The sequence below is a fragment of the Microbacterium aurantiacum genome (assembly GCF_031625015.1).
Lineage (GTDB): Bacteria > Actinomycetota > Actinomycetes > Actinomycetales > Microbacteriaceae > Microbacterium > Microbacterium aurantiacum.
Window position 1 is genome coordinate 225,157 of the sequence record NZ_JAHWXH010000002.1, and the last position, 230,686, is coordinate 455,842.

207 protein-coding genes, 11 tRNA genes and 1 other RNA gene (2 of these 219 running past the window's edge) are annotated in these 230,686 nt (G+C 69.5%); 115 read left to right on the plus strand and 104 right to left on the minus strand.

Going from position 1 to position 230,686, the window contains the following annotated elements; translation table 11 throughout:
• The 4 genes from KZC50_RS10715 to KZC50_RS10730 form a co-directional block, all read right to left on the minus strand.
• A protein-coding gene (locus KZC50_RS10715) for an RNA polymerase-binding protein RbpA (RefSeq protein WP_301132359.1) crosses the window boundary here: on the minus strand, nt 1–193 show its 5' portion. The gene continues 188 nt to the left of window position 1, outside the view; 193 of the gene's 381 nt are visible here — the first part of the coding sequence; it begins with the start codon at nt 191–193; the stop codon falls past the left edge of the window.
• A 105-nt stretch (nt 194–298) separates the two neighbouring features.
• Nucleotides 299–1,021 (minus strand): glycerophosphodiester phosphodiesterase family protein, encoded by a 723-nt coding sequence (locus KZC50_RS10720; RefSeq protein WP_310891689.1) that lies wholly within the window; start codon nt 1,019–1,021, stop codon nt 299–301.
• Nucleotides 1,022–1,097: 76 nt separating this feature from the next.
• Nucleotides 1,098–2,183 carry an SPFH domain-containing protein gene (locus tag KZC50_RS10725; RefSeq protein WP_053547393.1) on the minus strand — a complete coding sequence of 362 codons (1,086 nt, stop codon included), beginning with the start codon at nt 2,181–2,183 and terminating at the stop codon, nt 1,098–1,100.
• Nucleotides 2,176–2,682, minus strand: coding sequence for an NfeD family protein (locus tag KZC50_RS10730; protein ID WP_301132357.1), 507 nt, complete (start codon nt 2,680–2,682; stop codon nt 2,176–2,178). Before KZC50_RS10730 ends, KZC50_RS10725 begins: the two co-directional genes overlap by 8 nt.
• Before the next feature lie 129 nt (nt 2,683–2,811).
• Here KZC50_RS10730 and KZC50_RS10735 point away from each other — a divergent pair, with 129 nt between their 5' ends.
• Both KZC50_RS10735 and KZC50_RS10740 read left to right on the plus strand, forming a co-directional pair.
• Nucleotides 2,812–3,576 (plus strand): SDR family oxidoreductase, encoded by a 765-nt coding sequence (locus tag KZC50_RS10735; RefSeq protein ID WP_053547394.1) that lies wholly within the window; start codon nt 2,812–2,814, stop codon nt 3,574–3,576.
• 3 nt (nt 3,577–3,579) lie between these two features.
• Complete coding sequence (locus KZC50_RS10740; RefSeq protein WP_310891690.1) at nt 3,580–5,559, plus strand: S9 family peptidase; 1,980 nt, start codon at nt 3,580–3,582, stop codon at nt 5,557–5,559.
• 53 nt (nt 5,560–5,612) lie between these two features.
• Here KZC50_RS10740 and KZC50_RS10745 read toward each other — a convergent pair whose 3' ends face one another.
• The 4 genes from KZC50_RS10745 to KZC50_RS10760 all read right to left on the minus strand — a co-directional run bounded on the left by KZC50_RS10745 (nt 5,613) and on the right by KZC50_RS10760 (nt 10,834).
• Nucleotides 5,613–7,763, minus strand: coding sequence for a 3-hydroxyacyl-CoA dehydrogenase NAD-binding domain-containing protein (locus tag KZC50_RS10745; protein WP_310891691.1), 2,151 nt, complete (start codon nt 7,761–7,763; stop codon nt 5,613–5,615).
• Nucleotides 7,764–7,774: 11 nt separating this feature from the next.
• Nucleotides 7,775–8,980 carry a thiolase family protein gene (locus KZC50_RS10750; protein WP_053547397.1) on the minus strand — a complete coding sequence of 402 codons (1,206 nt, stop codon included), beginning with the start codon at nt 8,978–8,980 and terminating at the stop codon, nt 7,775–7,777.
• Nucleotides 8,981–9,053: 73 nt separating this feature from the next.
• Nucleotides 9,054–10,253, minus strand: coding sequence for a ribonuclease D (locus tag KZC50_RS10755; RefSeq protein WP_310891692.1), 1,200 nt, complete (start codon nt 10,251–10,253; stop codon nt 9,054–9,056).
• Nucleotides 10,250–10,834, minus strand: a complete 585-nt coding sequence (locus KZC50_RS10760; protein WP_053547399.1) for a DUF3000 domain-containing protein — start codon at nt 10,832–10,834, stop codon at nt 10,250–10,252. Before KZC50_RS10760 ends, KZC50_RS10755 begins: the two co-directional genes overlap by 4 nt.
• A 25-nt stretch (nt 10,835–10,859) precedes the next feature.
• Between KZC50_RS10760 and KZC50_RS10765 the strand changes: the two genes are divergently transcribed.
• From KZC50_RS10765 to KZC50_RS10780, 4 genes are all read left to right on the plus strand, one after another.
• A complete protein-coding gene (locus tag KZC50_RS10765) occupies nt 10,860–12,086 on the plus strand; it encodes an alpha/beta hydrolase family protein (RefSeq protein WP_053547400.1) in 1,227 nt (408 codons plus the stop codon).
• Nucleotides 12,083–13,108 (plus strand): cell division protein ZapE, encoded by a 1,026-nt coding sequence (gene zapE, locus KZC50_RS10770; protein WP_301132350.1) that lies wholly within the window; start codon nt 12,083–12,085, stop codon nt 13,106–13,108. Before KZC50_RS10765 ends, zapE begins: the two co-directional genes overlap by 4 nt.
• 225 nt (nt 13,109–13,333) lie before the next feature.
• Nucleotides 13,334–14,563 (plus strand): ammonium transporter, encoded by a 1,230-nt coding sequence (locus tag KZC50_RS10775; RefSeq protein ID WP_236968438.1) that lies wholly within the window; start codon nt 13,334–13,336, stop codon nt 14,561–14,563.
• A gap of 74 nt (nt 14,564–14,637) precedes the next feature.
• Entirely contained in the window at nt 14,638–15,147 is a 510-nt protein-coding gene (locus KZC50_RS10780; protein WP_082334642.1) for a type II toxin-antitoxin system PemK/MazF family toxin, read from the plus strand.
• Nucleotides 15,148–15,211: 64 nt separating this feature from the next.
• On the opposite strand, the gene KZC50_RS10785 is transcribed toward KZC50_RS10780, so the two are convergent.
• Nucleotides 15,212–15,284: transfer RNA gene (locus KZC50_RS10785), tRNA-Val, on the minus strand.
• A gap of 148 nt (nt 15,285–15,432) precedes the next feature.
• Between KZC50_RS10785 and KZC50_RS10790 the strand changes: the two genes are divergently transcribed.
• From KZC50_RS10790 to KZC50_RS10805, 4 genes are all read left to right on the plus strand, one after another.
• Nucleotides 15,433–15,505 (plus strand) — tRNA-Gly (locus KZC50_RS10790).
• Between the two features lie 47 nt (nt 15,506–15,552).
• A tRNA-Cys gene (locus KZC50_RS10795) sits at nt 15,553–15,623 on the plus strand.
• Between the two features lie 26 nt (nt 15,624–15,649).
• Nucleotides 15,650–15,721: transfer RNA gene (locus KZC50_RS10800), tRNA-Val, on the plus strand.
• Nucleotides 15,722–15,789: 68 nt separating this feature from the next.
• Nucleotides 15,790–16,455, plus strand: coding sequence for a DNA alkylation repair protein (locus tag KZC50_RS10805; RefSeq protein ID WP_310891693.1), 666 nt, complete (start codon nt 15,790–15,792; stop codon nt 16,453–16,455).
• On the opposite strand, the gene KZC50_RS10810 is transcribed toward KZC50_RS10805, so the two are convergent.
• The gene (locus KZC50_RS10810; protein ID WP_310891694.1) at nt 16,452–17,615 is read right to left on the minus strand and encodes an SLC13 family permease; all 1,164 of its coding nucleotides are present in this window, start codon (nt 17,613–17,615) and stop codon (nt 16,452–16,454) included. The two genes, KZC50_RS10805 and KZC50_RS10810, sit on opposite strands and share 4 nt — an antisense overlap.
• A 48-nt stretch (nt 17,616–17,663) precedes the next feature.
• Here KZC50_RS10810 and thrS point away from each other — a divergent pair, with 48 nt between their 5' ends.
• Genes thrS through KZC50_RS10825 form a run of 3 tightly spaced genes read left to right on the plus strand, consistent with a single transcriptional unit; the run spans nt 17,664 to nt 20,905 of the window.
• Nucleotides 17,664–19,715 carry a threonine--tRNA ligase gene (thrS, locus tag KZC50_RS10815; protein ID WP_375294596.1) on the plus strand — a complete coding sequence of 684 codons (2,052 nt, stop codon included), beginning with the start codon at nt 17,664–17,666 and terminating at the stop codon, nt 19,713–19,715.
• Entirely contained in the window at nt 19,712–20,272 is a 561-nt protein-coding gene (locus KZC50_RS10820; RefSeq protein ID WP_310891696.1) for an HIT family protein, read from the plus strand. The genes thrS and KZC50_RS10820 overlap by 4 nt, the downstream gene beginning before the upstream one ends.
• 57 nt (nt 20,273–20,329) lie before the next feature.
• Nucleotides 20,330–20,905 carry a hypothetical protein gene (locus KZC50_RS10825; RefSeq protein WP_310891697.1) on the plus strand — a complete coding sequence of 192 codons (576 nt, stop codon included), beginning with the start codon at nt 20,330–20,332 and terminating at the stop codon, nt 20,903–20,905.
• 24 nt (nt 20,906–20,929) lie between these two features.
• Here KZC50_RS10825 and pdxY read toward each other — a convergent pair whose 3' ends face one another.
• Together pdxY and KZC50_RS10835 are read right to left on the minus strand one after the other, a co-directional pair.
• Nucleotides 20,930–21,781 carry a pyridoxal kinase PdxY gene (pdxY, locus tag KZC50_RS10830; protein ID WP_310891698.1) on the minus strand — a complete coding sequence of 284 codons (852 nt, stop codon included), beginning with the start codon at nt 21,779–21,781 and terminating at the stop codon, nt 20,930–20,932.
• Nucleotides 21,782–21,788: 7 nt separating this feature from the next.
• Nucleotides 21,789–23,144 carry an aminotransferase class I/II-fold pyridoxal phosphate-dependent enzyme gene (locus KZC50_RS10835; protein WP_310891699.1) on the minus strand — a complete coding sequence of 452 codons (1,356 nt, stop codon included), beginning with the start codon at nt 23,142–23,144 and terminating at the stop codon, nt 21,789–21,791.
• Nucleotides 23,145–23,242: 98 nt separating this feature from the next.
• Between KZC50_RS10835 and pdxS the strand changes: the two genes are divergently transcribed.
• The 10 genes from pdxS to KZC50_RS10885 all read left to right on the plus strand — a co-directional run bounded on the left by pdxS (nt 23,243) and on the right by KZC50_RS10885 (nt 33,412).
• Nucleotides 23,243–24,133 (plus strand): pyridoxal 5'-phosphate synthase lyase subunit PdxS, encoded by an 891-nt coding sequence (gene pdxS, locus KZC50_RS10840; RefSeq protein ID WP_236968919.1) that lies wholly within the window; start codon nt 23,243–23,245, stop codon nt 24,131–24,133.
• Nucleotides 24,127–24,723, plus strand: coding sequence for a pyridoxal 5'-phosphate synthase glutaminase subunit PdxT (pdxT, locus tag KZC50_RS10845; protein ID WP_301132509.1), 597 nt, complete (start codon nt 24,127–24,129; stop codon nt 24,721–24,723). Before pdxS ends, pdxT begins: the two co-directional genes overlap by 7 nt.
• 23 nt (nt 24,724–24,746) lie before the next feature.
• A complete protein-coding gene (locus KZC50_RS10850) occupies nt 24,747–25,505 on the plus strand; it encodes a YebC/PmpR family DNA-binding transcriptional regulator (RefSeq protein ID WP_053547411.1) in 759 nt (252 codons plus the stop codon).
• 58 nt (nt 25,506–25,563) lie between these two features.
• A complete protein-coding gene (ruvC, locus tag KZC50_RS10855) occupies nt 25,564–26,127 on the plus strand; it encodes a crossover junction endodeoxyribonuclease RuvC (RefSeq protein ID WP_310891700.1) in 564 nt (187 codons plus the stop codon).
• A 44-nt stretch (nt 26,128–26,171) separates the two neighbouring features.
• Nucleotides 26,172–26,798: a Holliday junction branch migration protein RuvA gene (ruvA, locus tag KZC50_RS10860; RefSeq protein WP_310891701.1), complete on the plus strand. Its 627-nt coding sequence runs from the start codon at nt 26,172–26,174 to the stop codon at nt 26,796–26,798.
• Complete coding sequence (gene ruvB / locus KZC50_RS10865; RefSeq protein WP_301132337.1) at nt 26,791–27,819, plus strand: Holliday junction branch migration DNA helicase RuvB; 1,029 nt, start codon at nt 26,791–26,793, stop codon at nt 27,817–27,819. Before ruvA ends, ruvB begins: the two co-directional genes overlap by 8 nt.
• 74 nt (nt 27,820–27,893) lie before the next feature.
• Nucleotides 27,894–28,343: a preprotein translocase subunit YajC gene (locus KZC50_RS10870; protein ID WP_053547415.1), complete on the plus strand. Its 450-nt coding sequence runs from the start codon at nt 27,894–27,896 to the stop codon at nt 28,341–28,343.
• Between the two features lie 38 nt (nt 28,344–28,381).
• Nucleotides 28,382–30,112 carry a protein translocase subunit SecD gene (gene secD, locus KZC50_RS10875; protein ID WP_310891702.1) on the plus strand — a complete coding sequence of 577 codons (1,731 nt, stop codon included), beginning with the start codon at nt 28,382–28,384 and terminating at the stop codon, nt 30,110–30,112.
• On the plus strand, nt 30,112–31,101 hold the full coding sequence (secF, locus tag KZC50_RS10880; RefSeq protein ID WP_310891703.1) for a protein translocase subunit SecF: 990 nt from the start codon (nt 30,112–30,114) through the stop codon (nt 31,099–31,101). Before secD ends, secF begins: the two co-directional genes overlap by 1 nt.
• A gap of 61 nt (nt 31,102–31,162) precedes the next feature.
• The gene (locus KZC50_RS10885) at nt 31,163–33,412 is read left to right on the plus strand and encodes a RelA/SpoT family protein (protein ID WP_310891704.1); all 2,250 of its coding nucleotides are present in this window, start codon (nt 31,163–31,165) and stop codon (nt 33,410–33,412) included.
• Here the strand turns inward: KZC50_RS10885 and KZC50_RS10890 are convergent.
• The 3 genes from KZC50_RS10890 to KZC50_RS10900 all read right to left on the minus strand — a co-directional run bounded on the left by KZC50_RS10890 (nt 33,391) and on the right by KZC50_RS10900 (nt 35,699).
• The gene (locus tag KZC50_RS10890; protein ID WP_053547419.1) at nt 33,391–33,942 is read right to left on the minus strand and encodes a hypothetical protein; all 552 of its coding nucleotides are present in this window, start codon (nt 33,940–33,942) and stop codon (nt 33,391–33,393) included. The two genes, KZC50_RS10885 and KZC50_RS10890, sit on opposite strands and share 22 nt — an antisense overlap.
• A gap of 78 nt (nt 33,943–34,020) precedes the next feature.
• Nucleotides 34,021–35,295, minus strand: coding sequence for a DUF349 domain-containing protein (locus KZC50_RS10895; RefSeq protein ID WP_301132333.1), 1,275 nt, complete (start codon nt 35,293–35,295; stop codon nt 34,021–34,023).
• A gap of 89 nt (nt 35,296–35,384) precedes the next feature.
• A complete protein-coding gene (locus KZC50_RS10900; protein WP_301132332.1) occupies nt 35,385–35,699 on the minus strand; it encodes a superantigen-like protein SSL4 in 315 nt (104 codons plus the stop codon).
• A gap of 114 nt (nt 35,700–35,813) precedes the next feature.
• Here KZC50_RS10900 and KZC50_RS10905 point away from each other — a divergent pair, with 114 nt between their 5' ends.
• The 34 genes from KZC50_RS10905 to KZC50_RS11070 all read left to right on the plus strand — a co-directional run bounded on the left by KZC50_RS10905 (nt 35,814) and on the right by KZC50_RS11070 (nt 75,408).
• Complete coding sequence (locus KZC50_RS10905; RefSeq protein WP_310891705.1) at nt 35,814–37,163, plus strand: replication-associated recombination protein A; 1,350 nt, start codon at nt 35,814–35,816, stop codon at nt 37,161–37,163.
• Between the two features lie 185 nt (nt 37,164–37,348).
• Nucleotides 37,349–37,978 (plus strand): 30S ribosomal protein S4, encoded by a 630-nt coding sequence (gene rpsD, locus KZC50_RS10910; RefSeq protein WP_053547503.1) that lies wholly within the window; start codon nt 37,349–37,351, stop codon nt 37,976–37,978.
• Nucleotides 37,979–38,089: 111 nt separating this feature from the next.
• Nucleotides 38,090–38,320: an ATPase gene (locus tag KZC50_RS10915; RefSeq protein WP_301132329.1), complete on the plus strand. Its 231-nt coding sequence runs from the start codon at nt 38,090–38,092 to the stop codon at nt 38,318–38,320.
• Nucleotides 38,321–38,374: 54 nt separating this feature from the next.
• Nucleotides 38,375–41,032 carry an alanine--tRNA ligase gene (gene alaS / locus KZC50_RS10920; protein ID WP_310891706.1) on the plus strand — a complete coding sequence of 886 codons (2,658 nt, stop codon included), beginning with the start codon at nt 38,375–38,377 and terminating at the stop codon, nt 41,030–41,032.
• Nucleotides 41,029–41,496 carry a Holliday junction resolvase RuvX gene (gene ruvX, locus KZC50_RS10925; protein ID WP_053547424.1) on the plus strand — a complete coding sequence of 156 codons (468 nt, stop codon included), beginning with the start codon at nt 41,029–41,031 and terminating at the stop codon, nt 41,494–41,496. Before alaS ends, ruvX begins: the two co-directional genes overlap by 4 nt.
• Before the next feature lie 425 nt (nt 41,497–41,921).
• Nucleotides 41,922–43,073, plus strand: a complete 1,152-nt coding sequence (gene mltG, locus KZC50_RS10930) for an endolytic transglycosylase MltG (protein ID WP_301132326.1) — start codon at nt 41,922–41,924, stop codon at nt 43,071–43,073.
• On the plus strand, nt 43,043–43,942 hold the full coding sequence (locus tag KZC50_RS10935; RefSeq protein WP_310891707.1) for a shikimate dehydrogenase: 900 nt from the start codon (nt 43,043–43,045) through the stop codon (nt 43,940–43,942). Before mltG ends, KZC50_RS10935 begins: the two co-directional genes overlap by 31 nt.
• Nucleotides 43,943–43,946: 4 nt before the next feature.
• The gene (gene aroC, locus KZC50_RS10940; RefSeq protein WP_053547425.1) at nt 43,947–45,173 is read left to right on the plus strand and encodes a chorismate synthase; all 1,227 of its coding nucleotides are present in this window, start codon (nt 43,947–43,949) and stop codon (nt 45,171–45,173) included.
• Nucleotides 45,160–45,732, plus strand: coding sequence for a shikimate kinase (locus KZC50_RS10945; RefSeq protein WP_310891708.1), 573 nt, complete (start codon nt 45,160–45,162; stop codon nt 45,730–45,732). The genes aroC and KZC50_RS10945 overlap by 14 nt, the downstream gene beginning before the upstream one ends.
• A gap of 8 nt (nt 45,733–45,740) precedes the next feature.
• Nucleotides 45,741–46,820, plus strand: coding sequence for a 3-dehydroquinate synthase (aroB, locus tag KZC50_RS10950; RefSeq protein ID WP_310891916.1), 1,080 nt, complete (start codon nt 45,741–45,743; stop codon nt 46,818–46,820).
• Between the two features lie 116 nt (nt 46,821–46,936).
• Nucleotides 46,937–47,404, plus strand: a complete 468-nt coding sequence (locus KZC50_RS10955) for a type II 3-dehydroquinate dehydratase (protein ID WP_310891709.1) — start codon at nt 46,937–46,939, stop codon at nt 47,402–47,404.
• A gap of 61 nt (nt 47,405–47,465) precedes the next feature.
• A complete protein-coding gene (gene efp, locus KZC50_RS10960; protein ID WP_053547428.1) occupies nt 47,466–48,026 on the plus strand; it encodes an elongation factor P in 561 nt (186 codons plus the stop codon).
• 3 nt (nt 48,027–48,029) lie between these two features.
• Entirely contained in the window at nt 48,030–48,440 is a 411-nt protein-coding gene (nusB, locus tag KZC50_RS10965) for a transcription antitermination factor NusB (protein ID WP_053547429.1), read from the plus strand.
• Between the two features lie 59 nt (nt 48,441–48,499).
• A complete protein-coding gene (locus KZC50_RS10970; RefSeq protein ID WP_310891710.1) occupies nt 48,500–51,463 on the plus strand; it encodes a DEAD/DEAH box helicase in 2,964 nt (987 codons plus the stop codon).
• Between the two features lie 76 nt (nt 51,464–51,539).
• Entirely contained in the window at nt 51,540–53,096 is a 1,557-nt protein-coding gene (locus KZC50_RS10975; RefSeq protein WP_310891711.1) for a Rieske 2Fe-2S domain-containing protein, read from the plus strand.
• Between the two features lie 64 nt (nt 53,097–53,160).
• Nucleotides 53,161–53,691 (plus strand): bifunctional pyr operon transcriptional regulator/uracil phosphoribosyltransferase PyrR, encoded by a 531-nt coding sequence (gene pyrR / locus KZC50_RS10980; protein WP_310891712.1) that lies wholly within the window; start codon nt 53,161–53,163, stop codon nt 53,689–53,691.
• The gene (locus KZC50_RS10985; RefSeq protein ID WP_301132317.1) at nt 53,688–54,668 is read left to right on the plus strand and encodes an aspartate carbamoyltransferase catalytic subunit; all 981 of its coding nucleotides are present in this window, start codon (nt 53,688–53,690) and stop codon (nt 54,666–54,668) included. The genes pyrR and KZC50_RS10985 overlap by 4 nt, the downstream gene beginning before the upstream one ends.
• Nucleotides 54,665–55,999, plus strand: coding sequence for a dihydroorotase (locus KZC50_RS10990; protein WP_301132316.1), 1,335 nt, complete (start codon nt 54,665–54,667; stop codon nt 55,997–55,999). The genes KZC50_RS10985 and KZC50_RS10990 overlap by 4 nt, the downstream gene beginning before the upstream one ends.
• Nucleotides 55,996–56,505: a PH-like domain-containing protein gene (locus tag KZC50_RS10995; RefSeq protein ID WP_310891713.1), complete on the plus strand. Its 510-nt coding sequence runs from the start codon at nt 55,996–55,998 to the stop codon at nt 56,503–56,505. The genes KZC50_RS10990 and KZC50_RS10995 overlap by 4 nt, the downstream gene beginning before the upstream one ends.
• On the plus strand, nt 56,502–57,656 hold the full coding sequence (gene carA, locus KZC50_RS11000; protein WP_236968903.1) for a glutamine-hydrolyzing carbamoyl-phosphate synthase small subunit: 1,155 nt from the start codon (nt 56,502–56,504) through the stop codon (nt 57,654–57,656). The genes KZC50_RS10995 and carA overlap by 4 nt, the downstream gene beginning before the upstream one ends.
• The gene (gene carB, locus KZC50_RS11005) at nt 57,656–60,943 is read left to right on the plus strand and encodes a carbamoyl-phosphate synthase large subunit (protein WP_310891714.1); all 3,288 of its coding nucleotides are present in this window, start codon (nt 57,656–57,658) and stop codon (nt 60,941–60,943) included. The genes carA and carB overlap by 1 nt, the downstream gene beginning before the upstream one ends.
• Nucleotides 60,940–61,830, plus strand: a complete 891-nt coding sequence (gene pyrF / locus KZC50_RS11010) for an orotidine-5'-phosphate decarboxylase (protein ID WP_301132312.1) — start codon at nt 60,940–60,942, stop codon at nt 61,828–61,830. Before carB ends, pyrF begins: the two co-directional genes overlap by 4 nt.
• Nucleotides 61,823–62,719 (plus strand): guanylate kinase, encoded by an 897-nt coding sequence (gene gmk / locus KZC50_RS11015; RefSeq protein WP_310891715.1) that lies wholly within the window; start codon nt 61,823–61,825, stop codon nt 62,717–62,719. Before pyrF ends, gmk begins: the two co-directional genes overlap by 8 nt.
• A gap of 65 nt (nt 62,720–62,784) precedes the next feature.
• Complete coding sequence (locus KZC50_RS11020) at nt 62,785–63,624, plus strand: ABC transporter ATP-binding protein (RefSeq protein WP_310891716.1); 840 nt, start codon at nt 62,785–62,787, stop codon at nt 63,622–63,624.
• Nucleotides 63,621–64,664, plus strand: a complete 1,044-nt coding sequence (locus KZC50_RS11025; protein WP_301132308.1) for an aliphatic sulfonate ABC transporter substrate-binding protein — start codon at nt 63,621–63,623, stop codon at nt 64,662–64,664. Before KZC50_RS11020 ends, KZC50_RS11025 begins: the two co-directional genes overlap by 4 nt.
• Nucleotides 64,661–65,491 (plus strand): ABC transporter permease, encoded by an 831-nt coding sequence (locus KZC50_RS11030; protein WP_310891717.1) that lies wholly within the window; start codon nt 64,661–64,663, stop codon nt 65,489–65,491. Before KZC50_RS11025 ends, KZC50_RS11030 begins: the two co-directional genes overlap by 4 nt.
• Before the next feature lies 1 nt (nt 65,492).
• Nucleotides 65,493–67,526: an acetate--CoA ligase gene (gene acs, locus KZC50_RS11035; protein ID WP_310891718.1), complete on the plus strand. Its 2,034-nt coding sequence runs from the start codon at nt 65,493–65,495 to the stop codon at nt 67,524–67,526.
• A 37-nt stretch (nt 67,527–67,563) separates the two neighbouring features.
• Nucleotides 67,564–68,883 carry an O-acetylhomoserine aminocarboxypropyltransferase/cysteine synthase family protein gene (locus KZC50_RS11040; RefSeq protein ID WP_310891719.1) on the plus strand — a complete coding sequence of 440 codons (1,320 nt, stop codon included), beginning with the start codon at nt 67,564–67,566 and terminating at the stop codon, nt 68,881–68,883.
• Nucleotides 68,880–69,455, plus strand: a complete 576-nt coding sequence (locus KZC50_RS11045) for a CoA-binding protein (protein WP_310891720.1) — start codon at nt 68,880–68,882, stop codon at nt 69,453–69,455. The genes KZC50_RS11040 and KZC50_RS11045 overlap by 4 nt, the downstream gene beginning before the upstream one ends.
• A gap of 90 nt (nt 69,456–69,545) precedes the next feature.
• Nucleotides 69,546–69,800, plus strand: coding sequence for a DNA-directed RNA polymerase subunit omega (rpoZ, locus tag KZC50_RS11050; RefSeq protein ID WP_053547443.1), 255 nt, complete (start codon nt 69,546–69,548; stop codon nt 69,798–69,800).
• A gap of 104 nt (nt 69,801–69,904) precedes the next feature.
• Nucleotides 69,905–71,098 carry a methionine adenosyltransferase gene (gene metK, locus KZC50_RS11055; protein ID WP_053547444.1) on the plus strand — a complete coding sequence of 398 codons (1,194 nt, stop codon included), beginning with the start codon at nt 69,905–69,907 and terminating at the stop codon, nt 71,096–71,098.
• Between the two features lie 31 nt (nt 71,099–71,129).
• Nucleotides 71,130–73,112 (plus strand): primosomal protein N' family DNA-binding protein, encoded by a 1,983-nt coding sequence (locus KZC50_RS11060; protein WP_375294597.1) that lies wholly within the window; start codon nt 71,130–71,132, stop codon nt 73,110–73,112.
• Between the two features lie 8 nt (nt 73,113–73,120).
• Nucleotides 73,121–74,044 carry a methionyl-tRNA formyltransferase gene (gene fmt, locus KZC50_RS11065; protein WP_301132302.1) on the plus strand — a complete coding sequence of 308 codons (924 nt, stop codon included), beginning with the start codon at nt 73,121–73,123 and terminating at the stop codon, nt 74,042–74,044.
• Complete coding sequence (locus tag KZC50_RS11070; RefSeq protein WP_310891722.1) at nt 74,041–75,408, plus strand: RsmB/NOP family class I SAM-dependent RNA methyltransferase; 1,368 nt, start codon at nt 74,041–74,043, stop codon at nt 75,406–75,408. Before fmt ends, KZC50_RS11070 begins: the two co-directional genes overlap by 4 nt.
• Before the next feature lie 21 nt (nt 75,409–75,429).
• On the opposite strand, the gene glsA is transcribed toward KZC50_RS11070, so the two are convergent.
• Nucleotides 75,430–76,608 carry a glutaminase A gene (glsA, locus tag KZC50_RS11075; RefSeq protein WP_301132300.1) on the minus strand — a complete coding sequence of 393 codons (1,179 nt, stop codon included), beginning with the start codon at nt 76,606–76,608 and terminating at the stop codon, nt 75,430–75,432.
• Nucleotides 76,609–76,628: 20 nt separating this feature from the next.
• Between glsA and rpe the strand changes: the two genes are divergently transcribed.
• The 14 genes from rpe (at nt 76,629) to pyk (ending at nt 92,063) form a co-directional block, all read left to right on the plus strand.
• Nucleotides 76,629–77,321 (plus strand): ribulose-phosphate 3-epimerase, encoded by a 693-nt coding sequence (rpe, locus tag KZC50_RS11080; RefSeq protein WP_301132299.1) that lies wholly within the window; start codon nt 76,629–76,631, stop codon nt 77,319–77,321.
• 44 nt (nt 77,322–77,365) lie between these two features.
• On the plus strand, nt 77,366–77,629 hold the full coding sequence (locus KZC50_RS11085) for a phosphoribosyl-ATP diphosphatase (protein ID WP_236968891.1): 264 nt from the start codon (nt 77,366–77,368) through the stop codon (nt 77,627–77,629).
• 40 nt (nt 77,630–77,669) lie between these two features.
• Nucleotides 77,670–78,512 carry an ATP phosphoribosyltransferase gene (gene hisG, locus KZC50_RS11090; RefSeq protein WP_310891723.1) on the plus strand — a complete coding sequence of 281 codons (843 nt, stop codon included), beginning with the start codon at nt 77,670–77,672 and terminating at the stop codon, nt 78,510–78,512.
• Complete coding sequence (hisF, locus tag KZC50_RS11095; protein WP_053547449.1) at nt 78,512–79,318, plus strand: imidazole glycerol phosphate synthase subunit HisF; 807 nt, start codon at nt 78,512–78,514, stop codon at nt 79,316–79,318. The genes hisG and hisF overlap by 1 nt, the downstream gene beginning before the upstream one ends.
• Nucleotides 79,315–79,707: a phosphoribosyl-AMP cyclohydrolase gene (gene hisI, locus KZC50_RS11100; RefSeq protein ID WP_310891724.1), complete on the plus strand. Its 393-nt coding sequence runs from the start codon at nt 79,315–79,317 to the stop codon at nt 79,705–79,707. The genes hisF and hisI overlap by 4 nt, the downstream gene beginning before the upstream one ends.
• Nucleotides 79,704–80,327, plus strand: coding sequence for a Trp biosynthesis-associated membrane protein (locus tag KZC50_RS11105; RefSeq protein ID WP_310891725.1), 624 nt, complete (start codon nt 79,704–79,706; stop codon nt 80,325–80,327). The genes hisI and KZC50_RS11105 overlap by 4 nt, the downstream gene beginning before the upstream one ends.
• Before the next feature lie 34 nt (nt 80,328–80,361).
• Nucleotides 80,362–80,592 (plus strand): DUF6704 family protein, encoded by a 231-nt coding sequence (locus KZC50_RS11110; protein ID WP_053547452.1) that lies wholly within the window; start codon nt 80,362–80,364, stop codon nt 80,590–80,592.
• A 2-nt stretch (nt 80,593–80,594) separates the two neighbouring features.
• On the plus strand, nt 80,595–81,398 hold the full coding sequence (gene trpC / locus KZC50_RS11115; RefSeq protein WP_310891726.1) for an indole-3-glycerol phosphate synthase TrpC: 804 nt from the start codon (nt 80,595–80,597) through the stop codon (nt 81,396–81,398).
• Nucleotides 81,398–82,606 carry a tryptophan synthase subunit beta gene (gene trpB / locus KZC50_RS11120; RefSeq protein ID WP_053547454.1) on the plus strand — a complete coding sequence of 403 codons (1,209 nt, stop codon included), beginning with the start codon at nt 81,398–81,400 and terminating at the stop codon, nt 82,604–82,606. Before trpC ends, trpB begins: the two co-directional genes overlap by 1 nt.
• On the plus strand, nt 82,603–83,397 hold the full coding sequence (trpA, locus tag KZC50_RS11125) for a tryptophan synthase subunit alpha (protein WP_301132290.1): 795 nt from the start codon (nt 82,603–82,605) through the stop codon (nt 83,395–83,397). Before trpB ends, trpA begins: the two co-directional genes overlap by 4 nt.
• 52 nt (nt 83,398–83,449) lie before the next feature.
• Nucleotides 83,450–84,421, plus strand: coding sequence for a prolipoprotein diacylglyceryl transferase (gene lgt / locus KZC50_RS11130; RefSeq protein WP_053547456.1), 972 nt, complete (start codon nt 83,450–83,452; stop codon nt 84,419–84,421).
• An 87-nt stretch (nt 84,422–84,508) separates the two neighbouring features.
• Entirely contained in the window at nt 84,509–89,110 is a 4,602-nt protein-coding gene (gltB, locus tag KZC50_RS11135; protein ID WP_301132289.1) for a glutamate synthase large subunit, read from the plus strand.
• Complete coding sequence (locus tag KZC50_RS11140; RefSeq protein WP_310891727.1) at nt 89,103–90,569, plus strand: glutamate synthase subunit beta; 1,467 nt, start codon at nt 89,103–89,105, stop codon at nt 90,567–90,569. The genes gltB and KZC50_RS11140 overlap by 8 nt, the downstream gene beginning before the upstream one ends.
• A 45-nt stretch (nt 90,570–90,614) precedes the next feature.
• A complete protein-coding gene (pyk, locus tag KZC50_RS11145) occupies nt 90,615–92,063 on the plus strand; it encodes a pyruvate kinase (RefSeq protein ID WP_310891728.1) in 1,449 nt (482 codons plus the stop codon).
• Between the two features lie 110 nt (nt 92,064–92,173).
• Here pyk and KZC50_RS11150 read toward each other — a convergent pair.
• Nucleotides 92,174–92,256 (minus strand) — tRNA-Leu (locus tag KZC50_RS11150).
• 34 nt (nt 92,257–92,290) lie between these two features.
• On the opposite strand from KZC50_RS11150, the gene KZC50_RS11155 reads away from it, so the two are divergent.
• A complete protein-coding gene (locus KZC50_RS11155) occupies nt 92,291–92,902 on the plus strand; it encodes an ANTAR domain-containing response regulator (protein WP_053547513.1) in 612 nt (203 codons plus the stop codon).
• Here KZC50_RS11155 and KZC50_RS11160 read toward each other — a convergent pair whose 3' ends face one another.
• Nucleotides 92,903–93,328, minus strand: coding sequence for a hotdog fold thioesterase (locus KZC50_RS11160; protein ID WP_310891729.1), 426 nt, complete (start codon nt 93,326–93,328; stop codon nt 92,903–92,905).
• Between the two features lie 58 nt (nt 93,329–93,386).
• Between KZC50_RS11160 and polA the strand changes: the two genes are divergently transcribed.
• The 6 genes from polA (at nt 93,387) to KZC50_RS11190 (ending at nt 101,472) form a co-directional block, all read left to right on the plus strand.
• Nucleotides 93,387–96,026 (plus strand): DNA polymerase I, encoded by a 2,640-nt coding sequence (polA, locus tag KZC50_RS11165; RefSeq protein ID WP_310891730.1) that lies wholly within the window; start codon nt 93,387–93,389, stop codon nt 96,024–96,026.
• A gap of 65 nt (nt 96,027–96,091) precedes the next feature.
• Nucleotides 96,092–97,765 carry a DUF885 domain-containing protein gene (locus tag KZC50_RS11170; RefSeq protein WP_310891731.1) on the plus strand — a complete coding sequence of 558 codons (1,674 nt, stop codon included), beginning with the start codon at nt 96,092–96,094 and terminating at the stop codon, nt 97,763–97,765.
• 98 nt (nt 97,766–97,863) lie between these two features.
• Nucleotides 97,864–98,919, plus strand: coding sequence for an LLM class flavin-dependent oxidoreductase (locus KZC50_RS11175; RefSeq protein ID WP_301132282.1), 1,056 nt, complete (start codon nt 97,864–97,866; stop codon nt 98,917–98,919).
• A gap of 51 nt (nt 98,920–98,970) precedes the next feature.
• Entirely contained in the window at nt 98,971–100,302 is a 1,332-nt protein-coding gene (locus KZC50_RS11180; RefSeq protein ID WP_310891917.1) for an MFS transporter, read from the plus strand.
• Nucleotides 100,303–100,321: 19 nt separating this feature from the next.
• Nucleotides 100,322–101,086, plus strand: coding sequence for an SGNH/GDSL hydrolase family protein (locus tag KZC50_RS11185; protein WP_310891732.1), 765 nt, complete (start codon nt 100,322–100,324; stop codon nt 101,084–101,086).
• Between the two features lie 125 nt (nt 101,087–101,211).
• Nucleotides 101,212–101,472 carry a DUF6458 family protein gene (locus KZC50_RS11190; RefSeq protein ID WP_053547465.1) on the plus strand — a complete coding sequence of 87 codons (261 nt, stop codon included), beginning with the start codon at nt 101,212–101,214 and terminating at the stop codon, nt 101,470–101,472.
• Nucleotides 101,473–101,560: 88 nt separating this feature from the next.
• Here KZC50_RS11190 and KZC50_RS11195 read toward each other — a convergent pair whose 3' ends face one another.
• The 4 genes from KZC50_RS11195 to KZC50_RS11210 all read right to left on the minus strand — a co-directional run bounded on the left by KZC50_RS11195 (nt 101,561) and on the right by KZC50_RS11210 (nt 105,178).
• Nucleotides 101,561–102,895 carry an MFS transporter gene (locus KZC50_RS11195; RefSeq protein ID WP_301132280.1) on the minus strand — a complete coding sequence of 445 codons (1,335 nt, stop codon included), beginning with the start codon at nt 102,893–102,895 and terminating at the stop codon, nt 101,561–101,563.
• A gap of 58 nt (nt 102,896–102,953) precedes the next feature.
• Nucleotides 102,954–103,115 (minus strand): hypothetical protein, encoded by a 162-nt coding sequence (locus KZC50_RS11200; protein ID WP_310891733.1) that lies wholly within the window; start codon nt 103,113–103,115, stop codon nt 102,954–102,956.
• A 418-nt stretch (nt 103,116–103,533) separates the two neighbouring features.
• Nucleotides 103,534–104,013, minus strand: coding sequence for a YdeI/OmpD-associated family protein (locus KZC50_RS11205; protein ID WP_310891734.1), 480 nt, complete (start codon nt 104,011–104,013; stop codon nt 103,534–103,536).
• A 7-nt stretch (nt 104,014–104,020) separates the two neighbouring features.
• Complete coding sequence (locus tag KZC50_RS11210) at nt 104,021–105,178, minus strand: GTPase family protein (RefSeq protein WP_310891735.1); 1,158 nt, start codon at nt 105,176–105,178, stop codon at nt 104,021–104,023.
• 128 nt (nt 105,179–105,306) lie between these two features.
• On the opposite strand from KZC50_RS11210, the gene KZC50_RS11215 reads away from it, so the two are divergent.
• Nucleotides 105,307–105,879 (plus strand): hypothetical protein, encoded by a 573-nt coding sequence (locus tag KZC50_RS11215; protein WP_310891736.1) that lies wholly within the window; start codon nt 105,307–105,309, stop codon nt 105,877–105,879.
• Nucleotides 105,880–106,446: 567 nt separating this feature from the next.
• On the opposite strand, the gene KZC50_RS11220 is transcribed toward KZC50_RS11215, so the two are convergent.
• Nucleotides 106,447–107,166 (minus strand): hypothetical protein, encoded by a 720-nt coding sequence (locus KZC50_RS11220; protein WP_310891737.1) that lies wholly within the window; start codon nt 107,164–107,166, stop codon nt 106,447–106,449.
• A gap of 94 nt (nt 107,167–107,260) precedes the next feature.
• Here KZC50_RS11220 and KZC50_RS11225 point away from each other — a divergent pair, with 94 nt between their 5' ends.
• Both KZC50_RS11225 and KZC50_RS11230 read left to right on the plus strand, forming a co-directional pair.
• Entirely contained in the window at nt 107,261–108,181 is a 921-nt protein-coding gene (locus KZC50_RS11225; RefSeq protein WP_310891738.1) for an AEC family transporter, read from the plus strand.
• A 113-nt stretch (nt 108,182–108,294) separates the two neighbouring features.
• Nucleotides 108,295–108,852, plus strand: a complete 558-nt coding sequence (locus KZC50_RS11230; RefSeq protein ID WP_310891739.1) for an HdeD family acid-resistance protein — start codon at nt 108,295–108,297, stop codon at nt 108,850–108,852.
• Nucleotides 108,853–108,928: 76 nt separating this feature from the next.
• On the opposite strand, the gene dxs is transcribed toward KZC50_RS11230, so the two are convergent.
• The 5 genes from dxs to dut form a co-directional block, all read right to left on the minus strand.
• A complete protein-coding gene (gene dxs / locus KZC50_RS11235) occupies nt 108,929–110,884 on the minus strand; it encodes a 1-deoxy-D-xylulose-5-phosphate synthase (protein WP_310891740.1) in 1,956 nt (651 codons plus the stop codon).
• Between the two features lie 99 nt (nt 110,885–110,983).
• On the minus strand, nt 110,984–113,818 hold the full coding sequence (locus KZC50_RS11240) for an aconitate hydratase (protein ID WP_310891741.1): 2,835 nt from the start codon (nt 113,816–113,818) through the stop codon (nt 110,984–110,986).
• 135 nt (nt 113,819–113,953) lie between these two features.
• Nucleotides 113,954–114,649, minus strand: a complete 696-nt coding sequence (locus KZC50_RS11245; RefSeq protein ID WP_301132506.1) for a DUF3159 domain-containing protein — start codon at nt 114,647–114,649, stop codon at nt 113,954–113,956.
• An 86-nt stretch (nt 114,650–114,735) separates the two neighbouring features.
• A complete protein-coding gene (locus KZC50_RS11250; RefSeq protein ID WP_236969035.1) occupies nt 114,736–115,332 on the minus strand; it encodes a DUF3710 domain-containing protein in 597 nt (198 codons plus the stop codon).
• Entirely contained in the window at nt 115,329–115,781 is a 453-nt protein-coding gene (gene dut, locus KZC50_RS11255) for a dUTP diphosphatase (RefSeq protein ID WP_301132268.1), read from the minus strand. The genes KZC50_RS11250 and dut overlap by 4 nt, the downstream gene beginning before the upstream one ends.
• A 12-nt stretch (nt 115,782–115,793) precedes the next feature.
• Here dut and KZC50_RS11260 point away from each other — a divergent pair, with 12 nt between their 5' ends.
• The gene (locus KZC50_RS11260) at nt 115,794–116,279 is read left to right on the plus strand and encodes a DUF3093 family protein (protein WP_310891742.1); all 486 of its coding nucleotides are present in this window, start codon (nt 115,794–115,796) and stop codon (nt 116,277–116,279) included.
• Here KZC50_RS11260 and KZC50_RS11265 read toward each other — a convergent pair.
• The gene (locus KZC50_RS11265; protein ID WP_310891743.1) at nt 116,257–116,547 is read right to left on the minus strand and encodes a DUF4193 domain-containing protein; all 291 of its coding nucleotides are present in this window, start codon (nt 116,545–116,547) and stop codon (nt 116,257–116,259) included. The two genes, KZC50_RS11260 and KZC50_RS11265, sit on opposite strands and share 23 nt — an antisense overlap.
• A 221-nt stretch (nt 116,548–116,768) precedes the next feature.
• Here KZC50_RS11265 and sepH point away from each other — a divergent pair, with 221 nt between their 5' ends.
• Nucleotides 116,769–117,800, plus strand: coding sequence for a septation protein SepH (gene sepH, locus KZC50_RS11270; protein WP_310891744.1), 1,032 nt, complete (start codon nt 116,769–116,771; stop codon nt 117,798–117,800).
• Between the two features lie 3 nt (nt 117,801–117,803).
• On the opposite strand, the gene KZC50_RS11275 is transcribed toward sepH, so the two are convergent.
• Nucleotides 117,804–118,913 carry an alkaline phosphatase family protein gene (locus KZC50_RS11275; RefSeq protein WP_310891745.1) on the minus strand — a complete coding sequence of 370 codons (1,110 nt, stop codon included), beginning with the start codon at nt 118,911–118,913 and terminating at the stop codon, nt 117,804–117,806.
• Nucleotides 118,914–118,979: 66 nt separating this feature from the next.
• Between KZC50_RS11275 and KZC50_RS11280 the strand changes: the two genes are divergently transcribed.
• Entirely contained in the window at nt 118,980–121,433 is a 2,454-nt protein-coding gene (locus KZC50_RS11280) for a DNA gyrase/topoisomerase IV subunit A (protein WP_053548676.1), read from the plus strand.
• A 28-nt stretch (nt 121,434–121,461) separates the two neighbouring features.
• On the opposite strand, the gene KZC50_RS11285 is transcribed toward KZC50_RS11280, so the two are convergent.
• Complete coding sequence (locus KZC50_RS11285) at nt 121,462–123,537, minus strand: DNA gyrase/topoisomerase IV subunit B (RefSeq protein WP_310891918.1); 2,076 nt, start codon at nt 123,535–123,537, stop codon at nt 121,462–121,464.
• 165 nt (nt 123,538–123,702) lie between these two features.
• Here KZC50_RS11285 and KZC50_RS11290 point away from each other — a divergent pair, with 165 nt between their 5' ends.
• On the plus strand, nt 123,703–123,927 hold the full coding sequence (locus KZC50_RS11290) for a DUF7455 domain-containing protein (protein ID WP_053548674.1): 225 nt from the start codon (nt 123,703–123,705) through the stop codon (nt 123,925–123,927).
• Nucleotides 123,928–123,980: 53 nt separating this feature from the next.
• Here the strand turns inward: KZC50_RS11290 and KZC50_RS11295 are convergent, their stop codons facing one another.
• Genes KZC50_RS11295 through KZC50_RS11305 form a run of 3 tightly spaced genes read right to left on the minus strand, consistent with a single transcriptional unit; the run spans nt 123,981 to nt 126,735 of the window.
• Complete coding sequence (locus tag KZC50_RS11295; RefSeq protein WP_310891746.1) at nt 123,981–125,045, minus strand: alanine racemase; 1,065 nt, start codon at nt 125,043–125,045, stop codon at nt 123,981–123,983.
• Nucleotides 125,042–125,710 carry an alanine racemase C-terminal domain-containing protein gene (locus tag KZC50_RS11300; RefSeq protein WP_310891747.1) on the minus strand — a complete coding sequence of 223 codons (669 nt, stop codon included), beginning with the start codon at nt 125,708–125,710 and terminating at the stop codon, nt 125,042–125,044. Before KZC50_RS11300 ends, KZC50_RS11295 begins: the two co-directional genes overlap by 4 nt.
• Nucleotides 125,707–126,735 carry a sugar-transfer associated ATP-grasp domain-containing protein gene (locus KZC50_RS11305; protein ID WP_301132260.1) on the minus strand — a complete coding sequence of 343 codons (1,029 nt, stop codon included), beginning with the start codon at nt 126,733–126,735 and terminating at the stop codon, nt 125,707–125,709. The genes KZC50_RS11300 and KZC50_RS11305 overlap by 4 nt, the downstream gene beginning before the upstream one ends.
• A gap of 75 nt (nt 126,736–126,810) precedes the next feature.
• Between KZC50_RS11305 and KZC50_RS11310 the strand changes: the two genes are divergently transcribed.
• On the plus strand, nt 126,811–127,845 hold the full coding sequence (locus tag KZC50_RS11310) for a sugar-transfer associated ATP-grasp domain-containing protein (protein WP_053548671.1): 1,035 nt from the start codon (nt 126,811–126,813) through the stop codon (nt 127,843–127,845).
• Nucleotide 127,846: 1 nt separating this feature from the next.
• Here KZC50_RS11310 and murJ read toward each other — a convergent pair whose 3' ends face one another.
• The 4 genes from murJ to KZC50_RS11330 form a co-directional block, all read right to left on the minus strand.
• Nucleotides 127,847–129,436 (minus strand): murein biosynthesis integral membrane protein MurJ, encoded by a 1,590-nt coding sequence (gene murJ, locus KZC50_RS11315; protein WP_301132258.1) that lies wholly within the window; start codon nt 129,434–129,436, stop codon nt 127,847–127,849.
• A gap of 31 nt (nt 129,437–129,467) precedes the next feature.
• A complete protein-coding gene (locus KZC50_RS11320; protein ID WP_301132257.1) occupies nt 129,468–130,163 on the minus strand; it encodes a coenzyme F420-0:L-glutamate ligase in 696 nt (231 codons plus the stop codon).
• Nucleotides 130,160–131,470, minus strand: a complete 1,311-nt coding sequence (locus tag KZC50_RS11325) for an RNA polymerase sigma factor (RefSeq protein ID WP_372461360.1) — start codon at nt 131,468–131,470, stop codon at nt 130,160–130,162. The genes KZC50_RS11320 and KZC50_RS11325 overlap by 4 nt, the downstream gene beginning before the upstream one ends.
• Before the next feature lie 222 nt (nt 131,471–131,692).
• The gene (locus tag KZC50_RS11330) at nt 131,693–132,610 is read right to left on the minus strand and encodes a proteasome assembly chaperone family protein (protein WP_310891748.1); all 918 of its coding nucleotides are present in this window, start codon (nt 132,608–132,610) and stop codon (nt 131,693–131,695) included.
• 87 nt (nt 132,611–132,697) lie between these two features.
• On the opposite strand from KZC50_RS11330, the gene KZC50_RS11335 reads away from it, so the two are divergent.
• The 3 genes from KZC50_RS11335 (at nt 132,698) to sucB (ending at nt 137,330) form a co-directional block, all read left to right on the plus strand.
• A complete protein-coding gene (locus KZC50_RS11335) occupies nt 132,698–134,173 on the plus strand; it encodes a leucyl aminopeptidase (RefSeq protein ID WP_310891749.1) in 1,476 nt (491 codons plus the stop codon).
• The gene (lpdA, locus tag KZC50_RS11340) at nt 134,170–135,543 is read left to right on the plus strand and encodes a dihydrolipoyl dehydrogenase (protein ID WP_301132254.1); all 1,374 of its coding nucleotides are present in this window, start codon (nt 134,170–134,172) and stop codon (nt 135,541–135,543) included. Before KZC50_RS11335 ends, lpdA begins: the two co-directional genes overlap by 4 nt.
• A 65-nt stretch (nt 135,544–135,608) precedes the next feature.
• Nucleotides 135,609–137,330: a 2-oxoglutarate dehydrogenase, E2 component, dihydrolipoamide succinyltransferase gene (sucB, locus tag KZC50_RS11345; protein ID WP_310891750.1), complete on the plus strand. Its 1,722-nt coding sequence runs from the start codon at nt 135,609–135,611 to the stop codon at nt 137,328–137,330.
• A gap of 11 nt (nt 137,331–137,341) precedes the next feature.
• Here sucB and KZC50_RS11350 read toward each other — a convergent pair whose 3' ends face one another.
• On the minus strand, nt 137,342–138,628 hold the full coding sequence (locus KZC50_RS11350) for a hypothetical protein (RefSeq protein WP_310891751.1): 1,287 nt from the start codon (nt 138,626–138,628) through the stop codon (nt 137,342–137,344).
• Between the two features lie 122 nt (nt 138,629–138,750).
• Here KZC50_RS11350 and KZC50_RS11355 point away from each other — a divergent pair, with 122 nt between their 5' ends.
• Nucleotides 138,751–139,461, plus strand: a complete 711-nt coding sequence (locus KZC50_RS11355) for a DUF4191 domain-containing protein (RefSeq protein WP_310891752.1) — start codon at nt 138,751–138,753, stop codon at nt 139,459–139,461.
• A 26-nt stretch (nt 139,462–139,487) separates the two neighbouring features.
• On the opposite strand, the gene KZC50_RS11360 is transcribed toward KZC50_RS11355, so the two are convergent.
• Nucleotides 139,488–139,910 (minus strand): RDD family protein, encoded by a 423-nt coding sequence (locus KZC50_RS11360; RefSeq protein WP_375294598.1) that lies wholly within the window; start codon nt 139,908–139,910, stop codon nt 139,488–139,490.
• 102 nt (nt 139,911–140,012) lie between these two features.
• Between KZC50_RS11360 and glnA (KZC50_RS11365) the strand changes: the two genes are divergently transcribed.
• Nucleotides 140,013–141,437, plus strand: a complete 1,425-nt coding sequence (gene glnA, locus KZC50_RS11365; protein ID WP_310891754.1) for a type I glutamate--ammonia ligase — start codon at nt 140,013–140,015, stop codon at nt 141,435–141,437.
• A 49-nt stretch (nt 141,438–141,486) separates the two neighbouring features.
• Here glnA (KZC50_RS11365) and KZC50_RS11370 read toward each other — a convergent pair whose 3' ends face one another.
• From KZC50_RS11370 to KZC50_RS11380, 3 genes are all read right to left on the minus strand, one after another.
• Nucleotides 141,487–144,492: a bifunctional [glutamine synthetase] adenylyltransferase/[glutamine synthetase]-adenylyl-L-tyrosine phosphorylase gene (locus KZC50_RS11370; protein ID WP_310891755.1), complete on the minus strand. Its 3,006-nt coding sequence runs from the start codon at nt 144,490–144,492 to the stop codon at nt 141,487–141,489.
• A gap of 10 nt (nt 144,493–144,502) precedes the next feature.
• On the minus strand, nt 144,503–145,840 hold the full coding sequence (gene glnA, locus KZC50_RS11375; protein WP_053548649.1) for a type I glutamate--ammonia ligase: 1,338 nt from the start codon (nt 145,838–145,840) through the stop codon (nt 144,503–144,505).
• A gap of 69 nt (nt 145,841–145,909) precedes the next feature.
• Nucleotides 145,910–146,134, minus strand: coding sequence for an SPOR domain-containing protein (locus tag KZC50_RS11380; RefSeq protein WP_310891756.1), 225 nt, complete (start codon nt 146,132–146,134; stop codon nt 145,910–145,912).
• 104 nt (nt 146,135–146,238) lie between these two features.
• Between KZC50_RS11380 and ppgK the strand changes: the two genes are divergently transcribed.
• On the plus strand, nt 146,239–147,000 hold the full coding sequence (ppgK, locus tag KZC50_RS11385) for a polyphosphate--glucose phosphotransferase (protein ID WP_310891757.1): 762 nt from the start codon (nt 146,239–146,241) through the stop codon (nt 146,998–147,000).
• A gap of 4 nt (nt 147,001–147,004) precedes the next feature.
• Here the strand turns inward: ppgK and rnpB are convergent.
• The 3 genes from rnpB to KZC50_RS11400 all read right to left on the minus strand — a co-directional run bounded on the left by rnpB (nt 147,005) and on the right by KZC50_RS11400 (nt 149,838).
• Nucleotides 147,005–147,365: RNase P RNA component class A (gene rnpB, locus KZC50_RS11390), an RNA gene on the minus strand.
• Nucleotides 147,366–147,393: 28 nt separating this feature from the next.
• Nucleotides 147,394–149,103 (minus strand): bifunctional 3'-5' exonuclease/DNA polymerase, encoded by a 1,710-nt coding sequence (locus KZC50_RS11395; RefSeq protein ID WP_310891919.1) that lies wholly within the window; start codon nt 149,101–149,103, stop codon nt 147,394–147,396.
• A gap of 6 nt (nt 149,104–149,109) precedes the next feature.
• The gene (locus KZC50_RS11400) at nt 149,110–149,838 is read right to left on the minus strand and encodes a zinc ribbon domain-containing protein (protein WP_310891758.1); all 729 of its coding nucleotides are present in this window, start codon (nt 149,836–149,838) and stop codon (nt 149,110–149,112) included.
• 86 nt (nt 149,839–149,924) lie between these two features.
• On the opposite strand from KZC50_RS11400, the gene KZC50_RS11405 reads away from it, so the two are divergent.
• From KZC50_RS11405 to KZC50_RS11435, 7 genes are all read left to right on the plus strand, one after another.
• Nucleotides 149,925–149,997 (plus strand) — tRNA-Val (locus KZC50_RS11405).
• 145 nt (nt 149,998–150,142) lie between these two features.
• Nucleotides 150,143–152,872: a pyruvate dehydrogenase (acetyl-transferring), homodimeric type gene (gene aceE, locus KZC50_RS11410; RefSeq protein ID WP_301135248.1), complete on the plus strand. Its 2,730-nt coding sequence runs from the start codon at nt 150,143–150,145 to the stop codon at nt 152,870–152,872.
• Nucleotides 152,873–152,899: 27 nt separating this feature from the next.
• Nucleotides 152,900–154,096, plus strand: coding sequence for a PucR family transcriptional regulator (locus tag KZC50_RS11415; protein ID WP_301135246.1), 1,197 nt, complete (start codon nt 152,900–152,902; stop codon nt 154,094–154,096).
• A gap of 83 nt (nt 154,097–154,179) precedes the next feature.
• A complete protein-coding gene (locus tag KZC50_RS11420; RefSeq protein WP_310891759.1) occupies nt 154,180–155,088 on the plus strand; it encodes an ACP S-malonyltransferase in 909 nt (302 codons plus the stop codon).
• Nucleotides 155,089–155,100: 12 nt separating this feature from the next.
• Nucleotides 155,101–156,102 carry a beta-ketoacyl-ACP synthase III gene (locus KZC50_RS11425; protein WP_310891760.1) on the plus strand — a complete coding sequence of 334 codons (1,002 nt, stop codon included), beginning with the start codon at nt 155,101–155,103 and terminating at the stop codon, nt 156,100–156,102.
• 72 nt (nt 156,103–156,174) lie between these two features.
• Nucleotides 156,175–156,423 (plus strand): acyl carrier protein, encoded by a 249-nt coding sequence (locus KZC50_RS11430; RefSeq protein ID WP_053548638.1) that lies wholly within the window; start codon nt 156,175–156,177, stop codon nt 156,421–156,423.
• A 58-nt stretch (nt 156,424–156,481) separates the two neighbouring features.
• Nucleotides 156,482–157,720 (plus strand): beta-ketoacyl-[acyl-carrier-protein] synthase family protein, encoded by a 1,239-nt coding sequence (locus tag KZC50_RS11435; protein WP_301135243.1) that lies wholly within the window; start codon nt 156,482–156,484, stop codon nt 157,718–157,720.
• A 185-nt stretch (nt 157,721–157,905) separates the two neighbouring features.
• Here the strand turns inward: KZC50_RS11435 and KZC50_RS11440 are convergent, their stop codons facing one another.
• Together KZC50_RS11440 and KZC50_RS11445 are read right to left on the minus strand one after the other, a co-directional pair.
• Entirely contained in the window at nt 157,906–158,409 is a 504-nt protein-coding gene (locus KZC50_RS11440) for a DUF3145 domain-containing protein (protein ID WP_301135254.1), read from the minus strand.
• Nucleotides 158,410–158,556: 147 nt separating this feature from the next.
• Complete coding sequence (locus KZC50_RS11445; RefSeq protein WP_053548636.1) at nt 158,557–159,330, minus strand: hypothetical protein; 774 nt, start codon at nt 159,328–159,330, stop codon at nt 158,557–158,559.
• A 161-nt stretch (nt 159,331–159,491) separates the two neighbouring features.
• Here KZC50_RS11445 and KZC50_RS11450 point away from each other — a divergent pair, with 161 nt between their 5' ends.
• Nucleotides 159,492–161,498 (plus strand): DUF262 domain-containing protein, encoded by a 2,007-nt coding sequence (locus KZC50_RS11450; RefSeq protein ID WP_310891761.1) that lies wholly within the window; start codon nt 159,492–159,494, stop codon nt 161,496–161,498.
• Between the two features lie 14 nt (nt 161,499–161,512).
• Nucleotides 161,513–161,586, plus strand: a tRNA-Ile gene (locus tag KZC50_RS11455).
• 4 nt (nt 161,587–161,590) lie between these two features.
• Here the strand turns inward: KZC50_RS11455 and KZC50_RS11460 are convergent.
• Nucleotides 161,591–162,667 carry a DMT family transporter gene (locus tag KZC50_RS11460; protein WP_310891762.1) on the minus strand — a complete coding sequence of 359 codons (1,077 nt, stop codon included), beginning with the start codon at nt 162,665–162,667 and terminating at the stop codon, nt 161,591–161,593.
• Nucleotides 162,668–162,709: 42 nt separating this feature from the next.
• Between KZC50_RS11460 and def the strand changes: the two genes are divergently transcribed.
• Nucleotides 162,710–163,276 carry a peptide deformylase gene (def, locus tag KZC50_RS11465; protein ID WP_310891763.1) on the plus strand — a complete coding sequence of 189 codons (567 nt, stop codon included), beginning with the start codon at nt 162,710–162,712 and terminating at the stop codon, nt 163,274–163,276.
• A gap of 72 nt (nt 163,277–163,348) precedes the next feature.
• On the opposite strand, the gene KZC50_RS11470 is transcribed toward def, so the two are convergent.
• The 10 genes from KZC50_RS11470 to recO all read right to left on the minus strand — a co-directional run bounded on the left by KZC50_RS11470 (nt 163,349) and on the right by recO (nt 171,610).
• A tRNA-Asn gene (locus KZC50_RS11470) sits at nt 163,349–163,421 on the minus strand.
• Nucleotides 163,422–163,482: 61 nt separating this feature from the next.
• The gene (locus tag KZC50_RS11475) at nt 163,483–164,271 is read right to left on the minus strand and encodes an ATP-binding cassette domain-containing protein (RefSeq protein ID WP_053548634.1); all 789 of its coding nucleotides are present in this window, start codon (nt 164,269–164,271) and stop codon (nt 163,483–163,485) included.
• Between the two features lie 43 nt (nt 164,272–164,314).
• Entirely contained in the window at nt 164,315–166,168 is a 1,854-nt protein-coding gene (gene dnaG / locus KZC50_RS11480) for a DNA primase (protein WP_310891764.1), read from the minus strand.
• Nucleotides 166,168–167,505, minus strand: a complete 1,338-nt coding sequence (locus tag KZC50_RS11485; protein ID WP_310891765.1) for a deoxyguanosinetriphosphate triphosphohydrolase — start codon at nt 167,503–167,505, stop codon at nt 166,168–166,170. The genes dnaG and KZC50_RS11485 overlap by 1 nt, the downstream gene beginning before the upstream one ends.
• Nucleotides 167,498–168,667 carry a tRNA dihydrouridine synthase DusB gene (dusB, locus tag KZC50_RS11490; RefSeq protein ID WP_343823934.1) on the minus strand — a complete coding sequence of 390 codons (1,170 nt, stop codon included), beginning with the start codon at nt 168,665–168,667 and terminating at the stop codon, nt 167,498–167,500. Before dusB ends, KZC50_RS11485 begins: the two co-directional genes overlap by 8 nt.
• A 55-nt stretch (nt 168,668–168,722) precedes the next feature.
• Complete coding sequence (locus KZC50_RS11495; protein WP_310891767.1) at nt 168,723–169,403, minus strand: DsbA family oxidoreductase; 681 nt, start codon at nt 169,401–169,403, stop codon at nt 168,723–168,725.
• Between the two features lie 29 nt (nt 169,404–169,432).
• On the minus strand, nt 169,433–169,759 hold the full coding sequence (locus tag KZC50_RS11500) for a YrhK family protein (protein WP_310891768.1): 327 nt from the start codon (nt 169,757–169,759) through the stop codon (nt 169,433–169,435).
• A 123-nt stretch (nt 169,760–169,882) separates the two neighbouring features.
• On the minus strand, nt 169,883–170,008 hold the full coding sequence (locus tag KZC50_RS11505; RefSeq protein ID WP_310891769.1) for a hypothetical protein: 126 nt from the start codon (nt 170,006–170,008) through the stop codon (nt 169,883–169,885).
• 55 nt (nt 170,009–170,063) lie between these two features.
• A complete protein-coding gene (locus tag KZC50_RS11510; RefSeq protein WP_301135226.1) occupies nt 170,064–170,876 on the minus strand; it encodes an isoprenyl transferase in 813 nt (270 codons plus the stop codon).
• Entirely contained in the window at nt 170,873–171,610 is a 738-nt protein-coding gene (recO, locus tag KZC50_RS11515) for a DNA repair protein RecO (protein ID WP_236968995.1), read from the minus strand. Before recO ends, KZC50_RS11510 begins: the two co-directional genes overlap by 4 nt.
• Before the next feature lie 36 nt (nt 171,611–171,646).
• On the opposite strand from recO, the gene KZC50_RS11520 reads away from it, so the two are divergent.
• Nucleotides 171,647–172,333, plus strand: coding sequence for a trimeric intracellular cation channel family protein (locus tag KZC50_RS11520; RefSeq protein WP_310891770.1), 687 nt, complete (start codon nt 171,647–171,649; stop codon nt 172,331–172,333).
• 36 nt (nt 172,334–172,369) lie between these two features.
• Here the strand turns inward: KZC50_RS11520 and leuA are convergent, their stop codons facing one another.
• The 12 genes from leuA to lepA form a co-directional block, all read right to left on the minus strand.
• Complete coding sequence (leuA, locus tag KZC50_RS11525; RefSeq protein ID WP_310891771.1) at nt 172,370–174,130, minus strand: 2-isopropylmalate synthase; 1,761 nt, start codon at nt 174,128–174,130, stop codon at nt 172,370–172,372.
• Nucleotides 174,131–174,299: 169 nt separating this feature from the next.
• A complete protein-coding gene (gene era, locus KZC50_RS11530) occupies nt 174,300–175,199 on the minus strand; it encodes a GTPase Era (protein ID WP_053548627.1) in 900 nt (299 codons plus the stop codon).
• Nucleotide 175,200: 1 nt separating this feature from the next.
• A complete protein-coding gene (locus KZC50_RS11535; RefSeq protein WP_053548626.1) occupies nt 175,201–176,565 on the minus strand; it encodes a hemolysin family protein in 1,365 nt (454 codons plus the stop codon).
• The gene (gene ybeY, locus KZC50_RS11540) at nt 176,562–177,032 is read right to left on the minus strand and encodes an rRNA maturation RNase YbeY (protein ID WP_053548625.1); all 471 of its coding nucleotides are present in this window, start codon (nt 177,030–177,032) and stop codon (nt 176,562–176,564) included. The genes KZC50_RS11535 and ybeY overlap by 4 nt, the downstream gene beginning before the upstream one ends.
• The gene (locus KZC50_RS11545) at nt 177,029–178,057 is read right to left on the minus strand and encodes a PhoH family protein (protein WP_310891920.1); all 1,029 of its coding nucleotides are present in this window, start codon (nt 178,055–178,057) and stop codon (nt 177,029–177,031) included. The genes ybeY and KZC50_RS11545 overlap by 4 nt, the downstream gene beginning before the upstream one ends.
• 40 nt (nt 178,058–178,097) lie before the next feature.
• On the minus strand, nt 178,098–178,445 hold the full coding sequence (locus KZC50_RS11550; RefSeq protein WP_301135221.1) for an HIT domain-containing protein: 348 nt from the start codon (nt 178,443–178,445) through the stop codon (nt 178,098–178,100).
• Between the two features lie 41 nt (nt 178,446–178,486).
• Entirely contained in the window at nt 178,487–179,218 is a 732-nt protein-coding gene (locus tag KZC50_RS11555) for a 16S rRNA (uracil(1498)-N(3))-methyltransferase (RefSeq protein WP_310891772.1), read from the minus strand.
• A 1-nt stretch (nt 179,219) separates the two neighbouring features.
• Nucleotides 179,220–180,323 carry a molecular chaperone DnaJ gene (dnaJ, locus tag KZC50_RS11560; protein WP_310891773.1) on the minus strand — a complete coding sequence of 368 codons (1,104 nt, stop codon included), beginning with the start codon at nt 180,321–180,323 and terminating at the stop codon, nt 179,220–179,222.
• Between the two features lie 45 nt (nt 180,324–180,368).
• On the minus strand, nt 180,369–181,415 hold the full coding sequence (hrcA, locus tag KZC50_RS11565) for a heat-inducible transcriptional repressor HrcA (protein ID WP_310891774.1): 1,047 nt from the start codon (nt 181,413–181,415) through the stop codon (nt 180,369–180,371).
• Nucleotides 181,416–181,498: 83 nt separating this feature from the next.
• On the minus strand, nt 181,499–182,716 hold the full coding sequence (gene hemW / locus KZC50_RS11570) for a radical SAM family heme chaperone HemW (RefSeq protein ID WP_310891775.1): 1,218 nt from the start codon (nt 182,714–182,716) through the stop codon (nt 181,499–181,501).
• A 1-nt stretch (nt 182,717) separates the two neighbouring features.
• The gene (locus KZC50_RS11575; RefSeq protein WP_053548618.1) at nt 182,718–183,368 is read right to left on the minus strand and encodes a DUF1990 domain-containing protein; all 651 of its coding nucleotides are present in this window, start codon (nt 183,366–183,368) and stop codon (nt 182,718–182,720) included.
• A 10-nt stretch (nt 183,369–183,378) separates the two neighbouring features.
• Nucleotides 183,379–185,229 carry a translation elongation factor 4 gene (lepA, locus tag KZC50_RS11580; RefSeq protein ID WP_310891776.1) on the minus strand — a complete coding sequence of 617 codons (1,851 nt, stop codon included), beginning with the start codon at nt 185,227–185,229 and terminating at the stop codon, nt 183,379–183,381.
• Between the two features lie 41 nt (nt 185,230–185,270).
• Here lepA and KZC50_RS11585 point away from each other — a divergent pair, with 41 nt between their 5' ends.
• Nucleotides 185,271–185,993 (plus strand): alpha/beta fold hydrolase, encoded by a 723-nt coding sequence (locus KZC50_RS11585; protein WP_310891777.1) that lies wholly within the window; start codon nt 185,271–185,273, stop codon nt 185,991–185,993.
• Between the two features lie 103 nt (nt 185,994–186,096).
• Nucleotides 186,097–186,357 carry a 30S ribosomal protein S20 gene (gene rpsT / locus KZC50_RS11590; RefSeq protein ID WP_053548615.1) on the plus strand — a complete coding sequence of 87 codons (261 nt, stop codon included), beginning with the start codon at nt 186,097–186,099 and terminating at the stop codon, nt 186,355–186,357.
• Nucleotides 186,358–186,424: 67 nt separating this feature from the next.
• Here rpsT and holA read toward each other — a convergent pair whose 3' ends face one another.
• The 5 genes from holA to pabB all read right to left on the minus strand — a co-directional run bounded on the left by holA (nt 186,425) and on the right by pabB (nt 194,551).
• Complete coding sequence (gene holA, locus KZC50_RS11595; protein ID WP_301135209.1) at nt 186,425–187,459, minus strand: DNA polymerase III subunit delta; 1,035 nt, start codon at nt 187,457–187,459, stop codon at nt 186,425–186,427.
• Between the two features lie 38 nt (nt 187,460–187,497).
• On the minus strand, nt 187,498–189,858 hold the full coding sequence (locus KZC50_RS11600; RefSeq protein WP_310891778.1) for a ComEC/Rec2 family competence protein: 2,361 nt from the start codon (nt 189,856–189,858) through the stop codon (nt 187,498–187,500).
• Complete coding sequence (locus KZC50_RS11605; protein ID WP_310891779.1) at nt 189,855–190,511, minus strand: ComEA family DNA-binding protein; 657 nt, start codon at nt 190,509–190,511, stop codon at nt 189,855–189,857. Before KZC50_RS11605 ends, KZC50_RS11600 begins: the two co-directional genes overlap by 4 nt.
• Nucleotides 190,512–190,601: 90 nt before the next feature.
• Nucleotides 190,602–193,187, minus strand: coding sequence for a leucine--tRNA ligase (gene leuS / locus KZC50_RS11610; RefSeq protein WP_301135204.1), 2,586 nt, complete (start codon nt 193,185–193,187; stop codon nt 190,602–190,604).
• A 71-nt stretch (nt 193,188–193,258) separates the two neighbouring features.
• Nucleotides 193,259–194,551, minus strand: a complete 1,293-nt coding sequence (pabB, locus tag KZC50_RS11615; protein ID WP_310891780.1) for an aminodeoxychorismate synthase component I — start codon at nt 194,549–194,551, stop codon at nt 193,259–193,261.
• A gap of 44 nt (nt 194,552–194,595) precedes the next feature.
• Between pabB and KZC50_RS11620 the strand changes: the two genes are divergently transcribed.
• The 4 genes from KZC50_RS11620 to KZC50_RS11635 are packed head-to-tail and all read left to right on the plus strand — an operon-like array spanning nt 194,596 to nt 197,985.
• Entirely contained in the window at nt 194,596–195,285 is a 690-nt protein-coding gene (locus KZC50_RS11620; RefSeq protein WP_310891781.1) for a DedA family protein, read from the plus strand.
• Nucleotides 195,286–195,289: 4 nt separating this feature from the next.
• Entirely contained in the window at nt 195,290–196,336 is a 1,047-nt protein-coding gene (locus KZC50_RS11625; protein WP_310891782.1) for an App1 family protein phosphatidate phosphatase, read from the plus strand.
• A gap of 33 nt (nt 196,337–196,369) precedes the next feature.
• Nucleotides 196,370–197,089, plus strand: a complete 720-nt coding sequence (locus tag KZC50_RS11630; protein WP_310891783.1) for an SOS response-associated peptidase — start codon at nt 196,370–196,372, stop codon at nt 197,087–197,089.
• Nucleotides 197,086–197,985 carry a 3-methyladenine DNA glycosylase gene (locus KZC50_RS11635; RefSeq protein ID WP_310891784.1) on the plus strand — a complete coding sequence of 300 codons (900 nt, stop codon included), beginning with the start codon at nt 197,086–197,088 and terminating at the stop codon, nt 197,983–197,985. Before KZC50_RS11630 ends, KZC50_RS11635 begins: the two co-directional genes overlap by 4 nt.
• Here the strand turns inward: KZC50_RS11635 and KZC50_RS11640 are convergent.
• From KZC50_RS11640 to rplU, 12 genes are all read right to left on the minus strand, one after another.
• Nucleotides 197,982–199,193 carry a glycoside hydrolase family 3 N-terminal domain-containing protein gene (locus KZC50_RS11640; RefSeq protein ID WP_310891785.1) on the minus strand — a complete coding sequence of 404 codons (1,212 nt, stop codon included), beginning with the start codon at nt 199,191–199,193 and terminating at the stop codon, nt 197,982–197,984. The genes KZC50_RS11635 and KZC50_RS11640 overlap by 4 nt on opposite strands.
• A gap of 23 nt (nt 199,194–199,216) precedes the next feature.
• Complete coding sequence (locus KZC50_RS11645; RefSeq protein WP_231718037.1) at nt 199,217–200,311, minus strand: zinc-binding metallopeptidase family protein; 1,095 nt, start codon at nt 200,309–200,311, stop codon at nt 199,217–199,219.
• 81 nt (nt 200,312–200,392) lie between these two features.
• Nucleotides 200,393–200,468: transfer RNA gene (locus KZC50_RS11650), tRNA-Ala, on the minus strand.
• A gap of 71 nt (nt 200,469–200,539) precedes the next feature.
• Entirely contained in the window at nt 200,540–200,917 is a 378-nt protein-coding gene (gene rsfS, locus KZC50_RS11655) for a ribosome silencing factor (RefSeq protein ID WP_301135355.1), read from the minus strand.
• Nucleotides 200,914–202,008, minus strand: coding sequence for a hypothetical protein (locus KZC50_RS11660; RefSeq protein ID WP_310891786.1), 1,095 nt, complete (start codon nt 202,006–202,008; stop codon nt 200,914–200,916). The genes rsfS and KZC50_RS11660 overlap by 4 nt, the downstream gene beginning before the upstream one ends.
• The gene (gene nadD, locus KZC50_RS11665) at nt 202,005–202,601 is read right to left on the minus strand and encodes a nicotinate-nucleotide adenylyltransferase (RefSeq protein ID WP_301135358.1); all 597 of its coding nucleotides are present in this window, start codon (nt 202,599–202,601) and stop codon (nt 202,005–202,007) included. Before nadD ends, KZC50_RS11660 begins: the two co-directional genes overlap by 4 nt.
• 9 nt (nt 202,602–202,610) lie before the next feature.
• Entirely contained in the window at nt 202,611–202,832 is a 222-nt protein-coding gene (locus KZC50_RS11670; protein WP_053548264.1) for a hypothetical protein, read from the minus strand.
• A gap of 56 nt (nt 202,833–202,888) precedes the next feature.
• Nucleotides 202,889–204,148, minus strand: a complete 1,260-nt coding sequence (locus KZC50_RS11675) for a glutamate-5-semialdehyde dehydrogenase (protein ID WP_310891787.1) — start codon at nt 204,146–204,148, stop codon at nt 202,889–202,891.
• Nucleotides 204,145–204,984, minus strand: a complete 840-nt coding sequence (gene proB, locus KZC50_RS11680; protein WP_310891788.1) for a glutamate 5-kinase — start codon at nt 204,982–204,984, stop codon at nt 204,145–204,147. Before proB ends, KZC50_RS11675 begins: the two co-directional genes overlap by 4 nt.
• A complete protein-coding gene (gene obgE, locus KZC50_RS11685) occupies nt 204,981–206,492 on the minus strand; it encodes a GTPase ObgE (protein WP_310891789.1) in 1,512 nt (503 codons plus the stop codon). The genes proB and obgE overlap by 4 nt, the downstream gene beginning before the upstream one ends.
• A gap of 106 nt (nt 206,493–206,598) precedes the next feature.
• Nucleotides 206,599–206,856, minus strand: a complete 258-nt coding sequence (rpmA, locus tag KZC50_RS11690; protein WP_053548268.1) for a 50S ribosomal protein L27 — start codon at nt 206,854–206,856, stop codon at nt 206,599–206,601.
• A gap of 18 nt (nt 206,857–206,874) precedes the next feature.
• Complete coding sequence (gene rplU, locus KZC50_RS11695) at nt 206,875–207,183, minus strand: 50S ribosomal protein L21 (protein ID WP_053548269.1); 309 nt, start codon at nt 207,181–207,183, stop codon at nt 206,875–206,877.
• Between the two features lie 216 nt (nt 207,184–207,399).
• Here rplU and KZC50_RS11700 point away from each other — a divergent pair, with 216 nt between their 5' ends.
• The gene (locus KZC50_RS11700) at nt 207,400–207,672 is read left to right on the plus strand and encodes a DUF4031 domain-containing protein (RefSeq protein WP_301135365.1); all 273 of its coding nucleotides are present in this window, start codon (nt 207,400–207,402) and stop codon (nt 207,670–207,672) included.
• On the opposite strand, the gene KZC50_RS11705 is transcribed toward KZC50_RS11700, so the two are convergent.
• On the minus strand, nt 207,669–210,023 hold the full coding sequence (locus KZC50_RS11705; RefSeq protein ID WP_310891790.1) for an Rne/Rng family ribonuclease: 2,355 nt from the start codon (nt 210,021–210,023) through the stop codon (nt 207,669–207,671). The genes KZC50_RS11700 and KZC50_RS11705 overlap by 4 nt on opposite strands.
• A 330-nt stretch (nt 210,024–210,353) precedes the next feature.
• On the opposite strand from KZC50_RS11705, the gene KZC50_RS11710 reads away from it, so the two are divergent.
• A complete protein-coding gene (locus tag KZC50_RS11710; protein WP_310891791.1) occupies nt 210,354–210,968 on the plus strand; it encodes a vitamin K epoxide reductase family protein in 615 nt (204 codons plus the stop codon).
• A 6-nt stretch (nt 210,969–210,974) separates the two neighbouring features.
• Here KZC50_RS11710 and ndk read toward each other — a convergent pair whose 3' ends face one another.
• From ndk to KZC50_RS11735, 5 genes are all read right to left on the minus strand, one after another.
• On the minus strand, nt 210,975–211,391 hold the full coding sequence (ndk, locus tag KZC50_RS11715) for a nucleoside-diphosphate kinase (RefSeq protein WP_310891792.1): 417 nt from the start codon (nt 211,389–211,391) through the stop codon (nt 210,975–210,977).
• Entirely contained in the window at nt 211,388–211,810 is a 423-nt protein-coding gene (locus tag KZC50_RS11720) for a DUF4233 domain-containing protein (RefSeq protein ID WP_053548274.1), read from the minus strand. The genes ndk and KZC50_RS11720 overlap by 4 nt, the downstream gene beginning before the upstream one ends.
• Entirely contained in the window at nt 211,800–213,155 is a 1,356-nt protein-coding gene (locus tag KZC50_RS11725; protein ID WP_310891793.1) for a bifunctional folylpolyglutamate synthase/dihydrofolate synthase, read from the minus strand. Before KZC50_RS11725 ends, KZC50_RS11720 begins: the two co-directional genes overlap by 11 nt.
• The gene (gene ileS, locus KZC50_RS11730) at nt 213,152–216,535 is read right to left on the minus strand and encodes an isoleucine--tRNA ligase (protein WP_310891794.1); all 3,384 of its coding nucleotides are present in this window, start codon (nt 216,533–216,535) and stop codon (nt 213,152–213,154) included. The genes KZC50_RS11725 and ileS overlap by 4 nt, the downstream gene beginning before the upstream one ends.
• 199 nt (nt 216,536–216,734) lie before the next feature.
• A complete protein-coding gene (locus KZC50_RS11735) occupies nt 216,735–217,313 on the minus strand; it encodes a GNAT family N-acetyltransferase (protein ID WP_310891795.1) in 579 nt (192 codons plus the stop codon).
• A gap of 86 nt (nt 217,314–217,399) precedes the next feature.
• Between KZC50_RS11735 and valS the strand changes: the two genes are divergently transcribed.
• Together valS and KZC50_RS11745 are read left to right on the plus strand one after the other, a co-directional pair.
• A complete protein-coding gene (valS, locus tag KZC50_RS11740; RefSeq protein ID WP_301135378.1) occupies nt 217,400–219,979 on the plus strand; it encodes a valine--tRNA ligase in 2,580 nt (859 codons plus the stop codon).
• A gap of 1 nt (nt 219,980) precedes the next feature.
• Complete coding sequence (locus KZC50_RS11745; protein ID WP_301135380.1) at nt 219,981–220,229, plus strand: hypothetical protein; 249 nt, start codon at nt 219,981–219,983, stop codon at nt 220,227–220,229.
• An 8-nt stretch (nt 220,230–220,237) separates the two neighbouring features.
• Here KZC50_RS11745 and KZC50_RS11750 read toward each other — a convergent pair whose 3' ends face one another.
• Nucleotides 220,238–220,444 carry a hypothetical protein gene (locus KZC50_RS11750; RefSeq protein WP_236968732.1) on the minus strand — a complete coding sequence of 69 codons (207 nt, stop codon included), beginning with the start codon at nt 220,442–220,444 and terminating at the stop codon, nt 220,238–220,240.
• Nucleotides 220,441–221,067, minus strand: coding sequence for a helix-turn-helix domain-containing protein (locus KZC50_RS11755; protein ID WP_310891796.1), 627 nt, complete (start codon nt 221,065–221,067; stop codon nt 220,441–220,443). Before KZC50_RS11755 ends, KZC50_RS11750 begins: the two co-directional genes overlap by 4 nt.
• Before the next feature lie 92 nt (nt 221,068–221,159).
• Here KZC50_RS11755 and KZC50_RS11760 point away from each other — a divergent pair, with 92 nt between their 5' ends.
• Entirely contained in the window at nt 221,160–223,214 is a 2,055-nt protein-coding gene (locus KZC50_RS11760) for a M3 family metallopeptidase (protein ID WP_310891797.1), read from the plus strand.
• 9 nt (nt 223,215–223,223) lie between these two features.
• On the opposite strand, the gene KZC50_RS11765 is transcribed toward KZC50_RS11760, so the two are convergent.
• The 6 genes from KZC50_RS11765 to KZC50_RS11790 all read right to left on the minus strand — a co-directional run bounded on the left by KZC50_RS11765 (nt 223,224) and on the right by KZC50_RS11790 (nt 228,450).
• Nucleotides 223,224–223,775 carry a dihydrofolate reductase family protein gene (locus tag KZC50_RS11765; RefSeq protein WP_310891798.1) on the minus strand — a complete coding sequence of 184 codons (552 nt, stop codon included), beginning with the start codon at nt 223,773–223,775 and terminating at the stop codon, nt 223,224–223,226.
• Between the two features lie 37 nt (nt 223,776–223,812).
• Nucleotides 223,813–225,081 carry an ATP-dependent Clp protease ATP-binding subunit ClpX gene (clpX, locus tag KZC50_RS11770; RefSeq protein WP_301135388.1) on the minus strand — a complete coding sequence of 423 codons (1,269 nt, stop codon included), beginning with the start codon at nt 225,079–225,081 and terminating at the stop codon, nt 223,813–223,815.
• A 150-nt stretch (nt 225,082–225,231) separates the two neighbouring features.
• The gene (locus KZC50_RS11775; protein WP_053548443.1) at nt 225,232–225,897 is read right to left on the minus strand and encodes an ATP-dependent Clp protease proteolytic subunit; all 666 of its coding nucleotides are present in this window, start codon (nt 225,895–225,897) and stop codon (nt 225,232–225,234) included.
• Nucleotides 225,898–225,929: 32 nt separating this feature from the next.
• Nucleotides 225,930–226,517, minus strand: a complete 588-nt coding sequence (locus KZC50_RS11780) for an ATP-dependent Clp protease proteolytic subunit (RefSeq protein ID WP_301135389.1) — start codon at nt 226,515–226,517, stop codon at nt 225,930–225,932.
• Between the two features lie 170 nt (nt 226,518–226,687).
• Nucleotides 226,688–228,154 carry a trigger factor gene (gene tig, locus KZC50_RS11785; RefSeq protein ID WP_310891799.1) on the minus strand — a complete coding sequence of 489 codons (1,467 nt, stop codon included), beginning with the start codon at nt 228,152–228,154 and terminating at the stop codon, nt 226,688–226,690.
• A gap of 219 nt (nt 228,155–228,373) precedes the next feature.
• Nucleotides 228,374–228,450, minus strand: a tRNA-Pro gene (locus tag KZC50_RS11790).
• A gap of 152 nt (nt 228,451–228,602) precedes the next feature.
• Here KZC50_RS11790 and KZC50_RS11795 point away from each other — a divergent pair.
• A tRNA-Gly gene (locus KZC50_RS11795) sits at nt 228,603–228,676 on the plus strand.
• Between the two features lie 5 nt (nt 228,677–228,681).
• On the opposite strand, the gene KZC50_RS11800 is transcribed toward KZC50_RS11795, so the two are convergent.
• Together KZC50_RS11800 and KZC50_RS11805 are read right to left on the minus strand one after the other, a co-directional pair.
• Nucleotides 228,682–229,230 (minus strand): gamma carbonic anhydrase family protein, encoded by a 549-nt coding sequence (locus KZC50_RS11800; RefSeq protein ID WP_310891800.1) that lies wholly within the window; start codon nt 229,228–229,230, stop codon nt 228,682–228,684.
• 9 nt (nt 229,231–229,239) lie between these two features.
• Nucleotides 229,240–230,686 carry the 3' portion of an acyltransferase family protein gene (locus tag KZC50_RS11805; protein ID WP_310891801.1) on the minus strand. Its footprint extends 698 nt past the window's final position, so only the last 1,447 of its 2,145 coding nucleotides appear in the window; its start codon lies beyond the right edge, outside the window; it ends in the stop codon at nt 229,240–229,242.

Genomic DNA, 230,686 nt, shown 5'->3' on the forward strand with positions numbered 1-230,686 from the left:
GGGCCTCGGCGCCGCAGGTGCGGCACTCCCAAGCCTCCGGGACCTCGGCGTCGGCCGCGAACGTCAGCGTGGTGTCGCGTCCGCAGACGGTGCAGGAATAGACGTGCTGTGCACGCTCATGGAAAACGACGCCCTCTTCGCTCTGTAGGCTCTGGGCGCCGAGTCGGATGCCGCGCAAACTGCGGTCTGCCATTGTGTGGTCCTCTCGTCGCTGTTCAGGTATAACGAAGAGACCTGGATGGATCATCCGAACGGGGGGTCCGCGGGAGCCTTTCCCAGCCGATGTTCAGGCCCGCGCTCAACCGGGCGCGTCGAGAGTGCGGAGCGCCTCGTCGGCCCGATCGGTGACGATGCCGTGCACTCCTCGTCGCACGAGGTCCTGCATCGCCGTGGTGTCGTTCACGGTCCAGACGTGCACTTCGACCCCCGCGGCGGCCGTGAGGCGGAGCAGCCGATCGGTGAGGATCGCGACGCCGGCGTGGCGCTCGGGGATCTGCACCGCATCGATTCCGCTGAGCACGCGGGCGACCAGCGCCGACGACCCCGACGCGACTGCCCCGAGGAGACGGGTGATCGTGCCTCGCCCCGCCGATGTCGCGGGAGGCAGGGCGTCGGAACGGGCGGCCGCGGCCAGCGCCTCGCGGCGGCGGGCGTCCGAGAAGCTCGTGATGAGGACACGGGCGCCCTCCTTCGCGACCGCGCGCCCGACGGGGAGGGCGGCCGAGGCCGCCTTGACGTCGAGATTCCAGTGCAGGTCGGGGAAAGCATCCAGCGCCTGCGTCAGGGTCAGCAGTCCGCCGCGTCCGCTCATCAGGGATTCGAGCTCGCGCACGCGCACGTCGGCGATCCGCCGGGGATCTCCGGTGAGCCGGGAGAGATCGTCGTCGTGGAAGAGGACGACCACGCCGTCGGCGGTGAGGTGGCAGTCCGATTCGACGTAGACGACCCCGGCGGCGTGGGCTGCGGCCACGGCGGCGAACGAGTTCTCGGCCACACCGTCGCGCGCCGCCTCCTCGGTCACGAGGCCGCGGTGAGCAAGAACGCGCGGTGTCCCGGACGCGCCGAACCAGGGGTGCCGCGCCGAGACCGGCGCAGGGTCAGATGCCCGTGTCACCGGCGGTGGGGCGTGTGCGCGCCGCCTCCGAGGCGATGTCGTCGGCGGCGGAGGCGGCTTCCCGTGCCGCCGCGACCGCGGCATCGGCGGCCGTGGACACCGCGCCGCCGCGGGTCCGGGGCGTCTTCGAACGCGGCTGGTCGTCGCCGGAGCGATCGGACGTGGTCTCGGATCCGACGCCTCCGAAGCCGCGACCGATGCCCTTGAGAGCCTCGGTCAGCTCGCTCGGGATGATCCAGAGCTTGCTGGATGCGCTCTCGGCGACCTTCGGCAACGTCTGAAGGTACTGGTACGCGAGCAGCTTCTCGTCGGGGTCGCCCGCATGGATCGCTTCGAAGACCATCTCGATGGCCTCGGCTTCACCCTGTGCGCGGAGGACGGCGGCCTGCTTGTCACCCTCGGCGCGGAGGATCTCGGCCTGTCGGCGTCCCTCCGCCTCCAGGATCTGCGACTGCTTCGATCCCTCCGCCGTCAGGATCGCCGCGCGGCGATCGCGCTCGGCGCGCATCTGCTTCTCCATCGAGTCCTGGATGGACAGGGGCGGATCGATCGCCTTGAGCTCGACGCGAGACACGCGCAGGCCCCACTTGCCGGTCGCCTCGTCGAGGACGACCCGCAGCTGACCGTTGATGTTGTCGCGGCTGGTCAGCGCCTCCTCGAGGTTCAGCCCACCCACGACGTTGCGCAGCGTCGTGGTGGTCAGCTGCTCGACGGCGCTGAGGTAGTTGGCGATCTCGTAGGTCGCCGCCCTGGCGTCGGTCACCTGGAAGTACACGACGGTGTCGATCGACACGACGAGGTTGTCTTCGGTGATCACCGGCTGCGGGGGGAAGGAGACGACCTGCTCGCGCATGTCGACGAGCGGACGCAGGCGGTCCACGAAGGGCACCAGCAGATTCAGTCCGGGTTGCAGCGTGCGCTGGTAGCGGCCGAGTCGCTCCACCACGCCGGAGTATGCCTGGGGGATGATCCGGATGGAGCGGAAGATCACGACGATCACGAAGATCGCCAGGACGACGAGCAGAACGATCACGAAGATCTGCCCGGCGAATGCGCCGACGTCAATCATGGGTCTGGGTCCTTTCCTCTCCCGCTGCGCGCGACGCGGAGGCGGGGATGACATCGACGGTGGCACCGCGCACGGTCTCCACGACGACGCGGTCTCCGGGAACGAGGGGCGTGCCCTCGAACGCCGAGGCGAGACGGGCGGTCCACGTCTCACCGTTGTCCAGTTTCACCGAGCCCGCATCCTGCACGAAGGGGCTGGCCACCCGCCCTTCCATGCCGTATAGGGCATCGACGTTCGTTCGCGCCAACGGCTGATCCTTGTGGAGCGCGCGAAGCAGGAGCGGCCGGATGGTGAACAGCAGCAGCGCGGAGATCACGGCGGCGATGCCGATCTGCAGCCACCAGGGTCCGCCGAGGAGGTTCACGCCGAGCCCCCCGATGAGCGATCCCGCAGCGAGCATCAGGAACGTGAACTCGAGGGTCAACAGCTCGATGATGATGAAGAGGAACGCGAGCACAAGCCACGCGATCCACATGTACTGAATCAGATCCGGCAGCATCGCCACCCCTTCGTCCCGTTCTCCGACCCTATCAACGGGCTGGTTCCGAGGGCCCGGCGGATCGCGTTGATAGGGTCGTTCCGGCCCGGAAACCACACCCGGACACCGATCGATCCAGGAGCAGCCCCCATGTCCCAGACACTTCCCGTCGATTCGTTGAAGGGCCGTGTCGCCCTGGTCACCGGTTCCTCCCGGGGGATCGGCGCGGACACCGCGAGATACCTCGCCGAGGCGGGCGCCGACGTCGTCATCAACTACCGCAACAAGGCACCGCGCGCCCAGAAGCTCGCGGACGAGCTGCGCGGGCTGGGCGTGCGCGCGCTCGTCGTGGGCGCCGATCTCACCGACGCGACCTCGGTGCAGCAGATGTTCGCGGAGGTCGAGCGCGAGTTCGGCTCTCTCGACATCCTCGTGCTCAACGCATCGGGCGGCATGGAGGCGGGCATGGCCGAGGACTACGCGCTCGCGCTGAACCGCGACGCGCAGGTGCGCGTCCTCGACACCGCGCTGCCGCTGCTGGCGGCCGGCTCGCGGGTCGTCTTCGTCACCAGCCACCAGGCGCACTTCATCCGCACCACTCCGACCATGCCCGAGTACGAGCCGGTCGCCCTCTCCAAGCGTGCCGGCGAGGACGCTCTGCGCGAGCGCATCCCGGCCCTGACCGAGCGCGGCATCGAGTTCGTCGTGGTGTCGGGCGACATGATCGAGGGCACCATCACCGCGACGCTGCTCGAGCGTGCCAATCCGGGCGCCATCGCCTCGCGACGCGAGTCGGCGGGAAAGCTCTACAACGTGTCGGAGTTCGCCGCCGAGGTCGCGCGCGCCGCGCTGGATCCTGTGCCGGCCGACAACACCCGCCTCGTCGGGGACACCAGCTCGTTCGCGGGGGAGTGACCCGTGCGGGCTCGTGACATCGAGGCCCTCGTCGCCGTCGGCCGGCCGGACATCGCCCCCGACGGATCCTTCGTCGTCTTCGCGACGTCGCGGCCGGACCTCGCCGCCGACCGTGCGGTCGGGCAGATCTGGCGCCTCGACACGGAATCCGGTGCTCACCGCCGTCTGACGCGGGGGGTCTCCGATGCGGCCCCGCGAATCGCACCCGACGGCGAGGCGATCGCCTTCCTCCGCGCCGACGCAGACGGGCGCACGCAGATCTTCGTCATGGCGACGAGCGGCGGAGAGCCGATCCAGGTGACGGATGCCCCGCTGGGCGTCTCGGGATTCGCGTGGGCGCCCGATGCGCGCTCGCTCGCCTTCACCGCGCGCATCCCCGAGCCCGGGCGCTACGGCACCGTGAAGGGTCTTCCCGCCGAGTCGGAGCCCGCCCGCCGCATCACCGGCATCCGCTGGCACGCGAACGGACTCGGCTACATCGCCGATCGCCCGGCGCAGCTCTTCGTGGTCGCCGCGCCCGACCTCGATGCGGAGCCGACATATCCGCCCGCCGTGACGACATCGGGGGACGCTCCGGACCGGGCTGTCGTCCCGGAGGAGGCCCGACGCCTCACGGCCGATGACGCGTCGTACTCGTCACCCGTCTTCACGGCGGACGGCGCCGAGATCCTGGTCGTGCCGGAACGGATCGAAAACGCCCGACGCGACCTGCGCACGAGCGTCGTCGCGGTCGCCGTCGACGGGTCCTCGACGCGGGAGATCCTCTCCACCGCCGCCGGTCTGGCCGTCAACGACATCGCGGTCGCCGCCGATGGGCTGATCGCACTGCTCGCTTACGAGGTCGGCGACGACGGTCGCGACTTCGTCGCGCCGGGGGTCGCGCTGTGGGTCCTCGACGAGCACGGACCCCGCATCCTCACCGATGCCGAGTCCATCGACCTCGGCGAGGTCGGAAGCCACATCACCGTCGTCGGCGGGGCTTTCCTGGTGCAGGATCGCACGCGGGGTCGCGTCCGTCTCCTCCGCGTCGACCGCGAGGGCGGGAACGAGGTCGTCCTCGACGGCGACGTCGAGGTGCTCGGTCACGCGGCGGCAGGGGGAGAGATCGTCGCGGCGGTGGCGACGGCGGATTCCTTCGGCGAACTCGTCCGCGTCGCGGGAGCCGTCCGCCGAACGGTCACGGACTTCGGCGCCCCCGTTCGCGAACGGGGCGTCGTCGCGCCGCGGGAGATCGAGGCGGTCGCCGGCGACGGCTATCCGCTGCACGGGTGGGTCGCGACGCCGGCCGGCGACGGCCCGTTCCCGGTGATCCTGCAGATCCACGGCGGTCCGTACGCCGCGTACGGCGTCCACCTCTTCGATGAGACGCAGGTGCTGGTGGACGCGGGCTACGCCGTCGTCTACGGCAATCCCCGCGGCTCCGCCGGATACGGTCGCGCGCACGGTCGCAGCATCCGACAGGCGATGGGGACGGTCGACATGACCGACGTCCTCGAACTCCTCGATGCCGCTGTCCAGGGCGATGCGCGCCTCGACGGCGGTCGATTGGGGATCATGGGCGGCTCCTACGGCGGCTATCTCACCGCCTGGACCATCGCCCACGATCACCGCTTCGCCGGCGCGATCGTCGAGCGCGGATTCCTGGACCCGATCTCCATGCAGGGCACGAGCGACATCGGGAGCTTCTTCGGCGACGAGTACGTCGGAGTCGACGTCGAGGACATCGCGCGGCAAAGTCCGCTGGAGGTCGTCGGGAGGGTGCGGACGCCCACGTTGGTCATCCACTCCGAGCTCGACTTCCGCTGCCCGTTGGAGCAGTCGACGCGCTACTACAGTGCCCTGCGCCGGCACGGTGTGCCCGCAGAGATGCTCATCTTCCCGGGTGAGGACCACGAGCTGACGCGGGCGGGCCGGCCGAGGCATCGGGTCGAACGCTTCGACGCCGTCGTGCAGTGGTGGAATCGACACCTCCCGGTGGCGTGAGGGACGGATGACGAAGGCCGGGCCCGTCGCGGACCCGGCCTTCGTCATCGCCGTCAGGATTCCTGTGCGATGCCGCGGATGGGCGGCTGGTGGAACGTGGCGCCGAACACGCGCTCGGACGCCCCCTCGCGATCGAGGTACGGGGAGGCTCCGCCGTCGATGAACGGCCACCCGGCTCCGAGGATGAGGCAGAGGTCGATGTCCTCGACCTCGGGGACCACCTTCTCGTCGAGCATGATCCGGATCTCCTGCGCCAGACCGTCCTGCACACGGCGGAGGATCTCCTCAGCCGGAACGGACTGCGATCCGACGTGCGGCTTCACCGTCTTCAGCGCCGCCTTGGTGAATCCCGTCACACGGCCGCCCTTGTCCTTCTCCACGACCTCGTCGAGCTCCGCGAGTCGATGGAAGTTCTCGTGCGAGAAGAACCGGTCGGGGAAGGCGCGCGTCATGGTGTCCTGAACGTGCGCCGCCACCTTCCAGCCGACCAGGTCGATCAGCTGGAACGGCCCCATGGGCAGTCCGAGCGGTGCGAAGGCGCGCTCGACGTCCGCCACGGGGGTGCCCTCGTAGACAGCGCGTGCCGCTTCGCCCATCACCTTGGCCAGCAGCCGGTTCACGACGAAGCCGGGGGCGTCCGCGGTCAGGACGCCGTTCTTCCCGAGGGCCTTCGCCACCACGAAGGCCGTCGACAGTGCGGCATCCGCGGTCTGATCCGTGGAGACGATCTCGATGAGGGGCATCACGGCCACGGGGTTGAAGAAGTGGAAGCCGACCAGTCGCTCGGGATGAGCCAGGGTGCTGCCGATCTCGGCCACGGAGAGAGACGACGTGTTGGTCGCCAGGATCGCGTCCTCCGCGACGATCTTCTCGATCTCGCCGAACACGGCCTGCTTGACACCGACCTCCTCGAAGACCGCTTCGATGACGAAGTCGCAGTCCGCGTAGAGGGTCTTGTCCGTGGTCCCCGTGACGAGACCGCGCAGCTTGTTGGCCGCGTCGGCATCCAGGCGCCCCTTGGCTTCGAGCTTCCCGATCTCTTCGTGGATGTACGCGACACCCTTGTCGACCCGGGCCTGGTCGAGATCCGTGATGAGGACCGGGACCTGCAGTCTCCGCACGAACAGCAGCGCGAACTGGCTGGCCATGAGGCCCGCGCCGATGATGCCGACCTTGGTGACCTTTTTCGCGAGGTCCTTGTCCGGGGCGCCGACCGGTCGCTTCGCTCGTTTCTGCACGAGGTCGAACGCGTACATCGACGCCGCGAACTGGTCGCCCACGACGAGATCGGCCAGGGCGTCGTCCTCGCGGGCGAATCCCTCGGCCTTGGTTCCCGACCGCGCCTTGTCGAGGAGATCGAGGGCGACGTACGGCGACGCGGGCACGGTGCCGATCTTCGATTCGAGCATCCCGCGCGCCATCTTGATCGCCACCGGCCACTTGACGGCACGTTCGATCTTGCCCGGGGTGTTCTTCCGCTCGACGGCGATGCGGCCGGTCAGGACACCGTCCGCCCACCGCAGGGAGTCCTCCAGGTAGGACGCGGCCGGGAAGATCGCGTCCATGATGCCGAGCTCGAAGGCCTGCGCGGGCTTGAGCATGCGGTTCTGCTTCAGCGGATTGGAGATGACGACCTCGAGCGCGTTCTCGATCCCGATGAGGTTCGGGAGCAGGTACGCGCCTCCCCAACCCGGGATGATGCCGAGGAAGACCTCGGGAAGCGCGATGGCCGCCGCCGAGGCGTCCACGGTCCGATAGGTCGAGTTCAGCGCGATCTCCAGGCCCCCGCCGAGCGCGAGCCCGTTGACGAAGGCGAAGGAGGGGACGCCGAGTTCGCCGAGCCGCCCGAGGACCTTGTGTCCGAGCTGGGCGACCAGCCGGGCGTTGTCCTTCGAGCCCACTCGCGTGATGTCGCTGAGATCCGCACCCGCGGCGAGGATGTACTGCTTACCGGTGATGCCGACCGCGTCGATCTCGCCCGCGCCGGCCCGCACGGCGAGCGCGTCCAGGACCTCGCCGAGCTTCGTGAGCGTGGCGGGCCCGAGGGTGTTCGGGCGCGTGTGGTCGCGTCCGTTGTCGAGGGTGATCAGTGCCAGTGTCTTCCCCGACGCCAGCGTCACGTCGCGCACGCGGGAGTGCGTCACGACTTCGCCGTCGGTGAGTGCGTGGAGGGGGGAGAAATCGATGGAGTCGTAGTCGGTCATGCTGTCGGTCCTCACTTGCGCTTCTTGCCGTCGTAGTGCGGGTTCTCCCAGATGACCGAGCCGCCCTGGCCGAGACCCACGCACATCGCGGTGAGGCCGTATCGGACGTCGGGGCGCTCCGCGAACTGCGCGGCGAGCTGGATCATCAGTCGCACGCCGGATGCCGCGAGCGGATGCCCGACGGCGATGGCGCCGCCCCAGGCGTTGACGCGCGGGTCGTCATCGTCGATGCCGAAGTGGTCGAGGAGCGAGATGACCTGGATCGCGAACGCCTCGTTCAGCTCGAACAGACCGATGTCGGAGATGGTCAGCCCCGCCTTGCGGAGGGCCTTCTCCGTGGACGGGATCGGACCGATGCCCATGATCTCGGGCTGCACTCCCGCGTAGGCGAAGGAGACCATCCGCATCTTGGGGGTCAGGCCCAGTTCCTTCACCGCGCCACCGCCCGCGAGCAACGACATCGTGGCGCCGTCGGTCAGCGGGGACGACGTGCCCGCGGTCACACGGCCGTGCGGACGGAACGGCGTCTTGAGACCAGCGAGGTCGGCCATCGTGGTCTGCGGCCGCCGCCCCTCGTCCTCCGTGGCCAGACCCCACGCTCCGTCCGCGTCCTTGATGGCGACGGAGACGAGATCGGGCTGGATCTTCCCCGCGTCGTAGGCGCGCTGCGCCTTCTGCTGGCTGAGCATGCCGAAGCGGTCGGACCGCTCCTTCGTCAGGTGGGGGAAGCGGTCGAAGATGCGCTCGGCCGTCACCCCCATGTTCAGGGCGCCGGGGTCCACCATCTTCTCCGCGACGAAGCGCGGGTTGGGGTCGGCGTTCGTTCCGATCGGGTGACGACCCATGTGCTCGACGCCTCCTGCGAGTGCGACGTCGTACATGCCGACGCCGATCGATGCGGCCATCGTCGTCACGCTCGTCATCGCTCCGGCGCACATGCGATCGATCGCGAACCCGGGAACGCTCTGGGGGAGGCCCGCCAGGATCGCCACGGACCGGCCGAGGGTGAGTCCCTGGTCGCCCGTCTGCGAGGTGGCCGCGATGGCGACATCGTCGATCCGGTCCTTCGGGACCGCCGCGTTCCGCTCCATCAGACCGATGGTCGCCTTGACCGCGAGGTCGTCGGATCGGGTGTTCCAGTACATGCCTTTTTCGCCGGCGCGCCCGAAAGGTGTGCGCATGCCGTCGACGAAGAAGACGTCCGAGATATCGGCCACTCTGCCTCCAATGATTGGGATCGCCGCAAGCCTAGGAGGCCCCTGCGGGCGGGCAGAACCCGGTGGCGGATACCTACGAATCGGTCGGGGCAGCCTCCGCGGGCTCTTGCACGGAATCCACAAAGGCATCCGTGATCAGCTGTGCAGTCTGGTCAACCTGCCAGCCGCGGGCGCCGAGGGTCAGCAGCGCAGCCGCGATCGCGTCGACGCTCATCACCGCGGGCGGAGCCCATGCCACGCGTCGGAGCAGATCGGGCGTCAGGAGGTTCTCCGTCGGCATCCGGAGCTCGTCCGCCCGCTGCTCCACCCGCGGCCGGGCCGTCTTCAATCGGGCATCGGCGTCGGGGTTGCGATCGGCCCAGACACGAGGCGGTGGGAGCGTGTCGCCGTGGGAGACACGCTCGCGGGGAAGATCGGTCTCGGCGCGACCTGCTTCGAACGCGGCCCACCAGCGATCGAGCTGCGAGCGGCTGGCGCGACCGGTGAACTCCTTGACCCCGGCGAGTTCCTGCTTCGAACGGGGATCGGCGATGACCGCCGCGACGAGCGCACGGTCGGGCACCAGACGGCCGGGTGCGACATCCTCCTGGCGGGCGTACTCCTCCCGCGCCGTCCAGAGAGCGCGCGCGACCGCGAGTCCTCGGCGGCCGCGTACCGTGTGGAGCCCGCTCATCCGACGCCAGGGCTCCTCGCGCGCGGGCTTGGGCTCACGCAGGAGGACGGCGAGGAACTCCTCTTCCGCGAACTCGGACTTCTCCTGCTCCTCGAGCTCGGCGACGAGCGCATCGCGGACATCGATCAGATGCACGACGTCGAGCGCGGCGTACTCCAGCCAGGATTGGGGGAGGGGTCGGGTGGACCAGTCCGCGGCGGAATGAGCCTTGGCCAGGGTGATGCCGAGCGTCTGCTCCACCACGGCCCCGAGTCCCACGCGTTCGTGACCCAGCAGGCGGGCCGCCAGCTCGGTGTCGAACATCCGCTCCGGCTCCAGCCCCAGTTCGCGCAGCGACGGCAGATCCTGGCTGGCGGCGTGCAGCACCCACTCCTCGTCGACGAGGACGTCCTGGAGCGGAGAGAAGTCGGCGATCGGCGGGGGGTCGAACAGGAACACGCCGGCGCCGCGCCGGAAGACCTGGACCAGATACGCCCGTTGCGAGTACCGGAATCCGGAGGCGCGCTCCACGTCGACGGCCACGGGACCCGTGCCGGCCGCGATGGCGCGCGCCGCCTCCTGCAATCCCGCATCGTCGACGATCACGTCGTACGCCGTCACTGCAGCGACCTGCGCGATCCCAGCATCTCGATCCCTTCTGAACCCGGCGGGAGCCCCGCCAGCATGCACACGAGCTCCGCCCATGCTTCCACGTGTCGCTCGATGGGACCCGTGGGCGACCACGACGCGCGCAGTTCGATCTGCGATCCGTCGCCCTCGGCGGCGAGGGAGCCGAACCCGCGGGACAGTGTCTTCGTGGCGGTACCCGCCTCTGCGTGGAAGGACGCCTCGCGGGACGTCAGCGCATCGACCAGCCAGGACCAGGCGACATCGGCGAGCATCGGGTCCACGCCGATGTCGGATTCGAGCGGTGCCTGGGCGAAGCAGACGATCCGCCAGGGTCCTTCCCAGGATGCGGGCTCGCTGTCGTCGTGCAGGAGGATGAAGCGCCCCGTGCCGAAGACGGAGTCGCCCGTCGTCGCGTCCGGGCGGACATCTCCGGCCAGCGCGATCGAGTCCGGGGCGAGTCCGGCGGGGGCCGGAATCTCGCGGACGGAGAAATCGTCCCGGTATTCGACCGCGCGAACATCCTCCGCGACCTGCGCGAAGGTCGGCGACGCCGGTCGGCGGTGATCTTCCACCCGGACAGACTAGAGTGAGGCCCCGATGGTCTCCTCCAGGCGCGCCGCTGCGGGCGGCGCCTTCCCCGCCCCGGCATCCGCGATCCGCATCCTGATCACGGTCCTGAGCAGTGCGCTCTCTGCGGTGCTGAGTCTGTGGGCCCTGACGGCCCTGCGGATGGCGCGACGGGTCGTGACACCCGCCGCGCGTGTGGCCGACACCCAGATCCTCGATCTCGACACCACCGCGCAGACCATCCGGCTCTCGAAGACCGAGGACACGGCGCTCCCGGGCAGGTACGGGCTGTTCACGCGCGGGTCCGAGCCGTACCTCAAGCTGGGGACGGTCCTCGCCGAGGACGCCGACAGCGTGACGCGCAAGCTCCTCACCCACATCGGCTCGGATGCCCGTCTCGACAGTGCGGCCGCCTTCAGCGGCTGGTACTTCGACCATCCCTCCGACCTGCACCTCCCTTATACGCCCGAGCTCATCGGATCCGGCATCGGCCCCTGCCCCGCGTGGCTGTTCCCGGCCGGCGAGGGCGACGTCTGGGTGATTCAGGTGCACGGGCGCGGCACGACCAGAGCGGAATGTCTCCGTGCCGTCCCGCTGTTCCACGGCCTCGGGATCACCTCGCTCGTGGTGTCCTATCGCAATGACGGCGAGGCGCCGCGGAGCCGCGCGGGCACGTATGCCCTCGGAGCCACCGAGTGGCGCGACGTCGACGCGGCGGTCGGCTTCGCCCGTCGCCGCGGTGCGAAGAGGATCGTCCTCATGGGCTGGTCCATGGGTGGCGCCATCGCGCTGCAGGTCTCCCTCAACTCCGCTCACCGCGACCGCATCGCCGCGCTGATCCTCGAGTCGCCCGTCGTCGACTGGCGCGTCGTGCTGGACTACCAAGCCGGCATGATGAAGGTTCCCACCCCGGTCAGCTCGCTCGCGATCCATGCGCTCGAGAGCGACTGGGGATCGGCTCTCGTGCACAGCGGTGGTCGGATCCCCTTCGATCGCCTGGATGTCATCGCCCGCGCCGCAGAGCTACGGCATCCGATCCTGATCCTGCACAGCGACGACGACGGCTTCGTCCCCTCCGACGCCTCGCACGATCTCCTCGTCGCGCGCCCGGATCTCGTCCGTATGGAGGTCTTCGAAGTGGCGCGACACACGAAGCTCTGGAACTACGACCAGGAGCGCTGGAGCTCCGCGATCTCCGACTGGCTTCGCGCCCGGGGGCTCACGCCGCAGGACCAGACCTCGGAGGATGCCCGATGAGTGCCGCCGTCGGGGTGGTGCACCTCGTCGACCGCACGCCGCAGCTCTCCGGTGCCGAGATGGTGGCCGCCCTCGTGCCGCCGCCGCAGTTCACCACCGCGCGGTTCGACACCTACCGGGCGGATCCCGCGTATCCCTCGCAGCAGGAGGCGAAGGATCTCCTCGTCCGGTTCGCCGGGGGAGGACCGGCACCGGCGAGGGGCGGACTCTTCCGTCGCGCCAAGCGCGAACCTGCTCCACGTCCGGGTGTCTACCTCGACGGCGGGTTCGGTGTGGGGAAGACCCACCTGCTGGCCGCGATCTACCACGACATGCCCGCGCGACGGAAGTACTTCGGCTCGTTCATCGAGTACACCGCGCTCGTCGGCGCCCTGGGCTACAAGAACACCGTCGAGCTGTTCCGAGGCGCAGATCTCCTCTGCATCGACGAGTTCGAACTGGATGACCCCGGCGACACGATGGTGATGACGCGGCTGCTCGGAGAGCTGGTCACCGGGGGCACGCGTTTCGCCGCAACATCCAACACGCCGCCCAACGCGCTCGGGGAGGGGCGCTTCGCCGCGCAGGACTTCCTCCGCGAGATCCACGCGATGGCGGAGAGGTTCCAGACGATCCGCATCGACGGGACCGACTATCGGCAGCGTGCCGTCGACGGCCACGCGGTCTCACTCAGCACCGCCGAGTACGACGCCGCGATCGGTGATGCGGCGGCCCTGGGAACGGCGACCGATGATCGCTTCGAAGATCTCATCGCCCATCTCGCACGTGTGCACCCCTCGCGGTACATCCGACTGATCGAGGGCGTCGACACCGTGGGGCTCCGGGACGTCGACGTGTTCACCGACCAATCGGCGGCGCTGCGATTCGTCGCGTTCATCGACCGCGTCTACGACGCGCAGATCCCCATCCGGGCGACCGGAGTCTCCCTCGACGGCGTCTTCCCCGAGGAGATGCTGTCCGGCGGATACCGCAAGAAGTACCTGCGCGCCATGTCGCGCCTCGTCGCTTCGACGCTCGCCTGACACACCGGCATCCGCTCGTCGAGCGCGCTCCGGGCGTTCGCGGTCCTTTCGCGCGTGCGTGAAACGTGATGTTTACCTCGCGTTCCCTCGCGTAACCAACGCGAAACACGGGGTGCACGGCGCACGAAACCCCCGCTCGCAAAACTGGGCGTGCCCGACAGCCGTGACCCGACTCGGCGCCGGCATGGGCTTTTTGTGTAACACGACACATGGATGAGGATTCTCATGGACAGCGGAAATCTTGCCTGGTTGATCACCGCGTCAGCGTTGGTGCTCTTGATGACGCCAGGCGTGGCGTTCTTCTACGGAGGCCTCGTCAAGGCGAAGAGCGTCGTCAGCATGATGATGATGAGCTTCGGTTCGATGGGCCTCATCGGAGTGCTCTGGATCATCTACGGCTTCAATATGAGCGCGGTGCCGGAGGGCAACGTGTGGGCCTTCGCCGGAAACCCCTTCTCCGACCTCGGTCTCGGCAGCCTCAGCAGCGACGACCTGGTCGGCGCTCTCTTCAGCGCGACCTTCGCGATCATCACCGTCGCCCTGATCTCCGGCGCGATCGCCGACCGCGCCAAGTTCGGTGCGTGGATGATCTTCGCCGGTATCTGGGCCACCGTGGTCTACTTCCCCGTCGCCGCGTGGGTGTGGGGTGGCGGCTGGATCCTGAACCTCGGTACCTCGCTCGGGTTCACCGCGGAGGTCATCGACTACGCCGGTGGTACCGCGGTGCACATCAACGCGGGCGCTGCGGCCCTCGCCCTGGCGCTCGTCCTCGGCAAGCGCATCGGCTTCCAGAAGGGCATCCAGAAGCCCCACAACGTCCCGCTCGTCTTGCTCGGCGCGTCGCTCCTGTGGTTCGGCTGGTTCGGCTTCAACGGCGGTGCGGAGGGTCTGGGTGCCCTGGGTACCGAAGACAGCGTCGTCGGTCTGATCGTGATCAACACCCTCGGCGCCACCGCCGCTGCCATCATCGGATGGCTCATCGTGGAGAAGCTCAAGGACGGAAAGGCCACCTCGGTCGGCGCCGCCTCCGGTGCCGTCTCCGGCCTCGTCGCGATCACGCCGGCCTGTGCGAACCTGACCCCCGGTTGGGCGCTCCTCCTCGGTGTCGTCACCGGTGCCGTCTGCGCCCTCGCGATCGAGCTGAAGTGGAAGCTCGGTTACGACGACTCGCTCGACGTCGTGGGCATCCACCTCGTCGGTGGCCTCATCGGAACCGTCTACCTCGGCTTCTTCGCCACCGAGACCGGCCTGTTCCTCGGCGGCGGCTGGGAGCAGCTGATCGTCCAGGTCATCGCCGCGGTGGGCGTCCTGGTCTACTCCTTCGTCGTGGCCTTCATCATCGGCTTCGCGATCCAGAAGACCATCGGATTCCGCGTCAAGAACGAGGACGAGCTCGCCGGTGTCGACACCAGCGTGCACGGCGAAGAGGGCTACCTCATCGACGAGCGCGTCTGACGTCTCTCGAACCGCCCGGCAGGGGCGTCGCGGATCCTCCGCGGCGCCCCTGCCGCTCGTCATAGGGTGAGCGGATGAGTCGCCTCTCGTCGCTGTTCTCCAAAGCCCTGAGCGTGCTCGTGCCGCCGCGAGCGCGCGCTTCGCGTCACGCGGAGGCCACGGCATCCGCCCCGCACACCACTCGGCAAATCCGACCGCCGCGGCCCGCGGACCTGCGGCTCGCGTACGCCCCCGATGCGGACGGAGATCCTGATGCGGGCGAGGTGATCTGGACGTGGGTGCCCTACGTCGAGAACGACGGGCGGGGGAAGGATCGTCCTGTGCTCGTCATCGGTCGACGCGACGACGACCACGTGTACGGCGTGCGGCTGACCAGCCGAGCCCACGACGGAGACCGCGACTTCCTCCCGCTCGGCTCGGGGGCGTGGGATTCGCAGGGGCGGCCGTCGTGGGTGGACATCGAGCAGATCTACCTCGTCCACCGGGGCGGGATGCGCCGAGAAGCCGCAGCTCTCGACCTGGATCGGTTCACCCGCGTCGCGCGGGCGCTGCAGCAGCGCTACGGATGGGATGCCGGAGCCTGACCGCCCCTGAACCGGCGGACCCCGCCCACACGCAGAAGACCCCCGCCGAGGCGAGGGTCAGGAGTGGGCGATACCGGACTCGAACCGATGACCTCTTCCGTGTGAAGGAAGCGCGCTACCAACTGCGCCAATCGCCCATGGCCGTGTGGCCGGTTACCGATCCTACCCGACGCGGACGGTCGCCAACGACACCGGCGCCCGGGACACACCCGGGGCGCGGCTGGTTTTGCACTCGGCCCGTCCTGGGCTAAAGTCATTCAAGCGCCCGGGGAAATCCGGGAGCATGCGGATGTAGCGCAGTTGGTAGCGCATCACCTTGCCAAGGTGAGGGTCGCGAGTTCGAGTCTCGTCATCCGCTCGAGTGCAGTGGTTCCTGGAACCAGCACGTGGGGTCAAACCACACGCGGTGGCGTGGCCGAGCGGCTAGGCACCGGCCTGCAAAGCCGTTTACACGGGTTCGAATCCCGTCGCCACCTCGCTCACAACTTCATAGCCCATACGGGCGCGATTGGCGCAGCGGTAGCGCGCTTCCCTGACACGGAAGAGGTCACTGGTTCGATCCCAGTATCGCGCACAGAACAAAACCCCCGGTTTACCGGGGGTTTTTTCATTGTTCGGTGCTGCGCGGGCTATCGTCTCGGCATGGGATCCGACAGCCTCGTACGCGAGATCAGAGACGCACTCCGCGCACGGGCAGACCCCGAGAGGGCGGTGGCGCAGCAGGCGTACATGAAGTCCGTCCTCCCCTTCTACGGGGTACGCCTTCCCGAGGTCCGGGCGGTGGCACGTTCGGCCGCGCGATCGTACGAGATCCCGGTCGCGGCGGAGGCGGCATCCGTTCTCTGGGACACCGTCACGCACCGTGAGGAGTGGTACGCCGCGATGGCCCTCCGCGGACTTGCCGGGCTTCGACGGGCGCCGGACACCCTCGAGGTCGTGACCGCCATGGTCCGGTCGGGGCGATGGTGGGACATCACGGACGAACTGAGCCACCGCGTGGCCGACATGCTCGACGCGGATGCCGTGACCACCGCCCGTGTCGTCCGCGCGTGGAGCGTTGATGAGGACCTCTGGATGCGGCGGCTCGCGATCATCTCCCAGCTCGGCAGGAAGGAACGGACGGATCGGGCGCTCCTCGCCGACGTCATCGAGCCCAACCGCGGGGACGCGGAGTTCTTCGTCGCCAAGGCGATCGGCTGGGCGCTCCGCGACTACGCGCGGACAGATCCGGACTGGGTGCGCGCCTACCTCGATGCTCACGACCTCCGCGCATTGTCGCGCCGGGAGGCCGCGCGTCACCTGCTCTAGCGGGGTGCCCCGAGGGCGAGCGGGACCACCGCGAGGAAGAGGGTGAGCGGAGCGATCACAAGGCCCAGGATGACGAAGGTCCGCCACCGCACCGGCACCCCGGCGGAGCGGAGCCGATCCGCCCAGAGCAGGGTCGCGAGCGACGCCCACGGGGTGACGAGGGGCCCGGCGTTCACGCCGACGAGCAGAGCGGCCAGACGCGCGGGGGAGTCCGCCACCGCCTCGAGGGCGAGGTAGGCGGGGAGGTTGTTGATGCCGTTCGCGAGGAGCGCGCCGGCTCCCGCGAGCTGCCAGAGTGAGAACAGATCCTCACCGGACCCGGCGATCACCCCGAGCACCCGTCCGCTTCCGAGCGACTCGAGCGCCGCGACGGCGGTGAAGAGACCGAGCACGAAGATCAGCAGCGACCAGGGGACGAGCCGCACCGACAGCGCTTTCGGTGCGCGCCAGGCGAAGACCGCGGCCAGGACGAGCGCGGCGGCCGTCGCGGGGATCCAGGGCTCCAGACCGCTCACGAGGAGGGGGAGGAGAGCACCGGTCACGACACCGGCCGCGATCAGGAGGGGACGATCCGCAGTGACGGGTTCCGACGCGGTCGGATGCGTCCGGGGGAGCCGCGGCAGGAAGACCACCGACAGCACTCCGACCGAGACCACGATCGCGAGCAGGGCCGACGGCCCGAGAAGCCGGAGGAAGGCCGCCGGATCGTTGCCGGTGCCGAGGCGGTCCAGGGAGAGCAGATTGGTGAGGTTCGACACGGGAAGGACCAGCGACGCGGTGTTCGCCAGCACGACGGTGACGAACGCGAAAGGCAGCGGGTCGAGTCGCCTCGACACCGCCACCGCCACCACGACCGGCGTGAGCAGGACCGCGGTGGTGTCGAGGGAGAGGAACGCGGTCGCGGTGACGGCGAGCGCGACGATGAGGATCCACAGCGCCGCGGTCCGCCCACGCGCGAGCCGCGCCAGACGGCCGGCGAGGAGGTCGAAGAGCCCGGCTCTGGCGGCGAGCTCGGAGACGACGGTGACGGACACGACGAAGACGAGGACGGGCCAGACCCGCTCCGCAACCGTCGCGAGCTGCGCGGGCGGAAGAATGCCGACCCCCACGGCGATCCCGCCGAGAGCGGCGAGCGCCGCGCCGATGATCGCCAGAGTCACCGCTCCATACTGGGCCACGGGAAGGCCCGCTGTGTCCGACCGGCCGGGATGCGGCCGGTAGCCTTGATCGCGACCCTTCAGGAGAACGCTGTGACAGATGCCGCCCTGCCCTCGGACGCCGCTCGGCCCGCCGACGGCTTCGCCCTTTTCCCCGACCGCTCCGTCGTCGCCCTGCGGGTCAACGGCGAGTTGAAGGACCTGGCGACGGTCGTGCACGACGGTGACGCCGTCGAGCCGGTGACCGTCGGCAGCGCCGACGGGCTCGACATCCTCCGTCACTCCGCCGCGCACGTCCTCGCGCAGGCGGTGCAGCGGATCCGGCCGCAGGCGAACCTCGGGATCGGTCCGCCCATCACCGACGGCTTCTACTACGACTTCGGTGTCGACGAGCCCTTCACCCCGGAGGACCTCAAGGCGATCAAGAAGGAGATGGAGCGCATCGTCCGCGAGGGCCAGCGCTTCGTCCGCCGGGTCGTCTCGGACGACGAGGCGCGCGCGGAGCTCGCCGACGAGCCCTTCAAGCTCGAGCTGATCGGCCTCAAGGGTGCCGGCGCGGAGAAGACCGAGGGGGCGTCGGTCGAGGTCGGTGCCGGAGAGCTCACGATCTACGACAACGTCTCCCGCGATGGTGAGACGGCGTGGAAGGACCTCTGCCGCGGCCCTCACGTGCCCAACACCCGCATGATCGGCAACGGCTGGGACCTGCAGCGCGTGGCGGGCGCCTATTGGCGCGGGAGCGAGAAGAACCCCCAGCTCCAGCGCATCTACGGCACGGCCTGGCCGACCAAGGACGAGCTGCGCGCCTACCAGCACCGGCTCGAGGAGGCCGCGCGACGCGACCACCGGAAGCTCGGCGCCGAGCTGGATCTCTTCTCCTTCCCCGACGAGATCGGTCCCGGGCTTGCGGTGTTCCACCCCAAGGGCGGCATCATCCGCTACGAGATCGAGCAGTACATGCGTCGACGCCTCCTCGCCGCGGACTACGAGATGGTCAACTCCCCGCACATCACCAAGGGCGACCTGTTCATGACGAGCGGGCACCTGCAGTGGTACGCCGACGGCATGTACCCCCCGATGGAGCTGGACGAGGTGGTGGATGCCGAGGGGCACGTCACTCGGCAAGGGCAGGAGTACTACCTCAAGCCCATGAACTGCCCGTTCCACAACCTGATCTTCCGTTCGCGCGGGCGCAGCTATCGCGAGCTGCCGCTCCGCCTCGCGGAGTTCGGCACGGTGTACCGCTACGAGAAGAGCGGCACCCTGGCGGGTCTCACCCGGGTGCGGGGGATGACGCAGGACGACGCGCACATCTACGTCACCTCCGACCAGGTGCGCGACGAGCTGACGAGCAACCTCGAATTCGTGCTCTCGGTGCTCCGCGACTACGGCCTCGAGGACTTCTACCTCGAGCTGTCGACGAAGGAGGAGGGCAACCCGAAGTTCATCGGCGACGACGCGCTGTGGTCGCAGGCGACGGAGACCCTGCGGGAGGTGGCCGAGGCGTCGGGTCTCGAGCTCGTTCCCGACCCCGGGGGCGCGGCGTTCTACGGTCCGAAGATCTCGGTGCAGGCGCGCGATGCGATCGGGCGCACGTGGCAGATGTCCACGATCCAGCTCGACTTCAACCAGCCGGAGCGCTTCGAGCTGGAGTACACCGGTCCCGACGGCGACAAGCACCGCCCGATCATGATCCACCGTGCGCTGTTCGGTTCGATCGAGCGCTTTTTCGCGATCCTGCTCGAGCACTACGCCGGGGCGTTCCCGGTGTGGCTTGCGCCGGTCCAGGTCGTGGCGATCCCGGTCGCCGACGAGTATGCCGACTACCTGGGTGAGATCGTCCGGGAACTGCGCGAGCGCGGCGTGCGGGCGGAGCTCGATCGCTCCGACGACCGGATGCAGAAGAAGATCCGCACCCACACGACGCAGAAGGTTCCTCTGCAGCTCATCGCGGGCGAGCAGGACCGCGCCGGCGGCACCGTGTCCTTCCGCTTCCGGGACGGCTCGCAGCGCAACGGCATCCCGATCGCCGAGGCGGTGTCCCACATCCTCGGCGCGATCGAGGGGCGCGTGCTCGTGAACACCGCGGAGGACCTCGGGTGAGCGACGGGCGGGACACGGATGCCGATGCTTCGGTGACCGGATCGGATGCCTTCGCAGGCGTCCCGGACGAGTTCCAGCGGCTGTGGACCCCGCACCGGATGGCGTACATCCAGGCCGGGCGCGAGCCGCACCACGAGGAGTGCCCCTTCTGCGCGGCGCCGGAGAAGTCCGATGAGGACGGCCTCATCGTCGCGCGCGGCCGCACGGCCTACGTGCTGCTCAATCTCTTCCCGTACAACTCCGGTCATCTGCTGGTCTGCCCGTACCGCCACATCTCGACGTACGATCAGGCGACGCCCGAAGAGGTCGCGGAGATCGGTGCTCTCACCCAGGTGGGGATGCGGGTCCTCCGCGAGACCTCGCGGTGTGAGGGGTTCAACCTCGGCATGAACCAGGGCGCCGTGGCCGGTGCGGGAGTGGACGGCCACCTCCATCAGCACATCGTCCCGCGGTGGTCGTCGGACGCGAACTTCTTCCCCATCATCGCCAAGACCAAGGCGCTCCCGCAGCTGCTCGGCGATGTACGGCGGACCCTGGCGAGTGCCTGGCCGCGCTGATCCTCGCCTGTGGAGAACGCAGGGTTCCTTCACCGCCACGTGGGTAGGGTCGTGCGGGTGATCTTCCGCTCGCTGCACCAGTTCTCCGCCGCCGCGCTGTCCACGGTCGTGCTTGTGTCGGCCCTCGCCGCCTGCGCGCCCGCTCCCTCCGACCCCGCCGGGGCGAGCGCGACCCCTCCCAGGGCGTCTCCGGCGCCTGCGCCGGAGGTGGGGGAAGAGAACCCCGCCCCCGACATGGAGTCGGCCCTCCTCGAGCGCGAGGAGTTCTTCGACGCACAGCAGCAGCCCCGTGACGGCTCCCTGCTCTCGGCGAAAACGCCCGAGCAGCAGGAGTTCATCGCGCAGCAGCGCGCCTATCTCGAATCCCAGGGGGCGACGTGGGCGCCGGAGACGGAGTCGCTCCTGCTCGCCACGACGCTCGACGCGTGCGAGACCGCGATCCTCAACAATCACCGCACCGACGCGGATATCTTCGCCACGCACGTGAGCTCGTCACCGCTCTTCGCCCAGGTCGCCCAGGGCGACGAGGCTGCCGAGCAGGGGCTCGCGAGCATCATGGTGTTCGGGATGTCGTTCGTGTGCCCCGCGGATGCCGAGCAGTGGGATGCCGCCTACACCGAGGTGTACGGCTGAGCGACCCCCGCGGACCTGTTCGACTCAGCGGACCTGTTCGACCGAGAACTGCATCCGCGGGTGGGCGTACGCTTCCTGCGATTCGATGAGGCGCAGCTCTCTTTCGCCTGAATCGAAAGTGTTCTGCAGAAGATCGAACACGCTGGAGGTGGTCCGCGCGAGCGCGTCCGCGGCGTTCCCGGTGGAGGTGAGGTGCGCGGTGAACAGCGCGGCGGTGACGTCGCCCGAGCCGTTCGCCTTCATCGGGATGTGCGGCGTCCGCACGATCCACGCGCCGTCGTCGGTGACGGCGAGCATCTCGATCGTCCCTTCCGGGCGGTCGGGTCGCTCGACGCTCGTGACGAGCACCGTCCGCGGTCCCATCGCGCGGGCCCGATCGGCCGACTCCAGCGTCGAGGCGAGGTCCGAGGGCTCGGTTCCGGTGAGGAAGCCGAGCTCGAACTGGTTCGGGGTGATGATGTCGGCCGCCGGGACCACCTTCTCGCGGAGGAGCACGGGGATCGCCGGGGCGACGAAGCACCCGCTCTTGGCGTTCCCCATCACCGGGTCGCACGCGTAGACGGCGGCCGGGTTCGCCTGCTTCACCTGCGCGACGGCATCGAGGATCACGTCCGCGATACCTTCGCCGCCCTGATACCCCGAGAGGATCACGTCGATCTCGCCGAACACGCCACGGTCGCCGATGCCCTCGATGACGGCCGCGACGTCGTCCGGTGCGATGAGCGGGCCGCGCCACGCGCCGTATCCGGTGTGGTTGGAGAAGTTCACGGTGTACACCGGGAGTACCTCGACCCCGATGCGCTGAAGGGGGAAGACGGCGGCCGAATTGCCGACATGGCCGTAAGCGACCGCGGACTGGATCGAGAGGATCTTCACCGGACGATCATCCCACTGCCCGAGTGCCCGCGGTCGCCTCGACGGCGGCGAGGAGGTCGCGCCGGAGAGAAGCGGCATCCGTCTCGGTCAGGTCGTGCACCGTCAGGCGCAGGTGGAAGCGGGCGGCGTCGTCGCCCAGGAGGAACTCGTCACCGGGGCGGGCGAGCCAGCCGCGTCGCATGAGCTGCTCGCAGATGTCGCGGGCGGGCGACGGCACCCGCACCCACAGGTTCAGCCCGTCACCCGTCGACACCGTCAGCCCCTCGCTCCGCAGGGCTTCGGCGAACGCGGCGTTCCGTTCGGCGTAGTGGACCGCCGCCGCCTCGATGCCCGACCGCACCTCCGGGTCCGTCACCAGGGCGTGGGTGAGGCGCTGCAGGAGGTGGCTCACCCAGGTGGTGCCCGGACTCAGCCGCTGCGCCAGTCGCGACCCGGTCTCGGGATCGGATGCCGTCACCGCCAGGCACATGTCGGGACCGAGGAACTTCGACACCGACCGGACCAGGGCCCATCGTTCGTGGTCGCTCGGGATGACCGAGGCATGCGGCATCCGCGAGAGGAGGGAGAAGTGATCGTCCTCGATCACGAGCACGTACGGGTGGGCGGCGAGCTCTGCCCGCAGCTGCCCCGCCCGGCGCTCGGTGATGCTCGCTCCGGTCGGGTTCTGCGCGCGCGGCGTGCAGACCACCGCGCGGACGCCGTCGGCGAGCGCCGCCCGCAGACCGTCCACCGTCATGCCGTCGTCGTCGACGGGGACCGGAACGGCGCGATACCCCCCGAGGCGCACGGTGTTCAGGCTCGCCAGGAAGCACGGGTCCTCCAGCGCCACGCCGTCGTCACGCGTCAGGTAGGTGGACAGGAGACGGTCGATCGCGTCGGAGGCGCCGCTCGTGATCGTGAGCCGCATCGGCTTCTCCGGGGGCAGCGCGGCGCGCATCCACTCGTCCGCCCACGCCTCGAGGTCGCGATCGATCACGGGCTCTCCGTAGAGGACGGGCCGGCCGACGATACGCGTGAGCGCCGACGTCGGATCCGGGATCCGCGCGGGATCCGGATTGCCCGTCCCCACATCACGCAGAACGGTGTCGGCGGCGAACCCGTCCTGCGCGACCGTCGCGGGGCCCGTCACGTGCGTTCCTGCGCGGCCGCGCGAGACCACGAGCCCGGCCTGAGCGAGCTGACGGTACGCCGCCATGACGGTGTTGCGGTTGACGTCGAGGGCCTCGGCGAGGGCGCGCACCGGGGGGAGGGCGTCGCCCGCGCCGAGCAGGCCGCGCTCCATGCGCTCCCGAAGGCTCTCGGCGATCTCGTTCGCCGTCCCGCCCCGGATCCCCGAAAGGGCGTCGCGGTCGTTGCGGAGCATGCTGCGAGTCTATGCGCGCGCCACCCCGCGTCCGCCCCGTGCTACCTTTTGGCCTAGGCCAAACGTCAGGCTGTCCTCACCCGTCGAAACGGAGCGCCATGTCCACCTCCACCACCGGTTCCTCCCGCGTCAAGCGGGGCCTTGCGGAGATGCTGAAGGGCGGCGTCATCATGGACGTCGTGACGCCGGAGCAGGCGCGCATCGCTGAGGACGCCGGCGCCGTGGCCGTCATGGCCCTCGAGCGCGTGCCGGCCGACATCCGCGCCCAGGGCGGGGTGTCGCGCATGAGCGACCCCGACATGATCGACGGGATCATCGAGGCCGTGTCGATCCCCGTGATGGCGAAGGCGCGCATCGGGCACTTCGTCGAGGCGCAGGTGCTGCAGGAGCTCGGTGTCGACTACATCGACGAGTCCGAGGTCCTCTCTCCCGCGGATTACGTCCACCACATCGACAAGTGGAAGTACACCGTCCCCTTCGTCTGCGGCGCGACGAACCTCGGTGAAGCGCTCCGCCGCATCAACGAGGGCGCCGCGATGATCCGCTCGAAGGGCGAGGCCGGCACGGGCGACGTCTCGGAGGCGATGAAGCACATCCGCAAGATCCGAGGCGAGGTCGCCGCCCTCGGCGCGCTGACCAAGGACGAACTGTACGTCGCCGCGAAGGAGCTCCAGGCCCCGTACGAGCTCGTCGCCGAGGTCGCCGAGACCGGGGCGCTCCCCGTCGTCCTCTTCGTCGCCGGCGGCGTGGCGACCCCCGCGGATGCCGCGATGATGATGCAGATGGGGGCGGACGGCGTGTTCGTCGGCTCCGGCATCTTCAAGTCCGGCAACCCCGCCGAGCGGGCCGCCGCCATCGTGAAGGCGACGACCTTCTTCGACGACCCCAAGGTCATCGCGGACGTCTCCCGCGGGCTCGGCGAGGCGATGGTGGGCATCAACGTCTCCGACCTCCCCGCGCCCCACCGCCTGGCCGAGCGCGGCTGGTGACGCACCGGCCCCGCGTCGGCATCCTGGCCCTCCAGGGGGACGTGCGCGAGCACGCGCGCGTGTTCGCAGAGCTGGATGCGGATGTCCGACTCGTCCGTCGACCGGAAGATCTCTCCCTCATCGACGGACTGGTCCTGCCCGGCGGCGAATCGAGCGTCATCGACAAGCTGGCGCGGGCGTTCGGGATGCGGGAGCCGATCCGTGAGGCGATCGCCGGGGGGCTCCCGGTCTACGGCACTTGCGCGGGCATGATCCTCCTCGCCGATCGTCTGGAGAACCCGATCGCCGGTCAGCAGACCTTCGGCGGGCTGGACGCGACGGTCCGCCGGAACGCGTTCGGGGGACAGGTCGAATCGTTCGAGGTCGCGCTGGAGGTGCCGGTGCTCGGGGCGCCGCCCGTCCACGCCGCCTTCATCCGTGCTCCCGTGGTGGTCGACTGCGGCGCGCGCGTCGAACCCCTCGCCGCGCTCGCCGACGGTCGGGTCGTGGCCGTCCGGCAGGGGGCGATCCTCGCGACCGCGTTCCACCCCGAGGTCAGCGGAGAGACGCGTTTCCACGCGCTCTTCCTCCGCACGCTCCGCGCCCGCTGAGTCTCGCCGGTAGGATCGAGCGCATGTCCGGACACTCCAAATGGGCTACGACCAAGCACAAGAAGGCGGTCATCGACTCCCGCCGTGCCAAGTCGTGGGCCAAGCTGATCAAGAACATCGAAGTCGCCGCGAAGCTCGGCGGTCCCGACCTGCAGGGCAACCCCACCCTGTTCGACGCGGTCCTCAAGGCCAAGAAGACATCGGTGCCGAAGGACAACATCGACCGCGCGATCAAGCGCGGCGCGGGGATCGGCGGCGAGTCCGTCGAATACTCCTCGATCATGTACGAGGGGTACGGCCCGAACGGCGTCGCCCTGCTGATCGAGTGTCTGACCGACAACAAGAACCGTGCCGCCGCCGAGGTCCGCACCGCCCTCAGTCGCAACGGGGGGACACTCGCCGATCCCGGCAGCGTCGCCTACAACTTCTCCCGCAAGGGTGTCATCGTCGTCTCCGGTGAGGAGACCAACGAGGACGACGTCATGCTGGCGGTCCTCGAGGCCGGTGCCGAGGAGGTCGAGCCGCACGCGCAGGGATTCGAGGTCATCACCGAGGCATCCGATCTCGTGACCGTCCGCAGCGCCCTTCAGGACGCCGGGATCGAGTACGAATCGGCCGACGTGGAGTTCGTCCCCAACCTCAAGGTGGAGATCGACGCCGAGACGGCACGCAAGGTCTTCCGGCTCATCGACGCGCTCGAGGACAGCGACGACGTCCAGAACGTCTTCAGCAACTTCGACCTCACGGCCGACGTGCAGGCCGAGCTCGAGCAGGACGACTGATCGCCCGTCCCCGGCCCGGCGTCGCGGCATCCGTCACGTCCGCGCGTACCGTGGACGGGTGACGTCGTCGGTGCGGGTGCTCGGGATCGATCCCGGACTGACCCGTTGTGGGATCGGCATCGTCGACGTGCGTGCCGACCGCTCGGCCACCCTCGTGCACGTGGGTGTCGCGCGGTCGGATCCTGCCGCGCCGATCGAGGTGCGGCTCGCGGCGATCGCAGCCGGGATCAGGGCGGCCGTCGACGCCCACGCTCCGGACGTCGTGGCCGTCGAGCGGGTGTTCGCACAGCACAACCGCCAGACGGTCATGGGCACCGCGCAGGCCAGTGGCATCGCCCTGCTGGTGGCGGGGGAGCGAGGTCTCCCCGCCGCGACCCACACGCCGTCCGAGGTGAAGGCGGCCATCACCGGATACGGCTCCGCCGACAAGCGACAGGTGCAGGCGATGGTCGCGCGCGTTCTGCGCCTGGACGCGCTGCCCACCCCCGCGGATGCCGCCGATGCGCTCGCCATCGCTCTCTGCCATGCCTGGCGTCGGCCCCTCGGTCCGGTCGGGGGAGGGGCGGCACTGACTCCCGCGCAGCGCGCCTGGGCGCAGGCGGAACGTCGTGCGCGCTCCTGAGCGTGTTGCTCGAACAAACATGCGATACGACGTAAGGTCGGAGGATGATCTCATCACTCCGGGGACGCGTCACCCACGCCGACGATGACGGCGTCGTCGTGGAAGTGGGCGGTGTGGGACTCGCGGTCGCGGTGACCCCCGCGGTCGGCCGGTCCGCCCACATCGGCGCGGAGCTGATGCTTCACACGACGCTGATCGTCCGGGAGGACGCGCTGTCGCTCTTCGGGTTCGACACCCGCGAAGAGTTGCGTGTGTTCACCCAGCTCCTCGGCGTCACCGGCGTCGGCCCGAAGTCCGCTCTCGGAGTGCTGTCCTCGCTGACGGTGGGGCAGATCGCGGATGCCGTCGCCGGGGAGGACGATGCGCCGTTCCGCCGCGTGTCGGGCATCGGGCCCAAGACCGCCAAGCTCATCGTGGTCCAGCTGACGGGCAAGCTCGACCACGTCGTCTCCTCCGGCGCGTCCGGCGGCGGATCGGCGGTGGCGCCGGGCGTCGCCGCGCAGGTCGTGGCCGCCCTCGTCGGACTCGGCTGGCCCGAGCGTACCGCGGCGCCGGTCGTGGAAGAGGTGCTCGCCGACGCCCCCGAGGCGGATCGTGCGTCGGTGCCGGCGCTTCTCCGCCTGGCGCTGGCGCAGCTCGGCCCGCGCCGGAAGGAGGTCGTCGGTGGATGATCTGAGAGACGTCGACGAGCCCGTGGACGAGTCCGAGCTCGCGATCGAGGGCGCCCTGCGCCCGTCCTCCCTGGCGGAGTTCGTCGGGCAGCAGAAGGTGCGCGGACAGCTGCAGCTGCTCCTCGACGCGGCACGGATCCAGCAGCGTCCCGCGGACCACATCCTGCTGTCGGGTCCTCCGGGACTCGGGAAGACGACTCTCGCGATGATCGTCGCGCACGAGAGCGAACGTCCGCTGCGTCTGTCGAGCGGTCCGGCCATCCAGCACGCGGGGGACCTCGCCGCTCTCCTGTCGAGCCTCACCCCCGGCGAGGTGCTGTTCATCGACGAGGTGCATCGCATGGCGCGCTCCGCCGAGGAGATGCTCTACCTCGCGATGGAGGACTTCCGCATCGACATCATGGTCGGCAAGGGAGCGGGCGCGACGAGCATTCCTCTGGATCTCGCGCCGTTCACCCTTGTGGGAGCGACCACGCGCTCCGGACTCCTCCCCAACCCGCTGCGTGACCGGTTCGGCTTCACCGCGCACCTGGAGTACTACGAACCCGTGGAACTCGAGCGCGTCATCGAGCGCTCGGCCCGCCTCATCGGCGTGGCGGTGCCGCCGGAGGCACGCGCCGAGATCGCGCGGCGCTCCCGCGGAACACCCCGAATCGCCAACCGGCTCCTCCGGCGGGTGCGCGACTACCTCATCGTCCACGGCGACGGGGCGGACGCCGACCACGCGATCGTCGACGCGGCGCTCGACCTCTACGACGTCGATCCGATCGGTCTCGACCGGCTCGACCGGGCTGTCCTCGACGCCGTCGTGCGCCGGTTCCGCGGTGGTCCCGTCGGCCTCAGCACCCTCGCGGTGACCGTGGGGGAAGAGGCCGAGACGATCGAATCCGTGGTCGAGCCCTACCTGGTGCGGATCGGGTTCCTCGGGCGTACGCCTCGAGGACGCATCGCGACTCCAGAGGCGTATGCGCACCTGGGCGTCCGCAGCCCCGAATCGATGCTCGAACTCGATGACCTATAATCGCTGAAGGCTTGCGCCGACCCCCTAGGCAGTGCCGCCCCGGCCACGCCCTCTCGAAAGGCCCCTCCCTCTTCATGGACTTCCTCGCCAATTACGGCCTGCTCATCCTGCTGATCGCCCTGCTGGTGTTCATGTTCTGGAGCTCCCGCCGGCGCATGCAGCGCCAGAAGCTCGAGCAGGAGGAGCGCGCCCGCCAGACCGTGCCCGGTGCCGAGGTCCTCCTGCAGGGCGGTCTCTACGGCACGATCGTGGAGTACGACCCCGAGAACCTCGATCAGCCCGCGATCGTCGAGCTCGCCCCCGGCGTCGAGATCAAGGTGCACAGCCAGGCGATCCTCCGCGTCGTCTCCCCGACCGAGGGCGCCGTCAGCGAGGACGACTACCTCGCGGCCGAGCAGAGCCACGAGGAGTACGCCGAGGCCGTCGCCGACGGCGAGATCACCTCGATCAGCGACGACCGTCGTGCCGCGGGTGCTCACGAGGCGATCGACCCCGACGCTGAGCCCGGCAAGCCCCAGGCCTGACCCGTCCTCCGGGACGTCCCCACCAGAAAGCTGAGTCCGTGGCGACTTCCACCCCCGTTCGCAATGCCTGGCGCGCGCTGACCGGACTGCTGGCGATCACCGCCGTGCTGTTCGGCATCAATGCCCTCGGTGTCCACGTCTTCCAGCAGAGCTCCTGGGTTCCCGAGCTTGCTCTGGACCTCCAGGGCGGCACGCAGATCGTCCTCGAGGCGCAGACCGAGGACGGTGTCGCACCCTCCGAGGAGCAGTTGGCCCAGGCGGTCACGATCATCCGCCAGCGCGTCGACGCCTCCGGCGTCAGCGAAGCGGACGTCACCACGCAGGCCGGCAACCAGATCGTCGTTCAGATCCCCGGTCAGGCCGACCAGGAGACGCGCGACCGGATCGAGGCATCCGCACAGCTCCAGCTCCGCGCCGTGCTGTTCGCGGGTAGTCCGGCGACGAGCTTCGTCGGCGAGGACGGTACGGAGACGCCGTATCCGACCCCGGATCCCTCGCTGGTGGCGACTCCGACGGCATCGCCGACGAACGGCAGCGACCTCGCCTGGATCACCCCCGCCCTCGAGGCGGAGTTCCTCGCCTACGACTGCGCGGACCCGGCCAACGACCCCGCTCAGGCTCCGGCCGACCAGCCGCTCATCACCTGCGACCCGACCGGCGCGCAGAAGTACATCCTCGGCCCCGTCGAGCTCGACGGCTCCGCGATCGACGACGCCACCTTCGGTCTGCAGTCCAACAACGGTCAGTGGGCGGTCAACCTCCGCTTCGACACCGAGGGCACCGAGACCTTCGCCGCGATCAGCCAGCGCCTCTACGGCGCCACGCCGCCGCTGAACCAGTTCGCCTTCGTCCTCGATGGCTCGGTGCTCTCCGCGCCCTCGATGAACGCGATCATCGTCGGCGGAGACCCGAGCATCACCGGCAGCTTCACCCAGGAGAGCGCGCAGGTGCTCGCCGATCAGCTCAAGTACGGTGCGCTGCCGCTCAGCTTCAACGTCGAGAGCTCCAACACCGTCTCGGCGACCCTCGGTTCCCAGCAGCTCCAGATCGGTCTCATCGCCGGTCTCATCGGCCTGTTGCTCGTCGCGATCTACTCTGTCGTCGTCTACCGCGCCCTCGGCTTCGTGATCGTCGCGTCGCTCATCGTCATGGGTGTGCTCACGTACGTCATGTTGGCGATCCTCGCCTGGCGCATGGGCTTCCGCCTCTCGCTCGCCGGCGTCGCGGGCATCATCGTGACCATCGGCTTCACTGCGGACTCGTTCATCGTCTACTTCGAACGCATCAGAGACGAGATGCGCGACGGGAAGTCGATCACCAGTGCCGTCGAGGACGGCTGGGCGCGGGCGAAGCGGACGATCTACATCTCGAAGTCCATCAACGTCCTGGCCGCGGTCGTCCTGTACGTGCTGGCCGACGCGAGCGTGAAGGGCTTCGCCTTCACGCTCGGGCTCACCACGCTGATCGACATCCTCATCTTCATCCTCTTCACCCACCCGGTGCTCCAGCTGCTCGCGAGGACGAAGTTCTTCGGCTCCGGGCATCCGCTCTCCGGACTCGACCCCGACGCGCTCGGCGCGGTGTACCGCGGGCGCGCCCAGTTCCGCAGCCCCGTCGCCGCCGGATCCGCGGGGGCGGCCAAGCGTGCGGGCCGTGCACGGGGTGAAGCAGTGCGACGCCAGACGATCGCCGAACGCAAGCAGGCAGAGCTCCAGGCCGCGGGTGCGGACCGGACATCGTCGACCACCGGCAAGGAGGGAGACCGCTGATGCGCTCCATGAATCAGCTCGGCAACGACCTCTACACCGGTAAGGTCTCGTTCCCGTTCGTCGGCCGTCGGCGGCTGTGGTTCCTCATCGCGGCGATCCTCGTCATCGGTGCGGCGCTCGTTCCGCTGTTCCGTCCGATCCAGTTCTCCATCGAGTTCACCGGCGGCTCTCAGTTCACGGTGAACAACGTGGTCGACACCGACCAGTTGATCGCCGACGAGGCAGTGCGGTCGGTGGTTCCGACCGCGACCACGCGCGTGGCGACGGTCGGTGAGGACACGATCCGCGTTCAGACGGACCAGCTGACGGATGCCGAGACCCGCGACGTCTCCGCTGCCCTCTCCGCGGCGTACGACGTCCCCGTCGCCGACATCAGCGAGTCCTTCATCGGTCCCAGTTGGGGTGCGGACGTCACGCGTCAGTCGCTGTGGGGGTTGGCGATCTTCCTCGCCTTGACGTTCCTGATCCTCGCCGTGTACTTCCGTACGTGGAAGATGTCGGTGGCAGCCATCATCGGTCTGGTCGATGTCCTCGTGATCACGATCGGCGTGTATGCGCTCTTCGGCTTCGAGATTTCGCCGGCCGGTGTCATCGGCTTCCTGACGATCTTGTCGTACGCGCTGTACGACACCACCGTGGTGTTCGACAAGATCAGGGAGAACACCACGGAAGACGGCGAGATATCGGGTCGCACCTTCGGGGAGTCCGTGAACCTCGCGGTGAACCAGACGCTGGTGCGTTCGATCAACACGACGGTCGTCGCAGCGCTCCCGACCGCAGCGATCCTCATCATCGGCGTCATCTGGATGGGCGCGCAGACGCTCACAGACCTGTCGCTGGCGATCTTCGTCGGAACGATCGTGGCGGCGTACTCCACCCTGTTCGTGGCTGCGCCGCTGTACTCGCTGCTCCGCGAGCGCGAGCCCAACCTGGTCGCACGCGACCAGCGCGTGCTCGAGGCTCGCGAGCTGGCCGGCACCCCCGCCTGACTCGGCTCGCCGCCCGCGGGCGGCGTAGGATGATGATCTTCACCGGAGGGTAGGGCGTCGATTGGCAGAGACCGTTCCCCCCGCGTCGACATCGTCGCTTCGACGACTCGTGCCGCGGATCTTCTCGCGGTCGGCGCGACGGGATGATGTCGAGCAGCTGCTGAGGACGGTGCGGACACACCATCCCAAGGGCGACCTCGTCATCCTCGAGCGCGCCTATGCGGTCGCCGACAAGGCGCACAGTGGTCAGACGCGGCAAAGCGGCGAGCCGTACATCACGCATCCGCTCGCGGTCGCGCAGATCCTCGCCGACCTGGGGCTCGGACCGCGGGCGATCGCCGCGGCGCTCCTCCACGACACGGTCGAGGACACCTCCTACGGGCTCGACGACCTGTCGGCGGAGTTCGGCGACGAGGTGGCGATGCTGGTCGACGGCGTCACCAAACTCGACAAGGTCAAGTACGGCGAGAGCGCGCAGGCCGAGACAGTCCGCAAGATGATCGTCGCGATGTCGCGCGACATCCGCGTCCTGCTCATCAAGCTCGCCGATCGACTCCACAACGCGCGCACCTGGGGCTTCGTGCCGCCCGAGAAGGCGCGGAAGAAGGCGACGGAGACCCTCGAGATCTACGCGCCCCTGGCGCACCGGCTCGGTATTCAGGCGATCAAGTCCGAACTCGAGGACCTGAGCTTCGCGGTACTCCACCCGAAGCTGTACGCCGAGATCGAGAGTCTCGTGCGTCAGCGGACACCCCAGCGCGAGCAGTACGTCCGCAACGTCATCGAGTCCGTCGACGCGGACCTCCGTGAGCTGCGGATCCGCGGACGGGTCATGGGGCGGCCCAAGCAGCTGTACTCGGTCTATCAGAAGATGATCGTGCGCGGTCGCGAGTTCGACGACATCTACGACCTGATCGGTATCCGTGTCCTCGTCGGCAGTGTTCGTGACTGCTATGCGGTCCTCGGGGCCATCCACGCGCGGTGGACGCCGCTTCCGGGCCGATTCAAGGACTACATCGCGACCCCGAAGTTCAACCTCTACCAGTCGTTGCACACCACGGTCATCGGGCCGAACGGCCGCACGGTCGAGATCCAGATCCGCACCAACGAGATGCATCAGCAGGCGGAGTTCGGCGTCGCCGCCCACTGGAAGTACAAAGAGCAGATGGCGGGTGCGAAGCCGGACGCGAAGTCCATGGACACCGACATGGCCTGGCTCGCGCACATCTCCGACTGGCAGGCCGAGACCGCCGACCCGGGAGAGTTCCTCGATTCGCTGCGCTTCGAGATCGGCGCGAAGGAGGTGTACGTCTTCACGCCCAAGGGTCGCGTGATCGGCCTCCCCGCAGGGGCGACGCCGGTCGACTTCGCCTACGCGGTGCACACCGAGGTCGGGCACCGGACGATGGGCTCAAAGGTCAACGGCCGGCTCGTGCCGCTCGAATCCGAGCTGAAGAGCGGCGACGTCGTCGAGGTCTTCACGTCGAAGAACCCCGATGCGGGGCCGAGCCAGGACTGGCTGAGCTTCGTCAAGAGCACGCGCGCGCGTTCCAAGATCCGAGGCTGGTTCACGAAGGAGCGGCGCGAAGAGGCCATCGAACAGGGCAAGGAGTCCATCGCCCGCGCGATGCGGCGGCAGAACCTGCCCCTCCAGCGGCTGATGAGCCAGGATTCGTTCGGCGAGGTGGCGCAGCAGCTGAAGTACGAGGACGTCTCCGCGCTCTATGCGGCGGTCGGAGAAGGGCACGTGTCGACTCAGTCGGTGATCGAGAAGGTCACCGCGCTCGTCAGCGCTCAGGACACCTCGACCGGGCCGATCGACATCCCCGTGGTCGGCCGCGCCCGCCAGCCGCGCAGCGGCGATTCCGGTGTCCTCGTGCGGGGTGCCCCCGACATCCTGGTGAAGCTCGCCAAGTGTTGCACGCCGGTCCCCGGCGACGAGATCGTCGGCTTCGTCACCCGCGGGAGCGGGGTGTCGGTCCACCGCGAGGACTGCACCAATGTGGCCTCCCTCAAACAGGACCCGCAACGCCTGATCGACGTCGAGTGGGCGCCCACGACGAAGAGCCTCTTCCTCGTCCAGATCCAGGTCGAGGCCTTGGACCGCTCGGGTCTTCTCAGCGACGTGACGCGTGTGCTCAGTGAGCATCACGTGAACATCCTGTCGGCGACGGTGTCCACCAACAACGATCGCCTGGCCATCAGTCGTTTCGTCTTCGAGATGGGCGACACCGTCCACCTCGACCGGGTGCTGAACGCGGTGCGGCGCATCGACGCCGTCTACGACGTCTACCGGGTCACGTCGAGCTGATCGCCCAGGGCGGTCAGCGCCGCCCGCGCCCGGCGCACGTGGGGGAGTGAACTGGTCTCCAGCCACGCTCGCGTCTCATCGAGGACGGCAGGGACGGCGATCGCGAACGCCCGGGCGGCGTCTGCGTAGACGGGGGATTCCTCGCGCAGGAGGTCGGCGAGGGTGCGGGCCCGGGACGTGACGAGCGTGCCCCCGCAGCGGAGCAGATCGTCCGGATCCACGCGGATGTCGCGATACTGCAGGCGCCGTGAAACGAGTGTGTGCCGCCGCCGCAGGCTCGTGCGTTGCACGGTGTGGCGGCCCGGCGGGTCGACCAGACCGCCGTGGATCCACGCGGCGGACAGATGGGTCGCGGCCAGATCGTCGCCGAGAAGCGGGCGGAGGGATGCCGCCCGCAGCGCTACAGTTTCCACGGTGTCGGCCGGGGCGTAGCCCTCGCCGACTTCGACGATGTCGCCGTCGAGGCAGGCCGCCGTCAGCTCCGCATGCGAGAGGCGGTCACCGGCGAAGTACAGCAGTCGAGATCCCACCCTCGAAGTGTGCCCTGCATCGCCACGATGCAGCGGCCCGGGCTCCGCTCCTGTGGATATCTCCCGGTCAGTGAGGTGTCAGAGGCCCAGGGCGGAGAGCCAGGCGCGCCGGGCCTCGAGGGCCTCGGTCGCGCGTGCGAGGGCCTTCTTGTCCCCGGAGGCCTCGGCCGTCGCCACGTCCGCCTCGAGCTTGGCGATCGCGTCGGTGAGCTGGCGGGTCATGTCGTTGGCCCGCGCCTTCGTCTCGGGGTTGTTCCGCTTCCAGTCGACCTCTTCGCGACCGCGTAGCGCCTGCTCGATCTTGCGGAGGTCGTCGTCGAGCGCGCGCTCGGCGTCCCGCGGGAACACGCGACCGATCTCGTCCCAGCGCCGCTGGATCCCGGTGAGGAGCTGACGGGCCTTGGCGATGTCCCGCTCGTCCGCGACGGCGCCGGCTTCGACGAGCAACGCGCGCTTGGCCTCGATCTTCTCGCGGGAGGCTTCGGCATCGGCCGCCTCCCGCTCGCCGCGCGCCGAGTACAGGGCGTCACCGGCGGCCTTGAAGCGCGCCCAGAGCGCGTCGTCGGCCTTCTTGCCGGCTCGACCGGCGCCCTTCCACTCGTCGAGGAGGTCGCGATACGCGGGGATGCCCTCCTCGCCGCGCGGCGCGAGGGCTTCAGCGCGTTCGACGAGCCGGGTCTTGCGGTCGCGCACGGCCTTGTGGGCCTCGTCGAGCTCTGCGTAGAACTCGCGCCGGTGCTTGTCGACGCTCGCACGCGCATCGCGGAAGCGCTTCCAGAGCTGCTGAGCGGTCGCCTTCGGGAGGCGGGGGCCGTTCTGCTGCTGGGACTGCCACTGATCGAACAGCGCCGTCATCTCGGCGGACGCCTGCTTCCACTGCACGGTACGCGGGTCGCGCGCGGCGAGCGTTTCGGCTGCCTCGACGACCGCGGTGCGCTCGCGCACCGCCTCGTCGACCGCTTCGCGGGCGGCGGCGGCTTCGGTCTCGGATGCCGCGGCCAGCGCGTCGACGAGCGCGGCCACGCGCGCCTCGAGCGACGCGAGGTCGCCGACGGCGGCCGCCCCGTCCAGCTTGCCGGCGACGGTCTTCGCCGCGGAACGCAGGTCGGAGGCGGACGCACCGCCCCGGCGGTGCCGAACCTCCAGCAGAGTCACCTCGGAAGCGAGGTCGGCGTACTTGCGCTCGAAGTAGGCCAGCGCCTCTTCGGTCGAGCCGTCGGGATACTGGCCGACCACGCGCCACCCCGCGGCTTCACGGACCGAGACGGTGCCGTCGTCGTCGACGCGTCCCCAGGGCTCGGTCGACGCGGCGTCGTTGGCGGTTTCGGATCGGGATTCTGCTTCGGCAGTCACGGGATGCACCTCATCGCGGATCTCTCCGCCTGTGGGGGAATGAACGGCTCCTCAGCCTAGTACGCGGGCCCGTCCGGCCGGAGGCCGACTCACTCGGTGGGTGCCGGCGTCGGCGCCGGCGCGTCCTCGGACGGTGCCGGCGAAGTCTCGTCGGAGGGTGCGGGAGTCTGCGTCGGCGCGGGGGATTCCACGGGTGCGGGAGTCTCGGTCGGCGCGGGAACGCCCGGCCCGGCGGTGAAGTAGACCGTCTGCACACCGACGGCGGCGAGGATCAGGAGGCCTCCCACGACGACGCCGATGAGGTTGTCGCGGCGGCGCCGGGCGCCCTGCGAACGGTGGAACTCCGTTCGCGCCTGATACAGCCGCGCGCGCTCTCGCGCCTGTCGGTCCTTCGCCTGGGCCACCGGTTCTCCTCTACGACGAGCACGGGCCTGCTCGATCGGCCCGATCCTACGGCGCGGGCGGGGGAGCGCCCAAACCTGGGCGGCGGTGTCTGTACCGGCGATTAGCCTGGGCGGGTGAGTACCTCCGCCGCGCTCTTCCAGGGGCAGACGCCGCTGGCGGTGCGCATGCGCCCCGCGTCGCTGGACGAAGTGGCGGGTCAGGAGCATCTTCTCCGGCCGGGGTCTCCGCTCGTCACGCTCGCCGACGCCGGGACGACCGGGCGGACGGCGTCCTCGGTGATCCTCTGGGGGCCGCCCGGAACCGGCAAGACGACCATGGCGCAGGCCATCGCGCGATCCTCCGGCCGACGGTTCGTGGAGTTGTCAGCCGTCACGGCCGGTGTGAAGGACGTCCGCGAAGTCATGCAGGAGGCCGTCACGCAGCGCGACATGTACGGCCAGTCGACGATCCTCTTCCTCGACGAGATCCACCGCTTCACGAAAGCGCAGCAGGATGCCCTGCTTCCGGGGGTCGAGAACGGGTGGGTGGTGCTCATCGCCGCCACGACCGAGAATCCGTCGTTCTCCGTCATCTCCCCCCTGCTGTCGCGCTCGCTCCTGCTCACCCTGCGTCCCCTCACCGACGATCAGCTCGGGTCGCTCCTGGACCGCGCCGTCGAGGATCCCCGGGGCCTCGACGGCGCCGTGACGCTGCTCGCCGAGGCGCGGGAGGCCCTCGTGCGACTGGCCTCCGGCGATGCCCGCCGCGCCCTGACGGCACTCGAGGCGGCGGCATCCCTCGCGGAGGCTCCGGACGACGAGGACGGCGAGGATGACGCGGATCGGCGCCCGGAGATCACGGCCGATCACGTCGCGCAGGCGGTCGATCGTGCCCTGCTGCGCTACGACCGTCAGGGCGATGAGCATTACGACGTCATCAGCGCGTTCATCAAGTCGATCCGGGGGTCCGACCCGGACGCGGCTCTGCACTACCTCGCACGGATGATCGAGGCGGGGGAGGACCCGCGCTTCATCGCCCGCCGTCTGATCATCTCCGCCTCGGAGGACATCGGACTCGCCGATCCTCAGGGGCTGGTGATCGCGGTCGCCGCCGCCGATGCGGTGCAGTTCATCGGGATGCCGGAAGGACGGATCCCGCTCGCCGAGGCGACCGCGTACCTCGCCACCACGGCGAAGTCGAACGCCGCGTATCTCGCGATCGATCGCGCGATCGCCGACGTCCGCGCCGGGGGATTCGGCCGGGTGCCCCTGCACCTTCGCGACGCGCACTATCCGGGTGCCAAGAGGCTCGGCCACGGGAAGGGCTATCGCTACCCGCACGACAGCGACGTGGGCGTCGTCGCGCAGCAGTATCTTCCCGACGAGCTTCGCGGCCGTCGCTACTACGACCCGACACCGCGTGGCCAGGAGCGGGACATCGGCGCGCGCTTGGAGAAGATCCGTCGCATCGTCGACGGGGACTGAGTGCTCCGCCGGGGCGGCCGACGTGGCTCTGGTAGCATGGGACGGCTCGAAACCGAGTTTTCGGGCATCCCCCTCTTCTGACACCGACCTTCTGGCGTGCTCCGGCGTGCAGTCCAGACGGGCGACGAGGGGGGATACGCCCGCAGGCCGTGACTCGCACGGCCGCGTATCGGAAGGAAGTCTTCGTGGCAACGAAGTCCCAGGACCGCCGCAAGGTCCGTCTGTCCCGCGCCCTCGGCGTGGCCCTCACCCCGAAGGCCGCCCGCTACCTCGAGAAGCGTCCCTACGCGCCGGGTGAGCACGGTCGCACCAAGCGCAAGGCCGACAGCGACTACGCCGTCCGTCTGCGTGAGAAGCAGCGTCTGCGCGAGCAGTACGGCATCCGCGAGAAGCAGATGCGCAACACCTTCAACGAGGCCCGTCGCAAGGACGGCCTGACGGGTGAGAACCTCGTCGAGCTGCTCGAGATGCGTCTGGACGCGCTCGTCCTGCGTGCCGGCTTCGCCCGCACCACCGCGCAGGCCCGCCAGCTCGTCGTGCACCGCCACATCCTCGTCGACGGCGAGCTCGTGGACCGCCCGTCGTTCCGCGTGAAGCCGGGTCAGCTCATCCACGTGAAGGCGAAGAGCGAGGGCACCGAGCCCTTCCAGGTCGCCGCCGCCGGCGGGCACGCCGAGGTGCTGCCCCCCGTTCCGGGCTACATCGAGGTCGAGCTCGACAAGCTGCAGGCGCGTCTCGTGCGTCGCCCGAAGCGCGCCGAGGTCCCCGTGGTCTGCGACGTCCAGCTGGTCGTCGAGTACTACGCGGCCCGCTGACGCACCGTCAACAGGCCGGAGGGCGTCGGGGAAACCCGGCGCCCTCCGCTGTTTCCGCCTACGATGGGGATGCCGCGGCCCGGCGGATGGGGGCTGCGAGGAAGTGGTGACATGAAGAACGTCTTCTGGTTCGTGTTCGGTATCGCGAGCGGGTTCGTGCTCGCGCATCTGGTCAACAAGGACCCGCGCGGGCACGAGGTGCTCGCCGAGGTCGATGCGAGGATCTCCGAGTTCACCGATCGCATCGGCGACGCGTACCGCGAGCAGGAAGCCCGCTTCGCCGGCGCCGTGGACGACGCCGTCACCGCGGCGGGCAAGGCCGCCGAAAAGCTCACCGACTGAACCGCATCCGTGCCCTTTCGGGGGACGCGTGTGCCCGTGCTGCAAGGACCCCACATGAAGACCGCCGAGATCGCCCAGCGCTACCTCGACTACTTCCGCAAGAACGATCACGTGATCGTTCCCTCGGCTTCCCTGGTCACCGACGATCCGGCGCTGCTGTTCACCGTGGCCGGGATGGTCCCGTTCATCCCGTATCTGTCGGGTGACGTGCCCGCGCCCTACAAGCGCGCCGCAGACAACCAGAAGTGCATCCGGACCCTCGACATCGAGGAGGTCGGCAAGACCCCGCGTCACGGAACGTTCTTCCAGATGCTCGGCAACTGGTCGTTCGGCGACTACTTCAAGGAGGGCGCGATCCGCTTCGCGTGGGGCCTGCTGACCTCGCCCGAAGAGGAGGGCGGACTCGCCTTCGACCCGGCCGATCTGTGGGTGACGGTCTACGAGGAGGACGACGAAGCGCACGATCTGTGGCTGCGGCTCACCGACCTCCCCGAGGAGCGGATCCAGCGCCTGGGCAAGGACACCAACTACTGGTCGACGGGTCTTCCCGGCCCCGCGGGCCCCTGCTCGGAGATCTTCTTCGACCGCGGTCCCGCCTATGGCGTCGACGGGGGCCCGGCCACGGACGACGACCGATACGTGGAGATCTGGAACCTCGTGTTCATGCAGTACGAGATCACCAACGTCCGGTCGAAGTACGACTTCGATATCGTCGGCGAACTCCCTGCGAAGAACATCGACACCGGCATGGGGCTGGAGCGCGTCGCGTTCATCAAGCAGGGCGTGGACAACATGTACGAGACCGACCAGGTGCGTCCGGTCCTCGACAAGGCGGTCGAGCTGTCGGGTCGCACCTACGGCGCCGTCCACGAGGACGACGTGCGCTTCCGCGTCGTGGCCGACCACGTGCGTTCCTCGCTCATGCTGCTCGCCGACGGCGTCACCCCCTCCAACGACGGGCGCGGGTACATCCTGCGCCGCCTGATGCGGCGCGCGATCCGCTCGATGCGCCTTCTCGGCGTGGACGGGCCCACCTTCGCCGAGCTCTTCGCGGCATCCCGCGATGCGATGAAGGATGCCTATCCCGAGGTCGAGACGGACTGGGCGCGCATCTCCCAGTACGCCCTCGCGGAGGAGGCGACGTTCCTGCGCACGCTGGCGTCCGGATCGGCGATCCTCGACGAGTCGCTCGCCACCTCCAAGGCGGCCGGGCGATCCTCGGTGGCCGGATCGGAAGCCTTCCTGCTGCACGACACCTACGGATTCCCGATCGACCTCACGCTCGAGATCGCCGAGGAGGCCGGCCTGACGGTCGACCGCGCGGCGTTCGACACGCTGATGGCGGAGCAGCGCGACCGAGCGAAGGCCGACGCGCGCTCCCGGAAGAAGCAGCTCGCCGACACGAGTGTCTACCGCGCCCTGCGCGCGCAGGGCGAGACGGTCTTCACCGGCTACTCGGACCTGGAGACCGAATCGCGGGTGCTCGGCATCCTCGTGGACGGCCACCCCGCCGACCGCGCGACGGTCGGGCAGATCGCGGAGGTGGTGCTCGCCGAGACGGCGCTGTACGCCGAGTCGGGCGGTCAGGTCGCCGACAAGGGCGTCATCATCGGGCCCGGTTACGAGCTCGAGGTGCTCGACGTCCAGCGGCCGGTCCCCGGTCTCACCAGTCACACCGTCGAGGTGCTCTCCGGCGAGGTCGGCGTGGGCCAGCCCGCGACGTCGGTGGTGGACGCGGCCAACCGTCGCGCCGCACGCCAGGCGCATTCGGCGACTCACCTCGTCCACGCGGCGCTGCGCGACACGCTGGGCAAGACCGCCACGCAGGCGGGTTCGCTCAACCGCGCCGGCTACATGCGATTCGACTTCTCGTGGAGCCAGGCGCTGTCGGAGGCGACCCGGACCGAGATCGAGGAGATCGCCAACAACGCCGTGCGGGACAACCTCGAGGTGCAGACCCGGGTCCTTCCGCTCGACGAGGCGAAGGCACTGGGCGCGATGGCCCTGTTCGGTGAGAAGTACGGGGACAGCGTCCGCATGGTCGACATCGGTGGCCCCTGGTCGCGTGAGCTGTGCGCCGGTACGCACGTGTCCCGCAGCTCCGAGGTGGGGCTGATCAACCTGATCGGCGAGTCCTCCGTGGGCGCATCGAACCGTCGCGTCGAGGCCCTGGTCGGTCTCGAGGCGTTCCGCTCCCTCGCAGCGGAACGCGCCCTCGTGTCCCAGCTGTCGTCGACGCTGAAGACGCCGCGCGAGCAGCTCCCGGCGCGCATCGCCGAGCTGACGGCGAACCTGAAGGCCGCCGAGAAGCGCATCGCCGCCCTCGAGGCGAAGTCGCTGGGCGAGCGGGCGCCCGCGTTGCAGGCCGCCGCGCGTCGGTTCGGTGCGGTCACGGTGGTGGCCGAGTCGCTCGGCACGGCATCCTCCGCCGACGACGTGCGGACCCTCGCGCTGCAGGTGCGCGACCGCCTCGGAAGCGATGCCGCCGTCGTCGTGCTCGGTGCGGAGGTCGGCGGTCGTCCCGTGGTCATCGCGGCGACGAACGACGCCGCGCGGGCGACGGGCGCCAAGGCGGGTGCCCTCGTGAAGATCGCCGCCGGCGTCCTCGGCGGCGGCGGCGGCGGACGCGACGACGTCGCCCAGGGCGGCGGAACGGATGCCGCTGCTCTGCCGGCGGCGCTGACCGCCGTGACGGAGGCCCTGAGCGCGTGAGCGGCTTCCGCCGCGGCGTGCGGCTCGGCATCGACGTCGGCCGCGCCCGCGTCGGCGTCGCGCGCTGCGACCCCGACGGACTGCTCGCGACCCCGATCGAGACCGTGCCGCGTGACGACGCCGCGGTGGCACGCATCGCGGCCTTGGCGGAGGAGTACTCCGCAACGGAGATCTGGGTGGGCCTCCCCACCAATCTGCGCGGTGAGGACACCGCCTCCACGACCGACGCGCGAGGCTTCGCGGCGGAGCTCGCCGCTCGTGCCGCCCGTCCCGTCCGCCTCGTCGACGAGCGTCTGTCGACGGTGAGCGCGCACGCCGTTCTGCGCAATGCAGGCAAGAGCCAGCGTTCGTCTCGTAGCATTGTGGATCAGGTCGCCGCGGTCGTGCTCCTGCAGCATGCACTCGATGTGGAGAAGAGCACGGGGCGCCCACCTGGCACACCCGTCCCCCAGGAGTCTCCCTGATGCCCCACGACACCGATCCGTTCGCGGACCTGTTCGGCAAGTTGCCCGACCCGCGGACCCGGTCCACCGGCGACGGCGCCGGCCCGACTGCGGGGCGAGGCGCCCCCGCGGAGCGCCGCGCCGATGAGCACGGGACGGACCCCGTGCCGAGCCCGACCGGCCAGACACCGGCATCCGCTGATCCTCCGCTCACGCGGCGCCAGGCTCGCAGGACTCCGGACGCGGGTGCCGAGTCCCCGATTCGCGCAGATGAGCCGAAGACGACGGCGAGCCCCGGGGAGTCCGCATCCGCGTCGACGCCCGCGATCACTCGTCCCCCGGCGCCGGCGACGCCGAGTCGAGGGTCCGCCGCGACGGCGTCCTCGTACCCCCCTGCCGCGGAGCGACCCGCGCGCGCGGCGCGAAGCTCGGCGAGCACGGCCACGTTGGAGGACCTCTTCGCGCAGGAGCACGCCGCCGAGGAGATGGGACCCACGCCCCCTGCTCCCCGTCGGCGCCGACGGGTCGGCGCGTGGATCGCCTTGGCCCTCGTGCTCGTCGTCGTCGGAGGTGTCGCCGCGGGCGGCCTGTGGGTGTGGAACACCTACGAGACCCAGATCCGCGCCGTCATGGGCTGGGAGGAGCCGAAGGACTTCGAGCCCGGCATGGCCAACGGCGAGGCGTTCGTCACGATCGCCAGCGGTGACAGCGGCGGACCGATCTCCCAGTCGCTCTTCGACGCGGGCGTCACCAAGACCCCGGGAGCCTTCTACGACTACCTCATCGCGACGGCGCAGAACCCCCCGTTCCAGCCGGGGGTCTACGCACTGCAGCGACAGATGACCTCCGAGGCGGCCCTCGAGGCGCTGCTGAACCCCGAGAACAAGATGGAGGACTCCGCGCAGCTTCCGGAGGGGCTCACGGTGGAGCAGTCGCTCACGCGCTTGGCCGACGGAACCGGCATCCCGCTGGAGGAGTTCCAAGCCGCGGTCGCCGACCCGTCCGCGTACGGGGTTCAGGCGGACACGCTCGAGGGCTGGCTCTTCCCAGCCACGTACACCTTCGACCCGGGGACGACCGCCCCGCAGGTCATCCAGCGTCTGGTCGACCGGACGGTGCAGTCGCTCGACTCCGCCGGCGTGCCTGTGGAGGATCGCGAGGAGATCCTGACCATCGCGTCGATCATCCAGCGCGAAGCACGATTCGAGGCCGACATGCAGAAGGTCTCGCGCGTCATCCAGAATCGCCTGGATCCGACCAACCAGGAGACCTTCGGCCTCCTGCAGATGGACTCGACGGCGCAGTACGGGTACGGCGAGATGCACGCGGGAAGCGCGAGCACCTCCGCAGAGGCGCAGTTCGACGACAACCCGTGGAACACCTACGTGCGGACGGGCCTGCCCGTCGGACCGATCGCCAACCCCGGCGACGTAGCGATCGCCGCGGCTCTGAACCCCGCCGACGGCGACTGGCTGTACTTCGTCACCGTGAACCTCGACTCGGGGGAGACGGTGTTCACGAACAATCTCGCCGACCACAACGCCGCCGTGGCGCAGTGGCAGGCGTGGTGCCGCGACAACCCGGACTCGGGGTGCTGACCACCGGCGACCGGCTGGCTGTCTGGGGCGATCCGATCGCTCACAGTCGGTCGCCCCAGTTGCACGCTGCGGCCTATCGGGTGCTCGGTCTCGACTGGCGCTACTCGCGCCGCCGGGTCGACGTGGCAGGGTTCGCGGACGCCCTCGCCGGGCTCGACGCCCGGTGGCGCGGGTTGTCGCTGACGATGCCGCTCAAGTCGATCGCGCACCGCACCGCCGTGACGCACGATCGGCACGCGCAGCTCACCGGTGCGGTGAACACCCTGCTTCTGGACTCCGGGGGACCGCGCGGATTCAACACCGATGTCGGTGGCATCGTCGCCGCTCTCGCCGAGTCCGGAATCGACGCGGTGACCTCCGCGCGCATCATCGGAGCCGGCGCCACCGCGACGTCCGCGCTGGTCGCGCTGGCGGAGATGGGCGCCCGCAGGATCGAGATCGTCGCGCGGCGCCCCGACGCGGTCGAACCGCTGACCGTCCTGGGCGAGGCACTCGGCGTGCGTGTGGTCGGGGTCCCGTTCGACGCCGCCGCCCGGACACCGGTGCCCGTGACGGTCGCCACCCTCCCGGGTGATGCCGCGGTGCCCGAGGCCGACGGCATCCGGCTGGCCCGGAACGGGGGCCTCCTCCTGGACGTCGTCTACGGGCACTGGCCGACGCCTCTGGCCGAGCTGTGGCAGAGCGAAGGGGGCGCCGCACTGTCCGGCCTCGGGATGCTGCTGCACCAGGCCGTCCGGCAGGTGCGCATCTTCACCTCCGGTGAGGCCGAGACACCCCTTCCGGAGGAGGCGGCGGTGCTGTCGGCGATGCGCTCCGCCGCCGAAGGTCCGCTCGCGGCGTCATCCGACCCGGACGACGTGGGAGACTAGACCAATGCTCCGCGTGCTCACGGCCGGCGAATCGCACGGCCCCGAACTCGTCGCCATCATGGAGGGCCTCCCCTCCGGCATCCCCGTTTCGCGTGCCGCGATCCAAGCGGACCTCGCGCGCCGCAAGCTCGGCTACGGTCGCGGCTCACGGATGAAGTTCGAGGAGGACGATCTGTCCATCTCGTCGGGGGTCGTCCAGGGACGCACCCTCGGGAGCCCCGTCGCCCTGCGCATCGGGAACACCGAGTGGCCCAAATGGGTCGAGGTGATGAGCGCGGAGCCCACCGAGCTCACCGAACGCTCGCGCGGACGCGGGGCGGCCCTCACCCGTCCGCGACCCGGCCACGCCGACCTCGTCGGGATGCAGAAGTACGACTTCGACGAGGCGCGCCCGATCCTCGAGCGCGCCAGCGCCCGCGAGACCGCCGCCCGGGTCGCGCTCGGTGCCGTCGCCCGGGCCTTCCTCGGCGAGCTCGGCATCCGTCTGGTCAGCCACACGCTCTCAATCGGTCCGGTCCGTGTCCCCGAGGGTCGGGCGGTCCCGACGCCGGACGACGTGGACGGTCTCGACGCGGATCCGCTGCGGTGCTTCGATCCCGAGACGAGCGCGCGCATGGTCGCGGAGGTGGATGCCGCACGCAAGGACGGCGACACCCTCGGCGGCATCGTCGAGGTGCTCGCCTACGGTCTGCCGCCGGGGCTCGGATCCCACGTCCACTGGGACCGTCGCCTCGACGCCAAGCTCGCGCACGCCCTCATGAGCATCCAGGCCATCAAGGGCGTCGAAGTCGGCGACGGCTTCCTCACCACCACGCGTCGGGGATCCGACGCGCACGACGAGCTCTTCGCCGCGGCGCAGGGCATCACCCGCGCCACGGACAAGGCGGGCGGCACCGAAGGCGGGATGTCGACCGGCACCCCGCTGCGCGTCCGAGCGGGCATGAAGCCCATCGCGACGATCCCGAGGGCCCTCCGCACCGTCGACGTCGCCACCGGCGAGACCGCGGCCGCGCACCACCAGCGCTCGGACGTCTGCGCCGTCCCGGCTGCCGGCGTCGTGGCGGAGGCCATGGTCGCCATCGTCCTGGCCGACGTGGTGCTGGAGAAGTTCGGCGGCGACAGCATCGGCGAGACGCGTCGCAACCTCGAGGCCTACCTCGCCGCGATCCCGGAGACGCTCCGCTCGAGCGCGGACGTCGACGCGGTCCTCGCCACGCATGACCTCTCCTGAGAGCGGGGCGATCGTCCTCGTCGGTCCGATGGGAGCCGGCAAGACCAGCATCGGGCGTCGTGTCGCGCGCGACCTCGGCGTGGGCTTCAGCGACACCGACAAGATCGTGGTGCGGGACCACGGACCGATCCCGCAGATCTTCGTGGAGCACGGCGAAGCGCACTTCCGCGAGCTCGAACATCACGCTGTGGCCGAGGCGCTCCGCGCGGGTGGTGTCGTCGCCCTCGGGGGCGGCGCGATCCTCGACGCGCGCACCCGGTCCCTCCTCGAGACCCATCGCGTGGTCCTCCTCACCGTGAGCCCGCAGACGGTGGCCGGACGCCTGCACGGCGACGATCGCCCGCTTCTCGCCGGCGACGACGCTCTGGAGCGCTGGCACCGGATCTGGACCGAGAGGCGCCCGCTGTACGACAGCGTCGCCGACGTGACCTTCGACACCTCGCGCGGCCCCCTCTCACGGGTGGTGGATGCCGTCACCGCCTGGGTACGCGGCACCGACGCCCCCTCGACCTCCCCGACGACCGCCGTGTCGTCCCGCTCTTCCAAGGAGTCCTCGTGACCGAGTCCGTGACCGACACCACCACGATCTCCGTCGCCGGTGACGACGGGTACGACATCCTCGTCGGTCGCGGCATCCTGGACCGTGTCGAGGATGCCCTGCCGGCCGCGACCCGCAAGGTCCTGATCGTCCACGCCCCCACCCTCGCCGAGCGCGCGGGTGCACTGCGCCAGCAGCTGCTCGAAGGTGGGCGGGAGGTCCTGCTGGCCGAGATCCCCGACGCCGAGCAGGGCAAGCGCGTCGAGGTCGCCGCATTCTGCTGGCAGGTGCTCGGGCAGGCGGACTTCACCCGCACCGACGCCGTCATCGGCTTCGGCGGGGGAGCGGTGACGGATCTCGCCGGTTTCGTCGCCGCGACGTGGTTGCGCGGAGTCGCCGTCGTCCAGGTGCCCACCACGGTGCTCGCGATGGTCGACGCGGCGGTCGGAGGCAAGACCGGCATCAACACCGCCGAGGGCAAGAACCTCGTGGGTGCGTTCTGGCCGCCGCGTGCGGTGGTGTGCGATCTCGACCTGCTCGACTCGCTGTCGGCGAACGAGCGGACCGCGGGTTTCGCCGAGGTCGTCAAGGCGGGTTTCATCTCGGCGCCCGAGATCCTCGACATCATCGAGGCGGACCCCGTCGCCGCAGTCGATCCGCGCAGCGCGGGATTCCGTCGCTGCGTCGAGCTGGCCATCGAGATGAAGGCCCGTGTGGTGGGGGAGGATCTCCGCGAAGCGGGGCTCCGCGAGATCCTGAACTACGGGCACACGCTCGGGCACGCCATCGAGCACGCCGAGCGCTACCGATGGCGTCACGGTGCCGCCATCTCCATCGGCATGGTCTTCGCCGCCGAGCTGTCGCGTCTGGCCGGTCGCCTCGATGACGCATCGGCGCAGCGGCACCGGACGATCCTCGAGAGCCTCGGGCTGCCGACGACCTATCGCGCGGGCGCGTGGCCGCAGCTGCTGGCCACGATGCAGCGCGACAAGAAGAGCCGAGGCGGGATGCTGCGCTTCATCGTGCTGGACGACATCGCCCGGCCCACCGTGCTGCGCGCGCCCGACGAGTCGCTGCTGTTCGCGGCGTACCAGGAGGTCGCCGGGTGACGAACGAGTCCGCCGGCGCGCGAGATCGCGGCGATGTGCGAGATCACGGATCGATGAGGCCTCCGGCATCCGTCATCCCGCACATCTCCGCGATCGTGCGCGGCTAGGGTGATCGCGTGACCGAACGCCGCCTGCTGCTCGTCAACGGCCCGAACCTGAACCTCCTGGGCACCCGCCAGCCGGAGATCTACGGACGCGAGACCCTCGCGGATGTCGAGGACCTCGTCCGGGATCGGGCGGCACGCCGGGGATTCGACATCCGCGCGCTCCAGAGCAACCACGAGGGCGTCCTCATCGACGCGATCCACGCCGCACGCGCGGACTGTGCCGGCATCGTCATCAATCCCGGTGGATTGACCCACACCTCCGTCGCTCTGCGGGACGCCCTCGCCGGCGTCTCCCTCCCTGTCGCGGAGGTCCACATCTCCGACATCGCCGCGCGCGAGTCGTTCCGCCAGTTCTCCTACGTGCGGGATGTCGCCGTCGTCCATGTCATCGGCGAGGGGATCGCCGGGTACGGCCGCGCGACCGACGCGCTGATCGCCCTCATCACAGGGGACGGTGCCGCGGGAGGCGTCCCGTAGAATCGACTGTCGGCCGCGCTCGGCGCGTGCCCCGAATCCCAACGAACGGACATTCCACCTCATGGCATCCACCGCAGACATCAAGAACGGCGTCGTCCTCAACATCGACGGTCAGCTCTGGAGCGTCGTGGAGTTCCAGCACGTCAAGCCCGGCAAGGGCGGCGCGTTCGTGCGCACCAAGCTGAAGAACGTCGTCACCGGCAAGGTCGTCGACAAGACCTACAACGCCGGCGCGAAGATCGAGACCGAGAACGTCGACCGCCGCGACTTCACCTACCTCTACAACGACGGTGAAGGCTTCGTCTTCATGGACGTCGCCGACTACGACCAGCTCACGGTCCCGGCCGCGACCGTCGGAGACGCGGCGAACTTCCTGCTGGAGAACCAGCAGGTCCAGATCGCGCTGAACAACGGCAACCCGCTCTACATCGAGCTTCCGGCGTCGGTCGTGCTGGAGATCACCTACACCGAGCCGGGTCTGCAGGGCGACCGCTCGTCGGCGGGCACCAAGGCGGCGACGCTCGAGACCGGGTACGAGATCCAGGTGCCGCTGTTCGTCGAGCAGGGCACGAAGGTCAAGGTCGACACCCGCAGCGGTGACTACCTCGGCCGCGTCAACTGACGCGTGAGCGCCCGGAGCAAGGCGCGCAAGCGCGCCCTCGACATCCTTTTCCAAGCCGACGTGCGCGGCGAGGACATCCCCGTGATGCTCGCCGTCGAGGCCAAGCGCGCCGCCGCCGAGCCCGCCCGCGAGGCATCGTGGCTCTACGCCCGCGAGATCGTCGACGGTGTCATCGACAACCGCGATGAGATCGACGAGCAGATCACCACGTACGCCAAGGACTGGTCGCTCGCACGGATGCCGGCCGTCGACCGCGCGGTCCTCCGCATCGGCGTCTGGGAGATCCTCTTCAACGACGCCGTGCCCCCGGCGGTCGCGATCGACGAGGCCGTCGAGCTCGCCAAGGAGTATTCGACCGACGATTCCGGCTCGTTCGTGCACGGCATCCTGGGGCGGATCGCCCGCACCTCGTGACGGGGCGACAGCCCTGATCGGTGCACGCCGATGTCCGCGGCGGCGACGAGGATGATCCCGTGACCTCCCACTGGCGCGACCTCCTCGGCACCGGCGGGCGCGACGGCGATGGCGGTGAGGCGCTCGCGCTCGGCTTCGAGCTGCGCCGCCGCGAGCCGTACGATCCCGCGCGGTGGGAGCCGCGTGGTGTGGCCACCGTGACCACCGCGACGCTGACCGGCGTCGCGGGAGATCTCCATGTGGCCCTTCGACCGCTCATGCGAGGATCCCGCGGGGACTGGATCCGGGGGGACGTGTCCTGGGAGTCGCTGCGGCGTGGCCCCTCCCGCTTCCGTCCCGACCAGGTGCGGTGGTTCGCCGAGCTGCACGCCCTCTCCCGGGTGGCGCGGCCCGAAGCGCCGCTGCCCACGACCGGCGATGTGGTCGTGCTCGACGAGATCGTGTCGACCCATGTGTGGCCTCACCTCCAGGCGGCGTCGGATGCCGGCGTGCCCCTGGTGCCTGCGACGGGGCACCAGGAGGTGACGCTGGCCGATGCGGCGAGCGCACGCGTCGCAGTGGATCCGCGTCGCGGGGGAGGCCTTCGCCTGTCCGCCGACATCGACCTCCCGGGACTCGCTCCGGACGCGGCCGTGATCCGTCCGGTCGGGCAATGCGGCCTGTACGCGGCCGAGGCGCGCGGTGACGTGGTCCGGCTGATCCTCGCAGCGGTGCCCTTGCCGATGCCCCTTCCGCGTCTGCTCCTCGACGGTGCGGTCGACGTGCCGACGGGCGACACGGACGCGTTCCTCGTCGAGACCTACCCGCGGCTCGCGCGGTCGGCGCCGCTCTCGATCGCGGACGGGGTGCCCCCGCCCCCGGAGGATCGACCGACCCTGGGCGTCGACGTGACCTACCGGGACGACGGGGTCGCCGAGTACGGCATGCGCTGGCGCTACCCCGGGGTCGCCGTCGCCTTCGACGATGACGCGGCGTCCTCCGGCATCGTCCGTGACGCCGAGGGCGAAGCGCGGATCATCGCCTTCCTCGAGGGCCTCTGGAGCGCCGCGGGTGCCGAGTTCCAGCCGTCGGCCGTCCTCGACGATGCCGACGCCGCGGCGTTCGCGACCGCGATCCTCCCGGAGCTGGATGCGCACCCCGACATCGTCGTCACGGTCGAGGGGACGCCTCCCACGGCCGAAGCACTCCGCGGGGACCCGCGCATCCGGATCACCGCCGTCCCGTCGTCGGATCCGGACTGGTTCGATCTCGGCATCCTCGTGTGGATCGACGGCAGGCCCGTCCCGTTCGGTGCGCTCTTCCGCGCGCTCTCGCGGGGACGGGCGCGGATGAAGCTCGCCGACGGCGGATGGTTCTCCCTCCGTCATCCCGCGCTGCGACGCCTGAAAGACCTCCTCGACGAGGCGGGCGACCTGGACGAGTGGGAGACGGGACCGCGGGTCGCGCGGAGCCAGATCAGTCTGTGGGCGGATTTCGAGGATCTCGCGGACGAGTCGGATGCCGCCGCCGAATGGCGCGCGCTCGTCGCCGCGTTCGCCGACGAAGGGTCGCCGACGCCCCCGCCGGATGTCCCCACAGGGATCCGCGCGACGCTTCGTCCGTATCAGCGCGACGGGCTGTCGTGGCTGGCGCGCTTGCACGACCATCGGCTCGGGGGGATCCTCGCCGACGACATGGGTCTCGGGAAGACCCTGCAGCTGCTGAGCCTCGTCGCCCGCGACCGGGAGCGCGGCGGGCGGCGCCCCTGGCTGGTGGTCGCGCCCACCTCGGTGATCACCACGTGGCGTCGGGAGGCGGCGCGATTCGCCCCGGATCTTCGTGTCGCCCTCATCGACGGCACAGCGGCCCGGCGTGATCGCACGGTCCTCGACGTCGCCGCCACGGCGGACGTCGTCGTAGCGTCCTACGGCGTGGTCCGCATCGACGCCGACGAGTTCGCCGCGCTCACCTGGGCGGGGCTGATCCTCGACGAGGCGCAGTTCGTCAAGAACCCGGCGACCAGGATCCATCGCGCCGTCGCGGCGATCCGCTCCGGCGGTGTCTTCGCCGTGACGGGCACCCCGATGGAGAACAGCGTGGAGGATCTCTGGGCGCTGCTCTCGCTCACAGCGCCCGGTCTGTTCCCGTCGCGTCGCCGCTTCCGGGAGGAGTACGTCCGTCCGCTCACCCGGACGGATGGGGACGCGCCGACGCCCCTCGCCGTCGCGGCCGGTCGCTCCCACCGCGCGCGACAGCGTGAGAACCTCCGCCGACGTACGCGGCCCTTCATCCTCCGGCGGACGAAGGAGCACGTCGCCCCGGAGCTGCCTGCGAAGCAGGAGCAGGAGATTGAGGTGCGGCTCTCCCCGGCGCACCGCGCCCTCTACGACCGCGTCCTCCAGCGGGAGCGCCAGAAGATCCTCGGGCTCCTGGACGACCTGGACCGGCAGCGCTTCATCGTCTTCCGCGCCCTCACGCTTCTGCGCATGTTGAGCCTCGCTCCGGCTCTGATCGACGATCGCGATGCCGGGCTCGGCTCGGCGAAGCTGGACGTCCTGGTGGAGCGCATCGCCGAGGTGCGGGCGGAAGGTCACCGGGCGCTGGTCTTCAGCCAGTTCACCTCCTTCCTCGACCTCGCGGGCGCACGGCTGAGCGAGGCGGGCATCGTCCACACGCGCCTGGACGGCACCACCCGGGGCCGGGACGCGGTCGTGGAGGAGTTCCGCTCCGGTCGCGCCCCCGTCTTCCTCATCAGTCTGAAGGCGGGCGGGTTCGGTCTCACCCTCACCGAGGCGGAGTACGTCTTCCTCCTCGATCCGTGGTGGAACCCGGCTGCCGAATCGCAGGCGGTCGATCGCGCGCATCGCATCGGCCAGAGTCGGAGCGTCTTCGTCTACCGGCTGATCGCCGTCGGAACGATCGAGGAGAAGGTGCGCGCACTCCAGCAGCGCAAGGCCGAGCTCATCCGCGGGGTGCTCGACGACGGAGCCGCGTTCGCCGACGTTCTGGACGCGTCCGACATCCGCGCTCTGCTGGAGCCGTGATTATCCCCGGCTCGCCCACGGAGCGCCCAGGAGGGGCCCGCGTAGACTCGGAGAGTTCTTTTCCGACAGGAGCGACATGAAGATCACAGGCCTCGGGCACGCCGGGATGTTCATCGAGACCGCGGGGGGCTCGATCCTCTGCGACCCGGTGATCGGCCCCAGCTTCTTCGGTTCGTGGTTTCCGTTCCCGGACAACCGCGCGCTCGACTGGGAGCGGTACGGTGCCGCGGACTTCCTCTACATCTCGCACCGTCACCGCGACCACTTCGACCCGGCGCTCCTCGAGCGGTACGTCTCGAAGGACATCCGCGTGCTTCTGCCGGAGTACCCCACCGACGATCTCGAGCAGGACCTGATCGCCCTCGGCTACACCAACCTGGTGCGGACCGAGGCCGGCGTCCCCCTGGAGTTCGGGCCGCTGAAGCTCATGGTGACGCCGCTGCGCGCGCCGAGCGACGGCCCCATCGGCGACTCGTCGCTCTCGGTCGACGACGGCACCGCCTCGGTGCTGAACCAGAACGACTCCCACCCGCTGGACCTTGAGAAGCTGTTCGACTTCGGCAAGCCCGACGCCTACTTCACCCAGGTCTCGGGGGCCATCTGGTGGCCGATGGTCTACGACCTGCCGCAGGACGCCAAGCAGAACTTCGCCCAGCTGAAGCGCGACGCGCAGAACAAGCGCGCGATGTACTACATCGAGAAGGTCGACGCCGAGCACGTCTTCCCGATGGCCGGGCCGCCGATGTTCCTCCGCGATGCGCTGTTCCGGTACAACGGCACGGGACTCGAGAACGACTCGATCTTCACCGACCAGCACCAGTTCCTCCAGCACATGGCCGAAGTCCGTCCGGAGCAGAAGGGCCACCTGTTCCTCCCCGGCACGGAGGTCGAGGTGCGCGGGAGCGACGTCACGGTCACGCAGACGCTCTTCTCCGAAGCGGAGATCGCCGGGATCTTCGAGGACAAGTGGGAGTACCTCGCCGCGCAGCGAGACAGTCGTCAGGAGGAGATCGCGGCGGAAGAAGCCACCCGCGCCGAGATCATGCCGGCCGCGGAGATGCTTGCTGCGCTGAAGGAGTGGTGGGAGCCGCTGCTGCGGCGGGCGCGGACGATCCGAAACGGCGTCGGCGGGATGGTGCGCTTCCGCATCGGCGAGCTCGACATGGTCGTGGACTTCCCCAAGGCCAAGCTCCGGGAGTACGCGGGGGAGGAGTGCGTGTACTGGTACACGATTCCCGCCGACCTGGTATCGACGAACATCCGCGACCGCGAGATCGACTGGTCGAATTCGATCTTCCTCTCGATGCAGTTCGAGGTGGGGCGCTCGGGCAAGTTCAACGAGTTCCTCACGACGTTCCTGAAGTGTCTCTCGCGGGACCGCATCGAGTACGTCGAGAACTGGTACGCCGAGCAGTCCGATCAGACGGAGGATGCCGAGATCGACGGCTGGCAGGTCCAGCGCCGCTGCCCGCACCTGCGTGCGGACCTCACCAAGACCGGCAAGATCGAGGACGGCGTCCTCACCTGCTCGCTGCACGACTGGAAGTGGGACCTGGCGACCGGACGCTGCCTGACCACGACCGGGCACCCGATCCGCTCGCAGCGCGTCACCGAGGATGCCGCCGTCCGATAGGCTGTCCTGCGATCACCACAGCAACCTTTAATCCCGTCCCGTGAGGCGGAGAAGGGAGCGGCGGATGAGCACGCGTACCGTGCTTCACGAGGCCGACATCGCGCGCGCCCTGACTCGGATCTCCCACGAGATCCTGGAGTCCAACAAGGGACCGGAGGGCCTCGTCCTCCTCGGCATCCCGACGCGGGGCACGACCCTCGCGCAGAGGATCGGCGCCCTCGTCGGCGACTTCGGCGGCATCGCCGTCCCGGTCGGGGCCCTCGACGTCACGATGTACCGAGACGACCTGCATCGGAACCCGACCCGCACCCCGCAGCCCACCGACATCCCCTCGGTCGGCATCGACGGGCGCACGGTCGTCCTCGTCGACGACGTGCTGTTCTCGGGCCGGAGCATCCGTGCCGCCCTCGATGCGCTCCAGGACATCGGACGCCCGGCGGCGGTCCGGCTGGCGACGCTCGTCGATCGTGGCCACCGGCAGCTGCCGATCCGGCCGGATTTCGTCGGCAAGAACCTGCCGAGCGCGAGGGAGGAGCGCGTCAACGTCCGCTTGCGAGAAGTGGACGGCGTCGAGGAGGTGACGATCGAGTCATGAGGCACCTCCTGGACACGCGCACCCTGTCGCGCGAAGACGCCCTCCGCATCCTGGACGTCGCCGAAGACATGGCCGACACCCAGCGCCGCGAAGTCAAGAAGCTCCCGACCCTCCGGGGGAAGACGGTGGTGAACCTCTTCTTCGAGGACTCCACCCGCACGCGGATCTCGTTCGAGGCCGCGGCCAAGCGCCTCTCGGCCGACGTCATCAACTTCTCCGCCAAGGGCTCCAGTGTGTCCAAGGGGGAGTCGCTGCAGGACACAGCGCAGACCCTTCAGGCGATGGGGGCGGATGCCGTCGTCATCCGCCACGGAGCCTCCGGTGCGCCGCGCACCCTGGCCACGAGCGGGTGGATCTCCGCCGGTGTGGTCAACGCCGGCGACGGCACCCACGAGCACCCCACGCAGGCGCTTCTGGACGCCTTCACGATCCGCAAGCGCCGGTTCGGCGCCGACAGCCGTGGCCGGGATCTCGCCGGCATCCGTGTGACCATCGTCGGCGACGTCCTGCACTCGCGCGTCGCGCGCTCCAACGTCTGGCTGCTCACGACGCTCGGCGCGCACGTCACCCTGGTGAGTCCTCCGACGCTCGTTCCGCAGGACGTCAGCCGGTGGCCGGTCGAGGTTCTGTACGGCCTTGACGAGGCTCTCGCGCGGGAACCGGATGCGGTGATGATGCTGCGCATCCAGCTCGAACGGATGAATGCGGCATATTTCCCCACTGAACGGGAGTATTCGCGCATCTGGGGGCTCGACGCCCGGCGAGCATCGGCCCTCCCGGCGGATACGATGGTCCTGCACCCGGGCCCCATGAACCGGGGGTTGGAGATCTCCGCAGAGGCCGCCGACAGCGCCCGCTCGACCGTCCTCGAGCAGGTCGCCAACGGCGTCTCGGTGCGCATGGCCGCGCTCTACCTGCTACTGGCGGGCGCGGGACCCGACGACCGGAACGCCGTAGACGAGGAGAGCCCCCGATGACCCAGTCACCGCCGACCGCCACCCCCGAACGGCTGCTTTTCCGCGGCGCACGCATCGACGGTGCGGCCGCCGCCGACATCCTGGTCGCGGATGGTCTGATCGTCGAGGTCGGCGCGGGCCTCAGCCGCAACGGCGCGACCGAGATCGATGTCGACGGACTGGTGGCCCTGCCGGGTCTCGTCGACCTCCACACCCACCTGCGCGAGCCGGGGTACGAGGCGTCCGAGACGATCCTGACCGGTTCGCGTGCCGCCGCTGCGGGCGGGTACGCGGCCGTGTTCGCGATGCCCAACACCTCACCCGTCGCCGACACTGCCGGGGTCGTCGAGCAGGAGCTCGCGCTCGGCGAAGCCGCCGGTTTCGTCACGGTCCAGCCCATCGGAGCCGTCACGGTCGGGCAGAAGGGCGAGCGGATGGCGGAGCTCGGCGCCATGGCCGACTCCCGCGCCCGCGTCCGTGTGTTCAGCGACGACGGCTTCTGCGTGTGGGATCCGCTGATCATGCGTCGGGCGCTGGAGTACGTCAAGGCGTTCGACGGCGTCATCGCCCAGCACGCCCAGGATCCCCGGCTCACCGAGGGAGCCCAGATGAACGAGGGTGCCGTCTCGGCCGAACTCGGACTGACCGGGTGGCCCGCGGTGGCGGAGGAGTCGATCATCGCCCGCGACGTCCTCCTCGCCGAGCATGTCGGTTCGCGCCTGCACGTGTGCCACCTCTCCACCGCGGGATCGGTGGAGATCATCCGGTGGGCCAAGAAGCGCGGCGTGGACGTGACGGCGGAAGTGACCCCGCACCACCTGCTGCTCACCGAGGATCTGGTGCGCGACTACGACCCGCGCTTCAAGGTGAACCCGCCGCTGCGGCGCGAGGAGGACGTGCGGGCCGTGCGCGAGGGGCTCGCCGACGGGACGATCGACATCGTCGCGACCGATCACGCCCCGCACCCCGCGGAGGCCAAGGCCTGCGAGTGGGGCGCAGCGGCCAACGGCATGGTGGGGTTGGAGAGTGCGCTGCGCGTCGTCCAGCACGCGATGGTCGACACCGGAATGCTCACGTGGGCGGATGTCGCCCGGGTGATGTCACGGGAGCCCGCACGCATCGGCCGCCTCGCCGGACACGGAACGCCGATCACCGTCGGGCACCCCGCGCACCTCGTCTTCCACGATCCCGCTCCGATGCGGACCTTCGGCACCGCCGACCTCGAGGGGCGGAGCGTGAACTCGCCCTACCTCGGCCGGGAGCTCCCCGGGGTGATCCGGTGGACCGTGTACGGCGGCCTCGTCACCGTCGCCGACGGCGCGGTCCTCGATCGTCCGGGAGTCCGCTCGTGACCCGCGAGGGGGCCCTGCTGATCACCGTCGGCGTCGGTGTCCTGGTCGTCGCGCTCCTCGGCTGGGCGTGGCGACGACGTACCCGCCGCGATGCCGGGTGGTCGGCGCCCTTCGGCGATCTCCCGGCCGGCGCCGAGGTCGCGGCATCCTTCCCCGTGCTGTACGTCGCCACGACGCGCCACGGCGAACCGCTCGAGCGCCTCGCGGTCCGGGGTCTGGGTTTCCGCTCCCGCGGCGAGGTCCGCGTGGCCTCGGCGGGCGTCGCGATCGGCCTCACCGGGCAAGCCCCCATCTTCGTCCCCGCGGCGCGCGTGACGGCCGTCGCGCAGGCCACGGTCGCCATCGATCGTGTCGTCGAGCGGGACGGGCTCGTCCGCGTCTCCTGGCTCATCGACCACGACACGACGGTCGACTCCTACTTCCGCCCGCAGGATGCCTCGGCGCGAGCCCTCGCCGACGCTCTGGGCGCCCTCCTTCCGAAGAACAAGACGGGACACGACGCATGACCTCTCCCTTCGACCTCGACCCCGCCGTCCTCGTCCTCGAGGACGGGACCCGGTACCCGGGCGACGCCTACGGTGCCCGGGGCACGACACTCGGCGAGGTGGTGTTCGCCACCGGCATGACCGGGTATCAGGAGACCATCACCGACCCCTCCTACGCCGGCCAGATCGTGGTGCAGACTGCGCCCCACATCGGCAACACCGGCATGAACGACGAAGACCCGGAATCCCGACGCATCTGGGTGTCGGGCTACGTCGTCCGCGACCCGTCGCGCGTCGTGTCGAACTGGCGCGCCGATGAGAGCCTCCCGGACGCTCTCGTGCGCGACGGCGTGGTCGGCATCAGCAACATCGACACGCGTGCCGTCACCCGGCGCATCCGTTCCGAGGGCAGCATGCGCGGCGGCGTGTTCTCGGGTGCCGCGGCGGGCCTGGACGCCGAGGAGCAGCTGCGTCTCGTCCGCGAAGCCCCGGACATGCGCGGGCGCAACCTCTCCGCGGAGGTGTCGGTCAGCGAGGTCGAGGTGACCCCCGCCGTCGGCGAGCGCATCGGAAACCTCGCCGTTCTGGACCTGGGTGTCAAGACCGCCACGATCAACAACCTCGCCGCGCGCGGGTTCGAGGTGCACGTCTTTCCGCAGTCGGCCACGATCGAGCAGATCCGGGCCATCGAGCCCGTCGCGGCCTTCTACTCCAACGGTCCCGGCGACCCGGCGGCGTCGGACCAGCATGTGGAGCTGCTGCGGGCCGTCCTCGACGACGGTCTGCCCTTCTTCGGGATCTGCTTCGGCAATCAGCTCCTCGGGCGCGCGCTCGGCTTCGGCACGTACAAGCTGCCGTTCGGCCACCGCGGCATCAACCAGCCCGTGCTCGACAAGGCGACCGGCCGCGTGGAGATCACCTCGCAGAACCACGGGTTCGCCGTGGACGCCCCCACCGACGGCATCGTCGAGAGCCCGAACGGGTACGGGCGCGTCGAAGTGAGTCACATCGGCTTGAACGACGACGTGGTCGAGGGACTCCGCGCCCTCGACATCCCCGCCTTCAGCGTGCAGTACCACCCCGAGGCGGCCGCGGGCCCCCACGACTCCAACTACCTCTTCGACCGGTTCCGCGACATGGTGCTCGCGGCCCACAGCAAGGACGACAACTGATGCCCAAGCGCGACGACATCACCAGTGTCCTGGTCATCGGGTCCGGCCCGATCGTCATCGGCCAGGCGTGCGAGTTCGACTACTCCGGCACCCAGGCCTGCCGCGTACTGCGCGAGGAGGGCGTGCGCGTCATCCTCGTCAACTCGAACCCGGCGACGATCATGACCGACCCGGACTTCGCCGACGCCACCTACATCGAGCCGATCACGTGGCAGACCATCGAGACGATCATCGCGAAGGAGAAACCGGACGCGATCCTGCCCACCCTCGGCGGACAGACGGCGCTGAACGCCGCGATCCAGCTCGACAAGCACGGCGTCCTCGAGAAGTACGGGGTCGAACTGATCGGCGCCAACCTCGAGGCGATCAACAAGGGCGAGGACCGGCAGCTGTTCAAGCAGCTCGTTCTCGACTCGGGCGCGGACGTCGCCGACAGCCGCATCTGCCACACCATGGACGAGGTGCTCGCCGGCGCCGCGGAGCTCGGATACCCGCTCGTGGTGCGCCCGAGCTTCACGATGGGCGGTCTCGGGTCCGGCTTCGCCTACGACGAGCAGGACCTGCGCCGGATCGCCGGCGCGGGCCTGCGCGATTCGCCGACGACCGAGGTGCTGCTGGAGGAGTCGATCCTCGGGTGGAAGGAGTACGAGCTCGAGCTCATGCGCGACAACGCGGACAACGTCGTGGTCGTCTGCTCGATCGAGAACGTCGACCCCGTCGGTGTGCACACTGGCGACTCCATCACCGTCGCTCCCGCGCTGACGCTCACCGACCGTGAGTACCAGAAGATGCGCGACATCGGCATCGACATCATCCGCGCCGTGGGCGTGGACACCGGCGGGTGCAACATCCAGTTCGCCGTGGATCCCTGCAACGGCCGCATCATCGTGATCGAGATGAACCCGCGCGTGTCGCGCTCGTCCGCCCTGGCGTCCAAGGCCACCGGATTCCCGATCGCGAAGATCGCCGCGAAGCTCGCCATCGGATATCGCCTCGATGAGATCCCGAACGACATCACCAAGGTGACGCCGGCGAGCTTCGAACCCACCCTCGACTACGTCGTCGTGAAGGTTCCGCGGTTCAACTTCGAGAAGTTCCCGGCCGCCGACACCACCCTCACCACGACCATGAAGTCCGTCGGCGAGGCGATGGCGATCGGTCGGAACTACGCCACGGCCCTCCAGAAGGCGCTGCGGTCGCTGGAGAAGCGCGGCTCGAGCTTCCACTGGGGCGAGGAGTCCCGTTCGGTCGAGGAGCTGCTCGACATCGCCAAGATCCCGACCGACGGACGCATCGTCGTCCTCCAGCAGGCTCTGCGCCTGGGCGCGACGCCCGAGCAGGCCTTCGAGGCGACGGCGATCGACCCGTGGTTCATCGACCAGATCGTCCTCATCAACGAGGTCGCGGAGTTCGTCCGCAGCGCGACGGAGCTCGATGCCCGCGTCATGCGCATCGCGAAGGAACACGGCTTCAGCGACGCCCAGATCGCCCAGCTCCGGGGTATCGACGAGGTCTCCGTGCGGACGGTCCGCCACGGGCTCGACATCCGTCCGGTGTACAAGACCGTCGACACGTGCGCGGGGGAGTTCCCTGCACTCACGCCCTATCACTACTCCAGCTACGACGCCGAGACGGAGGTGACCCCGTCGGAGCGCACGAAGGTGGTCATCATCGGTTCGGGGCCGAACCGGATCGGTCAGGGCGTGGAGTTCGATTACTCGTGCGTGCACGCCTCGTTCGCACTGTCGGATGCCGGGTTCGAGACGGTCATGGTCAACTGCAACCCGGAGACGGTCTCCACCGACTACGACACCTCGGACCGTCTGTACTTCGAGCCGCTGACGCTCGAGGACGTGCTGGAGGTGCTCCACGCCGAGGCGCAGTCGGGCACGATCCTCGGTGTCGTCTGCCAGCTGGGCGGGCAGACGCCGCTGGGGCTCGCGAAGGGGATCGAGGAGGCCGGCTACACGATCCTCGGCACCTCGCCCGCGGCGATCGACCTCGCGGAGGAGCGCGGACTGTTCAGCGGCATCCTCGAAGAGGCGGGCCTCGTGGCGCCGCGCCACGGCACCGCGATCGACGTGGAGGGCGCCATCGCCGTCGCCGAGGACATCGGGTACCCGGTGCTGGTGCGTCCGAGCTTCGTGCTCGGCGGCCGTGGCATGGAGATCGTCTACGACACCGACAGCCTCCGCGACTACTTCCGGCGCATCGCCGATCAGGCGATCATCGGACCGGGGCTCCCTCTCCTCGTCGACCGCTTCCTCGATGACGCGGTCGAAATCGACGTCGACGCCCTCTTCGACGGTGAGACGCTCTACATCGGCGGCGTGATGGAGCACCTCGAGGAGGCCGGCATCCACTCCGGCGACTCCAGCTGCACCCTTCCGCCGGTGAGCCTCGGGCGCACCGAGATCGACCGCGTCCGCGAGGCCACCGGCGCGATCGCACGCGGCATCGGCGTCCGTGGTCTGCTCAACGTCCAGTTCGCCGTCAGCGCGGGGGTCCTCTATGTCATCGAGGCGAACCCGCGCGCGAGCCGCACGGTTCCCTTCGTCTCCAAGGCGCTCGGCATCCCCCTCGCCAAGGCCGCGAGCCGCATCATGGCCGGCACAAGCATCGCCGACCTGATCGCCGAGGGCCTCCTGCCCGAACGCGACGGGTCGCGGGTGCCGCTCGACGCCCCGGTGGCGGTGAAGGAGGCGGTGCTCCCCTTCAAGCGCTTCCGTACCGCAGACGGACAGACCGTCGACTCCGTCCTCGGCCCCGAGATGCGCTCGACCGGCGAGGTCATGGGAATCGATCGTGACTTCCCGACCGCGTTCGCGAAGTCCCAGGAAGCGGCCTACGGCGGAGTGCCGCTCAGCGGTCGCGTCTTCATCTCCGTCGCCGACAGCGACAAGCGCGCGGTCATCCTGCCCGCCCACCGGCTCGCCGAGCTCGGGTACGAGCTCGTCGCCACCGAGGGGACAGCGGAGATCCTCGCGCGGAACGGCATCCGCGTCACGGTCGTGAACAAGTACTCGTCCACGCAGGAGTCGGGGGATACCAACATCGTCGACCTCATCAACGCGGGGGAGATCGACATCGTCGTGAACACCCCGTCGGGCGGGATGGCTCGGGCCGACGGCTACGAGATCCGCGCCGCCGCGGTCGCGGGAGACAAGGCGCTGTTCACCACGATGGCCGTACTCGGCGCGGCGGTCAGCGCGATTCCCGTGCTCCGTCGCGGATTCGAGGTCCGCAGCCTCCAGGAGTACGCCGTGGATCGGGCTGGGCGCGCGTGAGCTCGTTCGGACGCCGCATCAGGGAATCCCTCGATCGCTTCGGACCCCTATGCGTGGGGATCGACCCTCACCCGCACCTGCTGAGCGACTGGGGTCTCGGCGACTCACCGGCCGGCGCCCGCGACTTCGGGCTCCGCGTGGTCGACGCGGCGGCAGGACGTGTCGGGGTCGTCAAGCCCCAGGTGGCCTTCTTCGAGCGCTTCGGCGCCGCGGGGTTCGCCGCGCTGGAGTCCGTACTCGCGTCCGCGCGGGCTGCCGGCCTGATCGTGATCGCCGATGCCAAGCGCGGGGACATCGGCTCCACGATGGACGGGTACAGCGCCGCCTGGCTGACGCCCGGCTCGCCGCTCGAGGCCGACGCCCTCACCGTGAGCCCCTACCTCGGGCCCGAGTCTCTGCGCGCGACCCTCACCGGAGCGGTGCGACTCGGCAAGGGCGTGTTCGTCCTCGCCGCGACCAGCAATCCGGAGGCCGCGGCGCTGCAGACGGCGCGCACGGTCGATGTCGAAGCGGAGGCGGACCAGTCCGTCGCCCGCCGGGTCGCACGGGACATCGCGTGGGTCAACGGCTCCGCCGCCTTCGGCGGAGAGCTGGGCCCGATCGGACTCGTCGTCGGGGCGACCGTCGACCGGCACGAGTTCGGCCTCACCGACGATGTGCTCGCCGGCGCCCCGCTGCTGGCACCGGGCTTCGGCGCACAGGGTGCTACTCCGGCCGATCTGCCGCGGCTCTTCGGCGCCGTCGCGGCGCATGTCCTCGCGTCGGAGAGTCGGAGCGTCCTCTCTGCGGGACCTGCCGACTTGACCGCGCGCATCGACGAGCGCTCCGCCCTCTACCGTGACGCGGGGATCGTGCGCGGACGCGCGGGAGCGGCGCACGATGGCTGATTCGCGCACCCCTCCCGAGGTCGACCGGGTCGCGGCATCGCGGCGTGCCGTCGCCGCGCGCCGGGAGCGCGCCGCGCTGAAGAACGACGTCGCCACACGGGTGATCACCCCCCAGGAGCTTCTGCGGCGCGCGCTGGATGCCCCGACCTCGCCGGCGGGCGCGATGCGCATCACCGAGTTCCTCACGAGCGTCCCCGCGATCGGCGCCGGGAAGCGCGATCGCATCCTTTCCGACCTCGACATCTCGCCGGTGAAGCGGCTGGGCGGGCTCGGTGCGCGCCAGCGGGAGGCGCTGCGCGCTTTCCTCGACACCCGGTTCCCCGAACCCGCTCCTCGGTCCGGCCGCAGCCGCCTCCTCGTCCTCGCGGGTCCGACGGCGGTCGGCAAGGGCACCGTCGCCGCCCACATCAAGGAGCACCACCCCGACATCCACCTTTCGGTCTCGGCCACGACGCGCGCACCGCGTCCGGGTGAGGTCCACGGCGAGCACTATTACTTCGTCGACGACGCGGAGTTCGACCGGCTCGTGGCGGAGGGTGAGCTTCTGGAGTGGGCCACCGTCCACAACGCGTACCGGTACGGCACCCCCCGTGGCCCGATCGAGCGGGTCCTCGCCGAGGGCAGGACGGTGCTCCTGGAGATCGACCTGCAGGGTGCGCGTCAGGTGCGGGCCGCCGAGCCGTCGGCGACTCTCGTCTTCCTCCTGCCGCCGAGCTGGGACGAGCTCGTCAACCGGCTCATCGGTCGGGGCACCGAGGGCCCGGAAGAGCAGGCGCGACGCCTGCGCACCGCGCGGGGCGAGCTGGCGGCGCAGGCGGAGTTCGATTACCGCGTCGTGAACGACGACGTCGCGCGGGCCGCTGCGGAGATCGCCGCTCTCGGATCCTGACGCCGCATTTCGTCACGTTACGTCCGTGACGCGGGGGTGGTCATCGAGTCGGCATGATCGAAGGCGTGTCCACCCTCCTCGCGCCCGCCGTGCCCGCAGCGTCCGCGCAGACCGCCCGCGGCGTCGTCCGCTTGACCGGTCTGTCGCGCTCCTTCGCGACCCCGCAGGGGGAGCACGCCGTGCTGAGGGACGTCGACCTCGACCTCGCCGCAGGGGAGATCCTCGCCATCGTCGGACCCTCCGGGTGCGGCAAGTCCACGCTGCTCAAGCTCCTCGGGGGTCTGGACCAGCCGTCCCGCGGAACCATCTCGCTGGACTCCTCGGCCGTCCGCGACACCGACGACCGCACCGCGGTGGCCTTCCAGGAGCCGCGTCTGCTGCCGTGGCGGACGATCGCGCAGAATGTCGCGCTCGGCCTCCCGCGCGGGACGGCGAAGCGCGAGGGACGCGACCGCGTGGCAGATCTGCTCCGTCTCGTGGGGCTGGACCAGGCCGCGGATCGCCGGCCCGCGGAGGTCTCCGGCGGGATGGCGCAGCGCGCGTCGCTCGCACGCGCCCTCGCGCGCGGACCCGAAGTGCTCCTCCTCGACGAGCCGTTCGGAGCCCTGGACGCCCTCACGCGTCTGCGCATGCAGGACCTGCTCCTGGACATCCATGCCTCCCGCCCCACGACCGTCGTCCTCGTGACGCACGACGTGGAGGAGGCCCTCTACCTCGCCGACCGTGTGGTGCTCCTTCGCACCCTCGGTGACGACCCCTCGTCCGGTTCCGTCGCCCGCACGGTCGACGTCCCCGGCATCCGTCCCCGCGATCGTGCAGATCACGTCTTCGCGGACCTGCGCGCCGAGCTCCTCGAAGGACTCGGCGTCCCCACCCATCACCAGACTCTCGAGGAGACCCGATGAGCACCGTCATCCGCCGCACCGTACCCGCGATCGTCCTCGCCGGTGCGATGATGATGGCCACGACCGGGTGCCTCTCGGGCGAGAACGCCTCCGCGCAGTCCGAGGGCGACACCGCCGGCACCGCTTCGGAGTGGTCCACCGACACCCTGTCCATCGACTTCGCCACTTACAACCCGCTGAGCCTGATCGTGCGCGACCAGGGACTCATCGAGGACGTGCTCGGCGATGACGTCACCGTCGAGTGGGTGCAGTCGGCCGGCTCGAACAAGGCCAACGAGTTCCTGCGGGCCGGCTCCCTGGACGTGGGCTCGACCGCGGGCTCCGCGGCGCTCCTCGCCCGTGCCAACGGTTCGCCCATCCAAGTCATCGACATCTACTCGCAGCCCGAGTGGTCCGCGATCGTCGTGCCCGAGGGAAGTGACATCACGTCCGTCGCCGACCTCGCCGGGAAGTCGGTCGCGGCCACCACGGGTACCGACCCCTACTTCTTCCTCCTGCAGGCCCTGGAGACCGAGGGCCTGTCGGTCGACGACATCGAGGCGCAGAACCTGCAGCACGCCGACGGACGCGCGGCGCTCGAGGCCGGCTCTGTCGACGCGTGGGCGGGTCTGGACCCGATCATGGCGGCCGCGGAGGTCGAGTCCGGCGCGCAGCTGATCTACCGCAACGTCGACTTCAACTCCTACGGCTTCCTCAACGCCACCGAGAGCTTCCTCACCGACCACCCGGATGTCGCGCAGGTGGTCGTCGACGCGTACGAGGAGGCGCGTGCCTGGGCGCTCGAGAACCCCGAGGAGACCGCCGCGCTTCTGGCCGAGGTCGCGGCAATCGACATCGCGGTAGCGAACACCGTCATCCAGGAGCGCTCGAACCTCGACGTCTCGGGTGTCCCCGGTGAGGCCCAGCTCGATGTCCTCCGCGTGATCGCGCCGGTCCTCGTGGCCTCGGATGCGGTGCAGGGCGGGGAGAGCGCCGTGAACGACGCGCTCGACACCATCGTCAACGACACCTTCGCCGTGCAGGCGACCGAGGGGCGATGACCTCCGCACCCGCGCAGAGCCGCACGACCCCGGACGCCACCGCGCGTCCGGGGTCGTCGGCGCGCGCGTTCTGGAGCCGCCGCTCGGTCCGCATCGTCGGGGGAGCGCTCGTCCCGCTCGTCCTCCTCGCGGTGTGGCAGGCCGTCACGGCGTCGGGTCTGGTCCCGGCCTACCGGCTGCCTCCGCCGGCCAGCGTCCTCGCCGCCGCGGTGCAGCTCGCCGAGAGCGGGTCGTTGTGGATCCACATCGCGATCTCGGTGCAGCGGGTGTTCCTCGGCTTCGCCATCGGCGCCGTGACCGGGCTCGCTGTCGCCGCCGTCGTGGGGCTGACGCGCGCCGGAGACGCTCTCCTGAGTCCGACCCTCGCCGCGATCCGGGCGGTCCCGTCCCTCGCGCTCGTGCCCCTTCTGCTGCTGTGGATGGGGATCGGCGAAGAATCGAAGGTCACGCTCATCGCAATCGGGGCGTTCTTCCCCGTCTTCACCACCGTGAGCCTGGCGCTCCGGCAGGTCGACGCGCGCTCGGTGGAGATGGCCCGCTCGTTCAGCCTGCGCGGATTCGCGCTCTTCCGTACCGTGCAGCTCCCGGCCGTCGTGCCCTCGATCATGGCCGGTCTCCGGCTCGCCCTTGCGCAGGCCTGGCTCTTCCTCGTCGCCGCGGAGCTCATCGCCGCCTCGATGGGTCTCGGCTGGCTGCTCACAGACTCACAGTCGAATGGTCGTGTTGACCGCATCCTGCTCGCCATCGTCCTGCTCGCTCTCCTCGGCACCCTCACCAACGGCATCCTGAGCATCGTGCAGAAGTACCTGCTCCGGCGATGGATCTGACATGAGCGGAATCAATGACGGGAGCGGCGCTTCCGTGTCCGAGGGACGCCTCGTGGAGACCCGGGCGTTCCCTCCGCCCGCCGGGCTCGCGGCGCGCGCGAACGTGGCCGCCGACGTGTACGCCACCGCGGCGGCGGACCCGATCGCCTTCTGGGAGCGCGCGGCCGAGAGGCTGACGTGGGCGCGCCCGTGGGACACCGCCCACGAATGGGATCCGCCGGTCCGGGATGCCGAGGGGGCTCTGTCGGTCCCTGCGGCGCGCTGGTTCGTCGGCGGGCGCCTGAACGTCGCGGAGAACTGCGTCGACAGGCACGTCGCGGCGGGCCGCGGCGAGAAGGTCGCCCTGCACTTCGAGGGCGAACCCGGTGACCGGGTCACCGTCACCTACGCCGATCTGCAGCGTCGCGTCGCGCAGGCGGCGAACGCCCTCCTGGCCCTCGGCATCGGGCCCGGCGATCGCGTCGTGATCTACCTCCCCGTGCTCGTGGAGACCGTCGTGATCACGCTCGCGTGCGCGCGCATCGGGGCGGTGCACTCGCTTGTCTTCGGCGGTTTCTCGGCCGAGGCGCTGCGCTTCCGCCTCGAGGACACCGAGGCGAAGCTCCTCGTCACCACCGACGGGCAGCACCGCCGCGCGGCCGCCGTCGAGGTCAAGTCCGCCGCCGACGAGGCCGCGGACGGACTCGCCCACCTCGAGCACGTCCTCGTCGTCCGTCGCACCGGACAGGACGTCCCGTGGACCCCGGGTCGGGACGTCTGGTGGCACGACGTCGTCGACGCCGCGTCGTCGGAGCACCGGCCCGACGCGTTCGATGCCGAGCATCCGCTCTTCATCATCTACACCTCCGGGACGACGGGCCGGCCCAAGGGGCTCGTGCACACCTCCGGCGGGTACCTCACCCACGCGAGCTTCGCGCATTGGGCGCACTTCGACGCCCGCGAGGACGACGTGCACTGGTGCACCGCGGACCTCGCGTGGGTCACGGCCCACACCTACGAGATCTACGGTCCGCTCTCCAACGGGCTCACCCAGGTGATCTACGAGGGGACACCCGACACTCCGGTGCGCACCCGGCATCTCGAGATCATCGAGCGGTACGGCGTCACGGTCTACTACACCGCGCCCACCCTCATCCGCACCTTCATGACCTGGTTCGGTGACGAGCTGCCCCCCGGCCACGATCTGTCGTCGCTCCGCCTCCTCGGCACCGTGGGGGAGGCGATCAATCCCGCCGCGTGGGTCTGGTTCCGGCGCACGTTCGGCCGCGACACCCTGCCGGTCGTCGACACCTGGTGGCAGTCCGAGACGGGCGCGGCCATGATCGCGCCGCTCCCCGGCGTCACGACCCTCAAGCCCGGCTCGGCATCCGTTCCCTTCCCGGGGATCGACGCGGCCGTCGTCGACGAGGATGGCCGCGAGGTGGCCCCCGGTCGCTCGGGGACCCTCGTCGTGCGACGACCGTGGCCCGGGATGGCGCGCACGGTGTGGAAGGACGCGGCCCGCTACCGCGACTCGTACTGGGCGCAGTACGCCGGCCACGGAGCCCACGGCGGCTACTACGTCGCCGGGGACTCCGCGACGGTTGATGCCGACGGGTACATCTGGATCCTCGGCCGGCTCGATGATGTCCTGAACGTCTCCGGGCACCGCATGTCGACGATCGAGATCGAGTCCGCGCTCGTCGCGCACGAGAGCGTCGGCGAGGCGGGTGTCACGGCGGTCGCCGACCCGGTCACGGGCCACGCGGTCGCCGCGTTCGTCGTCGCCTCCGGTACGGCCGCCCCGCAACCGACGGAGCTGCGCTCCCAGGTGGCGCGGGAGATCGGTCCCATCGCGAAGCCGCGACACCTCGTCGTCGTCCCGGAGCTGCCCAAGACCCGCTCCGGCAAGATCCTGCGACGCCTCCTCGGACAGCTGTGGGAGGCTGAGCAGGATCGCCGCGCGGGGCGGGTCCCGAGCCCCCTCGGCGACACCACGTCGCTGCAGAATCCCTGGGCCGTCACCCAGATCGCCGACGTCCTCGCCGACGCCTGAGCGGCATCATCCCGAACGCCCCCACAGAGAGAGCAGCATGAGCGACGATCACCGGTTCGGCTTCCGCACCCGCGCCCTGCACGCCGGCGGCACCCCCGACGCCGCCACCGGCGCCCGGGCCGTGCCCATCTATCAGACGACGTCCTTCGTCTTCGACGACGCCGCGGATGCGGGCAACCTCTTCGCCCTGCAGAAGTACGGCAACATCTACTCGCGCATCGGCAACCCCACGGTCGCCGCCCTCGAGGAGCGACTGGCGTCGCTCGAGGGCGGCATCGGCGCCGTCGCCACCGCGTCGGGCATGAGCGCGGAGTTCATCACCTTCGCCGCGCTCGTCGGGGCGGGGGACCACGTGGTGGCCTCGGCCCAGCTGTACGGCGGGACCGTCACGCAGCTCGACGTGACGCTGCGCCGCTTCGGCGTCGAGACCACGTTCGTCCCCTCCAGCGACCCGGCCGACTACGCCGCGGCGATCCGACCGGAGACGAAGGTGCTCTACGTCGAGACGATCGGCAATCCCTCCGGAGAGATCGCCGACATCGCCGCCCTTGCGGACATCGCCCACGCGGCCGGCATCCCTCTCGTCGTCGACTCGACGCTGGCGACGCCCTATCTCGCGCGCCCGCTCGAGCACGGGGCCGACATCGTCATCCACTCCGTGACGAAGTTCCTCGGCGGCCACGGCACGACCCTCGGCGGCGTCGTCATCGAGAAGGGCACATTCGACTGGGGCAACGGCAAGTTCCCGCAGATGACCGAGCCGGTCCCGTCTTACGGCGGCATCCGCTGGTGGGACAACTTCGGCGAATACGGCTTCCTGACGCGGCTGCGCAGCGAGCAGCTGCGCGACATCGGACCCGCGCTCAGCCCGCAGGCGGCGTTCCAGCTCCTGCAGGGTGTTGAGACGCTGCCGCAGCGCATCGATGCTCATCTGGCCAACGCGCGGATCGTCGCGGAGTGGCTGCAGGACGACCCGCGCGTGTCCTTCGTGACCTGGGCGGGGCTCGCGGACCACCCGCACCACGACCGCGCCGAGCGCTACCTGCCGCTCGGGCCGGGCTCGGTCTTCGCATTCGGAGTCCGTGCGGACGGCGACGACCTGGATGCCGGGCGCCGGGCGGGGGAGGCCGTGATCGACGCCCTCCAGCTCGCGTCGCACCTCGCGAACATCGGCGACGCCCGAACCCTCGTGATCCACCCGGCGTCCACCACGCACCGCCAGCTCACCGCCGATCAGCTCGATCGGGCGGGTGTTCCCGCCGACCTCATCCGCATCTCGGTCGGTCTCGAAGATCCGGAGGACATCCTGTGGGATCTCGATCAGGCGCTCACCGCCGCGACGGGGGTGACCCGATGAGCGACTCCTGCGCCCTTCCGCAGCCGTCCGTCGGACAAGCCTGCGCCCTTCCCGGTGCACCCGCCGCCGACACCGGCCGCACCTGGGTCGGCCCGAACGCGCAGGAGCGATTCGAGATCCTGCGCTCCGCACGGTCGATCGCGGTCGTCGGCGCCTCGGACAACCCGGCTCGTGCCAGCTACTTCGTCGGCTCGTACCTGCTCGGCAGTGCCCCCTACGAGGTGTTCTTCGTGAATCCCCGCGCAACCTCGATCCTCGGCCGCCCCGTGTACCCCTCGCTGGCGGACCTGCCGTACGCGCCGGACATCGTCGACGTCTTCCGCCGCCACGACGACCTCCCCGGTGTCGCGCAGGAGGCTGTGGATGCAGGGGCGAAGACCCTGTGGCTCCAGCTGGGGTCGTGGAACGAGGATGCGGCACGGATCGCGGAAGACGCGGGGCTTCGCGTCGTGATGGATCGCTGCGTGAAGATCGAACACGCCCGCTTCCACGGCGGACTGCACCTCGCCGGGTTCGACACCGGCGTCCTCAGCTCCAAGCGACAGCTGATCAGCCGCCCGTCCGCGTCCTGACGGTCCGTCGCGGTAGACTGGTCCGATGCGCGTTCTGCGGAGCGCGCCGCCGACCTCACTTTTCCCATCCGCCGAACCGAGGAGGTTCCCATGGCCGGAACGAACCAGGGCATCATCGAGCCCCCCATCGACAGCCTTCTCGAGAAGGTCGACTCGAAGTACCAGCTGGTGATCTATGCGGCCAAGCGGGCGCGCCAGATCAACGACTACTACTCCGACCTGCACGAGGGCAACCTCTTCGACAACGTGGGTCCGCTGGTCGACTCCACCGTCGAAGACAAGCCGCTCACGATCGCGATGCACGAGATCCACGAGGACAAGCTGCGTCTGCGTCACGCGGAGTAACCCCGCTTTCGGCCGTCGTATGACGGCCCGGTGCCCCTGATCGCGGCCGTGTCCGCGATCAGGGGCATACTTGTTCCCGCCCCGTTCCGCGATCTGGAGGATCGATGTCCGCCCTGCGCCTGTTCACGTCCGAGTCGGTCACGGAAGGGCATCCGGACAAGATCTGCGACCAGATCTCGGATGCCGTCCTCGATGCGCTGATCGCGCAGGACCCGGGAAGCCGCGTGGCGGTCGAGACACTCGTGACGACGGGGCTCGTCCATGTCGCGGGCGAGGTGCGCACGGACGGATACGTCGACATCCCCGGCGTCGTGCGAGGCGTGGTGAACCGCATCGGCTACACCTCCAGCGAGACCGGGTTCGACGGTGATTCCTGCGGAGTGACGGTGTCGATCGGCGAGCAGTCCGGTGACATCGCCGCCGGCGTCGACACCGCGATCGAGCACCGGGAAGGCGGATCCCTCGACCCGGTGGACGCGCTCGGTGCCGGTGACCAGGGCATCATGTTCGGGTTCGCCACGAACGAGACCCCGCAGCTCATGCCGACCGCCATCCACACGGCGCACCGTATCGCCGAGCGCCTGTCCGAGGCGCGTCGCTCCGGAGCCCTCCCGTTCCTCCGCCCGGACGGCAAGACGCAGGTGACGCTCGGCTACGACGGCGTCGTGCCGCGGACGGTGGAGACCGTCGTGTTGTCGACCCAGCACCACCCGGACATCTCGCTCGCCGCGCTCCGCGCCGCGGTGCGCGCCGAGGTCATCGAACCCGTCATCGCGGAGTCGGGCCTGGACATCTCCGGCACCGACTTCATCATCAACCCCGCCGGCCCGTTCGTCATCGGCGGCCCGAAGGGGGACGCCGGACTCACGGGGCGCAAGATCATCATCGACACGTACGGCGGCGCGTCCCGCCATGGCGGCGGTGCGTTCAGCGGCAAGGATCCCTCGAAGGTCGACCGTTCAGCCGCGTACGCGATGCGCTGGGTCGCCAAGAACGCCGTCGCGGCGGGGCTGGCCGATCGGCTCGAAGTCCAGGTCGCCTACGCGATCGGCAAGGCGGCCCCGGTGGGGATGTACGTCGAGACCTTCGGCACCGGTCACGTCTCTGACGATCAGATCACCCGGGCGATCCTGGAGGTGTTCGACCTGCGGCCGCAGGCGATCATCGATCAGCTGGATCTGCTGCGGCCCATCTACGCCAAGACGGCCGCCTACGGGCACTTCGGTCGCGAACTCCCGGAGTTCACGTGGGAGCGCACCGACCGCGCCGACGACCTCCGCGCGGCCGCGGGCTTGTGAGGCCGGTGCCCGACCGGCTCCGGCTGCGCGGGTGCACGACGTGAGCCTCCCGGTCGCCCGGGTCCTGATCGATTCGCCGTTGCCGCAGCTCGATCGCCTCTTCGACTACGCGATCCCACGGGAGTTCGACGCGCTCGCCCAACCGGGCGTGCGGGTGAAGGTGCCTCTGCGCAGCGCGGGCCGGGTCGTCGAGGGATTCCTCGTGGAGCGCGCGGTCGCCGAAGAGGGGGGACGGCCGCTGTCCGAGATCGAGGACGTGGTCTCCTCCGTTCCGGTCCTCACTCCGGATCTCTACCGACTGGTGCGTCGCGTCGCAGATCGTGCGGCGGGCTCGGCGGCCGACATCCTGCGCCTGGCCATCCCGAAACGGATGGTTCGGGCCGAGAAGGTCTGGCTGGCCTCGGAGACCCCGGAGGCGCCTCGGATCGACGAGACCGTGCGCGAATGGGCGAGGATGCGTCTGTCCGGGTTCCCCGGCCTCGACGAGGCGATGCGCGCGGATGCGCGGATCGCGCTCGACGCGCCGCCGCATCCTGTGCGCCTTCCGGCGGGCGACGACATCGGGGCGTGGGCGGAGCTTCTCGCGGCACTCGCGATCGATACCCTCGCGCGGGGGCGGACCGCGGTCGTCGTCGTTCCCGACCACCGCGACCGCGCGCAGATCGAGGAGGCGCTGGCCGGTCGCGTCCCGCTCGCCGCGGTCGTCCGCCACGACGCCGCGCAGTCCTCACCCGCCCGGTACGCGGCGTATCTGCGGACCCTCGCCGAAGCCCCCTGCATCGTCGTCGGGAACCGCTCGGCCGTCTACGCCCCGGCGCGTGACCTCGGGCTCGTGGCGATCTGGGACGACGGCGACCCGCTCCTCGGAGAGCCGCTCTCACCGGGCGTGCACGCCCGGGACGCCGCGCTCCTGCGCCAGGAGCTCGAGGGCGGTGCCCTCGTCTTCGCCGGGCACACCAGAACGACGGACGTCGAGCGTCTGGTCGCGGTCGGGTGGGTACGGGATCTGCCGGCGCGACGCCGCGTCGGGGCGCGGGTGGTCCTCAGCGCGACGCGCGAGGGGGAGTCCCGCGGAACGCGCGTCCCCTCCACCGCATACGCCGCCGCCCGGGAGGCGCTCGCGCACGGGCCCGTCCTGGTCCAGGTCTCCCGACCGGGATACGCGCCGATCCTCGTGTGCGCCGAGTGCCGACATCCGGCGCGGTGCCGCCACTGCGCGGGTCCGCTGCACGCGCGCGGTCCCGGAACGGTCCCGGTGTGCACGTGGTGCGGGCGCAGCGCCCACGCCTGGCGATGCTCCGATTGCGACTCGGATCGGGTGCGGATGGCCTCCTCCGGCAGCGAAAGGACCGCCGACGAACTCGGTCGTGCTTTTCCCGGAACCCGGGTCATCGTCGCCGACGGCGACCATCCGGTCCTGCGGGTGGACGACCGGCCCGCACTCGTCGTCGCGACCCGTGGCGGAGAACCGATCGCCCGGGGCGGCTACCGCGCCGTCATCCTGCTCGACGGAGATCGGATGCTGATGGCGGACGATCTGCGCATCGGCGAGTCCTGCCTCCGGTGGTGGTCCAACGCCGCCGCGCTGGCCGCGCCCGGTGCGCCGGTCCACCTCGTCGGGGTCACCGGGGCGGTCGCGCGGGCCCTGGCGACATGGACGCAGCCCGCCTACGCGCGCGCCGAGCTCGCGGATCGCCTGCCGCTGCGGATGCCGCCCACCGTCCGGGTCGCGGCCCTCAGCGGCGCGCGGCGTTCGGTCGACACCGCGCTGCAGAAGCTGCGGGAGGATGTCCCCGAGCTCGACGCCGAGGCGATCCTCGGTCCGGTGGACGGGGAGGACGGCGCGCGCGCGCTCGTCCGGTTCGACTACGCCCGCGGGGCGCGGGTGGCCGAGAGCCTGCGCGCGTCCGTGGTGAGCGATGCGGTGTCCGGCCGCCGGCCGCCGCGCGGGAAGGGCCAGGTACGCCGGAATACACTCAGAGTGCGGGTCGATGTGCCCGATCTCGAGTTGTGAGGAGCTCCATGCGTCTGGTCTTCGCCGGAACCCCGGCGGTCGCGGTTCCATCCCTGAAAGCCCTCGCGGCCTCCGCGCACGAGGTCGATCTGGTCGTGACCCGCACCGACGCCCCCCTCGGCCGACGACGCGTGCTGACGCCCTCTCCCGTGGCCGCTGCCGCGGAAGAGCTCGGCATCGAGACGCTTCGCACCGCACGCCTCGATGACACCGCGACCGCCGAGATCGGCGCGCGTCGCCCCGACCTCGGCGTGATCGTCGCCTACGGAGGCCTCGTGCGGGAGCCGCTGCTCAGCGCGCCGCGTCTCGGCTGGATCAACCTGCACTTCTCCCTCCTGCCCCGGTGGCGGGGCGCGGCTCCCGTGCAGCACGCGCTCATCGCCGGCGACGAGCAGGTCGGAGTGAGCGTCTTCCACCTGGTCGCGGAGCTGGATGCCGGGGACGTCATCGCCGAGGAGGCGATGCGCACGCCGGAGGACGTCAGCGCCGGGGAGCTCCTTTCGACGCTGGCGGACGTCGGGACCGGAGTCCTCCTCGCGGCGGTCGACGCCCTCGCCTCCGGAACGGCGGTCGCCCGCGCGCAGGAGGGCGACGTCACGTACGCGCCCAAGCTCTCCATCGACGACGGACGCGTCCGCTGGGACGCACCGGCTGCCGCGGTCCTCGGCCGCATCCGAGGGACGACGCCCGAGCCGGGCGCGCACACGGAGGTGGCGGGGATGCGGCTGAAGATCCTGGCCGCGCGGCGCTCACCCGACCCGTCGCCGCGCCTCGCTCCCGGCACGCTGTCCCTCCACGAAGGACGCCTCCTCGTCGGTACGGCCGACGCTCCGGTGGTCCTCGACCGGGTGCAGCCCGCGGGTCGATCGGCGATGAACGCCGCCGACTGGTGGCGTGGACTGCGCGTGACCTCCGCGGTGGCCGGCTCATGAGCGCCTCCGCTCCTCGTCGCATCGCCTACGAGACGTTGCGGGCCGTGCACGAGTCCGACGCGTACGCGAACCTGCTCCTGCCGGTGTCCCTCGCACGGGCCGGCGTCTCGGGTGCGGATGCCGCGCTGGCGACGGAACTCACCTACGGCACCCTGCGGCGTCAGGGGACGTACGACGCGATCATCGGCGTGGCCGCCGATCGGGCCGTGGCCGACATCGACCCGGCGCTGGTCGACGCGCTGCGCCTCGGCGTCCATCAGCTGCTGTCCACCCGCGTCGCGTCCCACGCCGCCGTCAACGAGTCGGTCGAACTCGCGCGGGCGGCGGCGGGCCGGGGCCCGAGCGGCTTCGTCAACGCCGTGCTCCGGCGGGTCTCGCGCGACACGCCGGGGGAGTGGATGGCGCGCATCGCCGAGGGTGCACGGTCCGATGACGAGCGCATCGGTCTGCTGACCTCGCATCCGGTGTGGGTCGTGCGCGCGTTCCGTCGGGCCCTCGCCGCCGAGGGGCGCGCCGACGAACTCGACGCGTTGCTCGCCGCGGACAACGCGGCACCCTCCGTGACGATGATCGCGTTGCCGGGTCTCGCCGACCGGCCCGCGGATGGGCGTGCCACGCCGCTGTCACCGTTCGGATTCCGTTCCGAGGGCGGCGACCCCGAAGCGACGGTCGCCGCGTCGGACGGCCGCGTCCGCGTGCAGGACGAGGGCTCTCAGCTCGCGGCTCTGGCGCTCGCCCGGGCGCTGCCGGCGAAGGCGGGGGAGCGCTGGCTCGATCTGTGCGCGGGTCCCGGAGGCAAGACCGCCCTTCTGGCCGCGGAGGCGCTGAAGGTCGACGCACGCGTCGAGGCCAACGAGATCGTCCCCGCCCGCGCGGGTCTCGTGCGCAAAGCCGTCGCCGGGGTGCCGATGGAGGTTCCCGTCTCCGAGGAGGACGGTCGCTCCCGCGCGGCTCGCGACCCCGGGGCCTACGATCGCGTCCTCGTCGACGCGCCCTGCACGGGGCTGGGCGCGCTGCGGCGCCGCCCCGAGGCGCGGTGGCGGAAGACTCCGGCGGATGTCCCCGAGCTCGCGTCCCTCCAGAGGGAACTGCTGGATGCCGCGCTGGTGGCGTGCGCGCCGGGCGGCGTGGTCGCGTACGTGACGTGCTCACCGCATCTCGCCGAGACCACGGCGGTCGTCGCGGACGTCCGCGCGTCCTGGGGCGACGCGGTCGAGGAGCTCCCCGCGCGCGACGTGATCGCGGGGATCGCATCGTCACCGCCCGACCTGCCGGCGCAGACCGACGGGACTCTCCGGGCTCAGCTCTGGCCGCATCGCCACGGCACCGACGCGATGTCGATCACTCTCCTGCGGAAGGCCTAGGGGCGGTATCCGCTCCCCGGCTCACTCCGCGAGCCGGAAGCCCTCCGGCATCACCTCGAACTCCGCCCGGAGCGCGATGAGCGCGGCCGGATGCGTGCGGGCGAGCTCTGACGCGTCGACGACGACCTCGGTGCCGTCGGGAACGGAGGCGGCGATCTCCCGGAGCACCCCGATGACCCGCTCCGTGCCGGAGAAGCCGAGTTCGCCGCCCAGGTGGACCACGCGGCCCTCGCCGGTGCGTTCGATCCGCAGCGCCGGGACCGCGACGTTCTCGTGCGACTCCAGCAGGTGCATGTCGAAGCGGTCCGACACCGTCTCGACGGCGGCGATGGCCCGCACGCTGTTGCCGTGCGCGTCGAGCCGCGGGCTGAAGGCGGCGACGCCGAACTGCGAGGGTGCCACGGCCAGCAGCCCGCCGCTCACTCCGCTCTTCGCCGGCAGACCCACGCGCAGGAGCCATTCGCCTGAGTAGTCGTACATTCCGCAGGACGACATGATCGAGAGCACATCGCGCGCGACGCGGGTGCTCACCACGCGCACGCCGGTCACGGGGTTCACACCGCCGAACGCCAAGGTCCCGGCCATCACGGCCAGGTCGCGGACGGTCACGAGCAACGAGCACTGGCGGAAGTAGGTCTCCACCGCCGCCTCCACGGACCCGGTCATCACCCCGTAGGAGCGCAGCAGGTGCCCGAGGGCGCGGTTGCGATCGCCCGTCGCCGACTCGGAGGCGTACACCGCCTCGTCGACCCACAGGGAGCGGCCCGCGAACGCCGACAGTTTCGAGACGATACGCGCCGTGCGCTCGTCGATGTCGCTCTCCGGCTCTCCGACGAGCGCCGTCGTCGCGATCGCGCCGGCGTTGACCATCGGGTTCGCGGGACGCCCGGTGTCGTGGGCGAGGCTGATCGCGTTGAAAGGCTCCCCGCTCGGCTCCACGCCCACGCACTCGAGGACGCGTTCGCGCCCGCATTCCTCGAGTGCCAGCGCCAGGACGAACGGCTTCGATATCGACTGGATGGTGAACTCGTGCTCGCCGTCGCCGACGACCCTCACGCGACCGCGCGGTCCGACCACGGCGAACGCCAGTCGATCGGGGTCCGCCGCGGCGAGTTCCGGGATGTATGCCGCCGGCGCGCCGTCGTCCATCGGTCTGATCTCGTCGAGGAGGTCGTCCAGCAGTGCCGTGATGGGGTCCACGGCTCGACCATAATGGACCCGTGCCCGCCCGTGACGTCCCTCAGCCCGCGCGCGAGATCCGCATCAACCCCAGCATCCTGGCGGCGGACTTCGTCAACATGCAGACCGAGCTCGCCCGGATCGCCGCCGCGGACTTCGCGCACGTCGACGTCATGGACAACCATTTCGTGCCGAACCTCACCTTCGGCCCCCAGATGGTGGAGCGGATCCAGCAGACGAGCCCGATTCCGCTGGATGTGCACCTCATGATCGAGGACCCCGATCGCTGGGCCCCCGGTTACGCCGAGCTCGGCGCGGCCTCGGTCACCTTCCATCTCGAGGCGGCGCGCGACCCGATCGCCCTCGCCCGACGACTGCGCGACATCGGCGCGCGCGCGGGTGTCGCGGTGAAGCCCGGGACACCGGCATCCGCTCTCGATGAGCTGTGGGGCGAGGTCGATCAGATCCTCGTCATGACCGTGGAGCCCGGTTTCGGGGGCCAGTCCTTCATGCCCGAGACGATGCCGAAGCTCCGCCTCCTCGCCGACGAAGCCGTGCGGCGCGGGTCGGCGGTTTGGCTGCAGGTGGACGGCGGGATCAGCGCCTCGACCATCGCGCAGGCGGCCGAAGCGGGAGCCGACACGTTCGTCGCCGGTTCGGCGGTCTTCGGCGCCGACGATCCGGGAGCGGCGATCGCGGCTCTCCGCGGCCAGGCCGCCGCGCACGCGCACTGACCACGGCGCCGGATCACCCTCCCGCGGCGCGCTACCCTTGCATGGTGAAGACGTTCGATGCGCTGTTCGATGAGCTCTCCGCCAAAGCGGCCGAGCGACCCGAAGGATCCGGGACCGTCGCGCAGCTGGACGCCGGTGTGCACGCGATCGGAAAGAAGATCGTCGAGGAAGCCGCCGAGGTGTGGATGGCGGCCGAGTACGAGTCGACTGATGCCGCTGCCGAGGAGATCTCGCAGCTGCTATACCACCTGCAGGTCCTGATGCTCGCGAAGGGCCTCACCCTCCAGGACGTCTACCGACATCTCTGAGCGCTCCGTCCCACCGCTCACCCCCATCGAAAGTCCCGACATGCTGCGAATCGCCGTGCCGAACAAGGGCTCGCTCGCCGAGACCGCGTCCGAGATGCTCCAGGAGGCCGGGTACACCGGCCGCCGCGACCCCAAGGACCTCCACGTCCTCGATCCCGACAACGGTGTGGAGTTCTTCTACCTGCGCCCGAAGGACATCGCCACCTACGTCGGCTCCGGGGCGCTCGACGTCGGCATCACCGGTCGGGACCTGCTCCTGGACGCCCGGATGCCGGGCGCGCGCGAGATCGAATCCCTCGCCTTCGCCGGGTCGACCTTCCGCTTCGCCGCTCCGACCGGGACGTTCTCCGAGCTCTCGGACCTCGAGGGCAAGCGGGTGGCGACGTCGTATCCCGGACTCGTCGACGCGTTCCTCGACCGCCACGGCATCGCCGTGGACCTCGTGCCGTTGGACGGCGCGGTCGAGTCCGCAGTGCGGCTGGGGGTCGCGGATGCGGTGGCCGACGTCGTCGAGACCGGCACCACGCTCCGCCAGGCGGGGCTCGAGGTCTTCGGCCCCGTCATCCTGCGTTCCGAAGCGGTCCTCATCACGGGACCGAGCGACGCCGACGGGACCGAGACGCTTCTCCGTCGCCTGCGCGGAGTCCTTGTCGCGCGGCAGTACGTCCTCGTCGACTACGACCTCCCCGTGGCCCTGATCGATGACGCCGTGGCGCTCACTCCGGGGATCGAATCGCCGACGATCTCTCCGCTGCGCGACCCCGACTGGGTCGCCGTGCGGGTCATGGTGGCGCGCAAGAAGGTCAACCAGGCGATGGACGATCTCTACGCCCTCGGGGCGCGCGCGATCCTGGTGACCGCGATCGACAACGCGAGGCTCTGATGAGCCTCGTCTGCCGCGTCATCCCGTGCCTCGACGTCGCCGGCGGCCGAGTGGTGAAAGGCGTGAACTTCCAGAACCTCCGCGACATGGGGGATCCGGTCGAACTCGCCCGCGAGTACTTCCGGCAGGGAGCCGACGAGATCACCTTCCTCGATGTGACCGCGACCGTCGACGAGCGTGCGACGACGTACGACGTCGTGCGCCGCACCGCCGAGGAGGTCTTCATCCCGCTGACCGTCGGCGGGGGAGTCCGCTCCGTCGACGATGTCGCGCGTCTCCTCGCCGTGGGGGCCGACAAGATCGGCGTCAACTCCGCCGCCATCGCGCGCCCCGCGCTCCTCGACGAGATCGCCGACCGGTTCGGGGCCCAGGTCCTGGTCCTCTCCCTGGACGTCATGCGGCGCCCCGGGGGCCCGACCGACGAGATCCCCTCCGGGTTCGTGGTGACCACCCACGGCGGACGCACCGCGACCGACATCGACGCCCTCGCCTGGGCTCGCGAGGCCATCGAGCGGGGGGCCGGAGAACTCTTGGTCAACTCGATCGACGCCGACGGGACGAGAGAGGGCTTCGACCTCGAGCTCGTCCGGCTCATGCGCGAGGCCTCGCGCGTGCCCGTCATCGCCTCGGGGGGCGCGGGAGCGGCCGTGCACTTCGGCCCCGCGATCGCCGCGGGGGCGGATGCCGTCCTCGCAGCGTCCGTGTTCCACACCGGTCAGCTCACGATCGGCGACGTCAAGCGCAGCATGGCGGGGCAGGGGATCGCCGTGCGCGAGAGCCTCCTCCCGGGGGAGACCGCCGCATGAGCCCCGTCGATCCCGACGGCGTCCCCGAGGGCGTCGTCGCCGAGCGGATCTCCCGCGTGCGCTTCACCGCGGACGGCCTCGTCGCCGCCATCGTCCAGCAATGGGACACCCGTGAGGTCCTGATGCTCGGCTGGATGGATGCCGAGGCGCTCCGCCGGACGCTGACGGAGGGTCGTGTGACCTTCTGGTCGCGCTCGCGCGGCGAGTACTGGCGGAAGGGCGACACGTCCGGCCACATCCAGCTCGTCCGCGGAGCGCACCTCGACTGCGACGGCGACGCGATCCTCGTCGAGGTCGAGCAGGTGGGGGCCGCCTGCCACACGGGCCTGCGCTCCTGCTTCGACACGCTCGACCTCGAACCCGCGCGCGGGCCGGAGACGGGCGCGTGACCGCGCGATCCCGTCTGATCAGCGTCCTGGCTCTCCTCGCGTGCGGGGCCGTCGGCGTGATCTCCGCGACGCAGACCTGGTTCACGGTCGTCCTCGACGACGGAGCGGCCGAGCCCCTCCTCGTTCCCGGTGACGGCGCGCTGGCGCTCCTGACCCCCCTGAGTCTGACGGTCCTCGCCCTCGGCGGAGCGCTGTCGATCGTGGGTGTCGTCCTGCGGTACGTCTTCGGCGCGCTCACGGTCGTCATCGCGGTGCTCCTGGGTGCGCTGACGGCCGGCACCGCCTTCGCCACTCCGATCTCGGCCGTGTCGGCGAGTGTCACCGAGGCGACCGGAATCACGGGGACACGGGCGGTGAGCGACCTCGTGGCCTCACTCACCCCCACTCCCTGGCCCTTCATCACTCTGGTCGCATGGGTGGTCCTCGCCGCCGGCGGCATCCTGATCTTGGTGACCGCGCGCCGATGGCGCAGCGCTGATCGCCGGTATCGTGCCGAGGGCGACGCGCCCGCACGGGCAGCGGGCGCGGACGGCGCACGACCGGCCGATGCGGCTCGGGACACGGCCATCGACTCGTGGGACGACCTGTCGCGCGGAGAAGACCCGACCGCCGACCGCTAGACTGAGAAAACCCGCGCTGACAGGAGGAACCCCCATGAGCAACGAGATCGGTGACCCCGGCCACGGCCACTCTCCCGCCGCCTGGACGGCCGTCACGATCATGCTCGTCGCGGTCGCGCTGGGCACACTGTTCTACTGGTTCGACATGCCCGTGCTGGTCTGGGCTTCGGCAGGTCTCCTCGTCGTGGGCCTCCTGACCGGCTGGATCATGGCCAAGGCCGGGTACGGCGTCAACGGCACCAAGTACATCGCGAAAGAGCACTGAGCGTGCTCGCCGACCTCACGGCCGGCGCGGTGGAGGATGCCGAGGCGCGCGCACGCGCGACACCTCGGTCCGCGGTGGAGGCCGCCGCCCTCGCGCGTACCCCGGCCCTCGACGTCCTGGCGGCGCTCGCGCCGGCCGATCGTGTCAAGATCATCGCCGAAGTCAAGCGCGCGAGTCCCTCGCGCGGTGACCTCGCCCTCATCCCCGATCCCGCGTTGCAGGCACGCCGCTACGAGGAAGGGGGAGCCTCCGCGATCTCCGTTCTCACGGAGGGACGCCGTTTCAAGGGAAGCCTCGCCGATCTCGACGCGGTCCGCGGCGCGGTGCAGCTGCCGGTCCTGCGGAAGGACTTCATCGCGGACGAGTACCAGGTGCTCGAAGCGCGAGCGGCGGGAGCCGATCTCGTCCTCCTCATCGTCGCCGCTCTCGATCAAGAGACCCTCGCGCGGCTGCACGCCTTCACCCGCGAGCTCGGTATGACCCCGCTCGTCGAGACGCACTCGGCGGAGGAGGCCGATCGTGCGGTCGACCTCGGCGCCGACCTCATCGGTGTCAACGCCCGTGATCTGTCGACCTTCGAATTGGACCGGGATCTCTTCGGCCGACTGGTCGAGCGCATCCCCGCCGGGACGATCAAGATCGCCGAGTCCGCCGTCCTCACCCCGGCCGACGTCGCCCACTATCGCGCCGCGGGCGCGGACGTCGTCCTCATCGGCGAGGCGCTGGTCACCAGCGACCCCGTCACCACCCTGCGCGCCTTCCTCGAGGCGGGCGCGGACACCCTCCCCGGAGGAAGAGAGTCCTGATGAGTCTTCGCGAAGTGACCGGGCCGTTCTTCGGCGAGTTCGGTGGGCGGTACATGCCCGAGTCCCTGATCGCCGCGATCGATGAACTGACGGCGGTCTACGATGCCGCGAAGGTCGACCCCTCCTTCCAGGCGGAGTTCGTCGGCCTCCTGCACTCCTACGGCGGACGACCGTCGCCGATCACCGAGGTGCCGCGATTCGCCGAGCACGCCGGCGGGGCGCGCATCTTCCTCAAGCGCGAGGACCTGAACCACACCGGTTCTCACAAGATCAACAACGTCATCGGCCAGGCGCTGCTGACCAAGCGTCTCGGCAAGACCCGCGTCATCGCCGAGACCGGAGCCGGCCAGCACGGCGTCGCCACCGCCACCGCCGCGGCGCTGTTCGGCTTCGACTGCACCGTGTACATGGGCGAGGTCGACACGCAGCGGCAGGCGTTGAACGTTGCGCGCATGCGCCTCCTCGGAGCCGAGGTGATTCCGGTCACGACCGGCTCGCGCACCCTCAAGGACGCCATCAACGAGGCCTACCGCGACTGGGTCTCGAGCGTCGAGACGACCAACTACATCTTCGGTACCGCAGCCGGTCCGCATCCGTTCCCGGCCATGGTGCGCGACTTCCAGAAGATCATCAGCGAGGAGGCGCGCGCGCAGCTGCTGGAGGAGACCGGCCGGCTCCCCGACGCCGTTCTCGCGTGCGTCGGCGGTGGCTCCAACGCGATCGGCATGTTCGACGCCTTCCTCGATGACGACGGTGTGAAGCTCTACGGCGTCGAAGCGGCCGGCGACGGTGTCGACACACCGCGCCACGCGGCCTCGATCGGTCGTGGCCGACCCGGCGTCCTCCACGGGGCGAAGACGTTCGTGCTCCAGGACGAGGACGGTCAGACCACGGAGTCGCACTCGATCTCCGCGGGGCTCGACTATCCCGGTGTCGGTCCCGAGCACGCGTGGCTGGCCTCCATCGGACGCGCGGAGTACATCCCCGCCACCGATGACGAGGCGATGCAGGCGCTCCGCCTCCTCTCCGAGACCGAGGGCATCATCCCCGCGATCGAATCCGCGCACGCCCTTGCAGGGGCCCTGCGCATCGGGCGAGAGCTCGGTCCCGACGCCATCCTCGCAGTCAACCTCTCCGGCCGAGGCGACAAGGACATGGACACCGCGGCGAAGTACTTCGGCCTGTACGACGACGGGGCTTCCGCATGACCTCCCGTGTGTCGGCGGCGCTCGACGCGGCCCGTGCAGAAGGCCGGGGTGCGCTCATCGGGTACCTGCCCATCGGGTACCCCGATCTGCAGACCAGCATCGACGCGGCCGTCACGCTCGCGGAGAACGGCGTGGACATCCTCGAGCTGGGTCCGCCGTATTCCGATCCGGTGATGGACGGCCTCGTGATCCAGGAGGCGACGCAGGCGGCCCTCGCCGCCGGTTTCCGTCTGCGCGACACCTTCGAGGCCGTCCGCGAGATCACCCGGCGGACGAGCGTGCCGGTCCTCGTCATGACCTACTGGAACCCGATCTACCAGTTCGGGATCGATCGGTTCGCCGACGGTCTCGCGGAAGCGGGCGGCGCCGGTCTCATCACCCCCGACATCACTCCGGATGCCGCAGGGGAGTGGATCCGCGCCAGCGAGCGCACCGGCCTTGACCGGGTGTTCCTCGCGGCTCCCACCTCGACCGATGAGCGGTTGAAGATGATCGTCGAGGCGTCGACCGGATTCGTCTACACCGTGTCGACAATGGGCATCACCGGCGAGCGGACGGACCTCGATGCCGCTGCCCGGAAGCTCGTGTCACGTCTGCGCGAGCACGGAGCCGCGCACGCGTGCGTCGGCATCGGGATCTCCAACGCCGATCACGTCGCGGGTGTCGTCGAGTACTCGGACGGAGCGATCGTGGGTACCGCCCTCGTCCGCGCCCTCCGCGACGGCGGGCTGGATTCCCTGGGCGAGACCGCCCGCGCCCTCGCCGCGGGCACCGCGCGCGCGTCGAACTAGACTGCACACGTCGTATCGTCGCCGACTTTCCTCAGCAAGGACACTGCTCTTCATGATCACCGTCGCCGCGGGCGTCTTCGCCAGCATCCCGAGCCCTTCGATCAGCTACATCGATCTGGGGCCGCTGCGCATCCACTTCTATGCGCTGTGCATCATCGCCGGCATCGTCGCCGCGGTGCTGTGGACCAATGCCCGTCTCACCAAGCGGGGCGCCGAGCCCTGGGTCGTCATCGACATCGCGCTCCTCGCGGTTCCGCTCGCGATCGTCACCGCGCGGATCTATCACGTCCTCACGCACTGGGACTTCTACTTCGGTGAGGGACGCAACCCCCTCAGCGCGCTCTACATCTGGGAAGGCGGCATCGCCATCTACGGTGCGCTCATCGGAGGGGCCGTGGGCGCATGGCTCGGATGCCGGTGGACCGGCATCCGTTTCTGGACGTTCGCCGACGCGCTCGCCCCCGGACTCCTCCTGGCACAGGCGATCGGTCGTTTCGGCAACTGGTTCAACCAGGAGCTCTACGGACTCCCCACCGACCTGCCCTGGGGGCTGGAGATCGACTACCCCAACGCCGCGTGGCCGGTCGGGCTCCCGGAGGGGACGCTCTTCCACCCGACCTTCCTCTACGAGGTCATCTGGAACGTCGCGGGAGTCGTCGTCCTGGTGGCGGCGGGACGCGCGCTGAAGCTCCAGTGGGGACGCCTGTTCGGCCTCTACCTCATCTGGTACAGCGCCGGCCGCATCGTGTGGGAGTCCATCCGCATCGACCCCAGCGAGATCATCCTGGGCCTGCGCACCAACGTGTGGGCGGCCATCTTCGGCGTCGTCATCGGCATCGCGATCATGATCGTGCAGAACCGCCGTCACCCCGGGCGAGAGCCTTCACCGTACGTTCCGGGTCGCGAATGGCACCCGGACGGGGCTGTACAATCGCAGGACACCGACGACTTCGTCGACGTCAGCGAACCGCCGACGTCCGAGCCGGTCGGGGGCAGCGCCACAAGCACACCCGCCACGAAATAGCGCTCACCGAACGACCCGTACAAGGCAGTTCATCGAGTCCCGGGCCGACGTCGTCCCATTTTGAGCATCAACGTGAGGACGGTTGGTATGGCATCGAGCCCCCGTCGCAACGCCCTCGAGGCGAGCACCCCGGCATCCGGGCTGTCCGGGTTCCCGCGCAAGCAGGGAATGTACAACCCGGATTTCGAGAAGGACGCGTGCGGTCTGGCGATGGTCGCCACGCTGCGCGGTGAAGCAGGTCACGACATCGTCGACCTGGCGCTCACGGCGCTGCGGAATCTCGAGCACCGCGGGGCGATCGGCTCCGACGCCGGAACGGGTGACGGCGCGGGGATCCTCACGCAGATGCCGGACGCGTTCCTGCGTGCGGTGGTGCCGTTCGACCTGCCGACGGTGGGCGAGTATGCCGCGGGAATGGTGTTCCTGCCTCGCGACGACGTCGCGCGGGCGTCGCAGAAGGCGGGGATCGAGAAGATCGCCGCGTCCGAGGGACTCACCGTCCTCGGCTGGCGCGAGGTCCCCACCGAGGACGACAACCTCGGCAAGCTCGCGTTCGCCGCGCGTCCCGTCTTCGAGCAGTTGTTCGTCTCCCGGCCGGCCGTGGGCGACGCGCCGGCGCTCTCCGGCATCGACCTGGACCGCCGCACGTTCCGTCTGCGCAAGCGCGCGCGGACCGAGCTCGACGCGTACTTCGTGACGCTCTCCGCGCGCACCCTCGGGTACAAGGGCATGGTCACCACCCTGCAGCTCGAGCCGTTCTATCCGGACCTGCAGGACGAGCGCTTCGCGTCGGAACTCGCCGTCGTGCACTCCCGCTACTCCACGAACACGTTCCCCTCGTGGCCGCTCGCGCAGCCCCTGCGCATGCTCGCGCACAACGGCGAGATCAACACCGTCAAGGGCAACCGCAACTGGATGCGGGCGCGACAGTCGCAGCTGGAGTCCGAACTGCTCGGACACATCGACCCGCTGCTGCCCATCTGCACCCCGGGCGCCAGCGACTCGGCATCCTTCGATGAGGTGCTGGAGCTCCTGACCCTCACCGGGCGGAGCCTGCCGCACGCCGTGATGATGATGGTCCCCGAGGCCTACGAGAAGCAGGCCGACGTCGACCCCGACCTCCGAGCCTTCTACGAGTACCACTCGATGCAGATGGAGCCGTGGGACGGACCAGCCGCACTGATCTTCACGGACGGCACCGTCGTCGGCTCGACCCTCGACCGCAACGGTCTGCGCCCGGGGCGCTGGACCGAGACCACCGACGGCCTCGTCGTCATCGGCAGCGAGACCGGAGTGCTGGACTTCGCCCCCGAGCGCATCAAGCGCCGCGGGCGCCTCCAGCCCGGACGCATGTTCCTCGTCGACACCGCGCAGGGTCGCATCATCGAGGACGAGGAGATCAAGGGGGAGCTCGCGCGGCTGCACCCGTGGCGCGAATGGCTGGATGCCGGACGCGTGCGGTTGGCCGACCTCCCCGAGCGCGAGCACATCGTGCACCCGATCGCGTCCATCACGCGCCGTCAGCGGACCTTCGGGTACACCGAGGAAGAGGTCCGGATCCTGCTCACCCCGATGGGGCAGACCGGCGCCGAGCCGCTCGGCGCCATGGGCAGCGACACCCCGGTGGCGGTCCTCAGCGAGCGCCCTCGTCTGCTCTTCGACTACTTCACGCAGCAATTCGCACAGGTGACCAACCCGCCCCTGGATTCCATCCGCGAGGAGGTCGTCACCTCCCTGTCGCTCGGTCTCGGGCCGGAGCGCAACCTGCTGGAGTGGGGTCCGGAGCACACGCGCACGGTGACCCTCGACTTCCCCGTGATCGACAACGACGAGCTCGCGAAGATCCAGCACATCGACACGGCGCTGCCGGGTCGCACGTCGGTGACCATCCGTGGTCTGTACCGCGTCGAAGCCGGGCACAAGGGGATGAAGAAGCGCCTCGAGCAGATGTGCACCGAGGTGGACCAGGCCATCGAGGACGGTGCGGAGTTCATCGTCCTGAGCGACCGTGACTCCAACAAGGACCTCGCGCCGATCCCGTCGCTTCTGATGCTCGCGGCCGTCCACCACCACCTCATCCGCAAGCAGACCCGGATGAAGTGCGGTCTCGTCGTCGAGGCCGGCGATGTCCGTGAGGTGCACCACGTCGCCACCCTGATCGGCTACGGCGCCTCGGCGGTCAATCCGTACCTGGCGATGGAGACGGTCGAGTATCTCGTCCGCGCCGGCTTCATCACCGGTGTCACGCCCCAAAAGGCCGTGAAGAACCTCATCTACGCGCTCGGCAAGGGCGTGCTGAAGATCATGTCGAAGATGGGCATCTCCACCGTGTCCTCCTACGCCGGCGCGCAGGTCTTCGAGGCCGTGGGCCTGTCGGAGGACTTCGTCGACACGTACTTCACGGGCACCGAGTCCAAGCTCGGGGGCATCGGTCTGGACGTCATCGCTGCGGAGAACGCCGCGCGCCACGCGTATGCCTACCCCGAAGACGGAGCGGTGCGCGCGCACGAGCGCTTGTGGACCGGCGGCGAGTACCAGTGGCGCCGGGACGGTGCACCGCACCTGTTCAACCCCGAGACGGTATTCCGCCTCCAGCACGCCACACGCACGCGCCGCTACGACATCTTCCGCGAATACACGCGCATGGTCGACGACCAGGCGCAGGAGCTGAAGACCCTTCGCGGCCTGTTCCGGCTGCGCACCGAGGGGCGGACACCCGTGCCGCTGGACGAGGTCGAATCGGTCGCGTCCATCGTCAAGCGCTTCCAGACCGGAGCCATGAGCTACGGGTCGATCTCCAAGGAGGCTCACGAGACTCTGGCGATCGCAATGAACCGAATCGGCGGGAAGTCGAACACCGGCGAGGGTGGGGAGGACGTCGAACGTCTCCTCGACCCGGAGCGTCGGAGCGCGATCAAGCAGGTCGCCTCCGGACGGTTCGGCGTCACGAGCCTGTACCTCACCGAGGCGGATGACATCCAGATCAAGCTCGCCCAGGGAGCCAAGCCCGGGGAAGGCGGTCAGCTCCCGCCCCAGAAGGTGTATCCGCAGATCGCCCGGACGCGTGGAGGAACCCCCGGTGTCGGTCTCATTTCACCGCCTCCGCACCACGACATCTACTCGATCGAGGACCTCAAGCAGCTGATCTTCGACCTCAAGCGCGCCAATCCCGTCGCCCGGGTCCACGTGAAGCTCGTCAGCCAGTCGGGCATCGGCGCGGTCGCCGCCGGCACCGCCAAGGCGCTCGCCGACGTCATCCTCATCTCGGGACACGACGGCGGCACCGGTGCGAGCCCGATGAACTCCCTCAAGCACGCGGGGACGCCGTGGGAGCTGGGTCTCGCCGAGACGCAGCAGACCCTCATGCTCAACGGCATGCGCGACCGGGTCGTCGTGCAGGTCGACGGTCAGCTCAAGACCGGTCGCGACGTCGTGATCGGCGCTCTGCTCGGCGCCGAGGAGTTCGGCTTCGCCACCGCTCCGCTGGTCGTCTCCGGATGCATCATGATGCGCGTCTGCCACTTGGACACGTGCCCGGTGGGCGTCGCCACGCAGAACCCGACCCTGCGCGCACGCTTCACGGGCAAGCCCGAGTTCGTCGTGAACTTCATGGAGTTCGTGGCCGAAGAGGTGCGTGAGTACCTCGCGGCGCTGGGCTACCGCTCGCTCGACGAGATCATCGGCCACACCGAGCTCCTCGACATCGAGGGTGCCGTGGAGCACTGGAAGGCGAGCGGGCTGAATCTCGCTCCCGTTCTGGAGGGGCCGGCGTTCGCGGACTCCGAACCGCGCCGCAGCGGCCGCGTGCAGGATCACGAGCTCGACGAGCACTTCGACATGCAGATCATCGAGCGCGCGCAGGACGTCATCGCGCACGGCGGCCACCTCGTCGTCGACTTGCCGATCCGCAACACCGCGCGGGCGGTCGGAACGCTGCTCGGCCACCACGTCACGCGCGTGCAGGGCGAGAACGGGCTGCCGTCCGGCACGATCGAGGTGAACCTCACCGGATCCGCCGGTCAGTCGTTGGGTGCCTTCATGCCGGCGGGGATCACCCTGCGGCTTGAGGGCGACTCCAACGACTATGTCGGCAAGGGGCTCTCCGGGGGACAGATCGTCGTCCGCCCGCCACGCGCGGCGACCTTCGACGCCTCGAAGAACGTGATCGCGGGCAACGTGATCGGCTACGGCGCCACGCAGGGAACCATGTTCCTTCGGGGCGTGGTGGGGGAGCGCTTCTTCGTCCGCAATTCCGGGGCCACCGCCGTGGTCGAAGGTGTCGGCGACCACGCGCTCGAGTACATGACCGGCGGACTCGCCGTCATCCTCGGCGCGACCGGGCGCAACCTCGGGGCCGGTATGTCGGGAGGAACCGCGTACGTGTACAAGCTCGATGAGGCGCTGGTGAATCGCGAGGCCCTCGCCAGCGGCGAGCTCGAACTCGGCCCGCTGGGTTCCGGCGACGCCGAGATCCTCCGCGACCTGCTCCAGCAGCACGTGGCGGAAACCGACTCGACCCTTGCAACCGCGATGCTCGCGGACTTCGAGAACACCCTGGACGATTTCGTCCGCGTCATGCCGCGCGATTACGCCGCGGTTCTGCAGACCCGCCAGGCGGCGGCCGCCGAGGGGCTGGACCCCGACGGCGACGTCGTCTGGAGCCGCATCCTGGAGGTGACCGGTGGCTGACCCCAAAGGCTTTCTGAAAGTCACCGACCGAGAGCTGCCCCCGCGGCGGCCCGTGCCGGTGCGGATCATGGACTGGAAAGAGGTCTACGAGCCGGGCGACAGTGCGGTCCTCCGCCGTCAGGCGGGGCGCTGCATGGACTGCGGCGTGCCGTTCTGCCACCAGGGCTGCCCGCTGGGGAATCTCATCCCCGAGTGGAACGACCTCACCTGGCGTGGCGAGGGACGCGCGGCGATCGAGCGCCTGCACGCGACGAACAACTTCCCCGAATTCACCGGGCGTCTGTGCCCGGCGCCGTGCGAGAGCTCGTGCGTCCTGGGGATCAACCAGCCGCCGGTGACCATCAAGCAGGTCGAGGTGTCGATCATCGACGAGGCTTTCACCCGGGGCTGGGTGGAGCCCGAGCCGCCGGGTCGTCTGACCGGCAAGACCGTCGCCGTGGTCGGTTCCGGCCCCGCCGGACTCGCCGCCGCCCAGCAGCTGACGCGCGCCGGCCACACCGTGGCCGTGTACGAGCGCGACGACCGCATCGGCGGACTCCTCCGGTACGGCATCCCCGACTTCAAGATGGAGAAGCGTCACCTCGAGTCCCGACTGCGACAGATGCAGGACGAGGGCACGCGATTCCGCGCCGGTGTCGAGGTCGGCCGCGACATCTCGTGGAGCGACCTCCGTGCCCGGTACGACGCGGTCGTGGTCGCGACCGGAGCGACGCTTCCCCGGGAGCTCGCGATCCCCGGACGCGATCTCGACGGCATCCATTTCGCCATGGAGTACCTCGTCGAGTCGAACCGCGCCGTGGCGGGCGACGCTCCGGCCAACCAGATCCTCGCCGAAGGCAAGCACGTCGTCGTCATCGGCGGCGGTGACACCGGAGCGGACTGCATCGGCACCGCGCACCGTCAGGGTGCGCTCAGCGTCACCAACCTCGCGATCGGTCGCCGCCCGCCCGAGGAGCGGCCGGAGAACCAGCCCTGGCCGATGAGTCCGACGCTGTTCGAGATCGCGTCCGCCCATGAAGAGGGGGGCGAGCGCAGCTACCTCGCCTCGACGGTGGAGTTCCTCGGGAACGACGTGGGAGAGGTTCGCGCGCTCCGCGTGGCCGAGACGGAGTTCGTCGACGGTCGCCGTGTGCCCAAGAGCGGCACGGAGCGAGAGATCCCCGCAGACCTGGTCCTCATCGCGATGGGCTTCACCGGCCCCGAGCGCGCGCACCTCGAGGATCAGCTCGGCGCGCAGTTCACCGATCGCGGAAACGTCCACCGTGAGAACGACTACCAGACCACCGCTCCCGGCGTGTTCGTCGCCGGCGACGCCGGCCGCGGCCAGTCGTTGATCGTGTGGGCCATCGCCGAGGGTCGCGCCGCCGCGGCGCACGTCGACCGTTTCCTCATGGGGGAGACCGAGCTGCCCGCTCCGGTCGGACCGCATGATGTCGCGATCGGTCTGCAGCCCGCGTAGGCTGGCCCCGGCACTTCGCCCCCTACCCACCCGGAGAATCCACGGATGAGACGCGCCAAGATCGTCGCCACGCTGGGTCCGGCCACATCGTCGTACGAGATGGTTCGCGCCATCATCGACGCCGGTGTGGACGTCGCCCGCTTCAACCTGAGCCACGGGGACTACTCGGTCCACGACAACAACTTCGCCAACGTGCGCAAGGCCGCAGAGGATGCCGGCCGAGCGGTCGCCGCCCTCGTCGACCTGCAGGGCCCGAAGATCCGCCTCGGGCGGTTCGAGAACGGTCCGCATGAGCTCGCGCCCGGCGACATCTTCAAGATCACCGTCGAGGACATCCCCGGCACCAAAGAGATCGTCTCGACGACCTTCAAGGGACTGCCGCAGGACGTCAAGGCCGGTGACTTCCTCCTCATCGACGACGGCAAGGTCCGTGTGGAGGTCGTCGAGACCGACGGTACGGTCGTCACCACCAAGGTGATCGTCGGCGGTCCCGTCTCGAACAACAAGGGCATCAACCTCCCCGGCGTCGCCGTCAACGTCCCCGCGCTGTCGGAGAAGGACGAGGCCGACCTCCGCTGGGGCCTGCGGGCAGGGGCGGATCTCATCGCCCTGTCGTTCGTTCGCGACGCCAAGGACGTTCAGCGTGTCCACGAGATCATGGCTGAGGAGGGCGTCCGCGTCCCCGTCATCGCCAAGATCGAGAAGCCGCAGGCGGTCGACAACCTCGAGGAGATCATCGACGCCTTCGACGGCATCATGGTCGCCCGCGGTGACCTGGGCGTGGAGCTCCCGCTCGAAGCCGTCCCGATCGTGCAGAAGCGTGCGGTGGAGCTCTGCCGCCGCATGGCCAAGCCGGTCATCGTCGCGACCCAGATGCTCGAGTCGATGATCAGCAGCCCCGTTCCCACCCGGGCCGAGACCAGCGACGTCGCCAACGCCGTCCTCGACGGTGCCGACGCCGTGATGCTGTCCGGTGAGACCAGCGTCGGGGCGTATCCCGTCGTCGTGGTCGAGACCATGGCCCGCATCATCGCCTCCACGGAGGAGCACGGTCTCGAGCGCATCGCGCCGCTCACGACGAAGCCCCGCACCCAGGGTGGTGCGATCACCCTGGCGGCCATGGAGGTCGCGGAGTTCGTCGACGCGAAGTACCTGTGCCTGTTCACCGAGTCCGGTGACACCGCGCGGCGCATGTCGCGCCTGCGCCCGAACATCCCGATCCTCGGCTTCGCGCCGGACCCGGCGATCCGTCGTCGCATGGCCCTCACGTGGGGTGTGCAGTCCACGCTCGTCGAGCACGTCGCCCACACCGACCTGATGTTCATCCAGGTGGACAACTACCTCCTCGACAACAAGCTCGCCGAGGTCGGCGACAAGGTCGTCGTGATCTCCGGGTCCCCTCCCGGGATCATCGGGTCGACCAACGACATCCGCATCCACAAGGTCGGCGACGCCGTCAACGGCAACGCGCCCATCTACAAAGCGGAAGCGTGACACACGACGAAGCGGCCGCCGGGTATCCGGCGGCCGCTTCGTCGTTCTCGGCGTATCGGCTCCGGGAACGATGAAGGCCGCAACCCTGACGGGTCGCGGCCTTCGGCACGTGCCGGTGGTGGGAGTCGAACCCACACGCCCTTGCGGGCAACCGAGTTTGAGTCGGTCGCGTCTGCCATTCCGCCACACCGGCTGGTCCGCGAACGACCATACCGTAGGATTCAAGGGTGACTGAGCAGGAAACCACCACGGCACCCACCCCCCGTCGCGTCGTCGTCGCCGAGGATGAGTCGCTCATCCGACTCGACATCGTCGAGATTCTCCGCGACAACGGTTTCGACGTGGTCGGCGAGGCCGGCGACGGAGAGACCGCCGTGGCCCTTGCCACCGAGCTGCGCCCCGACCTCGTCATCATGGACGTCAAGATGCCGCAGCTCGACGGCATCTCCGCCGCCGAGAAGCTGAGCAAGAACCACATCGCCCCCGTGGTGCTCCTCACCGCGTTCAGCCAGAAGGAGCTCGTCGAGCGCGCCAGCGAGGCCGGAGCCCTTGCCTACGTCGTGAAGCCCTTCACGCCGAACGACCTCCTCCCCGCGATCGAGATCGCGCTGGCCCGCTACGAGCAGATCATCACCCTCGAGACCGAGGTCGCCGACATGGTCGAGCGCTTCGAGACCCGCAAGCTCGTCGACCGGGCCAAGGGACTGCTCAACGAGAAGATGGGGCTGTCCGAGCCCGAGGCGTTCCGCTGGATCCAGAAGGCGTCGATGGATCGTCGCCTGACGATGCAGGACGTCGCGAAGGCGATCATCGAGCAGCTGGCTCCCAAGAAGGGCTGATCAGCCCGCGAGGTCGCGGATCATGTTCGTGATCCGCACCGTCGAGCAGCGCCGCCCGTCGTCATCGCGCACGACGATCTCATGCACGGTGAGGCTTCGCCCGGCGTGCAACGGGACGCACTCACCGGTCACCCACCCGCGGGTCGCCGAACGGGTATGGGTGGCGTTGATGTCGACGCCGACCGCCAGGCGCCCGGGGCCGGCGAGGAAGTTCGCGTGCATCGAGCCGAGCGACTCGCCGAGGACGACATAGCCCCCGCCGTGGAAGAGGCCCACCGGCTGCGTGTTGCCGTCGACCGGCATCCTCGCCACGGCGCGATCCGCCGTGAACGTCACCCACTCGAACCCCATCTTCTCGGCGAGGGCGCCGATTCCTCGGCTGAGCGCCCATTCGAGGCCGTCGTCACGGGATGAGTCTGCGGTCATCGCGGCGCCTTCCGTCTGCGGAGATTCAGCCGTCGGATGCCCCGTCTAGGCTTGCAGGGTGACGGACTCCGCAAAGCCTACCCTCCTCGTCGTCGACGGCCATTCGCTGGCATACCGGGCCTTCTATGCGCTGCCGGTCGACAACTTCTCGACCAAAGACGGTCAGCACACCAACGGCATCTACGGCTTCCTGTCGATGCTGGTGAACCTCATCAAGGCCGAGCGCCCGACGCACCTCGCCGTGGCCTTCGACACTTCACGACAGTCGTTCCGCACCCGCGAGTACCCCGAGTACAAGGCGAACCGTTCGGAGACCCCGGCGGAGTTCAAGGGGCAGATTCCGCTGCTGCAGGAGTGTCTCTCCGCCATGAGCATCCCGGTGCTCCAGCAGGAGGACATCGAGGCCGACGACATCCTCGCCACCCTCGCCGCCGAGGGCGCCGCGGCAGGCTTCCACGTCCTCGTGTGCTCGGGCGACCGCGACACCATCCAGTTGGTGAACGACGACGTCACCCTGCTCTATCCGAACGTGCAGGGCGTCTCCCAACTGAAGCGCTACGACCGTGAGGCGGTCATCGAGCGATACGGCGTCCCGCCCGAGCAGTACCCCGACATCGCCGCGCTCGTCGGTGAGACGAGCGACAACCTCCCCGGTGTGCCGAAGGTGGGGGAGAAGACCGCGGTGAAGTGGCTCACCCAGTTCGGTTCGCTCGATGCCCTTCTCGACGGCGCCGACACCATCAAGGGCGTCGTCGGCGGGAACCTGCGGGAGCACCTCGACGACGTGCGCCGCAATCGGATGCTGAACCGCCTCATGCGTGACGTCGAGCTTCCCGTGACGCCCGCCGACCTCGTCGTCCAGCCGATGGACGCCCAGGCGGTGCGCGACATCTTCGCGCGGCTTGAATTCCGCACCCTCCTCCCGCGGGTGTTCGAGGTCGCGGGTCTCGACCCCGCGATGGGGGCGGCGCCGGCTGCCGACGCGGAGCCGCTCCCGGCGTCGCCCACCGTGGATGTCGGCGCGGTGACGGAGTGGCTCGCCGCCGCCGAAGGCGTGATCGGTGTGACGGTGGTCGTCCAAGGCGGCCTGCCGCACCGCATCGGCTTCGCCACAACGTCCGCCGCCGTCGAGGCGGACTGGTCCGACGATGTCGCCGACGGTCTCCGTGTCTGGTTCGCGAGCGACACCCCGAAGGCGTTCAGCGACGCCAAGACGCAGATCAAGGCGCTGCGCCGCGCCGGGATCACGGTGACGAACCTGGCGTTCGACACCGTGATCGCCGGATGGCTTGTCCGCCCGAGCCTCCCCGACAAGACCCTCGCCGACCTCGTCGACCGCTACCTGGACGAGAAGCTCCCCGAGGCTGATCCGTCGCAACTGGTGCCGGAGAACGAGGGAGCGACTCCCGGTCAGCTGTCCTGGTTCACCCTGCGGGTCGCCGATGCCCTCCGCGCCGAGCTGCCGGCATCCGTGGCCTCGGTGCTGACCGATATCGAGCTGCCGACCCTGACGGCCCTCGCCGACATGGAGCTCGCGGGTGTGGCGGTGTCGCATGAGAAGCTCTCCGGTTTCTCCGCGGAACTCGCCGCGCGCGCCGACGGCATCGCCCAGCAGGCGTACGCGGCCATCGGGCGCGAAGTGAACCTCGGTTCGCCGAAGCAGCTGCAGGAAGTGCTCTTCGATGAGCTCGAGCTTCCGAAGACCCGGAAGACCAAGACCGGGTACTCCACGGATGCGGCGGTCCTCGCCGATCTGCAGGAATCCCACCCGCACCCCTTCCTCAGCCTCCTCCTGCAGCACCGGGAGGCGACGAAGCTCCGCCAGATCATCGAGTCCCTCGACGGAGCCATCGCCGCCGACGGCCGCATCCACACCACCTACGTCCAGACCGGGAGCCAAACCGGTCGTCTGAGTTCGACCGATCCCAACCTGCAGAACATCCCCATCCGCACCGATGAGAGTCGACGCATCCGCGCCGCGTTCGAGGTCGGCGAAGGCTACGAGACGCTGCTGACCGCGGACTACTCGCAGATCGAGATGCGCATCATGGCGCACTTGTCGGAGGACCCGGGCCTCATCGAGGCGTTCCGATCAGGCGAAGACCTGCATCGATTCGTCGGTGCCCGCGTGTTCGCGGTCGCTCCGGAAGAGGTGACCCCCGCGATGCGCACCAAGGTCAAAGCCATGTCCTACGGTCTCGTCTACGGCCTGTCGGCATTCGGGCTGTCCAAGCAGCTGCGCATCGAGCAGTCGGAGGCGAAACAGCTGATGATGGAGTACTTTGCGCGCTTCGGTGCGGTGCGCGACTACCTCCGGTCCTCGGTCGAACAGGCCCGGATCGACGGCTACACGGAGACGATCTTCGGTCGCCGCCGGCCCTTCCCCGATCTCGCGAGCCCGAACCGCGTCCTTCGCGAGAACGCGGAGCGCGCCGCGCTGAACGCCCCGATTCAGGGGAGTGCCGCCGACATCATGAAGATCGCGCTGTTCCGCATCCACGAGGAGCTGATGAGCCAGGGCCTCGGGTCGCGCGTGCTCCTGCAGATCCATGACGAGCTCGTCGTGGAGGTCGCCGCGGGGGAGTGGGATCGGGTCGAGGAGATCGTGCGGGTCCGGATGGCGGATGCTGCGGACCTCACGGTTCCGCTGGACGTCCAGATCGGGCGCGGGGGGGACTGGGACACCGCCGGGCACTGAGTCGGTGATGTCCGCGCGGCGTGGGCGGCTGGCGCGGTCGCACGCGCCTGCCTAGGCTCGAATCCATGACTGAGAACTCCCGGACGCCCACGCCGATCGACACGATCGCCGACGCGTGGGTCGACACCATCGCCGAGCTGGAACCGACCGTCGCGACCTATATCGGTCGCTTCGAGCACAACGGCCGATACGGCGACTACAGCCCCGAGGGGCACGAGCGGGTCGTGGCCGCCGCGCGGTCCACGCTCGCGGACCTCACCGCTGCGGAGCCCGTCGACGACATCGACCGCGTGACGAAGGCCGACCTCTCGCGCGAGCTCGAGCTCGACCTGGAGCTCGCCGACGCCCAGTGGCACCTGCGCGACCTCAATGTCATCGCCTCGCCCGCGCAAGACATCCGCGCCGTCTTCGATCTGATGCCCACCGACACCCCCGAGGACTGGTCGGTCATCTCGGAGCGGCTGGGTGCTCTCCCCGCCGCGATCGAGGGATACGTGGCGACGCTGCGCGAAGGTGCGGCGCGCGGCGTGGTCCCGGCGCGCCGACAGGTCGTCGAGGTCGCGGCCCAGATCGCGCGGTACACCGACGACTCCGGCTTCTTCGCCGAGTTCACGGCAGAGGCTGCGCCGGCGGACGGACAGCTCCCGGCATCGCTCGCGCGTGATCTCGCCGATCGAGCGGGCGCCGCGCGGGTCGCTTACGACACGCTCGCCACCTACCTCACCTCTGAACTGGCTCCTGTCGCGGAGGAGAAGGACGCCGTCGGACGCGACCTCTACGCCCTGCACTCCCGCCGATTCCTCGGGGCGGAGATCGACCTCGACGAGACCTACGAGTGGGGCGTCGAGGAGCTCGCGCGCATGGTCGCGGAGCAGGAGTCGATCGCGAACGAGATCCTGCCCGGGGCGAGTGTCGAGGAGGCGGTGGCCTTCCTCGAGAAGGACGACGCGCGCAAGCTCCACGGCACGGCGCAGCTGCAGGAATGGATGCAGCGGGTCAGCGATCGCGCGGTCGAGGAGCTGGGGCGGACCCACTTCGACATCGCCGATCCGATCCGCAAGCTCGAATGCATGATCGCTCCGACCAAAGAAGGCGGCATCTACTACACCGGACCGACCGACGACTTCTCACGACCGGGACGGATGTGGTGGTCGGTTCCGGAGGGGGTCGAGGAGTTCGACACCTGGCGGGAACTGACGACGGTGTACCACGAGGGCGTTCCGGGGCATCACCTGCAGATCGCGCAGGCGGTGTACAACCGCGGCCAGTTGAACTCCTGGCGCCGGCTTCTCGCCGGAACATCCGGCCATGCCGAGGGGTGGGCTCTGTACGCCGAACGCCTGATGGAGCAGCTGGGCTACCTGGATGACCCCGCCGACCGCCTGGGCATGCTCGATGGGCAGCGCATGCGTGCCGCGCGCGTCGCGCTCGACATCGGCGTCCACCTCGAGAAGCAGCGTCCGGACGGTGCCGCCGCCTGGGATGCGCCGTTCGCGCTGGAGTTCATGAGCCAGAACGTGAACATGCCTGCCGAGTTCGTGCGCTTCGAGGTCAACCGCTACCTCGGCTGGCCCGGGCAGGCGCCGTCCTACAAGGTGGGGCAGCGCATCTGGGAGCAGCTGCGCGACGATGTCGCCGAGCGCGAGGGCGCGGCCTTCTCGATCAAGGACTTCCACAAGCGCGCGCTCGACGTCGGTGGTGTCGGTCTGGACACTCTCCGTGAGGCGCTCGCCCGCTGATCGGCGCACCGGCGACGCAGCGGTGACGACGGTGGCGCCTCCGAGGGAATAGGCTGAACCCGCACACGTTCTATTCGTGCGAATAGAAAGGACGATCCATGATCGAGTTCGGACTGCACACCTTCGGGGACGTCACCGTCGATTCCGACGGCGAGCTGCTCTCTCACGCGCAGACGCTGCGCAATGTCGTCGACCAGGCGGCCCTCGCCGATGAGCTGGGGATCGCCTTCTTCGGCGTGGGGGAGCATCACCGCACCGAGTACGCGGTGTCGAGCCCGGAGATCGTGCTCGCCGCGATCGCATCGCGCACGAAGAACATCCGTCTGGGCACCGCCGTCACGGTGCTCTCCTCCGATGACCCGGTGCGTGTCTTCCAGCGCTTCGCGACACTGGATGCGCTGTCGAACGGACGCTCCGAGCCGATCCTCGGACGCGGTTCCTTCACGGAATCCTTCCCGCTCTTCGGCTACGAGTTGAAGGACTACGACGTCCTCTTCGAGGAGAAGCTGGATCTCCTCGCGGCACTGCTGAAGGAGGAGCCCGTCACCTGGCAGGGGACCACGCGGCGGCCTCTCCAGGGAAACGAGGTCTTTCCCAAGACGGCGAACGGCATGCCGGCCTGGATCGGCGTCGGCGGCTCGCCGGAGTCGGTCGTCCGCACCGCCCGCTACGGGTTCGGGCTCATGCTCGCGATCATCGGCGGTCCGTCCGCCCGCTTCGCGCCCTACGCCGACCTGTTCCGTCGCTCGCTCGCCCAGTTCGGCCACGACGCGCGGCCGATCGGCGTGCACTCCCCGGGGCACATCGCCGACACGGACGAGCAGGCGTGGGAGGAGGCATACCCCGCGTTCGACGTGATGTTCACCACGATCGGTCGCGAACGCGGCTGGCCCCCGTACAACCGTCTGCGTTTCCAGCAGGACGTGGGCGAGGGCGCCATCTACTCCGGCTCGCCGGAGCGCGTCGCGCGGAAGATCGCCGACACCGTGCTCGCTCTCGGACTGGATCGCTTCGATCTGAAGTACTCCAACGGAACGCTTGCGCACGAGAAGCTCATGCGCTCCATCGAGCTGTTCGGAACCGAGGTGATCCCGCGTGTTCGCGAGCTGGTCGCCGAGGCCCGGGAGCGCGACGCGGTGCCGATCGCGCTCTAACATGAGCCGGTGAGCACCGACACCCCGAGCGCCTCCGACACGTCGGCGCGGATGGACGCGCTGCCGTTCACCCGCCGTCACCTCCGGGTTCTGATGGGGTCCGGCATCGGCTGGGCCCTCGACGCCATGGACGTCGGGCTCATCTCGTTCATCATCGCGGCGCTGGCCGTGCAGTGGCAGTTGGAGCCGTCCCAGACCGCATGGATCGCATCGATCGGATTCGTCGGCATGGCGATCGGTGCCACCCTCGGCGGGCTGCTCGCGGACCGGTTCGGGCGCCGACAGATCTTCGCGCTCACTCTTCTCGTCTACGGGATCGCCACGGGTGCGAGTGCGCTCGTCACAGGTCTTGCCGCTCTCCTCGCGTTCCGCTTCCTCGTGGGGCTCGGGTTGGGGGCGGAACTCCCGGTCGCATCGACCTATGTCTCGGAGTTCGCGCCCGCTCGTATCCGCGGTCGCGTCATCGTGATCCTGGAGGCGTTCTGGGCCGTCGGTTGGACGGCCGCCGCCGTCATCGGATTCCTCGTGATCCCGGCATCCGACGACGGGTGGAGATGGGCATTCGCCATCGGCGCCATCCCCGCCGCTTACGCCCTCGCCGTGCGATGGGGGCTGCCGGAGTCGCCGCGATGGCTCGCGCGCCGTGGGCGTCACGACGATGCCGATCGCGTGGTGCGCAGTTTCGAGGATGCGGCGCGGCGCATCCGTGCCACCGGGGGTCGTACCCGTTCCGCGACGGGTCGCGTCGTCGAGCGCACGAGCGAGAACGCGCACCCGGATGCCGGAAGCGGCGTGTCCGGATTGTGGCGCGGGGAGTTCCGCGCGCGCACGGTGAGCCTGTGGATCGTGTGGTTCTGCGTGAACTTCTCCTACTACGGTGCCTTCATCTGGATTCCGTCGATCCTGGTGTCGCAGGGCTACGACCTGGTGCGCTCGTTCGGGTTCACGCTCGTGATCACGCTCGCGCAGCTCCCGGGCTATGCCGTCGCCGCGTGGCTCGTGGAGGTGTGGGGGCGGCGCGCGACGCTGTCCGTGTTCCTGGTCGGGTCCGCGGCATCCGCTCTCGTCTTCGGCACGGCCGACGGCGTCGCGATGATCATCGGCGCGGGAATGGCCCTGTCGTTCTTCAATCTCGGGGCGTGGGGAGCGCTGTACGCCGTGACACCGGAGATGTATCCGACCTCCCTCCGCGCGACAGGCGCCGGTTGGGCGGCCGGGGTCGGCCGGATCGCCTCGATCATCGCGCCCCTCACGGTTCCGCCGCTGCTCGCCGGAGGAGGCGCGCCGTTGCTGTTCGTCGTGTTCGGGGCCTTCTTCGCCGTCGCGGCGATCGCCGCGTGGGGACTGGTGGATCGTCGCGGCGCGAGTCTCGACGATCGCTGAGCGGTCGTAGGCTGTCGGGATGTCTTCTGTGCGCTTCGTGGCGATCGGCGACTCCTTCACCGAGGGGGTGGGTGACGAACTGCCGGACGGTACTGTGCGCGGGTGGGCGGATCTCGTCGCCGAGGGCTGGGCGAACGCCTCCGATGCGCCGGTCGAGTATGCCAATCTCGCCATTCGCGGGAAGCTCGTCTGGCCGATCGTGGACGAGCAGCTCGAGCCCGCGCTGGCACTGAAGCCCACACACCTGTCGTTCAACGGCGGCGGCAACGACATGCTGCGCCCCCGCACCAGCATCGCGGCGATCGTCGAGGCTTTCGACCGCGTGCGTCTGCGTTGCGCACAGGAGGGAGTGCAGCTCATCCTGCTGTCGGGTGCGAATCCCTCGGGGCAGTTGCCTCTCGGCCGGCTGGTGCGACAGCGCGGTGACGTTCTCTCTGCCGCCGTGGTCGAACGGTTCTCGGCGCACCCCGATGTGCTCCGCGCGCTCAACTGGCCGGATCGCGAGCTGGCCACGCCGCCCTACTGGTCGGATGACCGTCTGCACATGAATGCCCGGGGGCACCATCGTGTGGCCGCGCGGGTGCTCTCGACACTGGGATTCGAGCCGCCGGCAGCGTGGTGGTCGCTTCCGGAGCTCGCTCCGACCGGCGCGCGGGGCGCGGCATATTACCGGGAGCATGTGGCCCCGTGGGTGCGTCGGCGGCTCGCCCGCACGTCGTCCGGAGACGGGCGGATGCCGAAGTTCGCCGAGTGGGTGACGGTCGCGCCGAACTCCGACGCCTGATCCACAAACGCGGGCCGCTGTCAAGGCCTCCCAGTGAACACGCGGGAAGCGCCACACTCGTGGAGGGACGACATCCGTCTCGTACAGGGGAGGGCGCACGTCCCGGCCCCGGAAAGGAACCTCGCATGAGCATCGGAGCGGGAATCTTCCTCTTCGCCGTCGGCGCCATCCTCGCCTTCGCCGTCAACGTCGATGTCCAGTGGGTCAACCTGGACATGATCGGCTACATCCTCATGATCGCGGGCGCGGTCATCTTCGTCATCGGTCTCGTCCTGATGATGCGTCGCCGGTCGGTCGACTCCGTCACCCGCACGACCGATTCCGCCGGGGGAGAGCGTGTCACGCGCCGCTCCACCAGCGCCAGCGACGACGCCGCGGGTCTCTGACCCCGCACCGTCGACTGTACGAAACCCTCGTGAGCACTGCTCTCACGGGGGTTTCGTCGTTCCGCGGCGGCGGGAGGGCTGATGGGGCTCAGCGTCGTTTCGGCCGAGGATCATCCCACCCGATGTGCACGCGTGTGCGGCGCCGCTCGATGACGATGAACGTGGCGCCGATCGCCCACAGAGGGAACTGGGTGAGGAAGGCGAGTCGGAAGGCGTCGAGCGTGTAGGTGTCCGGAGTTCCCGCGCCCTGCAGGTCGAGTGCGAGACCGATCGCGAAGATCGCGATGAGCGCGGCGAGGAAGCCTCCCACATTCGTGATGCCGGTCGCCGTGCTGAGGCGATGAGCCGGATTGTGGGTGCGCGCGTGATCGAACGCGATCATCGACGCCGGGCCGCCCATCGCGAGGGCGAACGCGAGGGCATAGAGGATCCAGATCGGCGCAGGTCCCGGCCATGCGATCACCACACTCCACACCAATGCCTGGATGCCGACGGCGGGGAGCACGAGCGCGCGTGAGCGAAGATGCGGAATGCGTCGGGAGAGGTCGCCGACCAGCGGGCCAATCAACATTCCGATCACGACATACAACGACAGGAGCGACGCCGCCTGCGCGGGGGAGAGCCCTTCGCCGGCGGTGAGGAACGGCATTCCCCAGAGGAGGACGAACGCGGTGCCGGCGAACGGCGTGGTGAAGTGCGACCAGAACGCAAGCCGGGTGCCGGGATGCGCCCAGGCCGCACGGATGCCGACCCCGGTGTCGACCGACGAGCGAACGATCTTGATCGCCCCGGTCTCGGTGTTCACCGAGACGTCCGCGGCGCGGTCCGGCGGGTGGTTGCGGATGAGCAGGGCGACGAGGATCGCGAACAGCACGCAGAGGCCGGCGATCGAGCCGAAGGCGATCTCCCAACTCGTGGCGTGCAGGAGAGCCGCCAGCGGTGCGATCGCGAGGAGTTGCCCCGCCTGGCCCACGAGCCCGGTGAGCTGACTCATGACCGGCGCGCGTTGGGCGGGGAACCAGGTGGCGACGAGGCGGAGGACGCTCGGGAACACGGCGGCGTCGCCGGCGCCGAGGAGTGCACGGGCGAGAATCGCCACGCCGACGCTGGGGGAGAGGGCCAGGGTGAGCTGCCCCACCGCCATCAGGATCATCCCGATCGTCATGATCGGCCGCGCCCCGTAGCGATCGAGAAGAAGCCCCACCGGGATCTGCATCCCGCCGTAGACCGCGAGTTGGATCACGGCGAACATCGACAGGGTCGCGGCATCCGCGGTGAAGCGCTCCGCCGCGTCCACACCGACGGCGGACAGGGAGCTGCGGTTGATGACGGCGAGCATGTACGCCGCCACCCCGACACCCCAGATCAGCCAGGCGCGCCATCCCGGGCCGTCCGCGCGGGGGAGGGCAGCGCGGAAGGACACGGTGTCTACGCTACTCCGCCGCGCACACCAGTCCCGTCCGCCGGTCGGGGTTGCAGCGTCAGGTTGCGGGCAGCGCGCGGCGTCCGGTCCGCCCGTGGAAAGCGACCAGTGCGCCGATTCCCGCGAACGTGAGCGCGGACAGGGTGCTCACGCCGATGAGGATCCACCCGGCGGGTGCGGCATCCGCTCCGCCGATGAGGAACGTGTCCGCGAGCGCCATCCCCGGGCCGAAGGAGGCGAGGAAGTACCCCCCCCGCGCCTGCGGCGAGGAGTCCGAGATAGCCGAGCGTCGTCGCGGTCGGTGTCGCATCGGGACGCCGGGCGGCGATCAGCAGGAACGCCGCGATGAGGGGTCCTACGAGGAGGAACCCGATCACCCCCGGGGCGAAGACACCCTCGCCGGCGGCGGACATCGCCTCGTGGATCTCCGTCAGCGAGAGGCCCGGTGCAGCCGCCAGAGGGTTCCACACCAGGATCTGCAGCATCGCCACCGCGGCGTACGCGACGACAGCGAGGGTCCCCGCCGTCGCGACGATGCGCGTGCCGTACCGCTGTCCCGCCATGCGTTCACCCTAGGACGGTTGTCGGCCGTGGGCGCTGGGGATGTGCTGGGTGTGTCGGGGCTCGTGACGAGGGGGTCAGCGATCGATCTCGGCGAGAGCGGCCGCGATGCGCCGCCGTCGGGTGGCGTCGGTGACGGCCGACTCGATCGGCACCAGCATCCGTCGCCGTGCGCTCGGAGTCCGCGCATCCCATCGGTGCACGAGGCCCCGCGCCGTCAGCGCCTCAGCGAGATCGTGGGGGAGCCGCGCGTGGTCCGGATCGACCGGTGCCAGCACACCGCGCACCGGATCGCCCGCTTCGAGCTGCATCCGCCGCAGGAGGGACGCGCCCGTCCACACGAACGTGTCGTCGATGACCGGCGCGCGCGTCAAGGCGAGATTCACCTCCACGCCGTCGAGGCGGCCGGCGACCCGGCGTGTTCCAGCATGGGCTGCCGCGCTGACGAGGGCGGGGGGTATCCGGAGGATCGTGTACCGAGAGCGACCCCACAGGAATGGCTCGATGACCCCGTCGATCGAGTGCGGCTCTCCCCAGAGCGTTTCGTCGGTTGACACACCGGGCCTACTTCTTCCCCACCCGCTGCATCGTCATCTTCCGCATCACGTCCAGGGCGCCGGGAACGTAATCTCCCCACGAGTCGCCGACCTTCGCCAGGTCGAGTTTCCCGGTGTGGACCTGCTCGCACAGGCGCATCCATCCCTCGCCCATGGCCACCGTCAGAGCCGCTGCCACGCTCGCGTTGACCGCGTTCCCCGCGCCGGGGATCAGCTTCAGGACGCTCCGCGCGAGAGCCTGGCCGGTGATCTGGACTCCCAGTTGAGCGAGCGCGCCCGCGGACATCATCGTCTTCAGCTCGAGGTCGTAGATCGCTGCGATGCGCCCCATCATCCCGAGTTGGATCGGCGCCAGGGCCAGCGCATCGCCGACGGGTATCGGCGTCGCCGCGACTCCGGCGGCGAGTCCTGCGGCGCCGTTGATGATCGGGCGCGCCATCTCGCGCTTCCAGGGGAGGTTGAGTCGCTGCGCGATGCGAAACGCGTCCTTGACGTCGGCGGGGGACAGCGCGAGGGTCTCCGCGACGAGATCACCGAGCCCGTGGCCCGTGCCCTTTCCATCTCTCTCGCGCGTCGAGGTGGGCATGACCCGGGCGAACGGGATCGTGATCGGCTGGCCGTTCTCGTCGACGGGCTCCTCGAGCCAGGAGATGAACTCCCGTGTGCCCTTCGTGGGGCGCCGGCTTCCCGTGAGCGCGTTGCGCTCCCAGTCCACCTTCGTGAGCACGAGGATGACGGGCAGTCCGCGCGCGTCGAGCTCCTGGATCATCTCGATATCGGCGCGCGTGAGGCGATCGTCGTTCGCCTTGACGCAGTACCAGACCACGGCGATCTGCTCGTTGCGCGGGTGCTGCTCGATGGTCTTCAGGTGGTTGCGGAGCTGCTCCCGAGGCGGCACGGCCGACCCGATCTCGAAGCCCTCGATGTCCCAGATGCCGAGGGAGTCGTCGTGGTAGTAGCGGACGCCCTTCGTCACGGGAAGCCCTTTCCCGACCGCGGCCCAATCGCGCTGGAAGACCGCATTCACCAGAGAGGACTTGCCGACGCCCGTGCCGCCGATGACCGCGAGATTGAACCGCCCGTAACGGGACTTCGCCTCCGAAGTCGCCTCGAGGAACGGGCGCTGATCGATCTCGCGCTTCTGCCGGGAGGAGTCGGCTGACATGGGGCGGTGAACGTCCTTCCGCGAACAGCGTGTTCGCTGTCCACACCATACGCGCCCATCGGGGGAGTGGTCCCCAGCGACGTATCACCTCGCGCGTTCGGCGACTCCTGTCAGACGAGGAGGAACGGATGCCGATCCTGCAGAGCGTCGACGGAGCAGTGGTCCCGGCGATGCCCGATGAGCCGCGTGCCGATCCGGGGTCTCGTCGCATCGGCATCCGGTTCTGGCTTCGCCGATATCTTCCCGCGGAGATCGCGGGAACCGCCGCCTTGGTCCTGGCCGGACTTGCCGTCGCGGAGACCAGCGCGCACCCCGTCGTGGTCACGGCGGCGGCCGTGATCGGTGAGAATCTCGGCTTCTACGGAGTCCTGGCGGTGGTGGTCCTCGTCGAGCAGCGTCGGCGCGGCCGAAAGGGAGCGCGCGCGATCGCCGCCATCGTCGTGCTGCTCGCCGCGGAGTTCGGCGCCGCCGAGCTGCTGGACAGTCTGCTCGTGCGGCCCGGAGCGATCGCTGTCGCCCTGTGGCTCGTGCCGGAGCCGTTCTGGGCGCTGCTGGTGGGTAAGGTCGCCGCCGATCTCGTGTTCTACGCGATCGCGGCCGTCGGCTACATCATGACCACGAAGACTCATCTGCGCCGTCCCGTCGACGATCGAGGCAGTGGAGAGAGCCCTGCTCGGTCTCAGGCGAAAGCGCTCCCGTGACACACGCACCTGTCGGGTAGGGCGGTGGGTGGGGGCGTGGTGTGCGACCGCCTGCCGTCCACAAGCTGACATAATGTGCATTATCGGCAATTACGATCTTCTCGGGGTGACCCCGATCGGGGTCGACATCCGTCGTGCCGAACTCCTCTGATTCGACCCGGCGTGCCGCGCAACCGCGGCGTCCCGGCCGCGGGTGCGCCGGATCTGAGGAGTTCGGCACAGGGCGCCCGCGGCGGGCCGAGCGCGCCGGACCGGGCTGCACCGAACGCAGCTGAGTCGGATGTCCGGCTTCGCGCCGGGCCCAACTCCTTCGAATCGCCCGGTTTCCCGGTCCCCTCGATGTGGAACCGGTTCCATCCAGTGGGAATGAGGAGTTAGGCGCGGGCGGGGCGGACCATCCGGGCGTCGGTGATGGCGGGCGCCCCGGGGTCGGACTTCTCCGTGCCGTCCAGGACGAACCCGTTCCTCCGGCATCGCTCTCAGGCGACGCAGGATGGCTCATCCACTCCGAGAGGTCGTCGAGGTCGTCCGCACCGCCCGGGTGCGCCGTCCCGGACGGCGGCGTGATCACGGGGAGTCCGCGACGGCCACCTCGAAGGTGACCGTGACCTGCGATGACGGCGTGTCGACGGTGATCTCGGCGGACGAGAGCGCGCCGTTGTGCAGGACGGGCTCGATCGCGGCGGAGTACTGATCGGCGCCCTCCTTGCGCGATGCGGCGGTCAGATCGTCCTGCAGGGCTGCGACGTCGGCCGCCGTGAAACCCCATCGCTCTGCCACGGAATTCAGGTAGGGGAAGACGGTGAGCCACGCGCCATCGCTGACGCGTGAGAGCTCGATCGAATCCACCCGTCCGTCGGTGGTGGTGACGGTGAAGGACCGGACGAGGTCCATGCTGAACACGCCGTCCCCGCCCAGGATGATCGCGGTGACCGGCACGATGGGTTCGAACCGCTCGCTGCCGTCGGCGGGCAGGCCGAGCTCGTCCGCAGGCAACGCGTCCTCCGTGACGCGGATCTTCATCAGGCCCTGGCGGCCGATGTAATCGATCCCCGCGCCGGTGAAGATCGACATCCCGTCCGCTGCCTCCTGATCGGCGGATGCCGGTCGATCGGCGTCAATCCACCAGGAGTTCTGCATGGCGACCGCCGCGACGACGAATCCCACGCACAGCAGAGCCACGATGGTGATGGGTATCCAGGACAGCAGCTTCCGTCGCGAACGGCGTCGCGCGATGATGCGGGTCGAGGACGCGGCACCGGCGGGCCGCGTCGCAGGCTCGGTCATGGTCATCTCGTGTCTCCGCGCTCAGAATCGGCTGGTGGGGGGCGAGGAGCGTGCGGCAACCCTAACAAACCTCTCGACTCTCTAGGCTCGAAGGGTGTGGGAGTCGCTCACGGGATTCGTCGTCGTCGGTGTGGCGATCGTCGTCGGATGGATCATCGGCCGCATCGATCTCCTGGGAGAGCATGCGCGTCCGGTCCTCGCGCGTCTGACGTTCTTCGTCCTCTCCCCCTTCCTGCTGTTCGTGGTGCTGGCGCAGGCAGACGTGCGCACGCTGTTCTCCGCCCTGCTCCCGGTGTCGCTGATCGCCGCCGTCGCAGTGATCGCCCTGCACGCGGTGGTCGCGCGTGCCATCTGGCGCCGGAGCGTCGGTGAGACGGTCATCGGCGCGCTGTCGGCCGGACAGGTCAACTCCAACAACATCGGCATCCCGCTCTCGCTCTACCTCCTCGGGAGCGCCGCCTTCCCTGCGCCGGTGATCCTCATGCAGCTGCTGCTGTTCACCCCGGTCACTCTTGCAATCCTGGATGCCGCGACGTCCGCGCGATCGTGCTGGCGACGCACGCTCGTTCGAGCGGTCACGAATCCGCTGGTGCTGGGATCCGCACTCGGCGCGTCCGTCTCCGTCAGCGGCGTGCCGCTTCCCCCGGTCGTCCTCGAGCCCGCGGTCCTCATCGCCAACGCCTGCGTGCCGGTGCTCCTCATCTCCTACGGGATCTCGTTGCACGGGCAGCGCGTGCTCGGCGCGCCTGGGCGCCGCCGCGACGTGATCCTCGCGAGCGGTCTGAAGCTCCTCGTCATGCCCGCCGCGGCATGGGTGGTGGCGGAGTTCGTCTTCGGGCTGTCGACGCAGGATGTGCTTGTCGTCGTCGTGCTCGCGGCATTGCCCACCGCCCAGAACGTGTTCAACTACGCGCAGCGGTACGACGTCGGCGAACCGATCGCCCGAGACACCGTCTTTCTGACGACGATCGGCTGCATCCCCGTGCTTCTGGCTGTGACGCTACTCCTCGGGTGACCCCTCCCCCGGCGTCACACACGGATATCATCCTGCGCGGCTGAGGGAAAGCGTTGGACCGCGGGTCTACAATGCAACCGACCCTTCCCAGGGAACTCTCAGAAAGGACGGACATGTCCATTGAATCAACGGTCGAGAAGTCGGCCGTCAACGGAATTCGCACGGCGCTCGGAATCGGCGGTGTGCTCGCGGTCATCGTCGGTATCCTCATCCTCGCCTGGCCGGGCAAGACCGCAATGGTCGTCACCGCCATCATCGCGATCTACGCCATCGTCGCCGGTCTCGTGTACGCGGGGCTCGGGATCTTCGCCAAGACGAAGGGCGGCTGGGCGCGCGTCGGCCACATCGCGCTGGGTGTGCTGTTCATCATCGCGGGCGTCGTCGCGCTGTTCAACCTCGGTCAGACGACCGTCTGGCTCGCGCTGTTCCTCGGCATCCTCGTCGGCATCATGTGGATCGTCGAGGGGATCGTCGCGTTGTCGACCCTCGGAGACGCGGCATCGAAGGGCTGGTCGATCGCGTTCGCCATCCTGAGCATCATCGCCGGTCTGGTGCTGCTGTTCTCGCCGATCTGGGGTGCCGTCGTGCTCTGGTGGCTGATCGGCATCTCCCTGATCGTGCTCGGCCTGGTCAACATCATCCGGGCGTTCACGTTCAAGGGCGCCATCTGACGCGCAAGAGAATGAGAGGGCGGGTGGGGGGAGGCCGTATCGGCACCCCCCACCCGCCCTCTCGTGCGCGGGGTGGTCAGCGCGGTTGCGCGTCGCTCCAGTGCGGGACGTCGCCGACACCGTCGGCCTCGGCGGACGCCCGCGCGACCGGGATGCGCGTTCCGACGACCTGAGCCACGACGTCCTGGGCGATCTTCGCCGCAGTGAGCCCTGCATCTTCGAGGATCTGCTCGCGGCTGGCGTGGTCGATGAATTCGTCCGGTACACCGAGCTCGTCGACCGCCGTGTCGACGCCGGACTCGCGGAGAACCTGGCGGACACGGGTGCCGATACCTCCGACGCGGATGCCGTCCTCGATCGTGATGACGAGCCGATGGCGGGCGGCCAGATCGACGATCGACGGCTGCACCGGCACCACCCAGCGGGGGTCGACGACGGTGGCGCCGATGCCCTGGGCGCGTAGCCGCTCGCCGACCTCGACAGCGACGTGCGCCATCGGTCCGATGCCGACCAGGAGGACGTCTTCGGAGTCGCCGCGTGCGAGCACGTCGACGCCGTCATGCAGCCGTTCGATCGCGGGAAGATCCGCGCTCACGCTTCCTCGAGGGAAGCGGACGACGGTCGGCGCATCCTCCACCGCGACCGCTTCGCGCAGTTCTTCGCGGAGCCGCTCGCCATCGCGCGGAACGGCGATCCGGATGTGAGGCACGAGCTGGAGCATGGCGAGGTCCCAGATGCCGTGATGGCTGGGGCCGTCGGGACCGGTGACGCCGGCACGGTCGAGGACGAACGTCACACCGGCGCGATGGAGGGCGACATCCATCAACACCTGATCGAACGCGCGGTTCATGAAGGTCGCGTAGATCGCCACGACCGGATGGAGGCCGCCGTAGGCCAGGCCCGCGGCCGAGGCCACCGCGTGCTGTTCGGCGATGCCGACGTCGTAGACCCGATCGGGGAACTTCTGAGCGAACGGCAGGAGTCCCGTCGGGCGGAGCATCGCAGCGGTCATGGCGATCACGTCCGAGCGGTCTTCACCGACGGCGAGCAGCTCCTCCGCGAACACGTCGGTCCACGCGGGCGCTCCCCCACCGCCGAGGGCCACGCCGGAAACGGGGTCGATCTTGCCCACGGCGTGGAACTGGTCGGCCTCGTCCTTGCGGGCGGGCTCGTAGCCGCGCCCCTTCTCGGTGATGGTGTGGACGATCACCGGAGCGCCGTAGCGCTTGGCCTGCTCGAGGGTCTCGATGAGCGCCGAGAGGTCGTGTCCGTCGATGGGCCCCAGGTACTTGATGTCGAGGTTCGAGTACAGATCGCCGTTGTTCGTGAAGCGCGACAGGAACCCGCGGGTCCCGCCGCGGACACCGCGGTACACCGCACGGGCGGCCGGGCCCAGCTTGCGGAAGAGATCGTCCGATCCGCGGCGGAGGTGACGGTAGGTCTCCCCCGTCCGGACGCGGTTCAGATAGCGGGCCATGCCGCCGATCGTGGGGGCATAGGAGCGACCGTTATCGTTGACGACGATGACGAGGTTGCGGTCGTTGTCGTCGGAGATGTTGTTCAGCGCCTCCCACGTCATTCCGCCCGTGAGGGAGCCGTCCCCCACGACGGCGACGACGTGGCGGTCTTTCCGCCCGGTGAGGGTCATGGCGCGGGACACGCCGTCGGCCCAGCTGAGCGAACTGGACGCGTGGGAGGACTCCACGACATCGTGCGGGCTCTCGGACCGCTGCGGGTATCCGGCGAGCCCCCCGCGTGCGCGAAGGCCCGAGAAGTCCTGCCGCCCCGTGAGCAGCTTGTGCACGTAGGACTGGTGGCCGGTGTCGAAGATGACCGGATCCTCGGGAGAGTCGAAGACCTTGTGGATCGCGATCGTGAGCTCGACGACGCCGAGGTTCGGGCCGAGATGCCCACCCGTGCGCGCGACGTTCTCGATGAGGAATGTACGGATCTCGTCGGCGAGATCGACGAGCTGGTCCTCGTTCAGTGCATCCAGATCACGAGGTCCGCCGATCGATGAGAGCAACGACATGGCGAGCTCCTTTCCGCCCCCGGGCGGGGTCGTCCCAGTGTAATGGCCGGAAAAGGAAAAGGGCCGGGCCTCGACGGCACCGGCCCTTTCCCTCAAGGATCAGACGAGCGAACGGAGAACGTACTGCAGGATGCCGCCGTTGCGGTAGTAGTCGGCTTCACCGGGGGTGTCGATGCGGACCGTTGCGTCGAACTCGACGGTCTCCTTGCCGGCGGGTGAGAACTCGCTCGGCTCGGCGACCACGCGAACGGTCTTCGGGGTGACCCCCTCGTTCAGCTGCTCGAGACCGGTGATCGAGATGATCTCGGTGCCGTCGAGGCCCAGGGACTTCCAGCTCTCGCCCGCCGGGAACTGCAGCGGAACGACGCCCATGCCGATGAGGTTGGAGCGGTGGATGCGTTCGAAGCTCTCGGTGATGACGGCCTTCACGCCCAGCAGACGCGTTCCCTTGGCCGCCCAGTCGCGCGACGAACCCGAACCGTACTCCTTGCCGCCGAAGATCACCAGGGGCGTCTCCTGCGCCTGATAGTTCATCGACGCGTCGTAGATGAACGACTGGGGGCCACCCTCGAGGGTGAAGTCTCGCGTGTACCCGCCCTCGATGACCTGACCGTCGTTGACCGCCGCGACGAGCTCGTTCTTCAGCCGGATGTTGGCGAAGGTGCCGCGGATCATCACCTCGTGGTTTCCGCGCCGCGAACCGTAGGAGTTGAAGTCCTTCTGAGCGACCCCGTGCTCCGTCAGGTACTGCGCCGCCGGGGTGCCGGCCTTGATGTTGCCGGCCGGGCTGATGTGGTCCGTGGTGACGGAATCACCGAGGGCAGCCATGACGCGCGCGCCGCGGATGTCGCTCACCGGGGTGAGGTCCATCGTCATGCCGTCGAAGTACGGCGCCTTGCGCACGTAGGTCGAATCCTCGTCCCACGCGAAGACCGGCCCGGTGGGAGTGGGCAGGTTCTTCCAGCGCGCGTCGCCTTCGAAGACGGTGGCGTACTGCGTGATGAACTGCTCACGCGAGATGGAGGAGTCGATGATCTCCTGCACCTCGTCGGGCGCCGGCCAGATGTCCTTCAGGAAGACGTCGTTGCCGTCGGCGTCCCGACCCAGGGGGTCGGTCTCGAAGTCGAAGTGCATCGAGCCGGCCAGCGCATACGCGACCACGAGAGGCGGCGACGCGAGGTAGTTCATCTTCACGTCCGGGCTGATGCGCCCCTCGAAGTTGCGGTTGCCCGAGAGGACCGCGGTCACGGCGAGGTCGTGCTCGTTGATCGCGGCGGAGACCTCTTCGATGAGCGGCCCCGAGTTGCCGATGCAGATCGTGCAGCCGTAGCCGACCGTGTAGAAGCCGAGGCCCTCGAGATCCTTGTCAAGACCGGACTTCTCGTAGTAGTCCGTCACGACCTTCGATCCGGGGCCGAGCGTCGTCTTCACCCAGGGCTTCTGCTTCAGCCCCTTCTCGCGCGCCTTCCGCGCAAGGAGACCGGCGGCGATCATGACCGACGGGTTCGACGTGTTCGTGCAGGACGTGATGGCGGCGAGCGTCACGGCGCCGTTGTCCAGCGTGTACGGGGAGCCGGTCGGCGGGGTCACGCGCACCGGGTTCGATGCCTCCACGGGGGCTCCGCTGGAGATGTGGACCTCGCGGGTCTCGTCCTCCTCGTCGCCGGGGGCGGCGCCGGGGTCGGAAGCCGGGAAGGAGTGCTTCGACTCCAGGTCGACGATGTCGTTCGAGACGGACGGAGCGGCGTAGCTGACGATGTCCTTCTCGAACTGCGTCTTGGCCTCCGACAGGAGGATGCGGTCCTGAGGACGCTTCGGCCCCGCGATGGAGGGGACGACCGTGGAGAGGTCGAGCTCGAGGTACTCGCTGAAGACGAGTTCGCGAGACGGGTCGTGCCACAGCGACTGCGCCTTGGCGTAGGCCTCGACCAGCGCGACGGTCTGCTCGTCGCGACCTGTCAGGCGCAGGTACTCGAGCGTCACGTCATCGATCGGGAACATCGCGGCGGTCGACCCGAATTCCGGGCTCATGTTGCCGATGGTGGCGCGGTTCGCCAGGGGCACCGATGCCACGCCCTCGCCGTAGAACTCGACGAACTTCCCGACGACCCCGTGCTTGCGGAGCATGTCGGTGATGGTGAGGACGACGTCGGTCGCGGTGACGCCGGCGGGGATCTCCCCGGTGAGCTTGAAGCCGACGACCCGCGGGATGAGCATCGACACGGGCTGGCCGAGCATGGCTGCCTCGGCCTCGATCCCGCCGACGCCCCATCCGAGCACACCGAGGCCGTTGACCATCGTCGTGTGGGAGTCGGTGCCGACGCAGGTGTCGGGGTAGGCACGCAGGACGCCGTCGACGGAACGGTCGTAGATGACCTTCGCGAGGTGCTCGATGTTCACCTGGTGGACGATGCCGGTGCCCGGGGGGACGACCTTGAAGTCGTCGAAGGCCGTCTGGCCCCATCGCAGGAACTGGTAGCGCTCGCCGTTGCGCTCGTACTCGATCTCGACGTTGCGCTCGAGCGCGTCTTCGCGGCCGAAGAGGTCGGCGATCACCGAGTGGTCGATCACCATCTCGGCGGGCGAGAGGGGGTTGATGCGCTTGGGGTCGCCACCGAGGGCGGTGACAGCTTCGCGCATGGTCGCGAGGTCGACGATGCACGGCACACCCGTGAAGTCCTGCATGACCACGCGGGCGGGGGTGAACTGGATCTCTGTGTCCGGTTCAGCCGCGGCATCCCACGATCCGAGAGCCTGGATCTGCGCCTTCGTCACGTTCGCACCGTCTTCGGTGCGGAGAAGGTTCTCGAGGAGGACCTTCAAGCTGAACGGGAGCTTCTCGTAGCCCTCGACCGTGTCGATGCGGAAGATCTCGTAGTCGGTGCTGCCGACCGTCAGGGTGCTCTTAGCACCGAAGCTGTCAACCGTGGACACGTCATGTCTCCTTCGTCGGCGGCGGGACGGCCGATGGGCCGGCTCCCCCATCTTCCTCTGCTCGGATCCCGGCTGCCAGTGAGGTTCGCCTTAGAACGAGCGGAGCGTATTTATCTTGATGTCAAGATAAATGTATCACCTGGGCTGTGCGGGGTAGAGAGCACGGACGGCGAGCCAGGTGACGGCGACCATCGGGGCGAACAGCGGAAGCCCCATCAGGAGCTTCGCCGTTCCGAGCGCCGTCACGTCGCCGGCGAAGTACAACGGCACCTGCACCAGCAAGCGTGCGGCGAAGAGCGCCGCCCACCCGATGGAGAGCCAGAAGAACGTCCGACGCTTCCGCCGATCCTGGCGCCATGCGGTGCCTTCGCCGAGCAGGAACCCGGCGGCGAGGCCGATCAGCGGCCACCCCACCAGCGCCGATACGGCGAACGCGCCCCCGTAGACGCCGTTGGTCAGGAATCCCCAGAGGAAGTTGTCCTCTGCGCGTCCGGTCCACAGTGCGAGTGCGGCAGCGGCAGCCGCTGCGATCAGGCCCCCGAGCGCCGCCGAGGGCGGCTGCTTCTGCAGCAGACGCGCCAGGGTGAACACCGCCGCCGACCCCACCGAGATCGCGAGGGCGAGGACCAGGTTCTGGGTGAAGGTGAACAGGACGACGAAGGCCAGACTCGGCAGGACCGATTCGAGGATGCCGCGCCAGCCCCCCATAGCGTTCCACACGGCGTGCCGCGTGTCCTCGGTGGAGTTCGGATCGAGCCCGGCCCTTCGAGCGGCATCGCCCAGCGCGGCACCCAGCACCTCCGAGGCGCGTGGGGTCGGCGGCGGCGTCATCCCGGGTGCGCCCGCGTCCACGCGGGGGATGTCCGCGGGAGCGGAGTCGCCGGTCGCGCCGACGCGGGGGTCGCGGTCCGGATCGGTCACGCGGAGCCCGGGGTCGCCGGCATGCGGAGCGGGATGAGATCGCGGGGAGGCATCGGCGTTCCTCCGCGGACGACCACGATCGACCGGAACAGGTCCTCGACCTTGGCGGCGGCGTCGACATCCGCCGTCGCCGCGCCTCCGATGACACCCCGGAGGAACCAGCGCGGCCCGTCGACGCCGACGAAGCGCGCGAGGCGCTTGCCCGCGGCGCCATCGGCGCCCGCGACGACGGGGACTTCGGCGAGGAGCTCGGGTCCGAGCGGCCCTTCCCTCTCCTCGACGCGTCCGCCCTGCTGGCGGATCTGCGTCCGGATCTGCTCGCGGGTCTCCTCCCACAGTCCCTGGGACCGCGACGCGGCGAAGGGCTGCACCTGCAGGGTCGAGTCCGCGTAGTCCAGACCGACCGCGACGATCCGCTTGGTCTGCTCCTCGACTTCCAGCCGCAGGTTCAGGCCTTCCCGCGGGAGGATCTTGATCCCGCCGAGGTCGATGTAGGGACGGACCGGGTTCGCTTCGCTCTCGTCGAACGGTCCGGCCGACGCGCGGTCACCGGATGCCGGGACCAGGTCGCCGGCGGAAGTGGGATCGGTCATCGGGATTCTCCATCCTGGGTGTATCCGGTCGAGCCGAAGCCTCCTGCGCCGCGGACGCTGTCGGGGAGCTCCTCGACGGGAAGGAACTGCGCCCGGGCGACCGGCATGACGATCAGCTGCGCGATGCGATCGCCGACCGAGACGTCGTAGGGGTGCTCCCGATCGGTGTTCAGGAGCGTGACCATGATTTCGCCACGGTACCCCGCGTCGACGGTTCCCGGCGCGTTGACCACGGTGATGCCGTGCTTGGCGGCGAGTCCGCTGCGGGGGACGACGAACGCCGCGAACCCGTCGGGGAGGGCGATCCGCACGCCGGTGCGGACCAGTGCGCGGTGTCCGGGGTCCAGGCGGACCGCCTCCGCGGACACGAGATCCGCCCCCGCATCGCCGGGGTGCGCGTAGCGCGGCGGCTCTGCCGCGATAATGGGGATGTCCACCGTTGAAGTCACCCATCGAGGGTAATGCAGAAGCACACACAGAACATCGGCGAAGGCGTGTACCGCGAGAGGCTCACGCCGTCGTTGTGGATCCTCGTCTCCGCGGCCGTCGTCGCCCCCATGGCCTCACTGGTCTTCGTTCCGATCGACACGACCCTCGCGCTGATCGCGGGGCTCGCCGTCGGTGTGGCCGTCGTGGCACTGATGATCGCCGGTTCCCCGGTGATCGAAGTCCGTGACGGCGCGCTCCGTGCGGGGCGTGCGCGAATCGAGGTCCATCACCTGGCAGACCCGCGGGTGGACGAGGGTGAGGATGCGCGCCTCGCGCGCGGAGCGCGTCTGGCACGCGACTCCTGGCATCTCATCCGCGGGGGGATCGATGCGACGGTGACGGTCGACGTCGTGGACCCCGACGATCCGACTCCGTCGTGGGTGATGTCGACGCGGACGCCGGACCGCCTCGCGGCGGCCATCCGTCACGCGCAGGTCAGGAGCACTCCCGGCAGATAGGGCCGTCGGTGCTGTCGTGGTCGACCTGGGAGCGGTGCTTCACGAGGAAGCAGCTCGCGCAGGTGAATTCGTCCTGCTGCGGGGGCAGGACGACGACGTCGAGATCGAGGTCGGAGAGGTCGGCACCGGGGAGTTCGAAGCCCGAGGGGTTGTCGGCGTCCTCCACGTCCACCGCGCCCGACATCTTGTCGGGAACGCGCTCCTTGAGCGCCTCGATCGACTCGCTGTCGTCCTCGGTCTTGCGGGGGGCGTCGTAATCGGTGGCCATGCGTGGACGTCTCTACTTCCGGGTGATTCTCTCGGGTGGGTCGCTGTGCGTGCCCTGACGGGCGGCCATAGTTTGCATGACCACGGTCCGATTCGCAAATGCGGGCCGCTCGCCGGCGGATGCTGCGAACCGATCAAACTCGCGGCGCGCGCAGGATATTCCCGGGCCCCCCGGAAGTGCGTGTCAGCATGGACCGACACTCTGATCGGAGGGGCTTCCGCATGGAACAGCTCAAGGTGATCGCCACGGAGGACGATCGCATCGTCCTGGCGAACGAGTCGGGCGACCGCTTCTCTCTCGCCATCGACGATGTGCTGCGCGCGGAGGTGCGTCGCGCCCGGCGCGAACGCGACCCCGATGCGGGTACGCCCCGCCCCAGTCCTCGCGAGATCCAGTCGCACATCCGCGCCGGTCTCAGCGCGGCGGAGGTGGCCGAGCTGCTCGGTGCGCGGGTCGAGGATGTCGCCCGCTTCGAAGGGCCCGTGCTCGCGGAACGCGAACACGTCGTCGGACAGGCGCTCGCCGTTCCGGTTCTGCTCGGCAATGATTTCGACGGGGACGCGAACACGACGTTCGGTGCCGCCGTGCGCGCGAAGCTCGCGGAGGTCAGTGCGTCCCGCGAGCGGTGGACGAGCTGGAAAGAGCCGACCGGCTGGGTGGTGAAGCTGGAGTTCACGGCCGCCGAGATCGACCACGACGCACGCTGGGGCTTCGACCCGCGGCGCAGCACGCTCTCGCCCCTCAACGCGGATGCCATTCAGCTCTCGCGTCAGGGTCCGCTGCCGGAAGGGCTCATTCCGCGACTGCGGGCGCTGGAGACGGCGCAGGCGTCGGCGGACGATTCGAAGTTCGACAGCGGCGCATTCGGACCTCGGCACCTCGACGCGTCGATCGCGTCGCCCGAGCTGCCCACTCCCGTCGCGCCCGCGGTGTCCAAAGCGGCGATCAAGAGAGCCGATGAGCCCGCGCTCACCTCGGCCGAGACAGCCGACCTGCTCGAGGCCCTCCGGCGACGCCGCGGCCAGCGCGAGCCGTTGCCCGCCGCGGAGGAGGAAGAGTCGCCTCGACCGCACGCTCCCGTGGCTCTTTTCGACGCCCTCGAGCCCGGGTACGAACAGACGGACGAGGATGTCGAGCCCGAGGCGCCGCGCGAGCAGGCCCCGCCCGCGGTCGCCGAGGGCGGGCGGCGCAAGGGGCGCACCTCCATGCCGTCCTGGGACGAGATCGTCTTCGGAGCACGTTCCGAGGAGTGAGCTTCAGGCGAAGGCGCCCAGCCTGACCAGAGGAACGATCCGCTCCTCCGGGGTGAGCGAGCCGTGCTGGCCCACCATCCTCTGGGGTGCCTTGTCTTCGACGCGATCGTCGTAGTACGCGATCGCGGAGCGCGCGGCCACGAGGACATCACCGATCCGAGGCGCGACCGCGGCGTCCACGGGGCCGAACAGTCCGGTAGCGATCGCCTCGTCCCGGGTCATCACCCATGCGCGGCTCGACTCGGCGTCGCGCCAGCGCCGGGCCACATCCGCAGTGGTGCCGGGCGCGGTGTAGAGGTGCAGCATCCGGGGCTCGCCGCCGATGTCCTGGACGTCGCGGAGCAGCTCGTCGCCCTCCCCGAGAAGCACGTGGCGGTGTCGCGGGACGTCGACCATGCCGTGATCGGCGGTGACGATCAGTCCGGTGGTCGGTGTGATGTCCCGAGCGAGATCGCGGACCACGGCGTCGACACGCTCCAACGCCGCCGTCCACGCGTCCGACTCCCAGCCGTGCTTGTGTCCGATCGCATCCAGGTCCGGTGCGTAGAGGTAGACGAAGGAACCGGGATGCCGCGCCGCGAGCTCGGCTGCTCGTGCCGCCCGCTCCTCGAGGTCGCTCACCGCTTCGACGTCCGCACCGCCGACGGTGGCATGGGTGAATCCGCTTCCGACGTACTCCGGTCGGGTGACGACGAAGCTCCGCCGGGTCGCGGTGAGGGGCTCGGCGCGCTGCCAGCCGGCGGGCAACTCCCCCGCCTCCCATCCGCGCAGCTGGTTGGCGACGATTCCCGTCTCGGGGACGCGGGCGCGGTAGCCGACGATCCCGTGATGCCCCGGCGCGGTTCCGGTGAGCAGGCTCGTCAGGGCCGCCGCCGTCGTCGACGGGAACACCGAGCGTGCGACATCCTTCTTCCCGCGGTGCGCCCAGAGGAAGCGCGCGTGCCCGGAACGTGCCGCGAGGTTCGCGGCGCCGAGGCCGTCGATGACGAAGACGATGGTGCTGGTGGCCGGACCGAACCATTGCGAACGCCCGCCCAGGGCGGCCATGGCTTCCCGTGCGACATCGGTGAGGCTCCGGGCCGAAGAGGGGTCCGCGGGTAGGCTGAGGGACATCCGGGCCAGTCTCGCACACGCGTGACGCGGCCCCGTTCTTACGCCCGAGACCCGAGGCCTTCTGTCATGCCCGCATCCCGCACCGATTCGCCGCCGCCCGACCTCAGCCGCATCGAGGACGTCGATGTCTCGGCCGAGATGCAGGGATCGTTCCTCGAGTACGCCTACTCGGTCATCTATTCGCGCGCGCTCCCCGACGCGCGCGACGGTTTGAAGCCCGTGCAGCGCCGCATCCTCTACCAGATGGCCGACATGGGCCTGCGACCCGATCGCGGCCACGTCAAGAGCGCCCGCGTCGTGGGCGAGGTCATGGGCAAGCTGCACCCGCATGGAGACTCCGCGATCTACGACGCCCTGGTGCGACTGGCGCAGGGATTCGCCCTCCGGGTGCCCCTCGTCGACGGACACGGCAACTTCGGATCCCTCGATGACGGCCCCGCGGCGGCCCGCTACACGGAGGCGCGCCTCGCTCCCGCCGCGCTGGCGCTGACGGAGAACCTCGACGAGGACGTCGTGGACTTCATCCCCAACTACGACGGGCAGTTCCAGCAGCCCGAGGTTCTGCCTGCGGCGTTCCCCAATCTCCTCGTGAACGGCACGACGGGGATCGCCGTGGGGATGGCCACGAACATGGCGCCGCACAACCTCATCGAGGTGGTCGCCGCCGCCATCCACCTGCTCGAGAACCCGCACGCCACGTTGGACGAGCTGATGGAGTTCGTCCCCGGCCCCGACCTCCCGGGCGGCGGCGTGATCCTCGGGGTCGACGGCATCAAGGACGCCTACGCCGGGGGACGCGGGAGCTTCCGCACGAGGGCCAAGGTGTCGGTGGAGTCCCTCGGTCCGCGACGCACCGGGCTCGTGGTGACGGAGCTGCCCTACATGGTCGGACCCGAGCGCGTCATCGAGAAGATCAAGGATGCCGTGGGGGCGAAGAAGCTCACCGGCATCGCCGATGTGACCGACCTCACGGACCGCAACCACGGACTCCGCCTGGTGATCGGGGTGAAGACCGGGTTCGACCCGAACGCCGTCCTGGAGCAGCTCTACCGCCTCACGCCGCTGGAGGACTCCTTCGGCATCAACAACGTCGCGCTCGTCGACGGGCAGCCGCAGACGCTCGGTCTCAAGGATCTCCTCCGGGTGTATCTCGACCACCGGATTCAGGTCGTCACCCGACGCAGTCGCTTCCGACTCGCCAAACGTCAGGCCCGCCTCCACCTCGTCGAGGGTCTGCTGATCGCGATCCTCGACATCGACGAGGTCATCCAGCTCATCCGCGGCTCCGATGACACCGCGCAGGCGCGTCAGCGTCTGATGGACGTCTTCGACCTCTCGACGCTCCAGGCCGATTACATCCTCGAACTGCAGCTGCGTCGCCTCACCCGGTTCTCACGCATCGAGCTGGAAGCTGAACGTGACGAATTGAAGGCGGAGATCGCGGCGCTCGAAGAGCTGCTGGCGAGTGATCGGTTGCTCCGGGCACAGGTCGCGCGCGAGCTCGAGGCCGCCGCCGAGGCCTACGGCACACCGCGGCGGACGCTGCTCCTCAACGGTGGACCGGTGCCCTCGCGGTCGCGGGCCGCGGCACCGGCCGATCTGCAGATCGCCGACGCGCCCTGTCGGGTGTTCTTCTCCGCGACGGGTCGGATGGTGCGCGCCGAGTTGATCGCCGACGCGCCGAACGGCGGCATCATCCCTCCGGCCCGTCGATCGAAGCACGATGCGATCCGGAGTGCGGTCGACACCACTACCAGGGGTGATCTGGGCGCGGTCACGTCGTCCGGGCGACTGGTGCGCTTCTCCCCCGTCGACCTGCCGTCGGTACCCGGGAACTCGATCCAGATGGCCGCCGGGGTCCGCGCGGACCAGTACATCGGCCTGCCCTCGGGCGAGCACGTCGTCGCCGTCGTGCCTCTTGTCGCCGACCCGGTCATCGCTCTCGGCACCCGCGACGGGGTGGTCAAGCGCGTCGCGGCCGACGAGATCGCCGGCAAGCCGGACGTGGAGATCATCTCGCTGAAGCCCGGCGACGCGGTCGTCGGAGCCGCGCCCGCGGCCGATGGTACGGACCTCGTCTTCGTCACGTCCGACGCCCAACTGCTCCGCTTCGACGCGGCGTCGGTCCGCCCCCAGGGCCGAGCAGCGGGCGGGATGGCGGGGATCCGGTTGGGCGACGGCGCTCGTGTCATCTCCTTCACCGCTCTCTCCTCGACCGAAGAGGCCGTTGTGGTCACCATCGCGGGGACGACGACCGCCTTGCCGGGCACGGATGCCGGCAGCGGCAAGGTGTCGCTGTACTCGGAGTTCCCGGCCAAGGGCCGGGCGACCGGAGGTGTCCGGGCCCAGCGATTCCTTCGCGGCGAGGACGCGCTCACCCTGGCGTGGGTCGGAGTGGATCCGCGTGCGGTCGCGGCGGACGGGGCCGTGCGCGCGCTCCCCGACGTGGGCGCGAAGCGTGACGCCTCGGGGCAGCCGCTCGACGCGGTCATCGCCGCTGTCGGGACGGCCGCTCTCTGAGACCGCGCCTGATCGTCGCGCGCGGCGATCAGGCGTCGATCGCCTCTCGATCCAGGCGGTCCGCCGAAGAGACGATGAAGTCGCGTCGCGGCGCGACCTCGGAGCCCATGAGCAGCTCGAAGACGTTCATCGCGGCTTCGGCGTCCTCGACGCGGACCCGCCGCAGCGTTCGCCCGTTGCGATCCATCGTCGTCGTCGCGAGCTGATCGGCATCCATCTCGCCGAGGCCCTTGTACCGCTGGATGGGGTCGTGCCAGCGCTTGCCGGACTTCTGCAGACGCGCCAGCAGGGTGTGCAGTTCCTTCTCCGAGTACGTGTAGATCGTTTCGTTCGGCTTCGAGCCGGGATTCATCACGATCACGCGGTGGAGCGGCGGAACGGCGGCGTAGACGCGGCCCGCTTCGATGAGGGGACGCATGTAGCGGAAGAACAGGGTCAGCAGGAGGGTGCGGATATGTGCGCCGTCGACGTCGGCGTCGCTCATGAGAATGATCTTGCCGTAGCGCGCCGCGTCGAGGTCGAATGAGCGGCCGGATCCCGCGCCGATGGTCTGGATGATGGCAGCGCACTCGGCGTTGGAGAGCATGTCACTGACCGACGCCTTCTGCACGTTGAGGATCTTCCCCCGGATCGGCAGCAGCGCCTGATATTCGCTGTTGCGGGCGTGCTTGGCCGTCCCGAGCGCGGAGTCGCCCTCGACGATGAAAAGCTCCGTCTGGTCCACGTCGCTCGTCCGGCAGTCCGCGAGCTTCGCGGGCAGCGACGAGGATTCGAGCGCGTTCTTCCGGCGCTGGGTCTCCTTGTGCGTCCGCGCGGAGATGCGTGCCTTCATCTCCGACACGACCTTGTCGAGGACCAGGGCCGTCTGAGCCTTGTCGTCGCGCTTGGTCGAGGAGAACCGCGCCGCGAGCTCCTTGCCCACCACGCTGGAGACGATCGCGCGAATGGCCGGGGTCCCGAGGATCTCCTTGGTCTGTCCCTCGAACTGCGGCTCGGGGAAGCTCACGGTGAGGACGGCGGTCACCCCGGCAAGGATGTCGTCCTTCTCCAGCTTCTCGCCCGCACCCACCTTCAGACGCCGAGCGTTATGAGCGACCTGATCACGGATGACTTTCATCAGGCCCTGCTCGAATCCGGCCTGGTGCGTGCCGCCCTTGGGGGTGGCGATGATGTTCACGAACGATCGCGTGACCGTGTCGTACCCCGTCCCCCAGCGGAGGGCCACGTCGACGATGCACGTGCGCTCCACCTCGGTGGGGACCATCGCTCCGGAGGGCTGCAGGACGGGCACGGTCTCCGTGAAGCGGCCTTCGCCCTGCAGTCGCCACGTGTCGGTGACCGCGGGGTCGGGGGCGAGGAAGTCGGTGAACTCCGAGAGGCCGCCGTCGTATCGGTAGCTCGTCTCGATGCGTTCGTCGCCCCGCTCGTCGACGATCAGGATCTCGAGTCCCGGCACGAGGAAGGCGGTCTGTCGGGCACGCTGCTCGAGTTCGTCCAGGACGAAGGCGGCATCCCTCGTGAAGATCTGGCGGTCGGCCCAGTACCGGATGCGGGTACCCGTGACGCCCCGGGGTGCTTTGCCGACGACCCGCAGCTCCGAGGACTTCTCGAACGGTGAGAAGGGCGAGTCCGGTTGAGGTCCTGCGAAGATGCCGGGTTCGCCGCGGTGGAACGACATCGCGTGGGTCTTGCCGCCGCGGTCCACCTCGACGTCGAGGCGCTCGGACAGCGCGTTGACCACCGAGGCACCGACACCGTGGAGTCCACCCGAGGCCGCGTAGGACCCTCCTCCGAACTTGCCGCCGGCGTGCAGCTTCGTGAATACGACCTCCACGCCGGTGAGGCCGGTGCGCGGCTCGACGTCCACCGGGATGCCCCGGGCGCGGTCACGGACCTCGACGCTCCCGTCCGCGTGGAGGATGATCTCGATCTTGTCGCCGTGGCCGCCGAGGGCCTCGTCGACGGCGTTGTCGATGATCTCCCACACGCAGTGCATCAGGCCGCGGGAATCGGTCGAACCGATGTACATACCGGGGCGCTTGCGGACGGCCTCGAGGCCTTCGAGCACCTGGAGGTGGTGGGCGGAGTACTCGGAGGTCACAATCGTCTAGATTATCCGCCGCCCCACCGGGCTCGGGGTCGACACGCATCAACGGCGGCCCACCGTACGCGCTCAGCGAAATGTGACCGCTGCGCGGCATTCTCGAAACAATCCCGTGGTTGGATTCAGAGACTCGACGATCGACTTATTGCACGAGGAGGCACTGAGATGAACACGCTTTCGACCCCGACCGAGCCCGGTACCGTCCTCGAGCACCGCCTCACCGCCGCGGACCGTTGCGACTCCTGCGGCGCGCAGGCCTACATCGCCGCGGAGGTCAACGGCAGCGAGCTGCTCTTCTGCGCCCACCACGGGCGCAAGTACGAAGAGAAGCTCCGCGCCGTCGCGACCTCCTGGCATGACGAGACCGCGCGGCTCCACGAAGCCGTCTGACGACACGCGAGCTCCCCGCCTCACTGACGCGGGGAGCTCGGTCCGACGCCCGATCAGCTCTGCAGAGCAGATCGGGCGTCGTCGTATTCGCGCCGCACAGCCGGCGAGAGTCGCACGGCGATCTCTTCGCCGATCGTGTCGAGGGCCTCGGCGAGATCCGTCGACGTCGGGTCGCCCTGCGAGCCGGTGCCGTAGATGACGACGTCATCCCCTGGGCCCATTCCCGGCCACCCCTCTACGCGGGACTGCTCCCCCACGGCCAGAAGGCGCCGCGCGCCTCCCGGGGTCGCTACATCCGCCCGGCCGGCGAGAGGCGACGGCAGTCCGTCGAAGACGCCGATGTCGATGATCGCGTCGTTCCCCTCGACGGCGATCACGGAGGCCGTGAGCGTGCCGATCGGTGTCAGACCCAGGTCGGCCGCGGAGGGCCCGCCCGCGGGTGCGATGCCGTAGCAGAAGGCGCCCACGCGCGTCATCTCGTAGCGGAACTCCGGCCTCGTGGTGCCGGCCGCGCTGGCCGCGAGGTGTCGAAGGGCGGGCGTGAGGCCGGCCGCCCGCGCAACCTCGACGGCGTGATCGAATGCCGCCCGTGCGGCGTCGTCTTCGTCGTCGGAAGCCTCGGCGATGTGACTCCAGATGCCGACGACCTCGATGAGCCCTGCATCCTGAAGGGAACGCGCGCGCCCGACGGCGTCGGCCCACTCTTCCGGGCGGATGCCGTTGCGGTGCAGGCCGGTGTCGATCTTGAGGTGGACGCGGGCTCGCTGGGATCGGGCGGCGGAGACCGCCGCGACATCCTCGAGGACGTCTGCATCTCCGACGCCGACGTCGGCGTCCAGCGTGAGAGCGTCACCGATCTCCCGTCGGCCGGGTACCAGCCAGACGAAGATGCGAGGACCGTCCCCGGCGGCGCGTCGGACCGCTGCGGCGGTGGCGACATCGAACGCGCCGAACCAGGACACGCCGAGCGCCAGCGCGCGCGGCACGACGCGGGAGATCCCATGCCCGTATGCGTCGTTCTTTACGACGAGCATGAGCTCCGCGGGAGCCAGGCGCGTCTGGACGCGGCGGATGTTGGTGTCCAGCGCGTGGAGGTCGACGATGAGGCGCGCGGTCATTCGATGATCCTCCGGGCGTGGGCGCCCACCGCGGCGGTCAGCTCTGCGACGTCCATACCGGTCACCCGGCTCCACTCCCTCAGGGATGGGTGTCCCTCGGTCTCGTCTCCGAAGAACCACACGGTTTCGCCGCGCGTGACGGCGGCGTCGCCGATGTCGACCACGCAGACGTCCATTGCCACACGCCCGAGGATGGGGCACGCCCGTCCCGCGATGCTCACCTCCGCAACGCCGCCGAGCGCGCGGACGAGTCCCTGTCCGTAGCCCCCGGAGACGAGTGCGATCCGGGTGTCCTCGGGCGCCCGGTACCGGTACCCGTAGGACACGCCCTCGCCACGTCGCAGGGTCTTGGTGCCGAGGACGGTACCGCTCATCCGCATCACGGGCGTCGTGGTGCCCGTGAGTCCGTACAGTCGCCGGGCATCCACGAGATCATCCTCGCGCTCGCGTGCGTCGACGACGCGGATGCCGAGCTCGGCGAGGTCGGCGACGGTAGCGGGGTCGGCGCGCACCGCCTGCAGTCCCAGGGGACGCAACGCGGTCGAGACCGACGCGGCACCGTGTCCCCACGCATCCCACCGAAGATCCAGAACAGCGTCGGCGAGGGGCGCTCGCCGGACGTTGTCGCGGAGCGCGTCGATCCGGATCCGTGCGACGGGGCTCATCGGCGCAGCGCAGGCCCCATGGCGCGCTCGTGTCGAGGGCGCGATCCTTCACGGATACCGGTGGCGCTGACCCTCGTCTCGTACAGGCCGGGAGTCCAGTTGCCCTCGATCAGGACGGGGCCGTCCGGGCCCACGGCGACATCCCACCCCACGTACGGAACCGCGGGGATCTGTCGGGCGGCGCGATCGACGAGGTCGAGCACCTGATCCCAGAGCGGGACGGCGAAGTCCACGATCGACATGTGCGAGTCGGGGTGCTCGACGTAACGGCTCTTGTGCTTGCCAGTGTGACCGGGGCCGACCGAATGGCCGTCGTCGTCGAGCATCGTGAAGAACCCGCCCCAGGTGAACTGGTCGCTGACGGCCCCGCGGCCGAACTTCTGCACCATCACGAGTGGGTGGACCCGCTCACCGTCGAAGTAGGTCGTGATCCGCGTCGTGTTGACCGTCCCGGCGCAGTAGGAGGACAGGTACGGATGCTGCACGATCGGCTGCTCGATGAGGATCTGCCCCTTCTCGACCAGCTCCGAGCGGAAGGCATCCCAGTCCTCGACCTCGGCGGTGTCGTATCGGAACACGCCCTTGCCCTCGCGGCTGACCGGGACTTTCGCGATGATCACCGGGTGCCGCTGCGCGAACTCGCGCAGGCCGGCGGCATCCGTCTCCTCCAGGGCGAGCCACTCGCGTCCGAGGAACGACTCGAATGCGCGGTTGAAGCGGATCTTGTCCTCCAGCGTCTTCGCGACCTCGCGGTCGTTCAGGGCGTTGGCCAGGTGGTGCTGCAGGAGCGAGGTCATGAACGTCGCGCGCTCGCGTCGGTTGAGGAGCGCGAAGTCGGCCTCGTAATAGTCGATGTACGCGGTGTCGCGGAAAGCCGCAGACCACAGCATGTCGACGAACACGGGCACCGCCCACCGACCCTGCTCTCGAGAGATCTGCCGCGCGAAGCCCCACACGCGACTCGGACGGAACGCGGTGGCGCGCTTGAAGAGGTAGCCCGCGCGGGCTTTCAGCGAGATGTCCATAGAAGGTCTGATTATACGAGGGTGCGGCCGATCGTCCTCCGAAGACGGCGGAGGGCGCTGTGTTAGCGTGAGGAGGTGTCACAGGTCTCCCTGCGCGTGCGCTATCTGCTCCAGCGGGCTCGGCGCCTGAACCTCGGAAACGTGACGGAGTTCGCACGTCAGTCGCAGCGCGTGTCGCGGGCACCGCTACCCGTGATCGTCGCCGACATGCTCTGGTGCTCGGTGCGCTATGAGATGGGTTTCCGCGACTACGCGGTGTGGGATGTCCGCACACTGAACCGCCGGGAACGCGCGACGTGGATGACCCATCCCAAGGCCATCCGGCTGAACAACACCCTCAACGGACCGGACTCCGCCGCCTTGCTCGGTGACAAGCCGCGGTTCTACCGCGACTTCGCCGACATGGTCGGTCGGGAGTGGATCGATGTGGAGGATGCCACGGTCGAGGACGTCTCGACGTTCCTCGAGCGGCATCCCCGAGTCCTCGTCAAGCCCGCCCGCGGCGAGGGTGGACGAGGTATCTCTGCGTTCGACGCGTCCGAGATCACGGATGTCGCCGCCTGGCGAGCGCGGTTGATCGACGAGGGCGGCACGCTCGTCGAAGAGATCCTGCCTCAGCACGAGCGCCTGTCCGAGCTCTACGGCGGGAGCGTGAACACGCTGCGGATCATCACGTACCGCGCACCCGATGACACCTTCCACGTCATCGCCTCGGTGCTGCGCATCGGGAACGGCGGCGTCGTCGACAACTTCGCCGGTGGTGGAATGTTCACGATGCTGGACGACCAGGGCGTGGCCCGGTGGGCGGGCGTGGACAAGAACTCCCAGGTCTTCGAGCGGCACCCGGTGACCGGGGTGGAGATCGCCGGCTTCGCCGTGCCCTTCTACGCCGAGGCGCTCGCGATGGTCGAGCAGGCCGCTCGGCGCCTGCCGTCCGTGCCGTATGTCGGATGGGACGTCGCCATCACACCGTCCGGTCCCGCGCTCATCGAGGCGAACCACAATTCCAGCGTCTTCCAGATGAAGCCGAGTGTCTCGGGGATCCGCACCGGCCTGCTCTCGCGCTACCGCGATGCGGTCGGCGCCGGCGTCCTGGACCGACGGGGCTGACTCAGCGGGAGAACCGCGACCGCACCATGCCGATCGCCGTCGCGAGCTCGGGGGTGCGGAGGACGGCGAGGATGCCGAGATAGACCAGCGCGCTCACCGCGCAGATGAGGAAGGTCCCCGCCGCCGCGGCGAAGACGTTCGCAAGCATCCATCCTGTCGCGCCTCCGGACCACACGTAGACGCCGAACCCCAGCGCGCCGGCGGGGACCGCGGCGAGCACGAAGCGCACGAGCGCCAGGGTCGGACGGCGGAGTCCGAGCGGCCCGAGCTTCCTGCGAAGCAGCCAGATGGCCAGCAGGAGCTCGATGATCCCGCAGAGGGTCTGCACCGCCGCGACCGACGCCGTCAGGTGCTCGCGCGGCACGGTGGCGACCGCGGTGATCGTCAGCGCGACGACGAGGATTCCCTGGGCGAGGGTGAAGAAGAACGGCGTGCGCGTGTCGCCGTAGGCGTAGAACGTGCGCTGGATGATGAACAGGACGGCCATGGGGATGAGGCCGAACAGGAAGGCGACGAGCACGGGTGCGGCGAGGAGGGCGTCGGCGGCGGCGTTGGTGAAGATCCGCGACGCCGGCACGGCCGCGGCGATGAGGGCGGCGGCGGCGATCACGACGAAGAGCCCGAGGGTGCGGATGGCTGCGGAGATGTCCTCCCGGAGGGCGACGTCGCGCTGGGCGGCGGCGTGCTCGGCGATCCGGGTGAAGTAGGGCGTTCCGATCGACAGGACGATCAGGGCGTACGGCACCATGTACACCAGCCAGGCGTTCCCCCAGACGGTGACCGAGACGTTGTCGCCGGAGGCCTCGGACATCGCCCGCACCTGGACGATCCCGGCGAAGAGGGTCACCAGGACCATGCCGAAGGTCCAGGAGGCGAGGGCCCCCATGCCTCCGAATCCGACGCCGCGCCAGCGGAAGTCGGGCTTCAGCGGGATGCCGGATCGGCGCCAGACGATCGCGAGGACGACGGCCTGCACCACGATCCCCAGCGTCGCCGTCCCGCCGATCAGCGCGACCGCGGTGGGGGTCCACCCGACCAGATCGCTCCGATCGCTGCCGAAGACGACGATGAAGGCACCGAAGCCGATGATCGACACGATGTTGTTCAGCACCGGTGCCCACGCGTATGGCGCGAAGATGCGCCGTGCGTTCAAGCTCTCCCCCATGAGCGCGAACATGCCGTAGAAGAAGATCTGCGGGAGGCACCAGTAGGCGAATGCGGTGGAGAGCGCGCGCTGCTCGTCGGAGAAGCCGTTCGCGAGCACCCAGATGAGCCACGGCGCGAGCAGCATCGACACGACCGTCGCGAGCATCAGGATGCTCGCCCCGGCCGTGAGGAGCTTCGGCAGGAACACGCGGCCGCCGTCCGCCTGGGCGCTCACCGCGACCACCCGGGGGACGATCACACCGGTCAACAGGCCCGTGGAGATGAGCGTGAGCACGGTGTTCGGCAGCTGGTTGGCGACGTAGAAGGCGTCACCGGCCGCGTACACGCCGATGGCGCTGACCAGTACGACCGTGCGGACGAGTCCGGTCAGACGCGAGGCGAGCGTGCCTGCGGCGATGAGGGAGGTCGCACGTGCGAGGTTCATCGTGGAGGTGGGAGTGCGGCGATCGGGACGGTCAGGCGGTGCGGACGATACCCAGCGGCGTGGACTGGTGGCCCTGGCCGAGGGGGTTGTCCTTGAGGATCGCCAGCAGGCGACGCTCGGTCGCTTTGTCCACGGTCGAGCCGAGGATGTTCCCGCCGAGGTCGTTGATGTCGACGACGGCGACCTCGCAGACGGATCCGAGAAGCGCCTTGAGGCGCTGCGCCACTTCGCGGGGCCGTTCGGGGCCGAGGACCACGGCCTTGTTGTAGGGCGGGATGGTGCCGCTGGTGGGGCCGTCGATGGCGCGGGCCTTGTCGCCGGCGATCCGGTAGAAGTCGCCCTTCCGCCCGAACGCCTTCGTCACTGCGGAGACGGCGGCGGCGAGGAGGATGCGGGGAGTCCCGCACTCGCGCAGCGCCATTTCCATCGTCTCGGGCATACCGAGACCGATGCCGTAGGGCGTGCGGGTGACGTACTTGGACAGGAAAAGCGCGAGACGGCGCGGCTGGATCTCCTCGACGAGGTAGGACCGCCCCTGCGTGATCGCGACGATCTTCTCCGTCACGAAGAGCAGATCCCCCGCTTGCACCTGATCAGCCGCGTACTCGCGGATGAAGGCGTCCAGATCATCACCCGGCATCACGACCCGTGTGCGGATCGGGATGCGCGAGAAGGACGCGCCCTCGAGCGCGACCGTCAGCGCCTTGCCGTCGTTCGCCTCGCTCACTCGAGGTAATCCCGCAACGACTGCGACCGTGACGGATGCCGGAGCTTGGCCATGGTCTTCGACTCGATCTGGCGGATCCGCTCGCGGGTGACCCCGAACGTGTCGCCGATCTGGTCGAGGGTCTTGGGCTGACCGTCTCCGAGGCCGAAGCGCATGCGGATCACGCCCGCCTCGCGCTCCGACAGGGAGTCGAGCAGCGACTCGAGCTGGCGCTGGAGCATCGTGAATCCGACGGCATCGGCCGGGACCACCGCCTCGGTGTCCTCGATGAGGTCACCGAACTCGCTGTCGCCGTCCTCGCCGAGGGGGGTGTGCAGCGAGATCGGCTCACGGCCGTACTTCTGCACCTCGATGACCTTCTCGGGGGTCATGTCCAGCTCGCGGGAGAGTTCTTCCGGGGTGGGCTCACGACCCAGGTCCTGGAGCATCTGGCGCTGGACGCGGGCCAGCTTGTTGATGACCTCGACCATGTGGACGGGGATGCGGATCGTCCGCGCCTGGTCCGCCATCGCCCGGGTGATCGCCTGCCGGATCCACCACGTCGCGTAGGTCGAGAACTTGAACCCCTTGGTGTAGTCGAACTTCTCGACGGCACGGATGAGGCCCAGGTTGCCTTCCTGGATCAGATCGAGGAACTGCATGCCACGGCCGGTGTAGCGCTTGGCGAGCGACACGACCAAGCGGAGGTTCGCGCCGAGCAGGTGGCTCTTGGCGCGCTGGCCGTCACGGGCCACCCACTGCAGGTCGAGTCCGAGCTGCGACGACTTCTCGGCCGCCGACATCTGCGACAGCTTCTCCTCGGCGAACAGGCCCGCCTCGATGCGCATCGCAAGCTCGACCTCTTCGGCCGCGTTGAGCAGAGGCACCTTGCCGATCTGCTTCAGATAGTCCTTGACCGGGTCCGCGGTGGCGCCGGTGATCTGCGTCGAGTAGACGGGGATGTCGTCCTCATCGCTGGTCGAGATGACGATGGCCCCGGTGGGCAGAGGTTCGGCGGCGGCGGGCTTGGTGTTGCTCTCGTCGTCGTCGTCACCGTCGGACTTCTTCTTCGCCGCAGTGTCGTCCGAGGCGTCGTCGTCGGAGCTGTCGTCGTCGGCGTCGATCTCGACGTCATCGTCGACCTCGTCGTCCTCTTCCGGCTCTTCCGCCGCGGCCGCCTTCTTCGGCGCCGCCTTCTTCTTGGTCGCCGTGGACGCGGCACGCTTCTTGGGCGACGCCTTCGGGGTCGTCGTCACCTTCTCGGCCTCGTCCAGCTCCGTGTCCGTCGCTGCGGTCGGGGCCGCTGTGGTCTTCGTCCCTGAGGTCACGTTTCGCCTTTCACCGGAGCGCGTCGGGCGATGCCCTCCGGGAGATTTCGGACACTAGTAAGACCCTTGTCAAGTCCCCGAGATGTGAAGGACGGGCCTGCACGCGGGGTGACAATGGGTCGAGAACTCCAATTGTCTCATACTCACCGCGCGCATCCGCACGAAGCGGCTGGCGGGGCGCTCTTCTCCCAACGCCTCGGCGCGGACCGGCATTCCCCGGCGTCAGCCGCGCCTGTCGTCATCCGGCGGCCGCGTGGCGAGGAAGCGCTCCAACTCCGCGGCGAGCTCGTCCGCGCTCGGCAGATCGCCTGTGTGGATCATCGGCGTCGCCTGCGTCGCCCCGGCCATGTACGCGTCGTAGCGTTCTTCGAGCGTGTGGACCATCCGCGACAGTTCGTCGCTGCCCTCGACCTGGTCCTCGACCTTCGACAGATACTCCTTGTTCTCGTCGCGGAGGTCCTCCCCCGCGAACATCAGGCCGGTGGCGACGGTGAGGCTGTCCAGTGCCGCGAGGGCCGCCGCCGGGTAGTCGGTGTCGCCGAGGTAGTGCGGGACGAGCAGGACGAACCCCGACACGCGTGCGCCCGTCGCCGCGAACCGATACTCGAGAAGATGGCCTGCCGTCGACGGCACCTGCGTCTGCGGTTGCCAGACCGAGTGGGCTTTCGTGAGTTCGGTGCGCGTGCCGCTCACCGTCGTGCCGATCGGCCGCGTGTGGGGTACCGGCATCGGGATGGCGTGCACCCAGGTCACGGTGGACGCGCCGTACTCGTCGGCGAGGGCGACGACGGCGTCGGCGAACGCGTCCCACGCGAAGTCCGGCTCGTATCCGGCGAGGAGGAGGAAGGGCGTGCCGAGGGCGTCGTGTGCGAGCGAGAGCTCCAGTCGGGGCATCCGGAACTCCGACAGGTGATCGCGGTCGAACGTGATGATGGGGCGTCGCGCGCGATAGTCCAGAAGCACGTCGTTGGTGAACTGCACCATCGGCACGGGGTTCGCCTCGTCTCGGAAGTACTGCACCAGACGGCTCACCGCATTGCCGGCGTCCGTGAAGCCGGTGAGGGCGATCACGAGAGGGATCCCGCGGGGGACGGGCGGGGCGGAGGCCGATCGCTCGTACAGGGGTGCGTTCAACGGCATGGCTCCATGCTACGAGCCGACGTGCGCCCGAGGGGCTGTCGGCCTGCCGCTGAGGGCGAACACGTCGGGGTACCTAGGATGGAGCGCATGTCGTTTCCCGTCGTCGCGCACCGATCCACTCCCGTTCGAGACACGGACGCCGATGCGGTCCTTCTCCTCCTGCCGCCGTCGTCGAGCTGGACCCCGGACGCCGATCAGTGGCCCGGTCTGTCCGACGCCCTCGAGGCGGTCGGGTTCACCGGCGCGAAGGGCGCGTTCCAGCGCGTGTACGTGCCGACGCTCGGTCCCCTCCCCGTCGCCGTCGTCGGAACCGGGCCCGCACCGGGGGCGTCCGCGCTGAGGGAGGCGGCGGGCAGCGGCATCCGTCAGCTCGTCGGTTTCGCGCACGTCGCCGTGCACGCCCCGGCCGCCGCCCCGGAGATCTGGCCGGCGATCGCCGAAGGGGCGGGGCTCGGCGGCTACCGATTCGACGGCTACAAGAGCGAGGCGCCGAAGCCCCGCGCGTCTCGCGTCAGCGTCCACACGTCCGCACCCGAGGACGCCGCGGCCCTCGCCCGCGCCGAGGCTCTCGCCGGAGCGGTGGCCGTGGTCAAGGACCTCGTCTCGATCCCCGCCGACCGTCTCGGACCGGCCGATGTCGCCGAGCGGTCGGGCGATCTGCTCCAGGGGCTCGACGTGACCGTCGACGTGCTCGACGAGGTCGCCCTCGAGGACGGTGGATACGGCGGAATCCTGGGTGTGGGCCGAGGCTCGGACCGTCCCCCCCGACTCGTGCGGGTCGACTACGCGCCCGCGGACGCGACGCGCCACGTCGCCGTCGTCGGAAAGGGCATCACGTTCGACACCGGCGGTCTCTCGTTGAAACCCCCCGCCTCGATGGTGGGGATGAAGTACGACATGTGCGGCGCCGCCACCGCGCTGGCCGTGGTGCGTGCGGCGGCCCAGCTTCAGCTGCCGGTGCGGGTGAGTGCGTGGCTGTGTCTGGCGGAGAACATGCCGTCCGGGCGCGCGACACGGCCCGGCGACGTCTTGCGCATGCTCGACGGCACGACCGTCGAGGTCCTCAACACGGATGCCGAGGGACGCCTCGTGCTCGCGGACGGGCTCGTCGCAGCCAGCCGTGAGCACCCCGACCTCCTCGTCGACGTGGCCACCCTCACTGGTGCGATCACGATCGCGCTGGGCAATCGCCACATCGGGGTCATGGGCGAGGATGACGCGGTCGCGTCGTTCCTCGACGCGGCCGCCGATGAAGGTGAGCCCGCGTGGGCACTCCCCCTGCCCGATCACATGGTCGAGGAGCTCGACTCCCCGATCGCCGACCTCCAGAACGCCAAGGTCGGCGACCCCGCCGGCGGATCGCTCTTCGCGGGACTGTTCCTCCGTCACTTCGTCGGAACCGTCGGCGAGGGCGACGAGTCGCGTCGGATCCCGTGGGTGCACCTCGACATCGCGGGCGTCGGCATGCACAAGGGCGGCGGCCACGGCTTCACCGACAAGGGCGCCACCGGGGCGAGCGTGCGCAGCATCATCCGGCTGATCGAAGCGGAGGCCGCCCGATGAGCGAGCACGTCTTCGACGCGGTCGTGCTCGGCGGTGGCAGCGGAGGCTACGCCGCCGCGATCCGGCTGTCCGAGCTCGGACGCTCCGTCGCCCTCATCGAGAAGGACAAGGTCGGGGGGACGTGCCTGCACCGCGGGTGCGTCCCGACCAAGGCGCTGCTGCACGTCGCGGAGGTCGCCGACGTCGCGCGGGATGCGGCATCCGTCGGCGTCATCGCCGAGGTGCAGGGTCTCGACCCCGACCGGATGCGTGCCTATCGGGAAGGGATCGTCGCCAAGAAGTATCAGGGTCTGCAGGGCCTGCTGTCGGCGCGCGGAATCACGGTCGTCGCGGGCGAGGGAACGCTCGTCTCCGGTCCGGCGGTCGCGGTCGGAGACGACATCTACCGCGGGACCGATGTCATCGTCGCGACCGGCTCGTACTCGCGCACGCTTCCCGGTGTCGAGGTCGGGGGACGGATCCTCACGAGCGAGACCGCGCTCGAGCTTCCGGAAGTGCCGCGTCGCGTGATCGTCCTCGGTGGCGGCGTCATCGGTGTCGAGTTCGCCTCGCTGTGGCGCTCCCTCGGCGTCGAGGTCGTCATCGTGGAGGCGCTGGACCACCTCGTCCCCAACGAGGATCCCGCCCTCAGGAAGGGTCTGGAGCGTGCATTCCGCAAGCGCGGGATCGTGTCGCATCTCGGCGTGCGCGTCGCGGGCGTAGACGCCTCGCCCGATGAGGTCTCGGTGCGCCTCGAGAACGGGACGTCGCTCACCGCCGACTACCTCCTCGTCGCAGTCGGTCGCGGGCCCGCCACCGCCGGTCTGGGGCTGGAGGAGGCCGGGGTCGCCCTCGACCGCGGCTTCGTCGTCACCGACGATCGCCTGCGGACGGATGCCGCGCACGTCTGGGCCGTCGGAGACATCGTCCCCGGGCTCCAGCTCGCGCACCGCTCCTTCCAGCAGGGCGTCTTCGTCGCCGAGGAGATCGCGGGCCTCGATCCCGTCATCGTCCCCGAGACGCAGATCCCCCGCGTGACCTACTCCCACCCCGAGATCGCCTCCGTCGGCCTCACCGAGGCGCAGGCGGTCGACGCGCACGGACGAGACCGCGTCGCCGCGTACGAGTACAACCTCGCGGGGAACGCCAAGAGCGAGATCATCGGCACAGCCGGCGTCGCGAAGGTCGTCCGGATGGTGGACGGGCCGATCGTCGGTGTCCACCTCGTCGGAGACCGCGTGGGAGAGCTCATCAGCGAGGGGCAGCTCGCCGTCGGCTGGGAGGCCCACCCCGAGGACATCGCTCCGTTCGTGCACGCCCACCCCACCCAGAGCGAAGCGCTGGGCGAGGCCTTCCTCGCCCTCGCCGGAAAACCCCTGCACGCGCTCTGACCATTCCGGCGCCAACCCATCACTAAGCTAAGAACGACATCAGGAATCCTGAAGGAGACAAGCCCATGAGCACTTCCGTGGTCCTCCCCGCGCTCGGAGAGAGCGTCACCGAGGGAACGGTCACCCGCTGGCTGAAGCAGGTCGGCGACACCGTCGAGACCGACGAAGGTCTGCTCGAGATCTCGACCGACAAGGTCGACACCGAGATCCCCTCCCCCGTCAGCGGGGTCATCGAGGAGATCCTCGTCCAAGAAGACGAGACGGTGGAGGTTGGAGCCGTCCTCGCGAAGATCGGCGACGGATCCGGTGCACCTGCCGGCGACGCCGCGCCGGAATCCGCGCCCGAAGAAGCCGCCGCACCCGTTGCCGAGGCTGAGCCCGCCGAGCAGGCGCCCGCGGAGACCGCACCCGAGCCGGCCGCCGCGCCGGCCGCAGCCGGCGGCGGCAAGGAGGTCGTCCTCCCCGAACTCGGCGAGAGCGTGACCGAGGGTACCGTCACGCGCTGGCTGAAGCAGGTGGGCGACGATGTCGCCGTCGATGAGCCGCTCCTGGAGATCTCCACCGACAAGGTCGACACCGAGATCCCCTCGCCCTTCGCCGGCACGCTTCAGGAGATCCTGGTCCAGGAGGACGAGACCGTCGAGGTCGGTGCCGCGCTGGCCCGGATCGGCGACGGCACCCCCGCCGAGGCCGCGCCGCAGCCCGAACCTCAGCCCGAGGCCGCGCCGTCCGCAGAGGACGCGCCCGCGCCGGAGCCGGAGCCCGAGAAGGCGCCCGCACCCGCACAGGAGCCCGAGAAGGCGCCCGCGCCCGCTCCGGAGCCCGCCTCGGTCCAGGAGCCGGCCGCCGCCGCCTCCGCCTCCGCGCCGGCCGTGGACGACGCGGCGCCGTACGTGACGCCCCTCGTGCGTCGACTGGCGCAGCAGCAGGGCGTCGACCTCACGCAGGTCACCGGCACCGGCGTCGGCGGTCGCATCCGCAAGGAGGACGTCCTGAAGGCTGCCGAGGCCCCCGCGGCGTCGGCGCCCGAGGCGGCTGCCACACCGGCCCGTCGCGAGCCCGTCGTCTCCGAACTGCGCGGGACGACGCAGCCCATGTCGCGACTGCGGAAGGTCATCGCCGAGCGTGCCGTGGCCTCGATGCAGGCGACGGCTCAGCTGACCACCGTGGTCGAGGTCGATGTGACGCGCCTGTCGGCGTTCCGCGACGCGGTCAAGGCGGACTTCCACTCCAAGACCGGCGACAAGCTCTCCTTCCTGCCCTTCTTCGCGGTAGCCGCCGTCGAGGCGCTCCAGCAGTTCCCGATCATCAACGCCACGGTCGACGGCAACGACATCGTCTACCCGGCCACGGAGAACATCTCCATCGCCGTGGACACCGAGCGCGGGCTCCTGACGCCGGTCGTCAAGGACGCCGGTGGGAAGAACCTCGCCCAGTTCGCGCGTGAGATCGCCGACCTGGCCGCCCGGACGCGCGACAACAAGCTGAAGCCGGACGAGCTGGCCGGGGGCACGTTCACCCTCACCAACACCGGTTCACGCGGTGCCCTGTTCGACACCCCGATCGTCTTCCTGCCGCAGTCGGCGATCCTGGGCCTCGGGGCCGTGGTGAAGAAGCCGGGCGTCGTCGCGGTGGATGGGAAGGACGCGATCTCGGTCCGCTCCTACGTCTATCTCGCGCTGTCCTACGATCACCGCATCATCGACGGTGCCGACGCCGCGCGCTTCCTCGGCGCCGTCAAGGCGCGTCTCGAAGCGGCGGAGTTCGAGGCCGATCTCGGGATCTGATCCGCTCCGGATCACGGTTCGGGCTGTTGCGGGACGTCGTGGACGTCCCGCAACAGCCATTTTCCGTCTCGGAGGGCGAGGACGACCAGCTGGGCTGCGTGTCCGTCGACATCGAGACGGAGCACGGCGACCCCGCCGAGATCGTCGAGCAGAGTGATCCGACGCTCGGCCGAGGACGCGTCGACGGCCCCCGAGGGGAAGGTCGTCGACGGGTCGAGGACGATGCTCGAGAGGCACGACTGATCTCCCGCGCAGGTCAGGCGACTGTGGATCAGGGACTCGGCCGTGGACGGTATGTCCGTGGCGTCTGTGGCGTCGTCCGGGACGGGCGACGCCACAGGTGATGGCTCCTGCCGGGCATCCGCGGGAGCGTCGGACGCGACGGCATCCGTCGTGGCTGCGGGCGCGTCGCCCGAGGTCGCAGCGCCCGCGGCCGGCCACAGGAGACCCGCGGCGAGCACTCCGGCCCCGGTGACGCCGGCGAGGACGACGGGCAATCGTCGCGATCTCTGCGGCACGCGGGTTCGGCGCCAGACCTCGGTCGTCCACCGGGAGAACAGATCGGCGAGATCGGTGTCGAGGAATCGCGCCCACGACGCGAGCATCCGCGGGGACGCTTCCTCGACGGTCGCGGCGGTGTCGTGTTGCGGCCGGACGGACGTCATCGGCCGAGGCGCCGTCGCCGGGTGGGAGAGCGGCTGCGGTTCGGCGATGGCGAAGAGCCTGTCCTCGACGGCGCGGATCTCTCGGGCCGATGATCGACTCCGCTCGAGATCGGCGAACACCGGTGCCCAGAGAGGATCGGCGGCCGAGGCGCCGCTGAGCTCGAGACAGCGTCGGGTGGCGGTGCGCGCGTCCGCCTCTCCGGCGCCGTCGCCGATCGCGAGGGCGGGACGTCCGCCCGCGTCGACCCACCACGAGCCCGTCAGGCGCGCGTGATCGCCCGCCTCACGAAGTCCGCGCAGAAGGCTCAGGGCGAGGGTCACCGCCTCCCCCGCGGGCAGGCTCTCCCCCGCGGAGACGCGGTCCGACAGCATCCGGTCGAGGCGCCGGCAGACCGGCAGCAGCGCATCGTGTCCATCGGGGCGTCGGACGACGTCGAGGGGACTCAGCAGGTGGCCGTCGTCGCGTGCCGCCCAGCCCGGCCAGGCGGATCCGAGGATCTCGGCGTCGACGAGGAGCCCTCGGCCCCCGTCCTGCAGCGCGACTCCCAGGCCTGGCCAGGGTCCCTCGGTGCCCGCACCCACGCGGCGCACCGCACGGTAAGGCGAGAGGAGGCGCTCACGTGCGATGTTCACTCCCCCAGCGTGGGCCGATCCGCGGGCGACCGGTGGAGCCGGAACGTCATCTGTGGATGCGTCACGAGTGCGCGCCGGTTGTGGAGGAGGGGCGGAACGCGCCGAAAAGGTAGTCTGGATCCATGGCCGCGCGTACCACCAGCCCCGAGAAGCGTCCGGGGTTCTTCTCCCAGCTCCGCACGCTTTACACCTTCACTCAGAAGGCGTTCCCCTGGCTCCCGTTCCTTCTGATCGGCATCCTCCTGGTCGGGATCGCACTGGGTGTCGGCATCGGCTTCCTGCTCCCGCCCGTGGCGATCTGGAGCGTGATCCTCTGGGGCATCACCGGTCTGCTTCTGGGTGTCCTCGCGTCGCTCATGACCATGACGCGGCTATCGACGCGGGCGATGTACCGCCGCTTGGACGGGATGCCCGGTGCGACCGGTCACGTCATCTCCACCTCGCTCGGACGTCGGTGGCAGGCGAGCGAATTGCCCGTCGGGGTCAACCCGAAGACCCAAGATGCGGCGTACCGGGCCATCGGTCGCGGTGGAGTGGTCATCGTCGGCGAGGGCGCGCGGGGCCGCCTGACTCGGCTCGTCGCCGACGAGCGCACGAAGGTCCAGCGTGTGGCGTCTGGCGTCCCGATCACGGTGCTCTACATCGGTCACGGTGATGATGAGGTCCCCATCGGCAAGCTCGCCTCCACGATCAAGGCCCTGCCCAAGGCGGTCGACCGCGCGACGATGGCGGCGGTCATCAAGCGCGTCGAGTCCGTCTCGCAGTCGCTCACGTCTCTGCCGATCCCGAAGGGCATCGATCCGACCAAGGTGCGCGCGCAGCGTCCTCGCTGAGCCGGCGCCGCCGACCCGATCCGATCTCAGGAGCGGACGAGCACCGAACCCGCGGCCTTGTCATGGACACCACGGTGGTCGCCGTCCCAGATGACGGCGGGAATGACGAGGATCAGCAGGATCGTCCGGACGACGGGGCGCCACAGCCCCACCCAGCCGCCGTCTGATCGCCGCAGGGTGAGACCGAACAACCGGTGCCCGGGACTCCCCTGCAACGTGGGGAGGAAGACGATCTGGATCGCGCCGAAGATGATGAGGATCGCCAGCGCATCCCACCCGAAGAAGCCGGACAGCAGGTACGCGGCGCCGTAGTCGACGAAGAGGGCACCCACCCGACGGCCGAGGCCGCCGATGGATCCGCGCCCCTCGCGCGGAAGGCCGAGGCGTTCGCCGGGATACGGTTCGGACGATGGGGTCACCACTCCAGCGTATCCAGGCCTCTGTAACATGGCCGAAACATAGGTGTCACTGCCGGGCAATCCCCTGTCGATACCGTTCCACCATCCCGCATCGCGGGTGGCAATTCCCGATGCCCTATCTCTGGAGCCTTCATGTTCAAAGATTCATCCGAGGTGCTCAAGTACATCAAGGACGAGGACGTCAAGTTCCTCGACATCCGATTCACGGATCTTCCCGGTGTGCAGCAGCACTTCAACATCCCGGCCTCCACCGTCGATGAGGACTTCTTCACGGTGGGGCAGCTGTTCGACGGCTCCTCGATCCGTGGTTTCGCAAACATCCACGAGTCGGACATGCAGCTGATCCCGGATGTCTCCACTGCGTACCTCGACCCGTTCCGCGAGGCGAAGACCCTGATCATGGTCTTCGACATCTACAACCCGCGCACCGGTGAGATCTACGCCAAGGACCCCCGTCAGGTCGCCAAGAAGGCAGAGAAGTACCTCGCGTCGACCGGCATCGCCGACACCGCGTTCTTCGCTCCCGAGGCCGAGTTCTACATCTTCGACGACGTCCGCTACGAGGTGAAGCAGAACTCTGCGTTCTTCTCCGTCGACTCCGAAGAGGGCGCCTGGAACACCGGTCGCGTGGAAGAGGGCGGAAACCTCTCCAACAAGACCCCCTACAAGGGCGGGTACTTCCCCGTCAGCCCGGTCGACAAGACCGCCGATCTCCGCGACGACATCAGCCTCCGCCTCATCGAGTCGGGACTGCACCTCGAGCGTGCACACCACGAGGTGGGTACCGGTGGTCAGCAGGAGATCAACTACCGCTTCGACACGATGGTGCACGCCGCGGACGACATCCTGAAGTTCAAGTACATCGTCAAGAACGTCGCCAACGAGTGGGGCAAGGTCGCCACCTTCATGCCGAAGCCGCTCTTCGGCGACAACGGCTCGGGCATGCACACGCACCAGTCGCTGTGGCTCGAGGGCAAGCCTCTCTTCTACGACGAGGCGGGCTACGGCGGACTCTCCGACCTGGCACGCTGGTACATCGGCGGTCTGCTCGCGCACGCCCCCGCGGTCCTGGCCTTCACCAACCCGACGCTGAACTCCTACAAGCGTCTGGTCAAGGGCTACGAGGCTCCGGTCAACCTGGTCTACTCGGCCGGCAACCGCTCCGCCGCCATCCGCATCCCGATCACCGGCTCCAACCCGAAGGCCAAGCGCATCGAATTCCGTGCGCCCGACGCTTCCGGCAATCCCTACCTCGCGTTCGCTGCGCAGATGATGGCCGGTCTCGACGGGATCATCAACCGCATCGAGCCGCACGAGCCGGTCGACAAGGACCTGTACGAGCTTCCCCCCGAGGAGGCCAAGAACATCCCGCAGGTCCCGAACTCGCTGCTCGACTCGCTGGAGGCGCTGCGAGCCGACCACGAGTTCCTCACGCGCGGCAACGTGTTCACGCCCGAGCTGATCGAGACGTGGATCGAGTACAAGATCGAGAACGAGATCCAGCCGATCAACGCCCGTCCGCACCCCTTTGAGTACGAGCTGTACTTCGGGGTCTGACCTCGGACAGCGGAAACGGCCTCGGCGCAACGCCGGGGCCGTTTCCCGTTCACCCGTAGAAGAGCTTCTCGAACACGCGCCGCGAGCGTCGGGTGGTGGCCAGATAGTCCTCTTCCACCTGGGTCGCCGAGCGCGGCGGGTAGTCCAGAAGACGCCCGATGCCGTCGAGCTTCGCCCGATCGGTCGGGAGGACATCGCTGGTGTGGCCGGAGAGGAGCGTGTTCGCCGAGCGCAGGCGGCTCGCCAGCCGCCACGCGGCCGCGAGCCGGTCCGCGGCCGTCGTCGGTATCAAGCCGGCAGCCTCTGCGGCCCGCAGCGCCTCGACGGTCGAGGTCGTCCGCATCGCGGGGACCTCGTGCGCGTGCTGCAGCTGAAGGAGCTGGACGAGCCACTCGACGTCGCTGAGGCTGCCCGGGCCGAGCTTGAGGTGGCGCGAGGGATCCGTTCCCTGCGGGAGCCGCTCGGCCTCGACGCGCGCCTTGATCCGCTTGATCTCGCGAAGCCCTTGGGTGTCGGGTGTCTCGGGATAGCGCACCTGGTCGGCGAGCTCCGTGAACGCGCGGATGAGCTTCACGCTCCCGGCGATCCCTCGGGCGCGCAGAAGCGCCTGCGCCTCCCACGACAACGACCAGCGGCGATAGTACGCGGCATAGGAATCCAGCGACCGTGCGATCGGACCGTTGCGGCCCTCGGGTCGGAGGTCGGCATCCAGATCCAGCGGGACTCTGTGGTCTTCGGAGTGACGACGCAACTCCGACACGATCCGAGCGGCGAGGCGCTGGGCCCGATCAGGGTCGATGCCGTTGGCACGGTAGACGTACATCACATCGGCGTCCGAGCCGAAGCCGAGCTCCGCTCCACCGAAGCGTCCCATCGCGATGACGGAGAAATCGAGGGCGTCGTCCTCCGGGGGGACGATCTCCCGCCGCACCGCGCGCAGCGTGGCTTGGATGGTCACCTCGGTGATCGTCGTCAGAGCCTGCGCGATCTCCTCGATGGTGACGGTCTGCAGGATGCCGGACATGGCGGTGCGCAGCAGCTCGCGCCGCCGGAGTGCGCGGACCGCCCGCATCGCATCCTCGATCCCCCCGTGGCGGGTCTGGATCGCGCGCGCCTCCTGCTGGAGGGCGACGCCGCTGCGGGGACGCAGGAGGGTGTCGTCATCGAGCCAGGCGGCGGACTCCGGTATCCACTCCATCAGCTCGCCGATGTACCGTGAGCCCGACAGCACCCGCGTGAGGCTCTCTGCCGCTCCGGAGGAGTCGCGGAGCATCCGCAGGAACCACGGGGTGTCCCCCAGCCGCTCGCTGAGGCGGCGGAACGCGAGGAGCCCGTAGTCGGGGTCGACGCCGTCGGCGAACCATCGGATCATCACCGGCATGAGGTGGCGCTGGATGCTCGCCTTGCGGCTGAGTCCGCTCGTGAGCGCCGCGATGTGGCGGAGCGCTCCGGCGGGATCGGCGAACCCGATCGCAGCGAGACGATCGCGTGCCTGCTCGGTCGAGAGCACGCGCTCCTCCGCCGGCAGGGCGGCGACGGCGGACAGGAGCGGGCGGTAGAACAGCCGGACGTGGATGTCGCGCACCTCGCGTTTGATCCCCTCCCAGATCTCCCAGATCCGTCCCCCGGACTCCGCCAGCCGCGTCGACCGCGCGAGCATCCGCTGATCGTCGGCATCCGCCGGCATGAGATGGGTCCGCCGCAGATGACGGAGCTGGACGCGATGCTCGAGAAGACGCAGGACGTGGTAGTCCCGGGCGAACGTCGCCGCCTCGGTGCGGCCGATGTAGCCCTGGGTGACGAGAGCATCGAGGGCTTCGAGAGTGCCGCGCTGCCGGATCCGATCGTCCGAGAGTCCGTGGACGAGTTGCAGCAGCTGCACCGTGAACTCGATGTCGCGGATGCCGCCGGGACCGAGCTTGATCTGGAACGGCACCTCTGCCGCCGGGATGTGATCGGTCACGCGTTCGCGCATCCGCTGGACGCTGTCGACGAAGTTCTCGCGCGCGGCGCTCGTCCACACCTTCGGCTGTACGGCCCGCACGTACGCGTCGCCGAGCTCGCGGTCACCCGCGATCGGCCGCGCCTTCAGGAGAGCCTGGAACTCCCAGCTCTTGGCCCATCGCTCGTAGTAGGCCAGATGGGAGTCGAGGCTCCGCACCAACGCTCCCTGCTTGCCCTCCGGACGGAGGTTCGCATCCACTTCCCACAGCGGAGGCTCGACCTCGACCTCGGAGAGCCCTCGCATCGTCTGCACCGCGAGACGGGTTGCGATGTCGACCGCGCGGCTCTCGCCGAGCGTGTCGGACCGCTCCGGATCGACACCGGCGACGAAGATCACATCGACGTCGCTGACGTAGTTGAGTTCCCGCGCACCGGTCTTGCCCATCCCGATGATCGCGAGCCTGGTCGCCGCGACCTGCTCGCGCGGGAACAGCCCCGCTCCCGCCGCGCCCTGCGAGACGCGGGTGCGGGCGACCGCCAACGACGCCTCCAACGCCGCGCCGGCCGCATCAGCCAGTGCCGCCGTCACCTTCGGGATCTCGTCGACGGGCGACGGACTCAGGAGGTCGTAGGCGGCGATGCGGGCAAGCACACGGCGGTAGCGCACGCGCAGCGAGACCCAGGCGCTCTCCGTCCCCGTCGCGGAGAACCCGTCGGCGGTCGCGTCGATCGCGTCCGCCAGCCAGCTGCGCATCTCGGCATCCGTCGGGAGGGAGCCTCCCGCAGAGGCCAGGTCGGCCAGCTCATGGGGGTGCCGGAAGTAGAAGTCCGCGAATCCGTCCGACGCGCCGAGGAGCGCCCACACCGCGCGTCGCGCGCGCGGATCCTCGTGGGCTGCGCGCACCGGCGCAGCGTCACGGCGTGCGATCCGCGTGAGGGCCACGAGCGCCTCGTCGGCGTCGGCGGACACGGCGACGTCGGCCAGGATGCCGTCTCGGGTCAGACCGGTGTGTGCCGTGAGCTCGGTGAGCAGCGCCTCCGCCTCCCCCAGCCGGCTGAATCCCAGTCGTGCGAGGAGAGTCCGCGCGCCCGAGCGCTCCGAGCCGGTCACGGGACCGCGCTCAGAGCATCTCGAGGTTGCTCTTGAGCTCGTAGGGGGTGACCTGCGAGCGGTACTCCTGCCATTCGCGGCGCTTGTTCAGCAGGACGTAATTGAACACCTGCTCCCCGAGGGTCTCGGCGACGAGCTCGGACTCCTCCATGTACTCGAGGGCGACGTCGAGGCTCGCCGGCAGCGGTGCGTAGCCGAGGGCGCGGCGTTCCCCGTCGGTGAGCGACCAGACGTTGTCCTCGGCCTCCGGCGGGAGGTCGTACTCCTCCTCGATCCCCTTCATCCCCGCCGCCAGCAGCAGCGCGTAGGCGAGGTAGGGGTTGGCGGCAGAATCGAGGGCACGGTACTCGACGCGGGAGGACTGGCCCTTGTTGGGCTTGTACATCGGCACGCGCACGAGCGCGGACCGGTTGTTGTGTCCCCAGCAGATGAAGCTCGGCGCCTCGTCCCCGCCCCACAGGCGCTTGTACGAGTTGACGAACTGGTTGGTGACCGCGGAGATCTCGTTCGCATGGCGGAGGAGGCCCGCGATGAAGTGGCGTCCGACCTTGGAGAGCTGGTATTGCCCGCCCTCTTCGTAGAAGGCGTTCTGATCGCCCTCGAAGAGCGACATGTGCGTGTGCATGCCGCTGCCGGGCTTGCCGCTGAGGGGCTTCGGCATGAACGTCGCGTAGACGCCCTGCTCGATGGCGACCTCTTTCACGACGGTGCGGAAGGTCATGATGTTGTCCGCGGTCGCGAGCGCGTCGGCGTAGCGCAGGTCGATCTCGTTCTGACCGGGCCCGCCCTCGTGGTGGCTGAACTCGACCGAGATGCCCAGGTCTTCCAGCATCCGTACCGACCGTCGACGGAAGTCGTGAGCGGTGCCGCCGGGGACGTTGTCGAAGTAGCCCGCCGAGTCCACCGGTTCGGGCCCGTCGGGTCCGTAAGCCGAGGATTTCAGCAGGTAGAACTCGATCTCGGGGTGGGTGTAGAAGGTGAATCCCGCGTCGGCGGCGCGTGCGAGCGAGCGCTTGAGCACGTGACGGGGGTCTGCGACGGCCGGCTGGCCGTCGGGCGTGGTGATGTCGCAGAACATCCGCGCGGTCGGGTCGATCTCCCCCCGCCAGGGCAACGTCTGGAACGTCGTCGGGTCCGGGTGGGCGAGGAGATCGGATTCGTAGGACCGGGTGAGGCCCTCGATCGCGGATCCGTCGAAGCCGAGGCCCTCGGCGAATGCCCCTTCCACCTCGGCGGGGGCGATGGCGACGGACTTCAGGGTGCCGATGACATCGGTGAACCAGAGTCGGATGAACTTCACCCCGCGCTCCTCGATCGTCCTCAGAACGAAGTCACGCTGCTTGTCCATCGCATCCTCTCCGCGGGTTACCCGGTGTCGCGCGGCGCCGCGGGGTGGGGCGCGCGCGTGCCTCTCAGACTAGTGCCGGTCGGGCTGCTCCGATGCGGGGCCGTCACCCCATTCGGCCTCGGCCGCGTCGTCCTCATCCCACTGCCGGGAGCGCTCCTTGAGCTTCTCCGGTGCAGCGGCCGCCTCTTCCGCCGTGTCGAAGGGGCCGGCACGGTCGACCACCGGGGACTCGAAGCCCTTCTCGACCTTCCCGGTCTTGAGGTTGTACCAGAACTTCTCGCTGTCGCTCGTCACGGGTGCTCCTCCGATGCACGTCGGCGTGGTGTGCTCCGATCCTAGTGACGGCGCCCGCGCTGGAACAGGAACGTACGGACGCCGTCATCGCTAGGGTGGACGACATGGCAGCACAGGCGCGCGCGGTCGGCGTGGACATCGGCGGGACCGGGATCAAGGCGGGGATCGTCGATCTCGAGAAGGGCACCCTCCTGAGCGACCGGGTGAAGGTCCCCACCCCTCAGGGCGCCGAACCCGGTGACGTGCTCGACGCCGTGCGCGAGGTGCTCACGAGATTGGATGTGGCGGACGACGCCGATGTCCCCCTCGGGGTGGCGTTCCCCGCAATCGTCAAGGGCGGACGCACCCTGTCGGCCGCCAACGTGTCCGAGTCCTGGATCGGGTTCGACGCGGAGGCGTTCTTCGAAACAGGCCTGGGGCGCGACATCCACTTCGCCAACGACGCCGACGTCGCCGGTATCGCGGAGGTGCGTTTCGGCGCAGCCCACGGGGTCCAGGGACTCACGATCCTCACGACGCTCGGGACGGGTATCGGCTCGGCCCTCCTGCACAACGGCGTCCTCATCCCGAATTCCGAGCTCGGACACCTCCAGCGCGCCAAGCACGGGAAGGATGCCGAGGCCTATGCGGCGTACTCCGCGATGGAGCGCGAGGAGCTCAGCTGGGAGCAGTGGGCGGAGCGCCTGCAGTGGTACTACAGCCACGTCGAGTTCCTCTTCTCCCCCGACCTGTTCATCGTCGGCGGCGGCGTGTCCAAGCACGCCGACAAGTTCCTCCACCTGCTCGATCTGAGGACGCCGATCGTCCCTGCGGCGCATCGGAACAACGCCGGCATCATCGGCGCCGCGGCGCTGGCGCTCGGCTGAGAGGCGAATGGGCCGGCCTGTACGCCGGGTTCTGTCCCGGGGCTTTCGCCCCATCGACGGTCATCTCTCTCGGCGTCACGTTGCCGTGACGCTCCAGCGGCCTACCCGGGGACTCGGCGGGCCGCGTCGGCATCCCCTGTCTGGCCTTGCTCCGGGCGAGGTTTACCCTGCAAGCCGCGTCACCGCGACCCCGGTGGTCTCTTACACCACCCTTTCACCCTTACTCCGGCCGAAGCCGGGGCGGTCTGCTCTCTGTGGCACTGTCTCGCGGATCACTCCGGGTGGGTGTTACCCACCGCCCTGCCCTATGGAGCCCGGACGTTCCTCGGTGCGGTCTCCCGCCACGCGACCGTCCAGCCGACCCATTCGCAGGGTCGAGTCTACGCGGGCCTCTCACTCCTTCTCGGCGGTGGGCCCGATCTTGAGGTCGAGAGGGAAATCGATCGGGAACTCCCCGAACAGAAGGCGACCGGCGGATGCGGCGGAAGTGCGGACCGCATCGGCGACGGCGTCGGCGTGCACGATCGGGGTGTGCACGATGATCTCGTCGTGCAGGAAGAACGCCAGGTGCGGTGACCGTGCGAAGGCCGGACCGGACCGCGGTGCCGCGTCGGGCGTCTCGACCGCAGCGAGCGTGCTCAGTCGCGTGCGCAGATCCGCGAGCCACGCCAGTGCCCATTCGGCGGCCGTCCCCTGGACGACGAAGTTGCGGGTGAAGCGACCACGATCCCGCGCGGCGCGACGGGCGTTCGTCTCATCACCCCCGGAGGCTTCCGCACCGCTCGCGCGGGACTGCAGCGCGCGCCATGCGTCCCCCGGCGCGGGAGAGGTCCGCCCGAGCCAGGTGCTCACCCGTCCGCCGTCCTCGCCGATCCGCGCGGCGTCGTCCACGAGTCCCATCGCCCGCGGGAACGCCCGTCGGAGGCGGGGGACGAGCCGGCCGCTCTCCCCGGTCGTCGCCCCGTACATCGCGCCCAGCATGGCCATCTTCGCCTCCGCACGGGTGGCGACGGCGCCGGAGTCGACCACTCCGGCGTAGAGGTCACGGCCCGACGCCGCCGCCGCGAGCGCGGTGTCGCGCGCCATCGCCGCCAGCACTCGCGGCTCGAGCTGCGCGACGTCGGCGGTGACGAGAGTCCACCCGGGGTCGGCGCGAACGGCCGTGCGCAACCTGCGAGGGATCTGCAGCGCTCCCCCACCGGAGGACGCCCAGCGTCCGGTGACGACGCCTGCCGGCACGTAAACGGGTCGGAACCTGCCGTCGCGCACCCACTCGTCCATCCACGCCCACCCGTTCGCGGTGTACAGCCGCATGAGCTTCTTGTACGCGAGGAGAGGCGCGACCGCCGGATGGTCGTGGCGGCCGAGGTCCCACTGACTGGTCGATTCCACGAGGATGCCGGCGCGGTGCAGAGCACGCAGGAGCTTGGGCTGCGAGTCGAGGGAGGCCCCGGGATCGTCGAGGGCGGAGCGGACGGCGGCGGCGGCGTCCTCGATGCGTGCGGGAAGCCCGCCGGCTGTGCGGGGACCGAGCTGATCCTCGAGCAGATGCGCGTGCGCTTCGACGCTCCAGGGAAGCCCCGCGGCGTGGAGCTCCACGCCGGTCAGCGCTCCCGCGGACTCCGCGACTGCGAGCAGGCGAAGGCTCCCGGCAGTCCGGGCGATCGCGATCGTGGCGCGCTGACGCCGGTACTCGGCCAGCGCTTCGTCCGCGCCCTCGGGCGGCCCGACGCTGTCGCCGAAGGCGAAGAGCGTGTCCAGGTCGTCGAGGGCCGTTGCCGCGGCATCCCATGATGTCTCCCCGCGGAGACCCTGATCGTCCTGGACGGATGCGGCGTCACGGAGGATCGCGTGGACGAGTCGGAGGTCCCAGGCACGGCGGACACGTACCCCCGCCGACAGCAGTCGCGTGTACCAGGTCGGGGTATCGCTCCAGATCCACCGGACGTCGCCGGCCGATTCGCGCGCAGCTATCACGTCGGGCAGCGCATCGATGTCGACGGCGAGGGTGGATACCGGCATGCCGGCGGCGTCGAGGTCGATCAGTGCGACGTCGCCTGCGGCCGACCGCCCGAGGACGACCTCAGCGGGTGAGGACGCCAGCGCCCGTCACCGCGATTCTTCGGTACGGACCAGGATCGCGCCGCACTCCGGACAGAACACGACCTCGTCGGTCTGCGCTCGTCGGACGACGGCCAGGTCGTTGGGAGGGAGGACCATGCGGCAGGCCTCGCAGGCACTGCCGCGGAGCAGCCCGGCGCCGACCCCGCGAGAGGCCCGACGGTCGTACGCGGCGAGGAGATCCGCGGGGATGCCGCCGGCGATCGCCGATCGATCTCGGCGCGATGCCTCGAGACGCTCGGTGGCCTCGGCGACGACGCGCTTGGCCTCGGAGCTCAGCTCCGCTCCCCGCGCGTTGGCGTCGGCGATCGTCGCCTCCTGCTCGGCGACGGCGGCATCCGCCGCCTCGAGCTGCTCCATGAGGACGAGCTCGGCATCCTCCAGGTCGCTCTTGCGCCGCGCGAGCGAGGCGAGCTCGCTCTCGAAGCCCTGCGCCTGCTTGGGGTTGGTCGCCGTCGCGAGGCGTTCGGAGTCGCGGGCCATGCGCGCGTCGACCACGGCCACGTCGGACTCGACGCGGGTGAGCTCCGCCTTCAGGTCGTCGCGGGCGTTGGCCCGCGACGCCAGCTCGTGGGCCAACGCGGTCCGCTGCGAGAGAAGCTCCCGCACCTGCGCCGCCTGCGGGGGGTTGCCCGAGACGTGCTCGTCGCGCCGGATCCGGGCGTCGAGGTCGGCGAGATCGAGCAGTTTGCGCTGGTCGGCGGGGTCGGCGTTCACAGGCTCCACGCTACCCGTTGCCGGCCTCTCCTCCGTGGGTCGGGCGCCGATGCGGCGAAGTGGCGCGGCCATATGATGGTCGAAGAGGGCCTTTAGCTCAGCTGGTAGAGCGCCACGTTTACACCGTGGATGTCGTCGGTTCGATCCCGGCAGGGCCCACCGCACGCCTCCCCGCCACACGAGCATCCGCGGGGCGCACGACTCGCTAGGCTGTTCTGGGTGTGCCGCACACGCGAGACAACGCGAGTGCCCGCCCGTATTGCCGTTCCCCTGGCATGATCTGCCGGACGACGAAAGGTCTTCTGTGACTGTCAACGATCAGGATCCGTACTCGCAGGACCCGCTGGACAGCGATCCCGACGAGACGTCCGAGTGGCAGGAGTCACTCCACCAGCTCGTCCAGGCCAAGGGGCCCGGGCGAGGGCGCGAGATCATGCTGAGCCTCCTGCAGGCCTCGCATGACCTGCAGCTCAATGTGCCGCAGGTGCCCACCACCGACTACATCAACACCATCGCTCCGGAGAACGAGCCGGAGTTCCCCGGCGACGAGGAGCTCGAGCGTCGCTACCGACGCTGGATCCGGTGGAACGCCGCCATCACCGTGCATCGCGCGCAGCGCCCCGGCATCGGCGTCGGCGGGCACATCTCCACCTACGCGTCCTCGGCGTCGCTCTACGAAGTCGGCTTCAACCACTTCTTCCGCGGCCTCGACGATCCGAGCGGCGGCGACCAGATCTTCATCCAGGGGCACGCCTCCCCGGGCATCTACGCCCGCTCGTTCCTCGAAGGGCGCCTCAGCGAGCAGCAGCTCGACGGCTTCCGGCAGGAGAAGTCGAAGGCACCGGAGGGGATCCCCTCCTACCCGCACCCGCGCCTCATGCCGGAGTACTGGCAGTTCCCGACGGTGTCGATGGGTCTCGGCCCGATCAACGCCATCTACCAGGCGATGTCGAACAAGTACCTCACCAATCGCGGCATCAAGGACCTCTCGAACTCGCACGTCTGGGCCTTCCTCGGCGACGGCGAGATGGACGAGGTCGAGAGCCGCGGACAGCTGCAGGTCGCCGCCAACGAGGGCCTGGACAACCTGACCTTCGTCATCAACGCCAACCTGCAGCGTCTCGACGGTCCCGTCCGCGGAAACGGCAAGATCATTCAGGAGCTGGAGAGCTTCTTCCGCGGAGCCGGCTGGAACGTCATCAAGGTCGTCTGGGGCTCCGGCTGGGACGAGCTGCTGTCGAAGGACACCGACGGTGCGCTGGTCCGCCTGATGAACACCACGCCGGACGGCGACTTCCAGACCTACCGCGCGGAGGACGGCGGATTCATCCGCGAGCACTTCTTCGGGCGCGACGAGCGGACCGCTGCCCTCGTCAAGGACTGGTCGGATGACGACATCTGGGGTCGCCTGCGCCGCGGCGGACTGGACTACCGCAAGGTGTACGCCGCGTACAAGGCCGCCGCCGAGCACAAGGGTCAGCCGACCGTCATCATCGCCAAGACCATCAAGGGCTACGGACTCGGTCACCACTTCGAGGGGCGCAACGCGACGCACCAGATGAAGAAGATGACGCTCGAAGACCTCAAGCACTTCCGCGACTCGATGCGCATCCCGATCTCGGACGCCCAGCTCGAAGAGAACCCGTACCTCCCGCCGTACTACAACCCCGGTGCCGAGGACGAGACGATCCAGTACATGCAGGAGCGTCGTCGCTCGCTCGGCGGGTTCCTCCCCGAGCGCCGCTCGCACCACGTGGGGCTCACCCTGCCCGACGAAAGCGCCTACGCGCTCCCGAAGAAGGGCTCGGGTACGCAGGAGATCGCCACCACGATGGCGTTCGTCCGGCTGCTCAAGGACCTGCTGAAGGCCAAGGACTTCGGCCACCGCATCGTTCCGATCATTCCGGACGAGGCACGCACCTTCGGCATGGACGCCTACTTCCCGACGGCGAAGATCTACAACCCGCACGGGCAGAACTACACCTCGGTCGACCGGTCGCTTCTGCTGGCATACAAGGAGAGCCCGCAGGGCCAGATCCTGCACGTCGGCATCAACGAGGCCGGCGCGCTCGCGGCGTTCACCGCGGCGGGCACGTCCTACTCCACCCACGGTGAACCGCTCATCCCGGTGTACGTCTTCTACTCGATGTTCGGCTTCCAGCGCACCGGCGACGCGCAGTGGGCTGCCGGCGACCAGATGGCCCGAGGATTCATCATCGGCGCCACCGCCGGGCGCACGACGCTCACGGGCGAAGGGCTCCAGCACGCCGACGGTCACTCCCACCTCCTGGCCTCGACCAACCCGGCGACGGTGTCCTACGACCCCGCCTACGGCTACGAGATCGCCCACATCGTGCGCTCCGGCATCGAGCGCATGTACGGCGGCGAGCACCCGGACCCCAACGTGATGTACTACATCACCGTCTACAACGAGCCGCTGGTCCAGCCCGCCGAGCCCGAGGGGGTCGATGTCGACGGCATCGTCCGAGGCATGCACCGCATCTCCTCGCCGGAGGGAGAGGGTCCGCGCGCGCAGATCCTCGCCTCGGGCGTCGGTGTGCCGTGGGCGATGGAGGCGCAGCAGCTGCTCCGTGACGACTGGGGTGTCCAGGCGGATGTCTGGTCCGTGACGTCCTGGACGGAGCTTCGCCGCGACGGTCTCGCCGCGGACGAGCACAACTTCCTCCACCCCGAAGGCGAAGCGCGGACGGCTTTCGTCACCGAGAAGCTGAAGGATGCCGAAGGTCCCGTGGTCGCCGTCAGCGACTTCATGCACGCCGTCCAGGATCAGATCCGGCCCTGGGTGCCTCAGCAGTTCGTGACGCTCGGGGCGGACGGCTTCGGCTTCTCCGACACGCGCGCCGCGGCACGGCGCTACTTCAAGATCGACGGCCCGTCCGTCGTGGTCCGCACCCTGCAGGCGCTGGCCGCCGAGGGCAAGGTCGACCGGAGCCTGTCCGCTCAGGCGATCGAGAAGTACCGCCTGCACGACGTCAGTGCCGGAACGAGCGGCAACGCGGGCGGCGAGAGCTGACCCGTCGCGATGTCGCGGAAGGCCTCGATGGATCGGGCCGAGACGCTGGCGTGGCTGCGCCGCATCTCGGGTGATCTGGCGACCGCCACGATCAAACGACTCGAGGATTCCCTCCCCTGGTACGCCGAGATGCCGCCTGCGCGCCGATCCGCCGTCGGATTGGTGGCGCAGGCGGGCATCACCTCGTTCATCCAGTGGTTCGACGATCCCGATTCGACCCCCTGGATCGCCGCGGACATCTTCGCCGCCGCCCCTCGTGAGCTGCTGCGCAGCGTGAGCCTCCAGCAGACGCTCCAGCTCATCCGCGTGACCGTGGAGGTCACGGAAGAGCGGGTGGCGGGGAAGGACGACCGTCTGCGGGAGGCGATTCTGCTCTACTCCCGCGAGGTGGCCTTCGCGGCTGCGGACGTCTACGCCCGCGCCGCCGAGGCTCGCGGCCTGTGGGATGCGCGTCTCGAGGCCCTCGTGGTCGACTCGATCCTCACGGGGGAAGCGGACGAAGAGCTTCCGAGCCGTATCGCCGCTCTGGGCTGGCACGGCCACGGCGAGGTCGCGGTCATCGTGGGGACGACTCCGCCGCAGTTCGACGTCGATCAGCTCCGCCGCACCGCCCGCAAGCTCGGCGTCGACGTCCTGATCGGCGTTCAGGGGTCGAGGCTCGTCCTCGTCGTCGGCCGGGCGGAGCCTGCGTCACGCGCAGAGGACCTGCCCGCGGAGCTCCCCTTCGCGGACATCGCGTCGCAGCTCGAACCGGGCTTCGGTTCCGGATACCTCGTGCTCGGACCCACCGTTCCCGCGCTGGTCGACGCGGGCCAGAGCGCGCGTGCGGCCTTGGCGGGGTTCGCCGTGGCGCGCGCGTGGCGCCACGCACCCCGACCGGTCGAAGCGGACGATCTTCTTCCGGAGCGCGCCCTCGCCGGTGATCCGCTCGCCAAGCTCACCCTCGTCGAGCGCATCTACAGACCGCTGCAGGCGCACAGCACGGACCTCGTCGCGACGCTGTGGAGCTACCTCGACAACGGGCGTTCCCTCGAGGCCACTGCGCGAGAGCTCTTCGTGCATCCGAACACGGTCCGCTACCGCCTCAAACGCGTGTCCGAGGTCATCGGCTGGGACGCGACAGGTCCTCGAGAGGCGCTCATCCTTCAGACGGCGCTGGTGCTCGGATCGATCGGCACGGACGCCACGCGGCGTCGGGGTGGTGCACCCCGACGCGGCGCCTGATCGTCGTTCATCGACAAAGCATCCCCGGATTCTTCGGAGAGGTGCGCCAGTTGCCCGCGGTGGTTCCTTGGCAGGATAGACGGGTGATCATCGCCGTCTTCCCCGGTCAGGGCGCCCAGACGCCCGGCTTCCTCACCCCGTGGCTCGCCCTGCCGGACGCGCGGGAGCGGCTGTCGGCCTACTCCGAGTGGGCGGGCGTCGATCTCCTCGCCGCAGGAACGGAGTGGGACGCCGATCGCATCCGCGACACCCGAGTGGCGCAGCCGCTGATCGTGGCGGCGAGCCTGTTGTCCTGGCGGGCGCTGGAGGATCGGGACGCCATCGCCGGCGTGGCCGGCCACTCGGTCGGAGAGTTCGCGGCGGCCGCCGCCGCCGGGATCCTGACGGACGAGGACGCTCTCCGCCTGGTCGGCATCCGCGGTCGGGCGATGGCCGAGGCCGCAGCGGCCGAGCCTTCGGGAATGAGCGCCGTGCTGGGAGGCGACGCCGAGGCCGTCCTCACGCGACTCGCCGAGCTCGGGCTCACACCCGCGAACCACAACGGCGGCGGCCAGATCGTCGCCGCCGGCGCCGCCGAGGCTCTGACGGCGCTCTCCGCGGACCCGCCCGCCCGCACCCGGGTCATCCCGTTGCCGGTGGCCGGGGCTTTCCACACCGACTTCATGGCGCCCGCGGTCGAGGCGCTCAGGAACGCAGCATCCGAGGTCCGGCCGGTCGATCCCGAACGGCGGATCTGGACCAACCGGGACGGCTCCGAAGTGGCCTCCGGCGACGAGTTCATGCAGACGCTGGTCTCGCAGGTGGCGTCACCGGTGCGCTGGGATCTCTGCATGGCCGCCTTCTCGGATGCGGGAGTGTCCGGTCTCATCGAGCTCTCTCCCGCGGGTACGCTGACGGGGCTCGCCAAGCGCGCCCTCCGCGGTGTGCCGAGCGTGGCCGTCACCTCCCCCGAAGACCTTCCCGCCGCGGCGGACCTCGCGCGCGGCGCCTGATCGGAGAACTCCATGCGACCCACCCTCGTTCAGGCCACGGGCCCCGCGCACACCCGCATCTACGCGTACGGCGCGGCCCGTGGCGAGAACGCGGTGCCGAACGACGACCTCGTCGGGCCGATCGATTCCAGCGATGAGTGGATCCGGCAGCGGACGGGCATCGTCACCCGGATGCGCGCCGGCGCGGGCACCGACGCGATCGACCTGGCCACGGATGCCGCGGCCGAGGCCATCGCGGCATCCGGTGTTCCTGCCGCCGACATCGACGCCGTCATCGTCGCCACGATCAGCAACCCGAAGCAGACGCCGTCGGTCTCGGCGATCGTCGCCGACCGTATCGGTGCGAACCCCGCCGCGGCCTACGACCTCAACGCGGCGTGCGCGGGCTTCGCGTACGGTGTCGCGCAGGCCGATGCGCTCATCCGCGCCGGTGCCGCGCGATACGCCGTCGTGATCGGCACGGAGAAGCTCAGTGACATCGTCGACCCGACGGATCGCTCGATCTCGTTCCTGCTCGGTGACGGAGCGGGCGCCGTCGTGATCGGCCCCAGCGAGACACCCGGCATCGGACCCACGGTGTGGGGTTCGGACGGCTCGAAGGCCGATGCGGTCGGGATGAACCACACGCTCGTCGAATTCCGCGAGGGCAACGCACCGTGGCCGACGCTCCGTCAGGAGGGCCCGACGGTGTTCCGCTGGGCGGTCTGGGAGATGGTGAAGGTCGCCCGTCAGGCGCTCGAGGCCGCCGGTGTCCGCGCCGAGGATCTCTCCGCCTTCGTCCCCCATCAGGCGAACATGCGCATCATCGACGAGTTCGCCAAGCAGCTCGGTCTCGGCCAGAACGTCCTGATCGCCCGCGACATCGAGACGACCGGCAACACCTCGGCCGCGTCGATCCCGCTCGCGACGCACCGGCTGCTCACGGAGCACCCCGAGCTCAGCGGAGGACTCGCCCTGCAGATCGGCTTCGGCGCCGGTCTCGTCTTCGGCGCGCAGGTCGTCGTCCTCCCGTAGTCCGAGCATCCCCTTCCGTAGACTGTTCCCGGCCCGCCCGGGACCGTGAACCCCGAAGAACAGGAGAAACCCATGGCACTCACCAACGACGAGGTCCTCGCCGGTCTTGCCGAGCTCATCACCGACGAGACGGGCATCTCGGCCGACGAGGTCGCGATGGAGAAGTCCTTCACGGACGACCTCGACATCGATTCGATCTCCATGATGACGATCGTCGTCAACGCCGAGGAGAAGTTCGGCGTGACCATCCCCGACGACGAGGTCAAGAACCTCAAGACCGTCGGCGACGCCGTCACCTTCATCACGTCCAACCAGGCGTGAGACCGCCCCGGTGGGGGCATACGCCCCCACCGGATCCGTTGTGAGGATTCCCATACCCATGAGCACCCCCCGCATCGTCGTCACCGGCATCGGCGCGACGTCGCCCATCGGCGCGACCGCACAGGAGAGCTGGGACGCCCTCCTCGACGGCGCCAGCGGCGCCCGGACCCTCGAGTACGACTGGGTGGAGAAGTACCAGCTGCCGGTGACCTTCGCCGCGCAGGCGAAAGTCCGCCCGGACACCGTCCTGCCCCGGCCCGTCTCCAAGCGCCTGGACCCCGCGTCGCAGTTCGCGATGGTGGCCGCCCAGGAGGCGTGGGAGGATGCCGGGTCCCCGGAGGTCGCTCCCGAGCGGCTCGGCGTGGACTTCGCGACGGGTATCGGCGGCGTGTGGACCCTGCTCGACGCGTGGGACGTGCTGCGCGAGAAGGGGCCGCGTCGGGTGATGCCGATGACGGTGCCGATGCTGATGCCGAACGCCGCGGCGGGGAACCTGTCGCTGCACTTCGGCGCGCGCGCGTACGCACGCACCGTCGCCAGCGCGTGCGCCTCCAGCACGGAGTCCATCGTCAACGCGGTCGAGCACTTGCGCGCAGGGCTCGCCGACGTCGTCATCGCCGGTGGGACCGAGTCCGCCATCCACCCGATCACCATCGCGTCGTTCGCCTCGATGCAGGCGCTGTCGCGGCGCAACGACGACCCGGCGACCGCTTCCCGCCCGGGGAGCATCGACCGCGACGGGTTCGTCATGGGCGAGGGTGCGGCTGTGCTCATCCTCGAGACCGAGGAGCACGCGCGCGCCCGAGGGGCGAAGATCTACGCCGCCGTCGTCGGTGGTGGCGTCACCGCGGATTCGTACCACATCACCGCGAACGATCCCGAAGGCCACGGTGCGGCTCGCGCTGTCGAGATGGCGCTCGCGATGGCCGATGCCTCCCCCGCCGACATCACGCACATCAATGCCCATGCCACATCCACGCCGGTGGGCGACCCGAACGAGTACCAGGCGTTGAAAGCCGTGCTCGGTGACCGTGTCGACGAGATCCCGGTCTCGGCGACGAAGGCGTCGACGGGTCATCTCCTCGGCGGGACCGGTGCGCTGGAGGCGATGTTCACGATCCTCGCGATCCGCGATCGCGTCGCCCCGCCGACCATCAACATCACGACGCAGGACCCGGAGGTGCCGTTCCGGATCTCGGGCGAGAAGCAGTCGCTCGGGAGCGGGCCGCAGCTCGCGATCAGCAACTCCTTCGGTTTCGGCGGCCACAACGCCGTCGCCGCGTTCACGACCGTCTGAGCGATCGACGATCGAAAGGCCCCGCGCGATGCGCGGGGCCTTTCCTCTGAGGAGCCGATTCGCTCTCCCACTCCCCGGGAGTCCTCTCCGGGGTTCGGTACTCGCGCCTCGTCTCCTGCGTCCGTGCAGCGATCCCTTCCTCGACGATCGCTGCAGGTCTCAGGCGGGTCGTAGCCCGCCGAGGCTCAGCCGACCTTGTGCAGCCAGACCACGGGCGCGTCGTCTCCGGCGTGGCGGAACGGCTCGAGTTCCTCGTCCCACGCTGCGCCCAGGGCGACGTCCAGCTCGCGCTGCAGCTCTCGCGGGTCACCCGCGGCGACCTCGATGGCGTAGCGGATGCGATCCTCCGCCACCACGATATTGCCGGCCGAGTCCGTCTGCGCGTAGTGGATGCCGAGACCGGGGGTGTGGAGCCAGCGTCCTCCGTCGCTGCGCGGGGAGGGATCTTCGCTCACTTCGAACCGCAGGTGCTCCCAGCCTCGGATCGCCGTCGCGAGGGCCGCCCCCGTACCCGCGGGGCCTTCCCAGTAGTGCTCCGTGCGTCGGCTGCCGGTCAGGATGGGCTGATCCGCCCACTCGAAAGAGAGCGGGCGGCCGAAAACACGGCCTACGGCCCACTCCAAATGCGGGCACAACGCCCGCGGCGCGGAGTGGACGTAGATCACTCCGCGCGTCTGTGCTGTCGCCATCATTTCTCCGATCGTCAGGTGCGTCTTCCCCAACGACCTGACCGGATTGTGGCGCTGCTCTTCAGTTCTCCCGCCATTATCGCCAAGGGGCGGGGGAATCACAAGCCTGTGATTCCCCCGCCCCTCGGACGTGAGTCGCGCGGGTGATCAGGCTTCGCTCATCGCCTGGACCTCGGCCTTGCCCTTCGCGGCGTAGTACGCCGCGCGTGCGGCATCGCGTCGCGCCTGCTCGGCCTGACCGGCGTCGAGGACGTCCTGCGGCACGTCGACGTACTCGGTCGTCGGCCGGCCGTGGTACTTCTCGATGAACGCGTCCAGTTCCGGCCCGGAGGTCCACGACGTGATGAGGCAGTAGCGGGGCTCGTCCCCGTCGTGGTGAACCGCATGCCACAGGCGCTGGGTGTCGACGATCAGCTGCGCACCGGCGGGCAGTGCCACGCGGTACTCGATACTCGGGTCCGTGCGGTTCTCGCGGAGCACGAAGTAGCTGTTCTTGTCGTCGGTGAGGTTGAAGAAGCCGCGGACGACCCACCCCGTCCCGTCGGGGTTCAGGCGGTTGTTGTCGTCCTGGTGGAGGTTGTAGAGCGCATCGGCGTACGAGTTGGGCTGGAGCTCGATGATGCGGCAGCGTCCGACGTTCGCTCCGGGCTCCTGCGCGCGCTCGGTGAGCGTGGGCGCCTTCTCCATCTGAGAGGGGATCCAGACGCCGTCCTTGTCGGTGCGCGGGGGCGTGTGGTTCCAGAACCCGTTGCACTCGATCTCGCCCTTCGCGGATGCGATCGGGGCGAAGCGGGTGTCGCCGGAGGACTTCCAGTCCACATACTCGACCTCCAGCCACTCCTTCGGATCGATCTCGCGATCGTAGCTGTCGAGGACGACGAAGCCGGTCTCTTCGAGAGCGGCAGACTTGATGTAACCCATGGGTTGCCTTTCGTCAGCGGGCCAGCGAAGTTTTTACAGGCCCAACTTAGGCAAGCCTACTCCGGGTGGCCTTCCCTCCCCGGGGGTGGAGGGTGTGCCGCGTAGAATCGTCCGGGTGCGCCGAGCGGCGCCGACGGCGTGGAAAGGGTGAGAAGCAGCTGATGGTGACAGCCACCAATGTCGAGGCGACCGCGGTCAACACCATCGGATGGCTCTCCTCGGGTTCACGCTCGATCGTCGTCCCCGTGTATCAGAGGCAGTACCGCTGGGATATCGGCGCGTGCGAACAGCTCTTGAGCGACATCCGCGCGGTGGCGGATCTGGACGACTCCCGGATGCACTTCCTGGGATCGGTCCTGTCGTCGAGCGGCGCGGAGGGCCAGGACCTGGTCCTGATCGACGGTCAGCAGAGGCTGACGACGCTGATGCTCCTCGCCGCCGCGCTTCAGCACACCGTGCGCGGTCACGACGATGACCTCGCGGCCTCGCTCACGCGGCTGCTCGTCTCACCGTCGTATCCCACGCGGACGCGCCTGCGCCCCCATCGTGCGTGGGCGGAGAAGTTCGAAGCCGTCGTGTTCGCGCAGGCCGAGAACGGGATCGGTTCCCGGTTCGCCGACAACTACTCCTTCTTCCGCAGCCAGATCAGTCTTGCCGAGGCCCCTCGCATCTGGCGGGGGCTGCAGAAGCTGGAGCACGTCGCCATCACGCTCGGCCCGGGGGCGAACGCCCAGCAGATCTTCGAGAGCCTCAATTCGACCGGAGAGCCGCTCCGGGACCACGAGTTGATCCACAACTACGTCCTCATGGGTCTCTCGCACGCGGAGCAGCGCGAGATCGAGGAGGGCTTCTGGCTCCCGCTCGAGGAGAACACCGGCGAGGCCATCGCGGCTTTCTGGCGGCACTACCTGGTCCAGCGCACGGGTCGCGAGATCGCACCCGGTCAGCGCGCGGTCTACGACGTGTTCCGCCAGCTGTTCCCTCGCCTCGACATCCACGCGCTCCGTGAGGTCGCCGAGGAGTGGCGCGTGTATTCCGAGCTGTACCGCACGTTGCTCTTTCCGCGGACGCACGCCGATCCCGCCCTCGCCTCCCGGCTGGCGGGCCTGTCGACGTTCGGCTCCGCGCTGCATCCGCTGCTTCTGCGCGCCCTCTACGACCACCGCCGAGGAACGACCTCGGATGACGAGCTCCGCGACACCCTGCAGCTCGCCGAGACGCTGTCCTTTCGGCGGGCCGTCGTCTCCGTCTCGATGGACCGGATCGTGCCTCGGCTCTGCCGCGCCCGCGATGAGGGGCACGATGCCCTCCGTGAGGCGATCGCGCGGGTCACCCCGTCCGACGAACGTATCCGCGTGGCGCTGAAGTTCTCGCCCCTCCCCCACCCCGCGTTCGTTCTCGCACGGCTCGCGGGTCTGGACTCGGCGGAGGGTTTCGACGTCGACCACATCGCGCCCGTCGTGCCGGGCGAGGCCTGGACGGGTGGCGACGGACGCGTGTGGGCTGCGCTCAGCGAGGACGAGCAGAACAGCCACCGGGCACTGTCCGAGACGCTCGGCAACCTCGCGCTGCTGGAGGAGGAGCGCGCGGCGACGGTGTTCGACGCCGGCTTCCCCGCCAAGCGCGATGCGTACGCCGGCAGCCGGGTCCCGCAGACCCGAGAGATCGCGGACACAGCCGTCTGGAGCACGGCGGCGGTATCCGCGCGGTCGGCGCACCTCGCGGATGCCGTCGTACGTACCTGGGCGCGCCCCGACCTCGGCCCGATCGACGACGACGGCCTGACCCCCATCCTCGACGCCGTGCGTCGTCGCGGCTGGCCGCGCGGCTGGCAGCGGGAATGGTCCTATGTCGAGTACCGCGGGGAGCACTGGGAGGTGCCGGACGCCCGCTATCTGTTCAACCGGATCTTCAAACGACTCTGGGCCGATGCCCGCCCCGCCGTCGTCGCGTTCAGCGAGCGCAACGGCGGGCCGGTCTACACGGAGGCGTCGTGGACGGGCGACTGGGACTCGCTCGACGAAGGGCACCACCTCTACATGGGTTGGGACTACAGCTACATGCTCGGTGCCGTACAGGGCGTTCTCGAAGAGGCCGGAATCGCCCCGGAGGTCTTCGTCAAGTACTCCTACATCGGTGAAGCCATGCAGGAGATCGCCGGGCGGTAGGCTCGTCGATGCAGGGGGCGGTGGCCAAGCTGGTCAAGGCAGCGGGCTCATAACCCGACGATCGTGGGTTCAAGTCCCACCCGCCCTACCGATCAGGTCCGGTCGGGATCGTCCGCCGGATCCTTCACCGGCGGCTCCGGCCATACTTTCGACACGGCTTCCGCGATCCGGATCGAGCCGGTCGAAGGAGCCGGTTCCCCCGTACTCCCCCGCGGGATGGGCAGTTCCTGCGAATCGCTGACGATCTGCGGGTGGTGTCGGGCCAGCTGGAAGACGCCCCAGACGGCGACGGCGCCGACGACACCGAACCCGACGTACGCCCACAGGGGCGCGCCCACGGCCTCACGCAGCACGAACAAGCCGATCAGGACCGCGACGATCGGATCGATCACGGTGAGCCCGGCGATGACGAGATCCGGCGGCCCCGACGAGTAGGCGGTCTGCACGAAGTACGCGCCCACGGCGGTGCCGATGAGGAGCGCGGCAAGGGCCGCGAAGGTCAGCCACTCGATGTTGCCGGCCTGGAGCCGGGTGATGACGGTCTTGGCGAGTGTTGCGACGAAGCCGTAGATGATCCCCGCGGCCATGATGTAGAACAGCGCCCCGATACGGGCACGCAGCCACACCCAGAGACCGGCGAAGACGACGGTGACCACGGCCATGATCACGAGGATCGTGATCACCTGCCCGTCGCTCACGGGCTTCTCCGTGGCGAAGAGCGCGGCGATCGTGACGAAGACGAAGATGCCGCCGACGCACGCGGCGATCGCCACGAGTGAGCGTCTGGTCGGTCGATGACCGCTGATCTGCGCGTTCAGCAGGGTCGTGATGACCAGAGCGATCGCGCCGAGCGGTTGGACCACGATCAGGGGGGCGAAGGACAGGGCGGCGAGCTGGCAGGCGATGGCGAGGCCGAGCATCACCGTGCCGAGCACCCACGACGGCCGTGCCAGCAGCTTCGCGACATGTGAACCGGACAGCCCCTGGCGCGCGGCGGTGCCGCTGAGCTGTTCGACCTTGGTGACACCGCGGTGCTGGTACTGCGCTCCGAACGACATGAAGACGGCACCGAGCAGCGCCAGCGGGATGCCGATCAGGATGCCGGGATTCTGGAACGCCCCGACGAGGGTCTCGCCGTACTCTTCGAGTTCGTTCGCGGTCCAGATCACGTAACGACATTAGCCGCGCACCCCGCTGGGTAGGCTCAAGGCGTGGCCGTTCTGCCGATTCGCATCATGGGTGATCCCGTCCTCCACGCTCCCGCCGTGCCCGTCGACACCGTCGACGCCGACATCCGGACGCTCGTGGCGGACATGTTCGAGACGATGGATGCCGCTCCCGGCGTGGGGCTGGCGGCGCCGCAGGTCGGGGTGGGTCTGCGGATCTTCACCTACTCGTACGAGGACGACGACGGGCATCCGTGGCGCGGCGTCCTCATCAATCCCGAGCTGTGGATGACACCTCCCGAGCCGGGGCATCCGGATCCCGACGACGAGTCCGAAGGATGCCTGTCGTTCCCGGGCGAGCGCTTCCCGCTGCGGCGTTCGGACCGGGCCGTCGTCACGGGAACGGACCTCGACGGGGCTCCCGTGCGCATAGAGGTCGACGGGTGGCGCGCCCGCATCCTCCAGCACGAGTTCGATCACCTCAACGGCGTCCTGTACGTCGATCGGCTCGATGACGGCGACGCGCGGATCGTGGCGAAGATCGCGCGCAAGCGGGGGTGGGGCCGGCCCGGGAAGTCGTGGATGCCCGGGGTCGACGACCTCGACGCCTGAGAAACGAGGAAAGCCCGGGGTGGAAGCCCGGGCTTTCGGTGAGAGCCGCGTCAGATGAACGCGGGATTCTCGCTCCCCGGCTTGGACTCGAACCAAGAACCTATCGGTTAACAGCCGATTGCTCTGCCAATTGAGCTACCGAGGAATATGCCCGCCGGAGCAGGCAACCCCACCATCTTAGCAACACACGGAGGGTGCTCGTGAACTCAGGTTGAAACCGGGCTCGGCGTGTCGCCTTCGTCCGGGGTCCAGAGGAGTCCGTCGGATCCGTGACCGTACGCGACGGTGTGCCCGCCCCGAAGGACGAGGACGTCCGTGTCGAGATCCTCGATCACATCGGCGTCGTTGGAGACGATGACCGCCGAGAGACCGTACGCCTTCTGGCGGTCGAGGATCGCATCCTTCGCCGCCCGTCGAACCTCGACGTCGAGGTTCGCAAAGGGCTCGTCGGCGATGAGCACCTTCGGCTGCAGCACCAGGGCGCGGGCGAAGGCGACCCGCTGCCGCATCCCGGCGCTGAGTTCGTACGGGTACTTCGCCGCGGCGCCGAGCGGCAGCATGAGTTCGTCCAGCAGCGCCGCCACCCGAACGGCGAGGGCACGCTGGTTCACGCGGCGATCCCGGGAGGTGATCGGCTCACCGATCACCTCCGAGACCGTGAGACGGGCGGGAAGGCGAGCACCAGCGGCCTGAGGCAGATGAGCGGCGACATAGGTCAGCACCCGTCGCGAACGTCCGGGGCGTCGCACCGAGATGCCCTCGACCTCCGCATCCCCGCCGTCGATGGACAACCCTGCCGTCTCGATGCCCGAGAGCGCGGTGGCGAGGCTCGACTTCCCGGATCCCGTAGGACCCATCACCGTCAGTGCTGACGCACGCGGGAGGACGAAGGAGACCCCGTCCACGACCCGCTGAGAAGGCACCCCCCGGGACGATCGCGCGACGGACAGGTCGGAACAGCGGATCGCCGTGTCGGTCTCGCGGGGTCGGGCCATCGTGCCATCATGCCCGAGCCCGAGCGACCGGCCAAAGACGCCGTCACTCCTCGGCGAGCATGCGCTCCCGCTCGGCGTCGATCTCCCGGAGTCTGATGCGGATGCTGCGCCCGCCGTCGGAGTCGGGCGCGACACGCTGGATCGCGCCGAGCAGCTCGTGCTTCTCCGCTTCCAGCGCGCGCATGACCAGGCGTCTGCTCAGGTCCGTGGCCGACGCCACCGCCTCGTCGTCGTTCTGCGCGGGGAAGTTCGCCGCGAGGAGCTCGGCACCGAGCCCCCGGAAGGGCTCGCGGACGTTCCCGATCGCGTCGGCCGCCCACCCCGGGCGGGAGAGGTCATCGACCCCCGCCACGGCCTGGCGAACGGCGTCGAGCCCCGGATGCCGGAACGGGAGGCCGATCGCGCGCGCGACGATGTCACCGTCCATGCGGTGACCGAACTGGAGGACCCCCATCAGCGCGTCCCGTTCCATCGCCACATCGCGGGTGCGGGGCAGCGTCGCCAGGGTCGGCCGCAGGGAATCGGCGGCCCCTTCCGGGGCTCCGGTGGGTGCGGCATCCGTCCGGGGAGAATCTCCCGAGGATCGGCCCGCGCGCGTCACTTCGCGGCGCACGTCCTCGGTGTCCATCCCGAGGCGTCGGGCGAGGACGCGAACGTACTCCGGCTGGAGGAGCGGGTCCCGGAGTTCGGCGACGACGGGTGCGGCCACACGCAGTGCGCCCACCCGACCCTCGACGGAGGCGAGGTCGAAGCCCGCGATGCGCTGACCGATGACGAACTCGACCATCGGCGCCTTGGTCGTCACCATAGCGCGCACCGCTCCGTCGCCCCGCTGCAGCCGGAGGTCGCAGGGGTCGAGGCCCTCGGGTCCGGTGGCGACATACGTCTGGGCGTTGAACCGCTTCGCGTCGGCGAACGCGCGGAGGGCGGCCTTCTGGCCTGCGGCATCCGGGTCGAAGGTGAAGATCACTTCGCCCGCCGCGGAGTCGTCACCCATCACGCGGCGGAGCACCGAGATGTGGTCGGCGCCGAAAGCGGTGCCGCACGTGGCGATGGCGGTGGTGATTCCGGCGAGGTGACAGGCCATCACGTCGGTGTAGCCCTCGACGACCACCACGCGGTGCTCGCGCGAGATGTCGCGCTTCGCGAGATCCAATCCGTACAGGACGTTCGCCTTGCGGTACACGGCGGTCTCGGGGGTGTTGAGGTACTTCGGTCCGTTGTCGTCCTCGTGGAGCCGGCGGGCGCCGAACCCGATGACCTGCCCGGTGACATCACGGATCGGCCAGACGACGCGACCGCGGAACCGGTCGTACACGCCGCGTTGTCCCTGGGAGACGAGGCCCGCCGCCGACAGCTCATCATCGCGGAAGCCCTTCTCCCGGAGGGCGGTGAGGACACCGGACCAGCCGCGCGGCGCGTAGCCCACGCCGAAGTGCGCCGCCGCGCCGGCATCGAAGCCGCGTTCACCCAGGAACCGTCGAGCGATCTCCGCCTCTCCGGAGGAGAGCTGCCCGCGGAAGTACTCCGCCGCCGCCGCGTTCGCGGCGTAGAGCCGCGTGCGTCCCGTGGTGTCCGGGGCCGCTCCCCCGTCCTCGTAGTGCAGGGTGTAGCCGATGCGGCCGGCGAGCTTCTCGACGGCCTCCGAGAAGGACAGGTGGTCCATGCGGCGGAGGAAGGAGTACACGTCGCCGGATTCGCCGCATCCGAAGCAGTGGTAGAACCCCGCCTGCGGTCGGACGTTGAAGCTCGGACTGCGCTCGTCGTGGAAGGGGCACAGGCCCTTCATGGATCCGACGCCTGCGGGGCGCAGGGCGACGCGCTCTCCGATGATGTCGGCGATGTCGGTGCGCGCCTTGACCTCCTCGACATCCGCCTGCCGGATGCGGCCCGCCATCACCGCCTCCCGTCGGGCGGCGCCGTCATGTGAGGGGACCAGAGCCCCACGGATGCCGGGTCGACCTCGCCGATGAGCCGGGCGTGCCAGGCGATCGCGAGCTGATCGGTGAGGCTCGCCACCTGATCGACGATCACGCGCCGGCGTGCGTCATCCGTCTCCGCGGCGGCGAAATCCTCGCGATGCACCGCGTCGAGTTCGCCGGGCGAGTCCCACAACGCGCTCGCCAGGCGCTTCAGGAGACGCCGCTGTTCCCTGTACAGCTCCTTGCGGCCGTCGATCGACACCACGAAAGCCCCGATGATGCCCTTGAGGACGGCCATCTCGGCCTCCACGACACGGGGGACGACGACGTGCGCGCGGTAGCGGGTGAGCTCGTGCTCGGGTGCCGCGGCCCGCGTCGCGGCGGTCGCGGCCCGCGCGAACCGACCGATCAGATCGGAGGTGAGGTTCTTCAGCCGTGCGGACGACGCCCGCGTGCCGTCGAACTCCTGCACCCACTCGGGTAGCCGCATGAGACGGAACAGGGCGTCCTCGAGTTCGTCGCGGGCGAAGTCGTAGCCGACCCAGGTCTGTACCGCCGTGAGCAGCGCGTCGTGCTCGCCGGGGTCGGCCAGCCGTGCGGGGTCGAGGTAGCCGTTGACGATGGCGTCCTCGAAATCGTGCACCGAGTAGGCGATGTCATCCGAGAGATCCATCACTTCCGCTTCGATGCAGCGGACGCGCCCCGGTGCGCCCTCCCGCATCCAGCGGAACACCGCTTCGTCTTCGGGGTAGACCCCGAACTTGAGCCGGCCACCGGGGTCCGGGAGCGGTTGGTCCACGGTCCAGGGATACTTGCACGCGGCGTCCAGGCTCGCCCGGGTGAGGTTCAGGCCGTGGCTCCGACCGTCCTCGGCGATGACCTTGGGCTCCAGACGGGTCAGGATGCGCAGCGTCTGCGCATTCCCCTCGAACCCGCCGAACGGCTCCGCCCAGTCGTTCAGGGCGCGTTCGCCGTTGTGTCCGAACGGCGGGTGGCCGAGGTCGTGACTGAGGCACGCGGTGTCCACGACGTCAGGCGACAGGTGCAACGCGGTGGCCAGCTCACGGCCGACCTGGGCGACTTCGAGCGAATGGGTGAGGCGGTTGCGCGCGAAATCGACCGGACTCGCGGGACTCAGCACCTGCGTCTTCGCGGCGAGCCGGCGCAGGGCCGCCGAATGCAGCACGCGCGCGCGGTCACGGGCGAATCCGTCCCGCTGCGACCGATGCTGCTCGGGATGGAAGCGCTCGGCGTCGGCGGCGACGTAGCCGGTCGGCAGCCCGGCGACCGCACCCGCCTGCGCGTCACCCACCGCTGTGATCCGTCTCGGCCTCGGCGAGCGCGGTGGAGGCGGCACCGGTGAGCTCACGGGAGTCCAGCCAGCCGTCGGGGAGAGCAGGGCGCTTGGGGGTTCCCGCGCGGCCCCGCTGGCCCTCGGCGGCCGCCCCCGGGTAGGGCGCGTCCAGATCGAGCAGGGCCAGAAGCTCGTCGATCTCGTCGAGCGAGGAGACCGTCGCCAGCCGCGCGCGGACGTCGCCGCCGACCGGATAGCCCTTGAAGTACCACGCGACGTGCTTGCGGATGTCGCGGCATCCGCGCTGCTCGTCCTCGAAGAACTCCGTGAGGAGCTCGGCGTGTCGGCGGAACGCCGCGGCGACGAAGCGCAGATCCGCGTCGACGGGGGCACCGGCATCCGGTGCTCCGAGGGCCCGGGCGAGATCACCGAAGAGCCACGGCCGACCGAGGCATCCGCGCCCGACCACCACGCCGTCGCACCCGGTCTCCGCCATCATCCGCACGGCGTCCTCGGCGGACCAGATGTCGCCGTTCCCGAGGACGGGGACCGAGGTGACCGTGGATTTCAGCTCCCCGATCGCGGCCCAGTCGGCATGGCCTGAATAGAACTCCGAGGCCGTGCGGGCGTGGAGCGCGATCGACGAGACCCCGGCGCCCTCGGCGATGCGGCCGGCCTCCAGGTAGGTGAGATGGTCGGGATCGATCCCCTTGCGCATCTTCACCGTGAGGGGGACGGAACCCGCCGCGCGCACCGCGCGCTCGACGATCTCACGGAACAGACCGAGCTTCCACGGGAGCGCCGCTCCCCCGCCCTTGCGCGTCACCTTGGGGACGGGGCATCCGAAGTTCAGATCGATGTGGTCGGCGCGGTCCTCCTCGACGAGCAGCCGGACGGCGGCCTCGACGGTTCCGGGGTCCACGCCGTAGAGCTGGATCGAGCGCGGGGTCTCGGACTCGTGGTGGGTGATCAGTCGCATCGTCGTGGCGTTGCGCTCGACGAGGGCGCGCGAGGTGATCATCTCGCTCACGTACAGACCCACGCCGTACTCGCGACAGAGGCGTCGGAACGCGGTGTTGGTGATCCCCGCCATCGGGGCGAGGACGACGGGCGCATCCAGGGCGATCGGCCCGATGCGCAACGTACTCGGCGGCGCGGTCGCAATACTCACGGGCCCCATTCTCCCAGGTCGGCAGAGGGTCGCGTCACCGGCCCGCGACGCCGTGCGAACGCGCTCACGCGGGTGCGACGACCTCGTCGGATCGCTCGTCCCGCACCCGACGGAGGATCTGGGCGAACCCGTCCGCGGGCTGCGCGCCCGCCACTCCGTACTTCTCGTCGATGACGAAGAAGGGGACGGCGGTGATGCCGTACGCGACCGCTTGGGCCTTGTCGGCGGCGACGGCCGGGGCGAACCGTCCCGATCGCAGCGCCTCCGCCGCGGCCGAAGAGTCGAGGCCCGCCTCCCCCGCGAGGGTCGAGAGTTCCTCGATGCGTCCGAGATGACGGCCCTCGGTGAAGTACGCCGCCATGAGACGCTCGGCGACATCAGCCTGTCGACCCTGCTCCCGTGCGAAGTGGAGCAGCTCGTGGGCCTTGAGGGTGTTGGTGTGGCGGAGGATGTCGAAGCGGTACTCGAGGCCGGCGTCGGCCGCCATCGCGCCGACGCGGTCGAGCATCTGCTGGGCCTGCTCCTCGGACACGCCGCGGTGGGCGGTCAGATACTGGACCTCACCCCCGTCGAAGTCCTCGGGGGTGTCGGGCGACAGCTCGTACGAATGGAAGACGACCTGCACCTCGGGCGCGTCGCCGTCCTCCGCGACCTGAGCGATCCCCGTCTCGAGGTTGCGCTTGCCGATGTAGCACCACGGGCAGGCGATGTCGCTCCACACGTCGATTCTGATGGGTTCCGTCACCCTCGACCGAACATCGGGAACGCGTCCGTCTATTCCTTGCCGGAGGGAATCGCGCGCCGGGACAGGAGCGCGGCCACGAGAAAGCACGACGCTCCGGCGAGTGTGCCCGCGTTCGCCGCGGCCGCATCCAGGAGTGTCTGCGTCGACGGCACAACGAAAGCGCCGACCGCCGACACCGCGAAGAACACGGAGCCGGCGGCGTTCAGCCAGGTCCCGTGCCACGTGCGGGCGAGCGGATCCCACAGCTCGTGCCGCCGTGCTGCCGCGACCAGGGCCAGGGCGCTGGAGACGAGGAACAGGATCGAGCCTCCGGCGTCGGGACGCCAGCCCGCGGCGGGGGTGTCGCTTCCGGTCACCGCGGCGAGGAGGACCGCGGCGGTGCTGATAATGAACAGGATCGTGCCGACGAACTGCGTCGCCGCCGACCACCAGTCCGCGGCGGCCGCCCCCCAGGGCGTTCTCCGGCGGGCGCCGCCCGCTCAGCGCGAGCCGATGACGAAGGTGAGGGCGCCCCAGGTCGCTCCGACGGCCTGGGCGTAACCGGGAAGGGCGCCCACCGCGAAGAAGAGCGAACCGACGGCGAAGCCCCAGGCCTCGCGGCGCACCCGCCGGGTCCGTCGCGTGCGAGGGGATCCTACGGCGTCTCGCGCTCCGACGCGCTCACAGAGCCGGCGGCTCGGGCGTGTCGACCGCACCGCCGAAGCGTCGATCCCGGTCAAGGTATAGCTCGATCGCGCGCCAGAGATCGGTGCGGGAGAAGTCCGGCCACAGCGTGTCGAGGAAGACGAACTCCGCGTAGGCGGACTCCCACAGGAGGAAGTTCGAGGTGCGCTGCTCCCCGCTGGAGCGGACGAAGAGGTCGACATCGGGCATGTCCGGCAGGTAGAGCCGGCGTGCGATGAGCTTCTCGCTCACGGCGGAGGGACGCAGGCGCCCCGCTGCGACGTCGTCGGCGATGGAGCGCATCGCGTCGACGAGTTCGATGCGCCCGCCGTAGTTCACGCACATCGTCAACGTCAGCGTGGAGTTGTCGCGGGTGAGTTCCTCCGCGTATCGGAGCTCCTTGATGACCGAGCCCCACAGGCGTGGCGTGCGCCCCGCCCAGCGCACACGGACGCCCCACTCGTTCAGCTGATCGCGGCGCCGGTGCAGGACGTCGCGGTTGAATCCCATCAGGAAGCGGACCTCGTCGGGCGAGCGCGACCAGTTCTCGGTCGAGAAGGCGTAGACCGAGAGATGGCGTACCCCCGCCTGGATCGCTCCCGCCACGACATCCAGGAGGGCCGCTTCACCGGCGCGGTGGCCCTCGACGCGCGTGAGACCGCGCCGGTTCGCCCAGCGACCGTTGCCGTCCATGACGATGGCCACGTGCTGGGGCACCCCCTTCTTCGGGAAGGCCGGGGGGTGGATACCGGTCCAGTCGATCGGGCGGTACGGGACTGCGTCGCGATGCGTGTAGGGCTTGGGTGTCATGAGACCGTTCCGCGGGAGGAGACATGGGACAGTGCGCGGATGCCGCGCTCGAGGTGCCACTGCGCGTAGGCCGACACCAGACCGGACGCGGCGTTGGTCGCACCCGCGGTCGCCGTGTCGACGGCATCCCAGTCCCCGGACATGAGGGCGCGGAGCACCACGGCCGTCGAACGGTCGATGCGCGCGGACCCGGTGGGTGCGCACGCCGCGCAGACCATGCCGCCGAGCTGCGCGACGAAGGCGTCGTGCGGACCGGGGGCACCGCACCGGGCGCACTCGTCGAGCCCCGGTGCCCAGCCCGACAGCGCCATGGCGCGCAGGAGGTAGGAGTCGAGGATCGCGCGGGAGGCGTGCTCGCCGCGGGAGAGAGCGCGAAGCCCGCCGACGAGGAGGAAGTACTGCTGCGTCGTGGCGTCCGCCTCGCTCAGCCGATCTGCGGCCTCCACCATCGCGTGGGCGGAGGTGTAGCGGTCGTAGTGGGCGACGATGTCGGCGCCGTAGGACCCGAGGGATTCCGCCTGCTGCACGATGTCGAGCGAGCGCCCCTTGTACAGCTGCACATCGGCCACCATGAACGGCTCCAGCCGTGCTCCGAAGCGCGACGACGTCCGTCGCACCCCCTTGGCCACGGCGCGGACCTTGCCGTGTCGGCGGGAGAGGAGCGTGAGGATGCGGTCCGCCTCACCCAGCTTGTGGGTGCGCAGGATCACCACCTCGTCGCGATACGTGGGCACTGCTCGATTATCCCTGCGACCGCGCACAATAGAGGCGTGGACGAGCCGATCTTCGTGATCCCCCTGTGGGCGGACCTCCTCGCCGTCGGACTCGGCGGCATCCAGGGGGCGCTGTTCGCTTCCGGATTCCGCGGCGAGCGACGCCTGGACCTCCTCGGCGTCGCCATCATCGGCATCGTCATGGGCATGGGCGGCGGACTCATCCGCGACCTGCTGCTGAACGTTCCGCCGGTCACCCTGCAGAGCAACTGGTATCTGCTCACCGCGACGGCCGCCGCGCTCGTGGGGATGCTGCTGGCCGGGGTCTTCCGACGCCTGAACGCGCTGATCGTCGGTCTCGACGCCGTCGTGATCGGCCTGTTCGGCGCCTTCGGCACCACCAAGGCGTTGGCGCTCGGTCTCCCGCCGGTCCCCGCGGTGTTCGTGGGGGTGTGCGCGGCCGCGGGCGGCGGCATCCTCCGCGACATCATCATGGGTCTGCCGGTGGCGATCATGCACGTCGGATCGCTCTACGCCGTGGCCGCAGCCGCCGGGTGCGCCACCCTGGCCATCACCACCGAGCTCGGCGGAGCCGCCGGGGTCGCCGCGATCGCGGGAGTGGCGGTGACCGCGGTCATCCGGGTGCTCGCGGTGGTGTTCGACATCTCGCTTCCCGAGCAGCGTGCGCTTTATCGGCGCAAGGTGGCGGTGGAGACCTCGTCGATCGCCCTCCCCAAGTCCTGACCTCCCGCCCCGCCGCCCTCGTGGTGAGGGGGAAGGTCAGACGGCGGTGAGTTCCGCGGCGTGGGCCCGGGTGCGGATCGCGCGGTTCACGCCGGAGACGATGGCCTTGAGGGATGCCGTCGAGATGTCGTTGTCGATGCCCACGCCCCACAGGCGCTCGCCGTCGACCTGGAGCTCGACGTAGGCAGCGGCTTGCGCGTCCCCGCCGGAGCTCAGCGCGTGCTCCACGTAGTCGTAGAGCGTGACGTCGAATCCCTGGGCGCGGATGATCTCCAGGAACGCGGCGACGGGGCCGTTGCCCCGGCCGGACGCCTGGATGCTCTCGTCGCCGTCCCGGAGGGTCACATCGAGCGCGACGTCCGCGGACAGGTCGCTCTGCGACCGGGTCGAGAGCAGCTCGAACCGGCCCCAGCGATGGTCGTCGTGCGCGGCGGGCAGGTACTCGTCGGTGAAGACCGACCAGATCTGCTCGCTCGTGACCTCGCCGCCCTCGGCATCCGTCTTGGCCTGGACGACTCCGGAGAACTCGATCTGCAGGCGACGGGGCAGGTCCAGGGCGTGATCGCTCTTCAGCAGATACGCCACGCCGCCCTTGCCGGACTGGGAGTTGACGCGGATGACCGCTTCGTAGGAGCGGCCGAGGTCCTTCGGGTCGATGGGCAGATACGGAACCGCCCACTCGATCTCGTCGACCGTGACGCCCTGCGCCTGGGCACGGGACTCCATCGCCTCGAAGCCCTTCTTGATCGCATCCTGGTGGGAGCCGCTGAACGCCGTGAACACCAGATCGCCCGCCCACGGGCTGCGCTCCGGCACCGGCAGCTGGTTGCAGTACTCCGCGGTCCGCTTGACGTGATCGATGTCGCTGAAGTCGATCTGCGGGTCGACGCCCTGCGTCAGCAGGTTGATCCCCAGCGCCACCAGGTCGACGTTGCCGGTGCGCTCGCCGTTGCCGAACAGGCACCCCTCGATGCGGTCGGCGCCGGCCATGTAGCCGAGCTCGGCCGCAGCGATGGCCGTGCCGCGGTCGTTGTGCGGATGCAGGGACAGGATGACGTTCTCGCGGTGCGCGAGATGCCGGCTCATCCACTCGATCGAGTCGGCGTACACGTTGGGGGTCGCCATCTCCACGGTCGCGGGCAGGTTGATGATGACCTTGCGTTCGGGCGTGGGCTCGAAGACCTCGATCACCTGGTTGCAGACGTCGACCGCGAACTCCAGCTCGGTGCCGGTGTAGCTCTCCGGGGAGTACTCGTAGAAGACCTTCGTCTCGGGGATGCGCTTCTCGAACTCGCGGCACAGCCGCGCGCCCTCGAGGGCGATGTCGATGATCCCCTGCTTGTCGGTGCGGAACACCACCTCGCGCTGCAGCACGCTCGTCGAGTTGTAAAGGTGGACGATCGCCTGCTTCGCGCCCGCGATCGCCTCGTACGTGCGCTCGATCAGGTGCTCGCGGGCCTGGGTGAGGACCTGGATGGTGACGTCACCGGGGATCGCATCGTCTTCGATGAGGTGACGGACGAAATCGAAGTCCGTCTGGCTCGCCGACGGGAAGCCGACCTCGATCTCCTTGTAGCCCATGCCGACGAGCAGATCGAACATGATCCGCTTGCGCTCCGGGCTCATCGGGTCGATGAGCGCCTGGTTGCCGTCGCGGAGATCGACCGCGCACCACCGCGGGGCGGCCGTGATCCGGCGGTCGGGCCACGTGCGATCGGGCAGCTCCACCCGGATCTGCTCGTGGAACGGGCGGTACTTGTGGATGGGCATGCCCGAGGGGCGCTGGGTGTTTTCCATGATTCGTCGCTTCAGATCGTGGGCCCGAGAGGGGGCCGGCTGGATGCCGATGGGTGCGGACCGACGACAAGCTCCGCGACGAGGAGGGTCCTAGAACGAGGACTCGTCGCGGCGACTAAGAAGGAGAAGCCCGCCGAAGCGCATGCGTCGATGGTAGCAGGACCCCGGCTCAGAATCCGAGGCGCCCGAGCTGCTTGGGATCGCGTTGCCAGTCTTTCGCGACCCGCACATGCAGCTTCAGGAAAACACGCGTCCCAACCAGCGGCTCGATCTGGGCACGGGCGCGCGCGCCGACGTCGCGGAGGCGCGAGCCCTTGTGTCCGATGATGATCGCCTTCTGGCTGTCCCGCTCGACGATCACGTTGGCGTGGATGTCTGTCATGTCGCCGGTCTCGCGGCGCGCGATGTCCTCGATGGTGACAGCGATCGAGTGGGGCAGCTCGTCCCGGACGCCGTCGAGGGCCGATTCCCGGATGATCTCCGCGATGCGATCCTCGCGGGATTCATCGGTGACGACGTCCTCGGGGTACAGCGCGGGCCCGGTCGGCATCATGGCCAGAAGCTCGTCGGCGAGCACGTCCAGCTGGTCGCGCGTGAGGGAGGACAGCGGGATGACGGCATCCCAGTCCTCGCGGAGGGCATCCACTTCGACCAGGCGATCGGTGATCTGCTCGCGCGACGCCGCGTCCGTCTTGGTGACGATCGCGACCTTGCGCGCCCGGGGATATCCCGACAGGGACTCCGCGATGCGACGATCGCCGGGCCCGACCTTCTCGGTGGCCGGCACGCAGAATCCGATGACGTCGACGTCCCCGAGCACCGACTCGACGAGGTCGTTCAGGCGCTGCCCGAGGAGCGTGCGGGGCTTGTGGAGACCCGGCGTGTCGACGATCACGAGCTGACCGTCCGGTCGGGTGACGATGCCGCGGATCGCCCGACGCGTCGTCTGCGGCTTGTCGCTGATGATCGCGACCTTCTCGCCGACGAGGGCGTTGGTCAGCGTCGATTTGCCGACGTTCGGTCGCCCGACGAAGGTCACGAATCCCGAACGGAACGTGTCAGTGGTCATCTCAGTTCTTCCCTTCGCGGGGGTCGTCGCTGCGGGTCTCCGCACCTCCGGTGCCCACCGTGCGCAGTTCTCCGGTTCGCGGATGCCGCTCCCCCACGTTCTCGTCGACCGGCGACGGCGCGCGTTCGACGAAGACGGTCGCGATCCCGCGCCCGCGGCCGCGCGAGGCACCGCCGATCATGACGAGGCCGGCGTATTCGGCGGTGGCGCCGGCTTGCGGAACACGCCCGAGAGCCTTGCCGAGCAGGCCGCCGATGGAATCGACGTCTTCGTCCTCGATGTCGATCCCGAAGAGGTCGCCGACCTCGTCGACGCCGAGGCGGGCACTGACGCGGTAGTGGCCGGGCCCGATCTCCTCGATCTCGTCCGCCCTCGGGTCGTATTCGTCGGCGATCTCGCCCACGAGCTCTTCGATCAGATCCTCCAGAGTGACCAGGCCCGAGACGCCCCCGTACTCGTCGACCACGAGGCACACGTGCACGGCATCGCGCTTCATCTGCTGGAGGAGGGTCTCGGCGCGCATCGACTCGGGGACGAACACCGCCGGGCGCGCCACGCGGGCGGCGGGTGCATCGCGCCAGCCGACCTCGTCACGGAAGCCGAACTGCACGAGATCCTTCAGGTAGAGGACCCCGATCACGTCGTCGGCCTCGTCGTCGACGATCGGCACCCGCGAGACGCCCTTGTCGAGGAAGATGGCCATGGCCTCGCGCGTCGACGCCGCGGCATCCACCGTCACCATGTCGGTGCGCGGCACCATGACGGCGCGCACGTACGTCTCTGTGAAATCGAACACCGAGTGGATGAGCTCGCGGTCGTCCTCCTCGATCAGGTCGTTCTCCGCGGCCTCGTCGATGATGCTCAGCAGCTGTTCCTCCGATGCGAAGGACCCTGTCCGTGCGCGTCCGGGAGCGACACGTGTGCCGATGGCGGCGAGGCCGTGTGCGAGGGGACCGAGGAGGACGCGGACGCCGCGGACGACGGGCGCCGCGGCGCGGAGCAGACCGCGGGCGTGCTGCCGACCCACGCTGCGGGGGCTCGCGCCCACGACGATGTAGGAGATCCCCGTCATGAGCACGGCCGCGGCGAGCATGGCCCACCAGATGTTGTCGAACAGCAGGGTGAGGGCCACCGTCACCAGGACGGCCGCGGTGGTCTCTGCCAGCACTCGGATGAAGATGACGGCGTTGGTGTGGGCTTCGGGGTCGACCGCGATGCGCCGCAGAGACACGGCATTGCGGCCGTCCGAGCCGAGCTCCGCCAGGTCGGCGCGGGAAGTCACGCCGAGGGCGGCGTCGAGGGCCACCATCAGGAAGCCGAAACCGAGCAGAAGGGCGGCCCCGACGAGCAGGAGCGCTTCGGTCATGTGCGAGGCCGACGGCGTTCGGCCGCGTGGAAGCTCGCGATGAGCTCGCGCTGGAGGCCGAACATCTCCCGTTCCTCCTCCGGCTCGGCATGGTCGAAGCCGAGGAGGTGGAGCAGGCCGTGGGTGGTGAGCAGGATCAGCTCGTCGGCGGTCGAGTGCCGGGCCGCGACCGCCTGCGCCTCCGCGACCTGCGGGCACAGCACGATGTCGCCGAGGAGTCCGGGAGGCGTGGGCATGTCCTCGGTCCCCGGGCGGAGCTCGTCCATGGGGAAGCTCAGGACGTCGGTCGGCCCCGGCTCGTCCATCCACTGGACGTGGAGCGATTCCATCGCGCCCTCGTCGACCAGGAGGATGGCGACATCCGCGTCCGGACTCACGCGCAGTTCCGACAGGTTGTGCTCCGTGAGGCGGAGGAGCACGGTCTCGTCGACGTCGATCCCCGACTCGTTGCTGATCTCGATCGTCATGAACGCCCCCTCTTGCCCTGACGGTCGCGCGGGCCTGCGCCGCGCGGTCCTCCGCGTCGGTCGGCGCGGTTGGCGAACTCGCTCGCCTCATCGCGCTCGCGTCGAGCCGCCAATCGCTTCTCGTCGTAGGCGCTGTACGCGTCGACGATGCGTCCGACCAGCGTGTGCCGGACGACATCCTCCGACGTCAGATGGGCGAAGTGGATGTCATCGATGTCCGACAGCACGCGGGTCACCAGGCGGAGTCCGGACGCCCCCTGCGGGAGGTCGACCTGGGTGACGTCGCCGGTGACGACCATCCGGGTCCCGAACCCCAGTCGCGTGAGGAACATCTTCATCTGTTCCGGCGTCGTGTTCTGCGCTTCGTCCAGGACGACGAAGGAGTCGTTGAGGGTGCGTCCGCGCATGTACGCAAGCGGCGCGACCTCGATCGTGCCGGTCGCCATGAGCTTGGGGACCAGCTCCGGATCCATCATCTCGTTGAGGGCGTCGTAGAGCGGGCGCAGATAGGGATCGATCTTGTCGGTGAGCGTCCCGGGGAGGAAGCCCAACCGCTCCCCCGCCTCGACGGCAGGGCGCGTGAGGATGATCCGGTTGACCTCCTTGCGCTGCAGGGCCTGCACCGCCTTCGCCATGGCGAGGTAGGTCTTCCCGGTACCGGCCGGACCGATGCCGAACACGATCGTGTGATCCTCGATCGCGTCGACGTACGCCTTCTGCCCCGCCGTCTTCGGCCTGATCACCTTGCCCCGCGAGGAGAGGATCGCCTCTCCGAGCACCTCGGACGGGCGGGGGCCGCCGTCGCTGCGGAGGATCCGGTTGGATGAGGAGACGTCGGAGGGAGCGAGGTCGTGCCCCGCTCGCGTCATCTCGAGCAGCTCGTGCACGAGCCGCCGCGCCGCCGCGACGTCGTCGGTCGCCCCCGAGAGGGTGATCTCGTTCCCGCGGACGAGTACGTCCACACCCGGGTGCTCCCGCTCGACCACACGGAGCAGTCGATCCTGCGGGCCGAGGAGCTGGACCATCGCCACCCCGTCGGCGTAGATGCGTTCTGTCGAGGTGTCGTCAGCCACCGAGACTCTTCTCCCCCAGCCCACCGGCCAGGACGTGTGCGTGCACATGGAAGACCGTCTGACCGGCGCCGGCGCCGGTGTTGAAGACCAGTCGGAAATCGCCCTCGCCGTGTTCCGCGGCGAGCGAAGACGCGAGGCCGATCATCTCGGCCAGGATGTCGGGTGCACCGGCCGCGAGCTCCACGACGTTGCGGTACTCCTCCGACTTGGGGATCACCAGGAGGTGCAGGGGCGCCTGCGGCGCGATGTCGCGGATGGCGAAGACGTTCTCCGTCTCGGCGAGGATCTCCGCGGGGATGTCTCCGCGGAGGATGCGGGTGAAGATCGACGACTCGGCCATAGCGGCCAGTCTATCCGCGCGGGTTGCGAGGACCGGCGGCGTCACCAGCGCTCGAGCGACGCGCTCAGGACCGCGAGCGCCGCAGGCCCCGCGGTGGAGGTGCGCAGCACCGTGTCGCCGAGGCGCGCGACCGTCGCCCCCGCGTCGGAGAACGTGCGGAGCTCACCGTCCGAGATGCCGCCTTCGGGCCCGACGATCAGGACCACGTCCTCGTCGTCGGCGAAGCGGAGCTCGCTCACGCGCTCCGACCCGTCGGGGTCGAGGACGACGAGGTGAGCCCCGGCGAACGCGGACGCGACCTCGCGCGTGGTCGCGAGGGGCGCGACGGCGGGGATCCAGGCCCGGTGCGCCTGCTTGGCCGCCTCCCGGACGATCGTCGTCCAGCGCGCACGACCCTTGACCGCCTTGGCCGCATCCCACCGAGACACGCTGCGCTCCGCCTGCCACGGGACGATCTCATCGACGCCGAGTTCCGTCGACGCCTGAACGGCGAGCTCGTCCCGATCGCCCTTCGCGAGCGCCTGGACCAGCACCACGCGCGGGCGGGGAGCGGGAACCTCGCGGCGCGCGGTGACCTCGACCACCACGCGCCCGGGCCCGACCTCCGTGCAGGTGCCCTCTGCCCAGACGCCCTGGCCGTCCCCGATCGTCACGGACTCCCCCGCCCTCACCCGGCGCACCGTCGCGGCGTGGTGCGCCTCGGTACCGGTGAGGACGAGGTCGTCGCCGACGGCGGCGTCGGAGACGGCATCCGTCACGAAATGCAGAGCCATCTCAGTGGCGGAACCGATCGCGGAGCTTCGCGAACAGCCCCTGATGGAACTCGGAGAGCCGAGGGGAGGGCGCCTTCGTGCGTCGGGCGAACTCCTCGATCAGCGCACGTTCCTTCGCGTCGAGTCGGGTGGGGGTCACGACGTGGACTCCCACGCGCAGATCGCCGCGCTGAGAACCGCGCAACGGCGTGATGCCGCGTCCCTTGATGGTCAGGACGTCTCCCGCCTGCACGCCGGGACGGATCTCGAGATCGACCGGGCCGTCCAACGACGTGATGGTGGTGGTCGTCCCGAGGATCGCGTCGGGCATCGACACCTCGAGGGTGGCGAGCAGATCGTCCCCCTCGCGGCTGAACGCGTCGTGCGGGGCGACGGAGATCTCGATGTACAGGTCGCCGTTCGGGCCGCCGGCGGGCCCCACCTCTCCCGAGCCCGGAAGCTGGAGGCGGAGACCGGTCTCGACGCCGGCGGGGATGTCGAGGGAGACCGTTCGGCGGGAACGGACCCGTCCCTGTCCCTGGCAGGTGGCGCACGGGTACGGGATGGTCGTGCCGTATCCCTGGCAGACCGAGCAGGGCTGGCTCGTGACGACGTTCCCGAGCAGGCTGCGGACCTGGCGCTGGACGTGCCCCGATCCGTGGCAGATGTCGCATGTCACCGGTGCGGTGCCCGGCTGGCAGCACGAGCCCTCGCAGGTCTCGCACGCGACGGCGGTGTCGACCTCGATGTCGCGGTGCACGCCGAAGACGACGTCGCCGAGTTCGAGGGAGACCTTCACGAGGGCGTCCTGGCCGCGCTCCCGACGCGACCGCGGACGCCCCGCGCGGGTGCCGCCGCCGCCGAAGAAGGTCTCGAAGATGTCACCGAAGCCGCCGAACCCGGCACCGCCGAGTCCACCGCCGTCGCCGCCCATGTCGTACCGGGCACGCTGATCGGGGTCGCTCAGCACGTCGTACGCGTGGGTGACGAGCTTGAAGCGCTCGGCCGCGTCGTCTCCCGGATTGACATCCGGGTGCAACTGGCGGGCCAGGCGCCGGTACGCCTTCTTGATCTCATCCGGACTGGCGTCGCGCGCGACGCCGAGGACCTCGTAGTGGTCAGTCACGGTGGCCTTTCTGCCCGCGCGGAACGCGGGGTCGGGTGAGCGGCGTCAGCGGCCGCTCTCGTCTTCTTCGAGGATCCGCGTGAGGTATCGGGCCACGGCCCGCACCGCCGCGAGATTGGTCGGGTAATCCATCCGCATCGGACCGAGGAGACCGACGCGCGCACGGGTACGCGCACCGGTCACGTCGTAGTCGCTGGCCAGGACGGATGCCTCGCCGAGGCCGAACGGTTCGTTCTCGCGCCCGATGCTCGCGGCGAGGCCCTGATCGTCCGCGACCATCTCGCCCATCAGCCGGAGGATCGTCACCTGCTCTTCGATCGCTTCGAGGAGCGGGTAGATGCTGCCGCGGAAATCCGCTTCACTGCGGGCGAGGTTCGCGCTGCCGGCCATCACGAGGCGGTCCTGCCGGAAGTGTTCGAGCTCCTCGGCCACGGCCTTCGCGATGACGATCGTGGCCTTCTCCCGCGGGACCGTGGGTTCGTCCGGTGTGGCTATCCGCTCGGCGATGCGCTCGAGTCCCTCCCGCACGGGCCTGCCGACGAGGAGGGTTCCCAGCTCCGCCCGGATCCGGCCGAGATCGCTGTCGTCGAACTCGTCGCGCACGAAGGCGACGCGCTGCGACACCCGTCCGGTGTCGGTGACGACGATGACCAGCATCCGTCCGCCGCCGAGCTGCACGAGCTCCACATGGGTGACGCGTGCCCGGGCGAACGAGGGATACTGCACGATCGCGACCTGTCCCGTGAGGCTGGTCAGGGCGCGCACCGTGCGCGTGAGGACGTCGTCCAGGTCGCTCGACCCCTCCAGGAAGGAGGCGATGGCGCTGCGCTGCGCGGTGCTCAACGGGCGGAGCTCCGCCAGATGGTCGACGAAAACGCGGTAACCCTTGTCGGTGGGAACCCTGCCGGATGAGGTGTGCGGAGCCGCGATGAGCTCCTCGTCCTCGAGCTGGGCCATGTCGTTTCGGATCGTCGCGGCGGACACACCGAAGGCGTGCCGATCGACGATCGCCTTGCTGCCCACGGGCTCACGCGTGTCGACGTAGTCCTGAACGATGGCGCGCAGCACTTGGAGGCCCCGCTCGCTGACCATGCCACCTCCTCGGACGATCGTTGGCACTCACCGGAATCGAGTGCCAATTCTACTCGATGGCCCCGGGTCGGGTCGGGAGGCGCTCAGGAGGTCAGTGCGCGGGCCACCGTGTCGCCGAGGAGACGTCCGCGCAGCGTCAGCACCACCCGACCGTGGACCGCTGCCGCGCCGTCGACCAGTCCGTCGGCGATCAGAGCGGCGAGAGCACGTCGTCCGGACGCCGACAGACGCTCGACGGGAAGCCCCTCGCGGATGCGGGTGCGGAGGAGCACCTCCTCCCATCGGCGCGCTGTCGCGTCCGGCGTCTCGCGTCCCGCCGCCGGCGACTCCCCCGCGGCGAGGCGCGCGGCGTACGCCGCCGGGTGCCGCACATTCCAGAACCGGGTACCCGCGATGTGGCTGTGCGCGCCGGGGCCGTAGCCCCACCAGTCGGCACCCTCCCAGTACGCGAGATTGTGGCGTGAGCGGCTGTCGGGGGTGCGTGCCCAGTTCGACACCTCGTACCAGTCGTATCCGGCCTCACCGAGGAGTGCGTCGGCCAGCTCGTACATGTCCGCCTGCAGATCGTCGTCGGGCGGAACGACCTCGCCGCGGCGGATCTGTCGGGCGAGCTTCGTCCCGTCCTCGACGATGAGGGCGTACGCGGAGATGTGATCGGGCTCCAGTGCGAGGGCGGCGTCGAGCGAGCGCCGCCAATCCTCCAGCGCCTCGCCCGGCGCGCCGTAGATCACGTCGACGCTCACCTGCAGACCCGCCGCCCGCGCGGAGTTCACCGCGGAGCGGACGTTCTCGGGGCGGTGTGTGCGATCGAGGCTCGCCAGCACGTGCGGGACCGCCGACTGCATGCCGACGGACATCCGGGTCACTCCGGCCGCCGCCAGCGCCTCGGCGGTGCCGTCGACGACCGTGTCGGGATTGGCCTCCACGGTCACCTCGGCGTCAGGGGCGATACCGAACTCCTCGGCGACGCCGTGGAGCATCCGCCCGAGGTCGCCTGCGGGAAGAAGGGTCGGGGTTCCGCCCCCGAGGAACACCGTCGTCGCGGGGCGCAACGGACCGCGCGCGGCGAGCTGCGCAGCAGAGAGGGTGATCTCCCGCCGGACGGTCTCGGCGTACGCGTCCTGGGACGCGCCGTGCAGTTCCTGTGCGGTGTAGGTGTTGAAGTCGCAGTAGCCGCAACGGACGCGGCAGAACGGAACGTGCAGGTACACGCTGAACGGCGCGTCCGCCGACCACGTCGAGTCCTCCCCGAGAGGACCCGCCGCGGGAATCGGGTCACCGAGCGGAAGCGCAGCCCCCACGTCAGGCCGACGTCGTGTACAGAGGTGAGATGGCGCGGAGATAGCCGGAGAAGAGCGCACGTCGCCGCCTCCGCGTCAACGCGGGGAACAGTCGGTGGAGAGGGGCCTTCGGAGCGTCGAACGCGCGGACGGTGAACCACACCTCGTCGTTGTCGTGCCAGTCCAGCATGAGCGACTCCTCGCCGCTGACGACGGAATCGCCCACGGTGCCGATCGCGAAACCGATCCGTCGCGGCTCGTCGACGGCGAAGATGACCCGAAGCTCGGCATCCGCCCGCATTCCGCCCACGCGACCTGCCACGCGCACCGTCGTCCCGCCGGCGACGTACGGGGTGCCGTCGGCGTCGTAGCGCACGTCCGATTCGCTCCTGCTCGGGGCGACGGGCACGCCCTCCGGGTCGAAGCTGACTCCGGCGTAGGTGGGCCCGGCGGCCGGACGCACATCGCTCAGTGCGAGTCCCGCCCCGCGCTGCGCCGTCCACGACAGCAGCGCCTCGCCCGCGGAGCGGAACCGCGCTTCGCCGCTGCCGATGCGCCATGACTGTTCCGCAGGGATGCTGCGCTCGGGCGGATACTGCATGAGATCGGGGGCCTGGGTGGCTCCGACGGCGGCGTAATCGACCGTGTCGTCCCGGAAGCTTCCTCGACGCATGGGGACCAGCCTACTTCGCGGCCTTGCCCTCGACATCCCCGGAGAGCGCGGCGATGAACGCCTCCTGGGGGACCTCGACGCGTCCGACCATCTTCATGCGCTTCTTGCCCTCCTTCTGCTTCTCCAGCAGCTTCCGCTTGCGCGTGATGTCGCCGCCGTAGCACTTCGCGAGGACGTCCTTGCGGATCGCGCGGATGTTCTCGCGCGCGATGATGCGCGCGCCGATGGCGGCCTGGATCGGCACCTCGAACTGCTGGCGGGGAATCAGCTTGCGCAGGCGTTCGGTCATCATCGTTCCGTACGCGTACGCCTTCTCCCGGTGCACGATCGAGCTGAACGCGTCCACCTTGTCGCCCTGGAGCAGGATGTCGACCTTCACCAGGTCGGCCTCCTGCTGCCCGCTGGGCTCGTAGTCGAGGCTCGCGTAGCCCTGCGTCTTGGACTTCAGCTGGTCGAAGAAGTCGAACACGATCTCGCCGAGCGGCATGTCGTAGCGCAGCTCGACGCGGTCCTCGCTGAGGTAATCCATGCCCAGCAGGCTGCCGCGTCGGGTCTGGCAGAGCTCCATGACGGTGCCCACGTAGTCCTTCGGGAGCAGGATGCCGACCTTGACCATCGGCTCGGAGACCGAGGCGACCCGTCCGTCCGGATACTCGCTGGGATTGGTCACCGTGACCGTTTCACCGGTGTCGGTGGTGACCTCGTAGGTCACCGAGGGGGCCGTGGTGATGAGATCGAGGCCGAACTCGCGTGCGAGGCGCTCTGTGATGATCTCGAGGTGCAGAAGTCCGAGGAAGCCGCAGCGGAAACCGAATCCCAACGCGACCGACGTCTCCGGCTCATACTGCAGGGAGGCGTCCGACAGCTTCAGCTTGTCCAGCGCCTCGCGGAGGTCGCCGTAGTCGCTGCCGTCGATCGGGTAGATGCCCGAGAACACCATGGGCTTCGGGTCCGTGTATCCCGGGAGGGCTTCGGACGCAGGCACGCGGTGGTGCGTGATGGTGTCGCCCACCTTGGACTGACGGACGTCCTTCACGCCGGTGATGAGATACCCCACCTCTCCCACGCCGAGTCCGCGGGTGGGAGTCGGCTCGGGACTGGAGACGCCGATCTCGAGGAGCTCGTGGGTCGCGCGCGTGGACATCATCTGGATGCGCTCGCGGGGTGACAGCTGTCCGTCGACCATGCGCACGTACGTCACGACGCCCCGGTAGGCGTCGTAGACCGAATCGAAGATCATCGCGCGGGCCGGCGCGTCCGCGTTGCCCGTCGGTGCCGGGATCTGCTCGACGATGCGGTCGAGCAGGGCCTCCACACCCATCCCGGTCTTGCCCGAGACGCGCAGCACGTCGGCGGGGTCGCCGCCGATGAGTCCGGCGAGTTCGGCGGCGAACTTCTCTGGGTCGGCGGCCGGGAGGTCGATCTTGTTGAGCACCGGGATGATGTGCAGATCGTTCTCGAGGGCGAGGTAGAGGTTCGCCAGCGTCTGCGCCTCGATGCCCTGAGCGGCGTCGACGAGGAGGATGGCCCCCTCGCAGGCCGCGAGCGACCGACTGACCTCGTAGGTGAAGTCGACGTGACCGGGCGTGTCGATCATGTTCAGCGCGTAAGCGGAGTCGCCCAGCTCCCACGGCATCCGCACGGCTTGGGACTTGATGGTGATGCCGCGCTCGCGCTCGATGTCCATGCGGTCGAGGTACTGGGCGCGCATGTCGCGGTCGGCGACGACGCCGGTGATCTGCAGCATCCGGTCGGCCAGCGTGGACTTCCCGTGGTCGATGTGGGCGATGATGCAGAAGTTGCGGATGAGCTCCGGCGGGGTGGCGGACGGCTCGAGAGGCTTCAGGGCGCGAGGTGACATGTCTCGACGATTCTACGGGGGTGGTGGCTTAGCCTGACGGCATGGTCGTCCAGGTGGTGATGGTCCACGGCATCCGTACGTCCGCGACGATGTGGCGCGCCCAGGTGACCCACCTCCAGCACCGTGGTGTCGGCGCGTTCGCCGTGGACCTCCCCGGCCACGGATCGCGGATGTCGGAGGAGTTCTCCGTCGCCGGCGCGTTCGCCACCATCGACAGCGCCGTGCGCGATGCCGCGACGCGGGGTCCGGTCATCCTCGTCGGACATTCGATGGGCGGACTGCTGAGCATCGAGTACGCCGGCGCCGAGGAGCGGCCGCCGCTGGCGGCGTTCATCGCGGCATCGTGCACCGCGATCCCCCGCGGCCCCGGACTCGCCGCCTACCGATTCCTCGCGCGCCGCTTCGACGCTCTGCCCGATCGCGGGATGTGGCTCACCGACCGGGTCCTCGATCTCACGCTCCCCGGCGACACCCGCGCCGACTTCGGGGCGGGGGGCTATGCCTTCGACACGCAGGATGTCGCCCTCCGCAGTCTGTCGGTGCTAGATCTGCTGACGGCCCTGGCGCGGATCGAGGTTCCGCTGTGGTTCGTGAACGGCCAGTTCGACCAGCTGAGGGTGAACGAGCGTCTGTTCAGGCGGGTCGCTCCGCACGCCGAGCTCATCGTCGTTCCGCGCACGAGTCACCTCGTCACCGCGATGCGGCCGCGCGTGTTCAACGCCGTGCTCGACCTGGCGATCGCGACGGTCGAGCAGACCTGGTAGAATCCTTGTTTGGCTTGCGTGTGGGTTCACCGCACGACCGCCGCGGCGCCCCTCTCGCGTCACCGGCACTCCACCATCACTCCGAGCGAAGGAACGTCCACACGTGGCGAACATCAAGTCGCAGATCAAGCGCAACAAGACCAACGAGAAGGCCCGCGAGCGCAACAAGGCGGTCAAGAGCGAGCTGAAGACCGAGGTGCGTCGCACCCGCGAGGCCGTCGCCTCGGGCGACAAGGCCGCGGCCGAGACCGCGCTGCGCAAGGCCAACAAGAAGCTCGACAAGGCTGTGAGCAAGGGCGTCATCCACGCCAACCAGGCTGCGAACCGCAAGTCGGCGATCGCCAAGCAGGTCGCGTCCATCTGACGTCCTGCAGTGACGACGAAGGCCCGCTCCCCACGGAGCGGGCCTTCGTCGTTCACGGGTCCCCGGTTCAGCGACCGAACGGGCTCCGCGTGGCGATCACCGTGACCAGACGCTCCACGGCGAACACCGGGTCGCGTGACGCGCCCTTCACCTCGGAGTCGGCGCGCGCGGCGGCCTGGATGGCCATGCCGAGCGTGGTCTCGTTCCAGCCACTGAGGTCTCGCCGTGCGCGATCGACCTGCCAGTCCTTCAGCCCGAGGCGCGCAGCGAGGGCGCTCGAGGGCTCACGATGGCCCGCCACGCGAGCCATCGTGCGCAGTTTGGAGGCGATCGCCGCCACCAGTGGCACCGGGTCCGCTCCGGAGGCGAGGGCATGCCGCAGCGCGACAAGGGCATCGCCGTAGCGGCCGGCGATGGCGGTGTCGGCCACGACGAAGGCCGACGTCTCGACGCGGCCGCCGTAGTAGCGCTCGACGACCTGGTCGGTGATGTCGCCCGGGACGTCGGAGATCAGCTGCTGGCACGCGGCCGCGAGTTCGGTGAGGTCATCGGCGAATGCGGAGACCAGGACCCGCAGAGCGGTCGGTGCGATGCGCTTCTGCGCCGAGCGGAATTCGTCCGCGGCGAAGTCGAAGCGGTCCGAATCCCTCTTGACGGCGGGGCACGAGACCTCGATTCCTCCCCCGCGTCCGCTGCGCACGGCGTCGAGGAGCTTCTTCCCGCGCACCGTCGCACCGGTGTGGCGCAGGATGACGGTGGCCCCCTCCTGGGGAGCCTCGAGATATCCGAGGGCTTCGGTGAGGAACGCGTCGCTGCACTTCTCGACGCCGCTGACCCGGATGAGGCGGGGTTCGCCGAACAGAGAGGGCGAGGTCAGCGACAGGAGCGTCCCGGGGGCGTAGTCGTCCGCGCGGACGTCTGAGACCTCGAGGCTCGGATCCGCCGCGCGCAGGACATCGCGGACGCCCGCGATCGCACGCTCGGCGCAGACCTCCTCGGGGCCGGACACGAGGACGAGCGGGGCGGGCTGCGGGCTGCGCCACGAGATCTGCGGGATCGCGCTCTTCGGCCCTCGGGCAGCGGGACGACGCGCGGCGGACATGGTTCTCAGCCTACAAGCGGGCGCTGACGTCCGACCGTTCAGCCGTCCGTCCGCTCGCTCCAGATCCGCCACCCCTCGGGAACGCGGACGATCGCGACGACTCCCGCTCGGTCGGTCCGTGCCACGGTCGCGCCGACCTCGTCGAGGATGCGGAGGGCCTCCACACGAGGGTGCCCGTGGGTGTTGTCCGCGCCGACCGGGACGAGGGCGATGGCGGGTGCGGCGAGGGCGTACAGACCGGCATCCTGATCGGCGCTCCCATGGTGCGCGACCTTCACCAGGGCGTACGGAGGATCGAGCGCCCCCGAGGCCCCGAGGACCCGCTGCGTCGCGGCCGAGAGGTCGCCGAGCCACAGGGAATCGGGTACTCCCCCACCGGACATCTCCAGCACGACGCTGGCGTCGTTTCCCGGCTCGCCGGCGCCGGGACCGGGGACGGGCCACACCGTGCGCCACCGGGCGTCGCCGAGGAGACCCGTGTCACCCCTGCCGGTGCGGGTCACCCGGGCGCCCGCGGCCTCCAGCACGCCGAGGGTCACCGCATCCTGAGGCTCCACGGGCCCGTGCAGCACGCGGCCGACGCGGCCGACGATCGCGTCGATCCCCCCGCTGTGGTCGAGGTCGAAGTGCGTGAGGACGAGCAGATCGATGCGGGCGACTCCCGCTCGGGCGAGGCAGTGCGAGAGCCGCTCGGGATCCGGGCCGGTGTCGATGAGGGCGACCACATCGGAGGAGCGGACGAGCACGGCATCGCCCTGGCCCACATCGCACGCGAGGATCGTCCAGTCCCGGGGCAGGGTCCAGGGCCCGATCACCGATTCGAGGGCGATGCGTCCGCCCGCGAGACCGATGACGACCGCCAAGACAGCCGCGGTGAAGACCCTCGTCGCGCGCGCGAGGAGGGTCGATCCCCGGAGGCCCGCGACGACGACCCCGACGCACACGCCGACGACCGCGAGGGAGACCGCGCCGCCGATCCCGTCCATCCAGTCGAGGGTGCGCAGCGGCAGGTCCGACAGCGCCGTCGCCGTCCCCGCGATCCAGGATGCCGGGAGCCATGCGAGCATCGTGAGCCCGTTCTGCAGCGTCGGCCACGGGGCGGCGAGACAGGCGAGCAGACCCACGACGGTCGCCACGGGTGCGGCGGGTGCGGCGAGGAGGTTCGCCGGCACCCCCCAGAGCGGCACCTCGGGGGTGATCAGGATCAACAGCGGCCCGCACGCGAGCTGTGCAGCCAGGGGGACCGCCAGCGCGAGCGCCAGGAATCGCGGGAGTGCCCGCGACAAGCCCTCGGCGAGCGGACGGGCGAACAGCAAGAGCGCGCCCGTCGCCGCGGCGGAGAGCGCGAAGCCGAGCGACGCGGACAGCCACGGATCGAGGACGAGCAGGACGCTGACCGTGAGGGTGAGGATGCCGATCCCGGCGGCGGGACGTCCGAGCAGAAGGGCGAGCATCGACACCGCGGCCATGGTCGCCGCCCGCACGACGCTCGGCTCGGGGGTCACGAGCAGGACGAAGCCCGCCAGCACCGTGACGCCGACGAGGACTCGGGTACGACGGGTGCCGCCGAGAGCCGCGGAGAGGACGAAGGAGATCCCGACCACGATCGCGCAGTTGGCTCCGGACACCGCCGTGAGATGCGAGAGCGAGGTCGCCTTCATCGCCGCGTCGAGCTCGGGCGAGACCGCGGAGGTGTCGCCGACGGCGAGACCCGCGATCAGGCCCGCTCCGGGCGCAGGGAGCGGGTCGCCCGCGCGCACGAGGCCGTGCCGGAGGTCGGACGCGACGGCGAAGACCCCCTCCGGCGCGTGCAGGATCTGCGGTGCCTCGACGGCGCGCAGTCGCACGACGGCGCGCTCACCGCTCCGAGCCGGCGCCGCGCTTCCGATGACGCGCACCGTCGCGCCGACATCGAGCCGGGGGCCGACAGCCGCGCGGTCCTGGTGACTCAGCGCGACGACGAGGTCGGCGCCGAGCGGCCGCTCGTCACCCGACACGGATGCCGACGACGCGCGGGCGACGAACGAGGCGCCGTGGGCCGAGGGTTCGATCTTCCCGACGACCACGGCGGTGACCTCCAGCCGGCCCGGCGCGTCGAGCAGGAGTCCTGCCGCCGCGTCGCGTCGAGGCTCGGCCAGGGCCACGTGGGACGCGGCGGACGCGGCCAGCGCGAGGGAGAGTGCAAGGATCATGGGCGCCGCACCCGTCCGACCCGCTCGGACGCGCAGCACCATCACCGCCACGACCACGACGGTGCAGGCCCACAGCGCGACGCATGCCCCGGCGGCCCCATCCGGGTGATGGACGAGCACACCCGTGGTCACCCAGACCGATGCCGCGGCGGGTACGACGCGCAGACGACGCAGAGCGCGACGGCGGCGCGGAACGGTGTCCGTCATACCCGCACCTGTTTGCGGAGCCCCGCCAGGAGCTTCTCGCCGATCCCCGGAACCGCCAGCAGATCCTCGACGCTGGAGAAGGGGCCGTTCTGCTCTCGCCACTCGATGATCCGCTGCGCGATGGCAGGCCCGATCCGGGGCAGGGTGTCCAGTGCGGCCGCATCCGCCGTGTTCAGGTCGAGCGGCCCGCTGCCCGCGGGCCCACCTGCTGCGGAACCGCCGCTCGCCGCGGCGCCGTCGGGCGGCGCCTCCCCCGGGGCCGGGATGTGGACCTGTTCCCCATCGACCGCGGGACGGGCGAGATTCACCGCGGCACGATCCGCGCCATCGGCGAATCCCCCGGCGGCGGCGACCACGTCCACGACACGCGCGCCGTCGGCGAAGACGTAGAGCCCCGGGCTCCGCACCTGTCCGGAAACGTGAACGAAGATCTCCGTCGCATCGTCGACGCGGGGCGGGCCACCGGTCGGATCCGAGCCATGCGAGGAGCCCGGCGGGTCGGCCGGCACCACCGCCGTCGGCCCGCTCGCCGAGCGGACGATGCCGATCCCGATCGTCACGACGAGGACGATGAGGACCAGCGAGACCGCCGCTCCCCATCCCCACCGTCGTGCGCTCGGCGCCGCTTCGGACACGGGGAGAGGGGCGGACACGCTCACACGCTAGGCGGATGCGGCCGCGGCATCCGTCGTCCTCCCCCGTCCGTGGACGGCATCGGGCGGATCCCCTGCTGGGGAGGAGGGTCAGCGGGTGCTGAAGCTGACCACCTTCGGCGGGCGCACCACGGCCCGGACGACCTCGCGGTCGCCGAGAGCCTTGACGATGCGCGCGTCCGCTCGGGCGAGTCGCTCCAGTTCGGCCGCGTCGATCCGCGCCGAGACGTCGAGGGTCGCCCGGACCTTGCCGTCGATCTGCACGACGGTCGTGACGCTGTCTTCGACGAGCAGCATGGGATCCGCCTGTCGCCACGTCACGAGACCGACGAATCCGTCGTACCCGAGGACCTCCCACATCTCCTCCGCGACGTGCGGTGCGAAGAGATCCAGGATCATGGCCGTCGCCTCCGCAGCCTCGCGCACAGCGGGGTCGGCGGCACCGGGCCCGGAGTCGATCGCCTTCCGGGTCGCATTCACGAGCTCCATGAGTCGCGCGACGACCACATTGAACTTCGTCTGCTCGACCAGGCCCGGGGCATCGGCCAGCAGACGGTGGGTCACGCGACGCAGCGCCGCATCCCCCTCGGCCCAGATCACATCCGGCTCGCTCGAGACGTCGTGGGCGACGCGCAGCGCCCGCGAGAGGAATTTCGTCGCTCCGGTGGTCGAGACATCCGCCCAGTCCTTGTCGTCCTCGACGGGACCGGCGAAGGCCAGCGCGACGCGCAGCGCGTCCGCGCCGTGAGCGTCCAGCTCCTCCTGGAAGAGAACGAGGTTGCCCTTGCTCTTGGACATCTTCGCGCCGTTGAGGATCACCATCCCCTGATTGATGAGACTCGAGAACGGCTCCGTGAAGTCCAGGTGACCCATGTCGTACAGGGCCTTGGTGATGAAGCGGGCGTACAGCAGGTGCAGGATGGCGTGCTCCACGCCGCCGATGTAGAAGTCGACGGGCGCCCAGCGTGCGGCCTGCGCCGGGTCGAACGCCTGTGTGGCATCGCCCGGCGAGAGGAAGCGCAGGAAGTACCACGAGCTGTCGACGAACGTGTCCATCGTGTCGGGGTCGCGCTGCGCGGGCGCACCGGTCTCGGGATCCTGCGTCTGCATCCACGCGGATGCCGCGCCCAGCGGGGAGGCGCCCTTGGGGGTGAGATCGATTCCTCTCGCATCCGGCAGCGTGAGGGGCAGCTGGTCCTCCGGTACGGGGACGATCCCGCCGTCTTCGGTGTGGATCATCGGGATGGGAGTACCCCAGAAGCGCTGGCGGGAGATCAACCAGTCGCGCAGACGGTACGACTTCGCGGCGCGGCCGGTTCCGGCAGCGCTCAGCTCCTCCACGATCCGAGCGATCGCGTGGCGCTTGGAGAGTCCGTTGAGCGAACCCGAGTTGATGAGCCGTCCCTCGCCGGTCAGGGCGATGCCGGTGCGGGCGGGGTCGATGTCGTCGAGAGACGGGTCGTCCAGGGTCGGGTCGATCGGGTCGCCGTTCTCATCGAGCTCGATGACCGGGATGGCGCCCGTGATGGGTGCGGTGGTGTCCACGACCACCTTCACGGGAAGATCGAACGCGCGGGCGAAGTCGAGGTCGCGCTGGTCGTGTGCGGGAACGGCCATCACCGCACCGTGTCCGTAGTCCGCCAAGACGTAGTCGGCCGCCCAGATCGGCAGCCGCTCGCCGTTGACGGGGTTGATCGCGAAGCGGTCGAGGAAGACGCCGGTCTTCGGACGATCGGTGCTCTGGCGTTCGATGTCCGTCTCGCGCTGCACGCGCTCGAGGTAGTCCTGGAAGCGCATCCGCACCTCCGCCGTCGAGCCGGCGGCGAGCTCGGCCGCGAGGTCGCTGTCGGGCGCGACGACCATGAAGGTCGCCCCGTGCAGCGTGTCCGGTCGTGTCGAGAACACGGTGACCTTCTCGGCGCGCCCCTCGATCTCGAAGTCGATGTCGGCGCCGACGGAGCGGCCGATCCAGTTGCGCTGCATGCGCAGGACCTTCGATGGCCAGAAGCCCTCGAGCTGGTTCAGGTCGTCGAGGAGCCGGTCGGCGTAGTCCGTGATCTTGAAGTACCACTGCGTGAGCTTCTTCTTCACGACTTCGTGGCCGCATCGCTCGCAGTGTCCGTCGACGACCTGCTCGTTGGCGAGGACGGTCTGATCGTTCGGGCACCAGTTGACCGGGCTGGCCTTCCGGTAGGCCAGGCCCCGCTCGTAGAGCTTCTGGAAGAGCCACTGGTTCCAGCGGTAGTAGTCGGGGTCGCTGGTGTGCAGGACCCGGTTCCAGTCGAAGGAGACCCCGTATTGGCGGAAACCCGCCTTCTGCTGCTCGATGTTGGCGTAGGTCCACTCGCGGGGGTCCGCACCGCGCTTGATGGCGGCGTTCTCCGCGGGCAGTCCGAAGGAGTCCCATCCGATCGGGTTCAGGACGTTGTAGCCGCGGTGACGCCAGAAGCGCGCCACGATGTCGGAGTAGAGGTAGTTCTCGGCGTGCCCCATGTGCAGGTCGCCCGACGGGTACGGGAACATCGCCAGCACGTATTTGCGGGGCCGCGTGTCCTCTGGCCCGCCGGCGCGGAAGGGGTCTGCGGCTTCCCATCGCTGCTGCCACTTCGTCTGGACGGCGTGCGCGTCGTAGCCTCCGCCGTCGGCGGCGGGCAGCGGTGCGGAGCTCTGAGACACAGAAAGACCAATCGTGGGGGATGCCGGGTGTCGCGCGAGAGCGCAACGTCCAGGCTAGCGGAACGGGCCGTTCACCAGCCGTCGGGCACGGGTGCGCCGAGCGCGGAAAGGGGCCCGCGCGCCTTGATGCCGACCTCCGCGACCTCGGCATCCGGCCGGGATCGCCAGGTGATCCCGCCGCCCGCACCCACGTACGCGCGAGCGCCCGTGACGACGATCGAGCGGATGGTCATGGCGAGATCGAGCGCACCATCCGCCCCGACCCACCCGAACGCGCCCGAGTACACGCCGCGAGGGGCCGCCTCCAGGCCATGCAGCAGCGTCATGGCGGAGAGCTTCGGAGCGCCGGTCATGCTGCCGGCCGGGAAGGTGGCGGCCATCAGAGCGCCCACGGTGACGTCCGGTCGCAGGACCCCCGAGACCGTGCTCACCAGCTGATGGACCGCGGGATAGGTCTCGACGTCGAGGAGGTGGTCCACGCCCACCGAGCCGGGCGTGCACACGCGCGAGAGGTCGTTGCGCATGAGGTCGACGATCATGACGTTCTCTGCGCGCTCCTTCGGGTCCGCCGCAAGATCGGCGGCCAGCGCCCGGTCCTCCTCCGGGGTGGCGCCTCGCGGCCGCGTGCCCTTGATCGGACGGGTCTGGACCCGTCCGCCGTGGACGCCGAGGAACTGCTCCGGACTCGCGCTGAGCAGACTCGTGTCGCCGATGCGGATGAATCCGCCGTGGTGTGCCGGCGTCAGCGCGCGCAACCGCCGGTAGACGGATGCCGCATCCTCGACGCCGTCGACGTCGAAGCGCGTGGTGAGGCAGAGCTGGTAGGCGTCGCCCTCGCGGATGGCATCGCGGCAGGCTGCGATCAGCGCGCGGTAACGGGTCGGGGTGTGGCGTGCCCGTGCCTGCGACGCAGCCGCGGGTGGCGGTGGCGCGGGCGACGGTGCCCGCCGCACGAGAGCGATGAGATCAGGAAGATCGGCGGGTGCCGCGCGGATCCGGACGCGACGGTGTGCGTGATCGAAACCCACCACGGCGTCGGCACTCACCCAGCGGCCTGCGGCGCGGCCGGGCTCCTCCGTCGCGGGAGCGCCGGCAAGCGCGGCGGCCCGGTCGTACGGCATCCACCCCACCCATCCGCCGGCGAGAGGACCCACCGAGACGGACGGGGGCTCGCCGCCGCCCGCCGGAACCGAGGCGACGGCTTCATCCGGGGCGCGTTTCCCCGATCCGACCCAGCTCCACCCGGTCGTCGCGTCGGGGCCGGCATCCAGCCAGAAGACGTCGTCCGAGCGCTGCTCCCAGACCGCGAAGACCGCTTCGGGGTCCGCCCACTCGGAGACCTCCACCGTCGTCGATGCCGTCACGTCCTCCAGGCTAGGGGGGATGCCGGCGATCTAGGCTCGAGGGTGTGAACGAGATCCTCACCTGGCTGCTCGACACGGTGCAGTCCGTCGATCCGGCGATCCGCACCATCGTCGCGGGGATCGCCATCATGCTCGAGACGAGCGTGCTGATCGGACTGGTCGTTCCCGGCGACACCATCGTCATCGTCGCAGGCACTGCAGTGGCGTCGATCGGCGAGGGGATCCTCCTGGGTGTCGTGGTCGTCGTCGGGGCACTCGCCGGGGAGACCATCGGCTTCTTCCTGGGGAGGTGGCTCGGCCCGGCTATCCGCCGGTCCCGGCTCGGTCGCCGTATCGGCGAAGAGAACTGGGTCCGTTCCGAGCGCTACCTCCGACGTCGCGGGGGGCCGGCGATCTTCCTCTCCCGATTCCTTCCGGTCCTGCATTCGCTCGTCCCCCTCACCGTGGGGATGAGCGGGTATCCCTACCGCCGCTTCCTCGCCTGGACGGTGCCGGCGTGCACGATCTGGGCGTTCCTCTACGTCGGTGTCGCCGCCGCTGCCGCCGGCACGTACCGCGAACTCGCCGACCGGATCCACTTCGCGGGATACCTCTTCGTCGGAGTGATCCTCGTCTTCCTCATCCTGGTGTTCGTGTCGAAGAAGATCATCGAGCGGGTCGAGCGCAAGCACCTCGATACGGGGGACGACGGCTCGGAGGCGTCCGCGACGCCGCGCGAGGGCATGGAAGACTGAAGCGATGGCTTCGCGCGCCCCCCGCCCCGATCGTCCCAAGATCCTCTGGCTCGCCCGATGGGAGTACCGCTTCCACGCGTGGCGCGAGCGGCGTGCGCGTGCACGCGGACTCACCCCGACCGTGACCCCGTTCCCCGGCTACGGCGGCGAGGACTGGGTCCGTGTGCTCGGGCGGGTCCTCATCGTTCCGCCGCGAGCGGGCGGCCGGGCGCGGCGCTCCGGCGGCTGGGAGAGCGTGCGGGGGTGGCGGAGTTTCGTCGCCGTCCCTGTCGGCTACGCGCAGGTCACCGTCCGGATCGGGGATCGCACGCACGAGGTGGTGGCCGACCGCGGCGGCGTCATCGACACGCGACTGCCCGCATCGCTCCCCGCCGGATGGCAGAACGTGGAGGTCACGGTCGAGGGCGGCGACCCGATCCCCCTGCGCGTGTTCGTGGTGAGCGCGGACACGCGCTTCGGTGTGGTGTCGGATGTCGATGACACGGTGATGGTGACCGCGCTCCCCCGCCCTTTCATCGCCGCGTGGAATTCCTTCGTCCTCGACGAGCACGCCCGTCAGCCCGTGCCGGGGATGGCGGTGATGATGGAGCGGGTCGTCCGCGAGCATCCCGGATGCCCGGTCATCTATCTGTCCACGGGCGCGTGGAACGTCGCGCCGACGCTGAACCGCTTCCTCCGCCGACACCTGTTCCCGCCGGGGTCGCTCCTCCTGACGGATTGGGGCCCGACGCACGACCGGTGGTTCCGCAGCGGAATGGCTCACAAGCTCGCCAACCTCCGCCGCTTGGCCGAGGAGTTCCCCGACGTCCGGTGGCTCCTGGTCGGAGATGACGGCCAGCACGATGATGAGATCTACACGACCTTCACGGACGAGCATCCCGAGAACGTCGCGGCGGTGGCGATCCGCAAGCTCTCCCCGGCGGAAGCCGTCCTCGCCGGCGGACGCACCGCGGTCAACGACCACGCCGCGGCGGAGGTGCCGTGGGTGAGTGAATCCGACGGCGCGGGTCTTCTCGACCGTCTCCGCGAGGTGGGGATCGTCTCACGCTGATCGACGTCGGCCCCCGCGCGTAGGCTTTCCGGCATGTGCGGTCGATTCGTCGTGGCCCGAGCGGGTGAAGAGCTGGTGTCGGTGCTCCGTGCGGACGTGATCGCCGATGACCTCCCTGCCCCGTCGTTCAACATCGCGCCGACCGATCGTGCGGCGATCGTGCTCGACTCGGTGAAATCCGAACCACCGCTGCGCCGGGTCGAGGCCGCGCGGTGGGGGCTGGTGCCGGGCTGGGCGAAGGACCTCTCGATCGGCGCGCGTGCGTTCAACGCCCGGGCGGAGGAGGTCGAGCAGAAGCCCATGTTCCGCAACGCCCTCGTCTCCCGCCGGGCGATCGTGCCGTGCACCGGGTGGTACGAGTGGAAGACGGGCCCGGCGGGCAAGGTCCCCCACTACCTCCACGCCGCCGACGACGCCCCGCTCTTCCTCGCGGGACTGTACGAGTGGTGGCGGGATCCCGGTCGCGCCAACGATGATCCGGCCCGCTGGGTGCTGAGCTTCACCATCCTCACCCGGAGCTCCGTCGGTGCGCTCGCGGACATCCACGACCGTATGCCGCTGATGGTCGACGCCGATCATGCCGACGCATGGCTGGACCCTTCGACGGAGAACGTCGGCGACGTCCTCGACGCCGCTATGGATGCCGCGCCGAGTATGGTGCACACTCTCGACGATCGCGTGATCGGGAGCGCTGTCGGGAACGTGCGCAACAACGGTCCCGAGCTCATCCAGCCGGCCCCGGACGCCGCATGAGCCTCCTCGCGGTCGACGGCGGCGCGTTCGTGTCGCTCGCGCCGGAAGAATGGCGCGACCTCGAACGCCGCCATCGTGAGCGTGCGGACGCGATGACGCGGGCGCACCGGGACCGTGCAGCCCGGGGCGAGCGGCATCCCGTGATGGACTTCCTCTTCCGCTATTACGGCTACAAGCCCGCGCTGCTGCGCCGCTGGCATCCGGGCGCGGGTGTCGTCCTCCGGGACGCCGGAGACACCGGGCGATCGTCGTGGCGGTGGTATCGCCGCGCCGACTCCACGGAGGACCTCGTGGTGGACGTGGACTCTTTCCGGAACGAGAAGGCCGCGCTCATCGGCGGCATCCACGCGCTCCTCGTCGCCACGGCGAGGCGGCGACCGCGGTTCGGCTGCTTCGGATTGCACGAGTGGGCCATGGTCTACCGCTCCCCCGACATCCGGCACGACATCCCGCTCCGGCTGGGTCGGGCGGCGACCGACGCGGTCGTCGAGTCGAGCGACCTGGCCTGCACGCACTTCGACGCCTACCGGTTCTTCACACCGGCGGCCGCGCCGAGAAATCCCCTCCCGCTGACGCGCGACACCCAGCTCGACACCGAACAGCCGGGATGCCTCCACGCCGGGATGGACCTCTACAAGTGGGCCGTCAAACTCGGGCCGCTGGTCCCGGGCGAGCTTCTGCTCGACTGCTTCGAGCTGGCCTGCGACATCCGCGAGGTCGACATGCGGGCCTCCCCCTACGATCTGACCGACTGGGGCTACGCAGCGATCGCCATCGAGACGGCCGCGGGAAAGGCCGAGTACGGGCGACGTCAGCGGATCTTCACGGAGCGAGGCGCGGGCCTGAGGGCGCGCCTCGTGGAGATCGCTGCGTCTCCCGCATCGACGCCCGCTTAGGGGATCGCCGTGCATTCCGTGCAGGGCATGAGCGTGTCGCCCTGCGCGGCGGTGGAAAGGCGCAGCGCCATCACCCGGGTGGCGGCCTCTTCGAGCCGACCTGAGGACAGGGTTCCCTCCTCCACCGCGGCGGTGATGCCGGCCACCATCGCCGGCGCCGTATCGGCTGTGGTGAACATCACCGACAGCACCATGTCGTTTCCCGCCGCAAGCGCGGACACCGCGTTGGCGACCGGGTCGTCGTATGCGGCGATGCCGGAGGCCTGGAGCATCCCGAGGTCGTCGGTGATCGCGACACCGGTGAATCCGAGGTCGTCCCGCAGGATGTCGTGCCATGCGGAGGAGAGGGACGCCGGTGCGGTATCGACATCGGTGTAGGCGAGGTGGCCGAGCATGACCAGCGGCACGCCGGCCTCGATGGCCGCGCGGAACGGCGCACCGTCACGCGTCTCCCACTCTGCACGCGTCATGTCGGTGGTCGGGATCCCCTGATGGGAATCCCCGGGGGCGGCTCCGTGGCCGGGGAAGTGCTTCGCGGTGGACAGCACGAGACCCGCTTCGCCCCGGACGGCGGCACCGACGTGATCCGCGGCGGACTGCGGTGTTGCGCCGAGCGCACGCGCATAGATGAACATGGAGGGGTCGTCGGTCACATCGGCGACGACGCCGAAGTTCACGGTCGCCCCCGCGCGAGCGACGAGGGAGGCTCGGGCGGCGAACGCGGTGCCCGCGTCGTCGACCGGGGCGTTCTTCAGAGTCCGCGCGGAGGCATTGTCGTCCCACGAAAGGCGGGAGACGTCGCCGCCCTCCTGGTCGATGCCGATGAGCGGTGGGAGCTCCGGATCGACCTGCAACGCCGAGGTGACGGCGCGCAGCTCGCCCTCCGACGCGGGGATGTTCGCGCCCATCAGGATGAACCCCCCGATGCCCGTTTCGCGCATGTACTGCTCGAGGACGGCCGGGTCCGTCGTCGGCAGGTGCCCCATCACGACGCTCGCCGCGCGCTCGGCGGTGTCCATCCGTGACACGAGCGCCTCGGCGTGCGCCGCGAGCTCATCCGATGTCCCCGCGACGGCGACGCCGCGCGCCCCCGTCGTCTCGGCGACGTCCGGCAGGTCCTCCGCGGCATGTACGGAGCTGAGGGAGCCCAGCACGATGCTCGCGGCGAGGAAGAGCCCGACGGCGCCCGCGCGTATCGGTGACGGCATCCTTCCAGCGTACGCGCGCCGCCTCACGCCCGCTCGGTGTCCACCGATACCGCCGTCGCGATCGCGATCTGAGCGTCGGGGTCCAACGGCGCCCGGGTCACGAGGTCGTGGATGAAGGAGAGCTTCCGGCGGACAGGAGCCACCAGGGTGAAGGGGTACAGGTCGCCGTGCCCCATGGACCGGTTCGTCCGGTTGAGGGCCTGCGCGATCCACTCCCAGTCATCGAGCAGGCGTTGGACCGACTCGTTCCGATACGAGGCCTGGGGGACGACGTCCGTGTCGCGGAAGGTCGTCGCCTCGGCATCCAGGTGGATACCGAGGCTCGCCGCCGTCTGGAGCGTGCCGGTGATGTGGAGGTAGTGCGCGAAGGTCTCTGCGAAGTCCTCCCAGGGGTGCATCGTCGCGTACTCCGAGATGAACGATTCGTGCCAGTTCTCGGGGGCGCCGAGCCGGTAGTGCCGGTCGAGGGCATCGCGGTAGCTGGACCGTTCATCGCCGAACAGGTCGCGGCAGGCCCACCACGCGCGGTCGTCGGTGAGGAGGACGTTCTGGTAGTAGTGTCCGGACTCGTGCCTGAGGTGTCCGAGCATCGTCCGGTACGGCTCGCCCAGACGAATCCTCAGCGCCTCGCGCCGATCATCGAGACTCTCGGCGAGATCCAGGGTGATGATGCCGTTCGCGTGCCCGATCGTCACCGGTCGGCCGTCAGTGAGGCTGGAGAGCAGGTCGAAACCCAGTCCCCCCTCTTTCGCGTGCCACGGCGCGATCGGGAGCCCCAGGTCGGACAGTTGGAGGAGGAGTCTCCGCTTGGCTTCCTCCGTGCGCGCCAGCTTGTCCAGGGCCACGGTGTCGTCGGACTCCGGTCGCCGGCGGGTGAGGCGGCACGACAGGCACCGTCCTGCCGGCGCATCCTCGCTCACCAGCCAATTGCAGGCCCACTCCCGGTTCGAGCACGCGTACCACTGGGTGCCGTCGATCACCACGCGGCCGTGACGGATGCCGTGGAACTGACGGGTGAGGACGTGATACCCGAGCTCGCCCTCGCACCGAGGACAGATCAGGGTGTCGAGGTAGACGAACCCGCGACAGTGCGGGCAGCGCGGCTGCGTGGTGATCACGTGCTCACCGTAGTGGACGGACGCCGCGATCATCTCGCTTGCAGGAACGCAAATCCCCCCGGTGTTCCCGGGGGGATCATCTGGTGGACCTGAGGGGACTCGAACCCCTGACCCCCTGCATGCCATGCAGGTGCGCTACCAGCTGCGCCACAGGCCCTGACGTCTTCCCGGATCTCCCGGGGCAACTCCCCCAGCTTACAACATCCGGAGCGCTCCGCCGAACCGGCGTCAGTCCGCCGTGGACGTGGCGGGGAGGTCGATCGGTACGACCGGGCAGTCCTTCCACAGACGCTCGAGACCGTAGTACATGCGCTCCTCCTCGTGGAAGACGTGCACCACGAGGTCGCCGAAATCGAGCAGTATCCAGCGCGACTCCTGGCGTCCTTCGCGGCGCAGGCGCTTGAAGCCGTGCTCCAGCAGACGGTCCTCGATCTCGTCGGCGATGGCGGCGACGTTCCGCTCGTTGCGTCCGGTGACGACGAGAAAGATGTCGACGAGCGGCAGGGGCCCCGAGACGTCCAGCGCGACGAGGTCCTCACCGCCCTTGGAATCGGCGGCAGCGGCGGCGACGGCGAGCATCTCGCGGGGGACGGTTCGGTCGGTCATGCGAAGACTCCTGTGACGAAAGCGAGGATGAGGACGCCGACGAGCGCCAATGCGAGAGCTCCCGCGGTGATGGCGAGAGTCATCATGAGGCGGCTGCCCTTCTCGGGCGCCGGTGGGGTGATGATCTCTCCGGGCGTCTTGGCTGTGCTGACAGCGGCGCTGGCGGCGATCGGTGTCGGTGACGAGTGCGCCGGCAGCTCTCCGTCCACGAGCACGGCATCGACATCCTTGCCGTCGGCCGTGCCGAGCGCGTGTCCGGTGGAGCCGAGCCCCTCGGGCAGGTTGAAGGTGCCGGTGATGAGCACTTCGCCGGTGGCGGTCACCGGCGCCACGAGCGCGGACACCTCCGGCGTCTGCGTCATGATGAGCGCATTGGACGCCGTCGCCGACCCGCTGGATGAGCGTGCGAGAAGCTGGTCGAACGACGGCGGGAGCTCGACGGAGGGGGTCTCCCCGGCGAGGAGGTCCGCGCCGAAGGCCGCGCCGACGACCGGTCGGTCTTCGGCATCGGTGGTCGCCTCGCCCGCGTCGTCGAGCTTCCGGCCGAAGGCATCGCGCGCGTCCGTGCCCGGTTTCGACGTGGCGTCGCCTGCGGACTCCGGCCCAGGCTCCGTCGCGACGAGCGCGGCCGAGCCTGCGAGCGAGGCGGCGGCGATCTCGGGTGTGATGACGGGAACGGATGCCGTGCGGATGCGCTCCTGCTGACGTGCCTGCCGTCGGGTCAGTGGTGCGGCGCCGAGATCGACCGAGGAATCGGGCGCGGGCGTCTCGGCGATCTTCGCCTCATCGGCCGCACGCGGGAGAGGGGCGGGGATGGCCTCGATCACCGGCACCGCGACCGGTGCCGGAGCGCTGTCGGAATCGAGGTCGTGCTCGTCCTCGATCGAGCCGGCGTCGGCGGTCTCGGGGGCATCGCCGTCGACGGGCAGATCACGGTCTTCGGACGACGCGGGGGCTGCCTCCTCCCGGGTGGCGGCTGCGTGCGCGTCGGCCTCCGCGGGGAGGATCACCGGTGTCGCGCCGGTGTTCCGGATCTCGCGCAGCTGCTTGCGGGTGAGGGGCGGGGTGGCCGGTTGCTCGGGTGTGTTCATTCCTTGCTCCGGTAGAGGTGGTGCTTGGCAATGTATTGGACGACGCCGTCGGGGACCAGGTACCACACGGGGTGTCCGCGTTCGACGCGATCGCGACAGTCGGTGGAAGAGATGGCAAGCGCGGGGATCTCGAGCTGGCTCACGTCCTCGCTCGGGAGTCCCGAGGTGTTCAGCACGTGGCCTGGACGCGAGACCGCGACGAAATGGGCGAGCGCCCACAGCTCGTCGTGATTCCGCCAGCTGAAGATCTGCGCCACCGCATCCGCGCCGGTGATGAAGAAGAGCTCCGCCCCGGGACGCTGCTCGGCGAGGTCGCGCAGCGTGTCGATCGTGTACGTCGGTCCGGCGCGATCGATGTCCACGCGGCTCACGGTGAAGCGCGGATTGGAGGCCGTGGCGATCACCGTCATGAGGTACCGGTGCTCGCTGGGCGAGACCTCCGTCTTCTGCCAGGGCTCGCCGGTCGGGACGAAGACGACCTCGTCGAGATCGAAGGACTGGGCGACCTCGGACGCCGCGACGAGGTGACCATGGTGGATGGGGTCGAACGTGCCGCCCATCACCCCGATCCGCGGGGCCCGTGTCGCTGTCATGCGGTGGGCTTAGTGCCCGTGTCCTGCACGCTGGATGTCGTTCGCGTGGGCCTTCGCGTAGGCCTCGGCCTTGTGCGAGTGGCGGTTGGCGACGTTGCGATACGACACGGTCACCAGCGCCAGGGCACCGAAGACGACGAGTGCGACGATCCCGTACCCCACGGTTTCGAGCGCGACGTTCCCGTGTTCGGCTTCCTCCGCTGCGAGGGTGAGGATCGTGGCGAGTGTCATGCGTGCTCCGTTCGAGTGTCGGCCGCGCGGGGCGCAGTCGTATTCAGTTTAGGCGTTCAGGCCCGGACGTGCCCGGCGCCTCGCGCAAGCCACTTCACGCTCGTGAGCTCGGGAAGCCCCATCGGTCCGCGCGCATGGAGCTTCTGCGTGGAGATCCCCACCTCCGCGCCGAAACCGAACTCGCCGCCGTCGGTGAAACGGGTCGAGGCATTGACGACGACGACGGCGGCGTCGACCTCCGCGAGGAAGCGCTCGGCGCTGCCCTCGTCCTCCGTGATGATCGCCTCGGTGTGCTGCGTCGAGAACGTCCGGATGTGCGCGATCGCGTCGTCGATGTCGTCCACGATCCGCATCGCCACGTCGAGGCTGAGGTACTCCTGCGCCCAGTCGGCGTCCGTGGCGGGCACGACATCCGTCGCACGTGCCGCGACACCGGCGTCGCCGTGCACGGTCACACCCTGCTCTTGGAGGTCGGCGACGATGACCGGGACGAGCCGGTCGGCGGCATCCCGGTGGACGAGGATGGTCTCCACGGCGTTGCAGACGCTCGGCCGCTGGACCTTCGCGTTCACGATGATCTCGCGCGCCCAGTCCTCGCGCGCGGAGGCGTCGACGACGATGTGCACCACGCCGGCGCCCGTCTCGATGACCGGCACCTGAGATTGGGTGACCACCGTTTCGATCAGCTGCGCGCTCCCCCGCGGCACGAGCACGTCGACCAGCCCACGCGCCTGCATCAGGTCGCGTGCACCGTCACGGCCGAGATCGTCGAGCGTCTGGATGGCTTCGGGGTCGACGTCCTGCGCGCGCAGTGCGTCCCGCATCGCCCCGACGAGTGCCGCGTTGGTCCGTTCCGCAGCCGTCCCTCCTCGCAGGACGACGGCGTTGCCTGAACGGAGGGCGAGTGCTGCGATGTCGACGGTGACGTTCGGGCGCGCTTCGTAGATGGATCCCACGACGCCGAACGGCACGCTCACCTTCGTCAATCGGACACCGCCACCGATGACCCGCTCGTCCAGGACGCGGCCGACCGGGTCGGGGAGCTCGGCGACGTCGCGGACGGCAGAGGCCAGAGCGGCGACGCGCGGCGCATCCAATCGGAGCCGATCCTGCAGGCCGTCACTCAGACCGTTCGCGCGGCCCCGGGACAGGTCCTCGGCGTTCTCGGCGACGATCCGGTCGGTGTGGGCGACGATCGAATCCGCGAGAGACCGAAGGACGTCACGCTTGCGCTCGTCCGACAGGAGGCCGATCTCGCGCGAAGCCGTCTTGGCCAGTTCCATCCGTTCACGGGCGGTGGTCACGGTGACGCTCATCCCTTGAGCCTATCGACGGCGCGGACGGAGCCGGTCATGGACGTGGGGCGCGGGGCGGGATCGGGATGGAACCAGGTACCGACCGGGGCGCCGTCGAGAGCGGGACCGACCAGATCCGCGCTCGTGACCAGCACACCCACCCCGGCCGTCGCCGCCAGGCGCGCGGCGGACGCCTTGGTCGCCGCGCCGCCGGTGCCGACGCTGTTGACGACGACGGAGCCGAACTCGTAGCCCCGCAGATCGTCGCCGACCTCGACGTCGGTGATCGGACGCGCACCCGGTTCTCCCGGCGGGCGGGTGTAGAGACACTCGATGTCGCTCAGGAGGACGAGAGCGTCGGCGCCGATCAGCTGCGCGACGAGGGCGGCGAGTCGATCGTTGTCGCCGAAGCGGATCTCGTGTGTGGCAACGGTGTCGTTCTCGTTGACGATGGGGAGGATGCGCAGCCCCAGGAGGCGCTCCATGGCGCGACGGGCGTTCGACCGGTGCGTGGAGTTCTCGAGGTCTCCGGCGGTCAAGAGCACCTGGCCGGCGACGATCCCGAACGGGCGGAGGGCTTCCTGGTAGCGGTAGATGAGCATGTTCTGACCCACCGCCGCCGCGGCCTGCTGCGTCGCGAGATCGCTCGGTCGCTCGTCGAGGGCGAGGAACGGCATCCCCGTGGCGATCGCTCCGGAGGAGACCAGGACGACCTCTGTCCCCCGCGCGTGGGCCACGGAGAGCGCATCGACGATCGGTCCGATCTTGTGCGTGTTCTCACCGCTGATCGACGAGGAACCGACCTTCACCACGACGCGACGCGCGCCCGGGATGTCGGTGCGCAGCAAGGCGCTCACGCGTCCTCCTCCACATCCCACCCGTGCTGCTCGGCGCGGCGCTCGGCCTCCAGCTCTGCGCGCGCCTGTGCTTTGGCGTCCATCTGCTCGTGATACTTCTCGCGCCGCTCGCTCGTCGTGCGGCGCCCGCCCTGGTACAGGCGGGGGTCGGTGCCGCGCGGGGCGGTCATCAGCTCCGCAGCCGAGCTCAGGGCCGGCTGCCAATCGAAGATGACGCCGTCGCCGGCCCCGATCACCACGGTCGCCCCGGGCGTCGCACCGGCGCGGTAGAGAGCATCGTCGACGCCGATGCGATCCAGTCGATCGGCGAGGTAGCCGACCGCTTCGTCGTTGGTGAAATCGGTCTGCTGCACCCAACGCTCGGGCTTCTCGCCGAGGATGCGATAGATGTTGCCCCAGGTCCCGCCTTCGACGCGGACGTCGAACGCCCTGTCGGCGCCGGTCGGTCGGATGACGACGCGTTCGGGTGCCGGAGCCGCGGCCTGCTCTACCCGGTGCGCGGCGACGAGCTCACCCAGGGCGAACGAGAGCGGGCGAAGGCCTTCGCGGCTGACGGTGGAGATCTCGAAGACGCGATAGCCGCGCGCCTCGAGGTCCGGCCGGACCAGGTCCGCCAGATCGCGCGCCTCGGGGACGTCGACCTTGTTCAGGACGACGACCTGAGGCCGCTCGAGGAGGGGGGTCTGCCCATCGGGGACGGGATAGGCCGCGAGTTCGGCGACGATGACGTCGAGATCGGTGAGCGGGTCGCGGCCGGGATCGAGGGTCGCGCAATCGAGGACGTGCACGAGGACACTGCAGCGCTCGACGTGTCGCAGGAACTCGAGGCCGAGACCGCGGCCTTCGCTCGCACCCTCGATCAGACCGGGCACATCGGCCACGGTGAAGCGCACCTCACCGGCCTCGACGACGCCGAGGTTCGGATGCAGCGTCGTGAACGGGTAGTCGGCGATCTTGGGACGCGCAGCGGACACGGCCGCGATGAGGCTGGACTTCCCGGCCGACGGGAAGCCGACGAGGGCGACATCGGCGACCGTCTTCAGCTCCAGGAGGACGTCGCCCTCCCACCCGGGCGTGCCCAGGAGGGCGAAGCCGGGCGCCTTGCGCTTGGGGCTGGCGAGGGCGGCATTTCCGAGACCCCCGCGGCCGCCGGGGGCGACGATGAACCGGGTTCCGGGTTCGACGAGATCGATCAGTGGGGTTCCATCGGCGTCCTTGACCACGGTCCCCACCGGGACCAGAAGTTCGAGGTGCTCGCCGGCGGCACCCGAGCGGTCGTCGCCCATGCCGAACCCGCCGTTGCCGGCGGAGCGGTGCGGCGAGTGGTGGTACGAGAGCAGCGTCGTGACCTGAGGGTCAGCCACGAGGACGACGTCCCCTCCGTTGCCGCCGTTTCCGCCATCGGGGCCCGCGAGCGGCTTGAACTTCTCTCGACGCACCGACACGCAGCCGTTGCCGCCCTTGCCCGCGCGCAGATGCAGGGTCACACGGTCGACGAAGGTGACCATGGCATCTCCTTCCTGTTGCGCTCGAGCCCGAGCCGCTGTCTGTACGGAAAAAGCGAGGGGCGAGCCGAAGCCCGCCCCTCGCCGATGTGGTTCGTGGAACCTCGGATCACTCCGCGGCTGCGACGATGTTGACGACCTTGCGGCCGCCCTTGTTGCCGAACTCGACCGCACCGGCCGAGAGGGCGAACAGTGTGTCGTCGCCGCCGCGTCCGACGTTCGCGCCGGGGTGGAAGTGGGTTCCGCGCTGGCGGACGAGGATCTCGCCGGCGCTGACGACCTGACCGCCGAAGCGCTTCACGCCCAGGCGCTGTGCGTTGGAGTCGCGACCGTTACGGGTAGAGCTTGCGCCCTTTTTGTGTGCCATCTCTGCGTCTCCTCGCGGTTACTTGATGCCGGTGATCTTGACGCGCGTGAGGTCCTGACGGTGCCCCTGGCGCTTCTTGTAACCGGTCTTGTTCTTGAACTTCTGGATCACGATCTTCGGGCCGCGCTCTTCGCGGAGAACCTCGGCCGTGACGGACACCTTCGCGAGCTTGTCGGCGTCGGTCGTGACGGTGTCACCGTCGACGAGCAGCACAGCGGGCAACTGGATCTTGTCGCCGATCGAGGCGGCCTGACGGTCGAGCACGACGATGGTGCCCACTTCGACCTTTTCCTGCCGGCCGCCGGCGCGCACAACTGCGTAAACCACTTCACACCTGTTTCGTCTTGGGAGCGCTCGGCTCCGGTTGTCTTTATGAGACTGGGAAGTCACTGATGCGGAAGCAAAGCTCTTTTCGACCGACGGTGAAGACGGACCGGGACGCACCAAGGGTCTAGGTTACCGGATGCCGCGCCCAGCCGCAAAAGCCGGTGCCCGCGTGTCGCCGGCGAGGTCTCTCCGCATCCTGCTCGATACGATCTGGCCATGGCGATCCTGATCGATGAGCCGATGTGGCCCGCGCACGGTCGGCTGTGGGCGCACCTGGTCAGTGACACCGACCTGGAGGAGCTGCACGCGTTCGCCGCCCGCAACGGCATCCCCCGGCGAGGCTTCGACCGGGACCACTACGACGTCCCGGCCGAAGCCCATCATCGCCTCGTCGACGCCGGCGCGGAACACGTCGGCGGACGCGAGCTGGTGCGCCGCCTCATCGCCTCGGGTCTGAGAGTGACGGCGCGCCAGCGGCGCGGACTCTAGCTCGACGCCCCCGTGCCGGCTGAGGGGTCGTGGACGACCGGCGTGCCCGTGAGCGCCGCAGTGGTGACACGACGGCGCCCGCGTCCCTGGCCGGGCGCCTTGGGCTCCGGGAGCGCGCTCAGCACGGAGTCCAGGAGCAGATCCTTCTCGGTCTTGGGTGCGCCGCCGGAGTCGGACCGCTTCTTCCGAGCCTTCTTCGGGCGCTCCGCCGGGGCGTCGACGCGGGGCGCCTCGGGCTCGGTGGCGTCGGACCCGGCGGGCTCGCGGATCGCGACCTCCTCCTCCGGGTGGTGGATCGTGGATGCGGCGATCTGGGCCAGCGCCGACTTGACGCCCTCCGTGATCACGTGCGTGCCCTGCGACGACGAGGCGGCGGCGCCGTTCGACGCGGAGCCGTTGCCTCCGCGGGAGCGGCGATTCGACGACGTGCCGTTCGAGGGGCCCGTGCGGTGCTTGACGACGGGATCGTGATGCACGATCACGCCACGCCCGGCGCAGACGTCGCAGGCCTCGCTGAAGGTCTCCAGGAGACCCAGGCCGAGCTTCTTGCGGGTCATCTGGACGAGGCCCAGAGACGTCACCTCGGCGACCTGGTGCTTGGTGCGATCCCGGCTGAGGCATTCCACAAGCCGTCGGAGGACCAGATCGCGGTTCGACTCCAGGACCATGTCGATGAAGTCGACGACGATGATCCCTCCGATGTCGCGCAGCCGGAGCTGACGGACGATCTCCTCGGCGGCCTCGAGGTTGTTCTTGGTCACCGTCTCTTCGAGGTTGCCGCCCGAACCGACGAACTTGCCGGTGTTGACGTCGACGACGGTCATGGCCTCGGTGCGGTCGATGACGAGCGAGCCTCCCGAGGGAAGCCACACCTTGCGGTCCAATGCCTTCTCGATCTGCTCCGTCACGCGGAACTCGTCGAACGGGTCGTCGTTCCCCTCGTAGGCGACGACACGCTCCAGCAGATCCGGGGCGACCGACTCGAGGTACCGGCTGATGGTCTGCAGCGCCTCGTCGCCCTGGATGAGCATGCGGGTGAAGTCCTCGTTGAAGACGTCGCGCACGATCTTGACGAGCAGGTCGGGTTCGGAGTGCAGAAGTGCCGGGGCCGAGATCGACTGCACCTGGCTGCTGATGTGCTCCCACTGCGTGGTGAGGCGCTGGACGTCGCGGGTGAGCTGATCCTCGGTGGCGCCTTCGGCCGCCGTGCGCACGATGACGCCCGACGATTCGGGCAGCACCTCTTTGAGGATCTTCTTCAGTCGCGCGCGCTCCGTGTCGGGGAGTTTGCGCGAGATGCCGTTCATGGCACCGCCGGGGACGTAGACGAGATAGCGGCCCGGCAGCGAGATCTGGCTGGTGAGGCGGGCGCCCTTGTGCCCGACGGGATCCTTGGTGACCTGGACGAGCACGCGGTCGCCGGACTTCAGTGCCAATTCGATGCGACGGGGCTGATTGCCCGTCTCGACCGCGTCCCAGTCCACCTCGCCGGAATACAGCACGGCGTTGCGCCCGCGGCCGATGTCGACGAAGGCCGCCTCCATGCTGGGGAGCACGTTCTGCACGCGCCCCAGGTACACGTTGCCGATCAGGGAGGCATCCTGGTTGCGCGCGACGTAGTGCTCGACGAGGACGTTGTCCTCGAGGACGGCGATCTGGATCCGGCCGCTCTTGGACCGGACGATCATCTCGCGGTCGACCGCCTCGCGGCGCGCCAGGAACTCCGCCTCCGTGACGACGGCGCGACGACGGCCGGCTTCGCGGCCGTCGCGGCGGCGCTGCTTCTTCGCCTCCAGCCGGGTGGACCCCTTGATGCGCTGCGGCTCGGTGATGACCTCGACCGGACGCTGGCGTGCGGGCGGGGCGGACACCCGGTCGTCCGCGCCGTCGGCACCGCCGCGTCGGCGGCTGCGACGGCGGTTGGACGAGCGCGGCTCGTCGGGCTCGGGCTCATCGTCCGGCAGGGCGGGCAACGGCGCGACGGCCGGGGCGTAGAAGTGCAGCTGCGTGCTGACGGCGGAGACGAACGTCTCGGGGAGGAGCCCGAGGCTGACCGCGGTCGGCGGGCCGCTCGGCTCCGCCGCGGGCTGCTCGGTCTCGGGTTGCTCGGGCTCGGCCGGCTCTGCCACCGCGTCGGCAGCTTCCGCGGACGCGTCGACGGTTGCCGACGCGTCGCCGTCGGACGGCGCGTCGCCGTCGGACACAGCGGTCTCGGCGCTGACATCCGACGTGGTCGGGTCGACCTCGTCGGTTACCGCGGGCGTCGAGGACGTCACGTCTTCGGATGCCGCGGGGGCTGCGCTCTCCGTCTCGGAACTGTTGTCGGTCTCGTCGTATGTGCCATCGGCCATCGCTGCCGTACTCCCAGCGGGGCGACACCGCGCGTCGCCCGGCGAAATCTCGTGCGGTGCCGCACCTGCGGTGCCGCGAACTCACTCGGTCTACAACGGGATCCCGGCTGTCGCGGCGGGACCTGCCGTTGCGAAGGGCGTTCGTCGCCCTTGAAGTCTTCGGTGATGTACGTCACGGCGCGGCCGTGGTGCATCGGGAGCCATTATCGCACTATCCCGTCTCGATTGCCCACACGCGGCGCGGGCGGGTCGGCAGCGCCGCAAGGAGAGCAGGGCATTCTCACGGCCCGCCGGGAGGGGACATCCGGCACGCGGTGAAATAATCCCCGAATGTCCGACACTGCGCGCTCACGTCCCACGGTCCTCGCGATCTGGCTGATCCTCGCGGGTGCGATCGGCTGGTGGGCGGCGTTCCAGCTCACCCTGGAGAAGCTACGCGCCCTCACCAATCCGGGAGAAGCCGCGTCCTGCGACTTCAGCGTCCTGGTCCAGTGCACGGCGAACCTCGACTCCTGGCAGGGCAGCGTCTTCGGTTTCCCCAACCCGCTGCTCGGCCTCAGCGGATGGATCGCACCGATCGTCGTCGGCGCCGCGCTCCTCGCCGGCGCGCGGTTCGCGCGCTGGTTCTGGATCGCGTTCGCCGGCGGAATGGCGTTCGCGTTCGGATTCGTGATCTGGCTCATCGGTCAGAGCATCTACGAGCTGAACACCCTCTGCCCCTGGTGCATGGTCACGTGGGCCGTCACCATCCCCACGTTCTACGCCGTGATCCTGCATCTGTTCGCCGGTGGCGTGATCCCGGTGTCTGCGCGCACGCGGCGCACGGCCCGAGGACTCGGCGCGTGGATCCCGCTCGCCGCGATCGTCAGCTACGCCGTGATCCTTCTGCTGGCGCAGGTGGAGATGGACGCCATCCCCAACATCCTGCAGACCCTCTTCGGCTGATCCCGCTCAGGCGAACCAGATGCCGAGCTCCCGCGCGGCCGATTCGGGGCTGTCCGATCCGTGGACGAGGTTCTGCTGCACTTTGAGGCCCCAGTCCCGTCCGAAGTCGCCGCGGATCGTCCCGGGAGCGGCCGTGGTGGGGTCGGTTGTGCCCGCGAGCGATCGGAAGCCCTCGATGACGCGGTTTCCGGCGAGACGGATCGCGACCGACGGGCCGGACATCATGAACTCGAGCAGCGGCTCGTAGAAGGGCTTGCCCTCGTGCTCGGCGTAGTGGCGCTCAAGTCGCGCGCGATCGGGTTCGACGAGACGGATGTCGACGAGGGCGTAGCCCTTCGCCTCGATGCGGGCGAGGATCGCGCCGGTGAGGCCGCGGGCGACACCGTCCGGCTTGATGAGGACGAGGGTCTCTTCGGTGGTCATCGCTCAGTGTTCTCCTGTGTTCCGTCTTCGTCGTGAGTGGCGGCGAGCCGTGCGTTGCGTCGGTCCAGCGCGCCTCCCTTGATCGTCGCATACGCGTACATGCCGCCGAAAATGAGCGCGACCAGCGCCAGCGCCGGCACCAGGAACGCACCCAGGGCCACGAGCACCTGCAGCGCCCACCCGAGTCCGATCCCCCACCGGTGGCGCACCAGTCGAGCGGTGACGATCATCAGCGCGGCGACGACGACACCGGCGACGATGCCCCACCATGCCGGGATCGGCTCGGGAAGCGCCCTGAGTCCGTAGATCGTCAGGCCGCCGAGGAAGGCGATCACCGCCTCGAAGGACAGCACGATCGAGGCGAGCGATTCCTGCGCTCCCCGAGCCCGCCGCATCCGCGGCTCCCGCTCACGCGCCATCGGCGGCACCCTTCCACGACTGCGCGTCGGCCAACGCCAGCGCTTCCCCGGCCAGGACGACCGAACCCGCGACGACCACGGCGCGCCCGGCGGCGGATGCCGCCCACTCCCGTGCGGCGGTGGCGGCGTCGTCGAGATCACGATGCACGGTGACCGCGAGCCCCCGCCGCTCCGCCGCGTCCGCCACGGTGTCCTCGTCGGAGGCGCGATCCGACGACGGCGCGGTCGCGAAGACGTGTGCGGCGACGGGCGCGAGGGCGTCGACGATGCCGTCCACGTCCTTGCCGTCGAGGACGCCCAGCACGACACCCCACTCCGGGAAGTCGAAGGACTGGCGCAGGGCCGCAGCCAGCGCCGCCGCTCCGTGCGGGTTGTGGGCGGCGTCGACGAGGACCGTCGGGTCGATGCCGGCGAGGTGCAGTCGACCCGGGGAGGACACCTCCGCCCAGGCCTCGAGGATCGCGTCTGCGGACAGTTCTCGGCTGCCGCCGCCGACCAGGGCCTCGACGGCCGCGACGGCGAGCGCCGCATTCTGTCCCTGGTGGGCGCCGTGCAACGGCAGATAGAGCTCGGGGTACTCGCCCGCCAACCCGCGCACCGTCAGCAGCTGGCCGCCGACGGCGAGCTTCTGCTCGGCGAGACCGAAGTCGCTGCCCTCGAAGGCGATGCGTGCGGGGGTCTGCGCGGCGGCGTCGCGCAGAACCGCCGCGACGTCGGGATCCTGGCGGGCCGACACCACGACGGCGTCCGGCTTGATGATGCCGGACTTCACCGACGCGATCTCGACCAGGGTTTCCCCGAGACGGTCTGTGTGGTCCAGACCCACCGGGGTGAAGACCGCCACATCGCCGTCCGCGGTGTTGGTGGAGTCCCACGCGCCACCCATACCGACCTCGACCACGGCGACGTCCACGGGCGCGTCGGAGAAGGCGACGAAGGCGAGGACGGTGAGCAGCTCGAAGAACGTGAGCGGGGCGTCGCCGGCCTCCGCCAGCTGCGCGTCCACGAGAGCCACGAACGGTGCGATCTCGTCCCAGGCCGCCACGACGGCGGCGTCGGCGATCGGTTCTCCGTCCACCACGATGCGCTCGGTGAACCGGATGAGGTGCGGGCTGGTGAACAGACCCGTTCGCAATCCCAGGCTCCGCAGCAGGCTCTCGATGAGGCGCGCGGTCGAGGTCTTGCCGTTGGTGCCCGTGATGTGGATCACCCGATACGTGCGCTGCGGATCGTCGAGATACTCCAGCAGACGTCGCGTGCGCTCGATGCGCGGTTCCACCCACTGCTCGCCTTGGCGCGTCAGCAGTTCGGCGTAGACCTCGTCGGCGCGGGCGCGTTCACTCATCGGACGTTCTCCACTCGGGTCACCGAGACGAGGAAGCCGCCTCGGTTGGCGTACGTGCCGGCCGCGACCTCGGTCGAGAAGGCCGGCGCGGAGTCGGGGCTCGGCTCGGTCGCGGTCCACGCGAGCTCGTCGCGCCCCGCGATCGACACCGAGTGCGCGACCGCGAGGGTTTCGCCCGCGATGTCGGCGGACACGAAGGCGCTCTCGACCGCGGCGCCGTCCTCGGCATCGCGGAAGACCAGCGCGAGGCGGATGCGATCGCTGACGTCGAAGCCGGCCGCCTTGCGTGTGTCCTGGATGGCGCGGATGACATCGCGGGCGAGTCCCTCCGCCTCCAGCCCGGGCGTCGTCGTGGTGTCCAGGAGCACGAAGCCTCCGCCGGGCAGGAGCGCCAGCGCCTCGCCCTCGGGTCGTCCCGTGGTCTCGAGGACGAGGTCGTACTCCGTCGGCTCCAGTCGGATCCCCCCGGCCGTGACGACGCCGTCGTCCTCGGTCCAGTCGCCGGCCTTCGCGGCGCGGATCACCTGCTGGACGTTCTTCCCGAGACGCGGTCCGGCCGCGCGTGCGTTGACGGAGAGGCGATGGGTGATGCCGTACTCCCCCGCGGTGCCGTCGGTGAGGTCGGCGAGTGCGACGGTCTTCACGTTCAGCTCGTCGCGGATGATCGCCTCGAACTGCGCGAGCGCGGCCGCGTCGGGGAGGACGACGGTCAGGCGCGGCAGGGGCAGCCGCACCCGCTTGCCCTCCTTCTTCCGCAGGGCGTTGGCCACCCGCGAGACATCGCGGACGGCATCCATCGCACGACGGATGTCGGATGCCGGGGCGAACGCGGCGGCATCCGGCCAGTCCTGGAGGTGGACGCTCCGCCCGCCCGTGAGACCCTGCCAGATGCGCTCGGCGATCAGTGGGATGAGGGGCGCCGCGACGCGTGTGACGGTCTCGAGCACCGTGTACAGGGTGTCGAACGCGTCGCGACTGGTCGGGTCCTCCCCCACGCCTTCCCAGAACCGATCGCGGGAGCGGCGGATGTACCAGTTGGTGAGGGCCTCGGTGAAGTCGCGGAGCTTCTCAGCGGCACTGGTGGAATCCAGGGCGTCGAGGTCGGCGGCGACCGCGGTGACGAGATCGCCGGTGAGGGCCAGGATGTACCGGTCGAGCACGTCGGTCGAGTCCGTCCGCCATGTCGCGGTGTAGCCCGAGCCGTCCGCGCCCCCGGCGGCGTTGGCGTATGTGGCGAAGAAGTACCACGCGTTCCACAGGGGCAGGAGGAACTCCCGGACACCGGCGCGGATCCCCTCCTCGGTCACGACGAGGTTGCCTCCGCGCAGGACGGAGCTCGACATCAGGAACCACCGCATGGCATCGGAGCCGTCACGGTCGAACACCTCCGACACGTCGGGGTAGTTGCGCAGCGACTTCGACATCTTCTGCCCGTCGCTGCCCAGCACGATGCCGTGGCAGCTGACACCCGTGAACGCCGGCCTGTCGAACAGTGCCACCGAGAGCACATGCATGACGTAGAACCATCCCCGCGTCTGGCCGATGTACTCCACGATGAAGTCGGCGGGTGAATGCTCGTCGAACCAGTCGCGGTTCTCGAACGGGTAGTGCACCTGGGCGTAGGGCATCGAACCCGAGTCGAACCAGACGTCGAAGACGTCCTCGATCCGGCGCATGCGAGACCGGCCCGTGGGGTCGTCGGGGTTGGGCCGCGTCAACGCGTCGATGTACGGGCGGTGGAGGTCGACCTCGCCGGCCTCGTTCCGAGGCAGGTCTCCGAAGTCGCGTTCGAGCTCCTCCAGCGACCCGTAGGCGTCGACGCGCGGATAAGCCGGGTCGTCGCTCTTCCAGATCGGGATCGGCGACCCCCAATAGCGGTTGCGGCTGATGGACCAGTCCCGCGCACCTTCGAGCCACTTACCGAACTGCCCGTGCTTGACGTTCTCGGGAGCCCACGTGATCTGCTCGTTGACCTCCAGCAGGCGGTCCTTGATCTCGGTGACCCGGACGAACCAGCTGGACACGGCCTTGTAGATCAGGGGGTTCCGGCAGCGCCAGCAGTGAGGGTAGGAGTGCTCGTAGCTGGCCTCGCGCAGGAGGCGGCCGGCGTCGCGGAGGAGCCGGATGAGCGGGCGGTTGGCGTCCATCCAGAGCTGGCCCGCCACATCCTCCACGGCGGGGAGGAAGCGTCCGCCGTCGTCGAGGGAGAGGATCGTGGGGATGCCGGCGGCCTCGGCCACCCGTTGGTCGTCTTCGCCGTACGCGGGTGCCTGATGGACGATGCCGGTGCCGTCGGTCGTGGTGACGTAGTCGTCGACGAGGATCCGCCATGCCGAACCGGTGCCCCAGGTCTCGGCATCCGCGTAGTAGTCGAACAGGCGGTCGTACGACACGCCGTCGAGGTCGGCGCCGAGGACGGTGCGGGTGACGGCGGCGCGCGCCTCCTCGGCGGTCTCGTACCCCAGATCCTTCGCGTACCCGGCGAGCAGGTCTTCGGCGAGCAGGTACTCGTGCGCCGTCGCCTCGATCGCCTCATCGGGGTGCCCGGCGGCGTCTCGGTGGACGTCGGCGGCGCCGAGCGGTCCTCCGGGCACCACCGCGTAGACGATGTCCGGGCCGACGGCCAGAGCGAGGTTGGTCGGCAGGGTCCACGGGGTCGTGGTCCAGGCGAGTGCGCGCACCGCGGTGAGCCCGAGGGCTTCGGCCTTCGCGCCGACGAGGGGGAACGTCACCGTCACGGAGGGATCCTGGCGGGTCTTGTAGACGTCGTCGTCCATGCGCAGCTCATGGCTGGAGAGCGGGGTCTCATCGCGCCAGCAGTACGGGAGGACACGGTAACCCTCGTACGCCAGTCCCTTGTCGTACAGGCTCTTGAACGCCCAGAGCACGGACTCCATGTACCCGGTGTCCAGCGTCTTGTAGCCGCGCTCGAAATCCACCCAGCGGGCCTGTCGGGTGACGTAGTCCTCCCACTCGCGCGTGTAGGCCAGCACCGAGTCGCGCGCCTTCGCGTTGAAGGTCGCGATCCCCATCTGCTCGATCTCGCTCTTCTCCGTGATGCCGAGCTGCTTCATCGCTTCGAGCTCGGCCGGAAGACCGTGGGTGTCCCAGCCGAAGACCCGGTCCACCCGCTTGCCGCGCATGGTCTGGAAGCGGGGGAAGAGGTCTTTGGCGTAGCCGGTGAGCAGGTGGCCGTAGTGCGGGAGACCGTTGGCGAACGGAGGGCCGTCGTAGAACACCCATTCCGGAGCGCCCTCCCGCGCGGCGATCGAGGCGCGGAAGGTGTCGTCGCTCCGCCAGAAGGCGAGGGTGTCGGCCTCGATCTCGGGCAGGCGCGGGCTGGGGACGACGGGTTCGTCGGAATTCTGTGGGTAGGTCATCGCACTCTCGCAGCCGGACGGACGGATCACGCCGGGACGACCCTCGCGAGCCGCGGTACCACCCTGCCTTGGCGGGAACACCCACCCACTTTCACTGCGGCTGTGACGGGCCTGCCCCGTTCGGTTCTACTGGGGGCTCTCGCCCTGTTCTTCCGAAGACTCCCCGGTGATGGCCGGATCGATGTCTGTACGACCGATTCTAGTGCGTCCGGTGCCGTCCCTGCGCGGCCGACCGTTCGGCGCGGGAGACCGCGAAGTCCAGGTGCGGCATGCGGACGCCGCGGTAGACGACCTCGAATCGACGACGCACGGTCATCCCCAGGCGGATCGCGACGTTCATCGACCGCAGATTCGTGTCGCGGACTTTGGCGTGGACACTCTCCACCCCGTCGTGCCCGAACGCCCAGTCCACCGCCCGTGCGGCACCCTCCGCGGCGAGTCCGCGCCCCCACGCGCTCCGGACGAGGTGGTAGCCGACCTCCCACACCTCGTCGTCCTCGATGCGCTGCCGGGTGATCCCGGCATCGCCGAGGACCTCACCGGTCTCACGGGAGATGAGCGCCCACAGTCCCGCTCCGTCGCGAAGGTACCTCTCGCGCTGCCGCCGGATCCACTCCCGTGTCTCGGCAGGGGTGAAGGCGCCCTCGTACGCGGTCATCGCGACGGGATCGCCCAGAACGGCGTGGAGGGCATCGGCATCCCCCTCTTCCAGAGGGCGCAGGACGACGCGTGGCGTCCGCAGGCGGAAGTCCGGCGGGAGAGGCGGGAAGCGCGGCATGTCGACCATTGTGCTCCCGTAGAATCGGGGGCGTCCCACACTCAGGCACGCTCACACAGTGCCGCACATATCGCTCGAGGAGCACCATGGCCGAAGCGCAGATCCCCGACAAGCCCGCCCTGGAAGGCCTCGAGTCCAAATGGGACCGGACCTGGTCGGATGCCGGAACCTACCTCTTCGATCGCGCGGCCGCGGTCGCCTCGGGTCGGGATGGCGTCTATTCGATCGACACCCCACCACCGACGGCATCCGGATCCCTGCACATCGGTCACGTCTTCTCCTTCACCCACACCGACCTGAAGGCCCGATTCGAGCGGATGCGCGGCAAGACGGTGTTCTACCCCATGGGCTGGGACGACAACGGTCTGCCCACCGAACGCCGCGTGCAGAACTACTACGGGGTGCGCTGCGATCCCTCGCTTCCGTACACCCCCGATTTCACCCCGCCCTTCGAGGGCGGGGACAACAAGTCCAGCCGTGCCGCGGACCAGGTCCCGATCAGCCGCCGGAACTTCATCGAGCTGTGCGAGCGACTCACCGTCGAGGATGAGAAGACCTTCGAGGACCTCTTCCGTCAGCTGGGCCTCTCGGTCGACTGGACGCAGACCTACCGGACCATCTCCGACGACACGATCCGCACGAGCCAGCTCGCGTTCCTGCGCAACCTCGAGCGGGGCGAGGCGTACCAGGCTCTCGCCCCGACGCTGTGGGACATCGACTTCCGCTCCGCCATCGCGCAGGCCGAGCTGGAGGACCGCGACCAGCAGGCCTCGTATCACCGCATCGCGTTCGCCAAGAGCGACGGCTCGGGCGACATCGAGATCGAGACCACCCGGCCGGAGCTGCTCCCGGCGTGCGTCGCCCTCGTGGCCAACCCCGAAGACGAACGGTACGCGCCGTACTTCGGGACCACCGTGCGCACACCGCTGTTCGACGTCGAGGTGCCGGTGCTCGCCCACCCGCTGGCCCAGATCGACAAGGGCTCGGGCATCGCGATGATCTGCACCTTCGGCGACGTCACCGACATCATCTGGTGGCGGGAGCTGGATCTTCCCAACCGCACCATCCTCGGAGCCGACGGTCGCGTGATCGCCGATGCACCGGATGCGATCGTCTCCGAGACGGGCCTGGCGGCGTACGCCGAGCTCGCTGGGAAGACGGTGTTCAGCGCGAAGAAGCGGATCGTGGAGCTGCTGCAGGACAGCGGTGAGCTGCGCGCCGTGTCGGCGCCGTTCTCGCACCCGGTGAAATTCTTCGAAAAGGGCGACCGTCCACTCGAGATCGTCTCCACGCGTCAGTGGTACCTCCGCAACGGGGCGCGCGACGCGGAGCTGCGCGAGAAGCTCATCGCCCTCGGCGCGGGGATGTCCTGGCACCCGGACTTCATGCGGGTGCGCTACGAGAACTGGACCAACGGTCTGACCGGTGACTGGCTGGTGTCCCGTCAGCGCTTCTTCGGTGTGCCGATCCCGGTCTGGTACGCCCTCGACGACGCCGGCGAGCGCGACTACGCGCGGGTGCTCGTCCCGGACGTGGCGGACCTGCCGATCGACCCGACGATCGACGTTCCGTCCGGATACTCCGCGGATCAGCGCGGCGTGCCCGGCGGGTTCGACGCGGAACGCGACATCTTCGACACCTGGGCGACCTCGTCTCTCACCCCGCAGCTGGCCGGTGGATGGGAGCGCGACCCCGAGCTCTGGGAGACCGTGGCCCCCTTCGATCTCCGCCCGCAGGGTCAGGACATCATCCGGACCTGGCTGTTCTCGACGATGCTCCGCAGCGCCCTGGAGGACGATCGTGCTCCCTGGTCGGATGCCGCGATCTCGGGGTTCATCGTGGACCCGGACCGCAAGAAGATGTCGAAGTCGAAGGGCAACGTCGTCACCCCGGCCGACATCCTGGACCAGCACGGAACGGATGCCGTGCGCTACTGGGCGGCGTCCAGCCGGCTCGGCGCCGATGCGGCCTTCGATCCGCAGAACCCGACGCAGGTGAAGATCGGTCGCCGGCTCGCCATCAAGGTCCTGAACGCGGCGAAGTTCGTCCTGTCGTTCCCGACGGACGAAGGCGGAATCGCGACCGAGCCGATCGACGTCTCGATGCTCGCGACGCTGGACGAGGTGGTCCGCGAGGCGACCCGCGCGTTCGAGGCGTACGATCACGCGCGGGCGCTGGAGGTCACGGAGGCGTTCTTCTGGACGTTCTGCGACGACTACCTCGAGGTCGTGAAGGAGCGCGCGTACGACGCCGGCCACCCCGGACAGGCGTCGGCGGTCGCCGCCCTGCGCACCGCACTCTCGACGCTCCTGCGTCTGTTCGCGCCGGTCCTGGCGTTCGCGGCGGAGGAAGCCTGGTCGTGGTTCAACGAAGGCTCCGTGCACCGTGCGGCCTGGCCGGTGGAGTCCGGCGTCGCCGGTGACCCCGCGGTGCTCTCCGCCGTCGGGGAGGCGCTCGTCGGCATCCGTCGTGCGAAGACCGAGGCGAAGGCCTCGCAGAAGACCCCTGTTCGGCGGGCGGTCATCGCGGGCGCACCGGCTGCGCTGCGGGCGCTCGCGTCGGCGGAAGGCGACCTCAAGGCGGTCGGACGCATCGAGGATATCGAGTTCATCGAGGGCGAGGCGACTGCCGTGGTCGGCATCGAGCTCGTTCAGACGGAGGTGTGAGATGCAGGTCGGTACGCGCTGGACATCCGGAGACGAGCCGCCCCAGGCGGTGCCGGCGGCATTGCGCGACGGCATCCAGGGGGTCGACGCGCTCCTGCCCGTCGATGACCTCGGTCAGCCTCGCCCTCGCTGGACGCTGACGTGGCTGGAGGGGCGTCCGATCGCGGAGCTCGACACCGGAGTCATCGTCGAGCTGGACGACGACGGCACCGCGGTCGTGCGGCACGATGACGAGGACGACTTCGCCTGAGCGACTGCTCAGCGCGGGAGGAGCCCGAGCGCGCCCGACGCCCGGGCGGCTGCCCGGAGCTCGGCGTATGCCGCTTCGGCGGCCTCGCGCGCGCCCTCGCGGTCGCGATGTGCGCGACGTGCGACGTAGGCCTCCAGCCGTCGGGCCACGTCGAGGAGCGCCCGGTCCGGTAGCGAGAGGCCGGGGATGCGGTGCGGTGCGGTGAGAGTGGTCATGCGTCGCCTCCGAGGTCGGGGAGCGGGAAGATGTCCGCGCGGATGGTCACCGGACGCACATCGTCGCCGGTCTGATCGCGGTACGTGTCCACGGCATCGTCGATGAGCGCCATGATGCGTCCGCGCAGGAGCGCGGTCTGGGCCGGCGTCATGCGGGTCGTAGCGGTGGAGACGAGTGCGGTATCCCGCCACGTCTCGTCCTCCTCATGGATGCCGCTGGTGAGGAAGTCCGCGAGCTGCTGATTCCGGTTGCGCATGACCTCGTGCGTGACGAGTTGCGCGGCCGCTCGACCCGCGGGTGTGCCCGCGGCCTCGACGGGGCCCAGAGTGACGCCCCCGGGTGGGCGTTCCCACCATCGTTCCCGAACGGTACCGCGGTCCGGGATCTCGCGAATGAGATCGTGCTTGGCGAGCGCCCTCAGGTGGTAGCTCATGGAGCCGCTGGACTCGCCCAGTCGGGCGGCGAGTGAAGACGAGGTCTGCGGGCCGTACTGGCTCAGGATGTCGTACATCCGAACCCGCAGGGGGTGCGCGAGGGCCCGCAGGGCGCTGGTGTCCAGGACGCGGTCCTGCTCGTGGCGCGCCGCACTGCGGGCCGCGTCGTCGTGATCCGAGATGTCCATGGGTCGAGCGTAAAGGTACAAACGAATCTTTGCAACACTACGTTTGCAAACGGTCCTTGGTGATCGGTCGTCGGAGACCTAGGGTGGAGCGCATGGTGTCGACCGACAACCCCCTCCTCCAGCCCTCCCCCCATCCGTATGCGATGCCCGACTACCCCGCCATCGATCCGGAGCATTATCTGCCGGCGTTCCATGCCGCGTTCGCGCAGCATCGCGCCGAGATCGACGCCATCACCCGGGTGTGGTCGATGCCGACGTTCGAGAACACGATGATCCCGCTGGAGCGCAGCGGAAGGCTCCTGGGGGATGTCGCACGCGCCTTCTATACGGTCTCCTCGGCCGATGCGACTTCCGCGATCCAGGACGTGGAGGCGGAACTCGCGCCCTTGATGTCTGCTCACCAGGACGCGATCCAGCTCGATGCGGCTCTCTACGGTCGGATCTCCACGCTGCACGCGGGCCTGGATCACATGAGCCTCGACCCGGAGCAGCGCTATCTCGTCGAGCGCCACTACCGGGAGATGACGCACGCGGGTGCGTCACTGGATGCCGCGGAGAAGGAGGCGTTGACCGAGCTCAACGCGCGCCTGTCGACGCTCAGCAACACATTCGAGAAGAATCTCCTTTCGGACACGAACGACCTCGCGGTCGTCTTCGACTCGGCGGAGCAGTTGGACGGCCTCACGGACGGCGAGCTGTCTGCCGCATCCCGTGCCGCCGAGGAGCGGGGGCTCTCCGGCGCGTTCGTGGTGACGCTCACTCTCTTCACCGGGCATCCGTACCTGTCCTCGTTGACGGATCGTGAGAGCCGGCGTCGCATCATGGAGGCCTCCCGCGCCCGAGGGCGCCGCGACAACGCGTGGGACAACCGTCCCGTCGTTCTGGAGATCGCCCGCCTCCGCGCGCGACGGGCCGAGCTGCTCGGATACGCCTCGCACGCGGCGTACATCACCGCGGATGAGACCGCCGGCTCGCCCGAGGCGGTCCACGCCCGCCTCCGCGAGCTCGCCGGACCCGCCGCGCGGAACGCCCGCAAGGAGGCGCTCGCACTTCAGGCGATCATCGACACCGAGGCCGCGCCGTTCCGACTGGCCGCCCACGATTGGGCGTACTACGCGGAGCGCGTCCGGGCGGCGACCTATGACCTCGATCGCGCGGCGCTGCGGCCGTGGTTCGAGGCCGAACGGGTGCTCCGAGACGGCGTGTTCTTCGCCGCGACGCAGCTGTACGGCGTGAGCTTCACCGAAAGAGCGGACATCCCCGCGTACCACCCGGATGTGCGCGTCTTCGAAGTCTTCAACGAGGACGGTTCGGCTCTCGGTCTCTTCGTGCTCGACCTCTACACGCGGGACACCAAGCGCGGAGGCGCGTGGATGAACTCGATCGTCGATCAGTCGGGCCTGCGCGGAACTGCACCGGTGGTGGTGAACAACCTCAACGTCGTCCGACCGGGCGCCGGCCGGCCGACTCTCCTCAGCTTCGACGAGGTCACGACGCTCTTCCACGAATTCGGGCACGCGCTCCATGGGCTGTTCGCGACCGTGACGTACCCCCATTTCGCCGGAACGAACGTCTTCCGCGACTTCGTGGAGTTCCCCAGTCAGGTCAACGAGATGTGGATCTCGTGGCCGGAGATCCTGGCCTCGTACGCGAAGCACGTCGACACGGGCGAGGCGCTCGCGTCGGACGTCGTCGAGCGCCTCGCGGCCAGCGAACAGTTCAACCAGGGTTTCGCGACCAGCGAGTACCTCGCCGCGTCCTGGCTCGATCAGGCGTGGCACTCCCTGTCGGCGGTGCAGGCGGAGGAGATCGACGACGTCGAGGCGTTCGAAGCCGCCGCCTTGGCGGACATCGGGCTCGACGATCCCGCGGTTCCCACCCGATACTCCTCGACGTACTTCGCCCATGTCTTCTCCGGCGGCTACAGCGCCGGCTACTACTCGTACATCTGGAGCGAGGTCCTCGACGCGGACACCGTGGAGTGGTTTCGGGAGAACGGCGGCCTGACGCGTGCGAACGGCGAGCGATTCCGGGAGCGGTTGCTGGGTGTCGGGGGATCGAAGGATCCGCTCGAGGCGTATCGCGACTTCCGAGGACGGGATGCCGAGATCGTTCCGCTCCTGGAGCGTCGTGGCCTGACCGGCTGATGGCAGGTGTCAGGACCCCGGCGCGACCCTGAAGCGCACCCGCGCGAACGCGCCGACCGCCCGCGCCTCGATGAGCGTGAGGCGGTCGGCGCCGACCCGCCGCGGGAAGAGGGCGGCGCCGGATGCGAGGGCGGCGGGCGCGATCGACACGGCGATCTCGTCGAGGGCGTCGGCATCGTAGAACTGCCCCGCGAGATCGCCACCGCCGACGATCCAGATGTCCCCGTCCCCCGCGGCGGCGCGGAGAGCGGGAAGGACGTCGCGCACCGTGCCGGAGACGAAGCGCACGTCGGCGCCCTCCGGAGCGTCGAGATCCCGGGTGGTGAACACGAACACCGCCTTGTCGCCGAACTCGGCCAGCCAGGAGTGCGGGTCGTTCCGCGCACCGGTGTGCTCGAGGACCCACGTGTAGGTCGTCGAGCCCATCACCAACACGGCTGCCTCGGGAATCAGGCTCGGATCGGGTTCCTCGCCCCCCGGCACGGCGAAAAGCCAGTCGAGAGAGTGAGTTTCGTCGGCGATGTAGCCGGTGAACGTGCTGGCGGTGTCGTAACGGATCATGCCCATACCGGCGCGGCAACCCCGACTTCCGACAGTGTCAGGCGCTCTTGCGCTTCTCGCGGAGGACGAAGGTGGGTGCCGCGCCCTCCTCGACGGAAGCGCGGGTGACCACGACCTTGTCGACGTCGTCGGTCGAGGGGATCTCGAACATGATCGGGCCGAGCACGTCCTCGAGGATCGCCCGCAGACCACGCGCGCCGGTCTTCCGTGCGACGGCGAGCTCGGCGATGGCCTCGAGAGCGCCGGTGTCGAACTCCAAGGTCACATCGTCGAGTTCGAACATCCGCTGGTACTGCTTCACCAGGGCGTTCTTCGGTTCCGTGAGGATCTCCATCAGCGCCTCGCGGTCGAGGGGCGAAACGGATGCGACGACAGGAAGGCGACCGATGAACTCCGGGATGAGCCCGAACTTGTGCAGATCCTCGGGCAGCACCTCGCTGAAGAGGTCGAGGTCATCGCCCTTGCTGTGCAGAGGAGCGCCGAACCCGACGCCGTGCTTCCCCACGCGGGAGGAGATGATCTCCTCGAGCCCCGCGAAGGCTCCTGCGACGATGAAGAGCACGTTGGTCGTGTCGATCTGGATGAACTCCTGGTGGGGGTGCTTGCGGCCGCCCTGCGGAGGCACCGAGGCGACAGTACCCTCGAGGATCTTCAGGAGGGCCTGCTGCACGCCCTCCCCCGACACGTCACGGGTGATCGACGGGTTCTCCGCTTTGCGCGCGATCTTGTCGACCTCGTCGATGTAGATGATCCCCGTCTCGGCGCGCTTGGTGTCGAAGTCCGCCGCCTGCAGGAGCTTGAGGAGGATGTTCTCCACGTCCTCGCCGACGTAGCCGGCCTCGGTGAGCGCGGTCGCGTCCGCCACGGCGAACGGGACGTTCAGCCGCTTCGCGAGCGTCTGGGCGAGGTAGGTCTTGCCGCACCCGGTCGGGCCGAGCAGCAGGATGTTGCTCTTCGCGATCTCGATCTCGTCGGCGCGCTGTTCGGCCGACTGGATCGTGCCGCGCGCGCGGACGCGCTTGTAGTGGTTGTAGACGGCCACCGACAGCGCACGCTTCGCGTCGCGTTGACCGATCACGTACTCCTCGAGGAAGGAGAAGATCTCGCGGGGCTTCGGCAGATCGAAATCCGCGACCTCCCCGTCCGAAGACTCCGCCATGCGCTCTTCGATGATCTCGTTGCACAGCTCGACGCACTCGTCGCAGATGTAGACGCCGGGACCGGCGATCAGCTGCTGCACCTGCTTCTGGCTCTTGCCGCAGAAGGAGCATTTGAAGAGGTCGGCGCTCTCACCGATGCGTGCCATCAGGCTCCTCCAGTCGTATCCGGTCAGATCCGGGCGATGCTCCGAGCCTAACCTGTGGCGGCGACACGCGACGGGATTTGCGTCGGACGATGTCGTGGTGCCGAAGACGACGGCGGCCCGGTCCGAAGACCGGGCCGCCGTCGAGGTGGGTCAGGAGGTCAGCGCCGCGGTGGTCCGCTTGCGGGTCGTCAGAACCTGATCGACGATGCCGTATTCCAGCGCCTCGCTCGCGGAGAGGATCTTGTCACGGTCGATGTCCTTGTTGATCTTCGCGACATCCTTGCCGGTGTGGCGGGCCATCGTCTCCTCGAGCCATGTGCGCATGCGGAGGATCTCCTGCGCCTGGATCTCGATGTCGGATGCCTGGCCGTGGCCGGCCTCGCCCATCGCGGGCTGGTGCATCAGGATGCGGGCGTTCGGAAGCGCCAGACGCTTGCCCGGCGCGCCGGCCGCGAGCAGGACGGAAGCGGCGGAGGCAGCTTGTCCGAGGACGACCGTGGAGATCTGCGGAGAGACGTACTGCATCGTGTCGTAGATCGCCGTCATCGCGGTGAACGAGCCGCCGGGCGAGTTGATGTACATGACGATGTCGCGTTCCGGGTCCTGCGACTCCAAGACGAGCAGCTGCGCCATGACGTCGTCCGCCGAGGCGTCGTCGACCTGGACGCCCAGGAAGATCACGCGGTCTTCGAACAGCTTGTTGTAGGGGTCCTGGCGCTTGTACCCGTAGGCGGTGCGCTCCTCGAACTGGGGAAGGATGTAGCGGCTGTGGGGCAGGGCGATTCCCTGCGGGATGCCGGCGGTGGGCGTGTTCATGTGCGTGTAGGTTCCTTTCGCCTTCGCATCCGTCACTTGGCGTCGGTTCCGCCGCCACCGGCCACGTCGGCGGCGTGCTCGCGGATGTGGTCCACGAAGCCGTACTCCAACGCTTCGGTCGCGGTGAACCAGCGGTCGCGGTCGCCGTCCTCGTTGATCTGCTCGACGGTCTTCCCCGTCTGCGCAGCCGTGATCTGGGCGAGGGTGTTCTTCATCGAGACGATCAGCTGGGCCTGCGTCTGGATGTCGCTGGAGGTGCCGCCGAATCCGCCGTGCGGCTGGTGGAGGAGCACGCGGGCGTTCGGGGTGATGTACCGCTTGCCCTTGGTGCCGCTGGTCAGGAGCAGCTGGCCCATCGAGGCGGCCATGCCGATCCCGACGGTCACGATGTCGTTCGGGACGAACTGCATCGTGTCGTAGATGGCCATGCCGGCGGTGATGGAGCCGCCCGGCGAGTTGATGTAGAGGTAGATGTCCCGCTCGGGGTCCTCGGCGGCGAGAAGAAGGATCTTCGCGCAGATCTCATTCGCGTTCTCGTCGCGCACCTCCGAACCGAGCCAGATGATGCGGTCCTTCAGCAGTCTGTCGAAGACGCTCGTTGCCATAAGGGGTTCGGGCATGTGTGCTCCTCTTCCGGTGATCTGGAATGAATCTACCGGCGCGGTTCGAGGGCGGATGCCGTGTTCGCCGCGGGCGGATCGGGCGTGTCCGTACCGCCGTTGGCGCACCGGGCGACGTCGCGGAACGCCGAAGGGGCGGATGCCGCGGCACCCGCCCCTTCGGACAGTGATCACTCGCTGTCGGCGGCCTTCTTCTTCGCCGGTGCCTTCTTGGCTGCGGCCTTCTTCGCCGGTGCCTTCTTGGCCGGAGCCTCCTCGGCGGCGGCTTCCTCAGCCTCGACGACGGCGTCGGCGTCGGCGTCGGCGTCCGCGATCTCCTGGGCCTCTTCGACGACGTCCTCCTCGGCCTCCGCGTCGTCCTCGACGGCGACGAACCCGGTGAGGTCGACGGTCTTGCCGTTCGTGTCGACCACGGTCACCTTGCCGAGGGCGACGGCGAGGGCCTTGTTCCGGGCCACCTCGCCGACCATGGCGGGCAGCTGGTTGCCCTGCTGGAGCGCGTTGACGAACTCCTGCGGAGCCATTCCGTACTGGGCGGCGGACTGCACGAGGTACTGGGTGAGCTCCTCCTGCGAGACCTGGACCTGGAACGTCTCGGCGACCTTGTCCAGGAGCATCTGCGTCTTGAACTGCTTCTCGCTGGCCTCGGTCACCTCGGCGCGGTGCTCGTCGTCCTCCAGGCGGTTCTCGCCCTCGAGGTGGTTGTGCACCTCGTCCTCGATGAGCTGCGGCGGAACCGGGATCTCGACGTTGGCGAGGAGGTGCTCGATGAGCTTGTCCCGCGCGGCGGAGCCCTGCGTGAAGACCGACTGCTGGCTGACGCGCTCGACCAGGCTCTCGCGGAGCTCGGCGATCGTGTCGAACTCGCTGGCGATCTGGGCGAAGTCGTCGTCCGCCTCGGGCAGTTCGCGCTCCTTGACGGCCTTCACCGATACGGAGACCTCGGCCTCCTCGCCGGCGTGGTCGCCGCCGACGAGCTTCGAGCGGAACGTGGTGTCCTCGCCTGCGGTCAGGGAGTCGATGGCCTCGTCGATGCCCTCGAGCAGCTCGCCGGACCCGAGCTCGTAGGACACACCCTCGGCGCGGTCGATCTCATTGTCGTCGATCGTCGCGACCAGGTCGAGCTCGACGAAGTCGCCCTTCGCGGCCGGGCGATCCACGGTCACGAGGGTGCCGAAGCGGGCGCGCAGGCGGTCCAGCTCCTCCTCGACGGCGGCCTCGTCGACCTCGACGGCGTCCACCTCGAGGGTGGTCCCCTCGAGCGCGGGCAGCTCGAAGTCCGGACGCACGTCGACCTCGACCTCGACGGCGAGGTCGCCGGAGAAGTCCTTGTCGCTCGGCCACTCGGTGACCTCGGCGCTCGGGCGCCCGAGGACTCGCAGCTCGTTGGCCGTCACGGCCTCGCGGTAAAACCCGTCGAGCCCTTCGCTCACCGCGTGCTCGAGGACCGCCGTGCGGCCGATGCGCTGGTCGATGATCGGCGCGGGCACCTTGCCCTTGCGGAAGCCGGGGATCTGCACGTCCTGCGCGATGTGCTCGTACGCGTGGGTGATGCTCGGACGAAGCTCGTCCGGGGTGACCGTGATGTGCAGCTTGACCCGGGTGGGGCTCAGCTTCTCGACGGTGCTGTTGACCATGCCTGTTCGTTCTCCTCGTATCGGACCGCGCGCGTGCGCGGCGTGGGAAGGTCTGTTCGCGGGATCTGCGGGGCCGGGAGGGGCGACAGGATCGGAGCCTGCGGCCTCTGGGGCTCGCGCGGAACTCCATGCCGGAGCGAGGAGCGCGACGAGGGCCGCTCGCAAGTCTATCCGATGCGGCCGAAACGGCCCGTGTCCACCGGATCGATGCCGGCGTCGTGGTCGGGGCGACAGGATTTGAACCTGCGGCCTCCCGCTCCCAAAGCGGGCGCTCTACCAAGCTGAGCTACGCCCCGGCGGATCCGCACGTGCGTGTGCGCCTGATGACCCCGTGCAGTCTAGCCGACCGCCGCCCGGCGCCCGGCGGTTCGGCGTCGCGCGTAGGGTGACGTAGACTGTGGGAGGTCGCAGGCCCCATCCGGGAACAGCGACCGATAACTCAAAATGCGGGGCTGTAGCTTAGTGGTAAAGCCTCTGTCTTCCAAACAGATGATGCGAGTTCGATTCTCGTCAGCCCCTCCACCTTCTCACCGACCGACAACGGCGCTCAGCGCCTCGACGTGATCGGCGACATGCCGTCGGTAGTTCTGCGCGTTCCGCAGGATCCCGGCGCGCTCCTCCTCGGTGAGTTCCCGACGCACTTTCGCCGGGACACCGGCGACGAGCGATCCGGGCGGGACAACGGTTCCCTCGAGCACCACGGCGCCGGCCGCGACCAGACTCCCGCGACCGATCCTCGCGCCCGAGAGGATGACACTGCCCATCCCGATGAGGCAGGCATCGTCGATCGTGCAGCCGTGGACGACGGCGTTGTGCCCCACAGAGACGTCCGCGCCGATGACCACGGGATGTCCGGGATCGACGTGCACCGAGACGTTGTCCTGCAGGTTCGAGCCCGCACCGACCGTGATGGTGTCGCCGTCCGCGCGGAGGACGGCGTTGAACCAGACGCTCGCCCCCTCGGCCAGCTGCACTCCCCCCATCACGCGGGCGCCGTCCGCGAGGAAGGCGGTCGGATGAAGCGCGGGTTCGCGGCCGGAAACAGCGCGGACGGTGGCATCGGGGGCGATCGTCATGACCGAACCCTACGGTGCGCGAGCGCGGAGCGCCTCCTCGATCGCCGCGGCGTACTGCGGGGCCAGCGAATCGGCGAAGGTGACCGTGAGGTGATCCTGGTCGCGGTAGATGTTCGCACCGCCCACGACCGGCCAACACACCTCGTCATCGCAGAACGCGTCCGTGGCGTCGATGAGGGTGACTCCGTCGAGACCCTCCGCGGCATCCCTCAGCGGGTCCTCAGCGACGAGGACGTCGGCGCGTGCTCCGTCGCATTCGGCGACGTCGCGCGTGCGCAGGCACTTGTTCGGATCCGTCGGCCACACAGGGTTGTCCACCACGGTGATCACGGGAACGTCGCGATCGAGCATCCGCCCCCAGGCTTCGCGATATCCCGCCACCGCGGCGTCCTGCGCTGTCGGATAGCCCGCGGAGGAATACGGCGTCGTCGCGAGGGCCGCGGTGAACACCGCGTCGAGATCGGCATCCGCCATCGCCGATTCCACGCCTGCGCGCCACTCGGTGCATGCGGCTCCGAACGCCCCGGGCGTCGACAGCGGGGTGTCGTTCCACGGACATGCACCCTTGAACCACGTCGTGAGATGCCAGCCGCGCTCTTCCGCCAGGCGCTGGAACGTCGGAAGGAGCTGGTACGCGTGCGAATCCCCCACCAGGGCGATCCGCGGGGCCTCCGCTGCGTCCACGCCGAACTCGCAGGACACCGGACGCGCATCGTTGAGTTGCACGAAGCACTGCGCGTCCTCCGGGCGATCGACACCGGCGAAGCCGGGCGCCGGCAGGATCTGAGCACCGAAGTCCGCCTCCGCGCATCCGGGGTCGAGGGCTGCGGCGGCTCCGAAGCACTCCGGCGGATCGGCGCGGAGCTCCTCGATCGCCTGGATGCCGTCGCGATAGGCCGGTGCGTTGACCGCCCACGCTCCGCCCGCCGTGGCGGCGACGAGCACCATCGCGACGAGCGAGGCCCAGAGGGTCACGCGAGGCGGACGCGACGTCAGGACCTTCCAACTCCGGACGGGGTCCTCCACGAAGCGCTTGGTCAGCCACGCGAGGACGAAACAGAGCGCGAGGAGCGCCAGCCGATGCCAGATCGTCAGGCCCCAGAACGGGACGGAGGGCGCGATGACGATGAGCGGCCAGTGCCAGAGATACAGGGAGTAGGAGATGTCGCCGACGAACTGCGCGGGCCGGACGGACAGGACGCGGGTCGGATACCACCAGCGCTCGGTGCGGGACGCCGCGACCACAGCGGCGGCGGCGACCGTCGGGATCGCCGCCATGTAGCCGGGGAACGGCGTCTGGGCGTCGAATCGGAAGGTGACCACGGCGAGGGTGAGGATCCCCGCCCACCCGAGCACGAAGCTCGCCGCCGCGTTCCGGATGCGCAGGAGGGGCACCAGTGCGATCAACGCGCCGACGCCGAACTGCCACATCCGACCGAAGGTGACGAAGTAGGCC

Bases quoted from the DNA above. Each gene is read 5' to 3' on its own strand.
- KZC50_RS11275 (WP_310891745.1), bottom strand. From the start codon at position 118,913: ATGTCCCTCAGCCTACCCGCGGACCCCTCTTCGGCCCGGAGCCTCACC.
- efp (WP_053547428.1), top strand. From the start codon at position 47,466: ATGGCATCCACCGCAGACATCAAGAACGGCGTCGTCCTCAACATCGAC.
- KZC50_RS11280 (WP_053548676.1), top strand. From the start codon at position 118,980: ATGCCCGCATCCCGCACCGATTCGCCGCCGCCCGACCTCAGCCGCATC.
- rsfS (WP_301135355.1), bottom strand. From the start codon at position 200,917: ATGACCGACCGAACCGTCCCCCGCGAGATGCTCGCCGTCGCCGCCGCT.
- KZC50_RS11670 (WP_053548264.1), bottom strand. From the start codon at position 202,832: ATGACACTCGCCACGATCCTCACCCTCGCAGCGGAGGAAGCCGAACAC.
- trpB (WP_053547454.1), top strand. From the start codon at position 81,398: ATGAGTCTTCGCGAAGTGACCGGGCCGTTCTTCGGCGAGTTCGGTGGG.
- KZC50_RS10850 (WP_053547411.1), top strand. From the start codon at position 24,747: ATGTCCGGACACTCCAAATGGGCTACGACCAAGCACAAGAAGGCGGTC.
- KZC50_RS11575 (WP_053548618.1), bottom strand. From the start codon at position 183,368: ATGCGTCGAGGAAGCTTCCGGGACGACACGGTCGATTACGCCGCCGTC.
- KZC50_RS11250 (WP_236969035.1), bottom strand. From the start codon at position 115,332: ATGACCGATCCCACTTCCGCCGGCGACCTGGTCCCGGCATCCGGTGAC.
- KZC50_RS11190 (WP_053547465.1), top strand. From the start codon at position 101,212: ATGAGCATCGGAGCGGGAATCTTCCTCTTCGCCGTCGGCGCCATCCTC.
- KZC50_RS11600 (WP_310891778.1), bottom strand. From the start codon at position 189,858: ATGACGGACACCGTTCCGCGCCGCCGTCGCGCTCTGCGTCGTCTGCGC.
- thrS (WP_375294596.1), top strand. From the start codon at position 17,664: ATGCGGCCGGTAGCCTTGATCGCGACCCTTCAGGAGAACGCTGTGACA.
- KZC50_RS10945 (WP_310891708.1), top strand. From the start codon at position 45,160: ATGACCTCTCCTGAGAGCGGGGCGATCGTCCTCGTCGGTCCGATGGGA.
- secF (WP_310891703.1), top strand. From the start codon at position 30,112: ATGCGCTCCATGAATCAGCTCGGCAACGACCTCTACACCGGTAAGGTC.
- acs (WP_310891718.1), top strand. From the start codon at position 65,493: ATGAGCGGAATCAATGACGGGAGCGGCGCTTCCGTGTCCGAGGGACGC.
- lepA (WP_310891776.1), bottom strand. From the start codon at position 185,229: ATGTCACCTCGCGCCCTGAAGCCTCTCGAGCCGTCCGCCACCCCGCCG.
- aroC (WP_053547425.1), top strand. From the start codon at position 43,947: ATGCTCCGCGTGCTCACGGCCGGCGAATCGCACGGCCCCGAACTCGTC.
- sucB (WP_310891750.1), top strand. From the start codon at position 135,609: ATGAGCACTTCCGTGGTCCTCCCCGCGCTCGGAGAGAGCGTCACCGAG.
- KZC50_RS10765 (WP_053547400.1), top strand. From the start codon at position 10,860: ATGGTCTCCTCCAGGCGCGCCGCTGCGGGCGGCGCCTTCCCCGCCCCG.
- valS (WP_301135378.1), top strand. From the start codon at position 217,400: ATGGCCGAAGCGCAGATCCCCGACAAGCCCGCCCTGGAAGGCCTCGAG.
- KZC50_RS11160 (WP_310891729.1), bottom strand. From the start codon at position 93,328: ATGACCGCAGACTCATCCCGTGACGACGGCCTCGAATGGGCGCTCAGC.
- dxs (WP_310891740.1), bottom strand. From the start codon at position 110,884: ATGTCGTTGCTCTCATCGATCGGCGGACCTCGTGATCTGGATGCACTG.
- KZC50_RS10735 (WP_053547394.1), top strand. From the start codon at position 2,812: ATGTCCCAGACACTTCCCGTCGATTCGTTGAAGGGCCGTGTCGCCCTG.
- KZC50_RS11625 (WP_310891782.1), top strand. From the start codon at position 195,290: ATGGCTTCGCGCGCCCCCCGCCCCGATCGTCCCAAGATCCTCTGGCTC.
- KZC50_RS11445 (WP_053548636.1), bottom strand. From the start codon at position 159,330: ATGGGTTACATCAAGTCTGCCGCTCTCGAAGAGACCGGCTTCGTCGTC.
- KZC50_RS11265 (WP_310891743.1), bottom strand. From the start codon at position 116,547: ATGGCCACCGATTACGACGCCCCCCGCAAGACCGAGGACGACAGCGAG.
- KZC50_RS11045 (WP_310891720.1), top strand. From the start codon at position 68,880: ATGAGCGACTCCTGCGCCCTTCCGCAGCCGTCCGTCGGACAAGCCTGC.
- ruvA (WP_310891701.1), top strand. From the start codon at position 26,172: ATGATCTCATCACTCCGGGGACGCGTCACCCACGCCGACGATGACGGC.
- KZC50_RS11510 (WP_301135226.1), bottom strand. From the start codon at position 170,876: ATGACACCCAAGCCCTACACGCATCGCGACGCAGTCCCGTACCGCCCG.
- ybeY (WP_053548625.1), bottom strand. From the start codon at position 177,032: ATGACGATCGAGATCAGCAACGAGTCGGGGATCGACGTCGACGAGACC.
- KZC50_RS11260 (WP_310891742.1), top strand. From the start codon at position 115,794: ATGCAGAAGCACACACAGAACATCGGCGAAGGCGTGTACCGCGAGAGG.
- KZC50_RS11330 (WP_310891748.1), bottom strand. From the start codon at position 132,610: ATGCCGTTGAACGCACCCCTGTACGAGCGATCGGCCTCCGCCCCGCCC.
- rpmA (WP_053548268.1), bottom strand. From the start codon at position 206,856: ATGGCACACAAAAAGGGCGCAAGCTCTACCCGTAACGGTCGCGACTCC.
- zapE (WP_301132350.1), top strand. From the start codon at position 12,083: ATGAGTGCCGCCGTCGGGGTGGTGCACCTCGTCGACCGCACGCCGCAG.
- KZC50_RS11585 (WP_310891777.1), top strand. From the start codon at position 185,271: ATGGTCGTCCAGGTGGTGATGGTCCACGGCATCCGTACGTCCGCGACG.
- KZC50_RS11425 (WP_310891760.1), top strand. From the start codon at position 155,101: ATGCGACCCACCCTCGTTCAGGCCACGGGCCCCGCGCACACCCGCATC.
- hrcA (WP_310891774.1), bottom strand. From the start codon at position 181,415: ATGGTCAGCGAGCGGGGCCTCCAAGTGCTGCGCGCCATCGTTCAGGAC.
- KZC50_RS11800 (WP_310891800.1), bottom strand. From the start codon at position 229,230: ATGACGATCGCCCCCGATGCCACCGTCCGCGCTGTTTCCGGCCGCGAA.
- KZC50_RS11210 (WP_310891735.1), bottom strand. From the start codon at position 105,178: ATGTCAGCCGACTCCTCCCGGCAGAAGCGCGAGATCGATCAGCGCCCG.
- KZC50_RS10870 (WP_053547415.1), top strand. From the start codon at position 27,894: ATGGACTTCCTCGCCAATTACGGCCTGCTCATCCTGCTGATCGCCCTG.
- leuA (WP_310891771.1), bottom strand. From the start codon at position 174,130: ATGGAAAACACCCAGCGCCCCTCGGGCATGCCCATCCACAAGTACCGC.
- glnA (WP_053548649.1), bottom strand. From the start codon at position 145,840: ATGGACAAGCAGCGTGACTTCGTTCTGAGGACGATCGAGGAGCGCGGG.
- trpA (WP_301132290.1), top strand. From the start codon at position 82,603: ATGACCTCCCGTGTGTCGGCGGCGCTCGACGCGGCCCGTGCAGAAGGC.
- KZC50_RS11245 (WP_301132506.1), bottom strand. From the start codon at position 114,649: ATGACGCCGCCGCCGACCCCACGCGCCTCGGAGGTGCTGGGTGCCGCG.
- KZC50_RS10985 (WP_301132317.1), top strand. From the start codon at position 53,688: ATGAGGCACCTCCTGGACACGCGCACCCTGTCGCGCGAAGACGCCCTC.
- KZC50_RS11430 (WP_053548638.1), top strand. From the start codon at position 156,175: ATGGCACTCACCAACGACGAGGTCCTCGCCGGTCTTGCCGAGCTCATC.
- KZC50_RS11305 (WP_301132260.1), bottom strand. From the start codon at position 126,735: ATGGACATCTCGCTGAAAGCCCGCGCGGGCTACCTCTTCAAGCGCGCC.
- pyrR (WP_310891712.1), top strand. From the start codon at position 53,161: ATGAGCACGCGTACCGTGCTTCACGAGGCCGACATCGCGCGCGCCCTG.
- carA (WP_236968903.1), top strand. From the start codon at position 56,502: ATGACCTCTCCCTTCGACCTCGACCCCGCCGTCCTCGTCCTCGAGGAC.
- KZC50_RS11780 (WP_301135389.1), bottom strand. From the start codon at position 226,517: ATGCCCGAACCCCTTATGGCAACGAGCGTCTTCGACAGACTGCTGAAG.
- KZC50_RS11720 (WP_053548274.1), bottom strand. From the start codon at position 211,810: ATGGCGCGTGAGCGGGAGCCGCGGATGCGGCGGGCTCGGGGAGCGCAG.
- KZC50_RS11675 (WP_310891787.1), bottom strand. From the start codon at position 204,148: ATGAGCGTCACCGTGACCACCGCCCGTGAACGGATGGAACTGGCCAAG.
- KZC50_RS11415 (WP_301135246.1), top strand. From the start codon at position 152,900: ATGGATCGGGCCGAGACGCTGGCGTGGCTGCGCCGCATCTCGGGTGAT.
- KZC50_RS11290 (WP_053548674.1), top strand. From the start codon at position 123,703: ATGAACACGCTTTCGACCCCGACCGAGCCCGGTACCGTCCTCGAGCAC.
- KZC50_RS11735 (WP_310891795.1), bottom strand. From the start codon at position 217,313: ATGCCGCGCTTCCCGCCTCTCCCGCCGGACTTCCGCCTGCGGACGCCA.
- KZC50_RS11230 (WP_310891739.1), top strand. From the start codon at position 108,295: ATGTCCATTGAATCAACGGTCGAGAAGTCGGCCGTCAACGGAATTCGC.
- sepH (WP_310891744.1), top strand. From the start codon at position 116,769: ATGGAACAGCTCAAGGTGATCGCCACGGAGGACGATCGCATCGTCCTG.
- KZC50_RS11435 (WP_301135243.1), top strand. From the start codon at position 156,482: ATGAGCACCCCCCGCATCGTCGTCACCGGCATCGGCGCGACGTCGCCC.
- KZC50_RS10730 (WP_301132357.1), bottom strand. From the start codon at position 2,682: ATGCTGCCGGATCTGATTCAGTACATGTGGATCGCGTGGCTTGTGCTC.
- KZC50_RS11070 (WP_310891722.1), top strand. From the start codon at position 74,041: ATGAGCGCCTCCGCTCCTCGTCGCATCGCCTACGAGACGTTGCGGGCC.
- KZC50_RS11300 (WP_310891747.1), bottom strand. From the start codon at position 125,710: ATGAGCCCCGTCGCACGGATCCGGATCGACGCGCTCCGCGACAACGTC.
- KZC50_RS10775 (WP_236968438.1), top strand. From the start codon at position 13,334: ATGGACAGCGGAAATCTTGCCTGGTTGATCACCGCGTCAGCGTTGGTG.
- KZC50_RS11360 (WP_375294598.1), bottom strand. From the start codon at position 139,910: ATGTTACAGAGGCCTGGATACGCTGGAGTGGTGACCCCATCGTCCGAA.
- KZC50_RS11450 (WP_310891761.1), top strand. From the start codon at position 159,492: ATGGTGACAGCCACCAATGTCGAGGCGACCGCGGTCAACACCATCGGA.
- obgE (WP_310891789.1), bottom strand. From the start codon at position 206,492: ATGGTCACCTTCGTCGACCGTGTGACCCTGCATCTGCGCGCGGGCAAG.
- KZC50_RS10990 (WP_301132316.1), top strand. From the start codon at position 54,665: ATGACCCAGTCACCGCCGACCGCCACCCCCGAACGGCTGCTTTTCCGC.
- KZC50_RS11705 (WP_310891790.1), bottom strand. From the start codon at position 210,023: ATGGCCGATGGCACATACGACGAGACCGACAACAGTTCCGAGACGGAG.
- KZC50_RS10975 (WP_310891711.1), top strand. From the start codon at position 51,540: ATGAAGATCACAGGCCTCGGGCACGCCGGGATGTTCATCGAGACCGCG.
- KZC50_RS11175 (WP_301132282.1), top strand. From the start codon at position 97,864: ATGATCGAGTTCGGACTGCACACCTTCGGGGACGTCACCGTCGATTCC.
- KZC50_RS11630 (WP_310891783.1), top strand. From the start codon at position 196,370: ATGTGCGGTCGATTCGTCGTGGCCCGAGCGGGTGAAGAGCTGGTGTCG.
- KZC50_RS11440 (WP_301135254.1), bottom strand. From the start codon at position 158,409: ATGGCGACAGCACAGACGCGCGGAGTGATCTACGTCCACTCCGCGCCG.
- KZC50_RS11040 (WP_310891719.1), top strand. From the start codon at position 67,564: ATGAGCGACGATCACCGGTTCGGCTTCCGCACCCGCGCCCTGCACGCC.
- pyk (WP_310891728.1), top strand. From the start codon at position 90,615: ATGAGACGCGCCAAGATCGTCGCCACGCTGGGTCCGGCCACATCGTCG.
- glnA (WP_310891754.1), top strand. From the start codon at position 140,013: ATGTTCAAAGATTCATCCGAGGTGCTCAAGTACATCAAGGACGAGGAC.
- KZC50_RS11745 (WP_301135380.1), top strand. From the start codon at position 219,981: ATGCAGGTCGGTACGCGCTGGACATCCGGAGACGAGCCGCCCCAGGCG.
- KZC50_RS11185 (WP_310891732.1), top strand. From the start codon at position 100,322: ATGTCTTCTGTGCGCTTCGTGGCGATCGGCGACTCCTTCACCGAGGGG.
- KZC50_RS11170 (WP_310891731.1), top strand. From the start codon at position 96,092: ATGACTGAGAACTCCCGGACGCCCACGCCGATCGACACGATCGCCGAC.
- murJ (WP_301132258.1), bottom strand. From the start codon at position 129,436: ATGAACCTCGCACGTGCGACCTCCCTCATCGCCGCAGGCACGCTCGCC.
- clpX (WP_301135388.1), bottom strand. From the start codon at position 225,081: ATGGCACGCATCGGTGAGAGCGCCGACCTCTTCAAATGCTCCTTCTGC.
- KZC50_RS11635 (WP_310891784.1), top strand. From the start codon at position 197,086: ATGAGCCTCCTCGCGGTCGACGGCGGCGCGTTCGTGTCGCTCGCGCCG.
- gltB (WP_301132289.1), top strand. From the start codon at position 84,509: ATGGCATCGAGCCCCCGTCGCAACGCCCTCGAGGCGAGCACCCCGGCA.
- KZC50_RS11295 (WP_310891746.1), bottom strand. From the start codon at position 125,045: ATGACCGCGCGCCTCATCGTCGACCTCCACGCGCTGGACACCAACATC.
- KZC50_RS11215 (WP_310891736.1), top strand. From the start codon at position 105,307: ATGCCGATCCTGCAGAGCGTCGACGGAGCAGTGGTCCCGGCGATGCCC.
- metK (WP_053547444.1), top strand. From the start codon at position 69,905: ATGTCCGCCCTGCGCCTGTTCACGTCCGAGTCGGTCACGGAAGGGCAT.
- KZC50_RS10745 (WP_310891691.1), bottom strand. From the start codon at position 7,763: ATGACCGACTACGACTCCATCGATTTCTCCCCCCTCCACGCACTCACC.
- KZC50_RS11355 (WP_310891752.1), top strand. From the start codon at position 138,751: ATGGCCGCGCGTACCACCAGCCCCGAGAAGCGTCCGGGGTTCTTCTCC.
- KZC50_RS10805 (WP_310891693.1), top strand. From the start codon at position 15,790: ATGGGATCCGACAGCCTCGTACGCGAGATCAGAGACGCACTCCGCGCA.
- KZC50_RS10915 (WP_301132329.1), top strand. From the start codon at position 38,090: ATGAAGAACGTCTTCTGGTTCGTGTTCGGTATCGCGAGCGGGTTCGTG.
- KZC50_RS11700 (WP_301135365.1), top strand. From the start codon at position 207,400: ATGGCGATCCTGATCGATGAGCCGATGTGGCCCGCGCACGGTCGGCTG.
- ndk (WP_310891792.1), bottom strand. From the start codon at position 211,391: ATGACCACCGAAGAGACCCTCGTCCTCATCAAGCCGGACGGTGTCGCC.
- hisG (WP_310891723.1), top strand. From the start codon at position 77,670: ATGCTGCGAATCGCCGTGCCGAACAAGGGCTCGCTCGCCGAGACCGCG.
- era (WP_053548627.1), bottom strand. From the start codon at position 175,199: ATGACCACTGACACGTTCCGTTCGGGATTCGTGACCTTCGTCGGGCGA.
- KZC50_RS11110 (WP_053547452.1), top strand. From the start codon at position 80,362: ATGAGCAACGAGATCGGTGACCCCGGCCACGGCCACTCTCCCGCCGCC.
- ileS (WP_310891794.1), bottom strand. From the start codon at position 216,535: ATGACCTACCCACAGAATTCCGACGAACCCGTCGTCCCCAGCCCGCGC.
- tig (WP_310891799.1), bottom strand. From the start codon at position 228,154: ATGGTCAACAGCACCGTCGAGAAGCTGAGCCCCACCCGGGTCAAGCTG.
- KZC50_RS10780 (WP_082334642.1), top strand. From the start codon at position 14,638: ATGAGTCGCCTCTCGTCGCTGTTCTCCAAAGCCCTGAGCGTGCTCGTG.
- holA (WP_301135209.1), bottom strand. From the start codon at position 187,459: ATGTCCGCCGCGCGTCGTCCCGCTGCCCGAGGGCCGAAGAGCGCGATC.
- KZC50_RS11025 (WP_301132308.1), top strand. From the start codon at position 63,621: ATGAGCACCGTCATCCGCCGCACCGTACCCGCGATCGTCCTCGCCGGT.
- KZC50_RS11760 (WP_310891797.1), top strand. From the start codon at position 221,160: ATGGTGTCGACCGACAACCCCCTCCTCCAGCCCTCCCCCCATCCGTAT.
- KZC50_RS11725 (WP_310891793.1), bottom strand. From the start codon at position 213,155: ATGAGTGAACGCGCCCGCGCCGACGAGGTCTACGCCGAACTGCTGACG.
- lpdA (WP_301132254.1), top strand. From the start codon at position 134,170: ATGAGCGAGCACGTCTTCGACGCGGTCGTGCTCGGCGGTGGCAGCGGA.
- hisI (WP_310891724.1), top strand. From the start codon at position 79,315: ATGAGCCCCGTCGATCCCGACGGCGTCCCCGAGGGCGTCGTCGCCGAG.
- rpoZ (WP_053547443.1), top strand. From the start codon at position 69,546: ATGGCCGGAACGAACCAGGGCATCATCGAGCCCCCCATCGACAGCCTT.
- KZC50_RS11545 (WP_310891920.1), bottom strand. From the start codon at position 178,057: ATGGTCCAGCTCCTCGGCCCGCAGGATCGACTGCTCCGTGTGGTCGAG.
- KZC50_RS10725 (WP_053547393.1), bottom strand. From the start codon at position 2,183: ATGATTGACGTCGGCGCATTCGCCGGGCAGATCTTCGTGATCGTTCTG.
- dusB (WP_343823934.1), bottom strand. From the start codon at position 168,667: ATGGGGCCCGTGAGTATTGCGACCGCGCCGCCGAGTACGTTGCGCATC.
- hisF (WP_053547449.1), top strand. From the start codon at position 78,512: ATGAGCCTCGTCTGCCGCGTCATCCCGTGCCTCGACGTCGCCGGCGGC.
- ppgK (WP_310891757.1), top strand. From the start codon at position 146,239: ATGGCAGCACAGGCGCGCGCGGTCGGCGTGGACATCGGCGGGACCGGG.
- KZC50_RS11710 (WP_310891791.1), top strand. From the start codon at position 210,354: ATGTCCGACACTGCGCGCTCACGTCCCACGGTCCTCGCGATCTGGCTG.
- carB (WP_310891714.1), top strand. From the start codon at position 57,656: ATGCCCAAGCGCGACGACATCACCAGTGTCCTGGTCATCGGGTCCGGC.
- KZC50_RS11180 (WP_310891917.1), top strand. From the start codon at position 98,971: ATGGACGCGCTGCCGTTCACCCGCCGTCACCTCCGGGTTCTGATGGGG.
- KZC50_RS10835 (WP_310891699.1), bottom strand. From the start codon at position 23,144: ATGCTCCGCAACGACCGCGACGCCCTTTCGGGGATCCGGGGCGGGACG.
- alaS (WP_310891706.1), top strand. From the start codon at position 38,375: ATGAAGACCGCCGAGATCGCCCAGCGCTACCTCGACTACTTCCGCAAG.
- fmt (WP_301132302.1), top strand. From the start codon at position 73,121: ATGCGTCTGGTCTTCGCCGGAACCCCGGCGGTCGCGGTTCCATCCCTG.
- KZC50_RS11640 (WP_310891785.1), bottom strand. From the start codon at position 199,193: ATGCCGTCACCGATACGCGCGGGCGCCGTCGGGCTCTTCCTCGCCGCG.
- KZC50_RS11750 (WP_236968732.1), bottom strand. From the start codon at position 220,444: ATGACCACTCTCACCGCACCGCACCGCATCCCCGGCCTCTCGCTACCG.
- KZC50_RS11775 (WP_053548443.1), bottom strand. From the start codon at position 225,897: ATGAACACGCCCACCGCCGGCATCCCGCAGGGAATCGCCCTGCCCCAC.
- KZC50_RS11755 (WP_310891796.1), bottom strand. From the start codon at position 221,067: ATGGACATCTCGGATCACGACGACGCGGCCCGCAGTGCGGCGCGCCAC.
- pdxS (WP_236968919.1), top strand. From the start codon at position 23,243: ATGTCCACCTCCACCACCGGTTCCTCCCGCGTCAAGCGGGGCCTTGCG.
- KZC50_RS11765 (WP_310891798.1), bottom strand. From the start codon at position 223,775: ATGATCCGTTACGACACCGCCAGCACGTTCACCGGCTACATCGCCGAC.
- dnaG (WP_310891764.1), bottom strand. From the start codon at position 166,168: ATGGCGGGCCGCATCCGGCAGGCGGATGTCGAGGAGGTCAAGGCGCGC.
- KZC50_RS11555 (WP_310891772.1), bottom strand. From the start codon at position 179,218: ATGGCTCTGCATTTCGTGACGGATGCCGTCTCCGACGCCGCCGTCGGC.
- KZC50_RS11660 (WP_310891786.1), bottom strand. From the start codon at position 202,008: ATGAACACACCCGAGCAACCGGCCACCCCGCCCCTCACCCGCAAGCAG.
- KZC50_RS11335 (WP_310891749.1), top strand. From the start codon at position 132,698: ATGTCGTTTCCCGTCGTCGCGCACCGATCCACTCCCGTTCGAGACACG.
- KZC50_RS11535 (WP_053548626.1), bottom strand. From the start codon at position 176,565: ATGACCGAAGCGCTCCTGCTCGTCGGGGCCGCCCTTCTGCTCGGTTTC.
- KZC50_RS11200 (WP_310891733.1), bottom strand. From the start codon at position 103,115: ATGGCGCTCGCGGACACGTTCCTCATCGGCGGAGCGGATGCCGCACCC.
- KZC50_RS11220 (WP_310891737.1), bottom strand. From the start codon at position 107,166: ATGACCGAGCCTGCGACGCGGCCCGCCGGTGCCGCGTCCTCGACCCGC.
- gmk (WP_310891715.1), top strand. From the start codon at position 61,823: ATGGCTGATTCGCGCACCCCTCCCGAGGTCGACCGGGTCGCGGCATCG.
- KZC50_RS11550 (WP_301135221.1), bottom strand. From the start codon at position 178,445: ATGGCCGAGTCGTCGATCTTCACCCGCATCCTCCGCGGAGACATCCCC.
- nadD (WP_301135358.1), bottom strand. From the start codon at position 202,601: ATGACAGCGACACGGGCCCCGCGGATCGGGGTGATGGGCGGCACGTTC.
- KZC50_RS11475 (WP_053548634.1), bottom strand. From the start codon at position 164,271: ATGGCCCGACCCCGCGAGACCGACACGGCGATCCGCTGTTCCGACCTG.
- KZC50_RS11030 (WP_310891717.1), top strand. From the start codon at position 64,661: ATGACCTCCGCACCCGCGCAGAGCCGCACGACCCCGGACGCCACCGCG.
- lgt (WP_053547456.1), top strand. From the start codon at position 83,450: ATGATCACCGTCGCCGCGGGCGTCTTCGCCAGCATCCCGAGCCCTTCG.